The organism is Kosakonia sp. Marseille-Q7440 (assembly GCF_965119485.1).
The window spans coordinates 2,688,804-2,919,489 of record NZ_CBCPLT010000001.1 but is presented as its reverse complement, the minus strand read 5'-3'; the positions used below and the strand labels follow the sequence as shown (position 1 = coordinate 2,919,489).

At 56.1% G+C, this 230,686-nt stretch carries 197 protein-coding genes, 1 tRNA gene, 3 pseudogenes, 1 riboswitch and 1 other annotated feature (2 of these 203 only partly in view); of the genes and pseudogenes, 132 read left to right on the top strand and 69 right to left on the bottom strand.

What is annotated here, in order from left to right:
- A protein-coding gene (gene glpA / locus ACWPW2_RS13640) for an anaerobic glycerol-3-phosphate dehydrogenase subunit A (protein WP_454123509.1) crosses the window boundary here: on the bottom strand, positions 1-872 show its 5' portion. Its footprint begins 751 nt before the window's first position; the window shows 872 of its 1,623 coding nt (coding positions 1-872); it begins with the start codon at positions 870-872; its stop codon lies off the left edge, out of view.
- A gap of 277 nt (positions 873-1,149) precedes the next feature.
- On the opposite strand from glpA, the gene glpT reads away from it, so the two are divergent.
- Entirely contained in the window at positions 1,150-2,502 is a 1,353-nt protein-coding gene (gene glpT / locus ACWPW2_RS13635) for a glycerol-3-phosphate transporter (RefSeq protein WP_187799475.1), read from the top strand.
- Between the two features lie 11 nt (positions 2,503-2,513).
- A complete protein-coding gene (gene glpQ, locus ACWPW2_RS13630; RefSeq protein WP_454123507.1) occupies positions 2,514-3,578 on the top strand; it encodes a glycerophosphodiester phosphodiesterase in 1,065 nt (354 codons plus the stop codon).
- A gap of 175 nt (positions 3,579-3,753) precedes the next feature.
- Here glpQ and yfaE read toward each other — a convergent pair whose 3' ends face one another.
- The 4 genes from yfaE to ubiG form a co-directional block, all read right to left on the bottom strand.
- Positions 3,754-4,008, bottom strand: coding sequence for a class I ribonucleotide reductase maintenance protein YfaE (gene yfaE, locus ACWPW2_RS13625; RefSeq protein WP_023479621.1), 255 nt, complete (start codon positions 4,006-4,008; stop codon positions 3,754-3,756).
- The gene (nrdB, locus tag ACWPW2_RS13620) at positions 4,008-5,138 is read right to left on the bottom strand and encodes a class Ia ribonucleoside-diphosphate reductase subunit beta (RefSeq protein WP_023479667.1); all 1,131 of its coding nucleotides are present in this window, start codon (positions 5,136-5,138) and stop codon (positions 4,008-4,010) included. The genes yfaE and nrdB overlap by 1 nt, the downstream gene beginning before the upstream one ends.
- Positions 5,139-5,189: 51 nt before the next feature.
- Positions 5,190-7,475 (bottom strand): class 1a ribonucleoside-diphosphate reductase subunit alpha, encoded by a 2,286-nt coding sequence (gene nrdA, locus ACWPW2_RS13615; protein WP_312118115.1) that lies wholly within the window; start codon positions 7,473-7,475, stop codon positions 5,190-5,192.
- Between the two features lie 343 nt (positions 7,476-7,818).
- Positions 7,819-8,547: a bifunctional 2-polyprenyl-6-hydroxyphenol methylase/3-demethylubiquinol 3-O-methyltransferase UbiG gene (ubiG, locus tag ACWPW2_RS13610; protein WP_023479904.1), complete on the bottom strand. Its 729-nt coding sequence runs from the start codon at positions 8,545-8,547 to the stop codon at positions 7,819-7,821.
- A gap of 158 nt (positions 8,548-8,705) precedes the next feature.
- On the opposite strand from ubiG, the gene gyrA reads away from it, so the two are divergent.
- The gene (gene gyrA / locus ACWPW2_RS13605) at positions 8,706-11,345 is read left to right on the top strand and encodes a DNA topoisomerase (ATP-hydrolyzing) subunit A (RefSeq protein WP_454123504.1); all 2,640 of its coding nucleotides are present in this window, start codon (positions 8,706-8,708) and stop codon (positions 11,343-11,345) included.
- 114 nt (positions 11,346-11,459) lie between these two features.
- On the top strand, positions 11,460-14,306 hold the full coding sequence (gene rcsC / locus ACWPW2_RS13600; RefSeq protein ID WP_279793001.1) for a two-component system sensor histidine kinase RcsC: 2,847 nt from the start codon (positions 11,460-11,462) through the stop codon (positions 14,304-14,306).
- 43 nt (positions 14,307-14,349) lie between these two features.
- Here the strand turns inward: rcsC and rcsB are convergent, their stop codons facing one another.
- Both rcsB and rcsD read right to left on the bottom strand, forming a co-directional pair.
- Positions 14,350-15,000, bottom strand: coding sequence for a response regulator transcription factor RcsB (gene rcsB / locus ACWPW2_RS13595; protein WP_007371125.1), 651 nt, complete (start codon positions 14,998-15,000; stop codon positions 14,350-14,352).
- 16 nt (positions 15,001-15,016) lie between these two features.
- The gene (gene rcsD, locus ACWPW2_RS13590; RefSeq protein ID WP_454123501.1) at positions 15,017-17,683 is read right to left on the bottom strand and encodes a phosphotransferase RcsD; all 2,667 of its coding nucleotides are present in this window, start codon (positions 17,681-17,683) and stop codon (positions 15,017-15,019) included.
- A gap of 839 nt (positions 17,684-18,522) precedes the next feature.
- Between rcsD and ACWPW2_RS13585 the strand changes: the two genes are divergently transcribed.
- The 6 genes from ACWPW2_RS13585 to mgtE all read left to right on the top strand — a co-directional run bounded on the left by ACWPW2_RS13585 (position 18,523) and on the right by mgtE (position 25,883).
- Positions 18,523-19,659 (top strand): porin OmpC, encoded by a 1,137-nt coding sequence (locus ACWPW2_RS13585; RefSeq protein WP_454123499.1) that lies wholly within the window; start codon positions 18,523-18,525, stop codon positions 19,657-19,659.
- Between the two features lie 107 nt (positions 19,660-19,766).
- Entirely contained in the window at positions 19,767-20,804 is a 1,038-nt protein-coding gene (gene apbE / locus ACWPW2_RS13580; protein ID WP_454123497.1) for an FAD:protein FMN transferase ApbE, read from the top strand.
- Positions 20,805-20,876: 72 nt separating this feature from the next.
- The gene (ada, locus tag ACWPW2_RS13575; protein ID WP_454123495.1) at positions 20,877-21,938 is read left to right on the top strand and encodes a bifunctional DNA-binding transcriptional regulator/O6-methylguanine-DNA methyltransferase Ada; all 1,062 of its coding nucleotides are present in this window, start codon (positions 20,877-20,879) and stop codon (positions 21,936-21,938) included.
- The gene (gene alkB / locus ACWPW2_RS13570) at positions 21,938-22,594 is read left to right on the top strand and encodes a DNA oxidative demethylase AlkB (RefSeq protein WP_200133338.1); all 657 of its coding nucleotides are present in this window, start codon (positions 21,938-21,940) and stop codon (positions 22,592-22,594) included. Before ada ends, alkB begins: the two co-directional genes overlap by 1 nt.
- 67 nt (positions 22,595-22,661) lie before the next feature.
- Positions 22,662-24,305, top strand: coding sequence for a multidrug ABC transporter permease/ATP-binding protein (locus tag ACWPW2_RS13565; RefSeq protein WP_270221719.1), 1,644 nt, complete (start codon positions 22,662-22,664; stop codon positions 24,303-24,305).
- Between the two features lie 141 nt (positions 24,306-24,446).
- On the top strand, positions 24,447-25,883 hold the full coding sequence (gene mgtE / locus ACWPW2_RS13560) for a magnesium transporter (protein ID WP_023479683.1): 1,437 nt from the start codon (positions 24,447-24,449) through the stop codon (positions 25,881-25,883).
- Here the strand turns inward: mgtE and ACWPW2_RS13555 are convergent.
- Complete coding sequence (locus ACWPW2_RS13555) at positions 25,846-27,081, bottom strand: SulP family inorganic anion transporter (protein WP_454123492.1); 1,236 nt, start codon at positions 27,079-27,081, stop codon at positions 25,846-25,848. The two genes, mgtE and ACWPW2_RS13555, sit on opposite strands and share 38 nt — an antisense overlap.
- 276 nt (positions 27,082-27,357) lie before the next feature.
- Here ACWPW2_RS13555 and mqo point away from each other — a divergent pair, with 276 nt between their 5' ends.
- Positions 27,358-29,013, top strand: a complete 1,656-nt coding sequence (mqo, locus tag ACWPW2_RS13550) for a malate dehydrogenase (quinone) (RefSeq protein WP_454123490.1) — start codon at positions 27,358-27,360, stop codon at positions 29,011-29,013.
- Positions 29,014-29,050: 37 nt separating this feature from the next.
- On the opposite strand, the gene ACWPW2_RS13545 is transcribed toward mqo, so the two are convergent.
- The 4 genes from ACWPW2_RS13545 to ACWPW2_RS13530 form a co-directional block, all read right to left on the bottom strand.
- The gene (locus tag ACWPW2_RS13545) at positions 29,051-29,707 is read right to left on the bottom strand and encodes an epoxyqueuosine reductase QueH (RefSeq protein WP_094421191.1); all 657 of its coding nucleotides are present in this window, start codon (positions 29,705-29,707) and stop codon (positions 29,051-29,053) included.
- A gap of 180 nt (positions 29,708-29,887) precedes the next feature.
- A tRNA-Pro gene (locus ACWPW2_RS13540) sits at positions 29,888-29,964 on the bottom strand.
- A gap of 76 nt (positions 29,965-30,040) precedes the next feature.
- A complete protein-coding gene (gene yejM / locus ACWPW2_RS13535) occupies positions 30,041-31,801 on the bottom strand; it encodes an LPS biosynthesis-modulating metalloenzyme YejM (protein ID WP_139569875.1) in 1,761 nt (586 codons plus the stop codon).
- 18 nt (positions 31,802-31,819) lie between these two features.
- Positions 31,820-32,047, bottom strand: a complete 228-nt coding sequence (locus ACWPW2_RS13530; protein ID WP_023479697.1) for a YejL family protein — start codon at positions 32,045-32,047, stop codon at positions 31,820-31,822.
- A 133-nt stretch (positions 32,048-32,180) separates the two neighbouring features.
- Here ACWPW2_RS13530 and yejK point away from each other — a divergent pair, with 133 nt between their 5' ends.
- Entirely contained in the window at positions 32,181-33,188 is a 1,008-nt protein-coding gene (gene yejK / locus ACWPW2_RS13525) for a nucleoid-associated protein YejK (RefSeq protein ID WP_076770174.1), read from the top strand.
- 51 nt (positions 33,189-33,239) lie between these two features.
- Here the strand turns inward: yejK and rplY are convergent, their stop codons facing one another.
- Together rplY and ACWPW2_RS13515 are read right to left on the bottom strand one after the other, a co-directional pair.
- Positions 33,240-33,524: a 50S ribosomal protein L25 gene (gene rplY, locus ACWPW2_RS13520; RefSeq protein ID WP_023479850.1), complete on the bottom strand. Its 285-nt coding sequence runs from the start codon at positions 33,522-33,524 to the stop codon at positions 33,240-33,242.
- Between the two features lie 124 nt (positions 33,525-33,648).
- Entirely contained in the window at positions 33,649-35,409 is a 1,761-nt protein-coding gene (locus ACWPW2_RS13515) for a DEAD/DEAH box helicase (protein ID WP_023479747.1), read from the bottom strand.
- A 147-nt stretch (positions 35,410-35,556) separates the two neighbouring features.
- On the opposite strand from ACWPW2_RS13515, the gene rsuA reads away from it, so the two are divergent.
- The 3 genes from rsuA (at position 35,557) to ACWPW2_RS13500 (ending at position 38,159) form a co-directional block, all read left to right on the top strand.
- Positions 35,557-36,264 (top strand): 16S rRNA pseudouridine(516) synthase RsuA, encoded by a 708-nt coding sequence (gene rsuA, locus ACWPW2_RS13510; protein WP_094421092.1) that lies wholly within the window; start codon positions 35,557-35,559, stop codon positions 36,262-36,264.
- Positions 36,265-36,282: 18 nt separating this feature from the next.
- Positions 36,283-37,476, top strand: coding sequence for a Bcr/CflA family multidrug efflux MFS transporter (locus ACWPW2_RS13505; RefSeq protein ID WP_312118145.1), 1,194 nt, complete (start codon positions 36,283-36,285; stop codon positions 37,474-37,476).
- Positions 37,477-37,814: 338 nt separating this feature from the next.
- Positions 37,815-38,159 (top strand): YejG family protein, encoded by a 345-nt coding sequence (locus ACWPW2_RS13500; RefSeq protein ID WP_023479706.1) that lies wholly within the window; start codon positions 37,815-37,817, stop codon positions 38,157-38,159.
- A 3-nt stretch (positions 38,160-38,162) separates the two neighbouring features.
- Here the strand turns inward: ACWPW2_RS13500 and yejF are convergent, their stop codons facing one another.
- The 9 genes from yejF to ACWPW2_RS13455 all read right to left on the bottom strand — a co-directional run bounded on the left by yejF (position 38,163) and on the right by ACWPW2_RS13455 (position 49,803).
- Positions 38,163-39,752 carry a microcin C ABC transporter ATP-binding protein YejF gene (gene yejF / locus ACWPW2_RS13495; RefSeq protein WP_454123485.1) on the bottom strand — a complete coding sequence of 530 codons (1,590 nt, stop codon included), beginning with the start codon at positions 39,750-39,752 and terminating at the stop codon, positions 38,163-38,165.
- Between the two features lies 1 nt (position 39,753).
- Positions 39,754-40,779: a microcin C ABC transporter permease gene (locus ACWPW2_RS13490; RefSeq protein WP_023479815.1), complete on the bottom strand. Its 1,026-nt coding sequence runs from the start codon at positions 40,777-40,779 to the stop codon at positions 39,754-39,756.
- Complete coding sequence (gene yejB / locus ACWPW2_RS13485) at positions 40,779-41,879, bottom strand: microcin C ABC transporter permease YejB (RefSeq protein ID WP_454123483.1); 1,101 nt, start codon at positions 41,877-41,879, stop codon at positions 40,779-40,781. The genes ACWPW2_RS13490 and yejB overlap by 1 nt, the downstream gene beginning before the upstream one ends.
- A 9-nt stretch (positions 41,880-41,888) precedes the next feature.
- Positions 41,889-43,697: an extracellular solute-binding protein gene (locus tag ACWPW2_RS13480; RefSeq protein WP_454123481.1), complete on the bottom strand. Its 1,809-nt coding sequence runs from the start codon at positions 43,695-43,697 to the stop codon at positions 41,889-41,891.
- 92 nt (positions 43,698-43,789) lie between these two features.
- A complete protein-coding gene (locus ACWPW2_RS13475) occupies positions 43,790-45,346 on the bottom strand; it encodes a cyclic di-GMP phosphodiesterase (RefSeq protein WP_454123479.1) in 1,557 nt (518 codons plus the stop codon).
- Between the two features lie 167 nt (positions 45,347-45,513).
- Positions 45,514-46,077, bottom strand: coding sequence for a bifunctional murein DD-endopeptidase/murein LD-carboxypeptidase (gene mepS / locus ACWPW2_RS13470; protein WP_023479708.1), 564 nt, complete (start codon positions 46,075-46,077; stop codon positions 45,514-45,516).
- 422 nt (positions 46,078-46,499) lie between these two features.
- Complete coding sequence (locus ACWPW2_RS13465) at positions 46,500-47,201, bottom strand: phosphatase PAP2 family protein (RefSeq protein WP_454123477.1); 702 nt, start codon at positions 47,199-47,201, stop codon at positions 46,500-46,502.
- Between the two features lie 43 nt (positions 47,202-47,244).
- On the bottom strand, positions 47,245-48,222 hold the full coding sequence (locus tag ACWPW2_RS13460) for a CobW family GTP-binding protein (protein ID WP_454123475.1): 978 nt from the start codon (positions 48,220-48,222) through the stop codon (positions 47,245-47,247).
- Positions 48,223-48,336: 114 nt separating this feature from the next.
- Entirely contained in the window at positions 48,337-49,803 is a 1,467-nt protein-coding gene (locus ACWPW2_RS13455; RefSeq protein WP_454123473.1) for a mannitol dehydrogenase family protein, read from the bottom strand.
- 205 nt (positions 49,804-50,008) lie between these two features.
- Between ACWPW2_RS13455 and uxuA the strand changes: the two genes are divergently transcribed.
- Entirely contained in the window at positions 50,009-51,199 is a 1,191-nt protein-coding gene (uxuA, locus tag ACWPW2_RS13450; RefSeq protein WP_454123471.1) for a mannonate dehydratase, read from the top strand.
- Positions 51,200-51,268: 69 nt separating this feature from the next.
- Here the strand turns inward: uxuA and yeiP are convergent, their stop codons facing one another.
- Entirely contained in the window at positions 51,269-51,841 is a 573-nt protein-coding gene (gene yeiP / locus ACWPW2_RS13445; RefSeq protein ID WP_023479652.1) for an elongation factor P-like protein YeiP, read from the bottom strand.
- A 167-nt stretch (positions 51,842-52,008) separates the two neighbouring features.
- On the opposite strand from yeiP, the gene ACWPW2_RS13440 reads away from it, so the two are divergent.
- The 4 genes from ACWPW2_RS13440 to fruA all read left to right on the top strand — a co-directional run bounded on the left by ACWPW2_RS13440 (position 52,009) and on the right by fruA (position 56,303).
- Positions 52,009-52,263, top strand: a complete 255-nt coding sequence (locus tag ACWPW2_RS13440) for a YkgJ family cysteine cluster protein (protein WP_454123662.1) — start codon at positions 52,009-52,011, stop codon at positions 52,261-52,263.
- 259 nt (positions 52,264-52,522) lie between these two features.
- Positions 52,523-53,653: a fused PTS fructose transporter subunit IIA/HPr protein gene (gene fruB / locus ACWPW2_RS13435; protein WP_023479687.1), complete on the top strand. Its 1,131-nt coding sequence runs from the start codon at positions 52,523-52,525 to the stop codon at positions 53,651-53,653.
- A complete protein-coding gene (gene fruK, locus ACWPW2_RS13430) occupies positions 53,654-54,592 on the top strand; it encodes a 1-phosphofructokinase (RefSeq protein WP_023479738.1) in 939 nt (312 codons plus the stop codon). It begins immediately after the preceding gene.
- Between the two features lie 16 nt (positions 54,593-54,608).
- The gene (fruA, locus tag ACWPW2_RS13425) at positions 54,609-56,303 is read left to right on the top strand and encodes a PTS fructose transporter subunit IIBC (RefSeq protein WP_279793022.1); all 1,695 of its coding nucleotides are present in this window, start codon (positions 54,609-54,611) and stop codon (positions 56,301-56,303) included.
- A gap of 252 nt (positions 56,304-56,555) precedes the next feature.
- Here fruA and nfo read toward each other — a convergent pair whose 3' ends face one another.
- Together nfo and ACWPW2_RS13415 are read right to left on the bottom strand one after the other, a co-directional pair.
- Positions 56,556-57,416: a deoxyribonuclease IV gene (gene nfo, locus ACWPW2_RS13420; protein WP_454123467.1), complete on the bottom strand. Its 861-nt coding sequence runs from the start codon at positions 57,414-57,416 to the stop codon at positions 56,556-56,558.
- A gap of 72 nt (positions 57,417-57,488) precedes the next feature.
- Positions 57,489-58,538, bottom strand: a complete 1,050-nt coding sequence (locus tag ACWPW2_RS13415; protein WP_454123465.1) for a YeiH family putative sulfate export transporter — start codon at positions 58,536-58,538, stop codon at positions 57,489-57,491.
- A 102-nt stretch (positions 58,539-58,640) separates the two neighbouring features.
- Here ACWPW2_RS13415 and yieE point away from each other — a divergent pair, with 102 nt between their 5' ends.
- From yieE to cirA, 7 genes are all read left to right on the top strand, one after another.
- Positions 58,641-59,507, top strand: coding sequence for a DNA-binding transcriptional regulator YeiE (gene yieE / locus ACWPW2_RS13410; protein WP_042712342.1), 867 nt, complete (start codon positions 58,641-58,643; stop codon positions 59,505-59,507).
- 154 nt (positions 59,508-59,661) lie between these two features.
- On the top strand, positions 59,662-60,447 hold the full coding sequence (locus ACWPW2_RS13405) for a transporter substrate-binding domain-containing protein (RefSeq protein ID WP_454123463.1): 786 nt from the start codon (positions 59,662-59,664) through the stop codon (positions 60,445-60,447).
- Positions 60,448-60,450: 3 nt separating this feature from the next.
- Complete coding sequence (locus tag ACWPW2_RS13400) at positions 60,451-61,116, top strand: amino acid ABC transporter permease (RefSeq protein WP_023479764.1); 666 nt, start codon at positions 60,451-60,453, stop codon at positions 61,114-61,116.
- Positions 61,116-61,772, top strand: a complete 657-nt coding sequence (locus ACWPW2_RS13395; protein WP_023479714.1) for an amino acid ABC transporter permease — start codon at positions 61,116-61,118, stop codon at positions 61,770-61,772. Before ACWPW2_RS13400 ends, ACWPW2_RS13395 begins: the two co-directional genes overlap by 1 nt.
- Positions 61,753-62,490 carry an amino acid ABC transporter ATP-binding protein gene (locus ACWPW2_RS13390; RefSeq protein WP_124967808.1) on the top strand — a complete coding sequence of 246 codons (738 nt, stop codon included), beginning with the start codon at positions 61,753-61,755 and terminating at the stop codon, positions 62,488-62,490. Before ACWPW2_RS13395 ends, ACWPW2_RS13390 begins: the two co-directional genes overlap by 20 nt.
- 156 nt (positions 62,491-62,646) lie before the next feature.
- Complete coding sequence (locus ACWPW2_RS13385) at positions 62,647-64,116, top strand: amino acid permease (protein ID WP_454123460.1); 1,470 nt, start codon at positions 62,647-62,649, stop codon at positions 64,114-64,116.
- Between the two features lie 270 nt (positions 64,117-64,386).
- Positions 64,387-66,369: a catecholate siderophore receptor CirA gene (cirA, locus tag ACWPW2_RS13380; protein ID WP_454123458.1), complete on the top strand. Its 1,983-nt coding sequence runs from the start codon at positions 64,387-64,389 to the stop codon at positions 66,367-66,369.
- 35 nt (positions 66,370-66,404) lie between these two features.
- Here the strand turns inward: cirA and fghA are convergent, their stop codons facing one another.
- Entirely contained in the window at positions 66,405-67,241 is an 837-nt protein-coding gene (gene fghA / locus ACWPW2_RS13375; RefSeq protein WP_023479867.1) for an S-formylglutathione hydrolase, read from the bottom strand.
- Between the two features lie 149 nt (positions 67,242-67,390).
- Between fghA and ACWPW2_RS13370 the strand changes: the two are divergent.
- The 9 genes and pseudogenes from ACWPW2_RS13370 (at position 67,391) to ACWPW2_RS13330 (ending at position 76,608) form a co-directional block, all read left to right on the top strand.
- Positions 67,391-68,540, top strand: a pseudogene (locus ACWPW2_RS13370) (YbfB/YjiJ family MFS transporter).
- 104 nt (positions 68,541-68,644) lie between these two features.
- Positions 68,645-69,310 carry a GTP cyclohydrolase I FolE gene (folE, locus tag ACWPW2_RS13365; protein ID WP_023479844.1) on the top strand — a complete coding sequence of 222 codons (666 nt, stop codon included), beginning with the start codon at positions 68,645-68,647 and terminating at the stop codon, positions 69,308-69,310.
- A gap of 16 nt (positions 69,311-69,326) precedes the next feature.
- Entirely contained in the window at positions 69,327-70,487 is a 1,161-nt protein-coding gene (gene yeiB, locus ACWPW2_RS13360) for a DUF418 domain-containing protein YeiB (RefSeq protein WP_454123455.1), read from the top strand.
- Positions 70,488-70,642: 155 nt separating this feature from the next.
- Positions 70,643-71,668, top strand: coding sequence for an HTH-type transcriptional regulator GalS (gene galS, locus ACWPW2_RS13355; protein WP_279793029.1), 1,026 nt, complete (start codon positions 70,643-70,645; stop codon positions 71,666-71,668).
- 295 nt (positions 71,669-71,963) lie between these two features.
- The gene (mglB, locus tag ACWPW2_RS13350) at positions 71,964-72,962 is read left to right on the top strand and encodes a galactose/glucose ABC transporter substrate-binding protein MglB (RefSeq protein ID WP_023479914.1); all 999 of its coding nucleotides are present in this window, start codon (positions 71,964-71,966) and stop codon (positions 72,960-72,962) included.
- Positions 72,963-73,046: 84 nt separating this feature from the next.
- Positions 73,047-74,567, top strand: a complete 1,521-nt coding sequence (gene mglA / locus ACWPW2_RS13345) for a galactose/methyl galactoside ABC transporter ATP-binding protein MglA (protein ID WP_042715899.1) — start codon at positions 73,047-73,049, stop codon at positions 74,565-74,567.
- Positions 74,568-74,582: 15 nt separating this feature from the next.
- Complete coding sequence (gene mglC, locus ACWPW2_RS13340; protein WP_023479719.1) at positions 74,583-75,593, top strand: galactose/methyl galactoside ABC transporter permease MglC; 1,011 nt, start codon at positions 74,583-74,585, stop codon at positions 75,591-75,593.
- A gap of 140 nt (positions 75,594-75,733) precedes the next feature.
- On the top strand, positions 75,734-75,970 hold the full coding sequence (locus tag ACWPW2_RS13335; protein WP_023479777.1) for a bssS family protein: 237 nt from the start codon (positions 75,734-75,736) through the stop codon (positions 75,968-75,970).
- Between the two features lie 266 nt (positions 75,971-76,236).
- Positions 76,237-76,608, top strand: coding sequence for a hypothetical protein (locus ACWPW2_RS13330; protein ID WP_454123451.1), 372 nt, complete (start codon positions 76,237-76,239; stop codon positions 76,606-76,608).
- Positions 76,609-76,617: 9 nt separating this feature from the next.
- Here the strand turns inward: ACWPW2_RS13330 and sanA are convergent, their stop codons facing one another.
- From sanA to ACWPW2_RS13310, 4 genes are all read right to left on the bottom strand, one after another.
- Complete coding sequence (sanA, locus tag ACWPW2_RS13325) at positions 76,618-77,331, bottom strand: outer membrane permeability protein SanA (protein WP_023479806.1); 714 nt, start codon at positions 77,329-77,331, stop codon at positions 76,618-76,620.
- Positions 77,332-77,454: 123 nt separating this feature from the next.
- Complete coding sequence (cdd, locus tag ACWPW2_RS13320) at positions 77,455-78,336, bottom strand: cytidine deaminase (protein ID WP_454123448.1); 882 nt, start codon at positions 78,334-78,336, stop codon at positions 77,455-77,457.
- A 129-nt stretch (positions 78,337-78,465) separates the two neighbouring features.
- Positions 78,466-79,161 carry a CidB/LrgB family autolysis modulator gene (locus ACWPW2_RS13315; RefSeq protein ID WP_454123446.1) on the bottom strand — a complete coding sequence of 232 codons (696 nt, stop codon included), beginning with the start codon at positions 79,159-79,161 and terminating at the stop codon, positions 78,466-78,468.
- On the bottom strand, positions 79,158-79,556 hold the full coding sequence (locus ACWPW2_RS13310; RefSeq protein WP_023479889.1) for a CidA/LrgA family protein: 399 nt from the start codon (positions 79,554-79,556) through the stop codon (positions 79,158-79,160). The genes ACWPW2_RS13315 and ACWPW2_RS13310 overlap by 4 nt, the downstream gene beginning before the upstream one ends.
- A gap of 231 nt (positions 79,557-79,787) precedes the next feature.
- Between ACWPW2_RS13310 and dusC the strand changes: the two genes are divergently transcribed.
- From dusC to ACWPW2_RS13280, 6 genes are all read left to right on the top strand, one after another.
- Positions 79,788-80,726, top strand: a complete 939-nt coding sequence (dusC, locus tag ACWPW2_RS13305; protein ID WP_454123444.1) for a tRNA dihydrouridine(16) synthase DusC — start codon at positions 79,788-79,790, stop codon at positions 80,724-80,726.
- A gap of 327 nt (positions 80,727-81,053) precedes the next feature.
- Entirely contained in the window at positions 81,054-82,382 is a 1,329-nt protein-coding gene (locus ACWPW2_RS13300; protein WP_023479718.1) for an OprD family outer membrane porin, read from the top strand.
- A gap of 11 nt (positions 82,383-82,393) precedes the next feature.
- Entirely contained in the window at positions 82,394-83,266 is an 873-nt protein-coding gene (gene surE, locus ACWPW2_RS13295) for a 5'/3'-nucleotidase SurE (RefSeq protein WP_454123441.1), read from the top strand.
- Between the two features lie 56 nt (positions 83,267-83,322).
- A complete protein-coding gene (gene bglG / locus ACWPW2_RS13290; protein ID WP_454123659.1) occupies positions 83,323-84,156 on the top strand; it encodes a transcriptional antiterminator BglG in 834 nt (277 codons plus the stop codon).
- 116 nt (positions 84,157-84,272) lie between these two features.
- Complete coding sequence (gene bglF, locus ACWPW2_RS13285) at positions 84,273-86,132, top strand: PTS beta-glucoside transporter subunit IIABC (RefSeq protein ID WP_454123439.1); 1,860 nt, start codon at positions 84,273-84,275, stop codon at positions 86,130-86,132.
- A 15-nt stretch (positions 86,133-86,147) separates the two neighbouring features.
- A complete protein-coding gene (locus tag ACWPW2_RS13280) occupies positions 86,148-87,539 on the top strand; it encodes a glycoside hydrolase family 1 protein (protein WP_454123437.1) in 1,392 nt (463 codons plus the stop codon).
- A gap of 16 nt (positions 87,540-87,555) precedes the next feature.
- Here ACWPW2_RS13280 and ACWPW2_RS13275 read toward each other — a convergent pair whose 3' ends face one another.
- The gene (locus ACWPW2_RS13275) at positions 87,556-88,470 is read right to left on the bottom strand and encodes a LysR family transcriptional regulator (RefSeq protein WP_454123435.1); all 915 of its coding nucleotides are present in this window, start codon (positions 88,468-88,470) and stop codon (positions 87,556-87,558) included.
- Between the two features lie 72 nt (positions 88,471-88,542).
- Between ACWPW2_RS13275 and ACWPW2_RS13270 the strand changes: the two genes are divergently transcribed.
- Positions 88,543-89,499 (top strand): MBL fold metallo-hydrolase, encoded by a 957-nt coding sequence (locus tag ACWPW2_RS13270; RefSeq protein ID WP_454123433.1) that lies wholly within the window; start codon positions 88,543-88,545, stop codon positions 89,497-89,499.
- Positions 89,500-89,806: 307 nt separating this feature from the next.
- Here the strand turns inward: ACWPW2_RS13270 and yohP are convergent, their stop codons facing one another.
- Complete coding sequence (gene yohP / locus ACWPW2_RS13265) at positions 89,807-89,911, bottom strand: small membrane protein YohP (RefSeq protein WP_223284180.1); 105 nt, start codon at positions 89,909-89,911, stop codon at positions 89,807-89,809.
- Positions 89,912-89,999: 88 nt separating this feature from the next.
- Between yohP and ACWPW2_RS13260 the strand changes: the two genes are divergently transcribed.
- The gene (locus ACWPW2_RS13260) at positions 90,000-90,773 is read left to right on the top strand and encodes an SDR family oxidoreductase (RefSeq protein ID WP_454123431.1); all 774 of its coding nucleotides are present in this window, start codon (positions 90,000-90,002) and stop codon (positions 90,771-90,773) included.
- Here the strand turns inward: ACWPW2_RS13260 and ACWPW2_RS13255 are convergent.
- Positions 90,770-91,354, bottom strand: coding sequence for a DedA family protein (locus ACWPW2_RS13255; protein WP_034813043.1), 585 nt, complete (start codon positions 91,352-91,354; stop codon positions 90,770-90,772). The genes ACWPW2_RS13260 and ACWPW2_RS13255 overlap by 4 nt on opposite strands.
- 158 nt (positions 91,355-91,512) lie before the next feature.
- Between ACWPW2_RS13255 and ACWPW2_RS13250 the strand changes: the two genes are divergently transcribed.
- Positions 91,513-92,100, top strand: coding sequence for a Yip1 family protein (locus ACWPW2_RS13250; RefSeq protein ID WP_023479716.1), 588 nt, complete (start codon positions 91,513-91,515; stop codon positions 92,098-92,100).
- A 172-nt stretch (positions 92,101-92,272) separates the two neighbouring features.
- Positions 92,273-93,223, top strand: coding sequence for a D-alanyl-D-alanine endopeptidase (gene pbpG, locus ACWPW2_RS13245; RefSeq protein WP_454123428.1), 951 nt, complete (start codon positions 92,273-92,275; stop codon positions 93,221-93,223).
- Here pbpG and ACWPW2_RS13240 read toward each other — a convergent pair whose 3' ends face one another.
- Together ACWPW2_RS13240 and dld are read right to left on the bottom strand one after the other, a co-directional pair.
- Positions 93,224-93,778 (bottom strand): GNAT family N-acetyltransferase, encoded by a 555-nt coding sequence (locus ACWPW2_RS13240; protein ID WP_023479793.1) that lies wholly within the window; start codon positions 93,776-93,778, stop codon positions 93,224-93,226.
- A gap of 99 nt (positions 93,779-93,877) precedes the next feature.
- Positions 93,878-95,638 (bottom strand): D-lactate dehydrogenase, encoded by a 1,761-nt coding sequence (gene dld, locus ACWPW2_RS13235; protein WP_454123426.1) that lies wholly within the window; start codon positions 95,636-95,638, stop codon positions 93,878-93,880.
- 219 nt (positions 95,639-95,857) lie between these two features.
- Between dld and bglX the strand changes: the two genes are divergently transcribed.
- From bglX to ACWPW2_RS13210, 5 genes are all read left to right on the top strand, one after another.
- Positions 95,858-98,155, top strand: a complete 2,298-nt coding sequence (gene bglX / locus ACWPW2_RS13230; protein ID WP_454123424.1) for a beta-glucosidase BglX — start codon at positions 95,858-95,860, stop codon at positions 98,153-98,155.
- A 140-nt stretch (positions 98,156-98,295) separates the two neighbouring features.
- Entirely contained in the window at positions 98,296-99,213 is a 918-nt protein-coding gene (gene osmF / locus ACWPW2_RS13225) for a glycine betaine ABC transporter substrate-binding protein OsmF (RefSeq protein ID WP_076770154.1), read from the top strand.
- Between the two features lie 6 nt (positions 99,214-99,219).
- Complete coding sequence (locus tag ACWPW2_RS13220) at positions 99,220-100,374, top strand: ABC transporter permease (protein WP_454123421.1); 1,155 nt, start codon at positions 99,220-99,222, stop codon at positions 100,372-100,374.
- On the top strand, positions 100,367-101,314 hold the full coding sequence (locus tag ACWPW2_RS13215; protein WP_454123419.1) for an ABC transporter ATP-binding protein: 948 nt from the start codon (positions 100,367-100,369) through the stop codon (positions 101,312-101,314). Before ACWPW2_RS13220 ends, ACWPW2_RS13215 begins: the two co-directional genes overlap by 8 nt.
- Positions 101,298-102,035 carry an ABC transporter permease gene (locus tag ACWPW2_RS13210; RefSeq protein ID WP_023479832.1) on the top strand — a complete coding sequence of 246 codons (738 nt, stop codon included), beginning with the start codon at positions 101,298-101,300 and terminating at the stop codon, positions 102,033-102,035. The genes ACWPW2_RS13215 and ACWPW2_RS13210 overlap by 17 nt, the downstream gene beginning before the upstream one ends.
- Here ACWPW2_RS13210 and ACWPW2_RS13205 read toward each other — a convergent pair.
- Both ACWPW2_RS13205 and ACWPW2_RS13200 read right to left on the bottom strand, forming a co-directional pair.
- Positions 102,010-102,123, bottom strand: coding sequence for a protein YohO (locus ACWPW2_RS13205; protein ID WP_023479821.1), 114 nt, complete (start codon positions 102,121-102,123; stop codon positions 102,010-102,012). The genes ACWPW2_RS13210 and ACWPW2_RS13205 overlap by 26 nt on opposite strands.
- A 60-nt stretch (positions 102,124-102,183) precedes the next feature.
- Positions 102,184-102,918: a MerR family transcriptional regulator gene (locus ACWPW2_RS13200; RefSeq protein WP_139965279.1), complete on the bottom strand. Its 735-nt coding sequence runs from the start codon at positions 102,916-102,918 to the stop codon at positions 102,184-102,186.
- Between the two features lie 219 nt (positions 102,919-103,137).
- Here ACWPW2_RS13200 and ACWPW2_RS13195 point away from each other — a divergent pair, with 219 nt between their 5' ends.
- From ACWPW2_RS13195 to ACWPW2_RS13185, 3 genes are read left to right on the top strand one after another with little or no spacing between them, the layout of a single operon-like run.
- Positions 103,138-104,826 carry a LytS/YhcK type 5TM receptor domain-containing protein gene (locus ACWPW2_RS13195; RefSeq protein ID WP_454123416.1) on the top strand — a complete coding sequence of 563 codons (1,689 nt, stop codon included), beginning with the start codon at positions 103,138-103,140 and terminating at the stop codon, positions 104,824-104,826.
- Entirely contained in the window at positions 104,820-105,539 is a 720-nt protein-coding gene (gene btsR, locus ACWPW2_RS13190) for a two-component system response regulator BtsR (protein WP_124967830.1), read from the top strand. Before ACWPW2_RS13195 ends, btsR begins: the two co-directional genes overlap by 7 nt.
- 52 nt (positions 105,540-105,591) lie before the next feature.
- The gene (locus ACWPW2_RS13185) at positions 105,592-106,062 is read left to right on the top strand and encodes a YehS family protein (RefSeq protein WP_023479843.1); all 471 of its coding nucleotides are present in this window, start codon (positions 105,592-105,594) and stop codon (positions 106,060-106,062) included.
- Between the two features lie 92 nt (positions 106,063-106,154).
- On the opposite strand, the gene ACWPW2_RS13180 is transcribed toward ACWPW2_RS13185, so the two are convergent.
- On the bottom strand, positions 106,155-106,610 hold the full coding sequence (locus tag ACWPW2_RS13180) for a YehR family lipoprotein (protein ID WP_023479721.1): 456 nt from the start codon (positions 106,608-106,610) through the stop codon (positions 106,155-106,157).
- Between the two features lie 90 nt (positions 106,611-106,700).
- Positions 106,701-108,731 (bottom strand): methionine--tRNA ligase, encoded by a 2,031-nt coding sequence (gene metG, locus ACWPW2_RS13175; protein ID WP_023479910.1) that lies wholly within the window; start codon positions 108,729-108,731, stop codon positions 106,701-106,703.
- A 165-nt stretch (positions 108,732-108,896) separates the two neighbouring features.
- On the opposite strand from metG, the gene apbC reads away from it, so the two are divergent.
- On the top strand, positions 108,897-110,006 hold the full coding sequence (gene apbC, locus ACWPW2_RS13170) for an iron-sulfur cluster carrier protein ApbC (protein WP_023479651.1): 1,110 nt from the start codon (positions 108,897-108,899) through the stop codon (positions 110,004-110,006).
- A gap of 446 nt (positions 110,007-110,452) precedes the next feature.
- Complete coding sequence (locus ACWPW2_RS13165) at positions 110,453-111,601, top strand: integrase core domain-containing protein (protein WP_454121351.1); 1,149 nt, start codon at positions 110,453-110,455, stop codon at positions 111,599-111,601.
- 280 nt (positions 111,602-111,881) lie between these two features.
- Here the strand turns inward: ACWPW2_RS13165 and ACWPW2_RS13160 are convergent, their stop codons facing one another.
- The 4 genes from ACWPW2_RS13160 to ACWPW2_RS13145 form a co-directional block, all read right to left on the bottom strand.
- Complete coding sequence (locus tag ACWPW2_RS13160) at positions 111,882-112,307, bottom strand: GNAT family N-acetyltransferase (protein ID WP_454123412.1); 426 nt, start codon at positions 112,305-112,307, stop codon at positions 111,882-111,884.
- A gap of 12 nt (positions 112,308-112,319) precedes the next feature.
- Positions 112,320-112,655, bottom strand: coding sequence for an RcnB family protein (locus ACWPW2_RS13155; RefSeq protein WP_034812043.1), 336 nt, complete (start codon positions 112,653-112,655; stop codon positions 112,320-112,322).
- Between the two features lie 196 nt (positions 112,656-112,851).
- Positions 112,852-113,865: a zinc-binding alcohol dehydrogenase family protein gene (locus tag ACWPW2_RS13150; protein ID WP_454123410.1), complete on the bottom strand. Its 1,014-nt coding sequence runs from the start codon at positions 113,863-113,865 to the stop codon at positions 112,852-112,854.
- A 149-nt stretch (positions 113,866-114,014) separates the two neighbouring features.
- Positions 114,015-115,127 (bottom strand): ABC transporter ATP-binding protein, encoded by a 1,113-nt coding sequence (locus tag ACWPW2_RS13145; protein WP_094421008.1) that lies wholly within the window; start codon positions 115,125-115,127, stop codon positions 114,015-114,017.
- Positions 115,128-115,469: 342 nt separating this feature from the next.
- Here ACWPW2_RS13145 and ACWPW2_RS13140 point away from each other — a divergent pair, with 342 nt between their 5' ends.
- The 6 genes from ACWPW2_RS13140 (at position 115,470) to ACWPW2_RS13115 (ending at position 122,588) form a co-directional block, all read left to right on the top strand.
- A complete protein-coding gene (locus tag ACWPW2_RS13140) occupies positions 115,470-116,705 on the top strand; it encodes an extracellular solute-binding protein (protein ID WP_454123407.1) in 1,236 nt (411 codons plus the stop codon).
- Positions 116,706-116,762: 57 nt separating this feature from the next.
- Positions 116,763-118,070, top strand: a complete 1,308-nt coding sequence (locus ACWPW2_RS13135; RefSeq protein WP_454123405.1) for a carbohydrate ABC transporter permease — start codon at positions 116,763-116,765, stop codon at positions 118,068-118,070.
- Between the two features lie 9 nt (positions 118,071-118,079).
- Entirely contained in the window at positions 118,080-118,931 is an 852-nt protein-coding gene (locus ACWPW2_RS13130) for a sugar ABC transporter permease (protein ID WP_023478572.1), read from the top strand.
- 4 nt (positions 118,932-118,935) lie between these two features.
- A complete protein-coding gene (locus ACWPW2_RS13125; protein WP_454123403.1) occupies positions 118,936-120,123 on the top strand; it encodes a glycoside hydrolase family 53 protein in 1,188 nt (395 codons plus the stop codon).
- Between the two features lie 30 nt (positions 120,124-120,153).
- The gene (locus tag ACWPW2_RS13120) at positions 120,154-122,211 is read left to right on the top strand and encodes a beta-galactosidase (RefSeq protein ID WP_454123401.1); all 2,058 of its coding nucleotides are present in this window, start codon (positions 120,154-120,156) and stop codon (positions 122,209-122,211) included.
- A 65-nt stretch (positions 122,212-122,276) separates the two neighbouring features.
- Positions 122,277-122,588: a glucose PTS transporter subunit EIIB gene (locus ACWPW2_RS13115; RefSeq protein ID WP_454123399.1), complete on the top strand. Its 312-nt coding sequence runs from the start codon at positions 122,277-122,279 to the stop codon at positions 122,586-122,588.
- Between the two features lie 137 nt (positions 122,589-122,725).
- Here the strand turns inward: ACWPW2_RS13115 and ACWPW2_RS13110 are convergent, their stop codons facing one another.
- The gene (locus ACWPW2_RS13110) at positions 122,726-123,991 is read right to left on the bottom strand and encodes a maltoporin (protein WP_454123397.1); all 1,266 of its coding nucleotides are present in this window, start codon (positions 123,989-123,991) and stop codon (positions 122,726-122,728) included.
- 268 nt (positions 123,992-124,259) lie between these two features.
- Here ACWPW2_RS13110 and ACWPW2_RS13105 point away from each other — a divergent pair, with 268 nt between their 5' ends.
- The 11 genes from ACWPW2_RS13105 (at position 124,260) to ACWPW2_RS13055 (ending at position 136,105) form a co-directional block, all read left to right on the top strand.
- Positions 124,260-125,333, top strand: coding sequence for a LacI family DNA-binding transcriptional regulator (locus tag ACWPW2_RS13105; RefSeq protein WP_023478571.1), 1,074 nt, complete (start codon positions 124,260-124,262; stop codon positions 125,331-125,333).
- Positions 125,334-125,436: 103 nt separating this feature from the next.
- The gene (locus tag ACWPW2_RS13100) at positions 125,437-126,444 is read left to right on the top strand and encodes an Rpn family recombination-promoting nuclease/putative transposase (protein ID WP_454123395.1); all 1,008 of its coding nucleotides are present in this window, start codon (positions 125,437-125,439) and stop codon (positions 126,442-126,444) included.
- Between the two features lie 76 nt (positions 126,445-126,520).
- A riboswitch (TPP riboswitch) is annotated at positions 126,521-126,617 on the top strand.
- Positions 126,618-126,652: 35 nt separating this feature from the next.
- Entirely contained in the window at positions 126,653-127,435 is a 783-nt protein-coding gene (thiM, locus tag ACWPW2_RS13095) for a hydroxyethylthiazole kinase (RefSeq protein WP_454123393.1), read from the top strand.
- The gene (gene thiD, locus ACWPW2_RS13090; RefSeq protein ID WP_454123391.1) at positions 127,435-128,235 is read left to right on the top strand and encodes a bifunctional hydroxymethylpyrimidine kinase/phosphomethylpyrimidine kinase; all 801 of its coding nucleotides are present in this window, start codon (positions 127,435-127,437) and stop codon (positions 128,233-128,235) included. Before thiM ends, thiD begins: the two co-directional genes overlap by 1 nt.
- A 153-nt stretch (positions 128,236-128,388) precedes the next feature.
- Complete coding sequence (fbaB, locus tag ACWPW2_RS13085; protein ID WP_023478565.1) at positions 128,389-129,441, top strand: class I fructose-bisphosphate aldolase; 1,053 nt, start codon at positions 128,389-128,391, stop codon at positions 129,439-129,441.
- 227 nt (positions 129,442-129,668) lie between these two features.
- Positions 129,669-130,823 (top strand): mandelate racemase family protein, encoded by a 1,155-nt coding sequence (locus ACWPW2_RS13080; protein ID WP_289743520.1) that lies wholly within the window; start codon positions 129,669-129,671, stop codon positions 130,821-130,823.
- 98 nt (positions 130,824-130,921) lie between these two features.
- Positions 130,922-132,550 (top strand): ABC transporter substrate-binding protein, encoded by a 1,629-nt coding sequence (locus tag ACWPW2_RS13075; RefSeq protein ID WP_454123388.1) that lies wholly within the window; start codon positions 130,922-130,924, stop codon positions 132,548-132,550.
- Positions 132,547-133,584, top strand: coding sequence for an ABC transporter permease (locus ACWPW2_RS13070; protein ID WP_023478569.1), 1,038 nt, complete (start codon positions 132,547-132,549; stop codon positions 133,582-133,584). Before ACWPW2_RS13075 ends, ACWPW2_RS13070 begins: the two co-directional genes overlap by 4 nt.
- Complete coding sequence (locus ACWPW2_RS13065; RefSeq protein WP_124967850.1) at positions 133,581-134,486, top strand: ABC transporter permease; 906 nt, start codon at positions 133,581-133,583, stop codon at positions 134,484-134,486. The genes ACWPW2_RS13070 and ACWPW2_RS13065 overlap by 4 nt, the downstream gene beginning before the upstream one ends.
- Complete coding sequence (locus ACWPW2_RS13060; RefSeq protein ID WP_454123385.1) at positions 134,458-135,321, top strand: ABC transporter ATP-binding protein; 864 nt, start codon at positions 134,458-134,460, stop codon at positions 135,319-135,321. Before ACWPW2_RS13065 ends, ACWPW2_RS13060 begins: the two co-directional genes overlap by 29 nt.
- 10 nt (positions 135,322-135,331) lie before the next feature.
- Positions 135,332-136,105, top strand: a complete 774-nt coding sequence (locus tag ACWPW2_RS13055; protein WP_054804408.1) for an ABC transporter ATP-binding protein — start codon at positions 135,332-135,334, stop codon at positions 136,103-136,105.
- A 494-nt stretch (positions 136,106-136,599) separates the two neighbouring features.
- On the opposite strand, the gene yegS is transcribed toward ACWPW2_RS13055, so the two are convergent.
- From yegS to yegD, 10 genes are all read right to left on the bottom strand, one after another.
- Positions 136,600-137,502, bottom strand: a complete 903-nt coding sequence (gene yegS / locus ACWPW2_RS13050) for a lipid kinase YegS (protein ID WP_023479161.1) — start codon at positions 137,500-137,502, stop codon at positions 136,600-136,602.
- A 250-nt stretch (positions 137,503-137,752) separates the two neighbouring features.
- Entirely contained in the window at positions 137,753-139,114 is a 1,362-nt protein-coding gene (gene trhP / locus ACWPW2_RS13045) for a prephenate-dependent tRNA uridine(34) hydroxylase TrhP (protein ID WP_454123383.1), read from the bottom strand.
- 117 nt (positions 139,115-139,231) lie between these two features.
- On the bottom strand, positions 139,232-139,963 hold the full coding sequence (locus ACWPW2_RS13040; protein WP_454123381.1) for a tetratricopeptide repeat protein: 732 nt from the start codon (positions 139,961-139,963) through the stop codon (positions 139,232-139,234).
- Between the two features lie 18 nt (positions 139,964-139,981).
- Positions 139,982-140,704: an envelope stress response regulator BaeR gene (gene baeR / locus ACWPW2_RS13035; RefSeq protein ID WP_054804665.1), complete on the bottom strand. Its 723-nt coding sequence runs from the start codon at positions 140,702-140,704 to the stop codon at positions 139,982-139,984.
- Positions 140,701-142,173 (bottom strand): envelope stress sensor histidine kinase BaeS, encoded by a 1,473-nt coding sequence (baeS, locus tag ACWPW2_RS13030; RefSeq protein ID WP_023479228.1) that lies wholly within the window; start codon positions 142,171-142,173, stop codon positions 140,701-140,703. Before baeS ends, baeR begins: the two co-directional genes overlap by 4 nt.
- Positions 142,170-143,585 (bottom strand): MFS transporter, encoded by a 1,416-nt coding sequence (gene mdtD, locus ACWPW2_RS13025; protein ID WP_023479162.1) that lies wholly within the window; start codon positions 143,583-143,585, stop codon positions 142,170-142,172. The genes baeS and mdtD overlap by 4 nt, the downstream gene beginning before the upstream one ends.
- Positions 143,582-146,659, bottom strand: a complete 3,078-nt coding sequence (mdtC, locus tag ACWPW2_RS13020; RefSeq protein WP_454123378.1) for a multidrug efflux RND transporter permease subunit MdtC — start codon at positions 146,657-146,659, stop codon at positions 143,582-143,584. The genes mdtD and mdtC overlap by 4 nt, the downstream gene beginning before the upstream one ends.
- Positions 146,660-149,782: an MdtB/MuxB family multidrug efflux RND transporter permease subunit gene (locus ACWPW2_RS13015; RefSeq protein ID WP_454123376.1), complete on the bottom strand. Its 3,123-nt coding sequence runs from the start codon at positions 149,780-149,782 to the stop codon at positions 146,660-146,662.
- Positions 149,782-151,005 (bottom strand): MdtA/MuxA family multidrug efflux RND transporter periplasmic adaptor subunit, encoded by a 1,224-nt coding sequence (locus ACWPW2_RS13010; RefSeq protein ID WP_454123374.1) that lies wholly within the window; start codon positions 151,003-151,005, stop codon positions 149,782-149,784. Before ACWPW2_RS13010 ends, ACWPW2_RS13015 begins: the two co-directional genes overlap by 1 nt.
- A 175-nt stretch (positions 151,006-151,180) precedes the next feature.
- Positions 151,181-152,533, bottom strand: coding sequence for a molecular chaperone (gene yegD, locus ACWPW2_RS13005; protein WP_454123372.1), 1,353 nt, complete (start codon positions 152,531-152,533; stop codon positions 151,181-151,183).
- Positions 152,534-152,666: 133 nt separating this feature from the next.
- On the opposite strand from yegD, the gene alkA reads away from it, so the two are divergent.
- Positions 152,667-153,512, top strand: a complete 846-nt coding sequence (alkA, locus tag ACWPW2_RS13000) for a DNA-3-methyladenine glycosylase 2 (RefSeq protein ID WP_454123370.1) — start codon at positions 152,667-152,669, stop codon at positions 153,510-153,512.
- Positions 153,513-153,682: 170 nt separating this feature from the next.
- On the opposite strand, the gene ACWPW2_RS12995 is transcribed toward alkA, so the two are convergent.
- Entirely contained in the window at positions 153,683-157,012 is a 3,330-nt protein-coding gene (locus ACWPW2_RS12995; protein WP_454123368.1) for a diguanylate cyclase, read from the bottom strand.
- Positions 157,013-157,365: 353 nt separating this feature from the next.
- Between ACWPW2_RS12995 and udk the strand changes: the two genes are divergently transcribed.
- The 3 genes from udk to asmA all read left to right on the top strand — a co-directional run bounded on the left by udk (position 157,366) and on the right by asmA (position 160,550).
- A complete protein-coding gene (gene udk, locus ACWPW2_RS12990) occupies positions 157,366-158,007 on the top strand; it encodes a uridine kinase (protein ID WP_023479149.1) in 642 nt (213 codons plus the stop codon).
- Between the two features lie 85 nt (positions 158,008-158,092).
- On the top strand, positions 158,093-158,674 hold the full coding sequence (gene dcd, locus ACWPW2_RS12985; protein ID WP_023479188.1) for a dCTP deaminase: 582 nt from the start codon (positions 158,093-158,095) through the stop codon (positions 158,672-158,674).
- 25 nt (positions 158,675-158,699) lie between these two features.
- Positions 158,700-160,550: an outer membrane assembly protein AsmA gene (gene asmA / locus ACWPW2_RS12980; RefSeq protein ID WP_454123365.1), complete on the top strand. Its 1,851-nt coding sequence runs from the start codon at positions 158,700-158,702 to the stop codon at positions 160,548-160,550.
- A 335-nt stretch (positions 160,551-160,885) separates the two neighbouring features.
- Here asmA and ACWPW2_RS12975 read toward each other — a convergent pair whose 3' ends face one another.
- Both ACWPW2_RS12975 and ACWPW2_RS12970 read right to left on the bottom strand, forming a co-directional pair.
- A complete protein-coding gene (locus ACWPW2_RS12975; RefSeq protein WP_454123363.1) occupies positions 160,886-161,470 on the bottom strand; it encodes an NUDIX domain-containing protein in 585 nt (194 codons plus the stop codon).
- Positions 161,471-161,626: 156 nt separating this feature from the next.
- Positions 161,627-163,210: a TerC family protein gene (locus ACWPW2_RS12970; protein WP_454123362.1), complete on the bottom strand. Its 1,584-nt coding sequence runs from the start codon at positions 163,208-163,210 to the stop codon at positions 161,627-161,629.
- A gap of 686 nt (positions 163,211-163,896) precedes the next feature.
- On the opposite strand from ACWPW2_RS12970, the gene ACWPW2_RS12965 reads away from it, so the two are divergent.
- The 37 genes and pseudogenes from ACWPW2_RS12965 (at position 163,897) to wzzB (ending at position 203,066) form a co-directional block, all read left to right on the top strand.
- Complete coding sequence (locus ACWPW2_RS12965; RefSeq protein ID WP_023479113.1) at positions 163,897-165,039, top strand: polysaccharide export protein; 1,143 nt, start codon at positions 163,897-163,899, stop codon at positions 165,037-165,039.
- A gap of 5 nt (positions 165,040-165,044) precedes the next feature.
- Positions 165,045-165,488 carry a low molecular weight protein-tyrosine-phosphatase Wzb gene (gene wzb, locus ACWPW2_RS12960; protein WP_023479231.1) on the top strand — a complete coding sequence of 148 codons (444 nt, stop codon included), beginning with the start codon at positions 165,045-165,047 and terminating at the stop codon, positions 165,486-165,488.
- 2 nt (positions 165,489-165,490) lie between these two features.
- Complete coding sequence (wzc, locus tag ACWPW2_RS12955) at positions 165,491-167,659, top strand: tyrosine-protein kinase Wzc (protein WP_454123359.1); 2,169 nt, start codon at positions 165,491-165,493, stop codon at positions 167,657-167,659.
- Between the two features lie 106 nt (positions 167,660-167,765).
- Entirely contained in the window at positions 167,766-168,611 is an 846-nt protein-coding gene (gene wcaA / locus ACWPW2_RS12950) for a colanic acid biosynthesis glycosyltransferase WcaA (RefSeq protein ID WP_023479129.1), read from the top strand.
- Positions 168,611-169,102: a colanic acid biosynthesis acetyltransferase WcaB gene (gene wcaB, locus ACWPW2_RS12945; RefSeq protein WP_023479173.1), complete on the top strand. Its 492-nt coding sequence runs from the start codon at positions 168,611-168,613 to the stop codon at positions 169,100-169,102. The genes wcaA and wcaB overlap by 1 nt, the downstream gene beginning before the upstream one ends.
- A complete protein-coding gene (gene wcaC / locus ACWPW2_RS12940) occupies positions 169,099-170,316 on the top strand; it encodes a colanic acid biosynthesis glycosyltransferase WcaC (protein WP_279793079.1) in 1,218 nt (405 codons plus the stop codon). The genes wcaB and wcaC overlap by 4 nt, the downstream gene beginning before the upstream one ends.
- Positions 170,291-171,511: a colanic acid polymerase WcaD gene (gene wcaD / locus ACWPW2_RS12935; protein ID WP_076770131.1), complete on the top strand. Its 1,221-nt coding sequence runs from the start codon at positions 170,291-170,293 to the stop codon at positions 171,509-171,511. Before wcaC ends, wcaD begins: the two co-directional genes overlap by 26 nt.
- A 13-nt stretch (positions 171,512-171,524) precedes the next feature.
- Positions 171,525-172,271, top strand: coding sequence for a colanic acid biosynthesis glycosyltransferase WcaE (gene wcaE, locus ACWPW2_RS12930; protein WP_023479138.1), 747 nt, complete (start codon positions 171,525-171,527; stop codon positions 172,269-172,271).
- 22 nt (positions 172,272-172,293) lie between these two features.
- On the top strand, positions 172,294-172,848 hold the full coding sequence (gene wcaF / locus ACWPW2_RS12925) for a colanic acid biosynthesis acetyltransferase WcaF (protein ID WP_023479143.1): 555 nt from the start codon (positions 172,294-172,296) through the stop codon (positions 172,846-172,848).
- Positions 172,849-172,873: 25 nt separating this feature from the next.
- Positions 172,874-173,995 carry a GDP-mannose 4,6-dehydratase gene (gene gmd, locus ACWPW2_RS12920; RefSeq protein WP_023479093.1) on the top strand — a complete coding sequence of 374 codons (1,122 nt, stop codon included), beginning with the start codon at positions 172,874-172,876 and terminating at the stop codon, positions 173,993-173,995.
- 2 nt (positions 173,996-173,997) lie between these two features.
- A complete protein-coding gene (fcl, locus tag ACWPW2_RS12915) occupies positions 173,998-174,963 on the top strand; it encodes a GDP-L-fucose synthase (RefSeq protein ID WP_023479152.1) in 966 nt (321 codons plus the stop codon).
- A gap of 2 nt (positions 174,964-174,965) precedes the next feature.
- Positions 174,966-175,439: a GDP-mannose mannosyl hydrolase gene (locus ACWPW2_RS12910; protein ID WP_023479130.1), complete on the top strand. Its 474-nt coding sequence runs from the start codon at positions 174,966-174,968 to the stop codon at positions 175,437-175,439.
- Positions 175,436-176,743, top strand: coding sequence for a colanic acid biosynthesis fucosyltransferase WcaI (gene wcaI / locus ACWPW2_RS12905; RefSeq protein ID WP_454123354.1), 1,308 nt, complete (start codon positions 175,436-175,438; stop codon positions 176,741-176,743). Before ACWPW2_RS12910 ends, wcaI begins: the two co-directional genes overlap by 4 nt.
- The gene (cpsB, locus tag ACWPW2_RS12900) at positions 176,740-178,176 is read left to right on the top strand and encodes a mannose-1-phosphate guanyltransferase (protein ID WP_023479222.1); all 1,437 of its coding nucleotides are present in this window, start codon (positions 176,740-176,742) and stop codon (positions 178,174-178,176) included. The genes wcaI and cpsB overlap by 4 nt, the downstream gene beginning before the upstream one ends.
- A gap of 107 nt (positions 178,177-178,283) precedes the next feature.
- The gene (cpsG, locus tag ACWPW2_RS12895) at positions 178,284-179,654 is read left to right on the top strand and encodes a colanic acid biosynthesis phosphomannomutase CpsG (RefSeq protein WP_023479224.1); all 1,371 of its coding nucleotides are present in this window, start codon (positions 178,284-178,286) and stop codon (positions 179,652-179,654) included.
- 55 nt (positions 179,655-179,709) lie between these two features.
- Entirely contained in the window at positions 179,710-181,104 is a 1,395-nt protein-coding gene (gene wcaJ / locus ACWPW2_RS12890) for an undecaprenyl-phosphate glucose phosphotransferase (protein ID WP_023479218.1), read from the top strand.
- Between the two features lie 9 nt (positions 181,105-181,113).
- Entirely contained in the window at positions 181,114-182,592 is a 1,479-nt protein-coding gene (gene wzxC, locus ACWPW2_RS12885) for a colanic acid undecaprenyl disphosphate flippase WzxC (RefSeq protein ID WP_124967870.1), read from the top strand.
- A 32-nt stretch (positions 182,593-182,624) separates the two neighbouring features.
- Positions 182,625-183,905 (top strand): colanic acid biosynthesis pyruvyl transferase WcaK, encoded by a 1,281-nt coding sequence (wcaK, locus tag ACWPW2_RS12880; RefSeq protein ID WP_454123352.1) that lies wholly within the window; start codon positions 182,625-182,627, stop codon positions 183,903-183,905.
- Positions 183,902-185,122: a colanic acid biosynthesis glycosyltransferase WcaL gene (wcaL, locus tag ACWPW2_RS12875; RefSeq protein ID WP_454123350.1), complete on the top strand. Its 1,221-nt coding sequence runs from the start codon at positions 183,902-183,904 to the stop codon at positions 185,120-185,122. Before wcaK ends, wcaL begins: the two co-directional genes overlap by 4 nt.
- 11 nt (positions 185,123-185,133) lie before the next feature.
- Positions 185,134-186,549, top strand: a complete 1,416-nt coding sequence (wcaM, locus tag ACWPW2_RS12870; RefSeq protein WP_454123348.1) for a colanic acid biosynthesis protein WcaM — start codon at positions 185,134-185,136, stop codon at positions 186,547-186,549.
- Between the two features lie 177 nt (positions 186,550-186,726).
- Entirely contained in the window at positions 186,727-187,620 is an 894-nt protein-coding gene (gene galF, locus ACWPW2_RS12865; RefSeq protein WP_023479160.1) for a GalU regulator GalF, read from the top strand.
- 399 nt (positions 187,621-188,019) lie between these two features.
- Positions 188,020-189,108 carry a dTDP-glucose 4,6-dehydratase gene (rfbB, locus tag ACWPW2_RS12860; RefSeq protein WP_023479104.1) on the top strand — a complete coding sequence of 363 codons (1,089 nt, stop codon included), beginning with the start codon at positions 188,020-188,022 and terminating at the stop codon, positions 189,106-189,108.
- Positions 189,105-190,007 (top strand): dTDP-4-dehydrorhamnose reductase, encoded by a 903-nt coding sequence (rfbD, locus tag ACWPW2_RS12855; RefSeq protein ID WP_312120089.1) that lies wholly within the window; start codon positions 189,105-189,107, stop codon positions 190,005-190,007. The genes rfbB and rfbD overlap by 4 nt, the downstream gene beginning before the upstream one ends.
- 20 nt (positions 190,008-190,027) lie before the next feature.
- Positions 190,028-190,906: a glucose-1-phosphate thymidylyltransferase RfbA gene (gene rfbA, locus ACWPW2_RS12850; RefSeq protein WP_312120091.1), complete on the top strand. Its 879-nt coding sequence runs from the start codon at positions 190,028-190,030 to the stop codon at positions 190,904-190,906.
- A 14-nt stretch (positions 190,907-190,920) separates the two neighbouring features.
- Positions 190,921-191,331, top strand: a complete 411-nt coding sequence (locus ACWPW2_RS12845) for a sugar 3,4-ketoisomerase (RefSeq protein WP_023479225.1) — start codon at positions 190,921-190,923, stop codon at positions 191,329-191,331.
- Positions 191,312-191,539: pseudogene (locus ACWPW2_RS12840) on the top strand (acyltransferase); the annotation flags it as partial. The gene ACWPW2_RS12845 and the pseudogene ACWPW2_RS12840, both read left to right, overlap by 20 nt.
- Positions 191,513-191,767, top strand: a pseudogene (locus ACWPW2_RS12835) (acyltransferase); the annotation flags it as partial. The pseudogenes ACWPW2_RS12840 and ACWPW2_RS12835, both read left to right, overlap by 27 nt.
- 15 nt (positions 191,768-191,782) lie before the next feature.
- Positions 191,783-192,895 (top strand): DegT/DnrJ/EryC1/StrS family aminotransferase, encoded by a 1,113-nt coding sequence (locus tag ACWPW2_RS12830; RefSeq protein ID WP_023479159.1) that lies wholly within the window; start codon positions 191,783-191,785, stop codon positions 192,893-192,895.
- Positions 192,892-194,160 (top strand): O-antigen translocase, encoded by a 1,269-nt coding sequence (locus tag ACWPW2_RS12825; protein WP_454123344.1) that lies wholly within the window; start codon positions 192,892-192,894, stop codon positions 194,158-194,160. Before ACWPW2_RS12830 ends, ACWPW2_RS12825 begins: the two co-directional genes overlap by 4 nt.
- A gap of 8 nt (positions 194,161-194,168) precedes the next feature.
- Positions 194,169-195,212 (top strand): glycosyltransferase family 4 protein, encoded by a 1,044-nt coding sequence (locus ACWPW2_RS12820; RefSeq protein WP_454123342.1) that lies wholly within the window; start codon positions 194,169-194,171, stop codon positions 195,210-195,212.
- A gap of 19 nt (positions 195,213-195,231) precedes the next feature.
- Positions 195,232-195,789, top strand: a complete 558-nt coding sequence (rfbC, locus tag ACWPW2_RS12815; protein WP_023479106.1) for a dTDP-4-dehydrorhamnose 3,5-epimerase — start codon at positions 195,232-195,234, stop codon at positions 195,787-195,789.
- Between the two features lie 64 nt (positions 195,790-195,853).
- The gene (locus ACWPW2_RS12810; RefSeq protein WP_454123340.1) at positions 195,854-196,819 is read left to right on the top strand and encodes an EpsG family protein; all 966 of its coding nucleotides are present in this window, start codon (positions 195,854-195,856) and stop codon (positions 196,817-196,819) included.
- Positions 196,820-197,713 carry a glycosyltransferase family 2 protein gene (locus ACWPW2_RS12805; protein ID WP_454123338.1) on the top strand — a complete coding sequence of 298 codons (894 nt, stop codon included), beginning with the start codon at positions 196,820-196,822 and terminating at the stop codon, positions 197,711-197,713.
- A 15-nt stretch (positions 197,714-197,728) separates the two neighbouring features.
- The gene (locus ACWPW2_RS12800; RefSeq protein ID WP_454123336.1) at positions 197,729-198,808 is read left to right on the top strand and encodes a DUF1972 domain-containing protein; all 1,080 of its coding nucleotides are present in this window, start codon (positions 197,729-197,731) and stop codon (positions 198,806-198,808) included.
- A 217-nt stretch (positions 198,809-199,025) separates the two neighbouring features.
- Positions 199,026-200,432: an NADP-dependent phosphogluconate dehydrogenase gene (gene gndA / locus ACWPW2_RS12795; RefSeq protein WP_023479125.1), complete on the top strand. Its 1,407-nt coding sequence runs from the start codon at positions 199,026-199,028 to the stop codon at positions 200,430-200,432.
- 267 nt (positions 200,433-200,699) lie between these two features.
- The gene (gene ugd, locus ACWPW2_RS12790) at positions 200,700-201,866 is read left to right on the top strand and encodes a UDP-glucose 6-dehydrogenase (protein WP_454123334.1); all 1,167 of its coding nucleotides are present in this window, start codon (positions 200,700-200,702) and stop codon (positions 201,864-201,866) included.
- A 216-nt stretch (positions 201,867-202,082) separates the two neighbouring features.
- The gene (gene wzzB, locus ACWPW2_RS12785) at positions 202,083-203,066 is read left to right on the top strand and encodes an LPS O-antigen chain length determinant protein WzzB (protein WP_312120106.1); all 984 of its coding nucleotides are present in this window, start codon (positions 202,083-202,085) and stop codon (positions 203,064-203,066) included.
- A 43-nt stretch (positions 203,067-203,109) separates the two neighbouring features.
- On the opposite strand, the gene hisIE is transcribed toward wzzB, so the two are convergent.
- The 9 genes from hisIE to hisL all read right to left on the bottom strand — a co-directional run bounded on the left by hisIE (position 203,110) and on the right by hisL (position 210,361).
- On the bottom strand, positions 203,110-203,721 hold the full coding sequence (gene hisIE / locus ACWPW2_RS12780) for a bifunctional phosphoribosyl-AMP cyclohydrolase/phosphoribosyl-ATP diphosphatase HisIE (RefSeq protein WP_279793101.1): 612 nt from the start codon (positions 203,719-203,721) through the stop codon (positions 203,110-203,112).
- Positions 203,715-204,491, bottom strand: coding sequence for an imidazole glycerol phosphate synthase subunit HisF (gene hisF / locus ACWPW2_RS12775; RefSeq protein WP_279793102.1), 777 nt, complete (start codon positions 204,489-204,491; stop codon positions 203,715-203,717). The genes hisIE and hisF overlap by 7 nt, the downstream gene beginning before the upstream one ends.
- Entirely contained in the window at positions 204,473-205,210 is a 738-nt protein-coding gene (gene hisA / locus ACWPW2_RS12770; protein ID WP_023479177.1) for a 1-(5-phosphoribosyl)-5-[(5-phosphoribosylamino)methylideneamino]imidazole-4-carboxamide isomerase, read from the bottom strand. The genes hisF and hisA overlap by 19 nt, the downstream gene beginning before the upstream one ends.
- Positions 205,210-205,800 carry an imidazole glycerol phosphate synthase subunit HisH gene (hisH, locus tag ACWPW2_RS12765; RefSeq protein ID WP_023479202.1) on the bottom strand — a complete coding sequence of 197 codons (591 nt, stop codon included), beginning with the start codon at positions 205,798-205,800 and terminating at the stop codon, positions 205,210-205,212. The genes hisA and hisH overlap by 1 nt, the downstream gene beginning before the upstream one ends.
- Entirely contained in the window at positions 205,800-206,867 is a 1,068-nt protein-coding gene (gene hisB / locus ACWPW2_RS12760; protein WP_023479121.1) for a bifunctional histidinol-phosphatase/imidazoleglycerol-phosphate dehydratase HisB, read from the bottom strand. Before hisB ends, hisH begins: the two co-directional genes overlap by 1 nt.
- On the bottom strand, positions 206,864-207,925 hold the full coding sequence (gene hisC / locus ACWPW2_RS12755) for a histidinol-phosphate transaminase (protein ID WP_454123330.1): 1,062 nt from the start codon (positions 207,923-207,925) through the stop codon (positions 206,864-206,866). The genes hisB and hisC overlap by 4 nt, the downstream gene beginning before the upstream one ends.
- Entirely contained in the window at positions 207,922-209,226 is a 1,305-nt protein-coding gene (hisD, locus tag ACWPW2_RS12750; RefSeq protein ID WP_454123329.1) for a histidinol dehydrogenase, read from the bottom strand. The genes hisC and hisD overlap by 4 nt, the downstream gene beginning before the upstream one ends.
- 51 nt (positions 209,227-209,277) lie before the next feature.
- Positions 209,278-210,177 (bottom strand): ATP phosphoribosyltransferase, encoded by a 900-nt coding sequence (gene hisG, locus ACWPW2_RS12745; protein WP_023479108.1) that lies wholly within the window; start codon positions 210,175-210,177, stop codon positions 209,278-209,280.
- Between the two features lie 35 nt (positions 210,178-210,212).
- Positions 210,213-210,335 (bottom strand) — a sequence feature (His leader region).
- Complete coding sequence (hisL, locus tag ACWPW2_RS12740) at positions 210,311-210,361, bottom strand: his operon leader peptide (RefSeq protein ID WP_128484015.1); 51 nt, start codon at positions 210,359-210,361, stop codon at positions 210,311-210,313. (Overlaps the previous feature by 25 nt.)
- Positions 210,362-210,537: 176 nt before the next feature.
- On the opposite strand from hisL, the gene ACWPW2_RS12735 reads away from it, so the two are divergent.
- The 8 genes from ACWPW2_RS12735 (at position 210,538) to tsuB (ending at position 218,922) form a co-directional block, all read left to right on the top strand.
- Positions 210,538-211,368: an SDR family oxidoreductase gene (locus tag ACWPW2_RS12735; protein WP_454123326.1), complete on the top strand. Its 831-nt coding sequence runs from the start codon at positions 210,538-210,540 to the stop codon at positions 211,366-211,368.
- Between the two features lie 119 nt (positions 211,369-211,487).
- On the top strand, positions 211,488-212,447 hold the full coding sequence (locus ACWPW2_RS12730; protein WP_023479147.1) for a glycosyltransferase family 2 protein: 960 nt from the start codon (positions 211,488-211,490) through the stop codon (positions 212,445-212,447).
- Positions 212,440-213,096, top strand: a complete 657-nt coding sequence (locus tag ACWPW2_RS12725; RefSeq protein ID WP_454123324.1) for a class I SAM-dependent methyltransferase — start codon at positions 212,440-212,442, stop codon at positions 213,094-213,096. The genes ACWPW2_RS12730 and ACWPW2_RS12725 overlap by 8 nt, the downstream gene beginning before the upstream one ends.
- Positions 213,093-213,944 (top strand): hypothetical protein, encoded by an 852-nt coding sequence (locus ACWPW2_RS12720; protein WP_454123322.1) that lies wholly within the window; start codon positions 213,093-213,095, stop codon positions 213,942-213,944. Before ACWPW2_RS12725 ends, ACWPW2_RS12720 begins: the two co-directional genes overlap by 4 nt.
- On the top strand, positions 213,941-215,713 hold the full coding sequence (locus tag ACWPW2_RS12715) for an ArnT family glycosyltransferase (RefSeq protein ID WP_454123320.1): 1,773 nt from the start codon (positions 213,941-213,943) through the stop codon (positions 215,711-215,713). The genes ACWPW2_RS12720 and ACWPW2_RS12715 overlap by 4 nt, the downstream gene beginning before the upstream one ends.
- Positions 215,714-216,085: 372 nt before the next feature.
- Positions 216,086-217,447 (top strand): APC family permease, encoded by a 1,362-nt coding sequence (locus ACWPW2_RS12710; protein ID WP_124967893.1) that lies wholly within the window; start codon positions 216,086-216,088, stop codon positions 217,445-217,447.
- 175 nt (positions 217,448-217,622) lie between these two features.
- The gene (tsuA, locus tag ACWPW2_RS12705; protein ID WP_023479168.1) at positions 217,623-218,678 is read left to right on the top strand and encodes a thiosulfate utilization transporter TsuA/YeeE; all 1,056 of its coding nucleotides are present in this window, start codon (positions 217,623-217,625) and stop codon (positions 218,676-218,678) included.
- Between the two features lie 16 nt (positions 218,679-218,694).
- On the top strand, positions 218,695-218,922 hold the full coding sequence (tsuB, locus tag ACWPW2_RS12700) for a thiosulfate utilization sulfurtransferase TsuB/YeeD (RefSeq protein WP_023479141.1): 228 nt from the start codon (positions 218,695-218,697) through the stop codon (positions 218,920-218,922).
- A 34-nt stretch (positions 218,923-218,956) separates the two neighbouring features.
- Here tsuB and sbcB read toward each other — a convergent pair whose 3' ends face one another.
- Positions 218,957-220,381, bottom strand: coding sequence for an exodeoxyribonuclease I (sbcB, locus tag ACWPW2_RS12695; protein WP_454123317.1), 1,425 nt, complete (start codon positions 220,379-220,381; stop codon positions 218,957-218,959).
- A 209-nt stretch (positions 220,382-220,590) separates the two neighbouring features.
- Here sbcB and dacD point away from each other — a divergent pair, with 209 nt between their 5' ends.
- The 7 genes from dacD (at position 220,591) to cobT (ending at position 226,569) form a co-directional block, all read left to right on the top strand.
- Positions 220,591-221,751 (top strand): serine-type D-Ala-D-Ala carboxypeptidase DacD, encoded by a 1,161-nt coding sequence (dacD, locus tag ACWPW2_RS12690; RefSeq protein ID WP_454123315.1) that lies wholly within the window; start codon positions 220,591-220,593, stop codon positions 221,749-221,751.
- Between the two features lie 121 nt (positions 221,752-221,872).
- Positions 221,873-222,346: a DNA gyrase inhibitor SbmC gene (sbmC, locus tag ACWPW2_RS12685; protein WP_454123313.1), complete on the top strand. Its 474-nt coding sequence runs from the start codon at positions 221,873-221,875 to the stop codon at positions 222,344-222,346.
- Between the two features lie 125 nt (positions 222,347-222,471).
- Complete coding sequence (locus ACWPW2_RS12680) at positions 222,472-223,530, top strand: FUSC family protein (protein ID WP_023479166.1); 1,059 nt, start codon at positions 222,472-222,474, stop codon at positions 223,528-223,530.
- Between the two features lie 166 nt (positions 223,531-223,696).
- Positions 223,697-224,032 (top strand): DUF496 family protein, encoded by a 336-nt coding sequence (locus ACWPW2_RS12675; protein WP_023479096.1) that lies wholly within the window; start codon positions 223,697-223,699, stop codon positions 224,030-224,032.
- A gap of 179 nt (positions 224,033-224,211) precedes the next feature.
- Positions 224,212-224,757: a bifunctional adenosylcobinamide kinase/adenosylcobinamide-phosphate guanylyltransferase gene (cobU, locus tag ACWPW2_RS12670; RefSeq protein ID WP_454123310.1), complete on the top strand. Its 546-nt coding sequence runs from the start codon at positions 224,212-224,214 to the stop codon at positions 224,755-224,757.
- Complete coding sequence (cobS, locus tag ACWPW2_RS12665; RefSeq protein ID WP_454123308.1) at positions 224,754-225,494, top strand: adenosylcobinamide-GDP ribazoletransferase; 741 nt, start codon at positions 224,754-224,756, stop codon at positions 225,492-225,494. Before cobU ends, cobS begins: the two co-directional genes overlap by 4 nt.
- 19 nt (positions 225,495-225,513) lie before the next feature.
- Positions 225,514-226,569, top strand: a complete 1,056-nt coding sequence (gene cobT / locus ACWPW2_RS12660) for a nicotinate-nucleotide--dimethylbenzimidazole phosphoribosyltransferase (protein WP_454123306.1) — start codon at positions 225,514-225,516, stop codon at positions 226,567-226,569.
- A 152-nt stretch (positions 226,570-226,721) separates the two neighbouring features.
- Here the strand turns inward: cobT and ACWPW2_RS12655 are convergent, their stop codons facing one another.
- Entirely contained in the window at positions 226,722-227,033 is a 312-nt protein-coding gene (locus ACWPW2_RS12655; protein ID WP_023479098.1) for an ArsR/SmtB family transcription factor, read from the bottom strand.
- A 218-nt stretch (positions 227,034-227,251) separates the two neighbouring features.
- Here ACWPW2_RS12655 and fusA point away from each other — a divergent pair, with 218 nt between their 5' ends.
- The 3 genes from fusA to ldtA all read left to right on the top strand — a co-directional run.
- Positions 227,252-229,354, top strand: coding sequence for an elongation factor G (fusA, locus tag ACWPW2_RS12650; protein ID WP_454123304.1), 2,103 nt, complete (start codon positions 227,252-227,254; stop codon positions 229,352-229,354).
- Between the two features lie 282 nt (positions 229,355-229,636).
- Positions 229,637-229,939 carry a helix-turn-helix domain-containing protein gene (locus tag ACWPW2_RS12645; RefSeq protein WP_076770110.1) on the top strand — a complete coding sequence of 101 codons (303 nt, stop codon included), beginning with the start codon at positions 229,637-229,639 and terminating at the stop codon, positions 229,937-229,939.
- Between the two features lie 63 nt (positions 229,940-230,002).
- Positions 230,003-230,686 carry the 5' portion of a L,D-transpeptidase gene (gene ldtA / locus ACWPW2_RS12640; RefSeq protein ID WP_454123656.1) on the top strand. Its footprint extends 273 nt past the window's final position, so the window shows 684 of its 957 coding nt (coding positions 1-684); the start codon lies at positions 230,003-230,005; the stop codon falls past the right edge of the window.

Genomic DNA, 230,686 nt, shown 5'->3' with positions numbered 1-230,686 from the left:
CGCAGCAGAATGTCCACCTCATCTGCCGTGACGCGCACATTATCGATATCCGCATAATCAATCTGCGTTGAAGTGGTACCAATCAGTGAAATGGTGTCGCCGGGCACAAGAATATCGGCGTCGGCAGGCTTGCGGCAGCGGTTGATGACATGCTGGTTAATGCGGTGATCGAGGATCAGCAGCGCGCCTTTTGCCGGGAACATGCGAATGCGCAAATCGGCATACTCCGCGATGCGCTGGCCCCAAATCCCGGCGGCGTTAACCACTACCGGGGCATGCAGATCGCGGATTTCACCGCTGGCGAGATGGCGCAGACGCACGCCATATACCGTGTCGCCCGTGCGCAGCAGGCCGCAAACTTCGTGGCCGGTGAGGATTTTCGCGCCGTGCTCGCGGGCATCAAGCATATTGCTGGCGGTCAGGCGGAAGGGATCGACAGTGCCGTCCGGCACGCGTACCGCGCCGATAAGCTGCGGGTTGACGCTCGGCTCCATGCGCCTCGCTTCCTGTGGGCTAATGGCCTGCGCGGCAATCCCGGCGCGGGTGCAGGCCGCAATGAAGTGTGACTGGTAGCTCAGATCGTCTTCCGGCAGGGTGATAAACAGCCCGTCGGTCGCTTCAATACAGTGGCGGGCAATACGTTTGAGGATCTGGTTTTCGGCGATGCATTCACGCGCTGATTCATTGTCGGTCACCGCATAACGCGCGCCGCTGTGCAGCAAACCGTGGTTGCGGCCGGTGGCTCCGGTGGCAATGTCGTGGCGTTCAAGCAGAACAGCGCGCAGGCCGCGCAGGGCGCAATCACGGGCGATACCGGCACCCGTTGCACCGCCGCCAATAATGATTACATCGTAGTCGTTTGAGTAGGGCACGGTCGTCTCCTGGCTGGTCGACGTTCTTTACCGACCATTTAGCCATACCCTTACTGTGGTTTGTTTGATATCGCGCATATACGAACAAGAAACGAAAGTGAAATGCACTTTTCCGCACGAAGTTAGAGCTTTGTCATATTTCTGTAACATTATATGTGGCATTTCATTCTTTCTCGTCAAAACTTTCTCTACAATCCGCCGCGAACTACTCAAGCAACTTTCGTTTTCACTCATGACGCCTGATGTCATGACTTTTACCGTGCCACGGAGGCAGTTTATGTTGAGCATTTTCAAACCCGCCCCCCACCAGGCGCGTCTGCCCGACGCGCAGGTTGATCCTCTGTACCGCCGCTTACGCTGGCAAATCTTTTTGGGCATCTTCTTTGGTTACGCCGCCTACTACCTGGTGCGTAAGAACTTTGCGCTGGCGATGCCCTATCTGGTAGAGCAGGGCTTCTCGCGCGGGGATCTGGGCTTTGCGCTGTCGGGGATCTCGATTGCCTACGGCTTCTCGAAATTCATCATGGGTTCGGTGTCGGATCGCTCGAATCCGCGCGTTTTCCTGCCCGCTGGTCTGATTCTGGCCGCAGCAGTGATGCTGTTTATGGGCTTTGTGCCGTGGGCCACCTCCAGCATCGCCGTGATGTTTGTGCTGCTGTTTCTCTGCGGCTGGTTCCAGGGGATGGGCTGGCCGCCGTGCGGACGCACGATGGTGCACTGGTGGTCGCAGAAGGAGCGCGGCAGCATTGTGTCGGTGTGGAACTGCGCCCATAACGTCGGCGGCGGTCTGCCTCCGCTGCTCTTCCTGCTGGGGATGGCGTGGTTTAACGACTGGCACGCGGCGCTCTATATGCCAGCCTTTGGTGCCATTCTGGTGGCGATTATCGCTTTCGCACTGATGCGCGATACGCCGCAATCCTGCGGCCTGCCGCCGATTGAAGAGTACAAAAACGACTACCCGGACGATTACAGCGACAAGCATGAAGAGGAGCTGACGGCGAAGCAGATCTTTATGCAGTACGTGCTGCCGAACAAACTGCTGTGGTATATCGCCATCGCTAACGTCTTTGTCTATCTGCTGCGCTACGGCATTCTCGACTGGTCACCGACCTACCTGAAAGAGGTGAAGCACTTCGCGCTGGATAAATCCTCCTGGGCCTACTTCCTCTATGAGTACGCGGGTATTCCCGGCACGCTGATCTGCGGCTGGATGTCGGACAAAGTCTTTAAGGGGAACCGCGGCGCGACCGGTGTCTTCTTTATGACGCTGGTGACCATCGCCACCATCGTTTACTGGCTCAACCCGGCGGGCAACCCGGGCGTCGATATGGCCTGCATGATCGTTATTGGCTTTTTGATTTACGGCCCGGTGATGCTGATTGGTCTGCACGCGCTGGAGCTGGCACCGAAAAAAGCGGCCGGTACTGCGGCGGGCTTTACCGGCCTGTTTGGCTACCTTGGTGGTTCAGTGGCGGCGAGCGCCATTGTTGGCTATACCGTCGATTTCTTCGGCTGGGACGGCGGTTTCATGGTGATGATTGGTGGCAGCGTGTTAGCGGTTCTGCTGCTGATCGTGGTGATGATTGGCGAAAAACGCCATCACGCTGACGTGCTTGCGCGTCGTCAATAACAGGAGATGTTATGAAATTGACCTTTAGCCGCATTACGACAGGCCTGCTGCTGGCGGGCCTGATGGCAGGCCAGGCACTGGCTGCGGAGAAACTGGTGATTGCTCATCGCGGTGCCAGCGGTTATCTGCCGGAGCATACGCTGCCTGCCAAAGCGATGGCCTATGCCCAGGGTGCCGATTATCTGGAGCAGGATCTGGTGATGACCAAAGACGATCGTCTGGTGGTGCTGCATGACCACTATCTCGATCGCGTCACCGATGTTGCCGAGCGCTTTCCCGACCGTGCCCGCAAAGATGGCCGTTATTACGCCATCGATTTCACCCTGGATGAGATCCGCTCGCTGAAATTCAGCGAAGGGTTTGAGTTAAAGAACGGCAAGAAAGAGCAGGTTTTCCCGGGCCGTTTCCCGATGGGCAAGTCCGATTTCCGCATTCATACCTTTGAAGAGGAGATTGAGTTTGTGCAGGGGCTGAACCACTCGACAGGTAAAGATATCGGGATTTACCCTGAGATCAAAGCCCCGTGGTTCCACCATCAGGAAGGGAAGGATATTGCGAAGGCGACCCTCGAGGTGCTGAAGAAGTACGGTTACAGCAGCAAAAAAGATAAGGTCTATCTGCAATGTTTCGACGCCGATGAGCTGAAGCGCATCAAAAATGAGCTTGAGCCTAAGATGGGGATGGATCTCAATCTGGTGCAGCTGATTGCCTATACCAAATGGAATGAGACCCAGCAGAAGCAGCCGGACGGCAAATGGATCAATTACGATTATGACTGGATGCTGAAACCCGGCGCGATGAAGCAGATTGCGCAGTACGCGGATGGTATCGGCCCTGATTACCATATGCTGGTGGCGGACGGCTCGAAGCCGGGTCACGTGCAGTTAACGGCGATGGTGAAAGAGGCGCATGCCAGCCATTTGCAGGTGCACCCGTTTACGGTGCGCGCCGATCAGCTTCCGCCCTATGCCACCGATGTGAATCAGCTTTATGAGGTGTTGTACCACCAGGCCGGGGTCGACGGGTTGTTTACCGATTTCCCCGATAAAGCGGTGCAGTTTTTAAAGCGGAAATAAAAGTGGGGCCTGGTAAGTGAAGTTGCCTGATGGCGCTTCGCTTATCAGGCCTACGGGGGATGAGCGTGCAGTCATGGTGGGCATATTGCCTGATGGCGCTTCGCTTATCAGGCCTACAAAAGATGAGTCTGCAGAAAATGTAGGCCGGGTAAACGCAGTGCCACCCGGCATTTTTTTACATCTCGATCTCAATATCGCCTTTCGCCCGGCAGCAGCAGGGCAAAATTTCCCCTTCGTTGATAAAGGCCAGCGGCTCGCTAATCCAGTCCACCTGGCCTGCTACCAGCCGACAGCGGCAGGAGCCGCAGTAGCCTTCACGGCACTGGTATTCAACTTCCACCTGCTGGGACTCCAGCGCCACCAGCAGGGAAGGGTGCTCTTCCTGGCAATGCACATGCGTGCCGGAAAGGCGGAGCGTAACCCGGCTCATCACAGCTGGAAGTTGCTCAGATCGTCGGTATCGACCTGCGAATCGATCTGCCCGACGAGGTAGGAGCTCACTTCCACTTCCTGCGGCGCCACCTGCACGTTATCGGACACCAGCCAGGTGTTGATCCACGGAATCGGGTTGGAGCGGGTCTGGAATGGCAGGTCAAGGCCCACCGCCTGCATGCGGATGTTGGTGATGTACTCAACATACTGGCAGAGGATATCTTTGTTCAGGCCAATCATTGAGCCGCCGGAGAAGAGGTACTCCGCCCACTCTTTCTCCTGCTGCGCCGCCTGCACAAACAGGTCATAGCACTCTTTTTTGCACTCTTCGGCAATCTCCGCCATCTCCGGATCGTCAACCCCGGAGCGCAGCAGGTTCAGCATATGCTGGGTGCCGGTCAGGTGCAGGGCTTCATCGCGGGCGATCAGGCGAATGATTTTGGCATTGCCTTCCATCAGTTCGCGTTCGGCGAAGGCGAAGGAGCAGGCGAAGCTGACATAGAAGCGGATCGCTTCCAGCGCGTTCACGCTCATCAGGCAGAGATAGAGCTTCTTCTTCAGCTCGCGCAGGCTGATGGTGACGGTTTTGCCGTTCACGCTATGGGTGCCTTCACCCAGCAGATGCCAGTAGTTGGTCATCTCAATCAGTTCGTCATAGAAGGAGGAGATCCCTTCCGCACGCTTGAGGATCTGCTCATTGGTGACGATATCGTCAAACACCACCGCCGGATCGTTAACGATATTGCGGATGATATGGGTGTAGGAGCGCGAGTGAATGGTTTCTGAAAACGCCCAGGTTTCCACCCAGGTTTCCAGCTCCGGAATGGAGATCAGCGGCAGCAGCGCGACGTTCGGGCTACGGCCCTGAATCGAGTCCAGCAGCGTCTGATACTTCAGGTTGCTGATAAAGATATGCTTTTCATGTTCCGGCAGTGCCTGGAAGTCGATGCGATCGCGGGAAACATCAACTTCTTCCGGACGCCAGAAGAAGGAGAGTTGCTTTTCGATCAGCTTTTCGAAGATGTCATATTTTTGCTGGTCGTAGCGCGCCACGTTCACCGGCTGGCCAAAGAACATCGGCTCGAGCAGCTGATCGTTTTTCTTCTGAGAAAAGGTGGTGTATGCCATGAATGTGAGTCCTGTCTTGCGAAAAAAAGGGCGGGTTTCCCCGCCCCTTAGTTAGATCTTACATGCGCCGCTTTCGCAGCCATCGTCCTGGATAGAAGGGACCAGGTCATCCTGCGCATCTTCCGCGCCGTCGCGGGTGTTTTGATAGTAGAGCGTCTTCACACCAAATTTGTAGGCGGTCAGCAGGTCTTTCAGCAGCTGCTGCATCGGCACCTTGCCCGACGGGAAGCGGGTCGGATCGTAGTTGGTGTTCGCTGAAATCGACTGATCGATAAACTTCTGCATAATGCCGACCAGTTGCAGGTAGCCGTCATTGTTCGGCATTTCCCACAGCAGCTCGTAGGCATCTTTCAGCTCTTCATAATCCGGCACCACCTGGCGCAGGATGCCATCTTTCGACGCTTTGATGCTCACGTGGCCGCGCGGCGGCTCAATGCCGTTGGTGGCGTTGGAGATCTGCGACGAGGTTTCAGACGGCATCAGGGCAGAGAGCGTCGAGTTACGCAGGCCGTGCGTGGTGATATCGTCACGCAGCGCTTCCCAGTTGTAGTGCAGCGGCTCGCTGGTAATGCCGTCGAGATCCTTTTTATAGGTATCGATCGGCAGAATACCTTTGGCGTAAGTGGTTTCGTTGAACCACGGGCACGCGCCTTGCTCTTTCGCCAGCTCGTTGGAGGCTTTCAGCAGCCAGTACTGAATTGCTTCGAAAGTCTGGTGCGTCAGGTTGTTGGCGCTGCCGTCGGAGTAGCGCTTGCCGTTTTTCGCCAGCCAGTAGGCGAAGTTGATCACGCCAATACCGAGGGTACGACGACCCATTGCGCCACGTTTTGCGGCCGGGATCGGATAATCCTGGTAATCAAGCAGGGCGTCGAGGGCGCGTACGGCCAGTGTTGCCAGCTCTTCCAGCTCGTCGAGGCTCTTAATCGCACCGAGGTTAAAGGCAGAGAGCGTGCAGAGCGCAATCTCGCCGTTTTCATCGTTAACATCTTCCAGTGGCTTGGTCGGCAGGGCGATCTCAAGGCACAGGTTGGACTGACGCACCGGCGCAACAGCCGGGTCGAACGGGCTGTGGGTGTTGCAGTGGTCGACGTTCTGGATGTAGATACGGCCGGTAGAGGCGCGTTCCTGCATCATCAGTGAGAAGAGATCGACCGCTTTAATACGCTGCTTGCGGATGGAGTCATCTTTTTCGTACTGCGTATACAGACGCTCGAACTCATCCTGATCGGCGAAGAAGGCATCATACAGACCCGGCACGTCGGACGGGCTGAACAGGGTGATATCTTCACCTTTCAGCAGACGGGTATACATCAGTTTGTTGATCTGTACGCCGTAGTCCATATGACGCACGCGGTTGCCTTCGACGCCACGGTTGTTCTTCAGCACCAGCAGGCTTTCCACTTCCAGATGCCACATCGGGTAGAAGAGGGTCGCCGCGCCGCCGCGAACGCCGCCCTGCGAGCAGGATTTCACCGCCGTCTGGAAGTGTTTGTAGAACGGCACACAGCCGGTGTGGAACGCTTCACCGCCGCGGATCGGGCTGCCCAGCGCACGGATGCGACCGGCGTTGATGCCGATACCGGCACGCTGGGAAACGTATTTCACAATCGCGCTGGAGGTGGCGTTGATGGAGTCCAGGCTGTCGCCGCACTCGATCAGTACACAGGAGCTGAACTGACGCGTCGGCGTACGCACGCCGGACATGATCGGCGTCGGCAGCGAAATTTTAAAGGTCGAGACCGCATCGTAGAAACGCTTCACGTAGTCGAGACGGGTTTCGCGCGGGTAGTTGGAGAAGAGGCAGGCAGCAACCAGAATGTAGAGGAACTGCGCGCTCTCGTAGATCGCACCGGTCACGCGGTTCTGCACCAGGTACTTCCCTTCCAGCTGCTTAACGGCCGCGTAGGAGAAGTTCATATCACGCCAGTGATCAATAAAGCCGTCCATCTGCTGGAACTCTTCTTCGCTGTAGTCTTCCAGCAGATGATGATCGTATTTACCCAGCGCAACCATGTTCTTCACGTGGTCGAACAGCGCAGGCGGTTCAAACTGGCCGTAAGCTTTTTTACGCAGGTGGAAAATCGCCAGGCGCGCGGCAAGGTACTGATAGTCCGGCGCATCGCGGGAGATAAGGTCCGCAGCGGCTTTAATAATGGTCTCGTGGATATCGGAGGTTTTGATACCGTCGTAAAACTGAATATGTGAACGCAGCTCCACCTGAGAGATGGAAACGTTGCTCAACCCTTCTGCGGCCCAATCCAGTACTCGATGAATTTTGTCGAGATTGATGCGCTCAGTGCCACCATCACGCTTTGTCACCAGCAGACTCTGATTCATTTGCTTACCTGTCCGTGAAATAAAAGTATCCCCCGTATTATCCACAAATCAGCACTGTGACTAACTCTGTGGATAAATACTATATATAGGGGGTTTGCGATAAGAGAAACGCTATATGGTGAGTATTCTAGTAAGGATTCTTTTGAGTACAAGAGTTGATTTTGACGTTAACTTGAGGTTGCGAAAGCGTAATAAACGCTAAGTCCTCGTCGCATAAGGCTTGCAGAGGTTGTCAATAATCTGAAAAAAAAAATGAAATTTTGATCGAATGCTGATTTCTTCATCGGCGGGGAAGATTGCGCGTTTTGCGGCTGCGCAATCTTCATAACATTACCGCATGACGTTAGCGATTTTTCGCCGTTGTATGCAACATATAGTTAACATCAACACCCGGTCCGAGGGTGAACTTATTCAGCAGCGGGTTAAAGTGTAACCCGGTGATGTGACGCTCCTGTAACACCGTATCGTCGATCCAGGTTAACAGTTCGGCAGGCTTGATAAACTTCTTCGCGTCGTGCGTGCCTTTCGGCACCATGCGCAGCACATACTCCGCGCCAACCACCGCCATCAGCCACGCTTTACCGTTACGGTTGATGGTCGAGAAGAAGACGTGACCGCCGGGTTTCACAAGCTTAGCGCAGGCTCTGACTACCGATTGCGGATCCGGCACGTGCTCCAGCATCTCCATACAGGTGACGACGTCGTAGCTCTGCGCCTGTTTTTCGGCATGCTCTTCGACCGTCTCTTGTACGTAGTCAACCTGCACGCCCGACTCCAGCGCGTGCAGACGCGCAACCTGCAACGGCTCCGCGCCCATATCCAGCCCGGTCACCTGCGCACCCTCTTTGGCCATGCTCTCGGCGAGAATGCCGCCGCCGCAGCCGACATCCAGCACGCGTTTGCCAAACAGGCCGCCGGCGTGTTCGGCGATATAGCCCAGACGCAGCGGGTTAATACGGTGTAAAGGTTTAAATTCGCCTTCTGTGTCCCACCAGCGTGAAGCGACGGCTTCAAACTTGGCGATTTCTGCATGATCAACGTTCTGAGTAACCGACGGTTTTTCGGCATTCATGGGCGCATTTACTCCTCTCTCAATAAGACCTGTGAGTATATCAGGCCAACGGCATGAATAAACCTTTGCCGGGGTGTTATAGGTTTACCTGTATCAAACCGGTTGTGTTATAATTTGCGACCTTTGAATCCGGGATACAGTAGAGGGATAGCGGTTAGATGAGCGACCTTGCGAGAGAAATTACACCGGTTAACATCGAGGAAGAGCTGAAGAGCTCCTATCTGGACTATGCGATGTCGGTCATTGTTGGCCGTGCGCTTCCGGATGTCCGAGATGGCCTGAAACCGGTTCACCGTCGCGTACTTTACGCCATGAACGTATTGGGCAATGACTGGAATAAAGCCTACAAAAAATCTGCCCGTGTCGTTGGTGACGTAATCGGTAAGTACCATCCCCATGGTGATTCCGCGGTGTATGACACCATTGTTCGTATGGCACAGCCGTTTTCGCTGCGTTATATGCTGGTCGACGGCCAGGGGAACTTCGGTTCCATCGATGGCGACTCCGCCGCGGCAATGCGTTATACGGAAATCCGCCTGGCGAAAATCGCCCATGAGCTGATGGCCGATCTGGAAAAAGAGACCGTCGATTACGTTGATAACTACGACGGCACTGAGCGAATCCCAGATGTGATGCCAACCAAGATCCCGAACCTGCTGGTTAACGGCGCTTCCGGGATCGCTGTCGGTATGGCGACCAACATTCCGCCGCACAACCTGACGGAAGTGATCAACGGCTGCCTGGCCTATATCGATAATGAAGAGATCAGCATTGAAGAGCTGATGACCCATATTCCGGGGCCGGACTTCCCGACTGCCGCGATCATCAATGGTCGCCGTGGCATCGAAGAAGCCTACCGCACCGGTCGCGGCAAAATCTATATTCGCGCCCGCGCGGAAGTAGAAACCGACGCTAAAAACGGCCGCGAAACGATCATCGTGCATGAAATTCCCTACCAGGTGAACAAAGCGCGCCTGATCGAGAAGATTGCCGAGCTGGTCAAAGAGAAACGCGTTGAAGGTATCAGCGCGCTGCGCGACGAGTCTGACAAAGACGGTATGCGCATCGTGATTGAAGTGAAGCGCGACGCCGTTGGCGAAGTGGTGCTGAACAACCTCTACTCCCAGACGCAGCTGCAGGTCTCCTTCGGTATCAACATGGTTGCGCTGCACCATGGCCAGCCGAAGATCATGCCGCTGAAAGATATTCTGGCCGCGTTTGTGCGCCACCGCCGTGAAGTGGTGACGCGCCGTACCATTTTCGAACTGCGTAAAGCCCGTGACCGCGCGCACATCCTTGAAGCGCTTGCTGTTGCACTGGCGAATATCGACCCGATCATTGAACTGATCCGTCGTGCGCCGACGCCGGCCGAAGCGAAAGCGGGCCTGATCGCGCAGCCGTGGGATCTGGGCAACGTTTCTGCGATGCTCGAGCGTGCCGGTGATGACGCCGCGCGTCCTGAGTGGCTGGAGCCGGAGTTCGGCATTCGTGACGGTAAATACTACCTGACCGAACAGCAGGCACAGGCGATTCTGGATCTGCGTCTGCAGAAACTGACCGGCCTTGAGCATGAAAAACTGCTCGAAGAGTACAAAGAGCTGCTGGAGCAGATCGCTGAATTACTGCACATCCTCGGCAGCGCTGAGCGCCTGATGGAAGTGATTCGCGAAGAGCTTGAGCTGGTTCGCGAGCAGTTTGGCGACGAGCGCCGCACCGAAATTACCGCTAACACCGCAGATATCAACATTGAAGACCTGATCAACCAGGAAGATGTTGTGGTAACGCTGTCGCATCAGGGCTACGTGAAATATCAGCCGCTGACCGATTACGAAGCGCAGCGTCGCGGCGGGAAAGGGAAATCTGCCGCGCGCATTAAAGAAGAGGACTTCATCGACCGTCTGCTGGTGGCCAACACCCACGACACGATCCTCTGCTTCTCCAGCCGTGGCCGTCTCTACTGGATGAAGGTCTACCAGCTGCCGGAAGCGAGCCGTGGCGCGCGCGGTCGTCCGATCGTCAACCTGCTGCCGCTCGAGCCGAATGAGCGTATTACCGCCATTCTGCCGGTACGTGAATATGAAGAGGGCGTGAACGTCTTTATGGCGACCGCCAGCGGTACCGTGAAGAAAACCGCGCTTACCGAGTTCAGCCGTCCACGCTCTGCGGGGATTATCGCCGTCAACCTGAACGAAGGCGATGAGCTGATTGGCGTGAACCTGACCGACGGCAGCGACGACGTGATGCTCTTCTCCGCCGCCGGGAAAGTGGTGCGCTTTAAAGAGAGCGCCGTGCGTGCGATGGGTCGTACCGCGACCGGCGTGCGCGGTATTCGCCTGGCGGAAAAAGACAGCGTAGTTTCGCTGATCGTGCCGCGCGGTGAAGGCGCAATCCTGACGGTGACGCAGAACGGTTACGGTAAACGTACCGCAGGAGCGGAATACCCGACTAAATCTCGTGGTACGCAGGGCGTTATCTCCATCAAGGTGACCGAGCGTAACGGTTCGGTAGTCGGCGCGGTTCAGGTCGATGATTGCGATCAGATCATGATGATCACCGATGCCGGTACGCTGGTGCGTACGCGCGTGTCGGAGATCAGCGTGGTGGGTCGTAACACCCAGGGCGTGATCCTGATCCGCACCGCGGAAGATGAAAACGTTGTTGGTCTGCAGCGTGTCGCTGAGCCGGTAGATGACGAAGAGCTTGACTCCATCGACGGCAGCGTTGCGGAAGGCGATGAGGACATCGCGCCGGAAGTCGATACTGACGACGACGCGGCGGACGACGAAGACGCCGAGTAACGCGTTACAAAGGGCCGGGTTTCCGGCCCTTTTTCATTGCCTTGCGGCATCTGCGATTTATCGCTACTTTAAGCACACTCTTTTTTAACTTCCTTGTGGCGGAGTTTCCCCAGGTTGAAATACCTCGTCTCTTTTCGCAGTACCCTGAAAGTTTCCCGCTATCTGTTCAGGGCGCTGGCGCTATTACTCTGGCTGTTAATTGCCTTTTTCTCCGTCTTTTACATCGTTAATGCGCTGCATGACAAAGAGTCGGAGATCCGCCAGGAGTTCAACCTCAGTTCCGATCAGGCGCAGCGCTATATTCAGCGCACCTCTGACGTAATGAAGGAGCTGAAGTACATTGCTGAAAATCGCCTGACGGCGGACAACGGCATCCTGACGTCGCGCTCCCGCGGCGATAAAACTGACGTGCCGGCCTTCTTGCCGCTCTTTCCCGATTCCGATTGCTCTGCGATGGGCAGCGCCTGGCGCGGCTCGCTGGAGTCGCTGGCGTGGTTTATGCGTTACTGGCGCGATAATTTCTCCGCCGCGTACGATCTGAACCGCGTCTTTCTGATTGGCAGCGACAACCTCTGTATGGCCGACTTCGGCCTGCGTGATATGCCGGTCGAGCGGGATGACACGCTAAAAAGCCTGCATGAGCGGATCGTCAAATACCGTAACGCGCCGCAGGATGAGCGCAGCAATAACGTCTACTGGATGAGCCAGGGGCCGCGCCCGGGCATCGGCTATTTCTACGCGCTGACGCCGGTCTACCTCGGCAACCGCCTGCAGGCGCTGCTCGGCACCGAACAGTCGATCCGGATGGAGAACTTCTTCACGCCGGGTACGCTGCCGATGGGCGTCACCATCCTTGATGAGAATGGTCATACCTTGCTCTCGCTGACCGGGCAGGAGAATGGCATTACCGCCGATCCGCGCTGGCTGCAGGAGCGCTCCTGGTTTGGTTACACCTCCGGTTTTCGCGAGCTGATCCTCAAGAAGACGCTGCCGCCATCCTCCCTGAGCGTGGTTTACTCTGTGCCGGTGGACGTGGTGCTGGAGCGCATCCGCATGCTGATCCTCAACGCCGTGCTGCTTAATGTGCTGGTCGGCGTGGCGCTCTTTACCCTTGCGCGCCTCTATGAGCGGCGCATCTTTATCCCGGCGGAGAATGATGCGCAGCGGCTCGAAGAGCATGAGCAGTTCAACCGTAAGATTGTTGCCTCCGCGCCGGTGGGGATCTGTATCCTGCGAACCCAGGATGGCACCAACATACTGAGTAACGAGCTGGCGCATAACTACCTCAATATGCTGACCCATGAGGATCGCCAAAGGCTGACGCAAATTATCTGCGGGCAGCAGGTTAACTTTGTTGATGTGTTAACCAGCAACAACACCAACCTGCAAATCAGCTTTGTGCATTCGCGCTATCGCAATGAGAACGTGGCGATCTGCGTGCTGGTGGATGTCTCCGCCCGCGTGAAAATGGAGGAGTCATTACAGGAGATGGCGCAGGCGGCAGAGCAGGCGAGCCAGTCGAAGTCGATGTTCCTTGCGACAGTGAGCCATGAGCTGCGCACGCCGCTGTACGGCATTATCGGTAACCTCGATCTGTTGCAGACCAAAGAGTTGCCGAAAGGTGTCGACCGGTTAGTAACCGCGATGAACAACTCCTCGAGCCTGTTGCTGAAGATCATCAGCGACATTCTCGACTTCTCGAAAATCGAGTCTGAACAGCTGAAAATCGAGCCGCGTGAATTCTCGCCGCGTGAAGTGATGAGCCATATCACCGCCAACTATCTGCCGCTGGTAGTGCGCAAGCAGCTTGGGCTTTACTGCTTTATCGAGCCGGATGTGCCGCTGGCGATTAATGGCGATCCGATGCGCCTGCAACAGGTGATTTCCAACCTGTTAAGTAATGCGATTAAGTTCACCGATATGGGCTGCATCGTGCTGCATGTGCAGTGTGATATGGAGTATCTCAGCATTCGTGTGCGTGACACCGGGGTCGGTATTCCCGGCAAAGAGGTGGTGCGCTTGTTCGATCCCTTCTTCCAGGTCGGTACCGGCGTGCAGCGCAACTTCCAGGGCACCGGTTTGGGTCTGGCGATCTGTGAAAAGCTGGTCAACATGATGGATGGCGATATCGCTGTCGATACCGAACCGGGCATGGGCAGCCAGTTTACCATTCGCATTCCGCTCTACAGCGCGGTGCCAACGGTGCCGGCCGATGTGGATGGACTGGCGGAGACCTGCTGCTGGCTGGCGGTGCGCAATGCCTGGCTCTCTGCGTATCTGCATAACCTGCTGGAGTGGAACGGCATTCAGGTTAAACAGTATGACGGCCATGAGCTGGGCAACCAGGATACGCTGATCACCGATGATGAGCTGCCGCAGCCCTGGACCGGGCGCGCGGCGATCATCTTCTCCCGCCGCCATATTGGTATTCCGCTTGAGCGCGCGCCGGGCGAGTGGCTGCACAGCGTTGCTTCGCCGCACGATCTGCTGGCGCTGCTGGGCCGCATCTATCGCGTGCCGGTGGCCGAGGCGCAGGCAGCAAGCGCCTTAGCAGTTGATTCCGGCGAGATGGAGAATAACGAGGATATGATGATCCTCGTGGTGGACGATCATCCTATCAACCGCCGTCTGCTGGCCGATCAGCTGGGATCGCTTGGCTATCAGTGTAAAACCGCCAATGACGGTGTCGATGCGCTCAATGTGTTGAGTAAGAACCCGATCGATATTGTGCTCAGTGACGTGAACATGCCGAATATGGATGGTTACCGCCTGACGCAGCGCATTCGCCAGCTTGGGCTGACGCTGCCGGTGATCGGCGTGACGGCGAACGCCCTGGCCGAAGAGAAGCAGCGCTGTCTGGAGTCGGGTATGGATAGCTGTCTGTCGAAACCGGTAACGCTGGATGTGCTGAAGCAGACGCTGGCTGCGTACGCCGCACGGGTGAGAAAAAGCAGGAAGTAAAGTGCAGAAAAACGAACCCCGGCGGGTGCCGGGGTTACGGGGATTACTCTTTTTCCGTCTGGGTGAGCGTCACGGAAGAGAGGTAGTTCAGCAGGGCGATATCGTTATCGACACCCAGTTTCATCATTGCTGATTTCTTCTGGCTGCTGATGGTCTTAATGCTGCGGTTCAGCTTCTTGGCAATCTCCGTCACCAGGAAACCTTCTGCGAACAGGCGCAGCACTTCACTCTCTTTCGGTGACAGGCGCTTATCGCCATAACCACCGGCGCTGATTTTCTCCAGCAGACGGGAGACACTCTCCGGGGTGAACTTCTTACCCTTTTGCAGTGCCGCCAGCGCTTTCGGCAGATCGGTCGGCGCGCCCTGTTTCAGTACGATACCTTCGATATCGAGATCCAGAACGGCGCTGAGAATTGCCGGGTTATTATTCATGGTAAGCACGATAATCGACAGCGCCGGGAAGTGGCGCTTGATGTATTTGATCAGCGTAATGCCATCGCCGTATTTGTCGCCCGGCATTGACAGATCGGTGATCAATACATTGGCCTCAAGTTTCGGCAGGTTGTTGATAAGCGCTGTAGAGTCTTCAAATTCACCGACTACATTTACCCATTCGATCTGTTCAAGTGACTTGCGAATACCGAACAGTACAATCGGATGGTCATCGGCAATAATTACGTTCATATTGTTCATGTATTAGGCTACCTTGCTACAGCAAGCTTTTGACGTAAGCGTCAATGTCGCTGATGTAATTTTCTATGCCTGGAGCATCACTCTCGCGAATTAATTGCTCCAGCGTTTCACACAACTGCTTACCAGGTACCAGATTAAGCATGGCAAACACGCCCTTAAGGCGGTGGGCCGTCTGTGCCAGCGCAGCGAAATCGCGCGAAGCCGATTCAGTATACAACCTCTTAACATCATCGGGAACTGTGTCGACAAACAGCGCGTAATAGCCGCTGGCATGGAGTTCAGCATTCTCATCGCCGCCTAAAGGCGACTCCGTGACTTCCTCCTGCGCCAGCTGCTCCTCAATGAGCTGCAATATTGCTCCCTGCATTGCATTACTCATATTAAAATTGACGCGCAACTGGCCTGGACCAATTTTCCGCACGCCGACCTCATCATCGCTTAAAAGCAATCCTGAAGCTGTAAGATTTAACGGATTATCTGTTAAAAAGAGATCGTATTCTTGATTAGATAATCGCTCATCGGGCGAAATGCAGCTCGCCCCCCAATTCTCCAGCTGACGCACCACAATATTACGAATTTCATTCGACGTAATATCAATCATCGCCACCACATCATCGAGCAATTTCTCTTCGCTCTCGCCCTGCTGTGCGCGAACGGCCATTTTCACATGCAGAGAGTAGCGGGTGCCGAGATCTTCACGCGCCTTAATATTGAGATGTCCGCCCAGTTTACGGGCCAACTGATCGCAAAGCCAGAAGGTGAGGGCATTTGCCTTGCCAAACTGATCGCCCTGCGTTTCGTTAAGGAACGGGAAGTGCAGATTATCAATTTCGCTGGCGTTAACGCCGACGCCGGTATCCAGAATGCGGAAGGTCAGCCGGTCGTCTGCGGATTCGTCCATGCTCACTTCGAGGGTGATTTTGCCCATCTGCGTGGTGGTCACCGCATACTGAATCAGCAGCAGCATGATGCGACGCAGCGCATCGCGATCGCCGTGACGCTCCTCATTGGCCGGAAGATGGTTGTTGATCAGCAGTTGCAGCCCTTTACGCTTGATCACCGGCAGCACTTCGGGCACCACTTCATCAATCAGATCCTGAATGGAGAAGAGGGAGGAGGTGCCTTTCCAGGTGTCATTCTCCAGCATATTTGCCAGCTGAAGTTCATCCACCAACTGCACCAGCCGGTCAGCGTGATCGGCAAGGCGATTAGCCTCGTTGCTCTCAATCGCCGCTGCGTCACTGGCCAGCGCTTTCACCGGCTGTTTGAGCGCTTCGGCGAGATTATTCATAAATGCCGCGCGGCCCTGCTGGTTCTTCTCATACAGCCGTTGCGCCTGCTTGAGCTTCTTGTTGACCAGCACTTCGCGATCCTGGTCGCGAATAATAAAGATCTGCGTACGCGACGCCACCTGGCTGCGGAACTGGCGGATCTCATACAGCTCGTTATTGATGGTCGCCTGGATCACGCCCTGGTGCTGATCCGCCATCGCGGTAATGTTCTGCAAATTGAGATGCGGCAGCAGGTGGTCGGCAATTTTATTACTCAGCACCGTGCGGTTGGCTTCCTGATCGTGAACCAGCAGACCCAGCGGCAGCAGGGAGACAATCTCTTCATTAAAGGCGCGCAGCACGCGCAGTTCATTATTCGCGCCCGGCGTCGCGAGCGTATCGCTCTTGCGACCTGGCATCTGGCGAAAGGTGGTGTAACCAAACAGTGCCAGCGCCAGCAGACCAATATTCAGCAGCAGCGGCAGCAGAACGTTTTGCAGGGTATCAAGCAGCAGGGTGCCGAACGGCACTTGCCACACCAGGCGTAAACCGGTGCCGTTCAGCGCAGAGGAGATCTCAATACGCGAACTGTTGAAGTTTACTGAGACGCTATCGGTGGTCTCTTTATCCTGCGCGCGTGCGCTACCCGGCGTGGTATCGGGATCGAGGCGGAAGCTGTCCAGCGTCATGCCGGGCGGAATCAAATCGTTGATCGGCAGATCGAAGGCGACGACGGTCGCCAGATGGCCAGGCTGGTTAAAGGTGGTGCGCAGCGTAAAGTAGTGGCCATTCTGCCAGGCAAGACGGCGCAGCGAGGAGAAGCTTTCGCGCTCATCTAGGGCGTTCGCCTGCTGGAGCATCTCCGCGCGGCGGGTATCGACGATATTGCTGATCATCGAATCTTTAAAGCCGGAGGTGAGATCTTTAAGCGGCAGCGTCGAGACCAGGATCATGCTGTTATCCTGGCCGTTAAGGTAGTACATCGACCACGGCACGGTTTCCGCGCCCCACAGCGTATCAAGATAGGTCGAAATACGCTGGGTCATCTCCAGCGTCGAACTGTCATGGGAGCCGAAAATCAGCGCTTCCGTCTTGCGGCGCGGTTTTTCGAGGTAGTAAACGTCCTGCTTTAAACGCGTCTCCTGCAAGCCTTCGCCGGAGGAGGCGGGGGCAGCAGCGATGTTGTCGTAAATCTGCCAGGTCGCATAGCGCCAGATATCGATGCGCTTATGAATAGCATGGGTGGTATCAACAATTTGATAACTCTTGTCCTTCAGCCACGCGTTGACCGCGCTCTGAATCATCACGCCCATGGTGACCAGCAGGACAATAATCAATAAAAGGAAGTAACGGGTAATGTTGCCCGGTATGAGGGAAAATTTGCCAGGAATCATTGTGTCCGATTGACTCATTCGTGTGTGTAACCCGTTATGACAACACGGCTGATAAATATTCAGCCTGCGCTGAGACAATGTTGCTGCCATGCCGTTAGCGTCGCGTTTGGTGGGCCGCGGGCGTAAAGGTAGTGTGCTGCAGAGTAATGTTCAGCAGGCAGTATATCGGTAAATGGGTGAATTTCCAGACTCTCTTTTCAGGAAATGCCTGGGGGGTGCATGAATATGCATTCTGTACCCATAGTGCAGCAAAGGCGTAAAAAAACGCCGCTCCGTAGTCCTATTTACCGTTTCGCTGGCAAAATATCGCACGAAATAACAAGATATTAACTTTATAAATATGTTTGAGGATCAACTCTGGTACGATTATTGATTAATTAATAGTCATTACAAATGGCGACTATATAAATCTTAAGTATCAACTGATGTAAAGAAAGGTAAAAAAAAACCGAATGCAGAGCATCCGGTTTGAAGAGGGGTAAACAGACATTCAGATTCGAATGACGGTAATAAATAAAGTTAATGATGATAGCGTCGATTATTTTAGACACCAATTCTGCTTTCGGTTTGGCATTCAGTGCTCTCATTTTAAATTTTAGTAAGCTGCTGTTTTTATAAGTAAAGAACTGTATTTCACCCACTGTTTTTCTTATTTATTGGCTTTTAGTGCTTTCAAAAAGTTCCCGCAAAATTACAAATGGAAACATTTAGCTTTAGATATGAAACATCTTCAAAGTTTTCGTATCATATTCCTGTTGGATTATTTTTGATTTTTGCGCACAATGAATCGCCAGCTGATTTGAGGGTTAATCAGCAAGCAGTGGCAATAAAAATGCATATAACAGAGGGTTAATAAAATGAAAGTTAAAGTTCTGTCCCTCCTGGTACCGGCTCTGCTGGTAGCGGGCGCAGCAAATGCGGCTGAAGTTTATAATAAAAACGGCAACAAATTAGATCTCTACGGCAAAGTAGACGGCCTGCACTATTTTTCTGACGACAAGGGTTCTGATGGCGATCAGAGCTACGTGCGTTTTGGCTTTAAGGGCGAAACCCAGGTTAACGATCAGGTAACCGGCTACGGTCAGTGGGAATACAACGTTCAGGCGAACAGCTCAGAAAATGAGAGCGATCAGGCATGGACCCGTCTGGCCTTCGCAGGTATCCGCGTAGCTAACACCGGTTCTTTCGATTACGGTCGTAACTACGGCATCATCTATGACGTGACCTCCTGGACCGACGTTCTGCCGGAGTTCGGCGGCGACACCTATGGTGCGGATAACTTCATGCAGCAGCGCGCTAACGGTGTAGCAACCTACCGCAACACCGACTTCTTCGGTCTGGTTGATGGCCTGAACTTTGCTCTGCAGTACCAGGGTAAAAACGGCAGCGTCAGCGGTGAAAACGACACGGGCCGCAGCACACTGCGCCAAAATGGAGACGGCTACGGCGCGTCTCTGACCTACGATCTGGGCGAAGGCTTTAGCATCGGCGGTGCGCTTTCTTCTTCCAAACGTACTTCCGATCAGAACGCACTCGGCAACCCTGCGCTTTATGGGCAGGGCGACCGCGCTGAAGTTTACAGCGGCGGCCTGAAATACGATGCCAACAATATCTACCTGGCAGCGCAATACTCTCAGTCCTATAACGCAACCCGTTTTGGTAACTCTCAGAGCACCAGCGAAATCTACGGTTTTGCTAACAAAGCGCAGAACTTCGAAGTGGTTGCACAGTACCAGTTCGACTTCGGCCTGCGTCCGTCCATCGCTTACCTGCAGTCCAAAGGTAAGGACATCACCAACAACACCGGTACTGCTAACTTCGGCGACCAGGATCTGGTGAAATATGTTGATGTTGGCGCGACTTACTACTTCAACAAAAACATGTCCACCTATGTTGATTACAAAATCAACCTGCTGGACGACAACACCTTTACCCGCGCGGCCGGTATTGCTACCGACGACATTGTTGGCCTGGGCCTGGTTTACCAGTTCTAAGTTCGCAACAACGCGTATTGAAGGGGGCCGCAAGGCCCCTTTTTTATTGCCTGTTTCGGGCAAATCCCTTTTTCGTGTACGCTTGCGCCAGCAAGGAGATAACAACTATGGCGATCGCTTCTCTTCGTGCCGCGCTGATGGCGGCACTTTTTCTGTTAGCCGGCTGCGACACGGCAAGCCAGGCTACACCGACGGTGCTCGAAGGTAAAACCATGGGCACCTCATGGCGCGTCAGCGTGGTGGATATCACCCCGCAGCAGGCGACAGCGCTGCAAAAGAAAATCCAGGCGCAGCTTGATGGCGACGACTGGCTGATGTCGACCTGGAAAAAAGATTCGGCGCTGATGCGCTTTAACCGCAGCAGCAGCACCGCGCCGTGGCCGGTCAGCGAAGCGATGGCGGATATTGTCACCACCTCGCTGCGCGTGGGTAAAAAAACCGATGGCGTGATGGATATTACCGTTGGGCCGCTGGTGAATTTATGGGGCTTTGGCCCGGATCAGCAGCCGATCAAGACGCCAACGCAGGCGCAGATCGACGCGGCGAAAGCGCGTACCGGGCTGCAACATCTCACGGTGATCAATCGCGCCGGTGAACAGTTCCTGCAAAAAGATCTGCCCGATCTCTATGTCGATCTTTCGACGGTTGGCGAAGGTTACGCCGCCGATCATCTGTCGCATTTAATGGAACGCGAGGGAATTGCCCGCTATCTGGTTTCCGTCGGCGGGGCGCTCGTCAGCCGGGGGATGAATGGTAAAGGGCTGCCGTGGCGTGTAGCGGTGCAGAAGCCAACGGATCGCGAAAATGCCGTCGAGGCGGTGGTCGATATTAATGGCCACGGTATCAGCACCTCCGGCAGCTATCGCAACTACTATGAGCTGGACGGTAAACGCATCTCCCACGTTATCGATCCGCGCAGCGGGCGGCCAATCAATCATAATCTGGTGTCGGTGACGGTGATCTCGCCGACTGCGCTGGAAGCAGATGCCTGGGACACCGGCCTGATGGTGCTCGGCACCGAGCGGGCGAAAGAGGTGGTGACGCGCGAAGGGCTGGCGGTGATGATGATCATGAAAGAGGGCGATGGCTTCACGACCTGGATGTCGCCGCAGTTCTCCGCCTTCCTGGTGAAGGATAAAAATTAAAGCGCAAGATTGCGGGTGTTCGCGCGCGTGCTAACCGCCACAGTAAGGCTAAGATTAGATAAGGAGCCTGCGATGAACAATGCGACATTAACCGATGATCAATGCTGGCAGGCGGTGCTGGCGCGCGACCCGAACGCTGACGGTCAGTTTGTCTTTGCCGTGCTGACCACGGCGATTTTTTGCCGCCCCTCCTGCACAGCGCGGCGCGCCCTGCGCCAGAATGTACGCTTCTATAAAGATGTTGCCAGCGCGCTGGAAGCGGGCTTTCGTCCCTGCAAACGCTGCCAGCCGGATAAAACGCATCCGCAGCAGCAGCGGCTGGAGAAGATAGCTGCCGCGTGCCGTTTGCTGGAGCAGGATCAACCCATCACGCTGGCAGAGCTTGCCGCGGCGGCTGTCATGAGCCCATATCACTTTCACCGGCTGTTCAAAGCGGTGACCGGCGTGACGCCAAAAGCGTTGCAGCAGGCATTTCGTGCCCGGCGCTTACGCGAAACGCTGGCGAAGAGTGAGACCATTACCGATGCGGTGCTGGCCGCCGGCTTCCCGGACAGCAGCAGCTACTATCGAAACGCAGATGCCGCTCTTGGGATGACTGCCCGCGCCTTTCGCCGCGGCGGCTCGTCCTGCCCGGTCTGGTTTACCCTGACAAATTGTACGCTCGGCCGCTGCCTGGTGGCAGAGAGTGAACGCGGGATCTGCGCCGTGTTGCTGGCCGAAAGTGATGAGGCGTTACTGGCGCAGCTCGGTAACCTGTTTCCACATGCCCGCCAGGCAGAAGATGATCCGCAATTTACCGCGCGCGTGCAGCAGGTGATTGCGCATGTAGAGAGACCCGATTCGCCCTTTAACCTGCCGCTCGATTTACGCGGCACCGCGTTTCAGTTGCAGGTGTGGCAGGCACTGCGTCAGATCCCGGCAGGGGAGAGGGTCAGCTACCAGGCACTGGCGCAGAGTATTGGCAAGCCCGGTGCGGTCAGAGCCGTCGCCAGCGCCTGTGGGGCGAATAAGCTGGCGGTTATTGTTCCCTGCCACCGCGTGGTGCGCCAGAGCGGGGCGCTCTCCGGCTACCGCTGGGGTGCCGAGCGCAAAGCGCAGCTGCTGGCGCGCGAAGCTAATCAACAGGAGACCTGATGCTCGATCTGTTTGCCGATGAACAACCGTGGCAGGAGCCGCTGGCACCGGGTGCCGTGGTACTGCGCCGTTTTGCCCTTGCGCACAGCGAGGCGCTGATGCGCGGTATCGCCGATGTGGTCAGCGTTTCGCCGCTGCGCCATATGGTTACCCCCGGCGGTTACACCATGTCCGTTGCGATGACCAACTGTGGGCAGCTTGGCTGGACGACGGACAAGCGCGGCTATCTCTACGATGCCGCCGATCCGCAGACGCAGCGCCCGTGGCCCGCCATGCCGCAGGCCTTTGTGACGCTCTGCAACGCGGCAAGCGCCGCCGCTGGTTACCCCGATTTCCGCCCGGATGCTTGCCTTATCAACCGCTATGCGCCGGGAGCCAAACTCTCGCTGCATCAGGATAAGGACGAACCGGATCTACGTGCGCCGATTGTCTCCGTCTCGCTCGGCCTGCCAGCGGTTTTCCAGTTCGGCGGGTTAAAACGCAGCGATCCGCTACAGCGTCTGCTGCTGGAGCATGGCGATGTGGTGGTATGGGGCGGGGAGTCGCGCCTCTTTTATCACGGCATTGCGCCGCTGAAGCCGGGCTACCATCCGCTGACCGGCGAGTGTCGCTATAACCTCACTTTCCGCCAGGCTGGCAATAGCGAACAAAAATAAGAATTATTCTTGATGAAAACAGGTAGCCGTTTAAACTGCTGGCTGTTTTTATTGACCGGATACGCTTATGGAACTTCTCCTTCTTGTCTGGCGGCAGTATCGCTGGCCGTTTGTGGCGGTACTGGCGCTGTCGCTTGCCAGCGCGGCAATGGGCATCGGGCTGATTGCCTTTATTAACCAGCGCCTGATTGAATCTGTCGATCTCTCTGTTGCCGTGCTGCCGGAGTTCCTCGGCCTGCTGCTGCTGTTAATGGCCGTCACCCTCGGCTCGCAGCTGGCGCTGACGACACTGGGCCACCACTTTGTCTATCGCCTGCGCAGCGAATTTATCAAGCGTCTTCTGGATACGCCGATCGAGCGCATCGAACAGCTGGGCAGCGCCTCGCTGCTGGCCGGGCTGACCAGCGATGTGCGTAATATCACCATCGCCTTTGTGCGCCTGCCGGAGCTGGTGCAGGGGATTATTCTCACCGTTGGCTCCTGCCTCTATCTCGCCATGCTCTCCGGTAAAATGTTGCTGATCACCGTGATCTGGATGGCGCTGACCATCTGGGGCGGGTTTATGCTGGTGTCGCGCGTCTATAAACATATGGCGACCCTGCGCGAGACGGAAGATAAGCTGTATACCGATTTCCAGACGGTGCTTGAGGGGCGCAAAGAGCTTACGCTTAACCGCGAGCGCGCCGAGCATGTGTTTGAAAAGATGTACCTGCCGGATGCGCGCGAATACCGCCACCATATTATCCGCGCCGATACCTTCCACCTGAGCGCGGTGAACTGGTCGAACATTATGATGCTGGGCGCGATTGGCCTGGTGTTCTGGATGGCGAACGGGCTGGGCTGGGCGAATACCAATGTCGCGGCGACCTACTCATTGACGCTGCTCTTTTTGCGCACGCCGCTGCTCTCCGCCGTGGGCGCGCTGCCAACGCTGCTCACCGCCCAGGTGGCGTTTCGCAAACTCAAGCAGTTCGCGCTGGCACCGTACCGCCCGGAGTTCCCGCGCCCACAGGCTTTCCCCGGCTGGCAAACCCTTGAGCTGCGCGACGTCACCTTTAAATATCAGGATAACGACTTTGCCATTGGGCCAATCAATATGACCCTCAAGCGCGGCGAACTGGTGTTTCTGATTGGCGGTAACGGCAGCGGCAAATCGACGCTGGCGATGCTGCTGACCGGCCTCTATCAGCCGCTCTCTGGTGAGATCCTGCTGGATGGCAAACCGATGGCGCAGGATAAACCGGAAGATTACCGCAAACTCTTCTCGGCGGTGTTTACCGATGTCTGGCTGTTTGATGAACTGCTTGGCCCCGAAGGGCAGCAGGCCGATCCGGCGCTGGTGGCGAAGTGGCTGGAGCAGTTAAAGATGTCACACAAGCTGGAACTGGAAAACGGCAAAATCCTCAATCTGAAGCTGTCGAAAGGGCAGAAGAAGCGCGTCGCGCTGCTGCTGGCGCTGGCGGAAGAGCGCGATATTCTGCTGCTGGATGAGTGGGCGGCAGATCAGGATCCGCACTTCAGGCGCGACTTCTACCAGGTACTGTTGCCGCTGATGCAGCAGATGGGCAAAACCATCTTTGCCATCAGCCATGACGATCACTATTTCATACACGCCGATCGCCTGCTGGAGATGCGCAGCGGCCACTTAAGCGAGCTGGAGGGTGAAGAGCGTCAGCTCGCCTCCCGCGACGCCGTTTCCCGCACTGCGTAACAACAACGCTCCCTGCTGAACCGGGGAGCGTTGCCGTTTTTTTATCCAAACAACCGCACCGTTGAGCCTTTTTTTAGCACCTGGCGCTATGCTTAAGGCTATTCCGCCCGGATGAGAGGGCGCTTTCGATTCAGGATTGTCATGCCGGTTATTAAAAAGAACAGTGTCAAACTGCGCGAAGAAGAGCGCGCGCGCCTTATCTGGTTGCTCACCACCCATAAAGCCCTGACCGCCACGCTGTTGGGCGAAATCACGCTGGTGGAGCAGGTAAACAGTGAAGTGCTCGATCAGCACCTGCTTGAAGTTCGCGCCCTCGCTGCCCATCTGCCGCCGCCGGATCTGGCCGATACCCTCGAAGCGCTGCCGGTGGTTGAACGCCATGCGCTGTGGCGGGTGATTGAAGATGACAAGCGCGGCAAAGTGCTGCTCGAAGCCTCGGAAAATGTCTGGGACGATCTGATTGATGAGATGAGCGACCGCGCGCTGCTGGATGCGCTGGAAACCCTCAATATCGATGAGCAGATCTACCTGGTGCAGCATCTGCCGCGCAACCTGACCGGGCGCATGATGGCAACGCTGCCGCCGAAAGAGCGCGCGCGGGTGCGCCAGGTGATGCGCTATGGCAAAAACTGCGTCGGCGCGATCATGGAGTTTGAGGTGATCACCATCCGCGCGGAGGTGACACTGGCCGCCGTTCAGCGCTACTTACGCCGTCTGGGAAAGATGCCGGAGAACACCGACAAGCTGTTTGTGGTCGATCGCGACAACCGGCTGGTTGGCGAGCTGACGCTGCAAACTCTGCTGCTTAATGCCACCAGTCGTGAAGTGGGCGAGGTGATGGAGAGCGATCCCGTCACCTTCCTGCCGGAAGAGGAGGCGGAGCGTGTTGCGCGTACCTTTGAGCGTGACAACCTGCTTAGCGCCGCAGTGGTGGATGAGAACGGCATTCTGATGGGGCGGCTGACCGTCGATGAGATCCTCGACGTGGTCTACGAAGAGACTGATAACGATATGCGTCAGATGGGCGGCCTGAGCACCGAAGAGGATGTGTTTGCCCCCGTTACCAAAGCGGTAAAGTCACGCTGGGCGTGGCTGGCGCTTAACCTCTGTACTGCGTTTATTGCCTCGCGCGTAATTGACGGTTTTGAACACACCATCTCGCAGCTGGTGGCGCTGGCCTCGTTGATGCCGATTGTCGCCGGTATTGGCGGTAACACCGGTAATCAGACCATCACCATGATTGTGCGCGCGCTGGCGCTGCAAAACATTCAGCCGGGCAACTTCTCGTTTCTGATCCTGCGTGAAATGGGCGTGGCGTTAATTAACGGCGTGGTGTGGGGCGGACTGATGGGCTGCATCACCTGGTGGCTGTATGGCGACCCGGCGCTGGGCGGCGTGATGATGCTGGCGATGGTGCTTAATCTGCTGATGGCGGCATTAATGGGCGTACTGATCCCGATGCTGATGATCAGGCTGGGGCGCGACCCGGCGGTCGGCTCCAGCGTGATGATCACCGCTATTACCGACACCGGCGGCTTCTTTATTTTTCTTGGTCTGGCGACGCTGTTCTTGCTGTAAAGAGCGACTTTTCCCGCCACTTCGCCGGCGTTATCGCCAGCGTCACCACCCCGGCAACCACGCCAATCGCCAGGTTGCCGGTGCTGACGGTGGCAATCACCGTTATCACCATCACCACGCTCTCAACGAAAGGCGCCTGCTTCAGGTTGCCTGGCTTGAGGCTTCCCCAGTTAAAGGTCTTGAAGGCGACAATCGCCATAATCCCGGCCAGCACCACCATCGGGATTTTCGCCATCACCTCGCTTAACGCCGTGACCAGCAGCAGCAATACCAGCGCGGCGGCAACGGTTGAGAGACGCGTACGCCCTTTACCCATCTCAACATTGACGATGGTTTGACCAATCATTGCGCAGCCAGCAATACCGCCATAGAAACCGGCAAGGATATTGGCGATGCCAAGCCCGGCACTTTCGCGCCCTTTATTCGACGGCGTATGGGTTAAATCGTCGACCAGTTTCGCGGTCAGCAGCGACTCCATCAGCCCGACAAAAGCGATGCTCAGCGCGCAGGGCCAGATAATGCTCAGCGTATGCAGATTAAACGGCACCAGCCATTCGGTCAGCCCCGGCAGGCCGCCCTGCATTGGGCCTTCATCACCCACGGTGGGTAACACCTGACCACTAAAGATGGTATAGGCGGTGAGCACGACAATGGCGACCAGCGGCGCGGGAACGCTTTTCAGCCAGCGCGGCAGCCACAGCACAATCAGCAGCGTCAGGGCGAAAAGCGCCAGAATAAGCGGGTTTTTGCTCCAGAAGTGCGGCACCTGGGCGAAGAAGATCAGGATGCCGAGGGCGTTAACAAACCCGGTCATCACCGCATGGGGGATAAAGCGCATCAGCCGCGCCATGCCGGTCAGGCCGAAGATAATCTGGATCACGCCTGCCAGTAATACCGCAGGCAAAATGTATTCCACACCGTTCTGGTTGACCATTGGACCGATAACCAGAGCGACTGACCCGGCAGCCGCCGTTACCATCGCCGGACGACCGCCGAGAATGGACATCGCGAAGCAGAGCACCACCGAGGCAATCAGGCTCACTTTCGGGTCAACACCGGCAATCACCGAGAAGGAGATCACTTCCGGGATCAGCGCTAGCGCAGTAATGACGCCAGCCAAAATTTCGCGTGTAAATAGCTTGGGAGAGCGCAGTATGGCGCTTACCTGAGAAGAGGAGGGGGTAGTGTTGTCGGTCATAACATTCCGCAAGTGGAGAGTGCCATAGAATCAAAGGCAAACGGCATCCGTGCGTTTGGCAAAGCGCAGGATAATAGCAGATTCCGACGCTACACGGGCAACAATTAGTGTTAAAACTAATGCATAAAAGCAACTTATTAGTAACATTTATATAATTATTATTTAATGTTTAAACATTATTTAAATCTCGACTTTTAAGTGCTACGTTAGACGAGCTAACGATTTAACCCTCTATAAATGCGAATAAAGCAGCACTAAAAGTAAGGCAATATCATCATGAAAAGAATGACTGCCAGGCTGTTTTCGATGGCTGTCGGGCTTAATGCTGTCTCAAAAGCAGCAGACGCGTCCGCATCGAAAGAGCAGGAAACAGATGTGCTTTTAATCGGTGGTGGGATCATGAGTGCCACGTTGGGAACCTGGCTTTCGGATCTTGAACCGGACTGGTCAATTACGATGGTGGAGCGTCTCGACGCCCTGGCGCAAGAGAGTTCAAACGGCTGGAACAACGCCGGTACCGGGCATGCCGCCCTGATGGAACTCAACTACACCCCCCGCAGCGCGGACGGCTCTGTCAGCATCAAAAAAGCGATTGAGATCAACGAAGCGTTTCGCATCTCTCGCCAGTTCTGGGCGCACCAGGTGAAAAGCGGTGTGCTGCGCGACCCGCGCTCCTTTATCAATACCGTGCCGCATATGAGCCTCGTCTGGGGCGACGACAACGTCAACTTCCTGCGCGCGCGCTATAAAGCCCTACAGCAGTGCTCCCTGTTTCGCGGCATGCGCTACTCCGAAGACCCAGAGCAGATTAAACAGTGGGCACCGCTGGTGATGGAAGGGCGCGATGCCACGCAAAAAATTGCCGCGACCCGCACGGAGATCGGCACCGATGTTAACTTTGGCGAGCTGACGCGCCAGATGATTGGCTCGTTGCAGAAAAAGGCGAACTTCGCCCTGCAACTGGCGACCGAAGTGCGCGGCTTAAAGCGCAACGCCGATCAGAGCTGGAGCGTGACGCTGCATAACCTGAACAGCGGCGCTGAGCAGGTGATCAAAGCGAAATTTATCTTTATCGGTGCCGGCGGTGCCGCGCTGAAGCTGTTACAGCAATCCGGCATTCCGGAAGCGGCCGATTATGCCGGTTTCCCGGTGGGCGGCCAGTTCCTGGTGGCGGAAGATCCGGCGGTGGTGAATCACCATCTGGCGAAAGTCTACGGTCAGGCGACCGTTGGCGCGCCGCCAATGTCGGTGCCGCATATCGATACGCGCATTATTGATGGCAAACGCGTGCTGCTTTTTGGGCCGTTCGCCACCTTCTCCACGCGTTTTTTGAAAAATGGATCGCTGTGGGATCTGCTGCGCTCAACCAACTCGTCCAATATTTTGCCCATGCTGACGGTCGGGATGACCAACTTCAGCCTGGTGAAATACCTGGTAAACCAGGTGCTGCAAAACGAGGATGACCGCTTCGATGCGCTGCGTGAATACTATCCGCTGGCGCAAAAAGAGGACTGGCGCTTGTGGCAGGCAGGGCAGCGGGTGCAGATTATCAAACGCGAAGCCGGGAAAGGCGGCGTGCTGCGTCTGGGCACCGAAGTGGTCAGCGACAAAGAGGGCACCATTGCCGCGCTGCTGGGCGCGTCGCCGGGTGCCTCAACCGCAGCGCCGATCATGCTCGAGCTGATGGAGAAGGTGTTTACCGAGCGTTTTGCTTCAGAAGCCTGGCAAACTAAGCTCCGGGAGATCATTCCCTCGTTCGGTACCGAGCTGAATGGCAATATCGAGGCCGCCGACGCCGAGCTGCGCTACACCAGCGAAATCCTCGGCCTGAAGTGCGATGAATCGATGATGGCGGATATTACCCCGCCGGTGCAGAAGCCGGTGGCGCAACCGCATCACGACGATGAGCAGGTTGCGGATATCGCGCTGTAATGCAAAAAATCCCGGTCAGATGGCCGGGATTTTCGTCTTATTCCTGCTCGTCACCGTAATAGAGCTTGCCGATCTTAATCAGCGGTCGGCCCTGGGATTTACGGTGCAGGTTGCTGTCGCGCAGGGAGTAGACGCAGCCGCAGTACTCTTGCTGATAGAAGCGCTCCCGTTTGCTGATCTCAATCATCCTTGCCGAGCCGCCCTGCTTGCGCCAGTTGTAATCCCAGTAGACCATTTCCGGGTAGTGCCCCGCCGCGCGCTGGCCGCAGTCATTGATTTGCTGCATATTTTTCCAGCGAGAGATGCCCAGCGAACTGCTGATGGCTTTGAAGCCGTGCTCATGGGCATAAAGCGCCGTGCGCTCAAAGCGCATATCAAAACACATTGTGCAGCGCACGCCGCGCTCAGGCTCCCACTCCATCCCTTTCGCCCGTTCGAACCAGTTGTCGGTATCGTAATCTGCATCGACAAAGGGCACGCCGTGCTTCTCAGCAAAGCGGATATTCTCCTCTTTGCGCAGTTCATACTCTTTTTGCGGATGGATGTTCGGGTTATAGAAGAATATGGTGTAGTCGATACCGGAAGCCTGGATCGCTTCCATCACTTCACCCGAGCAGGGCGCGCAGCAGGAGTGGAGCAGCAGTTTATCGGCCCCGTTGGGCAGCTGGAGTTGTGGACGGTTTAAGTCGGACATAGGTTTCACTCATCATAACAGGCATGAATTTGTCTCTATGTTAACATCCTGATTACGATTTGCTTACCCGTTTGCCAGGCTAAAAGGGTTTTTAACGGGCAAAAAAAAACAGCAAGTTAAAGTAACTTGCTGTTTTTCTTCGTCTTGCCGAAAAGAATCAGGCAACACGGCGGGGAATTTTGGTCGGCACGAGAGGATTTGAACCTCCGACCCCTGACACCCCATGACAGTGCGCTACCAGGCTGCGCTACGTGCCGACATGTGGCGCTAATACTACCCGTTTCTTGCCTGATTGCAAGTGCAGGGCAGGCTGAGTGATTCATAAATAATCAATCAGTTAGCGATAAACCGTTTTTCGTCGGTCAGCACCTGCAGCAGTAAACTGAGCTGCGGTTTCTGATCGCGGATCTTCTCGCCCTGCGCATCCCAGGACTTGTAGTTACCGTTCTGATCGAGCACCAGCGTCATCTGCGGCGTGGTAATCGCCAGCGTATTGCTGTTAGCGGCGGTCACCCAGTTGTGGCGGCGCGTGGCGGTAAAGAGATCCTGGCCCTGCGAATACTCATTAGCCGGGGTGCTGACATGCAGCAGACGCTGCATCAGAGTGGTCATCACATCCTGATGATCCGTCAGCCGGGTAATACGCTGCGCGGGCGTGCCCGGCCAGTGCACCACCAGCGGAACATGCAGGCGGCTGCGCGACCAGTCGAAAGTCGTGTCCTGCTGATCGGCCGGGATGCCGCGACCGGCGGTGATCACTACCACCGTGTTGTCCATTTTGCCGGAGGCGCGCAGCGCATCCAGCACGCGGGCAATCTGCGCATCGACATCAGCGGCAGCGCGGGGGTATTTACGGGCAAAGCCCGGCGTATCGGTATCAAGCGCGGCGGTACCGTTTAAGGAAACCCACGAGAACCAGCGCGTATCCTCCTGCGCATCATGGGAGAGCCAGTTGATCCACTGATCGGCCGTCTGCGCATCGCTCTGGCTTTTTGCCGGCGGCAGCGAGAAATCAGACAGCAGCGCCTGGCGATAGAGCGGGCTGCTGAAGCCGTCGGACGAGAAAAGACCCAGCTGGTAGCCCTGCTGATTCAGCGCGGTGATCAGCGCCGCCGGGATACGTGCTGACATCACGCCATCCATATAGCTCGGCGAAATACCGTAGAAGAGGCCGAAATAGCCGTTATCGGCGTTATTCCCGGCGCTCATATGCTGGGTAAAGTTAACGTTCTGCCCGGCAAAACTCGCCAACTGCGGCATCTGTTTTTCGTAACGGGCGTAGTTCAGCCCGTCGACGGTAATCAGCAGCACATTCTGCCCGGAGCCCATATCGAGATAGCGCAGATCGCTTAACGGATACTGCACCGATACCGCTTCCGGATTGCCTTGTTCTACCAGGCGACGCTGGTAATCCTGCGCGTCCAGCAGACCGTGTTTTTCAAGGAAACGGCGCGCGGTCATCGGGTATGAGAGCGGCAGGTTGGCGCGCTGCATAGTGATCGGGCGATAGAAATTGGCGTCTGCCCAGATATACATCACATGGGTGGCAATAAAGGAGACGAAAAAGAGGGCGGCCACCGGCTTAGCGAAGTGGCGGCGGCGCGTGAGGCTGCGCAGCTTCTGCCAGCTCCACGTCGCAAACAGCATCTCAATCAGCAAAATGACCGGCACGCTGATAAACATCAGCTGCCAGTCGCGGGCCATCTCGTTCTGATCGGGGTTAATGACCAGTTCCCAGACCACCGGATTGAGGTGCAGGTGAAAACGGGTAAAGACTTCGCTGTCGATAAGCAGCAGCGTCATGCCTGCGGTGGCGAGGATCGCCGAGAGCACGCGCATCAGCCGCTGCGACATCACAATAAAGGTCAGCGGGAAGAGGATCAGCAGATAGGTGGCGAAGACCACAAAGCTGAAGTGGCCCACCAGGCTCAGCCAGGAGTAAATACGCCCGGAGAGCGTGGTCGGCCAGTCGGCAACAAACAGGTAACGGCTACCGAGCACGATGGACAACAAAATGTTGAACAGCGCGAACCAGTGCCCCCAGCTCACCATCTGGGAGACTTTTTCACGGTAGCGTTGACGATTAGTCACCATAAACTGTTGTGATTTCCCTTAGTGCGCTTTGTCGTCGCCAATGGACGATTGCAGTGCCTTTGCGAAAGATGTCGCGATGGCCTGACGCTGCGCGGGGGCGACGCTGCTGTTAATCAGGTTGGTCACCATATTGCCCAGCACCATCAAAGAGAGGTCGGCCGGTGCTTTGTGTTTTTCCAGTACGTTGGCCAGCTCACTGAGCAGTTGTTCAACGTGTTCATCACTGTAGCGGGAGATTTGTGGCATAAATCGAAATCAGTCTGTTCATGAAAGGGCAACATCTTACCGTAGGAAGAGCTTTTTTTCTGCTTTTTTATCAGCAGTTGCACCGCGGCGTTGGTGGTGGTTGAATACCGCCGGTCAAAAAGGAGAGTTTATCATGAGTCTGGACATCAACCAGATTGCCCTGCACCAGCTTATCAAGCGCGATGAGCAAACCCTTGAACTGGTGCTGCGCGATTCTTTGCTCGAACCCACCCCGCCCGTCGAAGAGATGGTGGCGGAACTGCACCGGGTCTATAGCGCAAAAAATAAAGCCTATGGCCTGTTTAATGAAGAGAGCGAGCTGGCACAGGCGCTGCGTCTGCAACGTCAGGGCGAAGAGGAGTTTCTCGCCTTCAGCCGCGCGGCGACCGGGCGCTTACGTGATGAACTGGCGAAATACCCCTTTGCCGACGGCGGTATTGTGCTGTTTTGCCACTACCGTTATCTGGCGGTGGAGTATCTGTTGGTGGCGGTGCTGAACAACTTAAGCAGCATGCGCGTCAATGAAAACCTCGATATCAGCTCGACCCACTATCTCGATATCAATCACGCCGATATCGTTGCGCGCGTCGACTTAACCGAGTGGGAAACTAACCCGGAGTCAACGCGTTACCTCACCTTCCTGAAAGGGCGGGTAGGGCGCAAGGTCGCGGATTTCTTTATGGATTTCCTCGGCGCCAGCGAAGGGCTGAATGCGAAAGCGCAGAACCGTGGGCTGCTGCAAGCGGTCGATGATTTTACCGCCCAGGCCGAGCTTGATAAATCTGAGCGCCAGACTGTGCGTCAGCAGGTCTACACCTACTGTAACGAGCAGTTGCAGGCGGGCGAGGAGATTGAGTTGGCGTCGCTCTCAAAAGAGCTGGCGGGCGTAAGCGAAGTGAGCTTTGAAGAGTTTACCGCAGGCCAGGGCTACGAGCTGGAAGAGAGCTTCCCGGCGGATCGCAGCACTCTGCGGCAGTTGACCAAATATGCCGGCAGCGGCGGCGGGCTGACCATCAATTTTGATGCGTTGCTGCTTGGCGAGCGTATCTTCTGGGATCCGGCTACCGACACGCTGACCATTAAAGGCACGCCGCCGAATCTGCGCGATCAGCTGCAGCGTCGGCTGAGCGGCGGAAAATAGGCCATAAAAAAACCCCGCCGGAGCGGGGTTTTTTCTTCAACTTGTCAGCGATTACGCGCGAACGAAGTCGATGTGAGTCAGTTTCGGCTTGAACGGGTGACGCTGAACAGCCTGAATCTTAACTTTAACTTCTTTGCCATCGAGAGCCAGGGTCAGAACGTCGCTGTAGAAACCAGGCTTAGTCTGCATGTTCCACACTTTGTCGTGATCCAGTTCGATAGCAACCGGCGCTTCAGTTCCACCGTAGACGATAGCCGGGAACTTGTTCGCGGTGCGCAGGCGGCGGCTCGCACCCTTACCCTGCTCTTTACGTACTTCTGCGTTAATAGTAAACATTTGAATCTCTCTTAAATAAATCCTGTTACAGGCGACCCAGCAACAGGCAGATGATCGGCTTTGCGGATGCAAAAGCGGGCGGTATTCTATCCCCTAATGATTGATACATCAATTAAAAGTGCGCTTAGCCGCGCAATTCATTCGCCCGACGAAAGCGACCTTCGTAATCAAACACTTTTTCCCGCACCTGCCAGTACTGGCCCTTCATACGGGCGACGACAAAATCGGGGTGACGCAGCAGCGCCTGCTGGGCGACGATATCCGCCGCCACAATCCAGCGTAACGGCACGCCGGGCGTGCGCGTATGCGGGCGCATAAAAAGCTGCTCAAAAGCGGTGCGCTGCGCCGGAGTTTGCAGACGAAAGCGCTCGCTGACATCCGCGCCATCTTCATCGTAATAGGTGATTTTCAGCCATTCGCCTTTCTCATCCGCGCCGTGCTGCAATGTCATGCCGCTGCAACGCAGCACCAGCGCATCTTTCAGCTTCAGCGCCGCTTTCAGCATATCGTCCGGGTCGACGAGAATCGCATCGCAGCTGCGGCAGCGGCGAGCGGCAATATCATTCTCTGCGTTGCAGTGCGGGCAGTTTTTAAAGCGGAAACGATAATCGCACTGCTCGCGATGCCCTTCATCATCTTCAAACCAGCCCTGGCAACGGCGGCCAAAGTGCTCAATCAGCGTGCCGTCAGCGGTGGTTTTGCCCCAGAAGGTGTTGGCGAAGCCGCAGCCCGGGCAGAAAACCTGCACCGGCACGTTATCGCTTTTGCCTTTCGGTGCGCCAATCTCCGGGGCGTAGAGATCGTGCGGGTTACCGGCGTAATCGAGGATCAGGCAGTCGGTTTTCCCCGGTGCCAGGCGCAGGCCGCGACCGACGATCTGCTGATAGAGGCTGACGGATTCCGTCGGGCGCAAAATGGCAATCAGATCGACATGCGGCGCATCAAAGCCGGTGGTCAACACCGCGACGTTTACCAGAAAGCGGAACTGCTGCTGTTTGAAAGCCTCAATTAAGGCATCACGCTGCGGGCCGGGCGTTTCGCCGGTGATCAGCGCCGCGTCGTCCGCAGGGAGCAGGCCGGTGATCTCGCGGGCGTGCTCCACCGTAGCGGCAAAAATCATCGCCCCTTTGCGCGTCTGCGCAAACTCAACAATCTGGCTGACAATGTGCGGCGTAATGCGCTTCTGCTTTTTCAGTTCGCGGTTCAGTTCCGCTTCGCTGAACAGGCCGTTGCTCTGCGTCTGTAAGCGGCTGAAGTCGTACTGCACCACCGGCATATCCAGCCGCTCCGGCGGCGTCAGATAACCGTGTTTAATCATATAGCGCAGCGGCAGTTCATAAATACAGTCGCGGAACAGCGCTTTTTCATCCCCGCGCACCATGCCGTGATAGTGAAAGCGGTAAATCCACCCTTTACCAAGACGGAAGGGGGTTGCCGTCAGGCCGAGCAGGCGAATGCGCGGATTCACTTCCTTAAGGTGAGAAAGGATTTGCTGATACTGGCTGTCGTCGTCATCGCTGATGCGGTGGCACTCATCCACCACCAGCAGGGAGAACTCCCCCTGGAACTGATCAAGGTTGCGCGCCACCGACTGCACGCTGCCAAACACCACTTTGCCGTGGCTCTGCTTGCGCTTCAGCCCGGCGGCGAAAATATCTGCTTCCAGCCCAAGGGCGATATATTTGGCGTGGTTCTGCGCAACCAGCTCTTTCACATGGGCCAGCACCAGTACGCGACCACGCGCCAGCCGTGCCAGCTCGGCAATAACCAGGCTTTTTCCGGCGCCGGTCGGCAGCACAATCACTGCGGGTTCAGCGTGTTGGCGAAAATGGGCGAGGGTGGCATCCACCGCTTCGCGTTGATAGGGGCGTAGCGTAAAAGTCATTGTCTCAACGGTGTTACAGATTGACGGCAGACAGTATGCCACGAAACTTTGCTTTAAGCGGTTTATGATGCTCGTTATACTTCAGGCTGTTCATCTCTTTTGTGGGCGCATTGCCCCCATTCAGCACCATACAGGCCAGAAAATTTCATGCGACTTGATAAGTTTATCGCTCAGCAACTTGGCGTAAGCCGCGCCATTTCCGGGCGCGAAATCCGCGGCAGCCGTGTTACGGTCAATGGCGAGATCGTCCGCGATGCCGCCTTTAAACTGCAACCGGAACACGAGGTTGAGTACAACGGCAATACCCTCGTTCAGCAGACCGGCCCGCGCTACTTTATGCTGCATAAACCGGAAGGGTACGTCTGTTCTACCGAAGATCCCGATCACCCGACGGTGCTCTACTTCCTCGACGAGCCGGTTGCGCACAAGCTTCACGCCGCCGGGCGTCTCGATATCGACACCACCGGTCTGGTGCTGATGACCGATGATGGTCAGTGGTCGCACCGCATTACCTCGCCGCGCCATCACTGCGAAAAAACCTACCTGGTGACGCTGGAGTCGCCGGTTGCAGAAGACACCGCCGAGCAGTTCGCCCACGGTGTTCAGCTGCATAATGAAAAAGATCTCACCAAACCCGCCGTGCTGGAGGTGATTACACCGACGCAGGTGCGCCTGACCATTAGCGAAGGTCGCTATCATCAGGTGAAGCGCATGTTTGCCGCCGTGGGCAACCACGTTGTTGGCCTGCATCGCGAACGCATTGGCGGCATCCGTCTGGATGACGACCTGGCGCCGGGGGAGTACCGCGCGCTTACCGAGGATGAAATTGCCAGCGTTGGCATGCTCACCCGCTAACTTCAGGAGATTGCTGCCGTGACCAGCAGGCCACACTCATCATTGAGTATTGTCTTTATCCTTGGCCTGTTGGCCATGCTGATGCCGCTGTCGATTGATATGTATCTGCCCGCCTTGCCGGTGATTGCCGGGCAGTTCGGCGTACCGGCCGGCAGCGCGCAGATGACCCTGAGCAGCTACATCCTCGGCTTTGCCATTGGTCAGCTCTTCTATGGCCCGATGGCAGACAGCATCGGACGCAAGCCGGTGATCCTCGGCGGCACGCTGGTGTTCGCCGTCGCAGCGGTGGCCTGCGCGCTGGCGCAAAGTATCGAGCAGCTTATCTTCATGCGCTTTTTGCACGGCCTCGCCGCCGCGGCAGCCAGCGTGGTGATCAACGCCCTGATGCGCGATATCTACCCGCGCGAAGAGTTCTCGCGCATGATGTCCTTTGTCATGATGGTGACCACCATTGCGCCGCTGCTGGCACCGATGATCGGCGGCGCGGTGCTGGTGTGGTTCAACTGGCACGCCATCTTCTGGATCCTCGCGCTGGCGGCGCTGCTGGCTTCCGGCATGATCGCCTTTTTCATCCGTGAAACTTTACCGGTGGAGAAGCGGCATAAGTTCCACTTCCGCACCACGCTTGGTAACTTTGCTTCGCTGTTTCGCCATAAACGTGTGCTCAGTTATATGCTCGCCAGCGGCTTCAGCTTTGCCGGGATGTTCTCCTTCCTCAGCGCCGGGCCGTTTGTCTATATCGAAATCAACCACGTCTCGCCGCAGGATTTTGGCTACTACTTTGCGCTCAATATCGTCTTCCTGTTCATTCTGACCATTATCAACGGCCGCTTTGTGCGCCGGGTTGGCGCGCTGAATATGTTCCGCAGCGGGCTGTGGATCCAGTTCGTGATGGCGCTATGGATGGTGGTGACCGCGCTGCTGGATGTCGGTTTCTGGACGCTGGTAATCGGCGTGGCGGCGTTTGTTGGTTGCGTAACGCTGGTTGCATCGAACGCGATGGCGGTGATCCTCGACGAATTCCCGCACATGGCCGGCACCGCCTCATCGCTGGCGGGCACCTTCCGTTTCGGTATCGGGGCGATTGTTGGCGCGCTGCTGTCGCTCGCCACCTTCAACACCGCCTGGCCAATGATCTGGTCGATGACCTTCTGCGCCACCTGTTCGGTTCTCTTCTATCTCTATGCCAGCCGGACGAAAAAAGCGGCATAACCTCCCTTCAACAGGGAGCGTAAACCGCTCCCTGCGTTGATGCATATCAAGCAAAAGCCGTTCTCTTTTTGGGCTTTTTGTTTCTTTTATGTAAAATCCTGTCGTGTAAAAAGTCACATCTTTGTAGTGAAAAAGGTTGAGTTAGATCTCATAAACGGGTACATATAGCCGAAAAGTTGGCCTGCCGACGCGTTCATAACATGCTGATAAAAGCGCGGCAAACCCACACACTACGCGGGGTGCAACCTTTTCTCTGCCGCTGGCAGGATGAAATGTGAATAGTGTGTTAATCTAGATGTGAAATATTTGTGAAGCGAAAGTGCTTCTGGGGAAAGAAAGTGAATACATTACAGCTCTCAATCATCCACCGTTTGCCCCAGTGCTATCGCTGGCGTGAGGGTTTTGCAGGTGCCAAAGTTGAACCGATTCCGCAAAATGGACACGCGGCGGACGACGCGCTGGTGGCATTAAAACTGCTCAGTCCGGATGGCGATAACGCCTGGCCGGTAATGCATAAACTTAGCCAGGCGCTCAGCGATATCGAAGTCGACTGCTCGGTAGTCGAGTGCGAAGGCGAGCCGTGCCTCTTCGTCCACAGCCAGGATGAGTTTGCCGCCACCTGCCGCCTGAAAAACTTTGGCGTTGCCATTGCGGAACCTTTCTCCAACTACAATCCGTTCTGAACCTCAGCTCAGCGCCAGCAGCTGGCGTGTATACGCCTGCTGAGGTTCGTCAAATACCCGCCGACACTCGCCCTGTTCCACCACTTCGCCCTGTTTGAGCACAATCACCTGGTGGCAGAGGGTGCGCACCAGATGCAGATCGTGACTGATAAAGATATAGGCCAGCCGGTGCGTCTGCTGAAGCGACTTCAGGAGCGCCAGGATCTGCGCCTGCACGGTGCGGTCCAGCGATGAGGTTGGTTCATCCAGAATAATCAGCTCCGGTTTCATAATCAGCGCCCGGGCAATGGCGATACGCTGGCGCTGGCCGCCGGAAAACTCTGCCGGATAACGCTGGCGCGTCTGCGCATCCAGCCCCACCTCCTGCATCACCTCGATCACCCGCTGCTCGCGGGCTTCGCGCGACAGCTCAGGCTGATGCACGCGTAACCCCTCTTCGATAATCTGCTGCACATTGAGGCGCGGGTTCAGCGCCGAATTAGGGTCCTGAAACACCACCTGAATGCGGTGGCGCACCGGCAGCATCTGCTTGCGGCTCCACAAATGCAGCGGTTTGCCGTCGAACAGAATCGTCCCCTCGGCGTTGACCAGCCGCAGCAGCGCAAGGCCGGTTGTGCTTTTCCCGGAGCCGGATTCGCCCACCAGCCCCAGCGTTTCACCGGCGCGCAGGGTAAAAGAGATCCCTTTGACCACCGCGTTTTGCGCGACCACGCGGCGGAAAATACCTTTACGCACCGGGAAGCTGACGCCGAGTTTCTCCACCTGCAACAGCGGTTGTTCGACGGGTGGGAGCGGCACCGGCTCACCGTGCGGCTCGCTGTTGATCAGTTTTTGCGTATAGGGGTGGTTCGGCGCGCTGAACAGGGCTTGCGCGCGGTTCTGCTCCACGCAGCGGCCGTTTTGCATCACTGCCACGTTATCCGCCAGCTTGCGCACAATATTCAGGTTATGGGTGATAAACAGCAGCCCCATATTCAGCTCGTCGCGCAGCTCCCGCAGCAGGGTGAGGATCTGCGCCTGCACGGAGACATCCAGCGCGGTGGTTGGCTCATCGGCAATCAGCAGTTCAGGGCGCGTTAACAGCGCCATGGCGATCATCACACGCTGGCGCTCGCCGCCGGAAAGCTGATGCGGGAAGTCGCCGAGGCGGCTGCGCGCATTACGGATGCCGACGCGATCGAGGCAGTCGAGCATCTCGGCCCGCGCCGCTTCCCGGCGCATTCCCCGGTGCAGGGAGAGCACTTCATAAAGCTGTTTTTCTAGCGTATGCAGCGGGTTGAGCGAGACCATCGGCTCCTGAAAAATCATGGCGATCTTGTTGCCGCGCACGCCGCGCAGGGTGCGCTCGCTGGCATGCAGCAGCGATTCGCCATGAAACAGAATATCGCCAGAGGGGTAGACCACCGGCGGCGAGGGGAGCAGGCGCAGAATCGACAGCGCACTGATGCTCTTGCCGGAGCCGGACTCGCCCACCAGCGCCAGCGTTTCGCCCGCTTCAATGCGCAGGGAGAGATCCTCCACCACCGTGCGGGTGGTCGCCTGCTGGCGAAAGGCGATGGTTAACGCGTCAATAGTCAGTAAAGGGGAAGCCATCTCACACCGCCTTATTGGGATCAAACGCGTCGCGCACCGCTTCGCCGATAAAGATCAGCACCGACAGCAGCAGCGCCGTTGAGACAAACGCCGCGATGCCGAGCCACGGAGCCTGCAAATTATTTTTGCCCTGCAGCAGCAGTTCGCCGAGAGACGGGGAACCGAGAGGCAGCCCGAAACCGAGAAAATCGAGGGAGGTGAGGGTGCTGACCGAGCCGCTGAGAATAAAGGGGAAGAAGGTTAGCGTCGCCACCATCGCATTGGGCAGCATATGGCGCAGCATAATCGCGCCATCGCTGACGCCCATCGCCTGCGCGGCGCGGATATAGTCAAAATTGCGCGTACGCAGGAACTCGGCGCGCACCACGCTCACCAGCGTCATCCAGCCGAACAGCACGGTAATGCCGAGCAGCCACCAGAAGCCGGGCTGGATCACGCTTGAGAGTAGAATTATCAGGAATAGCGTCGGCAGCCCGGACCACACCTCAATAAAGCGCTGGCCGAAGAGATCGATTTTGCCGCCGTAATAACCTTGTATTGCACCGACCACAATGCCGATGACGCTGGAGCTGAGCGTCAGCAGCAGGCCGAACAGCAGCGAGATGCGCGTACCGTAGAGAATGCGCGCCAGCACATCGCCGCCGTTGGCGTCGGTGCCGAGCCAGTTTTGCGCCGACGGCGGAGAGGGGAAGGGCTGCGTTGTCGCGTAGTTAATGCTGCGCGCACCGAAACGCACCGGTGCCCACAGCGCCCAGCCGTGCTCGTTAAGCTGCTTTTGCAGCCACGGATCCTGGTAATCCGCCGGTGTGGCAAACGGGCCGCCAAAGTCGCTTTCGCTGTAGTTTTTCACCAGCGGCACAAACCACTCGCCCTGATAGCGCACCAGCAGCGGCTTATCATTAGCGATCAGCTCTGAGCAGAGGCTCAGGACAAAAATCACGACAAAGATCCATAACGACCAGTATCCACGGCGGTTATGGCGAAAACGCGCCCAGCGCGCCTGGTTAACATAACTGAGTCTGAACATCAGCGCCCCTCGAAATCGATACGCGGATCGACCAGCGTATAAGTGATATCGCTGACAATATTCAGCAGCAGGCCGATAAGGGAGAAGATATAGAGCGTGCCGAACATCACCGGGTAATCCCGCGAGACGGTCGCTTCATAGCCCAGCAGGCCGAGACCGTTGAGGGAGAAGATCACCTCGATCATCAGCGAACCGGTAAAGAACATGCTGACAAAAGTCGCCGGGAAACCGGCAATCACCAGCAGCATGGCGTTGCGAAAAACATGTTTGCGCATGATATTGCGCTCGCTCACCCCTTTGGCGCGCGCCGTCACCACATACTGCTTGCGGATCTCATCGAGAAAGGAGTTCTTGGTGAGCATCGTCAGCGCGGCAAAACCGCCAATCACCGTCGCCAGCACCGGCAGCGTAATGTGCCAGAGATAGTCGGCGGCCTGCTTATACCAGGGCAGCGTGGCGAAATCCGTCGACACCAGCCCGCGCAATGGGAAGAAGTCATAATAGCTGCCACCGGCGAAGAAGATGATCAGCAAAATGGCGAACAGAAACGGCGGAATCGCGTAGCCGATAATAATCAGCGCGCTGCTCCAGATATCAAACCGGCTGCCGCTGTAGACTGCTTTGCGGATCCCAAGCGGAATCGACACCAGATAGATAATCAGCGTGCCCCACAGGCCAAGAGTGATAGAGACCGGCAGGCTCTCTTTAATCAGTTGCAGCACCGAGGCGCTGCGAAACAGGCTGTCGCCGAAATCGAAGCGCGCATAATCCCACAGCATTTTGAAGTAGCGCTCGGAGAGCGGTTTATCGAAGCCGTAGCGCTTCTTTATCTCTTCAATCACCTGCGGGTCGAGGCCGCGTCCGCCGCGATAGTGGCTATCGTTGGTCAGCACATCGCCGACCCCGGTGCGCGCATGGCCTGCGCCCGTTCCCCCTCCACCAGTGCCGGGCAGCCGCCCCTGATCGCCATACTCAATGGCGGCAATCGCCTGATCGACCGGGCCGCCGGGCGCAATCTGCACAATAAAAAAGTTGATGGTAATAATCGCCCACAGGGTGGGGATCAGCAGCAATAAGCGGCGAATGAGATAGGCACCCATCCCGTCTCCTTAACGTCTGGCGGCGGGCAGTTTCGCCGCCTTGTTTACGTCATACCACCAGGTATCAAACCCAATTGAGTAGACGGGGCGAATGCCGGGCATGGAGAACTTGTCCCAGTACGCAAGGCGATCGGCCGCCATATACCACATCGGCAGCATGTAATAGTTCCACGTCAGCACGCGATCCAGCGCGCGTCCGAGCGGCAACAGCTTCTCTTTGTTCCCCTGCCAGCGGGCAATCTGTGCGAGCAGGGTGTCGATAGCGGGGTTTTTTACCCCCGGCGCATTGTAGGAGGAGTCGATATAGGCGGAACCCCAGGAGATTTGCAGGTCGCCGCTCGGCCACGGCTGCGCGCGCCACAGACGCGGCATCATGTCGTAATCGCGGCTGCGCATGCGGTTGGTCGCCTGCGAGTTATCCACCTGGCGTAACTCCATGGTGATGCCGAGGCGAGCGAGATTGTGCTGGAAGGGCAGCACCCACTGCACATTTCCACCGGAGGGGAGCAGCAGTTCAAAAACAAACGGCTTGCCGGTTTTGGCATTCACCCGCTGCTGATTTTTCAGCACCCAGCCGGCATCGTTCAGCAGCTTATCGGCTTTCAGCAGGTTCTGGCGATCGTAGCCGTCGCCGCTTGAGGTGGGCGGGGAGTAGATCTGCGTAAACACTTCAGGCGGGATCTGATCTTTTAACGGTGCCAGTAGCGTTAGCTCGTCGGCATCCGGGTAGTTACGCGCGGCATATTCGGTGTTGATAAAGTAGCTGTTCGCCCGGCTGTAGGCACCATAAAACAGCGCTTTGTTCATCCACTCGAAGTCAAAGGCCAGTGACACAGCTTCACGAACCCGCCGGTCGGCGAACACCGGGCGCTGGATATTAAACGCCAGCCAGCGCGCATCCTGCGCCGAGTGGTTGGTCTGTTCATCTTTAACGATATAGCCGCGCGCGAAATTGGTGCCGATATAGCGCGTGGCCCAGTTTTTCGGGCTATCTTCGCTGCGCAGATCGTAAGACCCGGCTTTAAACGCCTCAAAAGCGACGTTGTCGTCGAGATAGTAGTCATAGCGAATATTGTTGAAGTTCCAGCGGCCGCGGTTGACCGGCAGATCGGCAGCCCAGTAATCGCGCACGCGGGTATAGGCAATATACTGCCCCATGCGCCAGCTGCTGATGCGGTAAGGCCCGCTGCTCAACGGCGGGCGGGCAAGCGGCTCGCTAAGATTATGATCTTTCCAGAACTTCTCCGGCATCACCGGCAGCGTCAGCAGGCTGAGCATATCCTCTTTGCCCGGCTTCGCCAGCTCAATGCGCACGGTCAACGGCGAAATGGCTTTTACCGTCGTGCCTTTATAGACAATGCGAAACTGCGGCACCCCCTGGGTCATAAACTTCTGGAAGGTGAAGGCGACATCGCTGGCGCGGATCGGCGAGCCATCATGGAAGCGGGCGCGGGGATTGAGTGAGATCTCCATCCACGAGAAGTCATCGGCATAGCGGGTGGTTTCGGCAATCAGCGGATAGTAGCTGCCAGGCTCATCATCGGAGGTGGTGAACAGGGCGTCGTACAGCGCATCGGTGCGCACTGCCGGGTTGCCGCGCAGGGCGAAACGGTTGAAGTTATCAAAGGTGCCGATATTAGCGAGCGTCACGTTACCGCCTTTCGGCGCGGCGGGGTTCACATAATCAAAATGGGAGAAGTTAACGGCGTATTTCGGTTCGCCGATAATCGCAAAGCTGTCACTCTCTTTAATGGTCTGCGCCTGGCAGGCGAGGGCGATAAACGCCAGTAACAGAGCAACAATGCGCGCACACTTCATTTGCTGGATCCCTTTTACCGCAATGCGACGGAGGCGTGAATTTTTCTGCTTGAATAATAGGGGAGGGATCGGCGGTTGTGAACTTTTTCCGCCTACAGCCGGGCAGTAAATGTCGGCGGTCGCCAGTCGATAAACTGCTGTAGCGTCATCGGGCGGCTGAAAAAGTAGCCCTGCAAATAGTGCACGCCGCGATCGCGCAGCCAGCGCACCTGCTCCGGCGTCTCCACCCCTTCCGCCACGGTGAGCATATTGAGACGTTTCGCCAGCGTCAGCACGGCGTCAAGCACCGGTGAGGTGACGGTCTCCGTGCCGATGGCGTTAACAAACCCGCGATCGATCTTCAGGAAGTCGAGGGTGAAACGCTCAAGGTAGATCAGCGCGCTATGACCGGTGCCAAAATCATCAATGGCGATCTCAAACCCTTCATCATGCAGCCACTGGAAGATCTCATTAACCTCGTCATGCTTGAGCATATCGCGCTCGGTGATCTCCAGCACCAGGCTGAAGTGGTGCGGGGGCAGGGCATGGGCAAACTGCTGCATATCCTGTTTAAAGCTCGGTGCATGCAGATGACCGGGCGCAATATTGATGCCCATTTTCGCCCCTTCAGGCAGCAGCGTTTTTAAAACCGGCGCATCGCGCGCGACAAGCTTAAACAGGTGCAGGGTCAGCGGCACAATGAGCTGCTGCGCTTCGGCAAAATGAATAAAGGCATCGGGCGGGATTTCGCCGGCGGTCGGGTGCTTCCAGCGCATTAATACTTCAAAACCGGTCACTTTTAACTCCGCGCCACTGACCACCGGCTGATAGACGACATAAAACTGGTCGCGCTTAATCGCTGTGAGGATCTCCCGGCCGGGGCGCAGATGAATCGCGAGCATTGCCGCGCTCAGCAGACCGGCAAGCATACCGACCGTGGCACCCAGCAGCAGCGCGAACTGGAGATCCTCCATTTGCCATTTATCGGCGTAGAGATAGAGCCTGACCGGCGAACCTTCGACCTGCGCGCTCAGATAGGGCGTCTGATGCAAATGACTCAACAGCAGTGGTCTGCCTGAGAAGGTGGTCAGTGCGCGATCGCCGATGCCGAGCGCAAGGCCGTTAAGATCGGGGATTTGCGCGGTGTAAAGCATATAGGGGGCGAGATTGATATTGAGCGTGGCAAGTACGCCGCGGTTATCCAGTAGCGGGCTGCGAAACCAGAGTGCAATTACCGGCTGCGTCGGCATCATCGGCGTACCGGGCAAAATCACCATATCGGTGGGTTTATTAATATCGATACCCGGAATCAGCCGTTTCATCGGCTCATCCATATCACCAGTGGCGGACGAACAGTAGGCGCGCTGATCTTTTACTAACAGAAAGGCGCGCACATTCTGGCTGAAGGCAGCTTTGGAGGTGAGCTCGCTGGCGGCCTCTTCACAGCTGTCGAGCGTAAGCGGGTGCAGCGTTTCTGCCGCGGCGCGAATAGTGCTGAAGTAACTGGCGTAGGAGGCCTGAATACTGCTCAGCAGCGTATCGTAGCGGGCTTCCCGCTTTTGCTGCTCTAGCCAGAACTGAATACCGCCGACCAGCATGGCAACGAGCACGCCGGTTAGCAGGCTAATAAGCACAACGCGTCGGTTAACGGTAACGTTACGGGTAAGCATGATGCTGAGCCTATGTTAGCGGTTCATCATATTTCGCATATAAAGCGGGATATAAACGAAATAAAACCCGGAAAGCTTCGTATAGCATATTGGAGACATAAAAAAACACTGCCGAAGCAGTGTTTTTTATAACTTTACGCCAGCCAAGGGTAACCGGCATAAAGCGATTAGCTGCGTGTCAGGATGCGTCGCGCTTCGTTATAGCGCTTCTTCCAGTATGGCTCATCAAGGTTAGAAATCATCACACCACTGCTGGTGGAGGCATGAACAAACTGGTTATTACCAATGTAGATGCCGACATGACGTCCGGTAGAGCCTGCACGGAAGAGAACCAGATCGCCGGTGCGCAGACTGGTGCGCGAAATAGACTTACCGGTCTCCTGCTGTTCCCATGTGGAACGCGGCAGCTCTAAACCAAACTGTTCGCGGAAGGTGCGCTGCACAAAGCCAGAACAGTCGATGCCTTTCTTGGTGTCGCCGCCTAGACGGTAGCGAACGCCTTTCCAACTTGCATACTGATCCATAAGCCGGTTTTTAACATCCAGATTACGTACCAGGTTTTCAAATTCATCCTGAGAGGCTTGCAGTGAAGAGCTATCTTCGGGCACAGCATGCGTCTCAGGATGCATATTCTTGGCGGTATTTGTTGAACAAGCTGAAAGCAGAACCGCTACTGCGATCGCGGGTATCGCCCGCACGATATATCTCAAGATCGGCTGAGACTTGACCATGTTGCTTATTTTCCCTTGAAGTCCTTAACGATAATATCGTTATGAAAAATGCCAAACGCAGCGAGATTAATTATCTGAATGTTTCAAGACAAATACTCGAGCCAGAATTTGTGGCGAAACGCACAAATTACCGCGCAGAGAGTAAAAGAGCACTCTTTGCGACAAGACGGACCGAGGTTACCTGAACATCTAATGCAAGGCGAGTGCTTTTCATCACTTTTTTATAAGAAATTGTGATACAGAAAGTGAATTCATGCGTTTGGTCAATAAATGGACAAATAAAGAGAAATAGCGGGCAAAATGCTCTTTTTAAAGGCGATTGAGTTGGCTAAAAAATGACACACTCAGGCAACCGCCGGGAATTTACATTAAGGACGCTAATGATCGCCTCTTCCCGGCGGCGGTAAATGTTATTTAAGTGTTTAAATTTTGTTTTTCCCAGGCAAATAACGATCGAATAACGCCACGATCTTATCGCTCAGCGGCGTCATCAGGCACCAGGGCAGGCCAATCAACACCGCAGAGAGTGAACCGACGGCAATATCCGTAAACCAGTGCGCGCCAATCATTACGCGCGGGAACGCAAATATGGCAAATATAAGAATTCCGATGGCGAAGGCCTTTTTACCGAAATAACGCAGCATTACCGCAGCAAAAATCAGCAGCATCATACCGTGGTCGCCAGGGAAGCTATCTTTCGAGGCATCTTTTGTCGGGAAGTTGAGCAGATCGCTCACCCGATAGGTGTCGGTAAAGGAGAGCGACGGGCTGGCGCGCTTCACCGGCATAATGTGCTGCGCGAGCTGGTTTATCACCAGCGCCAGCAGCAGCATGGTCAGGCCAATCATCACCACGCGCCGACGCCCGGCCGGATCTGCCGGCAGCCAGAAAGAGAGCATCAAACAGCCCATCGCCACCAGCGAGCAGGCATCAAACGCGCGGTTGTTGGTCAGGGCCACAAACCATAAGTAGGCGCGGTTCTCGGCGAGGCCATGGTTAAAGAAGTGGAAGATCGCTGAATCGAGCGGGAACCAGAAACCATGATTCACCGGCAGATACCAGGAGAAAAACAGCGCCAGGCCAGCAGCATTCAGCAGCACGATGAGAGGCAGTCGGGTTTTCATTTTGCAGGCTCTTTTAGGTTTAAGGGACGCCACGGTAGTCCGGCTAACTTAAACGAAGCTTCAACAGCGCCGATTGAAGCGTGTTCCAGTCAGCCTCGCTGTCGGTGATTAACTCTATCCGGCTATCGGGCGGCGCAGCGTTTTGCGTCTCAATATGCAAATCCTGACCCTGGCGGTTTACCCGCAGCAAACCTTCGGGAATACGCATCACCCCTTTTACCCGCGACACCGGCGCAAGCCGCGCCCACTCCAGCAGACCAATGGTATCGAAAACCGTATCGGCATCGAAAATCCAGCCGCAGGCGTGGTGCCCCTGGCCACTATTCAAATTACGACGCCAGCGCTGATGCGCCGGTAAACTCAGTGCCGCCAGCCCCTTTTTCTCACCGTGCGCATGATCGTGCGCGGCGCTCTCTGGCAGGGCGCGCAGATTACGGCGCGGTTGGTCGAGCAGGCTGCCGTCAATCGCTCCCTGCGTGGCGTTCACCCGCAGGCGATCGCCGCCAAACTCAGCCCACCATGCGTCAAATGCCTGCTGGCTCTCGGCGCTGGCACGATCCTCTTTATTAGCAATGATGATATCCGCTGCCGCTAACTGGTCGCGGAAGTTCTCATTGTTCAGCGCTTTCTCATCCAGCAGCTGGCGCGGGTCGAGCAGGCAGAGCGTGGCACGCAGATCGATCCACGGTTCATAGACCGGTGCGGTGAGCATATCGAGGATCTGCTTCGGGTGACCCAGCCCGGTCGGCTCAATCAGCAGGCGATCGGGTTTGCCCTGACGCAGCAGGGTGTTGAGACCGACCTGCATCGGCAGGCCGTTGACGCAGCACATGCAGCCGCCGGGGATCTCTTTAAGCAGGGCGCCGCTGTCGCTGAGCAGGGCGCCATCAATGCCGACTTCGCCAAACTCATTCACCAGCACCGCCCACTTCTCCTGCGGATCTTTATGGGCCAGCAAATGCAGAATGGAGGTGGTTTTGCCGCTTCCGAGAAAGCCGGTAATCAGATTGGTCTTCGTCACAGGAACTCCGCGTCATCAAAAAGCACAAGCGCACAATCCTGGCGAAAAAAAGCGGAAAAGAGAAGAGCGCGGACGGCGCATCGCACTATCCGTCCGCGTTGAGGGCAAAAAATGTTAAGGGTTGACCGCCTGCTGCACCGCGCCATGTGCGCCGAGGGTATCAATAGCGCGCCAGGTCTGGCTGACGGCATCGACAAACACCGGGTTATGCGGCAGATCGTTGCCGAAGATCTCTTTCAGCGTCAGCAGCGCCGTGACGCGCTCGTCGCTGCTGCTGGTCTCAACGATGGCACGGATTTTATCCGCCAGCGGATCGCGAATATCAATGGTCTCGCCTGCATCATCGACGCCGCTGACATAGCGCATCCAGCCCGCGACGCCGAGCGCCAGCAGCGGCCAGTCGCTCTGGCGCTGAAGATGAATACGGATCCCGTCCAGCAGGCGCTGCGGCAGCTTCTGGCTACCATCCATCGCAATCTGCCAGGTGCGGTGTTTCAGCGCCGGGTTAGCGAAGCGCTCAAGCAGGCTGTCGGCGTAGGCGTTAAGATTGACGCCTTTGATGCGCAGCGTCGGTGCTTGCTCATCGAGCATCAGCTGGCGCGCCGCCGCACGGAAAGCCGCGTCCTGCATACACTCATTAATATGGGCAAACCCGGCGAGATAACCTAAATAGGCGAGGAAGGAGTGGCTGCCGTTCAGCATGCGCAGCTTCATCTGCTCCCACGGCTGCACATCTTCCACTAACTGCACGCCCGCCGTTTCCCACGCCGGACGCCCGGCGACAAAGTTATCTTCTATTACCCACTGAATAAACGGCTCGCAGCTGATGGCGCAGGGATCAAACACGCCGAGCACGTCGGCAATCTCCGCCAGCGACTCGTCGGTCGCCGCCGGAACAATGCGATCGACCATGGTGGCCGGGAAGCTGACATGCTCCGCTATCCACTGCGCCAGCTCCGGCGAGCGGGTTTGCGCCATACCGAGCACGGCGTTTTTCACCACGTGGCCGTTGTCAGGAATGTTGTCGCAGGAGAGCACGGTAAAGGGCGGTAGCCCGCGCTCGCGGCGGCGGTGCAGGGCTTCTACCAGAATGCCCGGCGCAGAGTGCGGCTCATGCGGGTATTTCAGATCGTGCTCAATACGCGGCTGGGTGAGATCAAGTTCACCGCTGGCCGGGTCGATGCAGTAACCCTTTTCGGTGATGGTCAGGGAGACAATCGCCACCTGCGGCTCGCAGAACTTCTCAATAATCGCCGCCAGCGTGTCGAGTTTGGCATTCAGGCACTCGTTCACCGCGCCAATAATAATCGGCTGATTTCCGTCGGCGCCTTTCTCCAGCACCGTATAGAGATATTCCTGCTCGCGCAGCTGCGACATTAAAACATCGCCGCTAAACAGGCTGATTTCGCAAATGCCCCAGTCGCCGCCTTGCGCATTCAGCACCCGGTCGGTTAATAACGCCTGATGGGCGCGGTGAAAGGCACCAAAACCGAAGTGGACGATGCGCGAACGAAGCTGGCTGCGATCGTACTGAGGCTGTTGCACCGAAGCGGGCAGCGTGGCGGAGGCAATTGTTTTCATCTCTATACACCTGATTAACCAATAATTAACAATAGCAGTGTAAAGTTATATGACAGCAAAAAGAATTGGTATGCCTTAAATATCCGGGGAATGTGAGCTGGATCAATCATTGCTGTGGCGGGATTTGACCGTTTTCTATAAGCATGTATGGTAGTCGTCATGTTTCACGCTGTATTGGTATAACAACTTTTTTGAGGGGAAGACGATGGAACAAACCTGGCGTTGGTATGGACCGAACGATCCGGTTTCTCTTGATGATGTTCGTCAGGCAGGCGCGACCGGCGTGGTCACCGCTCTGCACCACATTCCGAACGGCCAGGTGTGGCCGGTGGAAGAGATCAAAGCCCGCCAGGCCCTGCTGGCTGAAAAGGGGCTTTACTGGTCCGTTGTCGAAAGTATTCCGGTACATGAAGAGATCAAAACCCACTCCGGCGATTGCGACAAATGGATTGCCAACTATCAGCAGAGCATCCGCAATCTCGCCACCTGCGGGATTGATACCGTCTGCTACAACTTTATGCCGATCCTCGACTGGACGCGCACCGACCTGGAATACCAGTTGCCGGATGGTTCACGCGCGCTGCGCTTCGACCAGATAGCCTTTGCCGCGTTTGAGCTGCATATCCTTAAACGCGAAGGGGCGCAGGCCGATTACAGCGAAGAGGAGCAGCGCCAGGCGCAGGCCTATTTCAATGCGATGAGCGATGCGGAAGTGGAAAAGCTGACGCGCAATATCATTGCCGGTCTGCCGGGGGCGGAAGAGGGCTATACGCTGGATCAGTTCCGCGCGCGTCTGGCGGAGTATGACGGCATCGACAAAGCACAGCTGCGCGAAAATATGGCCTGTTTCCTGCGCGCCATTGTGCCGGTGGCGCAGGAAGTGGGCGTGCGGCTGGCGGTTCACCCGGACGATCCGCCGCGCCCGATCCTCGGCCTGCCGCGCATTGTCTCCACCATTGAAGATATGCAGTGGCTGAAAGAGGCGGTGGACAGCATCAACAACGGCTTTACCATGTGCACCGGCTCCTACGGCGTGCGGGCGGATAACGATCTGGTGCGGATGATCGAGACCTTCGGCGATCGCATTCACTTCACCCATCTGCGCGCAACCTGCCGCGAAGAGAACCCGAAAACCTTCCACGAAGCGGCGCACCTGCAGGGCGATGTGGATATGGTGTCAGTGGTGGCGGCAATCCTTAGCGAAGAGCAGCGTCGTAAGAAAGCAGGCGATCTGCGCCCGATCCCGTTCCGCCCGGATCACGGCCACCAGATGCTTGACGATCTGCACAAGAAAACCAACCCTGGTTACTCGGCGATTGGCCGCCTGAAAGGGATGGCGGAAGTGCGCGGCGTTGAGCTGGCGCTGAAGAAGACGCTGTTCCGCGACCTGCTGTAATAGCCGCCGGTAAACGCTCTGCTCGCTTTCGCGGGCGAAAAAAAAGCCTCCATGCGGAGGCTTTTTTATTTAATCTGCGCGGCCCATGTAGCGGCGCTCTTCAATATGAATGCGGATCTTCTCGCCGGTGGTCAGGTACTCTGGCACCTGTACGACGAGGCCAGTGTTCAGCGTGGCAGGTTTGGTACGGGAGCTGGCAGATGCGCCTTTGATGCCCGGTGCAGTTTCAACGATTTCAAGATCCACAGTCTGCGGCAGTTCGAGCGCCAGCAGCTGGCCGTCCCACAGCAGCACCTGCATATCCGGCATGCCACCTTCCGGAATAAAGAGCAGCTCATCTTCAATCTGATCTTTGGTAAAGGTATAGGGCGTGTAATCTTCTTTATCCATGAAGACATATTCGTTGCCGTCTACATAGGAGAAGTCAACGAAACGGCGGTTCAGGGAGACGGTATCAACAATGTCGTCGCCTTTAAAACGCTCTTCAACTTTCAGGCCGGTGCGGACATCGGCAAAGCGCATTTTATACAGCGTTGCTGCGCCGCGGGCGCTCGGTGACTGAATATCAATATCTTTTACAATCAGCAGCTTGCCGTTGTAGTTCAGCACCATACCTTTTTTGATTTCGTTCGCTCTTGGCATTGCCAGGTTCCTGTAAAAAAGAAATTCACCAAAATATCGCGACAAACTACTCGCGAGGGCCTTTTCAGGCAAGGGGAATTGCTGAGTTTTGCGTTGCATGGGTAAAAGATGATAGCGTGCCCCGCAACGCGCTACTTCAGCGCGTCGACGCCAATAAGAGAGCCGCTATGCACTGCCGCCCGGACTGCGGAGCCTGCTGTACTGCCCCGTCCATTACCAGCCCGATCCCCGGCATGCCCAACGGTAAACCGGCCAACACCCCCTGTGTGCAGCTTGATGGACATCAGCGCTGCAAGCTTTTTGGCTCACCGTTGCGGCCAAAAGTGTGCGCCGGGCTGCAACCGAGCCTGGAGATGTGCGGCTCAACGCGCGAACAGGCGATGACCTACCTCCTCGATCTCGAACAGCAGACCGCGCCGTAATTCCTTTCAAAGCTGAACAGGCTGAAGGCGATAAGCTGACGGCCAATTTCGCGTCAGCAAATTTCCCTTAACGGTCTGTAAAATGTGCAGTGCCTCAAAATTCTTAAATGCCAAATGAGAGATTTCTTGATCGTCGAGCAAAAAAGGTCAAGACTCCTTGAAACGTTTCAGCGTCATCGCATTGTCTCTGAACCACGGCGGTGACGTAATCTTTCTTATGTAAGCTGAAACGATTCAATTTCAGCGGGAGACGAGTCACATGTTCCAGTTATCCGTTCAGGACATCCATCCAGGCCAGCAGGCCGGTAATAAAGAAGAGGCCATCCGCCAGATCGCGGCGGCACTGACCGAAGCCGGCAACGTGGCTGAAGGCTACGTCAATGGCATGCTCGCACGCGAGCAGCAAACCTCCACCTTTCTTGGCAACGGCATCGCCATTCCGCACGGCACCACCGACACGCGCGACCAGGTGCTGAAAACCGGCGTCAAAGTGTTCCAGTTCCCGCAGGGCATTCTGTGGAGCGAAGGGCAGGTGGCTTACGTTGCCATCGGTATCGCCGCCAGTTCCGATGAGCACCTCGGCCTGCTGCGTCAGCTGACGCACGTGCTGAGTGATGACGCCGTCGCCGCGCAGCTGCAATCCGCGACCACCGCTGAAGAGCTGCGTGCATTGCTGATGGGCGAAAAGCAGAGCAGCGCGCTGAAGCTGGATAACGAAACCCTGTCGCTGGACGTCAACGCCAGCTCGCTGATGACGCTGCAGGCGCTGAACGCCGCGCGTCTTAAAGAAGCGGGCGCGGTCGACAGCGTCTACGTCACCCGTGCTATTAACGAACAGCCGCTGAACCTCGGCCAGGGCATCTGGCTGAACGACAGCGCCGAGGGCAACCTGCTGAGTGCTGTTGCCGTCAGCCGTGCCGCCACACCGTTTGAAGTGGAAGGCGAAAACGCCGCCGTGCTGGTGAGCGTCGCCATGGCCGATGAGCAACCCGTTGCTGTGCTGAAGCGCCTGAGCGATCTGCTGCTGGCGAATAAAGCTGACCGTCTGCTGAATGCCGATGCCGCCACGCTGCTGGCGCTGCTGACCAGCGACGACGCGGTCGCGGACGATCTGCTCAGCGAAGAGTTTGTCATTCGTAACGAGCACGGCCTGCATGCCCGTCCGGGCACCATGCTGGTTAACACCATTAAACAGTTCAATAGCGAAATCACTGTCACCAACCTCGATGGGTCAGGCAAACCGGCAAATGGCCGCAGCCTGATGAAAGTGGTTGCGCTGGGCGTGAAGAAAGGACACCGCCTGCGCTTTACCGCACAGGGCGAAGATGCTGAACAGGCGCTGAAAGCGATTGGCGACGCCATCGCAGCTGGCCTGGGAGAGGGAGCGTAAATGAGCAGAAGAGTCGCAACAATTACTTTAAACCCGGCCTACGATCTGGTGGGTTTCACCCCGGAAGTTGAGCGTGGCGAAGTCAACCTGGTGCGCACCACCGGGCTGCACGCCGCCGGTAAAGGGATCAACGTCGCCAAAGTGCTGAAAGATCTGGGCATCGACGTCACCGTGGGCGGTTTCCTCGGTAAAGATAACCAGGACGGTTTTCAGCAGCTGTTCAGCGAGCTGGGCATTGCCAACCGTTTCCAGGTAGTGCAGGGGCGTACGCGCATCAACGTTAAGCTGACCGAGAAAGATGGCGAAGTGACTGACTTTAACTTCTCCGGTTTCGAAGTCACCCCGGCCGACTGGGAGCGTTTCGTCGCCGACTCGCTCACCTGGCTTGGTCAGTTTGATATGGTCTGCGTCAGCGGCAGCCTGCCGTCCGGCGTCAGCCCGGAAGCCTTTACCGACTGGATGACGCGCCTGCGCAGCCAGTGCCCGTGCATCATCTTCGACAGCAGCCGTGACGCGCTGGTTGCCGGGCTGAAAGCCGCACCGTGGTTAGTGAAACCTAACCGTCGCGAGCTGGAGATCTGGGCCGGTCGTAAACTGCCGGAATTGCAGGACGTTATTGAAGCCGCTCACGCGCTTCGCGAGCAGGGGATCGCCCACGTGGTGATTTCGCTGGGCGCAGAAGGGGCGCTGTGGGTCAACGCTTCGGGTGAATGGATCGCCAAACCGCCGTCAATGGAAGTGGTAAGCACCGTTGGCGCAGGGGATTCGATGGTTGGCGGCCTGATTTACGGCCTGCTGATGCGTGAGTCCAGTGAGCACACTTTACGCCTGGCCACCGCTGTCGCTGCACTGGCGGTCAGTCAGAGTAACGTAGGGATTACCGATCGTACCCAGTTAGCCGCGATGATGGCGCGCGTTGACTTAAAACCCTTTAACTAACAGCAGGAGAGGCATAATGAAAACGCTGCTGATCATCGACGCTGAACTCGGACAGGCCCGTGCCTATATGGCAAAGACCCTGCTGGGTGCGGCGGCGCAAAAAGCGAATCTGCAATTTGTTGATAACCCAGGTGACGCGGAACTGGCGATCGTATTGGGTAGCCAGCTGCCGAACGACGCGGCGCTGGGCGGGAAGAAAGTCTGGCTGGGCGATATCAATCGCGCGGTCGCGCACCCGGAGCTGTTCCTGAGCGAAGCGAAGAACCACGCCACGCCTTACAGCGCACCGGCTGCTGCACCTGCGGCGGCAACCCCGGCCGCAGGGCCAAAACGTATTGTTGCTGTGACCGCCTGTCCGACCGGCGTTGCGCACACCTTTATGGCGGCAGAAGCCATTGAAACCGAAGCGAAAAAACGCGGCTGGTGGGTGAAGGTTGAAACGCGCGGTTCCGTGGGTGCAGGCAATGCCATCACCCCGGAAGAGGTGGCGCAGGCGGATTTAGTTATCGTCGCGGCGGATATCGAAGTTGACCTGGCGAAGTTTGCCGGCAAACCGATGTACCGCACCTCGACGGGTCTTGCACTGAAGAAAACGGTGCAGGAACTGGATAAAGCGGTGGCGGAAGCGAAGCCCTATCAGCCATCTGGCAAAGGGCAGTCTGAATCTTCAGAAGGCAAAAAAGAGAGCGCGGGCGCCTATCGTCACCTGCTGACCGGCGTCTCTTATATGCTGCCAATGGTGGTGGCGGGCGGTCTGCTGATTGCACTCTCCTTCGCCTTTGGTATTACCGCGTTTAAAGAAGAGGGGACGCTGGCGGCGGCGCTGATGAAAATTGGCGGCGGTACGGCGTTTGCGTTGATGGTGCCGGTACTGGCGGGCTTTATCGCCTTCTCGATTGCTGACCGTCCGGGTCTGACGCCGGGTCTGATCGGCGGTATGCTGGCGGTAAGCACCGGGTCTGGCTTTATCGGCGGTATCATTGCCGGTTTCCTTGCCGGTTACATTGCGAAAGCGATCAGCAAAGGCTTTAAGCTGCCGCCAAGTATGGAAGCGCTGAAACCGATTCTGATTATTCCGCTCTTCTCCAGCCTGATTGTTGGCCTGGCGATGATCTACCTTATCGGTACGCCGGTAGCGAAAATCCTCGCGGGTCTCACCTCCTGGCTGCAAACCATGGGCACGGCGAACGCCGTTCTGCTGGGCGCGATCCTCGGTGGCATGATGTGTACCGATATGGGTGGTCCGGTGAACAAAGCGGCCTACGCCTTTGGTGTCGGGCTGCTGAGTACGCAAACCTACGCACCGATGGCAGCGATTATGGCGGCCGGTATGGTGCCACCGCTGGCGATGGGTCTGGCGACGCTGGTTGCACGCAACAAGTTCGACAAAGGTCAGCGTGAAGGGGGCAAAGCGGCGCTGGTGCTGGGTCTGTGCTTTATCTCTGAAGGCGCGATTCCGTTCGCAGCACGCGATCCGATGCGTGTTATCCCGTGCTGTATTGCCGGTGGCGCGCTGACCGGTGCCATTTCGATGGCGATTGGCGCTAAACTGATGGCTCCGCACGGTGGCCTGTTCGTACTGCTGATCCCGGGTGCTATCACCCCGGTGCTTGGTTACCTGTTGGCGATCGTTGCCGGTACGCTGCTGTCGGGCCTGCTGTATGCCCTGCTGAAACGTCCGGAAACGGAGATGGCTGCGAAAGTTGCCTGAGCCGTAGAAACAGAAAAAGGCCGCTAAGCGGCCTTTTTTTATGCCCGCAAAAGGGCAGATTTGCTTTTGTAGGCCTGATAAGTAAAGCGCCATCAGGCACTGCGCCATTGCCGAACGGCGGCTGACGCCTTATCCGGCCTACGGCTCGCAGGTGATTTTGCTTTTGTAGGCCTGATAAGCAAAGCGCCATCAGGCATTGCGCCCTTGCCGGATGGCGGCTGACGCCTTATCCGGCCTACGGCTCGCAGGGAATTACCCGGCGGTGGTTTCTGCATACTGCTGCGCTTTAAGCCACGCGATCTCTTCCACCCAGATATCCGGGTTAATGGTCTCGAGGATCAGCGGAATGCCGTCGAAGCGCGTGTCGCGCATGATCCAGCGAAACGCATCGTGGCCAATATTGCCTTCGCCGAGGCTGTGATGGCGGTCAACCCGGCTGGCAAAGCCGCTTTTCGCATCATTCAGGTGCATCCCGCGCAGGTATTTGAAGCCCACCACGCGGTCGAACTCGGCAAAGGTGGCGGCGGTTGCCTCTTCGCTACGCAGATCGTAACCGGCGGCAAACGCGTGACAGGTATCAATGCAGACGCCGACGCGGGATTTATCTTCAACCCCATCGATAATCGCCGCTAAATGCTCAAAGCGAAAGCCGAGGTTGCTGCCCTGACCGGCGGTGTTTTCAATCACCGCGGTGACGCCTTCGGTCCGCGCCAGCGCAATGTTGATAGATTCCGCAATACGCGCCAGGCATTTCTCTTCCGGGATCTGTTGCAGGTGGCTGCCGGGGTGGAAATTGAGCAGCGTCAGCCCCAGTTGCTGACAGCGGGATAGCTCATCAATAAACGCCTCGCGGGATTTCTCCAGCGCCTCATCAACCGGATGACCGAGGTTAATCAGATAGCTGTCGTGGGGCAGGATTTGCGCGGGCGAATAGTTGTGCGCTTCACACGCGGCTTTAAATGCATCAATCGTTTCCGTGGTTAACGGCGCGGCGCGCCATTGACGCTGATTTTTGGTAAACAGCGCGAACGCCGTTGCGTCCAGCTCGGCGGCGCGGATGGCCGCATTTGCGACGCCGCCTGAGGCGCTAACATGCGCACCAATGAATTTCATAAACACTCCTGTAAAGACCCGCCGGGGGAAAACCGACATCATAGCGGGTCTGCAGGGCAGAGATGTAGTGCTTTATGCCATCACCGTGTGAACCAGCAGATTGATTGCGCCGCCGCCGACAATCAGCCAGATAAAGAGCAGCAGCCCCATCACCAGCGGTTTCGCTCCGGCGTTTTTCAGCGCGCTGATATGGGTGGTCACGCCAAGTGCGGCCATCGCCATTGCCAGCAGCAGCGTATCCAGGGTGTTCAGCATGTTCACCGCTGCGGGCGGCAACAGGTGAAAGGAGTTAAATACCGCCACCGCTACAAAGCCGAGGGCAAACCACGGGATCGTCACCTTGCTTTTCTCGTTACCCTCTTGCGGGCTGAGCTGTTTCACCCGCGCAGCCAGCAGCAGTAAAAAGGGAGCCAGCATCATCACGCGCAGCATTTTCGCAATTACTGCCGCATTCTCCGCCTCCGGGCTGACGGCGTGACCGGCGGCGACCACTTGCGCCACTTCATGCACCGTGGAACCAATCCAGATGCCATAGGTTTGCGGGCTGAACCACGGTGCAAGCAGCGGCCACAGCGCCGGGTAGATAAAGATCGCCAGCGTGCCGAAAATCACCACCGTGGCGATGGCGACGGTCACTTTGCTCGCCTCCGCTTTAACGACCGGCTCTGTTGCCAGCACCGCCGCCGCGCCGCAGATGCTGCTGCCTGCGCCAATCAGCCAGCTGGTTTTCTTGTCCAGCCCGAAAACTTTTTGCCCAAGAAAACAGGCCAGCATATAGGTGCTGGAGAGGGTCAGCACATCGATCAGCACGCCGCTGACGCCGACGTCAGCAATCTGGGAAAAGGTCAAACGAAAGCCATACAGGATAATGCCGAGCCGCAGCAGATGCTGTTTGGCAAACAGCACGCCGCTGTCGCAGTGGCGATGCAGCGCCGGGTAGAGCGTATTGCCCAGCACCATACCGAGCAGGATCGCCAGCGTTAACGCGCTCAGGCCGAAGCCAGCAACGGCGGGCAGGGAGCCCAGCCACAGTGCGGCCGCGGTAATCGCGCCGCTCAGCAGCAGGCCGGGCATAATGCGCCAGACGCGGGAGTGATGAGAGTGTAATGTGATGTCGGTCATAGCCTTCTCCTCTTGTTGCTGAAAAGGGTACGGCGCGCTGGCTTAAAGGTAAAATTGATTATATATTTATAATTAATCTTTATAAGTGGTAAGCGACTCCCTATGCACATAACCCTGCGCCAGCTTGAAGTGTTTGCTGAAGTGCTGAAAAGCGGCTCCACCACCCAGGCCTCCCAGCGTCTGGCGCTGTCGCAATCTGCGGTGAGCGCCGCATTGACGGATCTGGAAGGCCAGCTTGGCGTGCAGCTGTTTGATCGCGTCGGCAAACGGCTGGTGGTCAATGAACACGGGCGGCTGCTCTATCCGCGCGCGCTGGCGGCGCTGGAGCAGGCAAGCGAAATCGAACAGCTGTTTCGTGAGGCTAACGGCGCAATCCGCGTCTTCGCCAGTAGCACCATCGGTAACTACATCCTGCCGGAGGTCATCGCCCATTACCGGCGTGATTTTCCCGAGCTGCCGCTTGAGCTGAGCGTCGGCAACAGCCAGGATGTGATAACCGCCGTGGCCGATTTTCGTGTTGATATTGGGCTTATCGAAGGGCCGTGCCATGCAGCGGAGATCATCGCTGAGCCCTGGCTGGAAGATGAACTGGTGGTGTTTGCGCCGCCTTCCTCGCCGCTGTTGCAGCGGGAGGTGACGCTGGAAGCGCTTGCCGCGGCACCGTGGATCCTGCGCGAGCGCGGCTCCGGTACCCGCGAAATCGTCGACTATCTACTGCTCTCACACCTGCCGCAGTTTCAGCTAGGCATGGAGCTTGGCAATTCAGAAGCGATTAAACATGCGGTGCGCCACGGGCTTGGCATCAGCTGCCTGTCGCGCCGGGTGATTGCCGAACAGCTGGAAACCGGCACGCTGGTGGAAGTCCCGCTGCCATTACCCCGCCTGGTGCGCACCTTATGGCGGATTCATCACCGCCAGAAACATCTCTCCAGCGCGTTGACCCGTTTTATCCGCTACTGCGATATCTGATTGCACCATCAGCAGGCACCTGCACCGTTTTAGGGGTGCAGGCCTCCTCACGTTAACCCGCACTCCCGCTGAATCAGGCACTGGCTTCGTTGGCACATTAGTTGCAAAAAGTGATTCAAAGAATCTTTTGTTTCATGGGCGATGAGGTGTTGAGATGAAAAAGTGGATGATGGCGACAGCCAGTGCAGCAGTGATGATGGTCTGTTCCGCCCAGGCGCTGGCGGATCAGTTGCAGGATATTCAACAGCGCGGCGTGCTGCGCGTGGCCGTCCCGCAGGATTTCCCGCCGTTTGGCTCGGTAGGCACCGATTTGCAGCCCCAGGGCTACGATATCGACATGGCCACCTACCTGGCGAAAGGGATGAAGGTGAAGTTGCAACTGGTGCCGGTCACCAGCGCAAACCGCGTACCCTATCTACAAACCAACAAAGTCGATTTGGTGATCTCAAGCCTCGGTAAAAACGCCGAGCGTGAGCGGGTGATCGATTTCAGCCGCGCCTATGCGCCGTTCTTCCTCGGCGTCTTTGGCCCGAAAGACGCAACGCTTAGCGATGCGAAAGCCCTGAGCGGCAAAACCATCGGCGTCACCCGCGGCGCGGTGGAGGATATGGTGCTGAGTGATATCGCGCCAAAAGATGCCCAGGTGAAGCGTTATGAAGATAACAACACCACGCTCTCCGCCTATCTCTCCGGCCAGGTTGCCTTCCTCGCCACAGGCAATGTGGTCGTCGCAGCAATTGCCCGCCAGAACCCGCAAAAGGCGCCGGTGAGCAAATTTATGCTTAAGGACTCTCCCTGCTTTATCGGGCTGATGAAAAACCAGCCGGCGCTGAAGGCGGAGGTCGACAAGCTGGTCGATCAGGCGCAGAAAGAGGGCACGCTCAACAGCTTCTCGCAGAAGTGGATGCAGGCCCCGCTGCCCGCAAACTTTGGCGCATAAGCGATGACGGTGACGCTTGATTTTGCCGCGCTCTGGCCCTTCTGGCCCGAACTGCTGGCCGGATTGTGGACAACCATCACCCTGACGCTGCTGGCGACGGTGGGCGGCGTCGCGCTTGGCATCCTCGGCGCGGCGCTGCGCAGCGGCAAACCGGGTGTGCTGCGCACGCTCTGGGGGATCTATGTCGAGGTGATCCGCAACACGCCGTTTGTTGTGCAACTCTTCTTTATTGTTTTTGGGTTGCCGGGGCTGGGGCTGAAGCTCACCGCCGGGCAGGCGGCGCTGATCGCCATGCTGATTAACCTCGGCGCCTACAGCACGGAGATTATTCGTGCGGGCATTCAGGTGACGCCAAAAGGGCAGTGGGAAGCGGCGCGCGTACTCGGCCTGACAAAAGTCCAGACCTTCCTGCGCGTGGTGCTGCCGCCCGCGCTGGCGCGGATCTACCCGGCGCTGGTCAGCCAGTGCGTGATGGTGATGCTCGGCTCGTCGGTGGTGTCGCAGGTCTCTTATGAGGAGCTGACGTTTATGGCGAACCTCATTCAGTCGCGCACCTTCTTAAGTTTTGAAGTCTATTTCGTCACCACGCTGATTTACCTCGCGCTCTCGCTGCTGATGCGCCAGGCGCTGCTGGCGATTGGGCGCAAATGGTTAGGGAGCAGAGCATGATGAGTACTTTTACCGACTGGGATATTGTGCGCAACCTGCTGCTGGCCGCCCGCTGGACGGTGCTGCTCTCGCTGATTGCCTTTTTCTGCGGCACGCTGGTCACCCTGCCGCTGCTGATGGTGCGCCTTGGCCGCTGGCGCTGGCCGCAGCGTTTTGTCAGCGCCTATGCCGCGCTGTTTCAGGGCACGCCGTTGCTGATGCAGCTGTTCCTCGCCTTTTTTGGCCTCGGGCTGTTCGGTATTGATGTCAGCGCCTGGACCGCCGCCACGCTTGCTTTAACCCTTTTTACCAGCGCCTTTCTGCTCGATATCTGGTACGGGTCGATCCGCGCCCTGCCAAAAGGGCAGTGGGAAGCCAGCCGCTGTCTCGGGCTGAGCTTTGGTCAGACGCTGTTTCGCGTTATCGCCCCGCAGGCGATCCGCATTGCCATTGCGCCGACGGTGGGCTTTTCCGTGCAGGTGGTGAAGGGCACGGCGCTGGCCTCCATCATCGGCTTTGTCGAACTAACCAAGGCGGGCACCATGCTGAACAACGTCACCTTTGCGCCGTTTAAAGTCTTTGGCCTCGTCGCCGCAGGCTACTTCCTGCTGTGTTATCCGCTGTCGCGCTACAGCCGTTATCTGGAGAAAAAGTTCCATGCCGCTCATCACCATTAATGATGTTCAGAAATATTATGGCGACAACCATGTGCTGAAGGGCGTAAGCCTGGATATTGAGATGGGCGAAGTGGTGTCGATTATCGGGCGCAGCGGCTCGGGCAAAAGCACCCTGTTGCGCTGCATGAACGGGCTGGAGGGCTACCAGGATGGCAGCATCAAACTCGGCGGCATGACGGTGACCGACCGTGAATCCCAGGCGCGGGAGATCAGCCGATCCGTCGGGATGGTGTTTCAGAGCTTCAACCTCTTTCCCCACATGACGGCGCTGGAAAATGTGATGCTGGCGCCGCGCCGGGTGCTGAAAATGCCGGCTGAAGCCTGCCGCGAGCTGGCGGTGGAGATGCTGGAGAAAGTCGGGCTTGGCGATCGCATCGATTATGCGCCGTCGAGCCTCTCCGGCGGTCAGCAGCAGCGCGTTGCCATTGCCCGCGCGCTGGCGATGAAGCCGAAAGTTTTACTCTGCGATGAGATCACCTCCGCGCTCGATCCCGAGCTGGTCGGCGAGGTGCTGCGGGTGCTGGAGAAGCTTGCCGCAGAAGGGATGACGCTGATTCTGGTCACCCATGAGATGAATTTCGCCCGTGAAGTGGGCGATCGGGTGGTGTTTATGCATCAGGGCAAAGTATGGGAGCAGGGGGCGAGTAAAACCTTCTTCAGCCAGCCGCGCACACCTGAGTTACAGCAGTTTATCGCCTCGGTGCGCGGTCTCGCCTGACAGCGCGTTTTCGCCTCGCAACATCCTCCATTCACTGCTTTACTTATAATTCGCGGCCAATTATGAAGGTCTCTAATAAGAGACCTTTTCCACCGGAAGGGCCGCGTTTCGTCTGCTACAATCGCGCCTCATTTTTTGGATGGATAGCTTTTTCTTATGGTTTCCGAAACAAAAACCACAGAAGCGACCACGCTTCGTCGTGCACTGAAAGCGCGTCATCTGACGATGATCGCAATTGGCGGCTCCATCGGGACCGGTCTGTTCGTCGCCTCCGGGGCGACCATCTCCTCAGCGGGGCCGGGCGGCGCGCTGCTCTCCTATATGCTGATTGGCCTGATGGTCTATTTCCTGATGACCAGCCTTGGCGAACTTGCCGCCTTTATGCCGGTTTCCGGCTCCTTTTCGACCTACGGGCAGAAATATGTGGAAGAGGGCTTCGGCTTCGCCCTCGGCTGGAACTACTGGTACAACTGGGCGGTGACCATCGCCGTTGACCTTGTCGCTTCCCAACTGGTGATGACCTGGTGGTTCCCGGATACGCCGGGCTGGATCTGGAGCGCGCTCTTCCTGGCGGTGATCTTCCTGCTTAACTACATCTCGGTGAAAGGCTTTGGCGAAGCGGAATACTGGTTTTCGCTGATCAAAGTGACCACTGTGATCATCTTTATCATCGTCGGCGTGATGATGATTGTCGGCATTTTCCAGGGCGAAAAACCGGCGGGCTGGAGCAACTGGAGCATCGGCGACGCGCCGTTTGCCGGCGGTTTCTCGGCGATGATTGGCGTGGCGATGATTGTTGGCTTCTCCTTCCAGGGCACCGAGCTTATCGGTATTGCGGCTGGTGAATCCGAAGATCCGGAGAAGAACATTCCGCGCGCGGTGCGTCAGGTCTTCTGGCGAATCCTGCTTTTTTACGTCTTCGCGATTCTGATTATCAGCCTGATCATTCCCTATACCGATCCAAGCCTGCTGCGTAACGACGTGAAAGATATCAGCGTCAGCCCGTTCACGCTGGTGTTCCAACATGCTGGCCTGCTTTCGGCGGCGGCGGTGATGAATGCGGTGATCCTGACGGCGGTACTTTCGGCGGGTAACTCGGGCATGTATGCGTCGACCCGTATGCTCTACACGCTGGCCTGCGACGGTAAAGCACCGCGCATCTTCTCTAAGCTGTCGAAAGGCGGCGTGCCGCGCAATGCGCTCTATGCCACTACGGTGATTGCCGGTCTCTGCTTCCTGACCTCGATGTTTGGCAACCAGACCGTTTACCTGTGGCTGCTCAACACCTCCGGCATGACGGGCTTTATTGCCTGGCTGGGGATTGCCATCAGCCACTACCGTTTCCGCCGCGGTTATGTTGCGCAGGGCCACTCGCTGGATAACCTGCCGTACCGCTCCGGCTTCTTCCCGATTGGGCCGATCTTCGCCTTTGTGCTCTGCCTGATCATCACGCTTGGGCAGAACTATCAGGCCTTCCTCGAAGACTCTATCGACTGGGGCGCGGTGACGGCGACCTATATCGGCATTCCGCTCTTTTTGGTGATCTGGCTGGGCTACAAGTTCAGCAAAGGAACGCGCTTTGTGCGCTACAGCGAGATGGAATTCCCGGAACGCTTTACCAAATAATTGCCCGCTTGACGCCCTCTGCTCGGAGGGCGTTTTTTTATCCCTCTCTCCCGCTTTTTCCCTTCCACTCTTTACATAACTTTAAGTTCTCGAAATTGATAATCATTCTCGTTTACATTAAGGTAAGCGGCTGAAAATAAAGGGAACCCGGCGGGATTGATGCGCCTGATGTTTCCATAATTTATAACGCCCTCGTCAATGTAACGGGGCGCGGTTTTGCAATACGTGAGCAACTTTTTCAATCTTTTTCAGACCTCATGGAGTTACGGAATGTTTACCTTGAATCCCATTATGCGGGGAGGCCTCTGTGCGTCCGCGTTAACGCTGGCGCTGCCGGTGATGGCCGCCGCAGGGGAGGGTGAAACGCTGGTGGTAACCGCTTCGGCCAGCGAGCAGAACCTGAAAGATGCGCCTGCCAGCATCAGTGTCATCACGCAGCAGGATTTACAGCGCAGGCCGGTGCAAAACCTGAAAGATGTGCTGAAAGAGGTGCCCGGCGTACAGCTCACTAATGAAGGGGATAACCGCAAAGGCGTCAGCCTGCGCGGGCTGGACAGCAGTTACACCCTGATCCTGATTGATGGCAAGCGCGTCAACTCGCGCAATGCCGTCTTCCGCCACAACGATTTTGACCTCAACTGGATCCCGGTAGAAGCGATTGAGCGCATTGAAGTGGTGCGCGGCCCAATGTCGTCGCTGTATGGCTCCGACGCCCTCGGCGGCGTGGTGAATATCATCACCAAAAAAATCGGCCAGCGCTGGAGCGGCTCAATCACAGCGGATACCACCATTCAGGCGCACCGCGATCGCGGCGATACGCAAAATGGCCAGTTCTATACCAGCGGGCCACTGATTGACGGCGTGCTCGGGCTGAAGGCCTTTGGCGGCGTGGCGAAGCGCGAAAAAGATCGGCAGCAGGCCTCGCAAACCGCCGCCAGCGGTGAGTCACCGCGCATCGAGGGCTTTACCAGCCGCGATGGCAATGTTGAACTGGCCTGGACGCCAACAAAAGATCACGACTTTACTGCTGGTTACGGTTATGACCGCCAGGACCGCAACTCTGATTCACTGAATAAAAACCGCCTCGACCGTCAGAATTACTCGCTGGCGCACAACGGGCGCTGGGGCAGCGCTAACAGCGAGCTGCGTTTCTACGGCGAGAAGATTGATAACAAAAACCCCGGCAACGCCAGCGCTATCCGTTCGGAAAGCAACACCGTGGATGGCAAAGTAGTGCTGCCGCTGGGCGAGATTAATCAGTTAGTCACCCTTGGCGGGGAGTGGCGTCATGACAAACTCAGCGATCCCGTTAACCTGACCGGCGGCACCAGCAGCAAAACCTCTGCTAATCAGTACGCGCTGTTTATTGAAGATGAGTGGCGCATTGTCGAGCCGCTGGCGCTGACCACCGGCATTCGCATGGATGACCACGAAACCTATGGCGATCACTGGAGCCCACGCGCCTATCTGGTGTGGAGCGCCACCGATACCATCACGGTGAAAGGGGGCTGGGCAACGGCCTTTAAAGCGCCGTCGCTGTTGCAGCTAAGCCCCGACTGGGCGACCAACTCCTGCCGCGGCAGTTGCCGGATTGTCGGCAGCCCGGAGCTGAAACCGGAAACCAGCGAAAGCTTCGAACTGGGGCTTTACTACAGCGGCGAAGAAGGCTGGCTGGAGGGCGTGCAGGGCAGCGTTACCGCCTTCCAGAACAATATTGAGGATATGATCAATATCAGCCGTACCCCCAGTTTGACCGAGGCACCGGGTTACCCGAACTTTGTCGGCTTTGAACGTAACGCCCGTGGGGCGCGAGTACCGGTGTTCCGCTACTACAACGTTGATAAAGCGCGGATTCAGGGCGTGGAGACGGAGGTGAAAATCCCGTTCGATGAAGCGTGGAAGCTGACCCTGAATTACACCTATAACGACGGGCGCAACCTGAGCGGCGGTGGCAATAAACCGTTGCAGGATCTGCCGTTCCACACCGCTAACGGCACGCTGGACTGGCAGGCTAACGACGCGTGGTCGTTCTACGTTTCGGCGAACTACAGCGGCGAAAAACGCTCGGTGTCACAGGGCGCAACGCCGGGCGGGTATGTTATCTGGAATGCGGGCGGCGCGTGGCAGGCGACGAAAAACGTCAAACTGCGCGCGGGCGTGCTTAACCTCGGCGATAAAGATCTCAGCCGGGATGACTACAGCTTTAACGAAGATGGGCGTCGCTACTTTGCGGCGATTGATTACCGCTTCTGATGAGAGACCCCGGCGCGAAAACGCCGGGGTGACGATTAGCGGAAGAGGTGCTGCGCATGGAAGCGCAGATGATCTTCAATAAACGAGGCGATAAAGAAGTAGCTGTGATCGTACCCCGGCTGAATGCGCAGGGTCAGCGGCCAGCTTTTCTGCCGCGCCACTTCTGCCAGCCGCGCTGGCTGGAGCTGATCGGCGAGGAACTGATCGCTGTCCCCCTGATCGATAAGGGTCGGGATGGCGTCACCTTCGCCGCTTTCCAGCATCAGCGCACAGCTGTCCCATTCGCGCCACTGGCTGGCATCCTCGCCTAAATAGGCAGTAAAGGCTTTCTGCCCCCACGGCACCTGCAACGGGTTCACAATCGGCGCAAAGGCGGAAACGCTGGTGTAACGGCCCGGGTTTTTCAGCGCCATAATCAGCGCGCCGTGCCCGCCCATTGAGTGACCGCTGATCGCCGCCTGGGTGCTGACGTTAAACTCGCTCTGGATAAGAGCCGGGAGTTCGTCGCGCAGATAATCAAACATCCGGTAGTGCGCGGCCCACGGCTGCTGCGTGGCGTTAAGATAGAAGCCTGCCCCTTTACCCAGATCGTAGCTGTCGGCATCAGCCACCTGATCGCCGCGCGGGCTGGTATCCGGCATCACCAGCACAATACCCAGTTCAGAGGCGACGCGCTGCGCACCGGATTTGGTGGTGAAATTCTCATCATTGCAGGTCAGGCCGGAGAGCCAGTAAAGCACCGGCGGGCGCGCATCGCTACGCTGCGGCGGTAAAAAGATGCTGAACGTCATGGCGCAGTTCAGGACGCTGGAGTGGTGACGCCAGCGCTGCTGCCAGCCTTCAAAACAGCGGTGCTCTTCGAGCAATTCCATGCGGGGCTCCTCAGGTTTCACAGAGATAAACAGAGTGATAACCCTGCATAATACAGATAATTCACGCCGCTGTGAGTAACTTTCACTTCCGCACTTGCGCAACATACTGCATCATAAACATAACTTTACATTAACATTTGGGGGCTGAGATGGCGCTACGCGTCGCGCTGTGCGGTTTTATCGTGCTGGTGGTAGTGATGGGGATTGGCCGTTTTGCCTTTACGCCACAGGTGCCGTTGATGATCCGCGACGGCCAGCTCACTCTCACCAGCGCCGGGCTGGTGGCAGCCATTAATTACCTTGGTTATCTGCTCGGTGCCTGGGATGCGATGCGCGCGAAGCGGCATATCGAAGTGCGCCTGTGGCTTGGCATTGGCGGCGCGGTGCTGCTCACTTTCCTCTCTGCGCTGGCGGACAACGCGCTTTTGCACGGCGCGATTCGGCTGATTATCGGCGCGATGAGCGGCTGGGGAATGGTGCTGATTGCCGCCTGGACCAATGAGCGGCTGGCTCATGCCGGGAAACCGGGCCTCAGCGCGGCGGTGTTTGCCGGGCCGGGCGCGGGCATTGCGTTAAGCGGGTTGCTGGCGGTGGCGATTCAGGCCAAAGGCTTAAGCGCCGCATCAGCCTGGCAAGTTTATGGCGTGCTGGCGCTGCTGCTGGTGGCGCTGATTGCCCGCTACTTGCCGAAGCCCGGCGAGTGGCACCGCCCGGAGGTGAAGACGCAGCCTCTGCACCTGACCACCGATCTGAAACGGCTGGTCTGGAGCTACAGCCTGGCCGGGTTTGGCTATATTCTGCCCGCTACCTTTTTGTCGCAGATGGCGGCGCTGCGCTTTCCCGGCAGCCTGTTTGCCCAGTTTGTCTGGCCGGTTTTCGGCCTCTCAGCAGTGATCGGCATTGGTATTAGCATTCTGCTGCGCCACTGCGGGCAGAGCCATCAGCGGCTGGCGATAGTCCTCTGGTTGCAGGGCGCGGGCGTGCTGGCAGCCTGGCTTCTGCCGGGGTTGAGCGGGCTGGTGTGCGGCGCGGTGCTGGTCGGCGGCGGTTTTCTCTGCGCGGTGCAGCTTTCGCTGCTCTATGGCCGCGAACTGGCACCCTATCACGCGCGTTATATGGCGGGGCTGCTCACCACCGGCTATGCGCTCGGGCAGTTAGTCGGCCCGATGACCTCCGCGCTCTCGACCTGGCTTAGCGGACGCCTTGAACCGGCGCTCGGCATTGCGGCGGTTGCGCTGGTGATTGGCGGCGTTCTGGTATGGAAACGACGCGCCTGAAAGGCAGCGGCGATTTCAATAATAATCCCCGGCGGGGGTGGATTATGTGCGCGACCTCACGCACAATGTTGCCTCACTTCGCCGCAACACGCGAAGCACGCCATACCTGCAGGAGAAGAAGAAAATATGTCATCACTCAGTAAAGAAGCGGCGCTGGTGCACGAGGCGCTGGTTGCCCGTGGTCTGGAAACCCCGCTGCGCCCCCCGGTGCAAATGGATAATGAAACCCGTAAACGCCTTATCGCCGGCCATATGACCGAGATTATGCAGCTGCTCAATCTCGATCTGAATGATGACAGCCTGATGGAAACGCCGCATCGCATCGCCAAAATGTATGTCGATGAGATCTTCTCCGGCCTCGATTACGCCAATTTCCCGAAAATCACCGTCATTGAAAATAAGATGAAGGTCGATGAGATGGTAACCGTGCGCGACATAACGCTCACCAGCACCTGCGAACACCACTTTGTCACTATCGACGGCAAAGCGACGGTGGCTTACATCCCGAAAGAGTCGGTGATTGGCCTGTCGAAAATCAACCGCATTGTGCAGTTCTTCGCCCAGCGCCCGCAGGTTCAGGAACGCCTGACCCAGCAGATCCTCACCGCGCTGCAAACCCTGCTTGGCACCAACAATGTCGCGGTATCGATTGATGCGGTCCATTATTGTGTGAAAGCGCGCGGCATTCGTGATGCCACCAGTGCGACCACCACCACCTCGCTCGGTGGCCTGTTTAAGTCGAGCCAGAACACCCGCCAGGAGTTCCTGCGCGCCGTTCGCCACACTAACTGATTGCGGGAGCGCCAACATGGGAAGGAGCGTCACGCTCGATTTTATCCGTGGCCTCGCCATCCTTGGCATTCTGCTGCTCAATATCACCGCCTTTGGTCTGCCGAAGGCGGCCTATCTTAATCCCGCCTGGTATGGCGACATCACCCTGCATGATGCCTGGACCTGGGCGCTGCTCGACCTTTTTGCGCAGGTAAAATTCCTCTCGCTGTTTGCCATTCTCTTTGGTGCCGGGTTGCAGATGCTGCTGCCGCGCGGCAAGCGCTGGATCCAGTCGCGCCTGACGCTGCTGGTGCTGCTCGGTTTCATTCATGCACTCTTCTTCTGGGAAGGCGATATTCTGCTGGCTTATGGCCTGGTGGGGCTTATCGGCTGGCGAATGATTCGCGATGCGCAGAGCGTGAAAGCAATGTTTCATACCGGCGTGGTGCTCTATCTCATCGGCATTGTCGTATTGCTGCTGCTTGGCGCGATCTCCGGTACCACGCCGAATAACTCCTGGCTGCCGGACGCCGCTAACGTGCAGTATGAGGCCTGGTGGCGCACCAGCGGCACGCTGATGGAGGGGCTGAGCAACCGCAGCGATCTCTTCTCAAACGCCTTGCTGGCGCTCGGCGTGCAGTATGGCTGGCAGCTGGCCGGGCTAATGTTGATCGGTGCCGCGCTGATGCGCAGCGGCTGGATGAGAGGGCAGTTCCCGCTGCGCCACTACCGGCGCGTCGGCGCCGTGCTGGTGGTGACGGGAATGGCGGTAAATATTCCGGCCATTGTCGCCCAGTGGCAACTGGGCTGGTCGTACCGCTGGTGCGCCTTCTTTTTGCAGGCCCCGCGCGAGCTGAGCGCACCGGTGCAGGCCATCGGCTATGCGTCACTGGCGTGGGGCTTCTGGCCGCAAATCTGCGCCAGCAAACTGGTGAGCGCAATCGCCTGCGTCGGGCGTATGGCGCTGAGTAACTATCTGTTGCAGACCCTGATCTGCACCACGCTGTTTTACCACTTCAATCTCTTTATGCGCTTTGACCGCCTGCAACTGCTGGCGATCGTCCCCGCCGTCTGGGCGGTTAACATCCTCTTCTCCGAGCTGTGGCTCAGGCGTTTTCGCCAGGGGCCGGTTGAGTGGCTCTGGCGTCAACTCACCGCTCGTGCGGCGGGCAGCGCATTACCTCCTACAAGCAGATAACGATCTGGATCACAATCGTTAACAAATGCGATGTAACCGTTTCCATTGATGTGATGCCTCTCACGTAGCAAAGCCATCGCGACTGCCAGAATAGCCTCCTTACTTTACCCAGGGGGTGCCTGTGACGTGCCGCCATTCAGACAAGGTGGGAAAAAATGATCACCATTCGTGACGTTGCCCGTCATGCGAACGTCTCCGTCGCGACGGTTTCCCGCGTACTCAACAACAGCGCCCTGGTCAGCCAGGAGACGCGCGAAACCGTGATGCAGGCGGTTGCCCAGCTCGGTTATCGCCCGAACGCCAACGCCCAGGCGCTGGCGACGCAGGTGAGCGACACCATCGGCGTGATCGTGATGGATGTCTCCGATGCCTTCTTTGGCGCGCTGGTCAAAGCGGTCGATACCGTCGCGCAGGAACATCAAAAATATGTGCTGATTGGCAACAGTTACCATGAGGCGGAAAAAGAGCGCCACGCCATTGAGGTGCTGATCCGTCAGCGCTGTAACGCCCTGATTGTGCACTCAAAAGCGCTCAGCGATGAAGAGCTGACGGGCTTTATGGAGCAGATCCCCGGCATGGTGCTGATCAACCGCGTGGTGCCCGGTTACGCCCACCGCTGCGTCTGCCTTGATAACGTCAGCGGGGCGGTGATGGCGACGCGTATGTTGCTGAATAACGGCCATCAACGCATCGGCTACCTCGCCTCCAGCCACCAGATTGAAGATAACGATTCGCGCCGCGAGGGCTGGTTCCGTGCGCTGGAAGAGCAGGGCATTGCCGCGCCGGACAGCTGGGTTGGCACCGGTTCGCCGGATATGCAGGGCGGGGAGGCGGCGATGGTAGAACTGCTGGGGCGCAACCTGCAACTCACCGCCGTTTTCGCTTACAACGACAGCATGGCGGCGGGCGCGCTGACGGCGCTGAAAGATAACGGCATTGCGGTGCCGCAGCATCTCTCGCTGATTGGTTTCGATGATATCCCGATTGCCCGTTACACCGATCCGCAATTAACCACCGTGCGCTACCCGGTGGCGTCAATGGCGCGGCTGGCGACGGAGCTGGCGCTACAGGGGGCGGCGGGCAAGCTCGATCCGCAGGCCGCGCACTGCTTTATGCCGACGCTGGTACGCCGTCATTCCGTGGCGTTGCGGCAAAATGTGGCACCGATCACTAACTCGTAATGCGTCGTGATGTAACCGTTTTCAATCTGTGAGTAAATTCACAGTATCTTAACAAGGCGCTGACTATGATGTCAGCGTTTTGGAAGCTGAAACACGATGTAACGGTGAATATTCATTTTTAATGAAACGTTCACGTAAAAGCATCGGATAAAGCGATCTTCTGGAGCGTTACCGAACACGGACGATTGAATTTTTTTAGCGTGGACGTCGGGTGTCAGTAACCTCTTCTTAACATACTGACCCGCCGAGCACTATTCACAAGCACTACCCTGCATATAATAAAACCGGAGATACCATGAATAAGAAGGTGTTGACTCTGTCTGCTGTCATGGCAAGCATGCTGTTTGGCGCAGCCGCACACGCAGCGGATACCCGTATTGGTGTGACCATCTATAAATATGACGACAACTTCATGTCCGTTGTGCGTAAGGCGATTGAGAAAGACGGTAAAGCGGCGCCGGATGTTCAGCTGCTGATGAACGACTCCCAGAACGACCAATCCAAACAGAATGATCAGATCGACGTCCTGCTGGCAAAAGGGGTTAAAGCCCTTGCTATCAACCTGGTTGACCCGGCTGCGGCGGGCACGGTGATCGAGAAAGCGCGCGGGCAGAATGTGCCTATCGTCTTCTTCAACAAAGAGCCTTCCCGCAAAGCGCTGGATAGCTATGACAAAGCTTACTACGTCGGCACTGACTCCAAAGAGTCCGGCGTGATTCAGGGCGACCTGATTGCCAAACACTGGGCGGCTAACCCGGGCTGGGATCTGAACAAAGATGGTCAGATTCAGTTCGTGCTGCTGAAAGGCGAGCCGGGCCACCCGGATGCTGAAGCGCGTACCACCTACGTGATTAAAGAGCTGAACGACAAAGGCATCAAAACCCAGCAGCTGGCATTAGATACTGCAATGTGGGACACCGCCCAGGCGAAAGACAAAATGGACGCGTGGCTCTCTGGCCCGAACGCCAACAAAATCGAAGTGGTGATTGCCAACAACGATGCGATGGCAATGGGTGCGGTTGAAGCGCTGAAAGCACACAACAAATCCGCGATTCCGGTATTTGGCGTCGATGCACTGCCAGAAGCGCTGGCGCTGGTGAAATCGGGCGCGATGGCCGGTACCGTGCTGAACGATGCCAACAACCAGGCGAAAGCGACCTTCGATCTGGCGAAAAACCTTGCGGATGGCAAAGGTGCGGCAGATGGCACCACCTGGAAAATTGAGAACAAGATTGTCCGTATTCCTTACGTCGGTGTTGATAAAGACAACCTGGCGCAAATTACCGGTAAATAAGATTTAGTTCGACCGTTCTCACTGGGCGTATTGTTTAATACGCCCTTTTATAAAAATGATATGCCAGGCCAACAAGGTAGAATTATGGTCAGCAATAATACTCAGTCGTCAGGTGAATTCTTGTTGGAAATGAGCAATATCAACAAGTCCTTTCCCGGCGTAAAGGCGCTCGATAATGTCAATTTAAAAGTCCGTCCTCACTCTATTCATGCATTGATGGGTGAAAACGGTGCGGGTAAATCGACATTATTAAAATGCCTTTTTGGGATCTACCAAAAAGATTCCGGCAGCATTCTATTTCAGGGTAAAGAGATCGATTTCCACTCCGCTAAAGAAGCGCTGGAAAACGGTATTTCGATGGTGCACCAGGAGTTGAACCTGGTATTACAGCGTTCGGTGATGGATAACATGTGGCTCGGGCGTTACCCGACCAAAGGCGTGTTTGTCGATCAGGATAAGATGTACCACGACACGAAAGCCATCTTTGATGAGCTGGATATTGATATCGATCCCCGTGCGCGTGTCGGGACATTATCCGTTTCCCAGATGCAGATGATCGAAATTGCGAAAGCATTCTCCTATGACGCCAAAATCGTCATTATGGATGAGCCGACGTCGTCGCTGACCGAAAAAGAGGTCAACCATCTGTTTAAAATTATCCGCAAGCTGAAAGAGCGTGGCTGCGGTATTGTTTATATCTCGCACAAGATGGAAGAGATATTCCAGCTGTGCGATGAAATTACCGTTCTGCGCGATGGTCAGTGGATCGCTACCCAGCCGCTGGAAGGGCTGGATATGGATAAGATCATCGCCATGATGGTCGGCCGCTCCCTTAATCAGCGCTTCCCGGACAAGCACAACACGCCGGGCGAGACCATTCTGGAGGTGCGTAATCTCACCTCCCTGCGTCAGCCGTCGATTCGTGATGTGAGCTTTGATCTGCGCAAGGGCGAAATTCTCGGGATTGCCGGGCTGGTGGGCGCGAAGCGTACCGATATCGTGGAGACGCTGTTTGGTATCCGTGAAAAATCGGGCGGCACCATTAAGCTGCACGGTAAAGCGATTAATAACCATACTGCCAACGAAGCCATTAATAATGGCTTTGCGCTGGTCACCGAGGAGCGCCGCTCGACCGGTATCTATGCCTATTTAGATATTGGATTTAACTCATTAATCTCCAATATTCAGAACTACCGTAACAAAGTGGGATTGCTGGATAACAGCCGCATGAAGAGCGATACCCAGTGGGTAATTGACTCAATGCGGGTTAAAACCCCTGGCCACCGTACGCAAATTGGTTCGCTCTCCGGCGGTAATCAGCAGAAAGTGATTATTGGACGCTGGTTATTAACCCAGCCGGAAATTTTGATGCTTGATGAACCGACGCGCGGTATTGACGTGGGTGCGAAGTTTGAAATTTATCAGCTGATTGCTGAGCTGGCGAAAAGAGAGAAGGGGATCATTATTATCTCCTCTGAAATGCCTGAGTTGTTAGGCATCACTGACCGTATTCTGGTAATGAGCAATGGCCTCGTCGCTGGAATTGTTGATACTAAAACGACAACGCAAAACGAAATTCTCCGTCTTGCGTCTTTGCACCTTTAAGATCAGGGGCTCCTCATGAGTGCGTTAAATAAAAAGACTTTTCTCACTTATCTGAAAGATGGCGGTATTTACGTCGTTCTTTTAGTGTTGCTGGCCATTATTATTTTCCAGGACCCTACGTTCTTAAGCCTGCTGAACCTAAGTAATATTCTGACCCAGTCTTCAGTGCGTATTATTATCGCGCTCGGCGTCGCGGGCCTGATTGTTACCCAGGGCACCGACCTCTCTGCCGGACGTCAGGTCGGTCTGGCGGCGGTAGTCGCGGCTACGCTGCTGCAATCAATGGAGAACGCCAACAAGGTATTCCCGGAGATGGCAACAATGCCGATTATCGTGGTGGTGCTGATCGTCTGCGTTATCGGCGCGATTATCGGCTTAATCAACGGTATTATCATCGCTTACCTGAATGTAACGCCGTTTATTACCACGCTGGGTACGATGATTATCGTGTACGGTATCAACTCCCTGTACTACGACTTTGTCGGCGCGTCGCCGATCTCGGGCTTCGACAGCGGCTTCTCCACCTTTACCCAGGGCTTTATTGCGCTCGGTAGCTTCCGCCTCTCCTACATCACCTTCTACGCGCTGATTGCAGTGGCGTTTGTCTGGGTGCTGTGGAACAAGACCCGCTTCGGTAAGAACATTTTCGCTATCGGCGGCAACCCGGAAGCGGCAAAAGTGTCTGGTGTGAACGTCGCGCTGAACCTGCTGATGATCTATGCCCTCTCCGGCGTCTTCTACGCCTTCGGCGGGCTGCTGGAAGCGGGTCGTATTGGCTCGGCGACCAACAACCTCGGCTTTATGTATGAGCTCGATGCGATTGCCGCGTGCGTGGTGGGCGGCGTCTCCTTCAGCGGCGGTGTCGGTACCGTGCTGGGCGTGGTGACCGGTGTGATCATCTTCACCGTGATCAACTACGGTCTGACCTATATCGGCATCAACCCTTACTGGCAGTACATCATCAAGGGCGGGATCATCATCTTCGCCGTGGCGCTGGACTCCCTGAAATACGCGCGCAAGAAGTAATCCTTCTGCGCTGCTCTCAAGCCCGCCCTGTGCGGGCTTTTTTATTGTTCTGCTATTAGAAAACTTCATCTATTCGGCATGGAGAAATCCGGCGTCGCTGCTACGCTTTATGTAGTCCCAACGTTTATAAGGAGATTAGGATGAAGAATGAATTCGCTTTTCCGGCATTCCCCGTCACTGGATGGCAAGTGGGCGCGGTAGACAAGCAGCAGAGCATCGTTGTGAAATTTGGTTACAGCACTTCGCCATATGGCCCGGGTGCATCGACTTTTGACTCGCAGTTTTTCAGCTTAACTCCCGATATGGTGCGCAGCCTGATCTACGATCTGCAGCGCAGCCTGACGGAGCATGAAATCGAGCACGAAAAAGTCGCCTGATTTTTCCCCCTTTTGACCTCCGCAAAGGCACGTGTCATGCAGCTTACGCTGCGTTGTCCTGTGCCTTGTTTGTGCCTTGAAACCCCCGTCCTGCGCGCATCTTATTGAAGAACCGATCAAATTTAAGGGGATTCTGAAGGTCTTCATCGCAGCGGCTACATACGCTTAAAGGACAATCTTTGAGAGTTGTGATGGCAGCTCAAGGGGCGCTTATGAATTTTGTTTTTTTTAGAATTGACCACGCACCGCATGAAAAAACCAGTCAGGTGAATTTCGTTTTAAAAAATGTTGAACTGCTTCGTGAGGGCGAAGTGATTGCCAAAGTCGGCGATCTCACCGTCACGTCGTTGCCGTTTTTCTACTTCTGCTCGGTGCAGACCGGGTTTCGCAAGATCGAGTACAGAATGGACAACAACCCGCCGGCACGGATCACCTGCAGCGCAGGCTATCTGAAAACGGGAGACTATCTGGTGAAGACGCCGGAAGGGGAGAAAGTGATGCAGTTTAACGCGCTGAACGGCACATGGACGCTGGAGAGAAACGCCTCCGCTGTTATTGACCACCAGGGCTTTATCGCCCGTGATTTCACGCTTATCCGCCCGGTCAAAAGCAGTGGCCGCACGGTGCCATTCACGTAATCCGCTCTGTTACCTCTTTTTTTGCATATCAATTAACTGCTCGGCCGTGACCGCCGGGTAGCCCTGAGCATCTTCGGGCACTTCATGCATGGCAGGGATCGGCACTAAAGGCCCAAGGAAACGGGGTTCACGTTTAAACAGATAGAGATCTGCAATTGTGCCGAGCCGGGCGCCGAATTCGCGCGCCCGCACGCTCCACATATCTTTTGGTGACGGCACGGCATAACACTGAGCCTGAATGCCTAAGTGGCGGGCGATAAACAGCGCACGTTCACAGTGGAAGCGCTGGGTGATGATAATGAAGTCGTTGGTGTCGAATACTTTGCGGGTGCGGACAATCGAGTCCAGCGTACGGAAACCGGCGTAATCAAGCACGATATCCGCAGGATCAACGCCGCCGGCGATCAGATCTTTGCGCATCGTCACCGGCTCGTTATAGCTCTGCTGGGCATTATCGCCGCTCAACAGCAGGTAGTTCACCTTGCCGCTGTTATAGGCGTTAAGGGCACCCTGAATGCGGTAGCGGTAATATTGGTTGATCACACCGGTGCGGTAATATTTGGCGGTGCCGAGCACCACGCCGACCTGGCGCCAGGGGAGATCCTGCAGGTCGTCGTAGATATAGGGGGCGGTTTTCCAGCTCATCCAGCGATCGAGACCCAGCGCGGTTAACACCAGCAGACCAATGAGGACTATCAGGCTGTAAAAAACACGCTTTAACATGAAGCAGGCTCGGTAAGGGATTGAAATTGCACTCAGGCTACTTTACCCACACCGCAAGCGCAAGAAACGGCAGCTCAATCGCGCTGTTTTTCATCACTGCGGCCTTGACCGCAGTGATGCGCATCATAGCGTTACGCGCTCAACCGCGTCGCAACCTAACGCACGCAGCGTCGCAGCTGTTGCATCCCACTGCGTTAACGGCGCGTCAGCGCGTTCCGCCAGCACGGCGCGCGTAATGTCCGGGTAGTCGAAACCGCTCAGGCTGAGCAGATTAAGCGCACCCTGTAGCGGCGGCAGCGTTGGGTTGAACGCCGCGTTCTCCGCATAACGTCCACTGAAGATCTGCCCGTCGCGGCAGAGCAGGGCAACGCCGGAAGGTGAGTGAGTATAAGGGGAGTGGCTCTGGCTGGCTGCGGCAATCGCGGCCTGGGTCAGCGCATCGCCGCGCGGGGCGAAACCGTGATCCTGGGCGTCCATCAGCAGGGTTTTAATCTCCAGATCTTTCGGCCCAAAGGCATCCGGCAGGTAATCACCGAGCGTATGCGGCGCGCGGCCTGGCAGATTAATGCGCAGCGAAAGCCCGCTGTTGAGCTCATTCATAAACTGTCGGCAGTGGCCGCACGGCGTGTAGTTGACGGTGACCGATTCCAGTGCGGTCTCACCGCGCAGCCAGGCGTGGCTGATGGCGCTCTGCTCGGCGTGCACCGTCTGCTGCATGGTGGCGCCGATAAACTCCATATTGGCGCCGAAATACCAGGTGCCGCTGACGCCGCGGGCAATCGCGCCGACATCGAAATGGGAGAGATCCGTGCGGGCGCAGGCAGCAGCGAGGGGCAGCAGCGCGAAGGCCAGTGCATCGGCATCAAGCTGGGTCGCGCTTTGCAACGTTGCCACCTGCTCCGCGCTCAGCATAGCGGGGAAGTGTTCATCCACCAGCAGAGGCGCCAGCGCGGTCTGAAGTTCACCCGGCAGGCCGGAAAAAGCAGTGTGAAAACGAGAATGCATAGCAGTGCCTCATAGCAGTGTATTGGAGAGACAGTGTACGGGCCTGCTTCGCTTTTATATGTGACGCAAATCACACTGTTTATGCAACAAATGAAACGCATTAAAGAATTGCGCGACACATCGCAAATTTTAACCCCACAGCGCAATCAGCAGCGGAAAGAGGAACGGCGCGACAAGCGAGGTGATAATCCCGCAGATCACCAGCGCCAGCGAGCTGAAAGCGCCCTCCTGGTAATCCAGCTCCGCGCTGCGCGCGGTGCCCAGCGCGTGTGAAGCGGTGCCCATTGCCAGCCCGCGTGCCGATTTGGTCTTGATGCGCATCAGGTTGAGTAAGGTGTGCCCGAAGACCGCGCCAAGCACGCCGACAAAAATCACGCATACCGCGCTAATGGCCGGAATGCCGCCAATACTGCCGCCTACCGCCATCGCAATCGGCGTGGTGACGGACTTCGGTAATATCGAGGCGGCAATCTCGGGCGTCGCTCCCATTAAAAGCGCGATAAGCGTTCCGCTGATCATCGCCACCAGGCTGCCGATAAAGCAGATAGTAATAATCGATTTCCAGCGCGCGCGGATCTGGTGCAGCTGTTCATAAAGAGGAAACGCCAGCGCCACGACCGCGGGTTGCAGCAGATCGTTGAGCACTTTGCTGCCCTGAAAGTAGTGATCGTAGGGCGTGCCGGTCAGCAGCAGCAGCGGGATGATCACCACCATTGCCACCAGCAAAGGGTTAAGCAGCGCCAGCTTAAAGCGCGCGGCCAGTTTGCGGGCGGCAAAAAAGACCGCCAGTGTTAACGGCAGGGACCACCAGATATAGGCCATCACTCTTTTGTTTCCTCACGACCGGCTACTTTACGCTCGCCGTGTACCAGATGGGTACTCCAGCTCACCACCAAAAAGACCACCAGCGTGCTCACCGCGCAGGAGACCACAATCGGGCCGAACTGCGCGCGCAGCACGTCGTAATACTGCATGACGCCGACGCCGATAGGCACAAACAGCAGCGCCATGTAGCGAATAAGCAGAAAACAGCCGGGATTGACCCACTTCGCCGGCAGGATTTGCAGCGCCAGCAGGACAAACATAATCAGCATGCCAATAATGCTGCCCGGAATGGCGATCGGCAGCAGTGAGGCGACAAAAATACCCGCATATAAGCAGGCATAGATGAGTGCGAAGGCTCGCAGGTACTGCCAGATAGTTATCAGTGTCTTATTCATGGTGGAAATCCTTGCTGAAACGCATTCATCATACAATTAAAGCTAAAAACGTGCTACCGATCACATCATGAATTTTGAGCATACCAGACATTCCATTTGGTTAGATTATGGGTTCAAACCGGCCAGGCTGTGAAAAAAAGGGGCGCTAAGCCTTCAGCGCTCAATCATAATGGCACTTTCCTCCCTACCGGAGAGCGGCTACTATGTCGCCTCATTTTTTCGGGGTGATTTATGCGTGTATTACTGGCTCCAATGGAGGGCGTGCTTGATTCTCTGGTGCGCGAACTGCTGACTGACGTCAATGATTATGATCTCTGCATCACCGAGTTCCTGCGCGTGGTCGATCAGCTGCTGCCGGTAAAATCCTTCCATAAAATCTGCCCGGAATTGCAGCGCCAGAGCCGCACCTCCTCCGGCACGTTAGTGCGCATACAGCTGCTGGGTCAATATCCCGAGTGGCTGGCGGAAAATGCCGCCCGCGCGGTTGAGCTTGGTTCGTGGGGCGTCGATCTTAACTGCGGTTGCCCGTCGAAACTGGTCAACGGCAGCGGCGGTGGAGCGACGTTACTCAAAGATCCGGAGCTGATTTATCGCGGTGCGAAAGCGATGCGTGAAGCGGTACCGTCGCATCTGCCGGTCACGGTGAAAATCCGTCTTGGCTGGGAGAACTCCGCCCGCCAGTTTGAAATTGCCGATGCGGTACAGCAGGCGGGTGCCAGCGAACTGACGGTGCATGGCCGCACGAAAGAGGATGGCTATAAAGCCGAGCGCATTAACTGGCAGGCGATCGGTGAGATCCGCCAGCGCCTTTCTATTCCGGTGATTGCCAACGGCGAAATCTGGGACTGGCAGAGCGCGCAGGCCTGCATGGCGGCGACCGGCTGCGATGCGGTGATGATTGGCCGCGGCGCACTCAATGTGCCAAACCTCAGCCGGGTGGTGAAATATAACGAGCCGCGTATGCCCTGGCCTGAAGTGGTTGCGCTGCTGGCGAAATACAGCCAGCTTGAGAAGCAGGGCGATACCGGTTTGTATCACGTCGCCCGCATTAAACAGTGGCTGGGCTACCTGCGCAAAGAGTACGCCGAAGCCAGCGAGCTATTTGCGGAAATTCGCACCTATAAAACTTCTCAGGATATTGCGGCGGCGATTGCGCGCGCTGAAATATAGGAACCTGCAACGCTACGATGTAATTGCCTCAATTCGTAGCGTTATCTGAGTCACACTTTTACGCTCTTAACTAAATTGCTCGTAGATTATTTCCAGGTGAGATGGTATTTATTTACCCACACCATCGCAGGGTTGTTACTGTTAAACAGGCAAAACCTAAACCATCAAATTCACCGCTTGTGAATTTCGGGTTTGGGTTTTTTTGTTTTGATGGTGTGCATAAATAAAAGCTGTAAAGCAAATAACTATAAGGAATTGCCTGAGCCTTACGCGTTAGCACTTTTTTAACGCGGCAGTTGCGGCCAGCAATATAAAAATGGAATAGAAATGGCACATATTAAATTCGCCTTACCTTTGGCGTTCCTGTCAGGTATTAGTGGCACTTGCGCTTTTGCCAATAGTGAACTGCCCAACACTCAGGGTTTTATTGAAAATAGTAAGTTCGATGTCACGTTAAAAAATGTCTGGATGCTTAATACTAATAACCAGCTCTCAGAAGCCGGTATTGGTGACCAGAAAGCGTGGGCGCAGGGCGCGCTGCTTGATTATCAGAGCGGCTGGTACCGGGACGCTATCGGTATCGATGCCTCCTGGTACAGCGTAGTTAAGCTCTACGCGAATAAAGACTTTGCCGGGCGCGACCTGCTGCGCGATAACAACGGTCATGCGGAAGGGTTCAACAAAGTTGGGCAGCTTTACGCCAAGCTCAAATGGGAGGATGAGTACGCCTACGCCAGGCTCTACGCGGGCTGGAAGCAGCTTTATAAGTTCGGCACGCTCAGCGTCACGCGTAGCCGGGCCGCGCCAAGTTCGTGGCAGGGGGTAAGCCTCGAGAGCGGCCTGGGCGATCTTTCTGCCCGCGCCGCCTGGGTCACCCGTTTTTCAGAACGTGATGAACCGGAAAAGCGCCGCTTTTATACCTTAAAAACTAATAAGCCCATCGATCATATTGTTACCGGTGATATAAGCTGGAGTCCTGATAAAAATACACGCGTAAGCTGGCTGGCAGGTGAAAGTGATAATTATCTTTTCCGCCAGGGAATAGAGGCGCAATTTGCATTTCCGCTGGCTGAAAAAGAGTCGCTATTATTACGTAGCGCATGGTATTACAATCGCGGGCTGGCAGAGTGGGAAGGTGCTCGCGGATTTACGCATAGTGCGCAGCATATTTTTGCGCTGGTGGGCTATCAATATTACGCAATGGAGTCAGGTGTCGCCTGGTCAAAAACAAAAGCGCCGTTGGATAATGGCCTGGGGCAATTCTATTGGCACATGGGTAAAAATACCCGTGGCGCATTTAATAGCCCGGCGGATGGCGAAGGTAATGATTACGTCAATGATAATGAGCAGATGATTTATTGGTACGGTAAATATGTTCTCTCGCCGGAATTGACTACAGGTATTTTCGCTAATTATGGTTTTGGGGCGAAATATCAGGGCGTCAAATTAAATCAGTGGGAGTATGGCGGTTTTATTGCGTGGGCGCCGAAAGCGGTCTCTGGCTTATCGCTGTTTGCCGGCTTTGGTCCGAGCTACAGCTGGAAGCTGGTGAAGGGCAAACCCTGGCTGACGGACGATAAGCGCGATTTCCACCGCTCACATGGCCTCGGCGGCGGCATCACTATGGAATACAAATTTGGTCTGCATAATCAATAAGGAGCTTCACCGTGAATAAAACGTTACTGGCACTTTTGCTCACCGCACTCGCCTCCACCGGCGCTCATGCGGCTGAACGCGCAACGCGTATCTTACTGGTCAACGACGACGGCTGCGACTCCATCGGTACCATCTCCTTACAGGAAAAACTGGCCGCCAAAGGCTTTGATGTCTGGATGGTGGCACCCGCCACCAATCAGAGCGGGATTGGCTCGGCGATCACCTTCAAACCCAACAAAATCTTCGATGTGAAAAAGGTAGCGGAAAAACGCTACTGCTTCCCCGGCACGCCTGCGGATGCCATCGATTTCGGCCTGCTTGGTATTCTGAAAGAGAACCCGCCTGACCTGGTCATTTCCGGTGTTAACGATGGCCCGAACACCGGCGTGACACAGCTTAACTCCGGCACCGTGGGCGCAGCGGTGCGCGCCGTGCGCTACGGCTACCCGGCGATTGCCGCCAGCATCGGATACCTGTTTACAGCAGAGGAGCAAAAAGCGGGCTGGCCGAGCACGCACAAATACTGGCCGGACTCGGTCGATTATGTGGTCTCGCTGGTCGATAAGCTTCAGGCAAAACGCCAGCCTGACCAGCCGCTGCTGCCAGCCGGATCCGGCCTGAGCATCAACTATCCCCCGCTGGCGAAAAGCGCGGTGAAGGGGGAGAAATTCATTGGCAACGAGGCCTTCCCCGAAGCTCAGCACCGCTATGTGCTGCTGGAAGATGGCCGTGCGCAGCAGGTTATCAGTGAAAAGATAATGATGCCGAACGAGTCTGACACCGATACCGGCTGGCTCAACAAAGGCTATATCACCCTGACGGTGTTCGATGGCCAGTGGAATGCGCCGCAGTATGAAGCCCAGTATCAGGCTCTGTTCCGCTGATGGTGTCACACATCGGCGAGGCAGGTTTCTCTTCCGGTCTGGTTCCGGCGGGCGGCATGCGTATCGCCAAAATACTCAATAATAACGTCGCAGTGGTACTGGACGATCAGCAGTGTGAGCAGGTGGTGATGGGGCGCGGCATTGCCTTTCAGAAGCGTCCCGGCGATCGGCTCGACGAGGGTGCTATCGAAAAGGTCTTCGCCCTGCAAAGCGACGATCTGGTACGCCGCCTGGGCGAGCTGCTTAATCAGATCCCGCTGGAGGTGATGACCACCTGCGATCGCATCATCGCGCTGGCCAGCGATCGGCTGGGGAAGTTGCAGGAGAGCCTCTATATCACGCTCACCGATCACTGTTACTTCGCCATCGAGCGGCAGAAAAAAGGGCTGCTGATCCGCAACGGTTTATTGTGGGAGATCAAGCGTCTCTACCCGAAGGAGTTTGCCCTTGGGCATGAGGCGCGAGAGATCATCGCCAGGCGACTCGGCGTGGCGTTGCCGGAAGATGAAGCGGGCTTTATTGCGCTGCATCTGGTGACGGCACAGCTAAACAGCGCGATGCCGGAGGTGATGCATATCACCCGTGCGATGCAGGAGATCCTGCATATCGTGCAGTATCAGTTAAAGCTGGAGTATGACGAAGAGGGGCTGAGCTATCAGCGTTTTGTTACCCATCTGAAGTTCTTCTCCCAGCGCATGCTGAACAGCACGGTGGTGGATGATGACGATCTCAGCCTCCATCAGGCGGTAAAAGATAACTACCCGCTGGCATGGAAGTGCGCCGAGAAAGTGGCGCTTCACCTGGCAACGACCTATCAGCGGCGGCTGACCACCGAAGAGACAATGTTTCTCGCGCTCCATATCGAGCGCGTGAGGAAAGAGCAGCGCTAACTGCACCTATGGGTTGTTACTGCATTAACGTGTGCAGGCAAAACCTGAGTCCGTCGCCGCAAGGTGGCGTGGCTCAGGTTTTTTTTTACTCAGACACAAGAGGTAAGGACACAAGCATGGATTATCAAACGCTGGCGAACGTCATTCTCAGCCACGTTGGCGGCAAGGAGAACATCAGCAGCGTGGTGCATTGCGCTACGCGGTTACGTTTTAAACTCAAAGAGATGCAAAAGGCTAATGCCGACGGGCTAAAAAAACAACCTGGCATCATTATGGTGGTGGAGAGCGGTGGACAGTTCCAGGTGGTGATCGGTAACGACGTGCACGACGTCTGGCTGGCGGTATGCAAAATGGCCGGGATAACAGAGGATGCGCCGGTCGCCGCAAGCGATGACAAAAGTTCACTCTTTAGTCGCCTGATCGACATCATTTCCGGCATTTTCACCCCCTTTATTGGCATCCTGGCCGCGTCCGGGATCCTGAAAGGCATTCTGGCGCTGGCGGTGGTCTGCAACTGGCTGACGCCAGAGAGCGGCACCTATAAAATCTGGTTTGCCGCCAGCGACGCGCTCTTCTTTTTCTTCCCGCTGGTGCTGGGTTATACCGCCGGGAAAAAATTTGGCGGCAACCCCTTCATCACTATGGCAATCGGCGGAGCGTTAACCCATCCGCTGATGATCGCCGCCTTTGACGCCGCGCAGATGAGCGAGGCGGCGAGCGAAACCTTCCTCGGCATTCCGGTCACTTTCCTCAACTACAGCGGCTCGGTGATCCCAATTATTCTCGCCTCATGGGTCAGCTGCTGGCTGGAAAAGCAGGGCAACCGCTTTTTGCACTCGGCCGTGAAAAACTTCTTCTCGCCGGTGCTCTGCATTGCCGTCACCGTACCGCTCACTTTTTTGATTATCGGCCCGGTCGCCACCTGGCTAAGCCAGGGTCTGGCAAACGGTTATCAGGCCATCTATACCCTCTCTCCCTGGCTTGCCGGTGGCGCGATGGGCGCACTGTGGCAGGTGTGCGTGATATTTGGTCTGCACTGGGGGTTAGTGCCGCTGATGATCAACAACATGGCCGTCTTTGGCCAGGACTCAATGTTGCCGATCCTGCTGCCTGCGGTGCTTGGACAGGTGGGTGCCACGCTGGGTATTTTTCTGCGCAGCCGCGACAAGCAGCAAAAAACATTGGCAGGTTCCGCCGTGGCGGCGGGTATTTTCGGCATTACGGAACCGGCGGTTTATGGCTTAACTCTGCCGCTGCGCCGACCGTTTATTTTTGGTTGTCTGGGCGGTTCACTTGGCGGAGCGATTGTCGGTTTTAGCGGCACGCACACCTACTCCTTCGGCATGGCGAATGTTTTCTCCTTTGCACAGATGATCCCGCCCGGCGGCATTGATGCCACCTTGTGGGGCGGCATTGTCGGCAGCGCGGCATCCTTTATGCTGGCGTTACTCCTGACCTGCATTGCCGGGCTGCCGAAAGCGCCGGCAGCCGTAGCAGCTCCCGCGCCAAAACCCGCTGCTGATGGGATGACGCTGCTGGCACCGATGAGCGGCAGCGTACTGGCGCTGGATCAGGTGACGGATGCCACCTTCGCCAGCGGTGTGCTGGGGGATGGCGTGGCGATTATTCCAGTGGACTGCCGGGTGGTCGCACCGTTTGCCGGGGAGGTTGCCTCGCTGTTTGAAACCAAACATGCGATTGGGTTACTCAGCGACAGCGGAGTAGAGATGCTGATCCATGTCGGTATCGATACCGTCAAACTGGAGGGTAAACCCTTCACCGCGCATGTCAGCGTTGGCGACAAAGTACAGCCGGGCGATCTGCTGCTCGAATTCGATCGCGCCGCGATCCTCGAAGCCGGCTTCGATCTCGCCACGCCTATCATTATCAGCAACAGCGACAATTTTGCCGGTGTAAATAACGTGGCATCCACTTCTGTTCAGGCCGGGAAACCGCTTCTGGCGGTAGCCATTTAATCAAAGGAGTAGAGAATGAAAACATTTCCAGCGGGATTTTTATGGGGCGGTGCCATTGCCGCCAATCAGGTTGAAGGCGCGTGGCAGGAAGATGGCAAAGGCCCCTCGACATCCGATATGCAGCCGCATGGCGTCTTTGGCGGGCTTGTTGAGCGCAAAGAGGGCGACAGCGCGCTGAAGGATGTGGCGATCGACTTCTACCATCGCTACCCGGAAGATGTTGCCCTGTTTGCCGAAATGGGCTTTAACTGCCTGCGTGTCTCCATCGCCTGGACGCGTATCTTCCCGAACGGGGATGAGAGCACGCCGAATGAAGCAGGGCTGGCCTTTTATGACAATTTGTTTGATGAGCTTCTGGAGCACGGCATCACGCCGCTGGTGACCTTATCCCACTACGAAATGCCGTGGGGACTGGTAAAAGGCTACGGCGGCTGGGGAAGCCGTGAGACGATCCGCTGCTTTGAGCACTATGCCCGCACGGTCTTTACCCGCTATCAGACGAAAGTGAAGCTGTGGCTCACCTTCAATGAGATCAATATGTCGCTCCATGCGCCGATGACCGGCGTCGGGCTGCCAGACAGCAGCAGCAAAGCGGAAGTCTACCAGGCGATTCACCATCAGCTGGTGGCGAGCGCGCTGGTGGTTAAAGCGTGCCATGAAATTATCCCGGATGCCAAAATCGGCAATATGCTGCTTGGCGGGCTGATGTATCCGCTCAGCTGTAAACCGGAAGATGTGTTTGAGACATTGCAGCAGAACCGTAGCTGGGCCTTCTTTGGCGACGTGCAGTGCCGCGGGGCGTATCCCGGCTATATGCTGCGCTACTTCCGCGATAACGGCATTGAGATTGGGATCACCGAGGAGGATCGCGAGGCGTTGCGCACCACGGTCGATTTCATCTCTTTTAGCTACTACATGAGCGGCTGCGTCACCGCCGATGAAGCGCTGAACGAGAAGTTGCGCGGCAATATTCTTAGCATGGTGCCCAACCCGCACCTGCCCAGTTCCGAGTGGGGCTGGCAGATCGATCCGCTTGGCCTGCGCACGTTGCTGAATGTGATGTGGGATCGCTGGCAGAAGCCGCTGTTTATTGTCGAGAATGGACTGGGCGCGAAGGATAAGGTCGAGGCGGACGGCAGCATTCATGATGATTACCGCATCGCCTACATGAACGACCATCTGCTTCAGGTGCGTGAAGCGATTGAAGATGGCGTCGAGATGCTGGGCTACACCAGTTGGGGGCCTATCGATCTGGTGAGCGCCTCGAAAGCGGAAATCTCCAAGCGCTACGGTTTTATCTACGTTGACCGCGAAGATGATGGCAGCGGCACGCTGGCGCGCAGCCGCAAGAAGAGCTTCTTCTGGTATCGCGATGTGATCGCCAGCAACGGCGCGAACCTGGAGTAAACGCTCTGGCAGAGCGTCAGACGATAAGCGCAGCGATAAAGGTTTTGAGCCACATCACCGCCGGATCGCTGCTGTGGCGCTGATGCCAGAGCATGGCGACTTCAATTGGCTCCGCGTCGAGCGGTAACGGGCTGCGCATCAATCCACGGGTGCGCTGCCACTCATCCGCCAGCCCGGCGGGCACTGTTGCCAGCGCGGGCATCGTCTCCAGCAAACCCGGCAGCGCGGCGAAGTGGGGCGTGGTGTAGTGGATCTGCCGCTGATAGCCGCTTTTTGCCAGCAGGGTATCAAAATGGCTGCTGCTCGCTTCGCGGTAGCTGACCATCAGATGTCGCTGCGCGGCAAAGGTCTCAATATCCAGCGGCGCGCTGAGCGTTAACTGCTGCGGATGCCAGAGCGTGGCAAACGGCATGGTGGTTAACACTTCGCGCTCCAGCCAGCGCGGCCCGGCGACGGCGACGCTGACCGCCATATCCATTTCGCCACCCTCAAGCCTGGCGGCATCGCTGAAGGGATCGCTTGCCACCACGTTCAGGCGGATGCCGGGCGCATGCTGCATCAGCGCCGGAATCAGCTTCGGCATCAGCCATATCTCAACCCAGTCCGCCATGCCCAGCGTCAGCGTCGCCTTTGCGGTTTGCGCATCGAACGCCGCCTGTTGAAACAGCGCGCTCTGCAACTGCTCCAGCAGCGGCAGCAGTTCACTGTGCAGCTCGCTGGCGCGGGCGGTCGGCTGCATTTTGTGACCGCTGCGGATAAACAGCGGATCGTCAAACAGCGTACGCAGGCGCGACAGCACGCCGCTCACCGCCGGCTGTCCCAGATGCAGCTTATCCGCCGCCGCAGAGACGCTCTGCTCGCGGTAAAGCACGGCAAAGGCGATCAGCAGGTTCAGATCGATCTTGCGGAAATCATTCTCTTTGATAGTCATTATTGCTCCAATCAATTGGAGTGATAGTAGCGGGCGCAGCATACTGGCGCAATGCAAAAGAGGAGAGAAAAAATGAAATATTATCCGCTACTGCTGGCGCTTACTGCCGCCGGGCTGACTATGCAACACGCCATCGCCACGCCGCTTTCCACTCAGCAGGCACAGGCACCGGGCTACTACCGAATGGCGCTGGGCGACTGGCAACTCACCGCCGTCTCGGATGGCACGGTCAAGGTGCCGCTGGACAAGCTGCTGATCAATATTACGCCGCAACGCTTAGAGACGCAGATGGCGCAGGCCAATATGGCGGTGCAGGCCGAAACCTCCATCAACGCCTTTGTGATTAACACTGGTAAGCAGTTGATTCTGGTCGATACGGGTGCCGGGGCGCTGATGGGCGATGCGGGCGGGCATCTGCCGGAGAATCTGCGCGCTGCGGGGATCGATCCGGCTGCCATTGATCTGGTGCTGCTCACCCATATTCATGGCGACCACTCCGGTGGCGTGCAGCGTGATGGCAAACCGGCGTTCCCGAATGCCACCGTGCGCGTCGACCAGCGCGATGTCGATCTGTGGCTCAATCCGGCGCGGGCGTCGGAGGTGGAGGAGGGGCAGCGCCACACCTTCGCCGAATCGGAACGCTCCCTTCGCCCGGTGATCGAGGCCGGTAAGCTGAGTACGTTCCATGCGCCAACAGCGATCCTCCCCGGCATTGAGGCGATCCCGGCAGCCGGACATACGCCGGGCAGCGTGATTTACCGTGTTACGCACGGCGGTAAAACCGTGATGCTGTGGGGCGACATTATTCACGCTCAGCCGGTGCAGTTGCCCGATCCCAAAGTGGCAATCCATTTTGATGTCGATCGCAAGCAGGCGGTGGCGACGCGCGAGAAGGTGCTGGCGCAGGTGGCACGTGAAGGGGATTGGGTAGCGGCGGCGCATATCGCCTTCCCGGGGATTGGCAAAGTGATAAAAGCCGGGAACGGTTATCGCTGGGTGCCGATCAATTACAGCGCGAAGGGCGAGTAACATTTGCAAAAGGCTCGGTGACGTAAACGCGCACCGGGCCTGGATCTGGTAGGCCGGATAAGGCTTCGCCGCCATCCGGCAATGGCGTAATGCCTGATGGCGCTGCGCTTATCAGGCCTACAACACCCGCAGCATCATGCGTTTTATCCGGCAAAAGGCCCGGTGACGTAAACGCGCACCGGGCCTGGTTTTCGTAGGCCGGATAAGGCTTCGCCGCCATGGCAATGTCGCAATGCCTGATGACGCTACGCTTATCAGGCCTACAACACCTGAGTCATCCCGCTGAAGCCGCCATCCGGCAGGGCTCTTAGAAAATCATCTTAAAGACGCCGGTCACCACCAGCAGGCCAATCAGGAAAATAATCAGGATCGCCCAAAGTAAAAATTTCATCATTTTCGTCTTCCTTCTCATGTGTTAGTTACAGCAAGCCTAGTCAATCTCTCAACATTGCGCCTTTTTTCTATACTTAACTGCTTATTAAATAATCGGAGAGAAGCGCATGTCGGCAAACAAAGTAGCAATCGTCACCGCCGCAGACTCGGGCATCGGCAAGCAGAGCGCGCTGATGCTGGCAGAGCGGGGATTTGATATTGGCATTACCTGGCACTCGGATGAGCGCGGCGCGCAGGAGACGGCGCAAAAAGTGCAGGCTTTTGGCCGTCGGGCTGAGACTATCCAGCTCGATCTCAGCCATCTGCCGGAAGGCGCGCAGGCAATTGAAACCCTGATTACCCGCTTCGGGCGTATCGACGCGCTGGTCAATAACGCCGGTGCGATGAGCAAAGCCCCGTTTCTCGATCTCACCTTTGAGGATTGGCGCAGCATCTTCACCGTTGATGTCGACGGCGCGTTTCTCTGCTCGCAGATCGCCGCGCGGCATATGGTGAAGCAGGGGCAGGGCGGGCGCATCGTCAATATCACTTCCGTTCACGAGCATACGCCGCTGCCGGAAGCGAGCGCCTATACCGCGGCAAAACATGCGCTTGGTGGCCTGACCAAATCAATGGCGCTGGAGCTGGTGCCGCATAATATTCTGGTCAATGCCGTTGCGCCAGGTGCCATCGCCACGCCGATGAACAACATGAGCGATGACGATGCCAAACCTGGCTCGATGCCGAACATCCCGCTGGCGCGCCCGGGCACAACGCGGGAGATCGCCAGCATGGTCGCCTGGCTCTGTGCCGATGATGCCAGCTACACCACCGGCCAGTCGTTTATCATCGATGGCGGCTTTATGCTGGCGAACCCGCAGTTCAAACCGCAAAAAGCTTAGTTATCGCCCGGATTCTCTTCACGCTTTTTCCTGCGGTGGCGAAACCACCACCGCAGGCAGAAGACCAGCGCAATGGCGATAACCACCCAGATCCAGCGCTTCGCATGCTGATCGAAGGACTCCAGCCACGGCGTAATCACTTCCCCGCCAACATAGCCCAGCGTGGTGAAGATCAGCGCCCAGATAAACGCACCTAAGATATTCAGCGGCAGAAAGATTTTCGGTTTTAAATGGCTGGTACCAATTAATATCGGCCCGATAATACGAAAGCCATACATAAAGCGTGTACCAATCACAAACAGATAGGGGTGACGGCGAATAAGCGCCTGCGCCTGATGGATCTTGCCGCGGTAGCGGGTGAAGCGGCGCAAAATTTTAACGCCATAGCGGCGGCCCACAAAGTAGAGCAGCTGATCGCCAATAATGCCGCCCAGGGCGACCGCGAGCACCACCAGCGGAAAGCGCAGCAATCCCTGGTGCACCGCCACACCGCCAAGCAGGGTGATGGTTTCGCCTTCGGCGAGGCTGCCGACCAGCAGCGCGGCGTAGCCATACTGGCTAATAAGCTGATTGATATCCAGTGTCATTACATCCTCCTGTAAAACGTCTTTAAGCATATACCTGCATCCGGCTTTGCGCTGCGTTCAATCATTTCGGCTTTTTTCCGCTGTACAAAAAATAATCACAAAAGTGACGTATACTTACAGCTCGATGTTCGGGCTTTCAGTGAGGGGGCGTTATGAACCATGTCTGGGGACTCCTGTCCCATCCCGATCGTGAAATGCAGGTGATCAAACGCGAAAACGAGACCGTTTCGCACCACTACACCCACCATGTGCTCATCATGGCGGCCATTCCCGTAATCTGTGCATTTATTGGTACCACGCAGTTTGGCTGGAGCTTCGGCGAGAATGTCGTCGTGCCTCTGTCGTTATCTACCGGTTTTTACCTGGCAATTCTCTTCTATGGCCTGATGCTGGCGGGCGTCGCGGTGATGGGGCGCGTTATCTGGTGGATGGCGCGTAACTATCCGCAGCGTCCGTCGCTGGCGCGCTGCATGGTGTTTGCCGGTTATATCGCAACTCCGCTGTTTCTTAGCGGCATTGTTGCGCTCTATCCGCTAGTGTGGCTCTGCGCGCTGGTCGGCACCGTTGCGCTCTTTTATACCGGTTATCTGCTCTATGTTGGCATCCCGACCTTCCTTAACATCAACAAGGAAGAGGGGCTCAACTTCTCCAGTTCAACGCTTGCCATCGGCGTGCTGCTGCTGGAGATCCTGCTGGCGCTGACGGTGATCCTCTGGGGTTACGGCTACCGCCTGTTTTGACTCTCCCGGCGTTGCTGGCACCCGATGCTGGCAACGCAATTTCTCGCAACGATTCTTCTCTGGCGGCAACCCTGCGCGGCGGCTATTATGCCAGAGCCAGCCCTGTTATAACTTTCATGAACAGAAGCGGTGTGCGTTATAGCGCGCGTGAATAATTTTCAGAAGCCTCACCATGCAGAAATTTCGAGTCTCTCTTTTAAGCCTGGCGCTTGCACTGAGTGCGCCTTTCGCGCCGATGGCGCAGGCAAAAACAGCCGTCGCGGTTGCCGCAGCCCAGCCGGAAATCGCCTCCGGCAGCGCGATGATTGTCGATCTGCAAACCAATAAGGTGATCTACTCAAGCCACCCCGATCTGGTGCGCCCGATTGCGTCTATTACCAAGTTGATGACCGCGATGGTGGTGCTGGATGCGCGCCTGCCGCTGGATGAAAAATTAAAAGTCGATATCAGCCAGACGCCAGAGATGAAAGGGATCTATTCCCGCGTGCGGCTGAACAGTGAGATCAGCCGCAAAGATATGCTGCTGCTGGCGCTGATGTCGTCGGAAAACCGCGCGGCCGCAAGCCTCGCGCACCACTATCCCGGCGGCTATAAAGCCTTTATCGCCGCGATGAACGCGAAAGCGCGCGCGCTGGGCATGACCCATACGCGCTACGTCGAGCCGACCGGTTTGTCGATCGAGAACGTCTCCACCGCCCGCGATTTAAGCAAGCTGCTGATCGCCACCAAACAGTACCCGCTGATTGGCCAGCTGAGCACCACGCGCGAAGAGATGGCGACCTTTGCTAATCCGGCCTATACGCTGCCGTTTCGCAACACCAACCATCTGGTCTACCGCGATAACTGGAATATTCAGCTGACAAAAACCGGCTTTACCAACGCTGCGGGCCACTGCCTGGTGATGCGTACGCTGATTGGCAACAAACCGGTGGCGCTGGTGGTGATGGATGCCTTTGGCAAATATACCCACTTTGCCGATGCCAGCCGCTTACGCACCTGGATTGAGACCGGAAAAGCCCAGCCGGTGCCCGCTGCCGCGTTAAGCTACAAGCGCCAGAAAGCGGCGCAGATGGCACAAACGCCGCCAGGCTCGGCGGGCGAACTGACCGCGCAGAACGATTAATTACTCCGGCAGCGTCCAGTCACCGTCGTTGAGTGGACGCTGCATAATCAACGTATCCCGCCAGTCTCCCTGCTTATAGCCGACGCTACGCAGCTGTCCGGCCACTTCAAATCCATGTTTTTTATGCACTCTTAGCGAACCGGCATTGTTATGCCCGTCGCCAATCACCGCGATCAGCTGCCGCCACGGCCCCTCTTCACAGCGGGCGATCAGCGCGCCAAGCAGCGCAGAGCCAATGCCGCGCCCGGTCATGCTGGCATCGACATAAATCGACTCTTCAAGGGTGTAGCGGTAGGCCGGACGCGGGCGATAGAGACCGGCGTAGCAGTAGCCGACAATCACGCCGTGAAAGAGCGCCACCAGCCACGGTAAACCGTCGGCGGCGAGCTTGCTCATCCGGCTGCGCATCTCATCGATAGTGGGAGGCACTTCTTCAAACGAGGCGCGGCCATTGAGCACATGCCAGGCGTAGAGGGAGGCAATAGCGTGAACATCATCGGGGCGGGCGTCGCGCACCTCGACCGCAGGACCAGAGAGAATATCAACAGCTGACATCGGGCGCGCTCCTTTCAACGCAACGCGCCAGAGAGAGGATTCTCTGGCGCTGTCGCTACTCTATTACGAAAGGCGCACGCAGCACAAAACGGCGCGGGGCTACTTTATCGCCGGATCGGCGGGATGCTCTGCCTGAGCGGTCTCCTGCCAGAATTTGCGCTTACTCGTCTTGCCAATACCGGGGTTCATGCTGTTAGTCGGATCATTTTCCCGATAAAAACGTTTCAGCGTCTCCGGAGCCTCATAGAGATGACCGACGTTATGCTCAGCGGGATATTGCGCCCCGCGCTGCGCCAGCAGTGCCAGCATCTGCTCCTTCAGGGCATGCACATCGACGCCTTTTTTAACGATGTAATCCTGGTGGAAAACGTGGCACATAAAGTGGCCGTAATAGAGCTTGTGCACCAGCTGGCTGTCAATCTCTGGCGGCAGGTGCTCAAACCACTCGGTATCGTTGCGGCGCAGGGCAATGTCGAGCGCCAGAATATCCTCCACCTCGTCGGCATGCACCGCCTGATAGCGGATCGCGGCCCCGGCGGCAGCGAAACGGTGCAGAAACGCTTTGCTCCCTTCCTCCGGCGTACAGACAAAGAAGTCACCTTCGGCGTCAGCGAAAAAGGCCTTCAGCCAGTTTTGCGCTTCATCAATACCTCCGCCGGACATCTTCAGCAGCAGATGGTGCTCATACTTATCGCGCCACTCCTTCATGCGCGAGGGGAGGTGCGAGGGGAAGAGACCACTGATTTTTTGCAATGAACGATCGATAAAGTGCGGTTTAAACACCGTCGCTTTATTGAGCAGCGCGTCGGTGCGCCCCTTGATATTGAAAAAGAGCGGCATCTTGTCGGTGCCGAGCTTGTCGATCATCAGGAAGGTGTCTTTGCCGTAGCGCTCGGCGATATCGTAAATATCGCGGTGCATATACTCCCCGGCGACCGGCAGATGGTCGAAATTGGCCAGAATATGGCGGCGGATCTCCGTTAACACCGCAGTCTGGTTGGTGCCGATATAGAACACCTGCTGGCGCGCTTCTGCCGGGAAGGTGTCGAGACGCACGGCAAATACCGCCAGCTTGCCCGCGCAGCCGGAGGATTCGAACAGGCGGTCGGGGTCGGCGTTATAGCGCGCCGGGGTTTCGGCTTCAACGTCGCGCACGCGGTTGATGTAATCATGATCGTGGCCGTGGCGCTGGTCGTGAAGCACATCACCGGGTTGAATACGATCGTCATCCAGCTTGCCGAGGATCTGTTCCGGCGTTTCGCCAAGCTTAATGCCCAGATGATTGACCAGTTGCAGGCGGCCCTGATCGTCGATGCGCGCAAACAGCGACATCTCGGTGTAGGCCGGGCCGCGCTGCACCAGCGATCCGCCGGAGTTATTGCAGATGCCGCCAATCACCGACGCGCCGATGCAGGAGGAGCCAATCACCGAGTGCGGCTCGCGTCCCAGCGGTTTCAGCGCTTTTTCCAGCGAGTAGAGCGTGGTGCCAGGGTAGGCCAGCACCTGCTCGCCGTTATCCAGCAGGTGCAGTTTGTCGAGGCGCAGGGTGCTGATAATGACGATATCGCGGTCGTAATCATTGCCGTTCGGCGTCGAGCCTTCTGTCAGGCCGGTATTTGCCGCCTGCATCAGAATAATTTTGTCGGCAATTACGCAGGCGTTGAGAACGCGCCATAATTCAACCAGCGTGCCGGGAAAGACCACCGCCAGCGCATCGCCCTGACCGGAGCGGAAACCTTTACGGTAGCGGGCGGTTTTGGCCGGATCGGTCAGCAGGTGAGAAGCACCCACTAATCGTTTGAGTTCGTTAATGAAAGTGTTATTTGACTGGGTCACGATCCACTCCTTGTGGCGAAGCATGAATAGAAAGGATGCTCTGCTTCACGCCGGTTGCAGGCTGCGTGAATGATATTGTGAATATTTCGTTACTAATGTTAGCTCCAGAGGATGCCCGAAGGGGAGCGAATTAACATAAAAATCAGAGCCAGGCGCTGCAAGACGTGCCAGGATTATGGCACACTGCGTTTTTCCGCGGCCCGTTACCGCGGTTTTTGCTGAAAATACAAGAGAGTAAACGACATGAAATGGCTATGTTCTGTAGGTGTCGCTGTGAGCCTTGCGCTGCAACCCGCGCTGGCCGAAGAGATGATTGCTAACCATCCTTTGACGCCGCAAGCCAGGGACGCCTTTGTCACTGACCTGCTTAAAAAGATGACCGTGGATGAGAAAATAGGCCAGCTACGCCTGATAAGCGTCGGGCCGGATAACCCGAAAGAGGCGATCCGCGAGATGATTAAAGCCAGCCAGGTCGGGGCTATTTTCAACACTGTCACCCGCCAGGACATTCGTGCCATGCAGGACCAGGCGATGCAGCTTAGCCGCCTGAAAATCCCTCTCTTCTTTGCCTACGATGTGGTGCACGGGCAGCGCACCGTTTTCCCTATCAGCCTTGGCCTCGCCTCCAGCTTTAACCTCGACGCGGTGAAAACCGTCGGGCGCGTCTCCGCTTATGAAGCCGCCGATGATGGCCTGAATATGACCTGGGCACCGATGGTCGACGTCTCGCGCGATCCGCGCTGGGGCCGCGGCTCGGAAGGCTTCGGGGAAGATACCTTTTTAACCTCGGAAATGGGTCGCACCATGGTGGAAGCAATGCAGGGCAAAAGCCCGGCGGATCGCTACTCGGTGATGACCAGCGTCAAACACTTCGCCGCTTATGGCGCGGTCGAGGGCGGTAAAGAGTACAACACCGTCGACATGAGCCCGCAGCGTCTGTTCAACGACTATATGCCGCCCTACAAAGCGGCGCTCGACGCTGGCAGCGGCGGGGTGATGGTCGCGCTTAACTCTTTGAACGGCACACCGGCTTCCTCCGATTCGTGGCTGCTTAAAGATCTGCTGCGCGATGAGTGGGGCTTTAAGGGCATCACCATTTCCGATCACGGCGCGATTAAGGAGCTGATCAAACACGGCACCGCCGCCGATCCGGAAGATGCCGTGCGCGTGGCGCTGAAGTCCGGCATCAACATGAGCATGAGCGACGAGTACTACAGCAAATATCTGCCGGGGCTGATCAAATCCGGCAAGGTGACGATGGCGGAGCTGGATGACGCCACGCGCCATGTGTTGAACGTCAAATATGATATGGGGCTGTTTAACGATCCCTACAGCCACTTAGGGCCGAAAGAGAGCGACCCGCAGGACACCAACGCCGAAAGCCGTCTGCACCGCAAAGAAGCGCGGGAAGTGGCGCGCGAAAGTATGGTGCTGCTGAAAAACCGTCTGGAAACGCTGCCGCTGAAAAAATCGGGCACCGTGGCGGTGATTGGGCCGCTGGCGGACAGCAAGCGCGACTCGATGGGCAGTTGGTCTGCCGCCGGGGTTGCCGATCAATCTGTCACCGTGCTGACCGGCATTCGCGACGCGCTGAAGGATAAAGGCCAGGTGATCTACGCCAAAGGGGCGAATATCACCAACGATAAAGGCATTGTCGATTTCCTTAACCTCTATGAACCGGCGGTGGTGGTTGATCCACGCTCCCCGCAGGCGATGATCGATGAAGCGGTAGCCGCAGCGAAGAAATCTGACGTCGTGGTGGCGGTAGTCGGTGAAGCGCAGGGGATGGCGCATGAAGCCTCCAGCCGCACCGATATCACCATTCCGCAGAGCCAGCGCGATCTGATTACCGCCCTGAAAGCGACCGGCAAACCGCTGGTGCTAGTGCTGATGAACGGGCGTCCGCTGGCGCTGGTGAAAGAGGATCAGCAGGCTGACGCCATCCTCGAGACCTGGTTTGCAGGAACCGAAGGCGGCAACGCCATCGCCGATGTGCTGTTTGGTGATTACAACCCTTCCGGGAAATTGCCAATGTCCTTCCCGCGCTCGGTGGGGCAGATCCCGGTCTACTACAGCCACCTGAATACCGGTCGCCCTTATAACGCCGATAACCCGAACAAATACACCTCCCGCTACTTTGATGAAGCCAACGGCCCGCTCTATCCCTTCGGCTATGGTCTGAGTTACACCACCTTTAAAGTGTCGGATGTGAAGATGTCTGCGCCAACGCTGACCCGCGGTGGCAGCGTGGATGCAAGCGTCGAGGTGACCAACACCGGCAAGCGCGAAGGGGCGACGGTGATCCAGATGTACGTGCAGGATGTTACGGCGTCGATGAGCCGCCCGGTGAAACAGCTGCGCGGCTTTAAGAAGGTCAACCTGAAACCGGGTGAGACGCAGACCGTCAGCTTCCCGATCGATGTCGATGCGCTCAAGTTCTGGAACCAGCGCATGAAGTACGACGCCGAGCCGGGCAAGTTCAACGTCTTTATCGGCGTCGACTCCGCCCGCGTCAACCAGGGCGAATTTGAATTAAAGTAACCACACATCAGGCCGGGCAACCGGCCTTTTTTATTACCCGCTTTACCGTTTCGCACCGCTTCACCTTCGCGTCGCTATTTTTCAGCTACGCTTTTTTCTCAAGCTGCTGATAAAGGCAGTAAAAAAATGAGGGATAAATTATGACACTCAGCCGAAAACTTGCCTGCTCAGTGGCGCTAATGGCCGCCGTAAGCTTACCGTTGCAGGCCGCAGAACCGATCAAAGTGGGATCGAAAATCGATACCGAAGGGGCGCTGCTGGGCAATATCATTTTGCAGGTGCTGGAGAGCCACGGCGTAAAAACCGTCAATAAAGTGCAACTCGGCACTACGCCGGTAGTGCGCGGCGCCATCACTTCTGGCGAGCTGGATATCTACCCGGAGTACACCGGCAACGGTGCGTTCTTCTTTAAAGAGGAGAACGATCCGGCGTGGAAAAACGCGCAGCAGGGCTACGAGAAGGTGAAAAAACTCGATGCCGAGAAGAACAAGCTTATCTGGCTGACGCCTGCACCGGCCAATAACACCTGGACCATCGCCGTGCGTCAGGATCTGGCGCAGAAGAACAAACTCACCTCCCTCGACGATCTCAGCCGTTACCTGAAAAACGGTGGCGAGTTCAAACTGGCCGCCTCGGCGGAGTTTATTGAGCGTGCCGATGCGCTGCCTGCCTTTGAAAAAGCCTACGGCTTCGATCTGAAGCAGGATCAGCTGCTGTCGCTGGCCGGTGGTGATACGGCGGTGACCATTAAAGCGGCGGCGCAGCAAACATCCGGCGTTAACGCTGCGATGGCTTACGGCACCGACGGCCCGGTGGCGGCGCTCGGCTTACAGACGTTGAGCGATCCGAAAGGCGTACAGCCGATCTACGCCCCGACGCCGGTAGTGCGTGAAGCGGTGCTGAAAGCCTACCCGGAGCTGGATAGCTGGCTGAAGCCGGTTTTTGCCAGCCTTGATGAGAAGACCCTGCAAAAGCTGAATGCCAGCATTGCGGTGGAAGGGCTGGATGCGAAAAAAGTCGCGGCAGATTACCTGAAAGAAAAAGGCCTGGTGAAATAAGGCGTGATGGAGGGATCGAGACGCTGCCACAACCGCGTGCTGTTGCTGCTGGTTGTACTGGGAGGGCTGGCGGCGTGGCTGCCGTTTATCAACTATGCGCCCAACCGGCTGGTTTCCGGCGAAGGGCGCGCGCTATGGCAACTCTTTAGCGGCCTGTGGCTGCTTGCGCCCGCGCTTCTGCTGATCCTCTGCTTTGTGCCGGGGCGCAGTGCACAGGCGGCAACACTGGTTCTGGCTGAACTTCTCTTCTGCCTGCTGGTGTGGAGCGCAGGCCGCGCGGCAACGGATCTGGCGCAGAGCGGTAGCGCGCTGGCGCGCACCTCACCCGGCAGCGGCTTATGGTTATGGCTGGCGCTCAGCCTGCTCGCCTGTAGCGATGCCATTCGCCGTCTTGTTGCTCACCCGGTGTGGCGCTGGCTGCTGCATATGCAGATTTGGCTGCTGCCGCTCTGGCTGCTGCTCAGCGGCGAGCTGGATAACCTCTCGCTGCTGCATGAGTACCGCAACCGCCAGGAGGTGTTCAATGATGCGCTGGCGCAGCACTTAACCTTACTCTTCGGCACGCTGCTCCCGGCGCTAGCCATCGGTTTCGCGCTCGGGCTGTGGTGCTATCGCCATCCGGCGCGGCAAGGGCCGGTCTTTACCGCGCTCAACATTATTCAGACTATCCCCTCCGTTGCGCTGTTTGGCCTGCTGATTGCACCGCTGGCCGGGCTGGCGCAGCACTTCCCGTGGCTCGCATCGATAGGCATTGCCGGTACCGGCATCACCCCGGCGCTGATTGCGCTGATTCTCTACGCGCTGCTACCGCTGGTGCGTGGCGTGGTTGCCGGGCTGAACGAGGTCTCTGCCGATGTGCTGGAGAGCGCGCAGGCGATGGGCATGAGCGCTGCGCAGCGCTTCTGGCAAGTGCGTATTCCGCTGGCGCTGCCGCTGTTGCTGCGCAGCCTGCGGGTGGTGGCGGTTCAGACGGTTGGCATGGCGGTGATCGCTGCGTTAATTGGTGCAGGGGGCTTTGGCGCGCTGGTCTTCCAGGGGCTGCTCAGCAGCGCGTTGGATTTGGTGCTGCTCGGGGTGATCCCGGTTATTGGCCTGGCGGTGGTGATTGACGCCCTGTTTGATCTTGCCCTCGCGCTGTTGAAGGTAAAACACCATGATTGAATTTCACAACGTTTCCAAAACCTTTGCCGGGCAGCGGGCGGTTAACCAGCTCAATTTGCAGATGAAAACCGGCGCGTTTTCGGTACTGATTGGCACCTCCGGCTCGGGGAAATCGACCACCCTGAAGATGATTAACCGCCTTGTCGAACACGACGAGGGGACCATCACCTTCGCCGGGGAGGAGATCCGCAGCCTGCCAGTGCTCGAACTGCGCCGCCGCATGGGCTACGCCATTCAGTCGATTGGGCTTTTCCCCCACTGGACGGTGGCACAGAACATCGCCACCGTGCTGCAACTGCAAAAGTGGTCGCGCAGCAAATGCGACGCGCGGGTAGATGAACTGATGGCGCTGCTCGGGCTGGAGCCGGGGCTGCGCGATCGTTTTCCGCACCAGCTTTCCGGCGGGCAGCAGCAGCGTGTTGGCGTTGCCCGCGCGCTGGCCGCCGACCCGGAAGTGCTGTTGATGGATGAACCCTTCGGCGCGCTCGACCCGGTCACCCGCAGCGCTCTACAACAGGAGATGGTGCGCATACACCGCCTGCTCGGGCGCACTATTGTGCTGGTGACCCACGATATTGATGAAGCGCTGCAGTTAGCCGATCACCTGGTTTTGATGGATGGTGGCAATGTGGTGCAGCAGGGGACGCCGCTGGAGATGCTGACCGCGCCGCAGAATAACTTTGTGCGCGAATTTTTTGGCCGCAGCGAGCTGGGCGTGCGCCTGCTCTCTCTGCGCCAGGTAAGCGACTATCTGCGTGACGAACCGGTCAGCCACGGCGAACCATTGCAGGCCCAGATGAGCCTGCGCGAGGCGCTCTCCGCTTTTGTCGCCCAGCGCTGCGAGGTGTTGCCGGTGCAGGATGCCAATGGGCAGACCTGCGGCAGCCTCCATTTTCGCGATCTGTTACGCGGGGAGGCGGGCCGTGAAAATATTGCGTGATCCGCTGCTCTGGCTGCTGGCACTGTTTATCGCGCTGCTGATGTGGTTGCCCCACAGTGCGCCGCTGTTTAGCGCGCTCTTTCCGCAACTGCCGCGCCCGGTCTATCTGCAGGAGAGTTTTATCGCCCTGACTCTTGCACACTTCTCGCTGGTGGCGCTCTCGAGCGTTATTGCGGTGGCGATTGGCATGGGCGTCGGCATTGCCGTGACGCGACCCGGTGGGGGAGAGTTTCGCCCGCTGGCAGAAACTATCGCCGCCGTTGGGCAGACCTTTCCGCCGGTGGCGGTGCTGGCGATTGCGGTGCCGGTGATGGGGTTTGGCAAAGCGCCCGCTATTATTGCGCTGGTGCTCTACGGCGTGCTGCCGATTTTACAGGGGACGCTGGCGGGCATCGCTGCGGTTCCGGCGAGCGTACAGAGCGTGGCGCAGGGTATGGGCATGAGTAACTGGCAGCGGTTGCTTAAAGTGGAGCTGCCGCTGGCCGCACCGTTGATTGTCGCCGGAGTTCGCACATCGGTGATTATCAATATCGGTACGGCAACCATTGCTTCTACGGTCGGGGCAAGCACGCTGGGAACGCCGATCATCATCGGGCTAAGCGGGTTTAATACGGCCTATATTGTGCAGGGGGCAGTGCTGGTGGCGCTGGCGGCAATCATTGTCGATCGGGGCTTTGAACGGCTGGCGCTGCGGCTCAACCGGCACCGCCGCGCACGATAAACGAATAACCAGCCAGCATTACGCCGCCGATCCCGCCGATGGCCATCAGCAGAAAGATCGCGATGACAAGAATTTTACCAGGCTTCATCTCAGGCTCCTTTTAAGTGAGGCCGGCATTATAAAGGCATTGTGAGTTGTTAATGAAACATTAAATGCCGAGAAGCCACACCTGATGCCCCGTCTCCTGCCAGGCCTGCAATTGCTGCTGCTGCGCGGGGGAGGGGGAGTCGCCGCACCACACTAGCAGCATCTTGCCTTTGAACATCTCCGGATGAAACTGGGTGAAGGGATGCGCAAGAATGCCGACCTGCCACTCCTGCTGGCTGGCGATCCAGCCTTCAATCCACAACCGCGTGCTATCCTGTACACCCCAGCCGACCACCAGCGCCGGACGGCCATGTGCCTGCTGCTGCGACGCCGATAAGTTGCCGGCAATCAGGCTAATCAGAATGCCATCCAGCAGGCTAAGCTTTGCCTGGTAAGCGGGGCGCGTGCCCTGCAAGCGTGCGCGTAAGGGGTTAATCAACTGCTGTGTCAGCGTTTTTGCCGGGTGGTCGCGCATCAGTTCGCTCAGCCACTGCTGGAGGGTATGACCATCTCGCTGTTGCAGCAGATGCATCGCCCGCTCCTGATGGCTCTGCCAGACGTGGTGACGCTTGTCGCTGCTGTTCGCCAGCAGAGCCTGAACTTTACTCACCTGCACGCCCGATTCAACCCAGTGCTGGATCTCTCGAATACGATCGATGTCCGCCTCGCTGAAGAGCCGGTGGCCGCCATCCGTGCGTTGCGGGGTTAACAAACCGTAGCGGCGTTGCCACGCACGCAGTGTGACGGGGTTGATATCGCATAACAGAGCGACTTCACCAATAGTGTAAAGCGCCATGATCTCTCCTTTGCTTCCCGAATGCCGGTATAACTGTAGACCTTTCTTAGGGGGGAAGACAACAACAGTAACGTTTTGTTTACTCTTTATTAATAACTGCGCATACCCAGGCACAATATGTGACTCAGAGCACGAATTTCTCTTTTTTTAACGTCTGTCGAAGAAACCGCTGCCGACTCGCTGTATGTTACGCGCTTTATGTGATGCGGTGTGGCGGGTATGTACGAGTTCAATCTGGTGTTGCTGCTGCTTCAGCAGATGTGTGTGTTTCTGGTGATCGCCTGGCTGATGAGCAAAACGCGCCTCTTTATTCCGCTGATCCAGGTCACCGTGCGCCTGCCGCACAAGCTGCTCTGCTATGTCACCTTCTCCATTTTCTGCATTCTCGGCACCTATTTCGGCCTGCATATTGAAGACTCCATCGCCAATACCCGCGCGATTGGCGCAGTGATGGGCGGCCTGCTCGGCGGCCCACTGGTCGGCGGGCTGGTGGGGCTGACCGGCGGGTTGCACCGCTACTCAATGGGCGGCATGACCGCGTTGAGCTGCATGTTCTCGACCTTTATCGAAGGGCTGCTTGGCGGGCTGGTGCACAGTTTTCTTATCAAGCGCGGGCGTACCGACCGCGTGTTTAACCCCTTTACCGCCGGTGCGGTCACCTGCGTGGCGGAGCTGCTACAGATGGTAATTATCCTGCTGATTGCCCGCCCTTTCGAAAGCGCACTGCATTTAGTGCAGAGCATCGCCGCGCCGATGATGGTGACCAATACCGTTGGCGCGGCGCTGTTTATGCGCATCCTGCTCGACAAGCGCGCCATGTTTGAGAAATACACCTCTGCGTTTTCCGCCACGGCGCTGAAAGTGGCGGCCTCCACCGAAGGGATTCTGCGCCAGGGCTTTAATGAAGAGAACAGCATGAAGGTCGCGCAGGTGCTCTATCAGGAGCTGGATATCGGCGCGGTGGCGATCACCGATCGCGAACGGCTATTAGCTTTTACCGGCGCGGGGGACGATCACCATCTGCCGGGGCGGCCTATCTCATCCGTCTGGACGCAGCGGGCGATTGAGACCGGCGAAGTGGTTTACGCCGACGGCAATGAGGTGCCGTATCGCTGTTCGCTGCACCCGCAGTGCAAGCTCGGCTCGACGCTGGTGATCCCGCTGCGCGGTGAAAACCAGCGTGTGGTCGGCACTATCAAGCTTTACGAGGCGAAAAACCGCCTCTTTAGCTCCATCAACCGCACGCTGGGGGAGGGGATTGCGCAGCTACTCTCAGCGCAGATCCTCGCCGGGCAGTATGAGCGGCAAAAAGCGCTGCTGACCCAGTCGGAGATCAAACTCCTGCACGCGCAGGTTAACCCGCACTTCCTGTTTAACGCGCTCAACACCATCAAAGCGGTGATCCGCCGCGACAGCGATGAGGCCGGGCTGCTGGTCCAGTATCTCTCGACCTTTTTTCGTAAGAACTTGAAACGCCCCGCAGAAATCGTCACCCTTGCGGATGAGATTGAGCATGTAAATGCCTATCTGCAGATCGAAAAAGCGCGTTTTCAGGCGCGGTTGCAGGTACGGCTCGAAGTGCCGGAAGCGCTGGCGCACTTACATTTGCCCGCCTTTACGCTGCAACCGATTGTCGAAAACGCGATTAAGCATGGCACGTCTCAGCTGCTGGGCGTGGGCGAGATCACTTTGCGTGCCAGCCAGCAGGCGCAGCACCTGGTGCTGGATATTGAGGATAACGCCGGGCTTTATCAGCCGAAAAAGGATGCCGGTGGCTTAGGGATGAGCCTGGTGGATAAGCGGCTGCGCGCCCGTTTTGGTGACGAGTGCGGTATCAGCATCGCCTGCGAGCCGGATCTTTTTACCCGCATTACCTTACGACTCCCTCTGGAGGAAGAGGCATGTTAAGAGTGCTGATTGTTGATGACGAACCGCTGGCGCGGGAGATGTTACGCAGCCTGTTGCAGGAAGAGCGCGACATCGAAGTGGTGGGCGAGTGCGGTAACGCCATTGAAGGGATTAGCGCGGTGCATAAACTGCGCCCCGACGTGCTGTTTCTTGATATCCAGATGCCGCGCATCAGCGGGCTGGAGATGGTCGGTATGCTCGATCCCGGTAACCGGCCCTACGTCGTGTTTCTCACCGCTTTTGATGAGTATGCGGTGCAGGCCTTTGAGGAGCACGCCTTCGACTACCTGCTCAAGCCGATTGAAACGCAACGGCTGGCGAAGACCCTCAACCGCTTACGTCAGGATCGCGGCGTGCAAGATGTGTCGCTACTGGCAGATAATCAACAGCCGCTGAAGTTTATTCCCTGCACCGGGCATAGCCGCATCTGGTTATTGCAGATGGAAGAGGTGGCGTTTGTCAGCAGCCGGATGAGCGGCGTCTATGTAACCAGCCACGAAGGCAAAGAGGGCTTTACCGAGCTGACGCTGCGCACGCTGGAGAGCCGCACGCCGCTGGTGCGCTGCCATCGGCAATATCTTGTCAATATGGCCTTTCTTAAGGAGATCCGCCTTGAAGATAATGGCCAGGCCGAGCTGCTGCTGCGCGACGGGCTGACGGTGCCGGTGAGTCGACGCTATCTGAAAAATTTAAAAGAGGCGTTGGGGTTGTAAATTCCTGCGCGATGCCTACACTGCGCGCTGGTTCATCATTTCGGAAAGAGACATGCTAAATAACGATATCCTGCGCAGCCTGCGTTACACCCTGCAGGTCGACAACACCGCGCTGGTGCGCATTCTGGCGCTGGCGGACACTGAAGTCACGGCTGAACAGCTGGTTCCGTGGCTGCGTAAAGAGGATGAGGAGGGGTATAAACCCTGCCCGGATATTGTGCTGTCGGCGTTTCTTAATGGGCTGATTTATGAGAAGCGCGGCAAAGACGAGAGCGCGCCGCCGCTCGCCATGGAGCGCAAGCTCAACAACAATATCGTGCTGAAGAAGCTGCGCATCGCCTTCTCGTTAAAGACCGACGATATCCTGGCGATCCTCACCGAGCAGCAGTTCCGCGTCTCAATGCCGGAAATTACCGCGATGATGCGCTCGCCGGAGCATAAGAATTTCCGCGAATGCGGCGACCAGTTTTTGCGCTACTTCCTGCGCGGGCTGGCGGCACGTGGGCAGAAGCCGAAGAGCTGACACGCTTTTTAGCCGATAAAAAAACCGCATACACGCGAGGTGATGCGGTTTAATTAGCCCGGCAGACAAGATGCTACCGGGCAATAAACAACTTATTTTACTTCTTTAAAGCCGCGCGCTTTCAGCAACTCTTCTGACTGCTTCATGCTGATTTTACCGTTAACAGTGCCGGTAAATTCAGAACCCTGCAGGCTGTTCAGCTGAGCGAAGTCCACTTCGTTGTAGTCAACTTCCAGCGTCTCCTGAGCATAGGTCTCTTCATACGCTACGCTCTCTTTCACACCTTTTACGCTCTGATATTTCTTGCTGATCGGATCCAGAACTTTCATCGCTTCTTCTTTGGTTTTCGCACCAATAGAGGAGTATTCGATTTTGTTCTTCGCGGTCTGACGCTCTACTTCGTCACCTTTGTAGTAGTAAGTCAGCGTCACTTCCGTACCGCCCGTCGCCCAGGTAAAAGTCTTGCTCTCTTCTTTATCACCACAGCCGGTCAGGCCAACAACTAAAGCGACAGAAAAGAGTGCTGCAATGATTTTGCTGAATTTCACGATAATCCCCTATTTTCCATGTGAGGTAATGTTTTGTAAGACTGCGTATAACAGTATAGAAAAAGGCGCTGAATTCAGCGCCTTATTTTTTTATTTAACTTGTTGGCCCGCTTTTGCACCGCTATCCGGGCTGAGCAGGAAGATATCGCTGCCGCCAGGACCCGCTGCCATCACCATCCCTTCGGAGATACCAAAGCGCATTTTGCGCGGCGCGAGGTTGGCAACCATCACCGTCAGGCGGCCAATCAGCGCGCTCGGATCCGGGTAGGCAGAACGAATGCCGGAGAAGACGTTGCGCTTCTCACCGTCAAGATCGAGCGTCAGGCGCAGCAGCTTATCTGAGCCTTCGACAAACTCGGCGTTCTCAATCAGCGCCACGCGCATATCGACTTTGGCGAAATCGTCAAAGGTGATGGTCTCCTGAATCGGGTTGTCAGCCAGCTCGCCCGTTACCGGTGCAGCAGCGGCTTTGACTTCCTCTTTCGACGCCTCAACCAGCGCTTCCACCTGTTTCATCTCGATGCGGTTATAGAGCGCTTTAAACGGGTTCACTTTATGGCCGAGCAGCGGTTCGTTAATCGCATCCCACGTCAGGGTGGTGTTGAGGAACGCTTCGGTGCGCGCGGCCAGCGACGGCAGAACCGGCTTCAGCCAGGTCATCAACACGCGGAACAGGTTGATACCCATTGAGCAGATGGCCTGCAAATCGGCGTCACGCCCTTCCTGTTTCGCGACAACCCACGGAGCCTGCTCATCCACATAGCGGTTCGCCACATCGGCCAGCGCCATGATTTCGCGCACCGCTTTACCAAACTCGCGGCTCTCCCACGCGCTGCCAATTGCGGCGGCGGCGTCGGTGAAGGTTTTATACAGCGCCGGATCGGCCAGCTCTGACGCCAGCACACCGTCGAAGCGCTTGGCGATAAAGCCCGCGTTACGCGAGGCCAGGTTCACCACTTTGTTAACGATATCGGCGTTCACGCGCTGGACGAAATCCTCCAGGTTGAGGTCAATATCATCAATGCGCGACGAAAGCTTGGCGGTGTAGTAGTAGCGCAGGCTGTCGGCATCGAAATGGTTCAGCCAGGTGCTGGCTTTAATAAAGGTGCCGCGCGATTTGGACATCTTCGCGCCGTTAACCGTCACATAACCGTGCACAAACAGGTTGGTTGGTTTACGGAAACCGCTGCCTTCCAGCATTGCCGGCCAGAAGAGGCTGTGGAAATAGACGATATCTTTACCGATAAAGTGATAGAGCTCGGCGTCGGAATCCTTCTTCCACCAGTCGTCAAAGTTGAGATCGTCGCGTTTGTCGCACAGGTTTTTGAACGAACCCATGTAGCCAATCGGCGCATCCAGCCAGACGTAGAAATATTTGCCCGGCGCGCCCGGAATTTCAAAGCCGAAGTAGGGCGCATCACGGGAGATATCCCACTGTTGCAGACCGGATTCGAACCACTCCTGCATTTTGTTCGCCACTTGCTCCTGCAACGCGCCGCTGCGGGTCCACGCCTGCAACATTTCGCTAAACGACGGCAGGTCGAAGAAGAAGTGCTCGGAATCACGCATTTCCGGCGTCGCGCCGGAGACCACCGACTTCGGCTCAATCAGCTCGGTCGGGCTGTAGGTCGCGCCGCACACTTCGCAGTTATCGCCATACTGATCCGCCGCTTTACATTTCGGGCAGGTGCCTTTTACAAAGCGGTCCGGCAGGAACATGCCTTTTTCCGGATCGTAGAGCTGGGAGATGGTGCGGTTTTTGATAAACCCGTTCTCTTTCAGACGGGTGTAGATAAGCTCGGCCAACTCGCGGTTCTCATCGCTGTGCGTTGAGTGGTAGTTGTCGTAGCTGATGTCGAAGCCAGCAAAATCGGTCTGATGCTCCTGACTCATTTCGCCAATCATCTGCTCCGGGGTGATCCCCAGTTGCTGTGCTTTCAGCATAATCGGCGTGCCATGGGCATCGTCCGCGCAGATGAAGTTGACCTGGTGGCCGCGCATTCGCTGGTAACGGACCCAGACATCAGCCTGGATGTGCTCCAGCATATGGCCGAGGTGGATGGAGCCGTTGGCGTACGGCAGCGCGCACGTTACCAGAATTTTCTTCGCGACTTGAGTCATAGTTGGCATTACATCTTCTTGAGAAAAAGGGGTTCCGATATTACCAAACCGCATCGATCTGCGCCAAGCGATAAGGGCATTAATCCATAAATGGATAATTATTCCCTTTGGGGTAAACTTGAGCGCTACAAATGTCGTTTTCAGAACAACTACAAAGGAGTCGGGATGAGTTCGCAATCCCAGGCCAAATCCCCGGAAGCCTTACGGGCAATTGTCACCGGGACGCTGGCCGATTTTCAGCACCCCACCCTCAAACATAACCTGACAGCGCTGAAAGCCGTCCACCATGTTGCATGGCTGGATGAGACCCTGCATGTCGAACTGCTGATGCCGTTCGTCTGGGCCAGCGCCTTCGAAGAGCTGAAAGCCCAGTGCAGCGCCGAACTGCTGCGTCTGACCGGCGCGCGCGCCATCGACTGGAAGCTGTCGCACAATATCGCCACCCTGAAGCGGGTGAAAAACCAGCCGGGCGTTAACGGCGTGAAGAATATTATCGCCGTCAGCTCCGGCAAGGGCGGGGTAGGGAAGTCCTCTACTGCCGTTAACCTTGCGCTGGCGCTGGCTGCGGAAGGGGCGAAAGTCGGTATTCTCGATGCCGATATCTACGGCCCGTCGATTCCGATGATGCTGGGTGCGGAAAATGAGCGTCCGACATCACCAGACGGCACGCACATGGCGCCGATCATCGCTCATGGCCTGGCAACCAACTCGATTGGTTACCTGGTGACGGACGATAACGCGATGGTGTGGCGCGGGCCGATGGCCAGCAAAGCGCTGCTGCAGATGTTGCAGGAGTCCATGTGGCCGGATCTCGACTATCTGGTGCTCGATATGCCGCCAGGCACCGGTGATATCCAGCTGACGCTGGCGCAAAACATTCCGGTGACCGGCGCGCTGGTCGTGACCACGCCGCAGGATATCGCGCTGATTGATGCTAAAAAAGGCATTGTCATGTTCGAGAAAGTGGAGGTGCCGGTGCTCGGCATCGTGGAGAACATGAGCATGCATGTTTGCAGCAACTGTGGTCACCATGAGCCGATTTTCGGCACCGGCGGCGCAGAGAAGCTGGCGGAGCAGTATCACACTCAACTGCTGGGCCAGATGCCGCTGCATATCTCGCTGCGTGAAGATCTCGATAAGGGTACGCCGACGGTGATCAGCCGTCCGGACAGCGAGTTCACCGCTATCTACCGCAACCTCGCAGGTCGCGTAGCCGCCCAGCTTTACTGGCAGGGCGAGATCATCCCCGGCGAGATCGCGTTCCGCGCAGTGTGATTGAAGATGCCGGGTGGATGTGTGCCATCCGGCATTCTCACCGCGGCACAATTGCCGGATGGCGGCTACGCCTTATCCGGCCTACAAAAACGCGCTTACAGCGACACCTTCTTTGCTTTTATATGCAATATGAAAGCGAGGGGTTGTCTCCCCGCTGAAATCGGCGAACCGAAGCGTGAATGACAAGGTCTGGACGCCATGGATGGCGGACAGAGGCGAACCGAGACAGGGACTCGTTCCAGCATGGAACGAGTAAGTCGAGTCGAGCCGGCCGCAGTCAGGCACGCGGGAGGCGAGCGCAGTGCGCAGCACCGATTTCCTCGCGGGGCCGCGGGGATTGATAAGGGGAGCGCGGCTGTATGAACCGGGCACATAGGTAACACTTTAAACCGGGCACATGGGTAACAGGTTATAACGGTACGGTAAACAGCTGACGGAGGTTTACCGTGCCCTGGACTGAGACTGTTACCATGCAACGTTTGCAGTTTGTTGCGGCCTGCCTTGAAGGCAACCTCACGGTTGCCGAAGTGTGCCGCCGCTTTAATATCAGCCGTAAGACCGGCTACAAGTGGCTGGCCCGTTTTTCACCCGATGATGCCACCTCCCTCAGTGACCGTTCCCGGGCCCGCCATCACCAGAACGCAACGTCTGAACCCATGGTGAAGCTGCTGCTGGATACGAAGCAACAGCATCCCCTCTGGGGGCCTGAGAAGATAAGGCAGCGCCTTCTTAACCTGAACATCACCGGCGTTCCTGCCGCCAGTACCATTGGTGAGCTGTTCCGCAGTCATGGTCTGGTTAAAAAACGTAAGCCCCTCACCTTTAAGCCCACGAAGCGGCATGAGCTGCACGCTGCCGTGCGGCCAAACGATGTCTGGAGTGCCGATTTCAAGGGGCAGTTCACCCATGCCGGCGGCCGCTGGTGCCATCCCTTCACGCTGACCGATAACTGCAGCAGGATTGTGCTGGCCTGCGATGCCACCTATACGCCTGATGGCCGGTTTGTTATCCCCTGCCTTGAGCGGGTGTTCCGGGAATGCGGGATGCCGCAGGTGCTGCGTACGGACAACGGTCCTCCCTTTGCCGGGGCCGGTCTGTGGGGGCTGAGCCAGATGTCCGTATGGCTGATTAAATGTGGTGTCCTGCCGGAACGTATCCGGCCGGGTAAACCCACCGAAAACGGAAGACATGAGCGGATGCACCGCACCCTGAAGGATGCGCTGAAGCGACATGCGAAGTTCACTTCTCTTGAGGAGCAGCAGATCTGGATGGATGCATGGCGTCATGAATTTAATGAGATACGCCCCCACAGGGCGCTGGGCGGAAAAACACCCCGTTCGGTCTGGTATCCGTCAGAGCGCATCTTTACCGGCCCGCTGAAGGCAATGCCCGTACCGGATGATGCCCGGACACTGCGTGTCTCATTAAAAGGCGATTTATGCTTTAACAGCACACGGATATTTTTATCAGAAGCGCTGAGAGGAGAATGGGTATGGATGAAGCAGGTCGGGGAAGAGCTGGACGAAATAGGTTTTGGTGAACTGATACTGGCCCGGTACGACAGACGGAATCATCGTATAATCCGGGCCGACTGAAGCAAAAAGTGTCACCCATGTGACCGGTCAGATCTGTAACCCATGTGACCGGTTCATACACGGCCGCTCCCCTTATCCCGTTCACCGCATAAGAGATTAATGAAACTCCCCAGCGCCTGGTGAACGGAATCATTCCACCAATGCCACATGAAAATCCTATTGCCGGATAGCGGCTTCATGATCGTAGGCCGGATAAGCGTTTACGCGCCATCCGGCATAATCTCCCGGCACCGATTTCCTGATGGCGGCTTCGCCTTATCAGGCCTACGAAATACAAAACCTACTTCAACACATAGTGCATCAGCACATAATCCCCCTGCGGGGAGACGCCTTTGGCCTCAACGCGCCAGCCGTGGCGCTGGTAAAACTCGAGCGCAGTTTTATTGCGCAGCAAACACTTTAGCGCGCCGGTGCTGGTAAAGGTGCTCTGCACATGCTCAAGCAGTGCGCTGCCGACACCTTTTCCCTGAAACACCGGGTCGATAAACAAGTTATGCAGGAAGTTATCGTTCTCCAGGACCGATGCGAACCCCATCCGATGCCCGTCCTCTTCCGCGACCCAGATCACCTCGCCAAGCGTCGCAGAGTCAAAATCTTCCAGCGACCAGTCGCGGCTATCCAGCCAGGTCCAGGCTTCTTTACGGGCATGCAGATACAGGGTACGCAGAAACGGCCTGTCACTCTCCTCCCATCGGCGGATAATCACAGGCGCTCCCGGTTAACGATGATAGAAAATGTCGCCATTGTAGGCTTTGAGGATTTTGCCGTCGGCATCGGTGATCAACACGTAGTTGCCGCCCATGTAGGTCCAGTGGCTACCGGCATCCGGCGCGGGAAGGTTACGCAACTTCCACTGCTTAATGTTGTAATCGTCGCTGCGGTACATCTCCGGCACCGTGTCGCCAATGGTGAATTTGGTAAAGTCGGCAACAAACTCTTTCACTTCAAACGACTGTGTGCCGCCTGCAGGCGCTGTCGCGGGCGGCGTTTCAGCATAGGTTGCCGAAGCCGTCGCCAGCAGTGCACCCAGAAGCATCATTTTTGTTTTACGCATACTCTCTCCAGGTTGTTCTTATACATTTCACGTAGTTGCATAAATAGCACGACATCATTGCCGTTTACAGACAGCGGAGCAACCAGCAAAAAATAACGCTTTGGTAAAAAGTGTAAGCAAACCCAGGAAAAAGCAGTGCGGGCGGAGAACGAATTTCGCTCTCCGCCCGCTACGTTTGGGAGTAATCCTGGCAGGATCAGCCCGCAAACCCCTCCAGCACGATTTTGCCCACCGCGCGTTGGCTCTCAAGCAGCGCATGCGCTTTACGCAGGTTAGCCGCAGTGATCGCACCGCCATGCTCGCCCAGCGTGGTTTTCAGCACGCCGCTGTCGATCAACTCCGCAACCCGCGTCAGCAAATGATGCTGGGCAATCATATCGTCGGTGGTGAACATTGAGCGGGTAAACATAAACTCCCAGTGCAGCGAAAGGCTCTTCGCTTTCAGCGGCATCGCATCAAGGCTGTCGGGATCGTCAATCAGCGCCAGCTTGCCCTGCGGTTTGAGGGCGTTAATCAGCTGCTGATAGTGATCCTGCGTGTTGGTCAGGCTGGCGACATGCGTCACCTCTTTGATGCCGATCCGCGCCAGCTCTTCGGTCAGCGGCTTGCTATGGTCAATCACATGGTGCGCACCGCGATCTTTCACCCACTGCTGGCTGGCAGGACGCGATGCGGTGCCGATCACCGTCATGCGCGTCAACTGGCGCGCCAGCTGCGTCAGAATCGAACCGACACCGCCCGCAGCGCCGACAATCAGCAGCACATCGCCGTCGTTGCCATTTTCTTTTACGCCGAGGCGGTCAAACAGCAGCTCCCAGGCGGTAATGGCCGTTAAGGGCAGAGCGGCGGCAGAGGCGTTATCAAGGGAAGCGGGTTTACGCGCCACAATACGCTCATCAACCAGCTGATATTCGCTGTTGCTCCCCGGGCGGGTTAATGCCCCGGCGTACCACACTTCATCTCCCGGCTGAAACAGGGTGACCGACTCGCCGACCTCTTTCACCACGCCCACGGCGTCCCAGCCGAGCACGCGCGGCGTATCGGCATTAAAACCGGCGCGCACTTTGGTATCCACCGGGTTAACGGAGATGGCTTTCACTTCCACCAGCAGATCGTGACTGCTGGCTTGCGGTTGGGGCAGGTCGATATCGGTGAGGGCATCGAGGTTGCTGCCGCCAGCGGCGGCGCGGGTAATGGCGATGGCTTTCATAACAGGCTCCGTTTTGTTGGGTTTTCATCACTACCGGTAAGGGTAGACAACGCAGCTTTGATGAAAAACCCGCAAAATGGAGCAGCACTTATCGCTCTCGAGTGAAAATGCAGTGCCGGATGGCGGCTCCGCCTTCTCCGGCCTGCAAGTTACATATCGTGGTTTGGCACCGGGATATCGGCGCTGACGCGCTGATCCTGCTCGTCAAAGATCATGCAGTGGCGGCTGTCGAAGGCGAGGGCGATCTTCTGCCAGGGGCGGAAATGCACATCGCCCGGCAGCAGGATTTTAATATTGTCGTGGCCATAACATTGACCAAACAGATAGGTGTTGTTGCCCAGCCGCTCTACCACTTCGCACTGAAACTCAAGGGGCACGCCGCCCGTCATCTCTGTTGCGAGGTGCTCTGGGCGAATGCCGAGCGTAATGGCCGCGCCTACCTCCAGCGGTGAGGTGGTAATGCCGAGCGTCAACTGATGGCCCTGAGCAAGGGTAATAGTGACTTCACCGGGCTGCCACTGGCTTACCGTGGCGGGGAGGAAGTTCATCTTTGGCGAGCCGATAAAGCCGGCGACAAACTTGTTTTTCGGGTTGTAGTAGAGCGACATCGGCGAGCCCATCTGCTCAACGTTGCCGTAATTCATCACCACGATTTTGTCCGCCAGCGTCATCGCTTCCACCTGGTCATGGGTAACATAGACCATGGTGGTTTTCAGCTCCTGGTGCAGGCGGGCGATATGCAGGCGCATCTCAACGCGCAGCTCCGCATCGAGGTTAGAAAGAGGTTCATCGAACATAAAGACGCGCGGGTTACGCACAATCGCGCGGCCGATGGCGACGCGCTGGCGCTGGCCGCCGGAGAGCTGCTTCGGTTTGCGATCCAGCAGGTGGCTCAGTTGCAGGGTCTTCGCCACCATCTCCACCTGGCGGCGGATCTCCTCCTTCGGCACTTTGTTCACTTTCAGCCCGTAGCCCATGTTCTCCGCCACGGTCATATGGGGGTAGAGCGCATAGGACTGGAACACCATCGAGACACCGCGATGGGCGGGCGCGACATCGTTCATCACTTCATCGCCAATCAGCACTTCGCCTTCGCTCACCTCTTCCAGCCCGGCAATCATGCGCAGCATGGTGGATTTCCCGCAGCCGGAGGGGCCGACAAACACCGCAAACTCGCCGTCATCAATCGACAGATTGACATTGTTCAGCGTCACCGTGTCGCCAAAGCGCTTGGTGACATTTCTCAGTCGTATATTGGACATCAACGTTCCCCGAATGTAATAGCCGTTACTGGCCGTTTGTCAGCTGTTTTGTTTTACGTATAACAATCAGGAGACAGTGCTGCTCAACGGCGAAAAATCATGGCCTGACTATAACTTCCACGGATTTAGCGCCCTATACTCAATTTTCATTTCTGTAACATTGGTCACATAACGCAACGTTTATTCTCGTTTTATCAGCGCTTAAAGCGTAGCGTATAACAAATCCGATAAGGCGAGTGAATACGTCTTAAGCCCTGCAATATCAGGTGGTTTGCCAGAGCAGTGACCTGATGATGCGCCATAAAAACCATGAAATTGTTATACCTTGACATGAGGTTGATAATGAAAAAGAAGACCCTTACCGCACTGATTTTGACAACCCTTGCCGCCGGGCAGCTTGTCGGCATGCAGGCGCACGCCGCCGCACAGCAACTCAATGTCTGGGAGGACATCAAAAAATCGGCGGGCATCCAGGATGCGGTGCGCGATTTTGAGCAGAAATATAACGTCAAAGTTAACGTGCAGGAGATGCCCTACGCCCAGCAACTGGAGAAACTCCGCCTCGATGGCCCGGCGGGCATCGGCCCGGATGTGCTGGTGATCCCCAATGATCAGTTGGGCGGCGCGGTTGTGCAAGGGCTGCTGACCCCCCTGAATCTGGACAAAGAAAAGGTTGACGCCTTTACGCCAGCCTCCATCAACGCCTTCCGCCTCGACAACACCCTGTATGGCGTGCCGAAAGCGGTAGAGACGCTGGTGCTGATCTACAACAAAGATCTTATCGACAAGCCGCTGCAAAGCCTGCCGGAGTGGCTCGACTACTCGAAAAAACAGCGCGCGCAGAACAAATATGGCCTGCTGGCGAAGTTCGATCAGATTTACTACAGCTGGGGCGCGATCGGCCCGATGGGCGGTTATCTGTTCGGTAAAAACGACAAAGGCGGCTATAACCCGCAGGATATCGGCCTCAATAAACCCGGCGCGGTGGAAGCCGTTACCTTCCTGAAAAACTTCTATGCCGAAGGTGTCTTCCCGTCGGGGATCCTCGGCGATAACGGGCTTAACGCCATCGATTCGCTGTTTACCGAGAAAAAAGCGGCGGCGGTGATTAACGGCCCGTGGGCGTTCCAGCCCTATGAAGCTGCCGGCATTAACTACGGCGTCGCGCCGCTGCCAAACCTGCCGGATGGCAAACCGATGAGCTCCTTCCTCGGCGTGAAAGGCTATGTCGTCTCGACCTGGAGCAAAGACAAAGCGCTGGCGCAGCAATTTATCGAATTTATCAACCAGCCGCAGTACGTGAAGACGCGCTATATCGCCACGCGCGAAATCCCGGCGCAGAAAGCGATGATTGACGATCCGGTAATCAAAAACGACGAGAAGGCGAGCGCCGTTGCGGTGCAGGCCGCCCGCGCAACCGCGATGCCGGGCATTCCGGAGATGGGTGAAGTGTGGGGTCCAGCGAACGCCGCGCTGGAGCTGAGCCTGACCGGTAAACAGGCACCGCAGGCGGCGCTGGATGCTGCTGCTAAGCAGATCCAGATGCAGGTCGAAGCGATGCAGGCCAGTAACCAGTAACCGCGTGTTGGTACAGAAACGGGAGGGCGACCTCCCGTTGTCGAAAAGGAGTCGTACGTGATTATCAGTCCCAGCGAACATTTTGCCAAAGCGCCCGGCGCAGGGCGTCACGCGTGGTGCGGGCTGCTGTTGGCCATCGTGCCGGGCTTTGGCCAGTTCTACCATCGCCAGTGGCTGAAAGGCCTTATCTTTCTTGTGCTGCTGGCGAGTTTTACCGGCATCTTCGCTGATTTTTTGCGCGAAGGGCTATGGGGGTTATACACCCTTGGTGAAGAGGTGCCGCGCGATAACTCCATCTTCCTGCTGGCAGAAGGGATCATCAGCGTGCTGATTATCGCCTTTGGCCTGATGGTGTGGGGGCTCTCAATGCGCGATGCGTGGCTGAATGGCAAAAAACGCGACGCCGGTAAGCCGCTTAACAGCGTGCGCAAGCAGTACCAGATGCTGCTCAGCGACGGCTTCCCCTACCTGATGATTACGCCGGGCTTTATCCTGCTGGTGTTCGTGGTGATTTTCCCGATCCTCTTCGGCTTCGCCATCGCCTTTACCAACTACAACCTCTACCACACGCCGCCTGCCAAACTGGTCGACTGGGTTGGGTTAAAGAACTTCATCAATATTTTTACCCTGTCGATCTGGCGCTCAACCTTCTTTGACGTGCTGCAGTGGACGGTGGTGTGGACGCTGCTGGCGACCACCTTGCAGTGCAGCGTCGGCGTGCTGCTGGCGATCCTCGTGAACCAGAAAGATCTGCGCTTTAAGCCGCTGATACGCACCATTTTCATCCTGCCGTGGGCGGTGCCGGGCTTTGTCACTATTCTGGTCTTCGCCGGGATGTTCAACGACTCCTTTGGCGTCATCAACAACGCGATCCTCGCCTTCTTCGGCATCGATCCAAAACCGTGGCTGACGGATCCCTTCTGGACCAAAACCGCGCTGATCATGATGCAGACCTGGCTCGGTTTCCCGTTTGTCTTTGCCATGACCACCGGCGTATTGCAGGCGATTCCCGACGATTTGTATGAAGCGGCGAAGATGGATGGCGCGGGCACCTTTACCCGGCTGCGCACCATTACGCTGCCGCTGGTGCTCTACTCGATTGCGCCGATCATCATCACGCAATACACCTTCAACTTTAACAACTTCAACATCATCTACCTGTTTAACAACGGCGGACCGGCGGTGGCCGGCGCGAACGCGGGCGGTACCGACATTCTGGTGTCGTGGATCTATAAGCTGACGATGTCCTCATCGCAGTACGCCATCGCGGCCACCATCACCATCCTGCTGTCGATTTTTGTCGTCGGCCTGGCGTTGTGGCAGTTCCGCGCCACCAAATCGTTCAAAAACGACGACATGGCATAAGGGAAGAAAATGGCTCAATCACAAAGTATTCGCCGCGAGAAGGTTATTCGCCTGACGCTCTCCTGGCTGGTGATAGCAGCGGTGTCGCTGACGATTATCTACCCGCTGGTGTGGACGATTGGCGCATCGCTGAATGCCGGCAACAGCCTGCTCAGCACCTCGATCATCCCGGAAAATCTCTCGTTCCAGCACTATGCCGATCTCTTTAACGGCCAGGTGAACTACCTGACCTGGTACTGGAACTCGATGAAGATCAGCCTGCTGACGATGATCCTGACCCTAATCAGCGTCAGCTTTACCGCCTACGCCTTTTCGCGCTTTCGCTTTAAAGGCCGCCAGAACGGGCTGATGCTCTTTCTGCTGTTGCAGATGATCCCGCAGTTCTCGGCGCTGATTGCGATTTTCGTTCTCTCGCAGCTACTCGGGCTTATCAACAGCCATATGGCGCTGGTGCTGATCTACGTTGCCGGGATGATCCCGATGAACACCTGGCTGATGAAGGGCTACCTGGATGCCATTCCGCGCGATCTTGATGAGTCCGCGCGCATGGATGGGGCCAGCAACTTCCGCATCTTTATTGAGATCATCCTGCCGCTGTCGAAACCGATTATCGCGGTGGTGGCGCTCTTCTCCTTCACCGGCCCGTTGGGGGATTTCATCCTCTCAAGCACCATTTTGCGCACGCCGGATAAATACACGCTGCCGATTGGGCTCTATAACCTGGTGGCGCAAAAAATGGGTGCCAGCTACACCACTTACGCCGCGGGTGCGGTGCTGATTGCGGTGCCGGTGGCGATCCTCTACCTGGCGTTACAAAAATACTTCGTCTCCGGCCTCACCTCCGGCAGTACAAAAGGATAAGCATATGAAAAGACTGACTCCCGCTCTGCTGGCGGTATGCCTCGCTGCCAGTTTTTCTGCCAGCGCGGTGACCACGCGCCCGTTTACCCAAATGCCCGCCGACTTTATTAAAGGGGCGGATATCTCCACGCTGCTCGATGCGGAAAAGCACGGGGCGAAATTCTATAACGACAAAAACCAGCCGCAGGATGCGCTGGCTATCCTGAAAGCCAACGGCGTCAACTATGTGCGCCTGCGGCTGTGGGTCGACCCGAAAGATGCGCAGGGCAATGCCTACGGCGGCGGCGACAACGATCTTGCCACCACCCTTGCGCTGGCGAAGCGGGCAAAAGCGCAGGGCATGAAGCTGCTGCTCGATCTGCACTACAGCGATTTCTGGACCGATCCGGGCAAGCAGTTCAAACCGAAAGCCTGGGAGAAGCTCGATTATCCGCAGCTAAAAAGCCGGGTGCATGACTACACCCGCGACACGATTGCGCAGTTTAAGCAGGCGGGCGTGTTGCCGGACATGGTGCAGATCGGTAATGAGATCAACGGCGGCATGCTCTGGCCGGAGGGTAAAAGCTGGGGGCAGGGCGGCGGCGAGTTTGACCGGCTGGCCGGGCTGCTTACTGCCGGAATCGATGGGGTCAAAGAGAACCTGAATAACGGCGAACAGGTGAAGATCATGCTGCACCTCGCCGAAGGGACCAAAAATGACACCTTCCGCTGGTGGTTTGATGAGATAACCAAACGCAACGTGCCTTTCGATGTGATTGGCCTGTCGATGTACACCTACTGGAACGGGCCAATCAGCGCCCTGCAGGCCAACATGGATGACATCAGCAAGCGCTACAACAAAGATGTCATCGTCGTCGAGGCGGCCTACGCCTATACGCTGGCGAACTGCGATAACGCCGAGAACAGCTTCCAGGCGAAAGAGGAGAAGGCGGGCGGCTACCCGGCGACTGTGCAGGGGCAATATGACTATGTGCACGATTTAATGCAGTCGGTCATCAATGTGCAGGGCCAGCGCGGCAAGGGCATTTTTTACTGGGAACCGACCTGGATTGCCGTGCCGGGCAACGGCTGGGCCACGCCCGCTGGCATGAAATATATCAATGACCAGTGGAAAGAGGGCAATGCGCGAGAAAACCAGGCGCTGTTTGATTGCCAGGGAAAAGTGCTGCCGTCGGTGAAAGTCTTTAATTAATTATCGTGTTGTAAATTTCAGGAATGAATAATGAATAAATTTGCGCCTTTAAGCCCGAAGGTCGTCTCGCTATTGCATGGCGCGGACTATAACCCGGAGCAGTGGGAAAACTATCCCGGTATTATCGATAGCGATATTGCCATGATGCAGCAGGCAAAATGTAATGTGATGTCGGTCGGGATATTTAGCTGGTCGAAACTCGAGCCGCAGGAGGGGGTATTTAATTTCGCCTGGCTCGATGAGGTGATTGAGAAATTATATGCCGCCGGTATCCATATATTTCTCGCTACGCCGAGCGGTGCGCGTCCGGCGTGGATGTCGCAAAAATACCCGCAAGTGTTGCGCGTCGGGCGCGATCGCGTGCCCGCGCTGCATGGTGGTCGCCACAACCACTGCATGAGCTCGCCGGTCTACCGTGAAAAGACGCTGAAGATCAACACACTGCTGGCGGAGCGTTACGGGCAGCATCCGGCGGTGCTCGGCTGGCACATCTCCAACGAGTATGGCGGCGAGTGCCACTGCGATTTATGTCAGCAGAAGTTCCGCGACTGGCTAAAGGCGCGCTATCAGACGCTGGAGGCGCTGAACCACGCGTGGTGGAGCGACTTCTGGAGCCACACCTACAGCGACTGGTCGCAAATTGAGTCCCCTGCGCCGCAGGGCGAAGTCTCCATTCATGGCCTTAATCTCGACTGGCGACGCTTTAACACCGCCCAGGTAACCGATTTCTGCCGCCATGAAGTCGCCCCGCTGAAGGCCGCCAACGCGGCGCTGCCGGTGACCACCAACTTTATGGAGTACTTCTACGATTACGACTACTGGCAGCTTGCCGAGGCGATCGACTTTATCTCCTGGGACAGCTACCCGATGTGGCACCGCGATAAAGATGAAACCCAGCTCGCCTGCTACACCGCCATGTATCACGACATGATGCGCACGCTGAAAGGCGGCAAGCCCTTCGTGCTGATGGAGTCGACGCCAAGCGTCACCAACTGGCAGCCAACCAGCAAGCTGAAAAAGCCGGGTATGCATATTCTCTCCTCTTTGCAGGCGGTGGCGCACGGCGCCGATTCGGTGCAGTACTTCCAGTGGCGCAAAAGCCGTGGCTCGGTGGAGAAGTTCCACGGTGCGGTGATTGATCACGTCGGCCATCTTGATACCCGCGTTGGCCGTGAAGTCTCCGCCCTCGGCGAGATGCTCAGCAAGCTGACGCCGGTCATGGGCTGTCGCACCGAGGCGCGGGTGGCGATTATCTTCGACCAGCAGAACCGCTGGGCGCTGGATGATGCGCAGGGGCCGCGCAACAAAGGCATGGAGTATGAGAAGACGGTGAACGAACACTACCGACCCTTCTGGGAGAAGGGCGTGGCGGTGGATGTGATTAATGCCGATGCCGATCTCAGCCGCTACCATCTGGTGATCGCCCCGATGCTCTATATGGTGCGCGACGGCTTCGCTGAACGCGCCGAGAGTTTTGTCGCCAGCGGCGGTCATCTGGTCACGTCCTACTGGAGCGGCGTGGTCAATGAGAGCGATCTCTGCCATCTGGGCGGTTTCCCCGGCCCGCTGCGCAACCTGCTTGGCATCTGGGCAGAGGAGATCGACTGCCTCGACGACCATGAACGAAACCTGGTGCAGGGGCTGGCGGGCAACGAGGCGGGCTTACAGGGGCCGTATCAGGTGCGCCATCTCTGCGAGCTGATTCAGCTCGAGGGCGCGCAGCCGCTGGCAACCTACCGGGATGATTTCTATGCCGGTCGTCCGGCGGTCACGGTCAACGCCTTCGGCAAGGGCAAAGCCTGGCATGTCGCCTCGCGTAACGATCTCGCCTTCCAGCGGGACTTCTTCGCTAATCTCATCGACACACTATCGCTGCCGCGTGCGCTTAACGTTGAGCTGCCGCCGGGTGTGGTGGCGACCGCGCGGGAAGATGGTGAACAGGCGTTTGTTTTTATTCAGAACTTTACCGCGCAGCAGCAGAGCATCACGCTGCCGCCGGGTTATCACGACTGCCTGAGCGAGGCCGCCGTCAGCGGTGCGCTGGCGCTCAAACCCTGGAACTGCCGCGTCGTTCGCCGCGACGCCTAAGCCCGCTCTGTACGCCTGCCCATCCGGGCAGGCGTTTTTTTATCTGCTGATTACGGAGACCTGCAATGGTAAGCCTTAAATCCTTCCTGCATTACTTCTCTGAGGCCAAACCGGCCACCCCGCTCAGTGAGGCCGAGGTGTTGAAAATTGAGCGACTGGCCGCGGCGTTTGGCGGTGAGGCAAATATTGAACAGATTGATGCCTGTCTGACACGCCTGCGCGTCACGGTAAAAGAGTTAACCCGGGTCGATTCTCAGGCGCTACAGGATGAGGGGGCGCTGGGCGTGATTATTCTCGGCCAACAGGTACATGCTATTTTTGGCAAGCAGTCTGACGCGCTGCGTAAATTACTCGATGAGCGTTTCTCTTCCCGTTAGTAATAAAAAAGGGATACTCGGAAGAGTATCCCAAATAAACAATAACGAACGCAGTGGCAATATAAGCCTGCAAGTCTCAGAGATAACGAATGAGGTTAATTAGATACGCTTTTTAAAACGGTAAATATAACGGCTATTTACCACCAGGCTTCCACCTGCACACCAAAGTTCCAGGTATTATTTTTGGTGCCATCTTCAAAGGATTTACCATCTTCAGAGTCATTTAAATAAGAGGCGAAGAGGCGCAGCTCCGGACGCGACATAAAATCGGCACCGTCAGCAAGACCCAGCGCGACAGTGTACTTCTCGCCGCTCTGCTTATAGTTGGTGCCGTTTTTGTAGTTATCCTTCTGGTAAAAGCCGCCCACTTCACCAATCAGACGCACATATTCGGTGAACTGATACTGCGCACGACCAACCAGCGACACCAGACGGGATTTGTCGGTAAACGCAGTGGTATCTTCGGCCGCGCCGTAGGTCAACACATGGTTAAAGGAGAAGCGGTCGGTGATCGGGATAAGCCCGGTGTTGATGACGCGATAGCCGGTAGCGTCGTTGACATAGTTCCACATGTCATACCAGCCGCCGCCCTGCGACACCATATTCTGCGCCAGCCCTTTGTTGGCGTACTGCAACACCAGCTTGTTGTAGCCGCCGAGCATATCCTGACTGATTTCACCGGTCAGCATCACGCCATCATCCGCGTCGTACAGCCCGCCGTAAGCCTTCTGCTTTTTGGTTGGATTCGGCATGGCGTAATCAATGCCAAACTCCGTCCACGCGCCCGCCCACGGTTTCCAGCCGGCATAACGCAGGTCGAGATAGTTAATATTGACGTCATTGTCGTTATCAACGCGGTAATCCACGTCATTGGCATCGCCACGGATCCACGCAAAAGAGACGGCGCCCGGCCCGAAGGTGTAATTTTCGATCCCCGCGCCGGAGCCGGAGATATTCCAGTATTTGGTATCGATAATGTGCAGATCGTGGCGCTGATAGTAGCGTTTACCGCCCCAGATCACCGCGTTGGGATCGTTTGGGATCAGCCCTTTGATCTGCAGGTTCAGCTGGCGTAAGCCGAACTGCGCATCGTCGCCGATGGTGGTCTCGTTATCGTTGGAGCCATCGGAGACCATGCTGACCATGCTGTCGAGGTAAAAGCTGACGTCATCTTTTTTGTAGACTTCCGAGCCCAGCTCGAGCTCGCCGTAGGTATCGGATTCATTGCCCAGACGACCAATCTTATTTTTCTGCCACTCCACCTGGCCGCCATCGCCCGACACGCCCACGCCGCCGCGCAGGTAGCCGTGAAAATCGATGGGTACCGAGGTGGCCGCCATCAGCGAGGTTGAGGTCAGCGCAGCGGCTAACGCGAGAGAGAGTGTGCGTAGTGGAGTCTTCATCGTGTTCCTCTTATTGTTTTGTATTACGTTCACATAATCGCAGTCATAAAATGCTTAATTGTAAAAACAGGCAAACTTATGATCTGAAATGTGTGATTAAGTGCAAATAAATTAGCGATTTTTGTTACAGGTGGAGAATTCGTTCACATTTATGCGTATTGTGAGCGTGATACTTATTGGCGGCTAAAGCGGCGAGGAAATGAGCGGTGAGCGTTTTTTTTGATCTGCCCTGTTACAATTGGCGCATAACAACATAAGGAACCGGACCATGAAGTCTAAAAGCGCGACGTTGGAAGACGTTGCCCGCCATGCGGGTGTCTCCTATCAGACCGTGTCCAGGGTACTCAATAAATCTGCCAATGTATCCGAAGCCACGCGTCTCAAGGTTGAGAAAGCGATAGAGTTGCTGCGTTATGTGCCGAACCGGCTGGCGCAACAGCTGGTGGGTAAGCAGAGTCAGACCCTTGGGTTGGTCACCACTTCGCTGGCGCTGCATGCCCCCTCTCAGGTGGCGGCGGCGGTAAAACGCTATGCCAATCTCGACGGCTACCAGGTGCTAATCTCAATGATTGATGAGAACGTCAATCATGATATCCAGTCGGCGATCAACGAACTGAAGTCGCAGCTGGTCGATAAGGTGATCATTAACGTGCCGCTGGAGACCGATGAAGCCCAGCGCATTGCGGCTGACAATGATGATATTGTTTGCCTGTTCCTCGACGTTGACCCTTACAGCTCGGTGTTTAATGTTTCGTTCAACCCGGCGGACGGTACACGTGCGAGCGTCAAACATCTTTATGATTTAGGGCACCGCGATATCGCGCTGTTGGCGGGGCCTGAAAGCTCCGTTTCGGCAAAGCTGCGGCTAAAAAGCTGGGTTGACACCCTTGATAGCTACGGCCTGAAACCAGTGAAAGTATTCCACGGTAACTGGGATGCGCAGAGCGGTTACGCAGGCGCACTGCAGATGCTGCGCGAAACGCCGAATTTTACCGCCGTTCTGGTCGGGAATGACCAGATGGCGCTCGGCGTGCTGAGCGCGTTTCATCAACATCAGATCGCCATCCCCGGCGAGAAATCGGTGATCGGTTACGATGACACCTATGAAAGCTCCTTCTTCCATCCGTCGTTAACCACCGTTTCTCTGGATCTCGATTTGCAGGGCAAAGAGGCGGTGCGTCGTCTGCTCGACAGCGGCCACGGCGATGCCGCCCGTAGTTCATCCGTACTCCCTGCGCGGCTGATTGTGCGTCACTCTACCGGCGCATTGCAGGAGCAGAGCGCGAACCTGCAAGAGATAGCCCAACAGTTGCAGGTTATTGCGCATAAGTTGATGAAATAACAGGGAAAGCTAATTGGTTTTTTCAGAAAAAGCATATCTAGGCGTGGTCAGATTTTAGTGATATTTAGAGGGAAATAACGTAAGCCAGGGAGGCAAACCCTTGATGTCCGATACGACCACGCAACGCAAAAAAAAGATCACCCCCACGCCGCACGATGCGGCATTCAAACAGTTTTTGACCAACCCGACGACGGCCAGGGATTTTATAGAACTGCATCTGCCTGCACATTTACTGGCACTCTGCGATTTACGAACGCTCAGGCTGGAGTCGGGAAGTTTCGTCGAAGAGAACCTGCGGGCTTATTACAGCGACGTGCTCTACAGCCTGAAAACACGCGCGGGGGAGGGGTATATTCATGTGCTGATTGAGCACCAATCCACCCCCGATCGCCATATGGCCTTTAGGTTACTGCGGTACGCGATTGCCGCGATGCAGAGACACCTTGATGCCGGGCATAAATCGCTACCGTTAGTTATCCCCCTGCTTTTTTATACCGGCAAGCGCACCCCTTATCCGTGGTCAACGAACTGGTTAGAGCTGTTTGTCAGCCCGGCAACGGCGCAAGAGCTCTATAGCAGTAGCTTTCCGCTCGTTGATGTCTCGGTGATCCCGGATAACGAAATAATGAATCACCGCAGCATGGCGGCGCTGACGCTGTTACAAAAACATATCCATCAGCGCGACTTAAGCGAAATTCTTGACCGGCTCGCAACGCTGTTGGTGAACGAACACATCACACGACAGCAATTAGCTTCGCTGATAAACTACCTGGTGTACGCTGGCGAGACAGCAGATGCGCACGCCTTTGTACGTGAACTGGCGCTAAAGGCACCACAGCATGAGGACCAATTGATGACAATTGCACAGCAGCTTGAACAAAGAGGTATTGAAAAAGGTCTCGCAAAAGGCATTGAACAAGGAATTGAACAGGGCATTGAGCGAGGAATCGAACAAGGCATTGAACTCGGCGAGCAGCGCGGTATCGAGAAGGGACGCAAAGAAGAGGCGTTCCGCATCGCACGGACGATGCTGCAAAACGGCCTCGATCGCAGCACGGTGATGAGCATGACCGGGCTTACCGAAGCAGAACTGGCGCAGATTCGCCACTGAGTGCACGGGCAAATACGCATTTACACGTGACGCTGCCAGCATTAAGCTACTGAACGGTTTCACCACAATTTATTGATGTTATGACTCGGGGTGCCCTTCTACGTGAAGGCTGAGAAATACCCGTACCACCTGATCTGGATAATGCCAGCGTAGGGAAGTCAGATGCCTGCCCGGCATCCCTTCTTCACGCCGGGCAGGAGCAAAAAAGATGCAACCTGACCTGCTTGATCCTGTGCACTCTGCACACGCGTTACAGCAACTCCGCACACTCTCTCCCCTTGTTCACTGTATGACGAATGACGTCGTACAAACCTTTACCGCTAATGTGCTGCTCTCGCTCGGCGCATCGCCAGCTATGGTCATTGATAGCGAAGAGGCGCAGCAGTTCAGCGCTATCGCCGATGCCTTACTTATCAATGTCGGCACCCTGACGCGCGAACGCGCTGAAGCAATGCACGCCGCAATTGAGAGCGCCAACCGCGCGCAAACCCCCTGGACGCTCGACCCGGTTGCCGTTGGCGCACTCGCCTTTCGCACTGGTTTCTGCCAACAACTCCTCTCTCTTCGACCGGCCGCCATCCGCGGCAACGCTTCTGAAATCCTCGCCCTGGCCGGTATGCCAGGCGGCGGGCGCGGCGTCGACACCACCGATAGCGCACTGGCGGCGCTGCCCGCGGCGCAGCAACTGGCGCAACAGACCGGCGCGGTGGTCGCAGTCACTGGTGAGATTGATTACATCACCGATGGTAGAGAAACCCTCAGCGTCAGCGGCGGCGATCCGCTGATGACGCGCGTGGTCGGCACCGGCTGCGCGCTCTCGGCCGTGGTAGCTGCCTGTTGCGCATTGCCCGGCGAGCGACTGCTCAATGTTGCCTCGGCCTGCCGGATCATGAAGCAGGCGGGCAGCCGCGCGGTGAAGCAGAGCGCGGGTCCTGGCAGTTTTGTGCCTGCCTTTCTTGATGCGCTGGCGACGAAAGGGGAGGAATTGTAATGAAACGGATTAATGCCTTAACCATTGCCGGCACCGACCCGAGCGGCGGGGCGGGGATCCAGGCGGATTTAAAAACGTTCTCGGCGCTGGGGGCTTATGGCTGTTCGGTGATCACCGCGCTGGTGGCGCAAAATACCCGTGGCGTGCAGTCGGTGTACCGCATCGAGCCCGATTTTGTTGCCGCCCAGCTGGGCTCCGTGCTGAGCGATGTGCGCATCGACACCACCAAAATCGGCATGCTGGCGGAAACCGATATTGTCGAAGCGGTGGCAGAGCGTCTGCGCCATTACCAGGTGCGCAATGTGGTGCTGGATACGGTAATGCTGGCGAAAAGCGGCGATCCGCTGTTATCCCCTGCGGCGGTCGCCGCCCTACGCCAGCATTTACTGCCGCAGGTTTCCCTTATCACGCCCAATCTGCCGGAAGCGGCGGCGCTGTTAGATGCGCCTCATGCGCGCAGCGAGCGCGAGATGCATGAGCAGGGCAAAGCTTTGTTAGCGCTCGGTTGTGAAGCAGTGTTGATGAAGGGCGGTCATCTGGAGGACGCCGAAAGCCCCGACTGGCTCTTCACCCGCGATGGCGCGCAGCGCTTCACTACCGCGCGGATTTTGACAAAAAACACCCACGGCACAGGCTGCACGCTCTCGGCGGCGCTGGCGGCGCTACGACCGCGCCATACCGGCTGGGCTGAAACGGTTGCAGAGGCGAAAAAGTGGCTGACCGCTGCGCTGGCACAGGCCGATACGCTTGAAGTGGGCGAGGGGATCGGGCCGGTGCACCACTTCCATCAGTGGTGGTAAATCAGAAACCGAAACGTGCCAGCAGAATAAGCTGAAAAAATGCCGGGTGGTGGACATTCTGACGCCAGAGTACCAGGCTTAGTTTGCCCATCGCCAGGCAAGGTGGGTAAGGACAATCCAATTCGCGAAGCGCAAGCTTACGGGAGCATTGTAATGACTGATATTGTGCAGTTACTTGGCAAAGACGCCGACAGCCTTCTGCAACACCGTTGCATGACCATTCCTGCCGACCAGCTCTATCTGCCCGGACACGACTACGTCGACCGCGTGATGATCGACAACAACCGCCCGCCTGCGGTGTTGCGAAACATGCAGACCCTCTACAACCACGGGCGGCTGGCAGGCACGGGGTACCTCTCTATTTTGCCGGTCGATCAGGGGATTGAGCACTCGGCGGGTGCGTCGTTTGCTGCCAATCCGCTCTACTTTGATCCGAAAAATATCGTCGAGCTGGCAATTGAAGCGGGCTGTAACTGTGTGGCATCCACTTACGGCGTGCTGGCCTCGGTCTCCCGCCGTTATGCCCACCGCATTCCGTTCCTCGTGAAACTCAACCATAACGAAACCCTCAGCTACCCGACCACTTATGATCAGACCTACTACGCCAGCGTCGAGCAGGCATTCAATATGGGTGCGGTAGCGGTCGGCGCGACTATCTACTTTGGTTCGCCGGAATCCCGCCGCCAGATTGAAGAGATCTCCACCGCCTTTGAGCGTGCTCACGAACTGGGCATGGTGACGGTGCTGTGGGCTTATCTGCGCAACTCCGCGTTTAAGAAAGATGGCGTCGATTACCATGTTTCAGCGGATCTCACCGGCCAGGCGAACCACATTGCCGCCACCATTGGCGCGGATATCGTGAAGCAGAAGATGGCGGAGAATAACGGCGGCTATAATGCGGTGAAATTCGGCTATACCGATGAGCGCGTCTACAGCAAGCTCACCAGCGACAACCCGATCGATCTGGTGCGCTACCAGTTAGCCAACTGCTATATGGGTCGTGCCGGGCTTATCAACTCTGGTGGTGCCTCCGGCGGCGAGGCGGATCTCACCGAGGCGGTACGCACGGCGGTGATCAACAAACGTGCCGGTGGCATGGGGCTGATCCTCGGGCGTAAAGCGTTCAAGAAAACGATGGCCGACGGCGTGAAGCTGATTAATGCCGTACAGGATGTCTATCTCGACGAGAAGATCACCATCGCCTGATCTCCGTTGTTGCCCCTTTCCGCCAGGAAGGGGGCTTTCTCTCTCCTTCGCGTCTTTCCCCTACGGACTCCGATCACATTTCCGTAACCTTTTGTGAAAAGTGTCACGCATCCTTGTGCGCATGCCCAAAAAATGGTCGCTGCTTAGCGCTATTTGTCCGAGGATGTGACCAGGTTTTGTGCATATATTTTGTTCTGAAACAGCTTTTCAAAACTCAAGGATACGGAATGAAAATTGAATCTGTAAACGTCACCGTCTTTCAGCACCCCACGCGACGGGTCTCTGACAGCGCCGGGCACTCCCATCCGGGGCCGGAGACGCAGGCGAAGATGGCGATGTTAACCATCACCGCAGACGACGGCACTACCGGTTATTCATTCGCGCCGCCGGAAGTGGTGCGCCCGTTCGTACTCACCGCATTTTTCCGCAAAGTGATGGTCGGTCAGGATCCCTTTAACCGCGAGCGCATCTGGCAGGATCTGGTCCACTGGCAGCGCGGCAGCGCGCATCAGCTGACCGAGCGCGCGCTCTCATTTGTTGAGCAGGCGCTGTGGGATTTGATTGGTCGCAAGCTCAATATGCCGGTCTATAAACTGCTCGGCGGCTACCGCGATAAGGTCCCGGCGTACGGCAGCACCATGTGCGGCGACGATCTCGAGGGCGGTCTCTCCACGCCGGAAGAGTACGCGGCTTTTGCCGAAACGCTGGTGGCGCGCGGCTATAAGGCTATCAAGCTGCACACCTGGATGCCGCCGGTGAAGTTCGCGCCAAACCCGAAAATGGATATCAAAGCCTGCGCTGCGGTGCGTGAAGCGGTCGGGCCGGATATCGATCTGATGATCGATGGCTACCACTGGTACAGCCGCACCGAAGCGCTGTGGATTGGCAAAGAGCTGGAGAAGCTGAACTTCGCCTGGTTTGAAGAGCCGATGGAGGAGGAGAGCATGTCCTCTTACGCCTGGCTGGCGGAGAACTTATCGATTCCGATTATCGGCCCGGAGAGCCTGGGCGGGAAACACCACAGCCGCGCTGACTGGGTAAAAGCGGGGGCCTGCGACATCCTGCGCGCCGGTGCAAACGGCGTGGGCGGCATTTCGCCGACGCTAAAAGTGGCAAACCTCGCCGAATCCTTCGGCATGGATTGCGAAGTGCACGGCAACGGCGCGGCAAGCCTTGCGGTCATCGGTGCGATCCGCAACTGCCGCTGGTATGAGCGCGGCCTGCTGCACCCGTTCCTCGACTACGACCAGCCCGCCGCTTATCTCAACAGCATCGTCGACCCGATGGATGACGAGGGCTTTGTGCATCTGCCGCAGCGTCCGGGACTCGGGGAAGATATCAACTTTGCCTTTATCGAAGCCAACACCGTCAGCCACGACTGAACAATAAAAAATGCCCGGAAGCACGGACTTTCGGGACGCGTGGGCCGGTTTGTGTGCTTGTCACCACCGGCAAAACGTACCCTACAGGCGACAGATAGATGAAAAAAACCTCCCTCGCGGGCGCGTGCGTACTCGCGCTCTCGTTGATGGTGGGCAGCGGCGCGGCAGAGGCAAAAACGCCGCCCGATCAGCTCATCATCGGCATGAACATGAACAACCTGCTGACCCTCGATCCGGCGGCGATGACCGGGAACGAAGTGGTCGGTATTGTCGTCAATCTCTACGACTCGCTGGTGGAACTGGACGCTAACGAGCTGACCAACGTGAAACCGGCGCTGGCGAAAAGCTGGACTATCGATCCGGATGGTAAAAGCCTGACCTTTCATCTGCGCGACGACGTGAAATTTCACTCCGGCAACCCCTTAACCGCAGAGGATGTGGTCTGGTCGATGCGCAGGCTTTTGCACCTTAACCTTGCGCAGGCCTCGGTGTGGAAATCCTATGGTTTCAGCAAAAAGAATATCGACCAGCAGATCAGCGCCCCGGATGCCTACACGGTAAAAATCACCCTGCCAAAAGCCAACGATCCGCAACTGGTGCTCTACTCGCTTGGCGCGCTGGGCAACCTCGGCGTGCTCGACAGCAAAACCGTGCAGGCTCATGTGGTGAATAACGACTGGGGCAACCGCTGGCTGACCACCAATGAAGCCGGCTCCGGGCCGTTTATGCTGGAGATCTGGCAGGCGAAAGATGTGCTGCGCATGAAGCGTAACCCGCACTACTGGCGCGAAGAGCCGAAGTTGAGCCGTGTGGTGCTGCGCCATTTTCAGGAGTCGCAAACCCTGCGTCTGATGCTGGCGAAAGGCGATCTCGATATTGCCAATAACATGGCAGTATCGGATATCAACGCGCTGCGAAAAGACCCGAATGTTACCGTAGAGGCGGTGCAGAAGGGCACGGTCTACTACGTGGCGATGAGCATGAAAGAGCCGCATTTCGCCAATGCAAAAGTGCGCGAAGCGGTGCGCTACCTGATTGATTACCAGGGCATCAATAACGCGCTGATGCCGGGCTACGGCGTGCTGCATCAGCGGCCGATTAAAGCGGGAATGCCGTCGACGCTGCCGGACCCCGGCTACCGGCTCGATATTCCGCGCGCCAAAAAGCTGCTGGCGGAAGCGGGCTACCCGCAGGGCTTTGACACCACGCTGCGTGTGCTGGCGGATCAGCCATTTCTCAACATCGCCATTGCCGTGCAGTCGACGCTGATGCAGGCCGGGATCAACGCCAAAATTATTACCGGCACCGGCAACCAGATCTACGGCGCGATGCGCGAGCGCAAGTTCGACATGCTGGTCGGGCGCGGCGGCAGCGGCGTTGAGCCGCACCCGCACTCCAGCCTGCGCGCGCTGGTTTATAACCCCGATAACAGCGACGAAGCCCGGCTAACTAACTTCCAGGGCTGGCGCACCAGCTTCTACGATAAACAGCTCAATGAGATGATCGACCAGGCGCTGCTGGAGCGCGATCCGAACAAACAGAAGGCGGATTATCAGCAAATTCAGGTGCGTTATGACCAACTGATCCCGGCGCTGATCCCGCTGTCGCAAATGGTCGATTCGGTAGTGGTGCGCAATGAGGTGAAAAACTTCCAGTCGCATCCATCGGCAACCACCTTTCTGCGTGAGGTCTACAAACGCGACGGCGCTGAAGGAGAGAAACCATGAGTATGCTACTGCTTGCCCCCGGCTCGCGGGCCCGGCGGGTGTCGACGCGCCTCACCCAGGTGGCGATCACCCTGTTCGGATTGTTGCTGCTGACTTTCTTTATTGGCCGCGTGATGCCGGTCGATCCGGTGCTGGCGATTGTCGGTCCCGATGCCGATCACAGCACCTATCAGCAGGTTTACCACCAGCTCGGCTTTGATCAGTCTCTGATGACGCAGTTCGGCATCTACCTTAACAACCTGCTGCACGGCAATCTGGGCAATGCGCTGTTGACCGGCAAACCGGTGCTGGACGATATTCTGCGCGTCTTCCCGGCAACGCTGGAGCTGGCGACCTTCGCCATTATTGTCGGTGCTGGCCTGGGCATTCCTCTTGGTGTGCTGGCGGCGGCACGGCGCAACAGCGTGGCCGATTACGTGGTACGCATCATCAGCCTGGCCGGTTACTCAACGCCGATTTTCTGGGTCGGCATGATGGGGCTGCTGCTGTTTTACGCCTGGCTCGGCTGGGTGGGCGGTGCCGGGCGGCTCGATCTGGGGCTTGATGGCCTGGTGCCGCGTCGCACCGGCTTGATTACCGTTGATGCGCTGCTGGCGGGCAATGGCCAGGTGTTCTGGAACGCGCTCAATCACCTGGTGCTGCCCGCCTCGCTGCTCGGCTTTCACTCGCTCGCCTACATCAGCCGCATGACGCGCAGCTTTATGCTGGCGCAGCTTTCGCAGGAGTTCATCATCACTGCGCGGGTGAAAGGGCTGACCGAGCGGCAGGTGATCTGGAATCACGCCTTCCGAAATATTCTTGTTCAGCTGTTAACGGTGGTGGCGCTGGCCTACGGCTCGCTGCTGGAAGGGGCGGTGTTGATTGAAACGGTCTTCTCCTGGCCCGGTTTCGGCTCCTATCTCACCGGCAGCCTGCTGCTCGGCGATATGAATGCGGTGATGGGCTGTGTGCTGCTGGTAGGGGTGATCTTCGTGCTGCTGAACCTGCTCTCCGACATGCTTTATCAACTCTTTGATCCGAGGACGAAATCATGACGGTCTCATTTGATTCGCCTGTGTCAGCCGCCCGCCGCGAGCGCAGCCAGCGCATCAGGCGTGGCTTTGGGCGCACGGCGGGGTTTATTGGCAAAATGGCGCGCAACCCGCTCACCGCTATCGGCGGCAGTATTATCCTGCTGCTGTTGATTGTGGCGATCTTCGCGCCGCTGATTGCCCCTTACCACCCGCTGGTGATGGATCTCAACAATGCCCTGAGCGCGCCGAGTGCCGCCCACTGGTTCGGCACCGATGAGTTCGGGCGCGATATCTTCAGCCGGCTGGTCTATGGCTCGCGCATTACGCTCTATATCGTGCTGCTGGTTTCTGTCACCGTCGGCCCGCTCGGCCTGCTGCTCGGCGTTACCGCTGGTTACTTTGGCGGCAAAGTCGATATGGTGCTGATGCGCGTCACCGATATCTTTATCTCCTTTCCGAGCCTGGTGCTGGCGCTGGCGTTTGTCGCCGCCCTCGGCCCCGGCCTTGAGCATGTGGTGATCGCCATCACGCTCACCGCCTGGCCGCCAATTGCACGGCTGGCGCGGGCGGAAACTCTATCGCTGCGCCAGGCGGATTTTATCTCAGCGGTGCGGTTGCAGGGCGCTTCGCCAGTGCGGGTGCTGTGGCGGCACATTGTGCCGCTCTGCCTGCCGTCGGTGATTATCCGTATCACCATGAATATGGCGGGCATCATTCTGACCGCCGCCGGGCTGGGTTTTCTCGGCCTCGGCGCGCAGCCGCCGGATCCGGAGTGGGGCGCGATGATCTCCAGCGGGCGCACCTACATGATGGAGTGCTGGTGGGTAGTGACCATTCCGGGGCTGGCGATTTTGATCAACAGCCTGGCGTTCAACTTCTTAGGAGACGGCTTACGTGACATCCTCGATCCCCGTAGCGAATAACTCGCCGCTTCTCGATGTGCGCAACCTGCACGTCGATTTCGTCAACGCAGGTGCGGTCACCCACGCGGTACGCGGCGTCTCTTTTACGCTTGGTCAGGAGAAGCTGGCGATTGTTGGCGAATCCGGCTCCGGTAAATCCACCGTCGGGCGCGCGCTGCTGCGCCTGCACCCGGCGAAAGCGCGGATCACCGCCGAGCGTATGCAGTTTGGCGATATCGATCTGCAACAGGTTACCGAGGCGCAGATGCGCCAGGTGCGCGGCAAACGTATCTCGATGATTATGCAGGACCCGAAGTACTCCCTGAACCCGGTGGTGTGCGTCGGCGATCAGATTGCCGAAGCCTGGCTGACTCACCATCCGGGGCAGAAAAAAGCGGCGAAAGCCAAAGTGCTGGAGATGCTCGATGTGGTGCGTATTCGCCAGCCGGAGCGGGTCTATCACCTCTATCCTCACGAGATTTCCGGCGGACAGGGGCAGCGCATTATGATCGCCATGATGCTGATCACCGACCCGGAACTGGTGATTGCCGATGAACCGACCTCCGCGCTCGATGTGTCGGTGCGTTTGCAGGTGCTGGGGCTGCTGGACGATCTGGTTAAATCGCGCGGGCTGGGGCTGATTTTTATCAGCCACGATATCAACCTGGTGCGCAGCTTCTGCGATCGCGTACTGGTGATGTACGCCGGGCGCGTGGTGGAGTCGATTGCCGCCAAAGATCTCGATAACGCGCAGCATCCCTATACGCAGGGGTTAATCCACGCCCTGCCAGAGATCCACAACCGCCGACCGGTGCTGCCTGTGTTGCAGCGCCAGGCCAGCTGGCTGGGCGAGTGAGGAGAGCCATATGATTACTGTAAATCACCTGAACCTGGCATTTGGCGACGGGGAGAAGCGCAACCAGGTGCTGAGCGATGTGACGTTTGCCGTGCAGCCGGGGGAGATTTATGGCCTGGTGGGCGAGTCGGGATCGGGCAAAACCACGGTGCTGAAGTGCCTGGCGGGGCTGTTTACCCACTGGCAGGGCGAGCTGGCGATTAACGACCAGCGGCTGGAGAAGCGCCTCAGCCGGCCGCGCTGTCGGCTGGTGCAGATGGTGTTTCAGGACCCTTATGGTTCGCTGCATCCGCGCCACACCATCGGCGATATTCTCGAAGAGCCGCTGCAAATCCACGGCATTAACGATCGCGATCGGCGCATCAACACACTGCTGGATAAAGTTGGCTTAAGCCGCGCTTTTCGCGAGCGCTATCCGCATCAGCTCTCCGGCGGACAGCGGCAGCGCGTGGCGATTGCCCGGGCGCTGATTCTGGAGCCGCGCGTGCTGCTGCTTGATGAGCCGACCTCGGCGCTGGATGTCTCGGTGCAGGCGGAGATCCTCAACCTGCTGGCGGCGCTGCATCAGGAGTCGCAGTTAACCTATTTGATGGTGACGCACGATTTGGGGGTGATTGCCCATCTCTGCCAGAAGGTGGCGGTGATGCAGCATGGCAAGATCCTTGAAACCTTAACGGTGGATGCGCTGGTTAGCGGCGCGGCGCAAACGGATTATACGCGGATGCTGGTGAATGCCAGCCAGCAATATAGCCGCGAGATGGCACGCGAGGTAGCGGCGTATTGATCACCGGTATATAGCCGCTGGAACAGCGTAGGCCTGATAAGCGTAGCGCCATCAGGCATTGGCGGCGGCATGTTGCCTTGGTGGAAGGGTTCCGTTCACCAGGCGTGCGGCGGAATATTTTTATCACCGGTGCGGTGAACGGGACAAGGGAAGCGGCCGCGCTCCCCTTGTCAATCCCCGCGGCCCCGCGAGGAAATCGGTGCTGCGCACTGCGCTCACCTCCCGCGTGCCTGACTGCGGCCGGCTCGACTCGACATCCTGTCTCGGTTCGCCTCTGTCCGCCATCCATGGCGTCCAGACCTTGTCATTCACGCTTCGGTTCGCCGATTTCAGCGGGGACACAACCCCGTCGCTGTCATATTGCAGATAAAAACAAAGTCGGTGTCGCTGAAAGCGCGTTTTGGTAGGCCGGATAAGGCGAAGCCGCCATCCGGCAATGATGCCGCGGTCATAATGCCGGATGGCGCGTAAACGCTTATCCGGCCTACGAGATGCTATCGCAGTAACGGGCAATCCGGCGGCAGGCGGCACTGCAACGCATTGGGGAGCACTTCCATACGGAAATGCTCACCGCGCAGCGGTTCGCCGTCGAGGTTAAAGGTCATTTCATGGGGAGCGGTGATCTCAAACCACGCCGAGTGACCATCGATAATATGCGGATTATCCTCCTCCTGCTGGGTCAGCGTGGTGAAGAGGGCGGGGATAATCTCTTCGCCGGTAAAAATCCGCAGCTGCAACTGACCATCATTAATCAGCGCCTCCGGGCAGAGCTGCTGGCCGCCGCCAGCCTGGCGACCATTACCAATGCCGATCACCAGCGCATCACCCTCCCAGTGGAAATCCTCGCCGCGAATCACGCAATGGTCAGATTTCAGCATATCCATACGCATCAGGCCGTGGATTAGATAGGAGACACCGCCGAGCGCGGCTTTCAGTTTTTCCGGCGTTTCGCTGGTGATACGCGTACCGAAACCGCCCGTCGCCATATTGATAAAGCAGGTCTCATTATTCACCTTCGCAATATCAATCGGCACCGCTTTACCGACAATCGCCAGTTGCAATGCTTTATCCAGCGCTTCGGGGATGGCAGTACTGGTGGCGAAATCATTGGCGGTACCAAGGGGCAGAATACCCAGCACCGGTTTACTCTCTCCCTGGCAGTTAACCAGCGCGGTCGCCACTTCATTGATGGTGCCATCGCCGCCGCCAGCAATCACCGTAGCGACGCCAAGCTGCTGCGCTTCTGCAACATAGCGTGCGGCATCGCCTTTTTCCCAGGTGACGCGCACCTGAATATCCATACCCTCATCGCGCAGCAAATTTATCGCTTCGCGCAGCGGCTCGTCACCGGCGCTTTTGCCGTTAAGGATCAATAAGCTTGTGGGAAATGTACTCATTCTCTTCGTCCTGACAAAAAATCCATGACGAAAGTGTATCTCAGGAAAAGCGAAGGCGTGGAAAAAGCAGATAAAGGGAGAAAAAATAAGCCTGCGTAAGGGAGATTACGCAGGCTAAGGAGGTGGTTCCTGGTACAGCCAGCATTTATGGGTTATGTTTTTTCAGCGGAGTGCATAATAACCGCATTAAACGTGGCGGTGTGTGATCCGATTCTAAGAATCTTCGCAGCGTAAAAATAACCCCGCTAAATTACTTTCCGTGCGGGTTTCTGGTTGTCTGACCAGTGAAAATACGCATCAACAGCGCGTACTCCAGAGGCATATCCTGGGGAACCGGCAACCATACGGTATAACCATCTCCCGGCGCCACAGACATCGCTTCGCCTTTGCCGCTCGCCATCTGCTCCAGCGTAAAGTTGACGTTGCCCTGCGGCGTCATTAGTTCGAGGCTATCGCCAACGGAGAACTTATTTTTCACCCGCACCGCCGCGAGATCGCCTTTGCGCTCGCCGGTAAACTCGCCAACAAACTGCTGGCGCTCAGAGAGCGAGTAGCCGTAGTCGTAATTCTGGTAATCATCATGGGTATGGCGGCGCAGGAAGCCTTCGGTATAGCCGCGGTGCGCCAGCCCTTCCAACGTCTCCAGCAGTGAGGTGTCGAACGGTTTACCCGCTGCGGCATCGTCAATCGCTTTGCGGTAGACCTGCGCGGTGCGCGCGCAATAGTAGAAGGATTTGGTGCGGCCTTCGATCTTAAGGGAGTGCACGCCCATCTGCGTCAGACGTTCAACGTGGGCAATCGCGCGCAGATCTTTGGAGTTCATGATGTAGGTGCCGTGCTCATCTTCAAAGGCGGTCATGTACTCACCTGGACGCTGCGCCTCCTCAATCATAAATACCTTATCGGTCGGCGCGCCAACGCCGAGGGTCGGCTCAACATTCTGTACCGGGATTGGCTCGTGAACGTGCACGATATTGCCGACCGCGTCCTCTTTCCCTTCCTGGACGTTATACTCCCAGCGGCAGGCGTTGGTGCAGGTGCCCTGGTTCGGATCGCGTTTATTGATATAGCCCGACAGCAGGCAGCGGCCGGAGTAGGCCATGCACAGCGCGCCGTGGACGAAGATCTCCAGCTCCATCTCCGGCACCTGGGCGCGGATTTCGGCAATCTCTTCCAGCGACAGCTCGCGGGAAAGGATTACGCGCGTCAGCCCCATCTGTTGCCAGAACTTCACCGTCGCCCAGTTGACGGCATTCGCCTGCACCGAGAGGTGAATTGGCATCTGCGGGAAGTGTTCACGAACCATCATGATAAGCCCCGGATCGGACATAATCAGCGCATCCGGCCCCATCTCCACCACCGGTTGCAGATCGCGGATAAAGGTTTTCAGCTTGGCGTTATGCGGCGCGATATTCACCACCACGTAGAACTGCTTACCCAGCGCGTGGGCTTCGTTAATGCCGATCTGCAGATTTTCGTGATTGAATTCGTTATTACGCACGCGCAGCGAGTAGCGCGGCTGGCCTGCGTAAACGGCATCCGCGCCGTAAGCGAAAGCGTAACGCATATTTTTCAGCGTTCCCGCCGGGGAGAGAAGTTCCGGTTTAAACATGATGATCTCATTCTGATGACAGGTCAGATCGCCCCATTCTCATGGGGCGGCAGGGGAGTTCCCCTGAATTTAGGGCGGGAATTGTAGCGCTGCGCGCCGGGGGAGTAAACCGGCGTCTCAGTTGACGCGCAGATAGGTACCGTCGGCGCTGACGTTATGACCAAAAGCGCAGTTGTCGATGTTGTCGGTTTTCATAGCGAGACTTTTTCCATCCGGCGAAAGCGCCAGCGAAATCTTACAGGTAGTGCCTAAATCCGAAATGACGATATCGCCTTTACCCTCTTTCAGCGTCACTTTTTCACTGAACTCGCCGATATTCGGCCCGGAGTAGAGCCCCATCAGACCGTAGTAGGCACCTTCCCAGTCAGCTTTATAGGTGTCGTTGCCCTGCGATGTCAGCTTGAGGGTCTGGAAACCACTGCGCCCGGAATATTGCCAGTACTCACCGGCAGGGGAGGTCGGCTTCGGCAGCGCGTCCAGCTTGTCCTGAATGCGCGACAGGTTATATTTCGACTTCTCGTCATCTGGCATGATGGTCAGCCACGCCTGCGCTTTGCGGTATTCACCCTGGCGGATCCAGGTCAGCGCGACGTTATTGTAGGCGGTGGCGATCAGCACATCATTGGGATCATTCTTGCCAAACTCGCACTGCTCAAGCCACGCCGCCTGCTGCTCAAAAGCTTCACGCGCTTTTGGGTAGTTTTTCGCGCTGTAGAAGGTCTCGCCCTGTTTTGCGTAGCTGCTGATTTTGGCGCAGTCAGCCTTCATTTGCGCTTCGGTAATCTCTGCCTGGCACCCGAAGGCCGCGAATATCAGCGCCAGCGCGCCGTAGGTATATTTCCTCACCATCCCATCCTTATAAAAGAGTTACGCCAGTTTGCAGGCGTCCGCCTCCCAGCGATAGCCCACGCCGTAGACCGCGCGAATAAAGGATTGCTCCTCGTCCAGCGCTTCCAGTTTGCGACGCAGGTTTTTGATATGACTATCGATAGTGCGGTCGGTCACCACGCGGTAGTCATCATACAGATGATTGAGTAATTGTTCGCGCGAGAAAACTTTACCCGGTTCGCTGGAGAGGGTTTTCAGCAGGCGGAATTCGGCGGGGGTTAAATCGAGCAGCTTGCTGTGCCAGCTTGCCTGGAAGCGACCTTCATCGACAATCAGCGGGCTTTCGGCATCAAGCTGCTGCAATTCGCGCTGCGGTTTGCAGCGGCGCAGAATGGTCTTCACCCGCGCCACCACTTCACGCGGGCTGTAGGGTTTGCAAATATAATCGTCGGCCCCGATCTCCAGCCCCAGCAGGCGGTCGATCTCTTCGATCTTGGCGGTCACCATTACAATCGGCACATTGGAGAAACGGCGAATTTCGCGACAGAGCGTTAAGCCATCCACGCCCGGCAGCATCAGGTCGAGCAGGATCAGATCCGGCGGCGTCTGGCGCACGTAACTGAGCACCTGATCGCCATGGCTAATCAGCGAAGGCGCATAACTTGCCGCGCGCAGATAGTCGATCAGCAGTTGTCCGAGCTTCGGTTCATCTTCGACGATCAGGATGCGCGGCGTATTTTCATCAATGGGTAACTCGGTCATACATCTCTCGATTTATCGCGTTCAAGCGGAAGTTCAACTGTAATGCTAACCCCGCCAAATGGCGAGTGCGCGGCATGGATAGCGCCACCGTGCGCCTCCACAATATTCAGACAGATAGCCAGCCCCAGCCCGGAGCCACCGCTGGCGCGGTTGCGCGAGCCTTCCGTGCGGTAGAAGCGCTCAAACAGGCGCTGTAACTGCTCGTCGCTCACTCCAGGCCCGCTGTCGGCAAAGCGCAGCAGCAGAGTGTTATCGCGCGGGATAAGCTGGATAAGCGTTCGCCCGCCGCTGTCGGTGTAGCGCAGGCTGTTCTCCAGCAGATTATTAAACAGTTGCATTAAGCGATGGGGATCGCCAAACACCGTCGCGCTCTCCGGCAACTCCAGCGATAGCGTCAAATTGCGGCTGGCGAAGCGTTCACGAAACGCGCCAGCGGCTATCTCCACCAGCGAGACGGCATCCACCGATTTTTTCTGATATGCCAGCGCCCCCTCATCGGACATCGATAGCTGATGCAGATCGTCCACCAGCTTGGTCAGCGTGGCGACCTCAGCCTGCAACGAGGTGACCGACTCAGGCGTGAACTGCCGCACGCCATCCTGAATCGCCTCCAGCTCGCCGCGTAGCACCGCCAGCGGCGTGCGCAGCTCATGGGAGATATCGGCCATAAAGTCGCGGCGCATCTGCTGGTTCTTCTCAAGGGTGCTGGCGAGCTGGTTAAAGTCCTGCGCCAGCCTGCCAATCTCATCCTGGCTGCCAGGTTTCACGCGGGTAGAAAAGTCGCCCGAGGCGAGTTTATGCGTGCCGTCCACCAGCCGTTTAACCGGGGCCAGCAGCCCGCGCGCCAGCGGGAAGGTGGCAATAGCGGCCAGCAGGGTGGCGAGACCGACGATCACCCAACTGGTGCGCCGCTGCTGGCGGTCAAAGTTGATATCGGTATTGCGCGTCAGCTTTTTCACCGGCGAGGCGATCACCCAGCCGACGGTGGCGTTATTCACTTTGATCTCGCGCTGCGTGCCATCCACCGGCACCGGCGAGTGCGGGCCAACCAGCACCCGTTTTTGCTGATCCAGCACCCAGAAGCGGGTGCGCCAGCCGTGGGGCGGCATATCCGGGCGATCCGGCGGGCCTGCGTCCTCTTGCGGACCAGGGCCGCGCCCGCGATCGGGGCCGCCGGGGCCGGGACGCCCGTCATCATGCTCATTCTCCCGGTCAAAGGAGCGCAGGATCTGGAAAATCATCCGGTCGTTGTGGCGCAGAAATTGCCAGTCGCCGTGCTGGGTGTACTGCTCCGCGAGGGTATCCGTCAGCATCTGCAAGCGCAGGTCGTTGCCGCGCTTGATGTAGTTCATAAAGTCATGCTCGAAGCTGATGCGCACCGCCCAGTGGGTAGCGAATAACAGCAAAATGCAGGTGGTGAGAATGGCGAGAAAGAGTTTGGCCGTGATCCCCGGCCGCCAGAACCTCATGATGTTCTCCTGTTGCGACGGGCAATCACCGCATTTTGGCTGGCGTCATCAGGCACGCGGGCAAAAAGGGCCGCCGGCAGTGCAATAATCACCGCCATCGTCAGATAGGTATAAAGAAAGACTTCGTGCGCTACGCCGCTGTCCGCCGAGAGATGCTGCTGACCGAAGAGGCCGAGCAGCAGACCGGCGACGCTGACGCCAATACTCATCGAGAGCTGCATAATCATCGACAGCATGCTGTTACCGCCGCTTGCCAGCTCATCGGGCAGATCCTTCAGCGTCAGGGTGTTCATCGACGAGAAGCGCATTGAGTTGATCATCCCCTGGCAGAAGAGCACCACCGGCAGCAGGTAATACCAGCCAAGCAGCGCCGTCGCCATAAACAGCAGGCTGACCAGCGCGAGGCCAATAGTTGAGGCGACCAGCACGCGGCGATAGCCAAAGCGGTTAACCACCTGCACAACGATACGCTTCATCCCCATGCTGCCCAGCACCATCGGGATCATCATCAGCCCGGCGTGAAACGGCGAAAAGCCGAGGCCAATCTGCAAAAAGACCGGCGTCATAAAGGGCAGCATGCCGCTGCCGATACGCCCGGCGAAGCTCCCCGCCAGCCCCAGCGAGAAGCTGCGGGTGCGGAACAGGCGCAAATTAAACAGCGCCCGGTCATTACCTCTCGCGTGCAGCAGGTAGAAGAGGATCGCCGCCGCACCCACTGCCACCAGACCCCCCAGTTGCCAGAGCGTCAGGCCAAGGCCGCGGCTGCCGTCGAGGGCCAGCGTCAGCGTCGCCATGCCGCCCGCCAGCAGCACAAAACCGGAGAAATCAAAGCGGCGGGTTTGCAGGGTGTAGTTCGGCATCAGGCTCAGGGTGGCAATCGCGCCAATAATGCCGACCGGCAGGTTAATCAGGAAGATCCAGTGCCAGGAGGCGTACTCCACCAGAATGCCGCCGAGCGCCGGGCCGAGCAGCGGGCCGACCTGGCCTGGCAGCGTCACAAAGGTCATCGCCGCCATATAGTGGGTGCGCGGCACGATCTTCATCACCGTTAAGCGCCCGACCGGCACCATCATCGCGCCGCCAAAGCCTTGCAGCACGCGCGCCAGGATCAGCTGATCGAGCGTGGCGGCCAGCGCGCAGAACAGCGATCCGGCGGTAAAGAGCACAATCGCCACGCAGAAGATATTGCGCACGCCAACCCGGTCGGCCAGCCAGCCGCTGGCAGGCAGCATCACCGCAACGGTCAGCACATAGGAGACCACCACCATATGCATATGCAGCGGGCTCTCGCCGAGGCTTGCCGCCATCGAGGGGAGGGCGGTGTTAACAATGGTGGTATCCAGCGACTGCATAAAGAAGCCAAAGGCGACTATCCATAACTGCCAGCGGATCTGTTTCGGTAACTCATTCATTCACTTACGGGCTCTCTCACTTTGCGACTAAACCGCGCGCGCAGACGATCAAAGAAGAGGTAGACCACCGGCGTGGTATAGAGCGTCAGCAGCTGGCTCATCACCAGCCCGCCAACGATGGTAATACCGAGCGGCTGGCGCAACTCTGAGCCATCTCCGCTGGAGATCACCAGCGGCAGGGCACCAAACAGCGCCGCCAGGGTGGTCATCATAATCGGGCGAAAACGCAGCAGGCAGGCCTGGAAAATCGCCTCTTCGGCGCTCAGTTGCCCCTTGCGCTGCGCCTCGAGGGCGAAGTCGACCATCATAATGGCGTTTTTCTTCACAATCCCGATAAGCAGCATAATACCAATCAGCGCAATCAGGCTAAACGGCGCGCCAAACAGCTCCAGCGCCAGCAGTGCGCCAACGCCCGCCGACGGCAGGGTCGAGAGAATGGTCAGCGGGTGGACATAGCTCTCATAGAGAATGCCGAGCACGATATAGACCGTGGCGATGGCGGCGAGGATCAGGATCACCTGCGAGTTCATCGTCTCCTGGAACACCTGCGCGGTACCGGCAAAGCTGCCGCGCACGCTGCTAGGCACGCCAAGCTGCGTCATGGTGCGGTCAATCGCCTCGCTGGCCTGCGAGAGCGAGACGCCCGCTGGCAGGTTAAAGGCAATAGTTGAGGCCGCCGACAACCCCTGATGATTAACCGACAGCGGCGCATTGGCCGGTTGCCAGTGGGCAAAGTAGGAGAGGGGAATCGACGCGCCCGCATCGTTGATGATGTACATCTTATCCAGCGCGCTGACATCCTGGGTGTAGCGCGGGTCGACCTCCATCACCACTTTGTACTGGTTAAGCGGCTGGTAGATGGTGGAGATCTGCCGCTGGCCGAAGGCGTTATTCAGCAGGCTGTTCGCCGCCTGCACGCTGATACCGAGGCGGGTCATGGTTTCCCGGTCATAGACCAGGTTCATCTCCGCGCCATTATCCTGCTGATCCGAGTTGACATCCGCCAGCTCCGGCAGCGCCGCAAACGCTTTGCGGATCTTCGGCTCCCACTCGCGCAGGTCGCTTAAGGAGTCTGAAAGCAGTGCAAACTGGTAGCTGGCATTGGCCTGGCGGCCGCCAACGCGAATATCCTGCACCGCCATCAAAAAGAGGCTCGCACCCGGCTCTTTCGCCAGCTTGCTGCGCAGGCGGTCAATCACCTCCTGCGCCGTGGCGTGGCGCTGGTCACGCGATTTGAGGGTAATAAACATCATCCCGCTGTTCACCCGCGAGCCGCCGGTAAAGCCGGTGACGTTATCCACCGCCGGATCCTCACGGATAATCTGCATAAAGTCCTGCAACTTTCCGCGCATCGCCTGGAAGGAGATGCTTTGATCCGCCTGAATACCGCCCATCAGCACGCCGGTATCCTGCTCCGGGAAGAAGGTTTTCGGAATCGAGATATAGAGCCAGATATTGAGCGCGATGGTGCCGAGCAGCACCACGCCAACCAGCCGGGCGTGGTTAAGCACCCATTTCAGCGAGCGGGCATACTGCTGCTGGATGCGGGTTAGCAGGCGGCCAACGCCTCTCTCCCGCGTGCGGCTACGCGGCTTATGGGCTTTGAGCAACCAGCCGCACATCATTGGCGTTAGCGTGAGTGAAATCAGCAGCGAAATGCCAATCGCCACCGACAGCGTGACGGCAAATTCGCGCAGCAACCGCCCCGGCAGCCCGGCCATCAACAGCAGCGGCAGGAACACCGCCACCAGCGACAGGCTCATCGAGAGCACCGTAAAGCCCACTTCCCGCGTCCCTTGCAGCGCCGCCTGTAACGGCTTCATCCCCGCTTCGAGATGGCGGGAGATATTCTCCAGCACCACAATCGCGTCATCGACCACAAAGCCGGTGGCGATGGTCAGCGCCATTAATGACAGATTGTTAAGGCTAAAGCCGCACAAATACATGGCGGCAAAGGTGCCAACCAGCGACACCGGCACGGCGACCGCCGGAATAAAGGTCGCCCGACCTGAACGCAGGAAGAGGAACACCACCAGGATCACCAGCGCGACGGAGATCACCAGCGTCTGCTCCACCTCCTCCAGCGAGGCGCGAATGGTCGGCGAGCGATCCTGAGCGATTTGCAAATCAATTGCGGCGGGAATGGTCTTTTGCAACTCCGGCAGGCGGGCGCGAATGCTGTCCACCGTCTGGATAATATTGGCTTCCGGCAGTTTACGAACCATCAGCAAAATCGCCGGTTTGGCGTTGGTCATCCCGGCGTTGCGCACATCCTGCACCGAGTCGGTGACCGTGGCGACATCGCTTAAGCGTACTGCGGCACCATTTTTATGGTGAATAATCAGCGGCTGGTACTCCGCCGCAGTTTTTAACTCATCATTGGTCTGCACCTGCCAGCGGTGCGCGCCATCCTCCAGCGCGCCCTGCGGTTTGCGCACGTTGGCATTGCTGATGGCCGTGCGTACCGCATCGAGAGAGACGCCCTGGTTAAATAGCGCCTGTGGGTTGAGATCGACACGCACGGCAGGCAGGGAGCTGCCGCCGACATCGACATCGCCAACGCCGTCGATTTGCGACAGGGTTTGCGCCAGCTGCGTTGAGGCAAAGTCATACAGCTCACCCTGGGAGTAAGTGTCCGAGGTGAGGGTGAGGATCATGATTGGCGCAGCGGAGGGGTTCGCTTTGCGATAGGTCGGGCGGCTCGGCATGCCGCTCGGCAGCAGGCTCTGTGCGGCGTTGATCGCCGCCTGCACATCGCGCGCCGCGCCGTTGATATCGCGGTCGAAATTGAACTCAAGAATAATGCGCGTGCTGCCAAGCGAGCTGGAGGAGGTCATCTCGCTCACTCCGGCAATGCGCCCCAGTGAGCGCTCAAGCGGCGTAGCGACCGACGAGGCCATGGTCTCCGGCGAAGCACCGGGCAGCGAAGCGCTAACCATGATCACCGGAAAATCAACCTGCGGCAGCGGGGCGACCGGCAGCAGCCGGAAGCCGAGAATGCCGCACAGGGTGATGGCGAGCGAAATCAGGATCGTCGCCACCGGGCGGTAAATGAAGAGGGCGAAGAACTTCACTTACGCCTCCTCTTCACGCTGCGGAAAACGCTTTTTCGCCGCCAGCGCCAGGCGGTCGAAGAGCAGATAGATCACCGGCGTGGTAAACAGCGTCAGCACCTGGCTCACCAGCAGGCCGCCGACCATGCCGATCCCCAGCGGGCGACGCAGCTCTGCGCCAACGCCGGTGCTAAGCATCAGCGGCAGCGCGCCGAGCAGCGCCGCCAGCGTGGTCATCAGGATCGGGCGGAAACGCAGCAGACAGGCCTGGAAGATGGCATCGCGCGGCGACATGCCCGCCTCGCGCTCGGCGGCGAGGGCAAAGTCGATCATCATGATGGCGTTCTTCTTCACAATGCCGATCAGCAGGATGATGCCGATAATGGCGATCACATCCAGCTCGCTGCCGGAGATCATCAGCGCCAGCAGCGCGCCGACGCCCGCCGTAGGCAGTGTCGAGAGGATGGTTATCGGGTGGATAAAGCTCTCATACAGCACGCCGAGTACGATATACATCGCCGCAATCGCCGCAACAATCAGCCAGATGGTGCTGCCGAGCGCCGCCTGGAACGCCAGCGTGCTGCCCTGGAATTCGGTGCGGATATCGGTCGGGAAGTGGAGATTTTTTTCGCTCTCCTGCACCGCGTCGACCGCATCGCCCAGCGAGTAACCGTCGGCGACGTTAAAGGAGATGGTGGTCGACGGGAACTGATCGAGATGGTTGATGCTGAGCGGCGCAAAGCGCTGCTCGATTTTGGCAATCGACGACAGCGGCACCACGCCGCCGTCGCTGCTGGTCAGGCGAATATTATCCAGCCCCGCCAGGCCCGGCGTCTGCGTGGTGTCATGCTCCAGCACCACCCGGTACTGGTTCGCCTGAGTGTAGATGGTGGAGATCAGGCGCTGACCAAAGGCGTTGTAGAGCGCGTTATCGACATCCGCCATGCTGATACCGAGGCGGCTGGCGCTGTCGCGATCCACATTGACGTAGGCCACCAGCCCTTTGTCCTGCCAGTCGCTGCTGACATCCGCCAGCTGCGGCATCGCCTGCAGTTTACTCACCAGCTGCGGCACCCAGGTGCTGAGCGCGTCAAGGGAGTTGGCCTGTAGGGTGAACTGGTACTGGGTGCGGCTGACGGTGGTGTCGATAGTCAGATCCTGCGTCGGTTGCAGATAGAGCGACATGCCGGGCACATTGCCCGCCGCCTGCTGCAAACGCTCAATCACTGGCTGGACGCGATCGTCGCGCTCTTCCAGCGGTTTCAGGTTGATCTGCAACCGCGCACTGTTAAGAGAGGGGTTCGTGCCGTCGACGCCGACGAAAGCGGTGAGGCTCTCAACGGCCGGATCGCGCAGAATAATATCCGCCACCTGGCGCTGGCGCTCCGCCATGCTGGCAAAGGAGGCGGACTGCGGTGCCTGCAGCGTGCCCTGAATAATGCCGTTGTCCTGGATCGGGAAGAAGCCTTTTGGAATAAAGATCCACAGCATCACCGACAGCACCAGCGTGCCGAGGGCGACGCCAAGGGTCAGCCACGGGTGATTAAGCACGCGGCTCAGCAGACGGCCGTAACCGGCAATAACCCGCTCAAAAAAGCGCTCCGAGGCGCGGGAGAAGCGGTTCTGCTTGCGCAGGGATTCCGCGCTCAGCATGCGGGCGCACATCATCGGCGTTAAGGTGAGCGACACCACGGCGGAGATCAGAATGGCAATCGCCAGCGTGACGGCAAACTCACGGAACAGCCGCCCAACGATATCGCCCATAAACAGCAGTGGGATCAGCACCGCAATCAGCGAGAAGGTGAGCGAGATGATGGTAAAGCCGATCTCGCCTGCGCCTTTCAGCGCCGCATTCAGCGGTTTTTCCCCCTTTTCGATATAGCGCGAGATGTTTTCGATCACCACAATCGCGTCATCGACGACAAAGCCGGTGGCGATGGTCAGCGCCATCAGCGTCAGGTTATTGATGGAGAAATCGAGAAACACCATTGCCGCAAAGGTGCCAATCAATGACAGCGGCACGGCAACGGCGGGAATAATAGTCGCCGGAATATTGCGCAAAAAGAGGTAGATAATCATCACCACCAGCGCAATCGCCAGCATCAGCTCAGACTGCGTGTCGCTCACCGAGGCGCGAATATTGTTGGTGCGATCCGACAGCACTTTCACGCTGACGGATTTCGGCAGGCTCTCGGTCAGCTGCGGCAGCAGGGCATGGATATTATCAGCGGTATCGATAATGTTAGCGCCCGGCTGGCGCTGCACATTCATCACAATCGCCTGCTGCTTGTTCGCCCATGCGCCGAGCCAGCTGTTCTCTGCACCCTGTTCAACGGTGGCGATGTCGCCTAAGCGGATCGGCGCACCGTTCTGGTAAGCGATAATCAGCTTGCGATACTCCTCGGCGGACTGCATCTGATCATTGGCTGAGAGCGTGACGGCGCGGGTCGGGCCATCGAGACTACCCTTCGCCGAGTTGACGTTAGCGTTGCTGATGGCGGTGCGCACGGTTTCACTGGTTAACCCCAGGCCGGCAATCGCCTGCGCGTTAAGTTTGACGCGCACTGCCGGACGCTGGCCGCCGGAGAGCGTTACCAGCCCGACGCCGGAGACCTGGGAGATCTTCTGCGCCACGCGCGTTTCCACCATATCCTCCACCCGCGTCATCGGCATGGCGGAAGAGGTGACCGCCAGCGTCATAATCGGCGGGTCGGCGGGGTTCACTTTGTTGTAGACCGGTGGGTTCGGCAAGTCCGAAGGCAGCAGGCTGTTGGCGGCGTTCATTGCCGCCTGCACCTCCTGCTCGGCGACATCCAGCGGCAGGCTCAGCTGGAATTGCAGCGTAACCACCGAGGCACCGCCGGAGCTCTGCGAAGACATCTGCTTTAAGCCCGACATCTGGCCAAACTGGCGCTCAAGCGGCGCGGTAATGGCAGAAGTCACCACATCCGGGCTGGCGCCAGGGTAGAGCGTTACCACCTGAATGGTGGGGTAATCCACTTCCGGCAGCGCGGAAACGGGCAGGAAGCGGTAGCCGATGATCCCGGCCAGCAGGATCGCCACCATCAACAACGTGGTGGCGACCGGACGCAAAATAAACAGACGCGAAGGGCCACCCGTCCGGCCCGGCGGTAACAGCTGCATCAGCCTTGTGCTCCTTTCGCCGGACGTTCACGCTTCGCGGGCAGGGTTTCCGCCTTGCTGGCGTCAACCACTTCGACCTGCGCGCCCTCTGTCAGGCGGTCGATACCGTCAGTGACGACGCGATCGCCCGCCGATAACCCGGCACTAATCACCACTTTCTGGCTGTCCTGAATACCCGGCGTCACCGTATGTTTGCTGACCTTGTTCTTATCGTTCAGCACCCAGACGAAGTTGCCTTCATTGCCCATTTGCAGCGCCGCGGCGGGGATCACCACCGCATCCTGCTGGGTGGCGACCAGCATGCGGGCGTTAACAAACTGGTTCGGGAAGAGGGCGTCCTCCTCGTTGTCGAAACGCGCTTTCAGCTTGATGGTGCCGGTGGTGGCGTCAATCTGGTTATCCAGGCTCAACAACGTGCCGCTGCTGAGCTTCTGTTTATTGGTGCGATCCCACGCCTCCACTACCAGTTTCTGCCCATTCTTCTGTGCCTGCACCACGGTGGCGATGTCGCTCTCAGGCAGGGTAAAGATGAGATCGATAGGGTGGGTTTGCGTCAGCACCACAATACCGGTGGTATCGCTGCTGCTAATCTGGTTGCCGACATCGACCTGTTTCAGGCCGACGCGTCCGCTAACCGGCGCGGTGATGCGGCTCCACTCCAGCTGTAGCTGAGCGCTGGCAACGGAGGCTTCATCCGCTTTAACGGTGCCTTCGGATTCACTGACCAGCGCCTGCTGAGCGTCGAGATCCTGGCGCGAGACAAGGCTGGTTTTCGCCAGCTGCTGATAGCGGGCAAGATCGCGGCGGGCGTTGGCAAGGGTGGCTTTATCTTTCGCCAGCTGGCCCTGTGCCTGCGCCAGCGCGACGTTGAACTCGCTGGGATCGATCTCTGCCAGCAGATCGCCAGCATTCACCTGCTGCCCCTCCTGGAAATGGATCGCTTTGAGCTGACCCGAGACGCGGCTGCGCACGGTAACGGTATTCGCCGCGGTGATGGTGCCGAGGCCGGAGAGATAGCGCGGAACGGATTCGCTGGTGGCGGTCGCCGCCTGCACCGGCGGCAGCGCGCCGCGCATGCCGTGACGTCCGCCGCCTGAAGGCGCTTGTTGTCCGCTTGCCGTGGTGGTTGAGGCGCTGTGCGCAAAATAGTACCAGGCCGCACCAGCCAGTGCGATGACCAGTGCCGCGACAACGGTGCGGCGAAAAGTGACTCGTCCTTTCATCGTTATAGGTATCTCTTTAAATCGAATGGCGAAGTAATAGTAGTGTAGTCACCCTGAAGCGCAGAAAAATGGAGGAAAAATGAAACACTGTCTGGAAACGTAGTCACGACAGATAATTTGCGTTAGGGAGATTTTGTAGCAGAAAGCATGCCGGGTGAAGCCACCCGGCAGATAATTAACGGAAGACGACCTGCGCCCAGCGGGCCAGCCCGGCAGTCACCGAGCCGAAGTCATCACCGCCGGCAATGGTGATGCCGGGCAGCGTTTCCGCCAGCGCTTTTTTGATAATCGGCGAACGGGCGCTGCCGCCGGTTAAGTAGATCACATCCGGCGTCTCATTACTGGTTGCCAGTGCCAGCTGCACCTGCTCAATAATGCGCTGCAGCGGCTGGTTAAGGGCATTTTCCAGCCCCTGCTGATCGATAGCGGTGGCGAGGCTGTCGCTGATAAACGGCAGTGAAGCGGTCACCTGCTGCGTGTCGGAGAGGGCGATTTTGCTCTCTTCCGCGCTGCGCACCAGCCGGTAGCCGAGGCGCTGCTTCCACACTTTCACCAGCAGAGCGACCTTATCGGCGTCGCGCGCATCGCGCAGCAGGTCGTTTAACAGACGACCGTTTGCCGTGCTGTAAAACTCCGTCTGGGCAGGAACATCGTTGATCGCCACCGCGTTCCACCACGGCAGGATCGGCAGCGCAATGCCTTTTTCCGTCTGTCCGCCCATGCCGAGCAGCGGCATCAGGTTTTTGAACGCCAGCGCGATGTCGAGATCGTTCCCGCCAACGCGGCAGCCGCTGTGGCCGAGCAGGCTGGCGCTGCGATCCGCTTTCTCGCGCCACTGCGGACCCATCAGGATTAGCGAGCAGTCGGTGGTACCGCCGCCGATGTCGACCACCAGCACGCGTTTCTCTTCATTTAATGTCGCTTCAAAATCGAGCCCGGCAGCGACCGGTTCGAACTGGAACACCACCTCTTCGAAGCCTGCGCGTGTGGCGGCGCGCTCAAGGATGCCCTGCGCCTGGGCGTTAGCCTCATCGCCGCCGAGCCCCTGGAAGTTGATCGGTCGGCCAATCACCGCCTGGCGAATCGTCTCCGGCAACTGGCTTTCTGCCTGCTTGCGGATATGCAGCATCATGGCGCAGACCAGATCCTCAAACAGCGCGATCTGCTGCGGCTTCAGGCCGCTGGCACCGAGAAACGACTTCGGCGATTTAACGAAGTAGACCTCTTCCGGATCGCTCACATACTGGCGCAGCGAGGCGAGGCCGAACTGGACGCTGGCGGCGTTGACTTCAATATCCTCTTCGCGGTTGAAGCTCACCGCCCGGCGCAGCAGCGCCTGGGTTTCACTCCCCGTTGCCGGAACCTGATGGTGGCGATAGAGCCACTCGCTTACCGCTTCGCGCGTCGGCGCACAGAGCATCGACGGCAGTAAGGTACTGTTATTTTCCATGGTCAGCAGCTGTGGCGCGTTATCGCGCATCACCGCTACCGAGCAGTTTGCCGTACCGTAGTCAAAACCAATAAACACCGTGCAATCCCCATGCCTGTGAAGAAGGGGGGCGACTTTAGCCGAATGCGTGCAGGGCGACAACCGGAATATGAAAGCAAGGCGAAAATTCCCTGAGTTGTTATGCTTTTAGCATTATCAGCGGGGAGATGGTATGTACACACTGCACTGGCAACCGCCCTATGACTGGGCGTGGATGTTAAGTTTCTTGGGCGCGCGCGCCGTCGCGGGCGTGGAAGTGGTGAGCGAGACGCGCTATGTGCGCTCGTATGCCTTTGGCGCTCATCGCGGGATTATCACCGCCGAGCCGGATGAGGCGAGCGCGACGCTGAAGGTCACTTTAAGTGAGGGGCTTGAACCGGTTGCTGAACACTGTTTGCAGCGGCTGGAGAGGTTATTTGATCTCTCCTGCGAGCCGGAGCGTATCAATACGCGGCTTGGCGATCTCGCCGCCGCGCGCCCTGGCCTGCGGCTGCCCGGCTCGATCGATCCCTTCGAACAGGCGGTGCGCGCGGTGCTCGGGCAACTGGTGAGCGTGGCGATGGCGGCAAAGCTGACGGCGAAAGTCGCGCATCGTTATGGCGAAGTGATGGAGGAGGCACCGGGGTTTATCACCTTTCCCACCGCACAGCAGATTGCCGCCGCCGATGCACAGGTGCTGAAAAGTCTTGGGATGCCGCTAAAGCGCGCCCAGGCACTGATTACCCTTGCCGAGGCTGCCTGCGACGGCACCTTTCCACTCCAGAGGCCAGATGATGTGGAGCAGGGGGTGAAAGCGCTGATGAACTATCCGGGGATTGGGCGCTGGACGGCGAACTACTTTGCGCTGCGCGGCTGGCAGGCGAAAGATATCTTCTTAGCGGATGATTATGCGATTAAGCAGCGTTTCGCCGGGATGACGCCCGCGCAGACGCGCCGTTATGCCGAGCGCTGGCAGCCGTTTCGCTCTTACGCGCTGTTGCATATCTGGTTTACGCAGGCGTGGTCGCCCGAGCCATAACGCAATGCCCGATGGCGCTTCGCTTATCGGGCCTACGGAAGCATGGTTGCGGTAATGGTAGTCCGGCGCTAATGCCCGATGGCGCTGGGCTTATCGGGCCTACGGGAAGTGTGCATACGGTTGCGGGGCGGGTTTTGTAGGCCGGATAAGGCGTAGCCGCCATCCGGCAGTTAGTTGATGGCGAAATAACTGGTATTGAGCATCAAATCGAGCGGGTGCGCCTGGGAGATGGTATCGCCATAAATCAGATCAATGCCAATCCCGGAGAGGGTATCCATTATCATCGGCTGATGCGTCGGCCCGGCAATGCTCTTCAACCCAAGGCGCTGCGCATGCCCCTGAATAATGGTCACCATCATCTCATCCATCAAATTGCCGTGCACATTAGAGACCAGCTCCGGCTCCAGCAGCAGATAATCAGCCATATGCGGTGTGATGTGCTCGAAAACATCGAGATCGTGCCCGACACGGCTGAGGATAATGCGACACCCCGCATGACGCAGACGTCTGAGGTTTTCAATCCGGGCATGGCCTTCGCGCACCAGCGCATCTGCCGGGATCACCAGATGCAGCAGACGCCCCGGCATCGGGCCGCTCTCAAGCATAGATAACAGCTCATCCACCAGGCTGCTGCTTGCCAGACCGTGCACGGAGAGGGGCAGGGCGACGCCCAACCCTTTGGCGGTGATGGCGGCGGCATGCTTGTTGAAAAACTCATGGAAGACACGCTGGTCGAGGGCGCGAATCAGCTCCGGCTCGTGGAGACCGGCGCGAAACGCATGCTCCTCCATCACTTCCCCTTCGCTGGTCCACAAGCGCAGGGAGAGCAGCCAGAAGTTACACGCTTCCGGCACCCGCGGCGAAGCGACGCCGCGCGCAATCATTAACAGATGGTTCTCTTTAATGATGCGCCACTGCTCCTCCAGCGACATCATTGAGCGCTCATGCTGCATCAGCCCCTGTTTCGGTTCATAAACCGTCACCCGGCCGCGCCCGCTATGCTTTGAGGCGTAACAGGCGATATCGGCCTGCGACATCACTTCGGAAGCCTGATGGTTATACTCATCGATGATGGTGATCCCGGCACTGGCGCCGATACGGTGCTCGCGACCCTCCCAGCTGAAGCGATAATCATTGATCGCTTCAATCATACGTCCGGCGATGTAACGCGCGCTTTCGACATTACACTCCGGCAGCAGCAGGCCAAACTCGTCGCCGCCCAGGCGGGCAAGAATATCCGTTGAGCGCAGCAGGCTGAGCATTAGCGTTGAGATCTCGCGTAGCAGCGTATCGCCGGCGGCATGCCCGGCGCTATCGTTAACCGCTTTAAAGCGGTCGAGATCGATAAACACCAGCGCATGGCGTTGATGGTACTCCTGCACCGTCGACAGCAGGCGTTTCAGGTTCGCCTCGAAGCTGACGCGGTTCGCCAGATGGGTAAGGGCATCGTGTGAGGCGCTGTAGCTCAGCTGGCGCAGCATTTTGCGCGACTCGGTCACATCCTGGATAACCAGTACTGAGCCGATATTCTGCCCGTCGAGAGTGCTGAGTGGGGTAATGGTGTAGTGAATATCGAAGCTGCCGCCCGCGCGGCAGTGCAGCACCACATCCTGTTCGATATCCGTGCGTGACATATCGCCACTGTGAATATTTTCCAGTACCGGACCGCTATCACCAAAGGTGATGTGCAGCACCTTCAGCAGAGGCTGACCCATGGCGCTCTCTTGCGACCAGCCGCTCATCTTCTCGGCGACCGGGTTCATAAAGGTGACTTTCATCTCGACATCGGTACAGAGCACCGCTTCGCCGATGGAGTCGAGTGTAATGTGCAGCCGCTCCTTCTCCTGGTAAAGCGCCTCGTTAAGCTGCTTTACCTCCGTCATATCCATACTGACGCCGAGCAGCCGTTCGACCTCGCCCTGCTTATTGAGCACGCGGTTTGCCAGCGAGCGAATATGGCGGATGCCATCTTTCACGGCAATGCGGAACTCAAGCTTGAAAGCGATGCGCGACGCCAGCGCGTCACGGATCACCCGCTCGGTTTCCGGCCGGTCTTCCGGCACAATACGTTCGTACCACAGCTGCCATGTCGGTTTGAGATGCGCAGGCACTTCATACATCTCGAACATCCGCTTATCCCAGCTGATGATGTCCGGCTCCAGCTCCCACTCCCAGATGCCAATACCGCCCGCTTCGTTAGCGAGGGTAATGCGCTCCATCAGCCGTTTGTTGACCCATTCGGTCTGCTTCAGATCGTTAATATCTTCAACCTGGGCAATAAAGTAGAGCGGAGTGCCGTTGGCGTGACGCACCACCGAGACGGCCAGTAGCCCCCACACCAGATCGCCGTTACGCGTGTAGTAGCGTTTTTCCATCGAATAGCTGGCAATTTCGCCGCGCGTCAGCTGCTGCAACTGCGCCATATCCCGCGCCAGATCTTCCGGCCAGGTGAGCTGCTGGAAGGTCATCAGACGCAGCTCCTCCTGGCTGTAGCCGAGAAACTGGCACAGGGCTTTGTTAGCCTGTAACCACTGGCCGTCGGTACCGACCAGCGCCATACCGATGGCTGAATACTCCATGGCGTTACGAAAACGCGCCTCGCTCTCAATGATGTGCTTGCGCTCGGTGCGAAAGGCGTACATCACCATGGTCATGACATGCACCGGCAGAAGGATCATCAGAAACGGCAGCCACGGCGCGTTTATCATCACGCCGCTTTTCGAGGAGCTCACGACGTTGGGATCGATAGCGATCACCAGCGACGCCACCATCACCGTCGCGAGATAAATTAAGAAGGCCTCCATGCGCGGCAGGCGTACCGCGCTCCACATCAGCAGCACAATCACGGCGGTAAAGGGCCACGGCAGATAGTGCAGCGCCAGCCAGCTCAGCGTCAGCGTCAGGCCCAGAGTCACCAGCGTTTCCAGCAGGAGTTTCGGGTTGCGGTGGCGCAGCAGGTAGTGGGGTTTAAAGAGCAGACCGAGCGGCACTAGCGCCAGCGCACCAATCGCTTCCGACAACATCCAGATAATAAAGGTGCGCAGCAGGTTATCCGTCGGTACCAGCAAACAAATCAGCACCCCGCCAATCAGCGGCGGTATCAGCACGCTGCCAATGACAAGGCGTATCCAGTCGGCAAGATTTTTAAGCGGATTATAAGAAGGCAGCAGTTTGCGCAGCAGGATCGCGCCTGCGACAGCTTCAACGATATTGACCAGCGGGTAGCGAAGATCAACAAAAGAGGGTGAAAAGAGCGTGATGGTGGCGGCGATGTTGCCCACTGCGTAGGCGAGGGCAATACCCGGCCACATCTTGCCAGCATGGCGGTAAAAGGCCACGGTCATGATGGCGGTGGGGAACCAGAGCGGCGCAATAATGGTGCCAAATCGAATCAGCTCAAGGGAGAAGAGCGTGAAGATAAATGAGAGCAGTCCAAGACTTATTAGCCGCAGCACGGGATGTGGTGTGGTAACCAAAACGTGTTGGTATTGTTTTTTCATTACCGCTTTATCCGCAACCCTGTGCCGTCCGACACGGCGGCCGACGAATGAAATGAGAATTTCGGATTATGCTAGTACAAACAATTTACAATTCCTATGGCGCGCGCTCATAAATTGACATCATAGTGTTATTAATTACTTAGTGGATGCATAAAACGCGCCCGGTGCGTCATTTTTACCCACCTTGCTGAGAAAAAAAGCGCGCAGTTTGGCGAAAAATGCCGCCATTTTTGCTTATCGCGTTCCCCCGCGCTTTCGACTGGTATCGCGGCGGTGAAATCCCTATAATTGCCGCGTTTGACGCCAAGGCGTCTTCCTTCCTTTACATCCAGGTTAATCAGGTCCCTAAATTTATGACTGATCAGTCACATCAGTGCGTCATCATCGGCATCGCCGGCGCATCTGCTTCAGGTAAAAGTCTTATTGCCAGTACGCTTTACCGCGAGTTACGCGAGCAGGTGGGTGATGAACACATTGGCGTTATTCCCGAAGACAGCTACTACAAAGATCAAAGCCATCTGTCGATGGAAGAGCGTGTTAAAACCAACTATGACCATCCGAGCGCGATGGATCACAGTCTGTTATTCCAGCATCTTCAGTCGCTTAAGCGCGGCGAATCCATTGAGTTACCGGTCTACAGCTATGTTGAGCATACGCGCACCGCAGAGACCATTCGTATCGAAGCCAAAAAAGTCATCATTCTGGAAGGGATCCTGCTGCTGACCGACTCTCGCCTGCGCGATGAGATGAACTTCTCCATTTTTGTCGATACGCCACTGGATATCTGCCTGATGCGCCGCATCAAACGCGACGTGAATGAACGCGGGCGCTCGATGGATTCGGTCATGGCGCAGTATCAGAAAACCGTGCGTCCGATGTTCCTGCAATTTATCGAACCTTCCAAACAGTATGCCGACATCATCGTGCCGCGCGGCGGCAAGAACCGTATCGCCATCGACATTCTGAAAGCCAAAATCAGCCAATTTTTTGAATAATACATGTTAGGCTGTCAAACTCAGTGTTAACTACCCGTCCCCTGAGGCTTTTTCAGGGGCGTGTCGCACCAAAGGAGAATGTGCCATGCGTCTTTGTGACCGCGATATCGAAGCCTGGATGAATGAGGGCCGACTCGCAATTAACCCGCGTCCGCCGGTAGAACGAATTAATGGTGCGACGGTGGATGTCCGTCTGGGCAACAAATTCCGCACATTCAGTGGTCATACCGCAGCATTTATCGATCTGAGCGGGCCGAAACAGGAAGTGACCGCCGCCCTCGATCGGGTGATGAGCGATGAGATTGTCCTCGCCGATGGCGAAGCCTTTTTCCTCCATCCGGGCGAGCTGGCGCTGGCGGTGACCTATGAGTCCGTTACCCTGCCGGCGGATCTGGTTGGCTGGCTCGATGGCCGCTCGTCGCTGGCGCGATTAGGGCTGATGGTGCACGTCACCGCGCACCGTATCGATCCCGGCTGGTCTGGCTGCATCGTGCTGGAGTTCTATAATTCAGGCAAACTGCCGCTGGCCCTGCGCCCCGGCATGCTGATCGGCGCGCTGAGCTTTGAGCCGCTCTCCGGCCCGGCCGAGCGCCCTTACAACCGCCGCGAAGATGCGAAGTATCGCGATCAGCAGGGCGCGGTTGCCAGCCGTATCGATAAAGACTGAGCAAGTTATCTCTGCAGAGGACGCCATGAGAAGAGTGTTAACCACGCTGATGATTCTGTTGGTCGTGCTGATTGCCGGCCTGTCAGCGTTGGTGTTGCTGGTCAACCCCAACGATTTCCGTGCTTATATGGTGCGTCAGGTTGAAGCGCGTAGCGGCTATCAGTTACAGCTTGATGGCCCCCTGCGCTGGCACGTCTGGCCACAGCTTAGCATTCTCTCAGGGCGCATGACCTTAACCGCGCCGGGCGCGCAGACGCCGGTGGTTAAAGCAGACAATATGCGCCTCGACGTCAATCTCTTACCTCTGCTTTCCCACCAGCTGCATGTTAAGCAGGTGATGTTAAAAGGTGCGGTGATCCAGCTAACGCCTGAAACCCAGGCTGCGGTGGATAAAGACGCGCCTGTCGCACCGCGTGAAAACACGCTGCCGCAGGCGGAAGAGGATCGCGGCTGGTCCTGGGATATCGGCAGTCTGCAGGTAGCGGACAGCGTGCTGGTGTTACAGCATGAGAACGATGAGCAGGTAACGGTGCGCGATATCCGGCTGCAGATGGAGCAGGATGAGCAGCACCAGGCGGCGCTGGAGTTCTCCGGGCGCATCAACCGTAATCAACGTGATTTAACCCTCGCGCTGCGCGCCAAGCTCGACGCGCGCGACTATCCACATAACCTTTCGGCGGTAGTGGATAGCGTCAAGTGGCAGCTGCGCGGTGGTGATGTGCCATCACAAGGTATCGAAGGTGAAGGCGAGCTACAGGCGCAGTGGCAGGGCGAACAGCAACGCCTGGCGCTGAGCGCGCTGAAGCTGCGCGCCAACGATAGCGTTCTGACCGGGCACGGCAGCGTGACCTTTGGCACTTTGCCGGTCTGGGCGCTGGAGTTGCAGTTCGATAATCTCAATCTCGATAACCTGTTGCCGCCGCAAGATAGCGCAACGGATAACAGCGCACCGGATCAGCAGGGCCAGGCGCAAAGCCGCCCGCCGCGTCCGGTGATCGCCAACAGCGCCGATGTACCGCACTTCAATGGTCTGCGTGATTTCGCCGCCCAGGTGGGGATCAGCGCAAAAGCCGTGCGCTGGCGCGGGATGCAGTTTGCCGATGTCAGCGGGCAGTTCAACAACAACGCAGGCCTGCTTGTCATCCCGACCTTGCAGGGCAAAATGGGCACCGGGCAGATCTCTCTTCCGGGGCAGCTGGATGTACGCCGCGATGCCTCGCGGGCGGTGTTCCAGCCGCGCCTCGACAATGTTGAGATTGGCGACATTCTGAAAGCCTTTAATTATCCCATCGCGCTTACCGGTAGCCTCTCAATGGCGGGTGATTTCTCCGGCCCGAGCATTGATGCCGACGATTTCCGCCGTTTGTGGCAGGGCGAAGCGCATGTTGAGCTGAAAAATAGCCGCATGGAAGGGCTCAACTTCCAGCAACTGGTGCAGCAGGCGGTGGCGCGCAGCACCGATGTGCAGACGCAGGAAAAATATGACACGGCGACGCGGCTCGATAGCTTCAGCAGCGATCTGGCGCTGAAAGCGGGGCAGATGACGCTGAGTAATATGCAGGGCAGCTCGCCGCTTATTGCCCTGACCGGTGAAGGCAAAATGGATCTGGTCAAAGAGCAGGCGGATACCCGCTTCAATATTCAGGTGCTGGGCGGCTGGCAAGGGGAGAGCGAGCTTATCGACTTCCTGAAAACGACGCCGATCCCGCTGCGTGTTTATGGGCCGTGGCAGGCGCTCAACTACACCCTGCAGGTAGATCAGCTGTTGCGTAAGCATCTGCAGGATGAGGCGAAACGCCGCCTGAGCGACTGGGCGGATCGCAACAAGGATAAGCAGAGCAGCAAAGATGTGAAGAAGCTGCTCGATAAGATGTAAGTATGCCGCCGTTGGGCGAAATGCCTGATGGCGGCGTTGCCTTATCAGGCCTACGTTTATGGTGCAGGGGGAAATGCCTGATGGCGGCTGCGCCTTATCAGGCCTACGTTTATGGTGCAGGGGGAAATGCCTGATGGCGGCTGCGCCTTATCAGGCCTACGTTTATGGTGCAGGGGGAAATGCCTGATGGCGGCTGCGCCTTATCAGGCCTACGTTTATGGTGCAGGGGGAAATGCCTGATGGCGGCTTCGCCTTATCAGGCCTACGGGGATGGTGCGAGGCAAAATGCCTGATGGCGGCTTCGCCTTATCAGGCCTACGGGCGTTATGAGGGTATTAAAGAACGCCTTCTAAGGCCAGGTGCTGGAGCAGCATAATGGTTTTTCCATCGGCAATCTCTCCGCTGCGGATAGCGGCCAGCGCGTCAGCAAACGTCATTTCCACCACTTCAATATCTTCTCCTTCCTCAACCAGACCACCACCGTTGCCGGTACGGCGGCTCTCGTCATATTCTGCGATAAAAAAGTGCAGCTTCTCACTGACCGAGCCGGGGCTCATCCAGGCTTCGAATACCTTTTCGACCCGCTCAAGACGGTATCCGGTCTCCTCTTCAGCCTCCTGCTTTATGCGCGTCTCTGCGTCCAGCTCATCCAGCAGCCCGGCGGCGGCTTCCAGTAAAAAACCTGCATGATCGTTCACAAACAGCGGTAAGCGAAACTGCCGGGTAAGGATCACGCTGCGTTTACTGCGGTTGTATAACAGGATCGTTGCGCCGTTGCCGCGGTCATACACCTCCCGGCTCTGACGCTGCCACTCCCCGTTGCGGCGGCGAAAATCGAAAGTGTATTTCGTCAGCTTTCCCCAATCCCGCGACAGCGGGATCGCCGTGATAATGCGTGCTTGTGCCTGTTCAGCTTGCATAAATGCTCCTTTGTGCAGTTTCAGGCATCATATCGCGCTAATTCGTGCGTAAACAAGAAATTTCGTGCAGCGCATCGCCAGCGAAGGCCTGGGCGATCCATGTTAAAGCGAGGGAGAAAAGAGGGGAGGAGTGAGCCGGGGCGAACCCCGGCTGCTTTATACTTCGTAGTCGGAAGGAGCGTCGCTTGCGATGGGGATAAGCTGCACTTTCTGCACCCGGTGGCTCTCAACCTCCAGGGTTTTCAGGCGGAACTCGCCAATCGTCACCTCTTCGCCCGGGGCGGGAATACGCTGCAGATGCTCCATTAACAGCCCGGCGATGGTGTGGTAATCGCGTTTATCATCCAGCGGCAGCGGCACATACTGCACCAGATCTTCCAGCGGCATATGGCCGTTAGCTGTCCAGCTGCCATCGCTGTTTTTCTGGATATCATGGCGGGCGTCAATCTCCTCCACCTCGTTGGGCAGGTTGCCGGCGATGGTCTCCATCACATCACTTAATGTCACCACCCCTTCGACCGAGCCGAACTCATCGACCACGAAAGCGAAGTGGGTACGGGCATTGCGGAACTGCTCCAGCGCCTGCAACAGCGGCAGCCCCTCAGGGAAGACCAGCGGCTGGCGCACCAGCACGCGCAGATCCAGCGGTTCGCCATGCAGAGACTGCTGCAACAGATCGAGAATATGCACCACGCCGAGCAGCGACTCCTCCTGCTCGCCGCCGGTAACCACGATGCGCGTATGCTGGTTTTTATCCAGCAGGGCGCGCACCTCCGCTTCCGGCGCGTTGAGATCGATATGTTCGATATCGTGACGCGAGGTCATGATGCTGCTCACCGTGCGCTGATTGAGGTTCAGCACACGCTCAATCATCCGCCGCTCCTGCGGGTTGAAAATCTGCGCATCGTCGCTGTCGCGCAGCATCGAGGCGGTTTGCGCATCCAGCTCGGCATCCTCTTTACGCCCGCTGAGCAGACGCATCACCGCTTCGGTGGTGCGCTGGCGCAGCGTGTGGTTGGCAAACAGGAAACGGCGGCGGTTAAAGATAGCCAGCTGATTGAGGGATTCAATCATCACCGAGAAGCCAATTGCCGCATAGAGATAGCCTTTCGGAATATGGAAGCCAAAGCCTTCCGCCACCAGGCTAAAGCCAATCATCAGCAGGAAGCTGAGACAGAGGATGACAATCGTCGGGTGATTATTAACGAAGCGGGTGAGGGCTTTGCTCGCCAGCAGCATCAGCGAGATAGCGATAATGACCGCGGCCATCATCACCGCGAGATGATCAACCATGCCGACGGCGGTGATCACCGAATCGAGAGAGAAGACCGCGTCAAGCACCACGATTTGCGCGACCACCGCCCAGAATTTTGCCCCACGCCGCTGGCTGGGGTTATCACTATCTTTCCCCTCAAGCCGCTCGTTCAGCTCTACCGTGGCTTTAAACAGCAGGAACAGGCCGCCGAACAGCATAATGAGATCGCGGGCGCTAAAGCTTAAACCGCGCACGGTGAACAGCGGTTGCGTGAGCGTCACCAGCCACGAAATGGAGGCCAGCAGCACCAGGCGCATCAGCATAGCAAGGATTAAACCTGTCACGCGCGCACGGTCGCGCTCTGAGGGGGGTAATTTCTCCGCCAGAATGGCGATAAAAACCAGGTTATCGATACCGAGCACTAACTCAATGACCACCAGCGTGATCAGCCCGGCCCAGATTGATGGATCAGCAATCCACTCCATTGTTAGCGTAAAACCTTATATAAGTTGGGAGTTGTGATGAAGTGATCATGGGTAACTTTCCGCATGAATGCAATGCCGCCTGCGATTAATCTTATTTAATAAGATATTTAAGAGTTATTTAATTACATTCCCGCACGGTGATTATGTTTATTTATACCTGATTAAGGCGCGAATTTAGGAACTATCGCATGGGGTGGGCTGCATACCTAAGTTGTCAATATAAGTTAATTCCTAAAAACCTGAAAACCCGACGTTAATATTATTCTTAAAAAAGCTTCTGTCAGGAGATGCCGCCTTGCCTGCCCTTGGCTTAGCTGCAACAATTCCATCGGCATCTTTCAAATATACCTGCGATGTTAATTTCCGCGTTGTTATTCGATGCGGAAAAGGATACCCGCCGTATTTAGCGCGCGCCGCAGTTGGCGCCCTGACGAGGATGTAAAGGATGACTATCAACGACATATCGATGATCAGTGCATTGGTAACTGGAAGCCAGGGGCGGTAGCATGCCTGTTGGCATGACTGCAGCCAGATTATTCTGTAATGTCATGGGGTTGGATAAATGCTTTTTAGGACTGATGCTAGTTATATTCCTGGTGAATTAACTGCATTCTGATTCTGTGTACTGCTTGAGCGCTTATTTAAATCGCACAGGATAATTACTCTGCCATAGTGATAATTAATCAATGATGAAATCTAAAATGAAATTGATGCCATTATTGGTGTCCATAAGCTTAATGAGTGGCTGCACCGTATTCCCGGGTAGCAATATGTCGACATCGGGAAAGGACGTGATTAAACAGCAGGATGCTGACTTTGATTTAGACAGTATGGTGAACGTTTATCCTTTGACCCCGCGTCTGATTGAGCAGTTACGCCCGCGCGTAAACGTTGCTCAACCGAACATGTCGCTGGATCAAGAGATCTCCTCTTATGAATACCGCGTTGGTCCAGGCGACGTCCTGAGCGTCACTGTGTGGGATCACCCGGAACTAACCACCCCTGCCGGTCAGTATCGCAGCTCCAGCGATACCGGTAACTGGGTGCAGCCGGATGGCACCATGTTCTACCCCTATATCGGCAAAGTCCGCGTGGTGGGTAAAACCCTGGCCGAAATACGTAGTGATATTACCAGCCGCTTAGCGACCTATATTGCCGACCCGCAGGTGGACGTTAATATCGCCGCGTTCCGCTCGCAAAAAGCCTATGTCTCTGGTCAGGTTAATAAATCAGGCCAGCAGGCGATCACCAACGTGCCGCTGACCGTGCTTGACGCCATCAACGCCGCGGGCGGTCTGACCGATCTTGCCGACTGGCGCAACGTCGTGCTGACCCACAAAGGCAAAGAGGAGCGCATCTCTCTGCAGGCGCTGATGCAAAACGGCGACCTCAGCCAGAACCGCCTGCTCTATCCGGGCGACATTCTGTTTGTTCCGCGCAATGACGATCTGAAAGTGTTCGTGATGGGCGAAGTGAAAAAACAGAGCACCCTCAAAATGGACTTCAGCGGCATGACGCTGACCGAAGCGCTCGGCCAGGCAGAAGGTCTCGACCTGACCTCCTCCAACGCCAGCGGTATCTTCGTCATCCGTCCGATCAAGAACGGCGAGGGCGGTCGCGGCAACAAGATTGCCAACATCTACCAGCTTGATATGTCGGATGCCACGTCGCTGGTGATGGCCACCAACTTCCGCCTCCAGCCTTACGACGTTGTTTATGTCACCACCGCACCGGTATCGCGTTGGAATCGTCTTATCAACCAGTTGCTGCCAACCATCAGTGGCGTTCGCTACATGACGGATACGGCCAAAGATATTCATACGTGGTAACAGGCATGTTCAACAAAATTCTGGTGGTTTGTGTGGGGAACATTTGTCGTTCCCCGACAGCGGAACGGCTCCTGAAAAAATACCACCCCGGGCTCACGGTTGAGTCCGCCGGGTTGGGCGCACTGGTCGGGCATAGCGCAGATGCCAACGCCACGGCCGTGGCGGCAGATAATCAACTCTCACTGGATGGGCATGTCGCACGCCAGATCTCAGGAAAATTGTGTCGTGAATTCGATCTGATTCTGGTCATGGAGAAGCGACACATCTCCCGCTTGTGCGAACTTACCCCCGAGATGCGTGGAAAGGTCATGTTGTTTGGCCACTGGGATAACGAACGGGAGATCCCCGATCCGTATCGCAAAAGTCGCGAAGCTTTTGAAGCCGTTTACACCTTACTTGACCAGTCTGCCCGCCTTTGGGCGCAGGCATTGCAAGCTCAGCAGGGATAATAATGACAGAGAAAACACACCATTCGCATTCTGCTACGTCGGCAGTGGGCAATGACGAAATCGATATTGGCCGTCTGCTCGGCACAATCATTGAGGCTCGCTGGTGGGTGCTGGGCATTACCGCGCTATTTGCCCTCGCCGCGCTCGTTTACTGCATGTTCGCCACGCCCATCTACAGCGCAGATGCGCTGGTGCAGATCGAGCAGAACACCGGCAGTTCGCTGGTGCAGGATATTAACAGCGCGCTGAGTAACAAACCGCCAGCGTCAGAAGCGGAAATTCAGCTGATCCAGTCCCGCCTGGTGCTGGGCAAAACCGTTGACGATCTTGACCTTGATATCTCAGTGGTGAAGGACACCTTCCCGCTGTTTGGTGCCGGCTGGGATCGCCTGATGGGGCGGCAGAATGAGACCGTTAAGGTCACCTCGTTCGAACTGCCGAAAGGGTGGGCGGATCAGACCTTCACCCTTAAAGTGCTGAGCCCGAAAACCTATCTGCTGAGCAGCGACGGCGGTTTCGAAGCGCGCGGTGAAGTGGGCAAGCCGTTGAGCAAAGAGGGCGTCACCATGATGGTGAGCGCGATTCAGGCCTCTGACGACAGCGAGTTTACCGTCACCAAGTTCTCGACCCTCGGCATGATCAACAATCTACAAAACAACCTGACGGTTGTGGAGAACGGTAAAGACACCGGCGTGCTGAGCCTCAGCTACACCGGCGAAGATCGCGATCAGATCCGTGCCATTCTCAACAGCATCACCCGCAACTACCTTGAGCAGAATATTGAGCGCAAATCGGAAGAAGCGGCAAAGAGCCTCATCTTCCTGGATAAGCAGCTGCCGGAAGTGCGTCACAACCTCGACGTCGCGGAAGATAAGCTCAACGCCTATCGCCAGACGAAAGACTCCGTCGACCTGCCGCTCGAAGCGAAGTCAGTGCTCGACTCGGTGGTTAACATCGATGCGCAGTTGAACGAACTGACCTTCAAAGAAGCGGAGATCTCCAAGCTCTACACCAAAGCGCACCCGGCGTACCGTACGCTGCTGGAGAAACGCCAGGCGCTGGAAGATGAGAAGGCGAAGCTCAATAAACGCATCACGGCCATGCCGCAGACCCAGCAGGAAATTGTGCGCCTGACCCGCGATGTGGAATCTGGTCAGCAGGTCTATATGCAGCTGCTGAACAAACAGCAGGAGCTGCGTATCACCCAGGCGAGCACCGTGGGCGATGTGCGCATCGTTGACCCGGCAATCACTCAGCCTGGCGTGCTGAAGCCGAAAAAAGCGCTGATTATTCTCGGCAGCATTATTTTCGGTCTGATTATCTCCGTCGTTGGCGTGCTGCTGCGTTCACTCTTCAACCGCGGTATCGAAAGCCCGCAGGTGCTGGAAGAGAATGGCATCAGCGTCTATGCCAGCATCCCGCTCTCCGAGTGGCAGAAGGAGCGTGACAACGCACAAGTCGCCAAAGGCGCACGCCGCTTCAAGCAGAGCCAGCTGCTGGCCGTGGGTAACCCGACCGACCTGGCGATTGAAGCGGTTCGCAGCCTGCGCACCAGCCTCCACTTCGCCATGATGCAGGCCAACAACAATGTGTTGATGATGACCGGGGTCAGCCCCTCCATCGGTAAAACCTTTGTCTGTGCCAACCTTGCGGCGGTTATCAGCCAGACCAACAAGCGCGTGCTGCTGATCGACTGTGATATGCGTAAAGGCTACACCCACGAACTGCTGGGTACCGACAATATCAACGGCCTGTCAGATGTGCTGGCAGGGAAGGGCACCATCGAGAGCTGCGCGAAGCCGACTTCAATCAGCAACTTCGACCTGGTTCCGCGCGGTCAGGTGCCGCCTAACCCCTCTGAACTGCTGATGAGCGAACGTTTTACCCAGCTGGTTGAGTGGGCGAGCAAAAACTACGATCTGGTGCTGATCGATACCCCGCCAATCCTCGCGGTGACCGATGCGGCCGTAGTAGGTCGCCACGCGGGCACCACGCTGATGGTGGCGCGTTACGCGGTCAACACCCTGAAAGAGATCCAGACCAGCCTGAGCCGCTTCGAGCAGAACGGCATCCAGGTAAAAGGCGTCATCCTGAACTCCATCTTCCGCCGCGCAACCGGCTATCAGGATTACGGCTACTACGAGTACGAATACAAGTCCGACTCGAAATAACAAGACTTATACCTCTACCCTCAGCGTGCTTCGCCCTTCCCCTTAACGGGGGGAGGGCGTAAGCGAGGGCAAAAAGCGGCATGTGGAACGCATTAGGGATCGCATCATGAGCACAACAGCAAACCCATTAATTTCAATTTATATGCCTACCTGGAACCGTCAGCAGCTGGCCATCCGCGCCATTAAATCGGTGCTGCGCCAGGATTATCCGCACTGGGAAATGATCATTGTTGATGACTGCTCCGCGTCGTTCGATCAGCTGCAGCAGTTTGTTGACGAGCTGAACGATCCGCGCGTCAGCTATACGCGCAACGACTTCAACTCCGGGGCCTGCGCCGTGCGCAACCAGGCCATTCTGCAGGCGCGCGGACAATACATTACCGGCATCGATGATGACGATGAGTGGACGCCAAATCGCTTATCGGTCTTCCTCGCACACAAACATCTGCTCAATACCCGCGCGTTTCTCTACGCCAATGATTATGTTTGCCAGGGCGAAGTCTACGCGCAGCCGGCGAGCCTTCCGCTGTACCCGAAATCGCCGTTCTCCCGCAAGCTCTTCTACAAACGTAATATCGTCGGTAATCAGGTCTTTACCTGGGCGTGGCGTTTTAAAGAGTCGCTGTTTGATACCCAACTGAAAGCCGCCCAGGATTACGACATCTTCCTGCGCATGGTGACCGAGTATGGCGAGCCGTTCAAAATTGAAGAGGCGACGCAGATCCTGCATATCAACCACGGCGAGATGCAGATCACCTCTTCACCGAAGAAGTTCTCCGGCTACTTCCACTTCTATCGCAAGCACAAAGATAAGTTCGACCGTGCCAGCAAGAAGTATCAACTCTTCACCCTCTACCAGATCCGCAACAAGCGGATGAACTGGCGCACGCTGTTGACGCTCTTCTCCGTGCGCAACGGCAAACGTCTGGCTGATGGGCTGCGGGGTAAATAATGCGACTGGAAGATTTTCGCGCAAACCACTGGAATTTGCGCCCGTGCTGCATGGTTGCCGCCTACCGTATTGCGCACTTCTGTTCGGTATGGCGCAAAAAGCATGTGATTAACAATATCTGGGCCGCGCCGGTCATTCTGCTCTACCGCTTTATCACCGAATGCCTGTTTGGTTATGAGATCCAGGCGGCAGCAACTATTGGTCGGCGTTTCACCATTCACCACGGTTATGCAGTGGTGATTAATAAAAATGTCGTCGCGGGTGATGATTTTACCATTCGCCATGGTGTGACCATCGGCAACCGCGGCGCCGACAGCCTGGCCTGCCCGGTGATTGGCAACGGCGTTGAGCTGGGTGCGAATGTGGTGATGATTGGCGATATCACCATTGGCAACAATGTCACCATCGGCGCAGGCAGCGTGGTGCTCGACAGTGTGCCGGACAACGCGCTGGTGGTGGGTGAAAAAGCGCGCGTGAAGGTGATTAAATGAATATTTTGCAGTTTAACGTACGCCTCGCAGAGGGCGGTGCTGCGGGTGTTGCGCTGGATCTCCACCAGCGCGCATTGCAGCAAGGTTATCAGTCGCGCTTTATTTATGGCTACGGTAAGGGCGGCAAAAAGAGCGTCAGCCATGACAACTATCAGAACGTCTATAAACAGACGCCGCGTCTGACCTCGATTGCCAACCTGGCGCTGTTCCGCCTCTTTAACCGCGATGTTTTTGGCAATCTCAATAATCTTTATCGCAACATTACCCGCAGCGAAGGGCCGCTGGTGCTCCATTTTCATGTGATGCACAGCTACTGGCTCAACCTTGAGGATCTGGTGGCGTTCTGCCAGCGCGTGAAAGCGCACAAACCGGACGTCACCTTCGTCTGGACCCTGCACGACCACTGGAGCGTCACCGGCCGCTGTGCATTCACCGACGGTTGTGAAGGGTGGAAAACCAACTGCCAGAAGTGCCCGACGCTGAGTAACTATCCGCCGGTCAAAATCGATCGCGCGCATCAGTTAGTGGGCCGCAAGCGCCAGCTGTTTAATACCATGCTGTCACTGGGCTGCCAGTTTATCTCTCCAAGCCAGCATGTGGCTGACGCCTTTAACAGTCTGTATGGCGCAGGCCGCTGCCAGATCATTAACAACGGTATTGATGTGGCGACGGAGGAGATCCTCGCCCAACTCGCGCCGGTCAAAGTGACGCAGGGAAAACCGAAGATCGCTATCGTCGCCCACGATTTACGCTACGACGGTAAAACCAACCAAAAGCTGGTGCGCGACATTATGGCGCTTGAAGATCGCGTCGAGCTGCACACCTTCGGTAAATTCTCTCCGTTTGAGGGGCCGCAGGTGGTTAACCACGGTTTTCTCACCGATAAGCGTAAATTGATGAGCGAACTCAATGAGATGGATGCGCTGGTCTTTAGTTCGCGCGTCGATAACTACCCGCTGATCCTCTGCGAAGCGCTCTCCATCGGCGTGCCGGTGATCGCTACCCACAGCGATGCGGCGCGGGAAGTGCTGCAAAAGTCGGGCGGCAAGACCTTCAGTGAAGAGGAGGTGCTGCCGCTGGTGCAGTGCCATAAAGCAGAAATCGCCCAGGCGGTGTTTGGCGAGAGCCTCGACGCGTTTCGCGCGCGCAGCCGCCAGGCCTATAGCGGTCATCAGATGCTGGAGGAGTATGTCTCGTTCTATCAGAGTCTGTAGCTATCTGCTGCTGCCGTTGATCTACCTGCTGGTCAACGTGAAATTATTCCAGCTCGGTGAGAGCTTCCCGATCACGATCGTAACTTTTCTACCGGTGATGCTGCTGCTCTACGTTGAGCGCATCAACCTGAAAAAATTGATGTTAGCGCTGATGCTCGGTGCAGGATTAACGCTCTTCAACTTTATTTTCGGTAAGTCACTGGATGCCAGCAAATATGTCACGTCGACAATGCTGTTTGTTTACATTGTGATCATTATTGGCATGGTATGGAGTATTCGCTTCAAAACGATCTCGCCGCACAACTATCGAAAGATTTTGAGATTTTTCTATATGGTGGTGGCGTTAATTGTCACGCTCGCCGCAATGGAGATGGCTCAGATCATTCTTACTGGCGGCAGTAGTTTGATGGAAATAATTTCGAAATATCTTATTTACAGCAACAGTTACGTGCTGAATTTTATCAAGTTCGGCGGTAAGCGAACCACGGCACTCTATTTCGAACCGGCATTCTTCGCTCTGGCGTTAATCTCAATTTGGCTCAGCATCAAACAGTTTGGTATCAAAACGCCGAAGACCGATGCTATGATTCTGGCAGGGATAGTTCTCTCAGGATCGTTCTCCGGGGTAATGACATTCATCATGTTTTACCTGCTGGAATGGGCGTTCCAGTATCTCAATAAAGAGGCGATTCAAAAGAAATTACCGCTGGCAATTATTTCACTTGCGGTGTTTGTCGTGGGCCTCGTATTTGCTTTTCCTTATATTGCAACGCGTATTGGCGATTTGGGAACGGAAGGCTCTTCCTCTTATTACCGAATTATCGGTCCGCTTGTGATGGTTGGATATTCGCTGACCAATATTGATGGCGTAGTAAGATTCGGCTCACTTTATGAATATGTCGCATCATTCGGAATCTTTAACGGTGCAGACGTCGGGAAAACAATAGACAATGGGTTGTATCTGCTGATCATTTATTTTTCATGGTTAGCGGTAATACTGACCGGATGGTACATGTTTAAAGTCGCTAAAATGACGATGAATGCTTTTGGCAACAATCAGAATTTTCGCGTTCAACTTTTCTTGTTTACCCCGATCTCGTTGTTTTTTACGGGGTCAATTTTTAGTCCGGAATATGCATTCTTAATTGTTTGTCCATTTATTCTTCGTAAAGCGTTGAATATTGTCAGTTCATGAGAAGGTGGGTCACATGCTGCTAAGTGTTATTACTGTCGCGTTTCGCAATTATGAAGGTGTGATGAAGACCTGGCAGTCGCTGGCTCACCTGGCGAAAGCGCAAGATATCGAGTTTGAGTGGATTGTGGTTGACGGCGGTTCTCAGGACGGCACTGAGGATTTTCTGAAAAGCCTCAACGGACAATATAATTTACGTTTTATAAGCGAACGCGATAAAGGTATTTACGATGCCATGAATAAAGGCATCGATATGGCCTCCGGACGTTTTGCGATATTTCTTAATTCTGGCGATATTTTCCATGAAGAGATCGTCGATGTTGTTCGCCAGTTAAGCGAAGCGAAAGAGACCGCGATGTATATCGGCGATGCGCTGCTTGATTTCGGCGACGGAAGCAAGCTGCGCCGCAATGCGAAAAGCGGCTGGTATATTTATCACAGCCTGCCGGCCAGCCATCAGGCCATCTTTTTCCCGGTACACGGGTTAAAAACGTACCCCTACGATCTGCAATTTAAAGTCTCATCCGATTACGCGTTAGCGGCCAGAATGTTTAAAGCGGGCTTTCCGTTTAAGCGTCTGAAAGGGCTGGTATCTGAATTTTCGATGGGCGGTGTATCCACTTCTAATAACCTCGAATTATGTCAAGACGCCCGTAAAGTTCAGCGCATGATATTACACGTTCCCGGCTTCTGGGCAGAATTATCCTATATGTTGCGTTTACGGACGACGGGTAAAGCAAAGGCTTTATATAACAAAGCGTAACGCCCGGACATAAGGAAAGAATATGCAAGATTTAAAAGGATTCTCCGTGCCGAAAGGCTTTCGGGGCGGGAACGCTATTAAGGTTCAACTGTGGTGGGCGGTGCAGGCGACATTATTTGCCTGGTCTCCGCAGGTGCTTTATCGCTGGCGCGCCTTCTTATTACGCCTGTTCGGCGCGAAGGTAGGTAAAGGCGTAGTGATTCGACCTTCGGTCAAAATTACCTACCCATGGAAATTAACCCTGGGTGATTACAGCTGGGTGGGGGATGACGCAGTGTTATATACGCTCGGCGACATCACCATCGGCGCAAATTCTGTGGTGTCACAGAAGTGTTATTTGTGTACCGGCAGTCACGACTATATGAGCGCGCATTTCGATATTAACGCGACGCCCATCGTGATTGGCGAGAAGTGCTGGCTGGCGACGGATGTGTTTGTTGCTCCCGGCGTTTCTATCGGCGACGGCACGGTCGTCGGTGCGCGCAGCAGTGTTTTTAAATCGCTACCGGCAAATGCAATTTGTCGGGGCAATCCCGCAGTGGTAACGCGCGAACGCGTTGAAAAGGTAACTCCCTAACAGGGAACATTGAGGAAAATAAATTATGTCTAAAGTCGCTCTCATCACCGGCGTTACCGGGCAAGATGGCTCTTATCTGGCAGAACTGCTTCTGGAAAAGGGTTACGAAGTTCACGGCATCAAACGCCGTGCTTCCTCTTTCAATACTGAGCGTGTTGATCACATTTATCAGGATCCGCACACAAGCAACCCGAAATTCCACCTGCATTACGGCGATCTGACCGATACGTCCAACCTGACCCGTATCCTGCAGGAAGTGCAGCCGGATGAAGTGTACAACCTGGGTGCGATGAGCCACGTTGCGGTCTCCTTCGAATCCCCGGAATACACCGCTGATGTCGACGCCATGGGTACGCTGCGTCTGCTGGAAGCGATCCGCTTCCTGGGTCTGGAGAAGAAAACCCGTTTCTATCAGGCATCCACCTCTGAGCTGTATGGCCTGGTGCAGGAAACTCCGCAGAAAGAGACCACGCCGTTCTACCCGCGCTCTCCGTATGCCGTTGCCAAACTGTACGCTTACTGGATCACCGTGAACTACCGTGAATCCTACGGCATGTACGCCTGTAACGGCATCCTGTTCAACCACGAATCCCCGCGTCGCGGCGAAACCTTCGTGACCCGTAAAATCACCCGTGCGATCGCCAACATCGCTCAGGGCCTGGAATCCTGCCTCTACCTCGGCAACATGGACTCCCTGCGTGACTGGGGCCATGCCAAAGACTACGTGAAAATGCAGTGGATGATGCTGCAGCAGGAACAGCCGGAAGACTTCGTTATCGCGACCGGCGTGCAGTACTCGGTTCGTCAGTTCGTTGAAATGGCTGCCGCTCAGCTCGGTATCAAACTGCGCTTCGAAGGCACTGGCGTAGAAGAGAAGGGTATCGTTGTTTCCGTGACTGGCCACGATGCGCCGGGCGTGAAACCGGGCGATGTGATTGTTGCCGTTGACCCGCGTTACTTCCGTCCTGCTGAAGTGGAAACCCTGCTGGGCGACCCGACCAAAGCGCACGAAAAACTGGGCTGGAAACCGGAAACTACCCTGCAGGAGATGGTCTCTGAAATGGTGGCAAAAGATCTGGAAGCAGCGAAAAAACACTCACTGCTTAAGGCCCACGGTTACGAGGTTGCCATCGCGCTGGAGTCCTGAGCATGACCAAACAACGTGTTTTTGTGGCTGGCCATCGCGGGATGGTGGGGTCAGCCATCGTACGGCAGCTCGAACAGCGTGCGGATATCGAACTGGTGCTGCGCTCGCGCGAAGAGCTGAACCTGTTAGATGCCGCAGCGGTGGACGCGTTTTTCGCCAGCGAACGTATTGACCAGGTCTACCTGGCGGCAGCGAAAGTGGGCGGTATTGTGGCGAACAATACCTACCCGGCGGACTTCATCTACGAAAATATGATGATTGAGAGCAACATCATTCACTCGGCGCACAAGCACGACGTGAACAAGCTGTTGTTCCTCGGTTCGTCCTGCATCTACCCGAAACTGGCGAAGCAGCCGATTGCTGAAAGCGAGCTGCTGCAAGGGACGCTGGAGCCGACGAACGAGCCGTACGCGATTGCCAAAATCGCCGGGATCAAACTGTGCGAATCGTACAACCGCCAGTATGACCGCGATTACCGCTCGGTGATGCCGACCAACCTGTATGGTCCGCACGACAACTTCCACCCGAGCAACTCGCACGTCATTCCTGCGCTGCTGCGTCGTTTCCACGAAGCGACCCAGGAGAATGCGGCAGACGTGGTGGTGTGGGGCAGCGGCACGCCGATGCGTGAATTCCTCCATGTGGATGATATGGCAGCAGCCAGCATTCATGTGCAGGAGCTGGCACGCGAAGTGTGGCAGGAGAATACCGAGCCGATGCTGTCGCATATCAACGTCGGTACCGGCGTTGACTGCACCATTCGCGAACTGGCACAGACGGTTGCAAGCGTTGTGGGCTATAAAGGCCGCGTGGTGTTTGACGCCACCAAGCCGGACGGCACGCCGCGTAAACTGCTGGATGTGACCCGTCTGCATCAACTGGGCTGGTATCACGAGATCTCACTGGAAGCGGGGCTGGCAAGCACCTACCAGTGGTTCCTTGAAAACCAGCACCGGTTCCGGGGGTAAGCATGTTTTTAAGTCATGAAGATTTTGCCACGGTGGTGCGTTCCACCCCGCTGATCTCCATCGATCTGATCGTGGAGAACTCACGCGGCGAGTTTTTACTCGGCAAACGCACTAACCGTCCGGCCCAGGGATACTGGTTCGTGCCGGGCGGACGCGTGCAAAAGGACGAGCCGCTGGCAGCCGCTTTCGAGCGGCTGACTCAGGCGGAACTGGGACTGCGCCTGCCGATGTCGGCAGGTGAGTTTTACGGCGTCTGGCAGCACTTCTATGACGATAACTTCTCCGGCCCCGATTTTACGACCCACTACATCGTGCTCGGCTTCCGTCTGCGCGTGGACGAGGAGACCCTCGCCCTGCCAACGGAGCAGCACGATGACTATCGCTGGGTTTCGCCGGAGGCGTTGATTGCCGACCCGCTGGTGCATGACAACAGCCGCGCCTATTTCCTCGACGCGCAGGGAGTGCCGGGCTTATGAAAATCCTGGTTTATGGCATCAACTATTCGCCGGAACTGACCGGGATCGGTAAGTACACCGGCGAAATGGTGGAGTGGATGGCCCGTCAGGGCCATGACGTTCGCGTCATCACTGCGCCGCCGTACTACCCGGAGTGGAAAGTCGGGCACCCTTACAGTGCCTGGCGCTGGCGTAAAGAGCAGGGAGCCTCCACGGTGTGGCGCTGCCCGCTCTACGTGCCGAAGCAGCCGTCGACCATCAAGCGTCTGCTGCACTTAGGCAGCTTTGCCGTCAGCAGCTTTTTCCCGCTGATGGCCCAGCGCAGCTGGAAGCCGGATCGCATCATCGGCGTAGTGCCGACACTGTTTTGCACGCCGGGCATGCGCCTGCTGGCAAAACTGAGCGGCGCACGCACGCTGCTGCACATTCAGGATTATGAAGTGGACGCCATGCTCGGGTTAGGTATGGCGGGCAAAGGTAAAGGCGGCCTGGTGGCAAAAATGGCGGCCGCGTTTGAACGCAGCAATCTGCATAACGTTGACAACGTCTCTACCATCTCGCGCTCGATGATGAACAAAGCGCGTGAGAAGGGCGTGTCAGCCGACAAGATTATCTTCTTCCCGAACTGGTCCGAAGTGGCGCGTTTTCGTGATGTCGACGCGGCAAGCGTTGCGCAGTTACGCCGCGACCTCGGTCTGCCGGATGACAAAAAAATCATTCTTTACTCCGGCAACATCGGTGAGAAGCAGGGATTAGAAAATGTGATTGAAGCCGCTGCGCGACTGAAGGGCCATCCGTGGCTGTTCGCCATCGTCGGGCAGGGCGGAGGCAAAGCGCGGCTGGAGAAAATGGTCAGCGAGCGCGGCCTCGACAATGTGAAATTCTTCCCGTTGCAGCCTTATGAAGCGCTGCCGGCGCTGCTCACGCTTGGCGATTGCCACCTGGTTATCCAGAAGCGCGGCGCGGCGGATGCGGTATTGCCCTCCAAGCTGACCAACATTCTGGCGGTGGGTGGCAATGCGGTGATCACCGCCGAAGAGAGTACCGAACTTGGCCAGCTCTGCCTGAATGAGCCTGGCATTGCGGTCTGCGTCGAACCGGAATCGGTCGATGCGCTGACCTCGGGCATTGAACGCGCGTTAGCGCTGCCCACAAACAACACGGTGGCACGTGAATATGCCGAACGCACGCTCGAAAAAGAGAACGTGTTAAGCCAGTTTATTGCAGATATCAGCCCGGAGAAATCCGCGACGCCCGCAGCCGCCCACGATGGCGCGGCGCATGAGGCGCGCCTCAATTTCGACGGCAATGGGGATAAATCATGAGTCAAACGCAACTCTATCCGGTCGTGATGGCCGGGGGCTCCGGCAGCCGTCTGTGGCCACTTTCCCGCGTGCTTTACCCTAAACAGTTTCTCTGCCTGAAGGGCGATCTCACCATGCTGCAGACCACCGTCTGCCGCCTGAACGGCGTCGAGTGCGAAAGCCCGGTGGTGATTTGTAACGAGCAGCACCGTTTTATCGTCGCAGAACAGCTGCGCCAGCTTAATAAGCTGACGGAGAACATCATTCTTGAACCGGCAGGCCGCAACACCGCACCGGCGATTGCGCTGGCAGCGCTGGCGGTTAAACGCCACAACCCGGATAGCGATCCGCTGATGCTGGTGCTGGCAGCGGATCACGTTATTCAGGATGAAGAGGCGTTCCGTACTTCAGTACGTAATGCCATGCCGTATGCCGAAGCGGGCAAACTGGTCACTTTCGGTATCGTGCCGGATATGCCCGAAACCGGTTACGGCTACATCCGCCGCGGCGAAGTCAGCCCAGGCCAGGTCGATGCTGTGGCGTTTGAAGTGGCGCAGTTTGTTGAAAAACCGAACCTGGAAACCGCGCAGGGGTATGTCGCCAGCGGCGAATACTACTGGAACAGCGGCATGTTCCTGTTCAGCGCCGGTCGCTACCTGGAAGAGCTGCAAAAATATCGTCCGGACATTCTCGAAGCCTGTGAAAAGGCGATGGATGCCACCGACCCGGATATGGACTTTATCCGCGTTGATGAAGAGGCGTTCCTCGCCTGTCCGGAAGAGTCTATCGACTACGCGGTGATGGAGCGCACAGCCGATGCGGTGGTGGTTCCGATGGACGCAGGCTGGAGCGATGTGGGCTCCTGGTCCTCCCTGTGGGAGATCAGCCAGCACACGCCGGAAGGCAACGTGCATCACGGCGATGTGATCAGCCACAAAACCGAAAACAGCTACGTCTATGCCGAATCCGGTCTCGTGACCACCGTTGGCGTAAAAGATTTGGTGGTGGTGCAGACCAAAGACGCCGTGCTGATCGCCGACCGTAACGCGGTGCAGGACGTGAAAAAAGTGGTCGAGAAGATCAAAGCCGAAGGGCGTCACGAGCACCATATTCACCGCGAAGTCTACCGTCCGTGGGGCAAATATGACTCCATCGACGCGGGCGATCGCTATCAGGTGAAACGCATCACCGTGAAACCGGGCGAAGGGCTGTCGGTGCAGATGCATCACCATCGCGCCGAACACTGGGTGGTGGTTGCCGGTACGGCGAAAGTCACCATTGATGACGAAGTCAAACTGCTGGGCGAAAACGAATCTATCTACATTCCGCTCGGCGCGCGCCACTGCCTGGAAAACCCGGGCAAGATCCCTCTCGACCTGATTGAGGTACGCTCCGGTTCGTACCTGGAAGAGGATGACATTGTGCGCTTCGCCGATCGTTACGGGCGTATTTAACGCCCATTGCCGGCCCGCCGCGCGCGGGTTCGGCCAGAACAACTATTGATAACATTTATGTGGCCAGTTGCGGTCAAGGCTGACTGTTGCCTGAAGAAGAGGTAATGATGGAAAAATTAACCTGTTTTAAAGCTTACGATATTCGCGGAAAGCTGGGCGAAGAACTGAATGAAGATATAGCCTGGCGTATTGGCCGCGCCTACGGGGAATACCTGAAGCCGCAGACCATTGTGCTCGGCGGCGATGTGCGTCAGACCAGCGAATCGCTGAAGCTGGCGCTTGCCAAAGGCTTGCAGGACGCCGGTGTTGATGTGCTGGATATCGGTTTGTCCGGTACCGAAGAGATCTATTTCGCCACCTTCCATCTCGGCGTTGACGGCGGTATCGAAGTGACCGCCAGCCACAACCCGATGGACTACAACGGCATGAAACTGGTGCGCAAAGGCGCGCGCCCAATCAGCGGCGACACCGGCCTGCGCGACGTGCAGCGTCTGGCAGAAGCCAACGACTTCCCACCGGTGAACCCGGAAAAACGCGGCAGCTACAAGCAGATCTCCCTGCGCGATGACTATATCGACCATCTGCTTGGCTACATCAACACCGCTAACCTTAAGCCGCTGAAACTGGTCATCAACTCCGGTAACGGCGCGGCAGGCCCGGTGATTGACGCCATTGAAGCGCGTTTCAAGGCGCTGAATGTGCCGGTGAGCTTTATTAAAGTGCACAACGAGCCGGACGGTACCTTCCCGCACGGGATTCCTAATCCGCTGCTGCCGGAGTGCCGCGACGACACCCGCAACGCGGTGATTGAGCATCAGGCGGATATGGGCATCGCCTTTGATGGTGACTTCGACCGCTGCTTCCTGTTCGACGACAAGGGCCAGTTTATTGAGGGCTACTACATCGTTGGCCTGCTGGCAGAAGCGTTCCTCGAAAAACACCCGGGCGCGAAAATCATTCACGATCCGCGTCTCTCCTGGAACACCGTTGATGTGGTAGGCCGCGCAGGCGGTACGCCGGTGATGTCGAAAACCGGCCACGCTTTTATTAAAGAGCGTATGCGCGAAGAGGACGCCATTTACGGCGGCGAGATGAGCGCGCACCACTACTTCCGCGATTTCGCCTACTGCGACAGCGGCATGATCCCGTGGCTGCTGGTCACGGAATTGCTGTGCCTGAAAGGTAAAACGCTGGCCGAACTGGTGGGCGATCGCATGGTGGCCTTCCCGGCGAGCGGCGAGATCAACAGCAAGCTAGCCGATCCGGTTAGCGCCATCAAACGCGTTGAAGATCGTTACGCGCCGGACGCGCTGGAGGTGGATTACACCGACGGCATCAGCATCGCCTTTGCCGACTGGCGCTTTAACCTGCGCTCCTCCAACACCGAGCCGGTGGTGCGTCTGAATGTCGAATCCCGACACGACGTAGCGTTGATGGAGGCGCGAACGCAGGAAATTCTGGCGCTGTTGAATCAGTAACTCTTAGTCGTTCTCCTCCCCACGAGGGGAGGAGGGCAAACAGGCAGGTACAACGATGACAAATCTAAAAAAGCGCGACCGGGCCAAAACGAATGCATCGTTAATCTCTATCGTGCAGCGATTCTCAGACATCACCATTATGTTCGCTGGGTTGTGGTTGGTGTGCAAAGTCAATGCGTTGCCATTTTTCTACATGCATCTGCTGATGGCGCTGACCACGCTGGTTGTATTCCAGATGATCGGCGGCATGACCGATTTTTACCGCTCCTGGCGCGGCGTCAGAATGATGACCGAACTGACGCTGCTGTTGCAGAACTGGACGCTAAGTATCATCTTCAGCGCCGGTTTGATGTCGTTCAACACAGACTTTGATAACACCTTCTCGCTCTATTTCACCTGGTATCTGTTAACCAGCCTCGGCCTGATGTTTAGCCGGGCGGTGATCCGCTTCGGTGCCGGCTGGCTGCGTAATCTCGGGTATAACACTCGCCGCGTTGCCGTAGCGGGGGATATGCCGATGGGGCAGGCGCTGCTCGACGGTTTCCGCAACGAGCCGTGGCTCGGCTTCGATGTGGTCGGGGTTTATTACGATCCGAAACCGGGCGGTATTGATACCGGCTGGGCGGGCAACCTTGAGCAACTGGTTGAAGATGCCCGCAGCGGCAAGATCCATAACGTCTATATCGCAATGTCGATGAATGACGCTGTTTGCATCAAAAAACTGGTGCGCGATCTCGCGGATACCACCTGTTCGGTGATCCTGATCCCGGATGTCTTCACCTTTAATATCCTGCATTCGCGCATTGAAGAGGTGAATGGCGTTCCGATTGTGCCGCTGTATGACACGCCGCTCTCAGGTGTGAACCGCATCCTGAAACGCCTGGAAGATATTGTGCTCTCGTCGCTGATTCTGCTGCTGATTTCGCCGGTGCTGCTGGCTATCTCCGTGGCGGTGAAGATGAGTTCGCCAGGGCCAATCATTTTCCGCCAGACGCGCTACGGCATGGATGGTAAGCCGATCAAAGTGTGGAAGTTCCGCTCAATGAAGGTGATGGAGAATGACAAAGTGGTGACCCAGGCGACGCAGAACGATCCGCGCGTCACCAAAGTGGGCAGCTTCCTGCGCCGCACCTCCCTTGATGAGCTGCCGCAGTTTATTAATGTGCTCACCGGCGGGATGTCGATTGTTGGCCCTCGTCCTCACGCCGTGGCGCATAACGAGCAGTATCGTGCGCTGATTGAGGGCTACATGCTGCGTCACAAAGTGAAACCGGGCATTACCGGCTGGGCGCAGATTAACGGCTGGCGCGGCGAGACCGACACGCTGGAAAAAATGGAAAAACGCATTGAGTTCGATCTGGAGTACATCCGCGAATGGAGCCTGTGGTTCGATATCAAGATCGTTTTTCTGACCATCTTTAAAGGCTTTGTCAACAAAGCGGCGTATTAAGGAAAGGTCATGAGCCTGAGAGAAAAAACCATCAGCGGAGCAAAGTGGTCAGCCATGGCCACTCTGACCATTATCGGTCTGGGGCTGGTGCAGATGACGGTGCTGGCGCGCATCATCGATAACCACCAGTTCGGTCTGCTGACCGTCTCGCTGGTGATTATCGCGCTGGCGGATACGCTGTCAGATTTTGGTATCGCTAACTCGATTATTCAGCGCAAAGAGATCAGCCATCTCGAGCTGACCACGCTTTACTGGCTCAACGTCGGGCTGGGGATCGTGGTCTGCATCGCGGTCTTCTCGTTAAGCAACATGATTGCTGACGTGCTGAACAACCCGGATCTGGCACCGCTGATCAAAACCCTGTCGGTGGCGTTTGTGGTGATCCCGCACGGGCAGCAGTTCCGCGCGCTGATGCAAAAAGAGCTGGAGTTCAACAAGATCGGCGCGATTGAAACCCTGTCGGTCATGGCGGGCTTCAGCTTTACGGTGATCAGCGCCTTCTTCTGGCCGCTGGCGATGACCGCGATCCTCGGTTATCTGGTTAACAGCGCCGTGCGTACGCTGCTGTTCGGCTACTTTGGCCGCAAGATCTACCGCCCCGGTCTGCACTTCTCCCTTGCTTCCGTCAGCTCCAACCTGCGTTTTGGCGCATGGCTGACCGCAGACAGCATCATCAACTACGTGAACACCAACCTCTCCACGCTGGTGCTGGCGCGGATCCTCGGTGCGAGCGTCGCCGGGGGCTACAACCTCGCCTATAACGTGGCGGTAGTGCCGCCGATGAAGCTCAACCCGATCATTACCCGCGTGCTCTTCCCGGCATTCGCCAAGATCCAGGATGACACCGAGAAGCTGCGCCTGAACTTCTACAAGCTGCTGTCGGTGGTGGGGATCATCAACTTCCCGATCCTGCTTGGGCTGATGGTGGTGTCGAATAACTTTGTGCCGCTGGTATTTGGCGAGAAGTGGAACAGCATCATTCCGATCCTGCAACTGCTGTGCATCGTTGGCCTGCTGCGCGCGGTCGGTAACCCGATCGGCTCGCTGCTGATGGCGAAAGCACGTGTCGATATCAGCTTTAAATTCAACGTCTTTAAAACGTTTCTCTTTATTCCGGCGATCATTATTGGCGGCCATATGGCCGGTGCGCTCGGCGTTACGCTTGGCTTCCTGCTGGTGCAGATTATCAACACCATTCTGAGCTACTTCGTAATGATTAAACCGGTGCTCGGTTCGAGCTACCGCCAGTACATCCTCAGCCTGTGGCTGCCGTTCTACCTGTCGCTGCCGACGCTGGTGGTCAGTTATGGCCTCGGCCTGGCGCTCAACGGCCATCTGCCGCTTGCCGCCATGCTGGCGATTCAGGTTGCTGCGGGTGCCATCGCCTTCGCCATTATGCTGATTTTGTCGCGTAACGCGCTGGTGGTGGAGATGAAGCGTCAGTTTTGCCGCAACGAGAAATTGAAAACACTGCTTCGCGCAGGATAAGAAACCTTATTGAACCCCTTTATGAGGTCGTTATGAAATTATTGATCCTTGGCAATCACACATGCGGCAACCGTGGTGACAGCGCAATTTTACGTGGATTGTTGGACGCTATTGCCCGCCTGAATCCTGAGGCGGAAGTGGATGTGATGAGCCGCTATCCGGTCAGCTCCTCCTGGTTACTTAATCGCCCGGTGATGGGTGATCCGCTCTACAGCCAGATGAAAGCGCACAACAACGCCGCTGGCCTGATGGGGCGCGTGAAGAAAGTGCTGCGCCGTCGCTACCAGCACCAGGTGCTGCTCTCCCGCGTGACCGATACCGGCAAGTTGCGCAATATCGCCATCGCACAGGGGTTTACCGATTTTGTCCGCCGTCTGGCAGATTATGATGCGATTATCCAGGTCGGCGGCTCCTTCTTTGTCGATCTCTACGGTGTGCCGCAGTTTGAACATGCGCTCTGCACCTTTATGGCGAAAAAACCGCTGTTTATGATTGGTCACAGCGTCGGGCCGTTCCAGAACGAGGACTTTAACAAGCTGGCGAACTACGTCTTCGGCCATTGTGACGCGCTGATCCTGCGCGAGCATGTCAGCCTCAATCTGATGAAGCAGAGCGGCATCACCACGGATAAAGTGGAGCAGGGCGTCGATACCGCCTGGCTGGTGGATCACCATCAGGAGGATTTCACCGCCAGCTACGCCGTTCAGCACTGGCTGGACCTGGCGGCAAAAGAGAAGACCGTGGCCATTACCCTGCGTGAACTGGCACCGTTTGATAAACGTCTTGGCACCACCCAGCAGGCGTATGAAAAGGCCTTTGCGGATGTCGTCAACCGCGTGATTGACGCGGGCTATCAGGTGATTGCGCTCTCTACCTGCACCGGCATCGACAGCTATAACAAAGATGACCGCATGGTGGCGCTCAACCTGCGTCAGCATATTCAGGATCCCTCCCGCTACCACGTGGTGATGGATGAGCTGAACGATCTGGAGATGGGCAAAATTCTCGCCGCGTGCGACTTAACCATCGGTACGCGCCTGCACTCAGCGATCATCTCCATGAACTTCGGCACGCCGGCGATTGCCATTAACTACGAACACAAGTCAGCCGGGATCATGCAGCAGCTCGGCATGCCGGAGATGGCGGTGGATATTCGCCATCTGCTGGACGGTTCGCTGGCGTCAATGGCGGCAGATACGCTGGGCCAGTTACCGGCGATTAACGCACGGCTGGCAACGGCAGTCGCGGCCGAGCGCGAGCAGGGCATCAAGATGGTGCAATCGGTGCTCGAGCGCGTGCAGGGGGTGAAATGAAAGTCGGCTTCTTTTTGCTGAAATTTCCTCTCTCGTCCGAAACGTTTGTCCTCAACCAGATTGTCGCCTTTATCAATATGGGATTTGAGGTTGAGATTGTCGCCCTGCACAAGGGCGATATGAACAATACTCACGCCGCGTACACTGAATATAAGCTGGCGGAGAAGACGCACTGGCTGCTGGCGGAGCCGGAAGGGAAACTGGCGAAGCTGGGCTATCGCGGGCAGGCCATCGCCCGCGGCATGTTTAAGCCGTCGACCTGGAAAGCGCTCAACCTCTCCCGTTACGGTGATGAGGCGCGCAACCTGATCCTGCCAGCGATTTGCGGCCTCGCGCCGCAAACTTTTACCGCCGATGTCTTTATCGCCCACTTTGGCCCGGCGGGCGTGACCGCGGCGAAACTGCGCGAACTTGGCGTACTAAAAGGCAAGATCGCCACCGTTTTCCACGGAATCGATATCTCGCACCGCGATGTGCTTACGCACTACACCCCGGAGTATCAGCAGCTCTTTAAGCGCGGCGATTTGATGCTGCCGATAAGCGATCTGTGGGCCGGGCGGCTGCTCACCATGGGCTGCCCGCAGAATAAGATTGCCGTCTCACGCATGGGCGTCGATATGACGCGCTTCAGCCTGCGCGAAGTGAAATCACCGGGCCGTCCGCTGCAAATCATCTCTGTCGCGCGTTTGACGGAGAAAAAGGGGCTGCACGTCGCCATCGAAGCCTGCCGCTTGTTGAAAGAGCGCGGCGTGGCATTCAAATACCGCATTCTGGGTATCGGCCCATGGGAGCGCCGTTTGCGCACCCTGATCGAGCAGTTCCAGCTTGAAGATGTGATTGAGATGCCCGGTTTTAAGCCGAGCCACGAAGTAAAAGCGCTGCTTGATGAAGCGGATGTCTTTTTACTCCCCTCCATTACCGGCACCGATGGCGACATGGAGGGTATTCCGGTCGCGCTGATGGAGGCGATGGCCGTTGGCATCCCCGTGGTCTCGACCGTTCACAGCGGTATTCCGGAACTGATCGACGCCGGACGATCCGGCTGGCTGGTGCCGGAAAACGACGCCGAAGCGCTGGCTGAGCGTCTGGCCTCCTTTGGTCAGATGGCGAGTGAGGAGCTTACGCCGGTCGTGACCCGCGCCCGGGAGAAAGTAGAGACGGACTTTAATCAAACGATTATCAACCAGCAACTGGCCAGTCTGCTGCAAACGCTTTGATGAGAGGCTTTATGACTGCGAAACGACGCTCAACCGCGCTGACGCGCCGCTCCTTCCTGACCGCCAGCTCCGCGCTGGCGGCGCTTCCCCTGCTGCATATGCCTGCCGCGCGCGCCCTTGGACGCAGCGACACGGTAAAGCTAAGCGATTACAACCACAATGACTGGCCGGCTGCGCTCAATAAGGCCTTTGCCGACGCGCAGACGGTGGAGGTTCCCGCCGGGCTGGTGTGCGAAAACATCAATACCGGCATTTTTATTCCCGCCGGTAAAACGCTGCTGGTGCGCGGGGCGTTAAAAGGCAGCGGACGCGGGCGTCTTGTGCTGCAGGACGGCAGCCGGGTGATTGGCGAGCAAGGGGGCAGCCTCTATAACGTCATGCTGGATGTGCGCGGCTCAGATTGCACCATTAAAGGTGTCAGCATGAGCGGCTATGGCCCGGTAATGCAGATCTACATCGGCGGAAAAGAGAAGCGCGTTATGCGCAATCTGGTGATTGATAACATCAACATCAGCAAAGCTAACTACGGCATTTTACGCCAGGGCTTCCATAACCAGCTCGATGGCGCGCGCATTACCCATAGCCGCTTTAGCGATCTGCAGGGCGATGCCATCGAGTGGAACGTGGCAATCAATGACCGCAATATCCTGATCTCCGATCACGTGATCGACAATATCAACTGCACCAACGGCAAAATTAACTGGGGGATTGGCATCGGGTTAGCGGGCAGCACCTATGACAATAACTACCCGGAAGATCAGTCGGTGAAAAACTTTGTCGTGGCAAATATCACTGGCAGTAATTGTCGCCAGCTGGTGCATGTGGAAAACGGTAAACATTTTGTTATTCGTAATATCAAAGCGAAAAACATTACGCCGGACTTCAGTAAAAAAGCGGGGATCGATAACGCCACGGTGGCTATTTATGGCTGTGATAATTTCGTTATCGATAATGTCACGATGGAAAATAGTGCCGGTATGCTGATTGGCTACGGGGTGATTAAAGGCGATTATTTATCCATTCCGCAGAATTTCAAACTTAATGATATTCAGCAGGATAACAGCAGCAGTAAATATAAGCTGCGCGGTATCCAGGTCTCCTCCGGTAACGCGACCTCGTTTGTCGCCATCACCAACATCAAGATGCAGCAGGCCACGCTTGAGCTGCACAATAAGCCGCAGCACCTCTTCCTGCGCAATATTCATATTACGCAGGATGCGTCGGTAGGCCCGGCGCTGAAGCTCAACTTCGACCTGCGCAAAGATGTGCGCGGCCGTTTTATGGCGAAAAATGAGACGCTGCTGTCGATGGCGAATATTCATGCAGTGAATGAGAACGGTCAAAGCTCCGTTGATATCGATCGCGTCGATCAGCACACCGTAAATGTCGAAAATTTAAACTTCCGCTTACCCGCTAAACGGTCATAAGCCTCTTTTGAGGCTTTTGCGAGGAATCCTGGAGATTAAACCGGGGCGTTAGGATTACATCAGATGTCATGAGGGAGCATCACTCGTCGCCATTTTCATACCTGTTTGCCATGAACGTACTGGCGAAAACAGGTCAAGGGTTTATAATTCATCAATAAATTATAGGTGGAAGAAATAATGGTTAATTTGAAGGCAGTTATTCCGGTAGCCGGACTTGGGATGCATATGCTTCCCGCCACTAAAGCGATTCCAAAAGAGATGCTGCCGATTGTCGACAAGCCGATGATTCAATACATTGTCGACGAGATTGTCGCGGCGGGGATCAAAGAGATTGTTCTGGTTACTCACTCGTCAAAAAACGCGGTAGAAAACCACTTCGACACCTCCTATGAGCTTGAAGCCCTCCTTGAGCAGCGTGTTAAGCGCCAGTTGCTGGCAGAAGTGCAGTCCATCTGCCCGCCGGGCGTAACGATTATGAACGTGCGTCAGGCGCAGCCGCTGGGCCTGGGCCACTCCATTCTCTGCGCGCGCCCGATTGTCGGTGACAATCCGTTTATCGTCGTCCTGCCAGATATCGTGCTGGACACGGCAACTGCCGATCCGCTGCGTTATAACCTCGCCGCGATGGTCGCACGCTTTGGTGAAACCGGCCGCAGCCAGGTGCTGGCAAAACGTATGAAGGGCGATCTCTCTGAGTACTCGGTTATCCAGACCAAAGAGCCGCTGGACAGCGAAGGCAAAGTGAGCCGCATCGTGCAGTTTATCGAGAAGCCGGATCAGCCGCAGACGCTGGACTCCGATCTGATGGCGGTAGGGCGCTATGTCCTTTCTGCGGATATCTGGGCAGAGCTGGAAAACACCGAGCCGGGTGCCTGGGGACGTATTCAGCTGACTGATGCTATTGCGCGTCTGGCGGAAAAACAGTCCGTCGATGCGATGCTGATGACTGGCGACAGCTACGACTGCGGGAAGAAGATGGGCTATATGAAAGCATTCGTAAACTATGGCCTGCGTAACCTGAAAGAAGGTCAGAAATTCCGCGATAGCATTCAGAAGTTGCTGGCACAATAATCAATTAAATTAATCCGGTGCTTTACGCCTGATTGCCAGGGCAGTAAAGGGTAACGTTGAGAGAGTTTACTCTCAGGTTATTCTTACTGCCTTTTTTGTTTTTATCTGAAAATAAACAATTAAAAAAGGTAGTTATGTGGATTTTTTAAGCTTTTAGTCTATAGATTTTCCCTTGTTTCTATGGCTGTTTCAGCGGAGAATAGCCGCTTAGCATTTTGTGCCCAGCGCAGCGGGAATGACGCGTGTGTCGGGCGCTAACACTATTTATGTTGACTGTCTCATACAGCGTTCGGGTAGCTGAAAAGCCTGGGGCGGTAGCGTGTCATTTTTTTGCTCACGCTTCTTCGATTACCCGTCGAGCGCGTTCTAAACATTGCAAAGCAAGTACGGATAATTCTCGTGAAAATACTGGTTACCGGTGGTGCAGGCTTTATTGGCTCTGCAGTTGTGCGTCATATTATTAATAACACTCAGGATCATGTGGTTAATGTCGACAAATTAACCTATGCCGGAAATCTGCAATCATTAGCAGAAGTGGATAAAAGCGCGCGTTATGCATTCGAGCATGCAGATATCTGTGATGGTGCGGCGATGGCGCGTATCTTTGCTGAGCATCAGCCTGATGCAGTGATGCATCTTGCGGCAGAGAGCCATGTTGACCGTTCCATTACCGGCCCGGCAGCCTTTATCGAAACCAATATTATGGGCACTTACGTCCTGCTTGAAGCCGCTCGTCAATATTGGGCGCAACTGGATGAGACGCGCAAAGCCGCTTTTCGCTTCCATCACATCTCTACTGATGAAGTGTATGGCGACCTGCCGCATCCGGATGAAGTCGCCGCTGGCGAAGCGCTGCCGCTTTTCACAGAAACAACCGCCTATGCGCCAAGCAGCCCTTACTCTGCTTCCAAAGCCTCAAGTGACCATCTGGTGCGTGCATGGCGCAGAACCTATGGCTTCCCTACTCTGGTGACGAACTGTTCCAACAACTACGGTCCGTTCCACTTCCCTGAGAAACTGATTCCGCTGGTAATCCTCAACGCGCTTGAGGGTAAACCGCTGCCGATCTATGGCAAAGGCGATCAGATCCGTGACTGGCTCTATGTAGAAGATCACGCCCGTGCGCTCTATACGGTGGTGACCGAGGGCGTTGCAGGTGAAACCTATAACATCGGTGGACATAACGAAAAACAGAACCTCGATGTGGTACACACCATCTGCGATCTGCTTGATGAAATCGTGCCGAAAGCCAGCTCCTATCGCGACCAGATTACCTATGTGACTGACCGTCCGGGCCACGATCGCCGCTACGCGATTGACGCAGACAAAATCAGCCGCGAACTCGGCTGGAAGCCGCAAGAAACCTTTGAAAGCGGCATCCGCAAAACGGTTGAGTGGTATTTAGCCAATACCGCGTGGGTTGAAAACGTCAAGAGCGGCGCTTACCAATCCTGGATCGATCAAAACTACGGGGAACGCAGCCAATGAATATTCTGCTGTTTGGTAAAAACGGACAGGTTGGCTGGGAACTTCAGCGCGCCCTTGCACCGCTTGGCCATGTGACTGCGCTGGATTTTCAGTCAAAAGAGTATTGCGGCGATTTCTCTAATCCAGAAGGTGTTGCTGAAACGGTGCGTCGTATCAAGCCTGATGTGATCGTCAATGCTGCCGCCCACACCGCTGTTGATAAAGCGGAGTCTGAAGTGGAATTTGCTTCTCTGCTCAATGCGAAAAGTGTCGAGGCTATTGCGCGCGAAGCGGCAAAGATCGATGCGTGGGTTGTGCACTACTCCACCGATTACGTTTTTCCCGGCGACGGCAATAAGCCGTGGGTTGAAACAGATAAAACCGCGCCGCTGAACGTCTATGGTCAGACAAAGCTGGATGGTGAAAACGCGCTAAGTGCAAATTGCCCGAAGCATCTGATTTTTCGCACCAGTTGGGTCTATGCCGGTAAAGGCAACAACTTCGCAAAAACCATGCTGAACCTGGCGAAAACCCGCGAGGAACTCTCCATCATCAACGATCAGTTCGGTGCTCCGACGGGCGCAGAACTGCTTGCAGACTGTACCGCTCATGCTATTCGCACTGCGCTGACGAATCCGCAAGTGGCGGGTTTGTACCATCTGGTGGCAGGCGGTGAGACCTGCTGGCACGACTATGCCGCGCTGGTTTTCGCTGAAGCCCGTGAAGCAGGAATCGAGCTTGCCCTCACAAAATTAAATCCTGTAGCGACCGAAAGTTTCCCTACGCCCGCGAAGCGTCCGCATAACTCCCGGTTAAACACAGAGAAGTTTCAGCGCACTTTCGGTCTGGTTCTCCCGCACTGGGAGCAGGGCGTAAAAAGAATGTTGGCAGAGTTGTTTACAGCGACTGCTGCCCGTTAACTGATTACTTGAGACAAAAGATGAAAACACGGAAAGGTATTATTCTGGCGGGTGGTTCGGGAACACGTCTTTACCCGGTTACTATGGTCGTCAGCAAGCAACTCTTGCCAATCTATGACAAGCCAATGATCTACTACCCGCTTACCACACTGATGTTAGCGGGCATTCGTGACATTTTGATTATCAGCACGCCTCAGGATACTCCTCGCTTTCAACAGCTGCTGGGCGACGGTAGCCAGTGGGGCTTAAACCTGCAATATAAAGTGCAGCCGAGTCCGGATGGCCTGGCACAAGCATTTATCATCGGCGAAGAGTTTATCGGCAATGATGATTGTGCGCTGGTTCTGGGCGATAACATTTTCTATGGCCACGATTTGCCGAGGCTGCTTGATGGCGCGGTGGAGCAAGAGAGCGGGGCAACCGTCTTTGCATACCACGTCAACGATCCGGAGCGTTATGGCGTTGTGGAGTTCGATAAGCAAGGTAAAGCGATTAGCCTGGAAGAGAAACCGCTGGAGCCGAAGAGCAACTATGCGGTGACCGGTCTCTATTTCTATGACAACGATGTTATTGAAATGGCCAGAAGCCTGAAACCTTCTGCGCGCGGCGAGCTTGAGATTACCGATATCAACCGACTCTATCTTGAGCAGGGCCGTTTATCTGTTGCCATGATGGGCCGTGGCTACGCATGGCTTGACACCGGTACGCATCAGAGCCTGATTGAGGCAAGTAACTTTATTGCGACCATCGAAGAGCGTCAGGGCCTGAAAGTTGCCTGCCCTGAAGAGATCGCGTTCCGTAAAGGCTTTATTGATGCCGAGCAGGTGAAGAAACTGGCGGCACCCCTTGCCAAAAACGCCTATGGACAATATCTGCTCAAGCTGACGCACGATCACTAAAAGAGGGCATTAATATGGAGATCCGATTAATTCCTTTGCAAAAGCATGGTGATGAACGCGGGCTGTTAGTTGCACTTGAGGAAGACAGAAATATTCCCTTCCCGATTAAACGTATCTATTACATTTTCGATACGCTGAAAGGTGTCCGACGCGGCTTTCATGCGCATAAAGCAACAAATCAGTTGGCTGTCGTTGCGCGCGGCTCATGCAAATTCCATATGAATGATGGAAAAAATACCAAAGAAATAGAATTAAGCGATCCGGCGGTAGGGTTATTAATACCGCCCTATATCTGGCATGAGATGTATGATTTCAGTGACGACTGTATTCTGATGGTCATTGCAGATGATTATTATGACGAGTCAGACTACATCAGAAATTACGATGATTTTTTAAACATAGTACATGACAATGAACATTCATAAGTTGAGTGATGTACAATCGACCTCGATTGGTGAGGGCACGACTGTCTGGCAATTTGTTGTTATCTTGAAAGGTGCTGTTATTGGTAAAAATTGCAATATTTGCGCAAATACGTTAATCGAAAACGATGTGCAAATTGGCGATTCAGTTACCGTTAAAAGCGGCGTCTATATTTGGGATGGGATTACCATCGAAGATAACGTATTTATCGGCCCCTCTGTCGCTTTCACTAATGACAAACATCCGCGCTCAAAACAATACCCGGAAGAGTTCCTGAGAACCTATGTCAGGAAAGGTGCTTCGATTGGTGCCAATGCAACGATATTACCTGGAATTGAAATAGGTGAAAATGCAATGGTAGGGGCGGGGAGCGTGGTAACGAAAAATGTACCAGCCGATACCATCGTCGCGGGAAATCCAGCGCGGATTATTGGAAAGGTGAGTGGGGAATAAATGAAACAAGTTAAATTTCTTGATTTAGGCGGCATAAACGAAAGACAGAGTAAAGAACTGACGGAGGCTTTTACCCGCGTTCTGCATTCTGGCTGGTATATCATGGGCGAAGAGTTAGCACAGTTCGAACGTGAGTTTGCTGAATATTGTGGCGTTGAACACTGCATCGGCGTTGCAAATGGCCTGGATGCACTGGTATTGACGCTGCGCGCCTGGAAAACAATGGGCTTAATGAATGATGGCGATGAAGTTATCGTTCCGTCAAACACCTATATCGCGACCATCCTGGCTATCACTGAAAATAACCTTAAGCCGGTTCTGGTTGAGCCCGATCTCAATACCTATAATCTTGATCCGCAATTAACCGAACGCGCTATTACTGATAAAACAAAAGCGATCCTGCCTGTTCATCTTTATGGCCAACTCTGCGATATGAGTGCGCTGGTGGATATTGCCAAAAAACATAATCTGCTCATTCTTGAAGATTGTGCCCAGGCGCACGGCGCGGTAGCGCACAATAAAAAAGCGGGTGCGTGGGGTGATGCTGCCGGATTTAGTTTCTATCCGGGTAAAAACCTCGGGGCGATTGGCGATGCAGGAGCGATCACAACAAATGACGCGAAGCTCGCGGAAATGCTGAAAGCGCTGCGTAATTACGGCTCCCATAAGAAATATGAAAACCTTTACCAGGGCCAGAACAGTCGCTTAGACGAACTGCAGGCTGCTCTGCTGCGTGCCAAGCTGCCGCTGCTCGACAGCGACACCGCTGAACGTCAGAGAATCGCTAACAGATACATTAGCGAAATCAAAAATGCGCATATTGTTCTTCCTGAGGTGAAAGAGCAGTCTGCTCATGTATGGCATCTTTTCGTTATTCGCTCAGCGAATCGTGCAAACTTCAAAGCGTATCTTGATGCCAATGGTGTGCAAACCCTCATCCATTACCCCATTCCTCCGCATCGCCAACAAGCCTATAGCCATGAATTATCGGCACTGCAGCTCCCCATCTCCGAGCAAATTCATGAGGAAATTCTCTCTCTCCCTATCAGTCCGGTTATGAGTGATGAGGATGTTGATTACGTTATTGACGTAATAAACAAATATAAAGAATGAAAAAAATATTCCAGGTCACCGTGCTGACGGCCTTCTATACATTTTTAAAAATGATAGCAGGATTTATTGTTGGCAAGATTGTGGCTATTTATACCGGTCCTGCCGGTATTGCTATGCTTGGACAGCTGCAAAGCCTGATAACGCTCAGCACGGGTATCACCACTGCGCCGGTAAGTACCGGCTTAGTGCGTTATACCGCCGAATCCTGGAAGGGCGATGCTGCCGTTTGCGCGCCGTGGTGGCGCGCGTGCATCAAAATATCCGGAATGGCTATGTTGTTAGTCATTCCGCTTATTATTGTGTTTTCGCGCCCGTTAGCGATCGAGGTTTTTGAAAACGGGGCATATGCGTGGGTCGTTGTTTTCGCCTCCTGCCTTCTGCCTTTCACAACATTAAATACGCTCATATCCTCGGTGCTAAACGGACAGCAGAAATATAAGCAATTCATTCTGCTGGGGATGTTGTCCGTTGTTATCTCCACCATAGTTATGATCCTGCTGGTTGTCTTCTTTGGTCTGAACGGTGCGCTTATCGCGGCCGCAATGAACAGCGGTATTGCGGGCATCGTTTTGATGATCTCTTGCCTGAAACAACCATGGTTCCGTCTGAAGTATTGGTGGGGTGAAACAGAAAAGCAGCACCTCACTTCCATCGCTAAATATGCGCTAATGGCTCTGGCAACTGCGGCAGCGATGCCGGTAGTGATGATTTTTATTCGTAAGATCCTCATTGCGCATACAGGCTGGGATGGTGCGGGCCACTGGCAGGCGGTGTGGAAGATTTCCGAAGTCTATCTTGGCGTCATTACAATAGCGTTATCGACCTACTTTTTGCCGCGGCTTTCCGTGTTGCAGGATAGCATTCTGATCAAACGCGAAGTGAACTCCGTTATGCCTTACATTGCCATGGTGACGATGGTGCTGGCAGGTGGGATTTATCTTTTTCGCGATTTGAGCATCACGCTGTTATTTACTGAAGAATTCAGAACCGCCAGAGATCTGTTTGCCTGGCAGTTGATCGGTGACGTTATAAAAATCATCGGCTTTATGTATGCCTACCCTTTACAGGCGCAGGGGCACACAAAGGTATTTATTGTTTCTGAATTACTTTTCGCTGCGCTGTTCGTTATCTTGTGTAATTATTTCGTCGCGATTTATGGAGTTCAGGGCGCTAATTTTGCATATGCTATGACTTATAGCGCTTACACTATTTTTGCCTTTGTCTTTACCAATTACATCAATGTGCGTGTACGTGCCAACAGGTGAGGTTGCAGTTGAATATAGTTATTCCGGTATTGGGCTTCGGAAGAGCTGGAGGGGAACGAGTGCTGTCTCAGGTTGCGACACAGCTCGTTGATCATGGAAATGAAGTCACTTTTGTTGTCCCGCAGGGCCAGGCTGAAAAACCTTATTACCCGACCAAAGCGAGTATTGCATTAAGTCAAAAAAGCACTTCTAACAATAAATATGTCAGGCTGGCAATGACTTATTTTTATCTATGGCGCGAATGCAAAAAGCAGAAGCCTGATATTGTGCTCGCCAATTTCCATATGATGGCTTACCTGGTTGCTTTATTGCCAATATCGAATAAAAAGAAATTGTATTACATCCAGGCTTATGAAGTGATGTTCGGCAAAAACAGCCTGAGAAAATTATTTGCCTATCTGACCTATTTATTACCGCTGCGCAAAATCGTTAACCATAAAGATATCTTACCGGCAAAGATAAATAACTATGAAGCGGTCATTCCTGCTGGTCTGGATTTGAATCTATTCAAACCACAGGAGATAAACGATAGTTTCAAAATCCAGACGATTGGATTTATCGGGCGTCAGGAAAAGCATAAAGGTTCTGATGAACTCATCGACGTATTATGCGCTCACCCTTACCGGCACGATATTACACTGAATATTGCCATCTACCTGAGTGATGAGAATAGAGCTAAACTCGAAACAGCTGGAATAAATTACTGTTTCTACGCTATCTCCTCAGATGAAGAGCTGGCTACGTTCTACCGACGAAATCACCTGATGCTGGCTGTCGGATTGATTGAGGATGGTGCTTTCCACTATCCGTGTGCCGAGTCGATGGCTTCAGGGTGTTTGGTCATCTCAAATTACGCGCCGCTGACCGAGACGGAAAGTCATTTTACGCTGACGACATTTGATCCCAACCTGTTAACAGAGAAGATTAAGTCAGCCTTTGAGCTGGATTCAACAAGTTATAATAGTGAAATCCAGCGCAATATTACCGCCGTTGCCAAATATGATTGGAAGACAATCGGGCAACAATTCAATTCACTGATCCAAAAGCATTAATATCTCAATGGTAAATTCTATGAAAATAATTAAAACTGAAATCTCTGATTTATTGATTATCGAACCGGTTGTTCATGGCGATGAGCGCGGTTTTTTCATGGAGAGTTTTAATCGCAATGATTTTCAGCGGAGCACCGGTAGAGATGTTGATTTCGTCCAGGATAACCACTCAAAATCGAGTAAAGGCGTGTTGCGCGGCTTACACTACCAGTTGAATCCATACGCTCAGGGCAAACTGGTGAGATGCGTGGCCGGGGAAGTCTTCGATGTCGCCGTTGACTTGCGTGTCGATTCACCGACCTTTAAAAAATGGGTTGGTGTGACGTTATCGGCTGAAAACAAACGCCAATTTTGGATCCCGGAAGGCTTCGCCCACGGGTTTTTGGTGGTGAGCGATCACGCTGAATTTTTGTATAAGACGACGAGTTATTATGCTCCGGATCATCAGATGGCCATTGCTTACAACGATCCGACGCTCAATATTGAATGGCCGGCGCTTGACGTTGATTACAATCTTTCCAAAAAAGATCTCGAGGCTCTGCATATCGATGCGCTTGATGAAAAAGCATTTTTCTAATGCCTCATGCAGCTGCGGAAATCATCATGTGGAATGGTCGCTATTCTAATTTAAAGCTCATTTTATGAAAACAGATGATGTCTCCAGTCATAACCGCAGTGTTAATACACTGAGTATGACCTTTTTCTTTCTTATAGCGGTATTAATAGTTGGCTTCTTCCTGGGTAATACTCAATTTATAGGTATTAGCCGCGATTATGCAAACTATGTGGCGATCTTCTCCGGACTCGATCAGACTGTTTTTTTGGAATTGCTTTATCGCATCTTGCTGGAAATCACGACTGACTACACGGTCGTGATATTTACAGTCCTGCTGCTCTCTTTGTTGTTGAAATGTATTTTCTACGCAAAATATTCCTCAAATACACAATGCCTGGTCATCTTTCTCCTCTATTATCTACTGGTCTCAACGTGGGTATTAGATTATACGCAGTTTAGAAATGGTCTGTGCATCTCAGTGCTGATATATAGCATGCTTTTTTTATTTGAAAAAAGAGTAAAAGCCTATTATATCACCGTGCTGTTAGCCATAGCGACGCACTGGTCTGCGCTACCTTTTCTTTTCCTGTACCCCTATGTCCATCACGCACGATTCCGCCTGATGGGCAATATTATCGCGGGTGGGTTCCTGTTTATCTATGTTACTGGATTAACGGAACAACTGATTTCTTATATCCGAACCTTTAGCATAGGCCGAAAGATAGGTAATGACGCTGCGGTAAATGTGATCAACTCACTGTCACTATCCTTTACAGCCTGGTATCTGATAGTCAGGCATACAATAAAGGCTCCGGCGAATAAATATTTTAATAACTTTTTCTATTTCGCCATTTTGCAATACATTGTTTTTGCCATGTTCTCGCTTCCGGTGATGGCTTTCAGGATCCTGGAGATGTATTTCTTCCTGATGTTGACCATCGGCGTATTCGTTGAGCAGCGGGCGACAAATATCTACCTGGTTCTTGGGAAAGTGGTCATTCTTCTTTACCTGGCGTTTTATTATCATTATCTGTTTGGGGTTATTGATTAAATGAGTAAAGTAACATGTGCTATCGTTGTAACTTATAATCCAGAGCCTGAAAAAATATCGCAATGTGTAGCATCTTTAACCCGTCAGGTAACCCAGGTTATTGTTGTAGATAATGGGTCAACCAATGTTGACTCGCTTTCAACGCTGGCCGCAGATAATATTGAATTGATCGTTCTTGGCGAAAATAAAGGGATCGCCTATGCGCAGAATTATGGTGTGCAGATAGCTAAAAAACATCACTGCGACTATTTCTTTTTCTCTGACCAGGATACTGTTTTTCCGGACGATACGGTTGAGAAGTTACAGCGTATTTATGAGCAACCTCATGCGGCAGGTCAGAAAGTGGGATGTGTTTCGCCATTTTTTAAAGACCTACGCACTAATTACGTTCATCCGTCAGTTTCGCTTAACACCTTTACCAGTACCAAAATTTATACGCATGAGAGCGGTAAATGCTTGTATCCATCGCATGTAATAGCGTCGGGTATGCTCATCTCTGAAAAGGCGTGGTCAGAAGTCGGTCCCTTCATGGAAGAGCTATTTATCGATTGGGTCGATACAGAGTGGTGCTGGCGTGCGGTAAGTAAGGGATTCATCATTGTTCAGTCGCCTGACGTTATGATTTCCCATGAACTCGGTTACGGTCAGAAGAACTTTGCTGGACGTTCTGTCACGATTCACAACTCCTTCCGGAACTATTATAAAATCAGAAACGCACTCTATTTGATGACGTTTTCTGGTTATTCATTTAAATATCGATATCATCTGGCGTTCCACGCAATTAAAAACATTGTTTTTGAAATTATTTACTCCCAGAACAAAAAGCATTCGTTAAAAGTTGTTATGAAGTCCGTTGCTGATGCATTTCGGAAAAAGATGAGCAAAGGTTTATAATTTTATAGGTGTGAGATGGGTAATTTTTCTCGGAAGAAAGTGGCAGTTGTAGGTACAGTCGGTTTACCAGCATGCTATGGCGGATTTGAATCTCTGGTGCAAAATTTAGTTGATTATCAATCTGATAAAATAAACTATGAAGTTTTCTGCTCATCAGTAAAATATACGCAAAAAGCAAAAAAATATAATAACGCTGAGCTGATCTATTTACCGCTCAACGCCAATGGTGCCTCCAGTATTCTGTACGATATTCTGTGCCTGCTGGTTTGCCTTTTCAAACGACCTGACGTCGTCTTGATTCTGGGTGTATCAGGCTGCATTTTCCTGCCGGTGTACCGTCTGTTATCCAAATCCAGAGTGATCACTAATATCGATGGTCTGGAGTGGCGCAGAAATAAATGGAGCCCGAAAGCAAAATGGTTTTTGAAAAAATCAGAACAAATTGCTGTTAAATATTCTGATGTGGTTATTGCTGATAACCAGGCAATCGCGGAATATGTCGAGCAAGAATATGGACGGAAAAGCGAGGTCATTGCTTATGGTGGTGACCATGCGGTAGCAGCCGGGAAATCTTTATCTTCACCGCTTAATACATCTGCAGATTATTTCTTAGGGCTGTGCAGGATTGAGCCTGAAAATAATGTCGATATGATCCTCGAGTCGTTTGCTGCCAGCGGTTTGAAGCTTAAGTTTATGGGTAACTGGGATTACAGTGAATATGGGGCGAAACTAAAAGAGAAATATAAGAATCTGCCAAATATTGAAATCCTCGATCCCGATTATGAAATCGCAAATTTGTACGGCTTAAGAAAAAACTGTGCGGCCTATATCCACGGTCATTCAGCGGGGGGAACGAACCCGTCCCTGGTTGAAGCGATGCATTTTACGATCCCGATCATTGCCTTTGACTGTACATTCAACCGCTTTACGACTGATGGTTGCGCACTCTATTTTTCGACCAGTGCTGAGCTTCAGCAACTCGCACAAGGATTGCACAATGGGGAAATCGAAGCCAAACGCGATAAATTAAAAGAGATCGCTGAAGAAAAATATTGCTGGAAAAATATTGCGGCTATGTATGAGCAGCTTTTTTGAGCGCAATCATTAGAAGAGTAATACTTCTGCTTTTCTGAATAGCATAAAATATATTCTACGGTTATTAAGGTAATTCTTAATAGGGTTAATATACTAAGCAATATGCCCCATTATTTAATGACACCTTTCGCTATTCCTTTATCCTTGAAGTGAGTTAGTATCTTAACAGTTTATCAAGCCGCGCATATGCGGTGACCACACCTGACAGGAGTATGTAATGTCCAAGCAACAGATCGGCGTTGTTGGTATGGCAGTGATGGGGCGCAATCTGGCGCTGAATATCGAAAGCCGTGGCTATACCGTTTCTATCTTCAACCGCTCGCGCGAAAAAACCGAAGAAGTTGTTGCCGAGAACCCAGGCAAAAAGCTGGTTCCTTACTACACCGTACAAGAATTTGTCGAATCTCTGGAAACTCCCCGCCGCATTCTGCTGATGGTGAAAGCCGGCGCGGGTACCGATGCCGCGATTGACTCCCTGAAGCCGTACCTGGATAAAGGCGACATCATCATTGATGGTGGTAATACGTTCTTCCACGACACCATCCGCCGTAACCGTGAACTCTCTGCGGAAGGCTTCAACTTTATCGGCACCGGCGTTTCCGGCGGTGAAGAGGGCGCGCTGAAAGGGCCTTCTATCATGCCTGGCGGCCAGAAAGAGGCTTACGAGCTGGTTGCGCCGATCCTGACCAAAATTGCTGCGGTAGCTGAAGATGGCGAGCCGTGCGTTACCTATATCGGTCCTGATGGTGCCGGTCACTATGTCAAAATGGTGCACAACGGTATCGAATATGGCGATATGCAGCTTATTGCAGAGGCGTATGCCCTGCTGAAAGGCGGCCTGAACCTCTCCAACGACGAGCTGGCAAAAACTTTCAGCGAGTGGAATGCGGGCGAGCTGAGCAGCTACCTGATCGACATCACCAAAGATATCTTCACTAAGAAAGATGAAGAGGGCACTTACCTGGTTGATGTGATCCTTGATGAAGCGGCTAACAAAGGTACTGGTAAATGGACCAGCCAGAGCTCGCTGGATCTCGGCGAGCCGCTGTCGCTGATCACCGAATCAGTATTCGCTCGTTACATCTCCTCTCTGAAAGAGCAGCGCGTTGCGGCTTCCAAAGTTCTTTCTGGCCCGCAGGCTAAACCGGCCGGTGATAAAGCGGAGTTCATTGAGAAAGTGCGTCGCGCACTCTATCTGGGCAAAATCGTCTCCTACGCGCAGGGCTTCTCTCAGCTGCGTGCCGCCTCTGACGAGCACAACTGGGATCTGAACTACGGCGAAATCGCGAAGATCTTCCGCGCAGGCTGCATCATTCGTGCGCAGTTCCTGCAGAAAATCACCGATGCCTATGCAGAAAACCCGGCTATCGCTAACCTGCTGCTGGCCCCTTACTTCAAGCAGATCGCTGATGATTACCAGCAGGCGCTGCGTGATGTTGTCGCCTATGCGGTTCAGAACGGTATTCCGGTACCGACTTTCTCCGCCGCCGTCGCTTATTACGACAGCTACCGCTCTGCGGTGCTGCCAGCGAACCTGATTCAGGCGCAGCGTGACTACTTCGGCGCGCACACTTACAAGCGCACTGATAAAGACGGCGTATTCCATACGGAATGGCTGGATTAATCTGATAATCATCCATTAGTTGAATACAAGCCCGGTCGTTAAAACCGGGCTTTTTTTTCATCGAAACCGCGATAATTACGGGGATCGGACATTTATTTTTAGGAATAAAGCCAGGCAAACTCAGGCAGGGCGGGCTTTGTAGCCGCTGTTTGTCTTATTGACACTCTCTCAACGGAAGAGGTAAAAACCCCAACAGTTATTGATATAAAGCGGTGGCGATGGGATCGCCACCTCCGGTTTCATACACTGACAAAAGTTGCTTATCGAATGAAAATAACAATCTCCGGAACAGGTTACGTTGGGTTATCAAACGGGATCCTTATCGCGCAGAACCATGAAGTCGTCGCGCTCGATATTGTGCAGTCCAAAGTGGATATGCTTAATGAGAAAATTTCTCCGATCGTGGATAAAGAGATTGAGGAGTATTTGCAGACTAAGCTGCTCAATTTCCGCGCCACAACGGATAAGCATGACGCCTACCGCAACGCTGATTACGTCATTATCGCCACGCCGACGGATTACGATCCCAAAACTAACTACTTTAATACCAGCAGTGTAGAGTCAGTGATCCGCGATGTTCACGCCATCAATCCCCAGGCGGTGATGATTATCAAATCGACCATCCCGGTGGGCTTTACCCAGTCGATTAAAGAGAAGCTGGGCATTGATAATGTCATTTTCTCGCCAGAGTTCCTGCGCGAAGGCCGAGCGCTGTATGACAACCTGCACCCTTCACGTATCGTGATTGGCGAGCGCTCAGAACGCGCCGAGCGCTTTGCGGCGCTGCTGCAGGAAGGCGCTATCAAACAAGATATTCCGGTGCTGTTTACCGACTCTACCGAAGCAGAAGCGATCAAACTGTTTGCCAACACCTACCTGGCAATGCGCGTAGCGTATTTTAACGAGCTGGATAGCTATGCTGAGAGCCTCGGGCTGAATAGTCGTCAGATTATCGAAGGTGTATGCCTCGATCCGCGTATTGGCAATCACTACAACAACCCTTCATTTGGTTACGGCGGCTACTGCCTGCCGAAAGATACCAAGCAGCTGCTGGCGAACTATCAGTCGGTGCCGAATAACATTATTTCGGCCATTGTTGATGCTAACCGCACGCGTAAAGACTTTATTGCTGACTCTATCCTGGCGCGCAAACCGAAAGTTGTCGGTATCTACCGCCTGGTGATGAAGAGCGGTTCAGACAATTTCCGCGCCTCGTCAATTCAGGGCATCATGAAGCGCATTAAAGCGAAAGGCGTGCAGGTCATCGTCTATGAGCCGGTGATGCAGGAAGATGAGTTCTTCCACTCGCGCGTGGTGCGCGATCTTGAGGCGTTTAAACAAGAAGCAGATGTTATCGTCTCCAACCGCATGGCACGTGAACTGGCAGACGTAGAAGATAAAGTCTATACCCGTGACTTATTCAACAACGATTAATCATAAACCGTAAAAACAAACGGCCCTGATGGGCCGTTTTTTGTTCAGTTTGCATTAACGCCTTATTTACGCCAGGAATAATAGTAATAAGTTCGTATGATTGCTTAAAGTGTACTTGCTAACATTTATTTACACGTAATCCTATAGCAAAAAGATAGCGAACCGCTAAACTCGCGTTTTACGACTCTTTTTTCGCTCTTATTATTTAGGGTGGCTATGACTGACGAAAGAAACAAACTGCCTTACCGGCAGAGCAACGAAGCTGAGAGTATTGATTTGATTGATATTTTATTGCAAATCTGGCGCGGCAAAATGGTTGTTGCCCTCTTCGTTGTATTGAGCTTAATTATAGCTGGCATTTATTTGGCTTTTGCAAAAGAGAAATGGACTTCAGTCGCTGTCATTAGTGCGCCAGATGCCGGTCAAATTGTAAACTATACCAGCGCCATGAGCATCGTCAGCAATGACAACCGTTTTGATATCACCGGCATTCAGGAGCGGGTAATTGGACGGTTCAACTCTGCATTTTCCGCTCTTTCTGAAACGCTCAATAATCAGGATATTCCAGAAAAGCTGACCATTGATACCGCCGTACAGGGGCAGTCGCTGCCGCTGAAGGTGACTTATCAGGGTGCATCGGCAAAATACGCGCAGCAGAAACTGGCTGAGTATATTGAGGAGATCGATCAGCTTATCGGCAAAGAGTTGGTGAGCGATTTAGATATCAACATCAAATCGCGCGCCAGCAATTTAATGGAGTCGCTGAGCACGCAGGAGAGGGTGGCGCAGGAGCAAAAAGATTTGCGCATCCGCCAGATTATGCAGGCGCTTGCCGTTGCTAAAGAGTCAAAGGTGAACGCGCCGCAGATCCAGCAGACCGAAAATGTGTCGCAGGATACGATGTTCCTGCTGGGCAGCTCTGCGCTGGAATCGATGATCAAAAACGAATCATCGCGGCCACTGGTTTTCTCTGAGGATTACTACAAAACGCGTAAGAACCTCCTCGATTTGCAGACGATTGAAGTCAAGCCGGACACCATCCACAGCTATCGTTATGTAATGAAACCCTCTTTGCCGATTCATCGTGATAGCCCCCGTAAGGCGCTGACAATGATCCTTGCGCTGATCCTGGGCACACTGGCGGGCTCGGGAGTGGTTCTTTTGAGAAACGCGCTGCGCAACTACCAGCCGAAAGCGTAAAAAAGAAAAACCGGGCAGTGCCCGGTTTTTTTATGCCCGCAATCTACTGGTGCCGCGCGCGCAGGTTCTCAATCACCGTGGTCAAATCGAGATTTTGATCCTGTAGCAGCACCAGCAGGTGATACATCAGATCCGATGCCTCATTAGTCAGCTCTTCGCGGTCGTTCACCGTTGCCGCCAGCGCCGTCTCTACGCCTTCTTCACCAACCTTCTGCGCAATACGCTTCGTGCCGCTGGCATAAAGTTTGGCGGTATAGGAACTTGCCGGATCGGCGCTCTTACGCTCGGCCAGCAGCGTTTCCAGCTGATAGAGGAACAGCCACTGGTGGCTGGTGTCGCCAAAGCAGCTTGAAGTGCCTTTATGGCAGGTGGGGCCAATCGGATTAACCAGCACCAGCAGCGTATCGTTGTCGCAATCAGGTGCAATCTTCACCACATTGAGGAAGTGTCCGGAGGTTTCGCCTTTGGTCCACAGGCGTCCTTTGGTGCGGGAGAAGAAGGTCACTTTGCCGCTCTCCAGCGTTTTCGCCAGTGCCTCTTTGTTCATATAGCCCAGCATCAGCACTTCGCCGGAGACTGCATGTTGCACCACGGCGGGCAGCAGTCCGTCGGTTTTTTCCCAGTCCAGTTGGGAGAGTTGTTGCTCTGTTAACATACCCTGATCTCCACGCCCTGGCCTGCCAGGTACGCTTTTAATTCACCAATATTGATAATCTGTTTGTGGAACACCGAGGCCGCCAGCGCGCCATCGACATCCGCATCGCGGAAGGCTTCAAGGAAGTGTTCCATCGTGCCGGCACCGCCGGATGCGATCAGCGGCACATTGCACACCTCGCGCACTTTTTTCAGTTGCTCCAGGTCATAGCCATTACGCACGCCATCCTGGTTCATCATATTCAGCACAATTTCACCGGCACCGCGCTTCTGCACTTCCTGTACCCAGTCGAGTGTTTCCCACTGCGTCACACGCGTGCGGCTCTCATCGCCGGTATATTGATTCACGTGATACTTGCCGGTTTCGGCATCAAACCAGGTATCAATCCCCACCACAATGCACTGCACGCCAAAGCGATCCGCCAGCCGGGTAATCAGCTCAGGATCCGCCAGCGCCGGTGAGTTAATCGAGATTTTGTCCGCGCCGAAGGAGAGGATCTGCGCCGCGTCCTCAATCGACTTGATGCCGCCCGCCACGCAGAAGGGGATATCAATCACCTCCGCCACGCGCGTAACCCAACTCTTATCCACCACGCGGCCATCGCTGGAGGCGGTGATATCGTAAAACACCAGCTCATCTGCGCCTTCCTCGGCGTAGCGTTTTGCCAGCGGCACAATGTCGCCGATGATTTCGTGGTTGCGAAACTGCACGCCTTTCACCACCTGGCCATCACGCACATCGAGACAAGGAATTATCCGTTTTGCCAGCATTGAATGGCCTCCTTCACCGTAAATTTACCTTCCAGCAGCGCACGGCCGACAATCACGCCGCCTACGCCTGTTCCGCGCAGCGCGGCGATATCATTAATGTCGCCAATGCCGCCAGAGGATTGAAACGCCACCTGCGGCCAGCGGGCGCAGATCTCTTCATACAGCGACACATTCGAGCCTGCCAGCGTGCCGTCGCGGGAGATATCCGTGCACAACACGTGGCGCAGGCCAACGGCGAGATAGGTCTCCACCAGCGCTTCCAGCGTCACGCCGGAGTTCTCCTGCCAGCCGCTGATGGCAACCTGTTTTGTGCCTTGCTCATCAATGCGCACATCCAGCGCCAGCACCAGCTTGTCGGCGCCGAAACGGGTAAACCAGCCTTTGACCGTCTCGGGCGATTTCACCGCCGTCGAGCCAATCACCACCCGCGCCACGCCCGCGTCGAGCAGAGCGGCAACATCCTCCTCGCTGCGCACGCCGCCGCCAACCTGCACCGGCACAGTAACGCCCGCCACCAGCGTTTTCAGTAACGGGATCTGGCGACGCGCCGGATCTTTCGCACCGGTCAAATCGACGAGGTGTAACAGCTGCGCGCCCTGAGCGGCGTACTCCTGCAAGCGCGGCAGCGGATCGCTGCCATAGTCGCGCTGCTGGGCGTAATCGCCCTGATGCAGGCGCACCACGCTGCCATCAATTAAATCTAAAGCGGGAATGATCATCACATCTCCAGGAAGTTTTTCAGCAGCTGCGCACCCGCACGCCCTGAGCGCTCCGGGTGAAACTGCACGCCGTAGAAGTTGTCGCTCTGTACGGCGGCGGTAAACGGCTCGCCATAATCACAACGGGCGATGGTGCTGGCATTCACCGGCATTGCGTAGCTGTGAACAAAGTAGAAGTACGCGCCATCCTCAATGCCCTGGAAGAGGCGATGGCCCGCTTTCGGGTAGACCTGGTTCCAGCCCATATGCGGCAGCGGCAGCCCGACATCATTCATTTTCGGCACCGCTTCATCAATAATGCCCAGCAGGTCGACGCCGCCATTCTCTTCGCTGAAACGCCCGAGCAGCTGCATACCGAGGCAGATGCCCAGCACCGGCTGGGTGCAGGCTTTGACCAGCTCAATCAGCTCGCGCTCGCGCAGCTGATCCATTGCCGCCTGCGCGGTGCCTACGCCCGGCAGAAACAGCTTGTCGGCACGCAGCACCACGTCGGGATCGCGGCTGACCAGCGGCTCATAGCCGTGGCGCATAATGGCGGACTGCACCGAGTGAAGGTTGGCGCAGCCGGTATCGAGGATCACCACATTCATCACAGCACTCCTTTTGAAGAGGGAAGGGTATCGCCCTCAACGCGGATCGCCTGGCGCAGCGTACGGCCAAAGGCTTTAAACAGGCTCTCGACGCGGTGGTGATCGTTTTTGCCTTTGGTCTTCAGGTGCAGGGTCAGCGCCATGGTGTAGGAGAGCGAGCGGAAGAAGTGCTCCACCATTTCAGTGCTCAAATCGCCGACGCGCTGATAGGTAAACTCCGCTTTATATTCCAGATGCGGGCGACCGGAGATATCCATCGCGCAGCGCGCCAGGCACTCATCCATCGGCAGCACAAAGCCGAAACGGTTAATGCCACGCTTATCGCCGAGCGCCAGCTTCAGCGCTTCGCCCAGCGCCAGGCCGGTATCTTCTACGGTGTGGTGATCGTCGATATAGAGATCACCTTTCACCGCAATCTCCATGCGAAAACCACCATGGGTGGCGATCTGATCGAGCATATGGTCAAAGAAGCCGACGCCGGTATTGATCTTGCTGCCGCCTTCGCGGTCGAGCCACACCTTGACCTCGATCTGCGTCTCTTTGGTGTTACGCACAACGTGGGCGTAGCGGTCGCGGCGGGTCAGCTGCTCGCCAATCATTGCCCAGTTCAGGGTTTCACGGTTGTAGCGCAGGCCGCCAATCGCCATGTTGTCCGCCAGCTCAATGTCGGTGGCGCGATCGCCAATCACGTAGCTGTTGGCGCGATCCAGCGCGCCTTCTTCCAGCCAGCGCTCGACCAGTTTCACTTTCGGTTTGCGGCAGTCGCAGTTATCGGCCGGCAGGTGCGGGCAGATCAGCACCTCTTCGAACTCTACGCCCTGGGACTGGAAAATCTGCATCATCAGGTTGTGCGGGCCGTCAAAATCCGCCTGCGGCAAGCTGCTGGTGCCCAGACCATCCTGATTGGTGATCATCACCAGTTTATAGCCCGCTGCCTGCAGCTTGAGCAGCACCGGGATCGCCTGCGGCTCGAAGGCCAGCTTGTCAAATCGGTCCACCTGAAAATCGGTGGGCGGCTCGGAAATCAGTGTTCCGTCACGATCAATAAACAGGTACTTCTGGCTCATACTTGCTCCGCACGTAAAGCGTCAATGACGCGCTGGCTCTCTTCACGGGTACCAATAGTGATACGCAGACAGCCGCTTAAAGAGGGTTGCTTGTTCTGGTCTCTCAGGATAATGCCCTGATCCCACAGCGATTTAAACACCGCGCTCGAGGCGGTCATGCGCACAAGAATATAGTTGGTTTCGGAGTCGAACACCTGCTCAACGCAGGGAATATCACGCAATGCATTCACTAAGAACACCCGCTCGGCGACGATCTGCGCCACGCGCTCACGCATTGCCGCAACGCCCTGCGGGCTGAGCGCCTGCGCAGCAATATCGGCCACCGGCGTGGAGAGCGGGTAAGGAGCAATCACTTTCATCAACAGGGCGATCACCTCTTCATTGGCGAGGGTAAAGCCGCAGCGCAGCCCCGCCAGCGCAAAGGCTTTTGATAAAGTGCGCAGAATAACCAGGTGCGGATATTCACTCAGCCAGCCGGCGAGGGTCGCCTGCGGGCAGAACTCAATATAGGCTTCATCGGCGATGACCAGCGCTTTACCGCGGGTCATCTCCAGCAGGCTGCGCAGATCCTGCGGGTTGATAATCTGCCCGGTCGGGTTGTTGGGGCTGCACACATAGACCAGTTTCACGCCATCCAGTTTATCGGCGATGCCCTGCAAATCCAGCTGCCAGTTTTCACGGGCCAGTACGGTGCGGTACTCGACGCCGAAGGTTTCGGCGCTGACGCTGTACATGCCATAGGTCGGCGGGCAGAAGAGCACCGCATCCTGCCCCGGCTCGCAGAAGGCGCGGATCAGCAACTCAATCCCTTCATCAGCGCCGCGGCTTACCAGCACCTGCTCTGGTTTCACGCCTGCGTACCGGGCGTAGTTATCGATCACCGCTTTCGGCTGGCACTCCGGGTAGCGGTTGAGCGCGTTTTGCGTCAAATCAAACGGGACTGCGGTCGGGAACTCATTGGCGTTCAGCCAGACATCACCTTTGCCGCCAAGGCGGCGCGCCGACTGATACGGCGTCAGTTCGCGGACATTTTTACGCGCCAGCTCTTCAATGCTCATGCTTGCTCCTTAAGCGCCTTGACGCGCAGGGTAACGGCGTTTTTGTGCGCGGTCAGGCGTTCAGCCGCCGCCAGCGTTTCGATGGTGCTGGCAAGCTGCGCAAACCCTTCGCGCGAAAGCTCCTGCACCGTCATGCGTTTCTGGAAATCTGCCAGCCCGAGGCTGGAGCAGGTCGCGGTGTAGCCATAGGTCGGCAGCACGTGGTTAGTGCCGGAGGCGTAATCGCCCGCCGACTCCGGCGACCAGTCACCAAGGAACACCGAACCAGCGCTGGTAATGCTCTCCACCAGCGACCGCGCGTCGCGGGTCTGAATAATCAGGTGCTCCGGGCCGTACTGGTTTGAGATCTGCACACACTGCGCCAGATCGCGCGCCACAATCAGCCGGCTGGCAGCAAGCGCCTGGCGCGCCGTCTCCGCGCGCGGCAGGTCGGCAAGCTGGCGCTCAACGGCCTGCGCCACGCGTGATGCCATTTCGCTATCAGGGGTCAGCAGGATCACCTGTGAATCAGGGCCGTGCTCCGCCTGTGACAGCAGATCGGAGGCGACGAAATCCGGTGTCGCGCCGCTATCGGCAATCACCAGCACTTCGGAGGGACCGGCCGGCATATCAATTGCCGCACCATCGAGGCGCTGGCTCACCTGGCGTTTCGCTTCGGTGACGAAGGCGTTGCCTGGGCCGAAAATCTTATCCACTTTCGGCACTGATTCGGTGCCGAGGGCGAGAGCGGCAATTGCCTGCGCGCCGCCGACCTGATAGACCGCCTGCACGCCACACAGCTGCGCGGCGTAGAGGATTTCATCGGCGATAGGCGGCGGTGAGCAGAGCACCACTTTGCGGCAGCCTGCGATGCGCGCCGGGGTCGCCAGCATTAACACCGTCGAGAAGAGCGGCGCAGAGCCGCCGGGAATATAGAGCCCCACCGAGTCAATCGGGCGGGTTACCTGCTGGCAGCGCACGCCAGGCAGGGTTTCCACATCCACGGTTGGCAGAATTTGCGCGGTGTGGAAGGTGTCGATGTTCTTTACCGCCACCGCCATCGCCTGTTTGATCTCGTCGCCCAGGCGGGCGCTGGCTTCTTCAATCTGTTGCGTGGTCACTTTCAGCGCGTCGACCTGGGTTTTGTCGAACTTCGCGCTGAAGGCGCGCAGGGCGTCGTCGCCGCGCGCGCGAACTTCTTCAATAATCTCTGCGACCGTACGGGTAATGCTTTCGGAGGCGGAGATCGCCGGGCGCAGCAAGAGGGCGCGCTGCTCCTCTTCACTACAGCTGTTCCAGTCGATGATGGTGTTAAAGCTCATACTCTTTTCCTTATCTGGCAAACGGGACCGCAGGCCGCACACAGCGAGGCCTTACTCCATCATCTTCTCAATCGGCAGCACCAGGATGGAGCTGGCGCCCAGCGCTTTCAGCTTCTCCATGGTCTCCCAGAAGAGCGTTTCGCTGCTGACCATGTGCATCGCCACACGCTGCTGATCGCCTGCCAGCGGCAGAATAGTCGGGCGCTCAGCGCCCGGCAGCAGGGCGATAACCTCGTCCAGACGCTCGCTCGGCGCGTGCATCATGATGTATTTCGACTCGCGCGCCTGAATCACGCCCTGAATTCGGGTCAGCAGTTTGTCGATCAGCTGCTGTTTGGCCTCCGGCATTTCGCCATCGCGCTGGATCAGGCAGGCTTTCGAGCGGTAGATCACTTCGACTTCGCGCAGGCCGTTCGCTTCCAGCGTTGCGCCGGTCGAGACGAGATCGCAAATCGCATCCGCCAGACCGGCGCGCGGGGCGACTTCGACCGAGCCATTCAGCAGACAGGATTTAAAGGAGACGCCTTTCTGATCGAGGTAGCGTTTCAGCAGGTGAGGGTAGGAGGTGGCGATGCGCTTGCCGTTGAGCGACAGCGGGCCATCCCAGGCTTCATCTACCGCCGTTGCCAGCGACAGGCGGCAGCCGCCAAAATCGAGGCGGCGCAGGGTGAAGTAGCGCGGATCTTCGCCCTGCGCGCGGCGGGTCAGCAGCTCTTCTTCTAAAACGTTCTCGCCAATAATGCCGAGGTCGACCACGCCATCCATCACCAGGCCCGGAATATCGTCATCGCGTACACGCAGAATATCGATCGGCATATTTTCCGCGAGGGCGATTAAGCGCTGGGTGTGCAGGTTGATCTTGATCCCGCAGCGGGCCAGCAGTTCGCGTGAATCATCACTAAGACGGCCGGATTTCTGAATAGCTATGCGTAAACGCGAGTTATCTAACATTCTGTTGTCCTCTGTGATCCTGCTAAAAATTGTCCAAAAAAAAGCCCCCGGAAGATGATCTTCCGGGGGCTCTCTTTGCGTTCATGCACCACTGGAAGATCTGACTCTCTTCCAGCACACATCGCCTGAAAGACTAGTCAGGGTGATGGTGATGATGGTGGTGTTTAAATGGAACGCGGTTCATAAAATTCTCGATGAATGCTTATTCATATGTTGGCAATTACCGTAAACCAGTTTGGTCGTTGAAGGCAAGGGCTTTTTTTTTATGATTAAATCATTTCATATTCACTCTAGGAATTGTCACTGGGTGAGGGCTGACGTAGCCTAATGGTATTCGCAGGCTGTTCGCAGGGGAGAGGCATGAAAAAAGTCGCAATTGTCGGGTTAGGTTGGTTGGGGATGCCGCTGGCGCTCTCGTTAATGGCGCGAGGCTGGCATGTGACCGGCAGTAAGACCACGGAAGATGGCGTCGAGGCGGCGCGCATGTGCGGTATTGAAAGCTATCTGCTTAAGCTCGAACCGGAACTGGTCTGTGACCCGGAGGATCTCGATGCGTTGATGAATGTCGACGCGCTGGTCATTACGCTACCGGCCCGGCGCAGCGGCCCAGGCGAGGAGTTCTATCTGCAGGCGATGCAGGAGATTGTCGACAGCGCGCTGGCGCACCGCATTCCGCGCATTATCTTCACCAGCTCCACTTCCGTGTATGGCGATTTTTCGGGCGTGGTGAAAGAGACTACCCCCCGGGAGCCCGTCACCGCCAGCGGCCGCGTGTTAAAAGAGCTGGAGGACTGGCTGCACAACTTGCCGGGGACTCAGGTTGACATTTTGCGCCTGGCAGGATTAGTGGGCCCCGCGCGCCATCCGGGACGTTTTCTGGCTGGAAAAACCGCGCCGAATGGTGGACATGTGATCAATCTGGTTCATCTGGAGGACGTTATCTCTGCCATTACGTTATTGCTGCTATCCCCCAAAGGTGGACACATTTATAATCTCTGCTCTCCTGAGCATCCTGTGCGAGAGATCTTTTACCCTGCGATGGCCAAAAAACTGGGGCTGGAGCCGCCAAATTTTGTTAAATCCAGCGAGCCGGGTAGGGGGAAAGAGGTGGATGGTAGCCGCATCTGTAATGAGCTGGGTTTTGAGTATCTCTATCCTGATCCGCTAATGATGCCTTTGGAGAAGTTTTAAAATCATAAAAAATTTTTTGATGTCACCCAGAACGTTAAGAAAAGCTCACACGCTGCATCGTGAGTTAAAAGATTACCGTGACATTTTCTATTTTTACTGGTCGGATTAAGGGCAATTTTGTGAAAGTAATTATTCAGATCCCTTGTTACAACGAAGCCGAAACGTTGGCCATCGCGCTACAAGCACTTCCGAAAGAGATTAACGGCGTTGATACCGTCGAGTGGCTAATCATTGATGACGGAAGTACGGACGACACCGTCAGAGTGGCGCAGGAAAATGGCGTTCACCATATTGTCAGACATACCGGCAATAAAGGTCTGGCGCGCGCATTTACTACCGGTCTTGATGCCTGCCTGGAGCTGGGTGCGGACATTATTGTCAACACCGATGCTGATAACCAATACTGTGCCGATGATATCCCTTTGCTGATTGCGCCAATACTCGAACGTCGTGCTGAAATGGTCATTGGCGCTCGTCCTATCGCGACGATCGATCATTTTTCTCCGATAAAGAAAGCGCTACAAAAAATAGGCAGCTGGGTTGTTCGCATGGCCAGTAAAACCAATATTCCGGATGCGCCCAGCGGCTTCAGGGCGTTATCACGGGAAACAGCGCAAAAAATAATCGTATTTAACGATTACACCTACACCCTGGAAACTATTATTCAGGCAGGTCAGAAAAACATCACTCTCACCTCGGTCGATGTCCGGGTGAATGAGGATTTGCGTCCCTCCAGATTAGTGAAAAATATTTTTTCATATATAAAAAGAAGTATTGTCACCATCATCCGAATATTTGTCATCTATCGTCCATTTCGTTTTTTTGGCAGTTTAGGTGCAATAGTTTTTTCTCTGGGCGTGCTGATCGGTCTAAGATTCCTGTTTAAATTTCTCACGGGTGGAGGCGAAGGGCATATTCAGTCGCTGATCCTCGCCTCTGTTTTGCTGATCGTTGGATTTCAGACAATACTTATCGCCTTCATTGCCGATCTGCTGGCTGCAAATCGAAAGCTGATCGAAGATCTGCGTTTTACAACCAAGCAGATAAACGTCAAATTAAAAGGTAATGAAAATGAGTAATAAGAATTTTAATGTCTCTGGTGGGCAAAAAGAAGACGGGATTGTTTTTGGCAATACATTTGATAAATACGGCTCCAAAAATCCGATAGTCAAGTGGATGATGAACGGCTTCGATCAGGCGCTCTCTTCGTTTGTTGAAAAAGCCAACCCGACTAACATTCATGAAATTGGATGTGGGGAGGGTTTTTGGGTCAATAAATGGAATGCCAGCGGTCTGAATGCGCGCGGATGCGATTTCTCAAATGAAGTCATTAATATTGCTAAAGCAAATGCCAGCGCAAGCAATCTGGCACAGGAGAGTTTCAGCGTTAAAAGCATCTATGATTTGGATAAGGATCGTGACGCCGCGGATTTAATCGTATGTTGCGAAGTTCTTGAACATTTAGAAGATCCGCAACTCGGCATCAGGAAACTGAGTGAAGTGGCAGAGAATTACGTTATTCTCAGCGTGCCGCGTGAACCCATATGGTGTGCGCTTAACATGGCGCGTGGAAAATATCTCTCCAGCTTCGGCAATACACCTGGACATCTTCAGCACTGGTCGAAAAAGAGTTTCCTGAAATTTGTTGGTCAGCATTTTGATATTATCAGCGTGGCTTCACCTTTCCCCTGGACGATGGTGCTGTGCCAGAAAAGGAAAGATCGTTGAAGCTCAGTAAATTCTTAGGGCTTTGCGGGAATGTGTTAGCCATCGCGGGGATTGTTTTTCTTATCCTGCGTTTTCGTACCTATGCCGGGCAGTTGTCAGAAATCGCACTTTCACCCTCGTTATTTGTGCTCTTGGTGATATTGGCCGGAGCTTCAGGGTTATCAGTGATGTTGCTGGTGGTAGCATGGAAAAAAATACTCGGCGTGAACGGGCAGAGCGTCGATGTTAAAACAACCCTGGTAATATACGGATTGTCACAGCTCGCTAAGTACATTCCAGGAAATGTTTTTCAGTTCGCAGGAAGACAGATTGTCGCCATGCGTTATAACCTTCGCGCGCAGGCAGTCGCTAAGTCCATCGTGATGGAGTTACTCCTGTTAGTGTTTTGTGGCTGCGCTTTCACCACGTTAATGCTGCCGCATATTTTCTCTTTTATAACTCCGGCCATGTCATGGTTTTTGTTTGCCTGTATGGTTGCGGTGCTTATATTGACGCTGTTTTATAACGCGACTATTTTCACCAGCCTCATTTTACAGGGCACCTATTTAATCGTTACCGGCATACTTTTTTACAGTGTTTTGTATTATCTCGACCCCGCTTCCGTGAAGGGTTTCCCCATGTTTATTACTATCACTAGCGCATTTATTGTTGCCTGGCTGGTGGGGCTGGTGACGCCCGGCGCCCCGGCAGGTATTGGTGTCAGGGAAGCTGTGCTGGTGATGCTATTGATTCACTTGCCACAGTCTGAGGTGATCATCGCCGCTTTACTGAATCGGATCATTACGCTGGCAGGAGATGTCTTGTTTTATTTTGCTTCCGTTGCTGCAAAAAGAGGTTTGCAATCATGACCATCACAGACAACGACAAGGTTGTTAACAGAGATAATGTCATTTTAATCGCGCTTATTTCTTTATTTCTGGCGATATCTTTTGGCTATTTATTTAGCTACCCGTTCACGGCTTTTCCCGATGCTATCGGGCACATGGGCTATGTCAATGACGTTATTAAAAACGGCTTTCCTGATTATCGTCATGGCCTCTACATCACCGGGGATAAATATAATCATCTGAATCACCCTGCACTCTACTATTTGCTTTCAGGGTACGTTATCCGTCTCTTTGGCCTGCAGCCACATGCGGCCATAGCGGCTCAGATGATTAACATGGTTATCGGCGCGCTAATCCTGGTGATAACCTTCAAAACCTTAAAAAAAGTGGGCTGTTCTTCGTGGGCAATTTTCACGGGTATGACCATGTTTATGCTCTTACCCATGTTTCCGCTGCTCTGCGCCTCGGTGAGTAACGATCCTATAAGCTTCCTGGGCTGCTCCGTTTTTCTTTACGCACTGGTTCGCGTAAAAGAGCCGCAGGCGAGCCGCAGCATCCTTGCTGGTCTGTTTATTGGTGGTGCAATCGCGGCCTTATCCAAGGCCACCGCAGCCCTGGTTGTCATTTGCCTGTTTGCCGTTCATTTCTTGATTTTTCTGCGGGCCTGGAAAGAGCTGCTTATCCGCTCCCGGCGCGGTGATTATCTTATTCCCGCAATAACGCTCATCGTCGTGCTTGGCTACTATTTTGTTATCCACCATCTCTACGGTTCGTTTTTTCCTTCGCCGCAGAAAGGACCGGATGTGATGTTCCAGACGATGAACCCTGATGCGGTACGTCTGGATCTGCTTGATTACCTGCAGCTTTTCCTTGGCGGGAATATTTACACCTTAACCCAGCCTTATGGCCATGGTGGGTTTGAGGATTCGCTGCTGCGTATTGATCTGCTTAAGTGGTTGTTGCTGGTAGTGCTGATTAGTGTCGCCGGATTGACCCTCTTCGCTAAAGCAAAATCAGCTGCGCAGAGGACGTCGCTGACGATGATTATTGCCTTCATCCTCTTTATGATTTTTTATTTCGCGACGTTGCGCAATTTGCATCTGCGCACTGGTTATCAGGGCGCACTGCAGGCCAGATACTTCTTCGGTTTCTTATCTGCCTTCGCGTTGTGTATCGCTGTGGCGTTTGACCTTCTCAAAAGCAAACTCCTTAGCAGCGTAACTCTGGTTGTGATGACCTCAATGGCGCTGGCCAGTCTTTACCCTTCATGGGCGAGGGTATACGCCGACCCTGCCGTGATACACGATCTCTACGTTGCGCAGAACACAGGTCAAATCACCTATGGTGGCTTGATCAAAGGCCGCGTTTTTCAGCAGTCATTTACTGCACGCTCCACGCGTTTGCTCAAAGCCGAGATGGTGATCGGTACATACTCGCGCGTCGCTCATTCCACGCTGACCGTCTCATTACTCACCGCTGACGGCCATCTCTTGTCCCAACAAAACATTGATGCGGCAACCATAGCCGATAACTCTTGGGTGGCGGCGTCCTTCCCGAAGGTTGAGCTAAAACCGGGCGAACGCTATCTGTTGCAGCTCACTTCAGCGGATGCGGATGAAAACAGCGCTGTTACCTGGTGGGCGGCAAAAAGCGACGTCACAGAATTTCCTGCCTACGCGGGCAGCAAATATGGACCCGTGGTCTATGATCTCTATAAAGACGGTGATGCCATCGTGGATGGGCAGCGGCAAAACGAGAGCGATTTCGCTTTCAGACTCTACTTCGGCTAAGGGATGAAGCAGGGGAGAGAACCTGTTTTATGCAGCGGCTTTTGCAAAAAATGCTATTAGAATGATTAATAGTCGTTCGACAGCCCAAAAATCAGTCAGTTAGACACGGTAATCTGGTAGGGCGGCCTGCATTGTATTGTCATTGTGCTTCAACCTGGTGCAGAATATGCCGCTGCAAAAAATGAGAAGATTAACCGACGTTCAACGCGTCGGTTATTTTTTTGCAAGCAAAACGTCATTCAATAAAAGAGGCCGGGCTTCGTACCGGATAGATACACATTTAAAAACCGACAGTCGTTGTCGCTGAGGAAAGAACACAAATGGGGCAATATTTTGCTTTTGCGACGGCCACCGCCGTTATGGGGGTTAGCCATGTCGCATAACGTTACTCCAAAAACCTCTCGCGTGGAATTGCGTAAGACCCTTACGCTGATTCCGGTTGTAATGATGGGCCTTGCCTATATGCAGCCGATGACGCTGTTCGATACGTTTGGTATCGTCTCCGGCCTGACCGATGGTCATGTGGCAACCGCCTACGCGTTTGCCCTGGTCGCGATTCTCTTTACTGCCCTGAGCTACGGTAAACTGGTGCGCCGCTTCCCGTCGGCAGGCTCCGCCTATACCTACGCGCAGAAATCCATCTCCCCGGCCGTAGGCTTTATGGTGGGCTGGTCATCGCTGCTGGACTACCTGTTCATGCCGATGATCAACATTCTGCTGGCGAAAATTTACTTTGAAGCGCTGGTGCCTTCGGTTCCGTCGTGGCTGTTCGTGGTGGCGCTGGTGGCCTTTATGACCATCTCCAACCTGCGCAGCATCAAGACCGTGGCGAACTTCAACACCCTGATCGTGATCCTGCAGATGGGCATCGTTGCCGTCATCGTCGGGCTTATCATTTATGGTGTGTCGCACGGCGAAGGCGCAGGCACGCTGACCAGCACCCGTCCGTTCTGGTCTGAAGGCGCGCATGTGGTGCCGATGATCACCGGTGCGACGATCCTCTGCTTCTCGTTCCTCGGCTTCGACGGCATCTCTTCTCTTTCTGAAGAGACTAAAGACGCCGAGCGCGTAATTCCGCGCGCGATCTTCCTCACCGCACTGCTGGGCGGCGTGGTCTTTATCGTGGCCTCTTACTTCCTGCAGCTCTACTTCCCGGATATCTCGCGCTTTAAAGATCCGGACGCGTCGCAGCCGGAAATCATGCTCTACGTTGCGGGTAAAACCTTCCAGTGGGGCGTGCTGATTTTCTCAAGCGTTACCGTACTGGCATCCGGTATGGCGGCACACGCGGGCGTTTCCCGTCTGATGTACGTAATGGGCCGTGACGGCGTCTTCCCGACACGCTTCTTCGGCTATGTGCATCCGAAATGGCGCACTCCGGCATGGAACGTGCTGCTGGTTGGCGCAATTGCGCTGCTGGCGATTAACTTCGATCTGGTCACCGCCACGGCGCTGATCAACTTCGGTGCGCTGGTGGCCTTCACCTTCGTTAACCTGTCGGTGATCTCCCAGTTTTGGATCCGCGAGAAGCGTAACAAAACGCTGAAAGACCACTTCAACTACCTGGTGCTGCCGGTCTGCGGCGCGCTGACAGTCGGTGCGCTGTGGGTTAACCTCGAAGAGAGCTCGATGGTGCTGGGTCTTATCTGGGGCGCGATTGGTCTGGTTTACCTGGCCTGCGTGACCCGCAGCTTCCGTAACCCGGTGCCGCAGTACGAAGATATCACCCAGTAATATCTGCTCAGACAGATAACAGAACCGGAGGCCACGCCTCCGGTTTTTTTTCGCCTTCGCTCTTCCACCCGCCGCTAATAACAAAACACCCTATGCTAGACCATTTTGTTATTGGTTCCTGCCCGGCTGCTTGTGAATAATTTGCGATCTTGTTTTTCCGGACGCTATTACCGTTATGTTCTCAATGATTGTAAGTGGATTGATCTGCGGCGCGCTGCTCGGCTTTGTGATGCAGCGGGGCCGTTTCTGCCTCACCGGCGGCTTTCGCGACATGTACATCGCGAAAAATAACCGCATGTTTTATGCCCTGCTGATCGCGATTGCGATCCAGAGCGTGGGGGTTTTCGCCCTGATTCAGGCGGGCGTGGTGCAGTATGACGCCGGCGCTTTCCCGTGGCTTGGCACGGTGGTGGGCGGCTATATTTTCGGGCTCGGCATCGTCTACGCAGGAGGTTGTGCGACCGGAACCTGGTATCGCGCCGGGGAGGGGCTGATCGGCAGCTGGATTGCGCTCTTTACCTATATGGTGATGAGCGCTGTGATGCGCTCGCCGAACGCCGCGGGCCTCAACCAGCTGTTGAAAACCTACAGCACCGAACACAACTCAATAGCCGAGACCTTTGGCTTCTCCGTCTGGCCGCTGGTTGTGCTGCTGGTGGCGGTGACCCTGTGGGTGGTAGCTAAAGAGCTGCGCAAACCGAAGCTGAAAGTGGCCTCTTTGCCGCCGCGCAGAACCGGCCTTGCGCACATTCTGTTTGAGAAGCGCTGGCATCCGTTTGTCACCGCCGTACTGATCGGCCTGATTGCGCTGCTGGCGTGGCCGCTGAGCGAAGCTACCGGGCGTATGTTTGGTCTTGGCATCACCTCACCGACCGCCAACATTCTGCAATTTTTGGTGGCAGGCCAGAGCAAAGTGCTGAACTGGGGCGTCTTCCTGGTGCTGGGTATCTTCCTGGGATCGCTGATTGCCGCGAAAGCCAGCCGCGAGTTCCGCGTGCGCGCCGCGGATGCGCAAACCACGCTGCGCAGCGGCTTTGGTGGGCTGTTGATGGGCGTCGGTGCCAGTATGGCAGGCGGGTGCTCTATCGGTAACGGCCTGGTGATGACGGCGATGATGACCTGGCAGGGCTGGATCGGTCTGGTATTTATGATCCTTGGCGTATGGACCGCGTCATGGTTTTTATATGTTCGTCCGCAGCGCAAAGCGAAGCTTGCCGCGGCTGTGGCCTAAATAAACAGGAGCTGTTATGGCAGTTAAAAAACTCGATGTGGTAACGCAGGTATGCCCGTTCCCACTGATTGAAGCAAAAGCGGCGCTGGCAGAGATGCACAGCGGCGATGAACTGGTGATTGAGTTCGACTGCACCCAGGCGACGGAAGCGATTCCTCAGTGGGCGGCAGAAGAGGGGCACACCATTACGGATTACCAGCAGGTGGGTGATGCCGCCTGGAGCATCACCGTCCAGAAGGCGTAAGCCGCAGGCCCTCCCGCGTACGGGAGGGCGACTTTCAGACAATCTCTTCAGCGTACTGCCACAGCGCTTTCAACAGCGCCTGTTTCTCACTGTCCCCATCATACTGCTGGAACAGCGCCTGCAACTCTTCGGCATAGCGTTGCAAAAACTCCGGGGTAAAGATCTCGCGCCGGTGCGCCAGCCAGCGCTGCTGCTCCTCTTCATCGAGCGTGCCGGGGAAGTTGCGCGCCCGGTAGTTAAACAGCAGTTTCTCAATGCGCCCGTCGGCAAACGTGATATCGAGCGCCGGTAAGTTGCGCGGCTCGGTCTCGAGCAGGATTTTCATTGCCGCACGATCGGCATCGCTGAAAAAGCCGTTGTAGATCTGCGCGTCGACATTCTCTGACGGCACAAATGGCTCCGCTTCGGCGAAGATCGCCAGCACTTTCTCGCGAACCTGCGGGTGGTCGCGCAGGATCTGTAAATTATCGAGACAGCGCTGGCGATCGATACCGAGTCGCTCGGCATCTTCTGGTCGCAACGTGTTGGCCTGCGCCAGCACCGGGCACTTGTTGAGATGCACCAGCTTGACCGGCACCGCCGCGTCATCGCCCAGCTCGCTCTTCGGCGTATAGAGGCGCTCACGCAATGCATCGGCGTCCAGCTCCACCAGCGGCGACATATCGCCCGCCAGATCGACCATAATCACCGCGTTGCGGTTTTCCGGATGCCACGCCAGCGGCGCAACCCAGCTGGTGTTGCCGCGCGCCGCGCCAAACATGCCGGAGACATGCACCAGCGGTTTCATCTGCGGCACATCAATCAAGGTCGCCAACTTCTGCTTGCTGCGATGGCTATAGAGATAGGCAAACAGCTTCGGCTGCTTCGCTTTCACCAGCTGTGCCATGGCGATGGTGGCATAGACATCCGCCATCGCGTCGTGGGCGTTGCTGTGCTCAATGCCGTTCGCTTTGGTCAGATGCTCAAGGCGGAAGCTCGGTAGCCCCTCCTCATTTTCCGGCCAGTTGATCCCTTCCGGGCGCAGAGCGTAGCAGGCGCGCATCACATCCAGCAGATCCCAGCGGGAGTTGTGGTTTTGCCAGCTCCAGGCGTAGGGATCGTAGAAGTTGCGGTAAAAAATATTGCGCGTCACTTCATCATCAAAACGGACGTTGTTGTAACCCACCACGCAGGTATTTGGCACGGTGAAGAGGTCATGAATGCGTTTAGCAAACGCCGCTTCGTTGTCACCTTTGGCGCGCGCCACCTGCGGGGTAATGCCGGTGATCAGCACCGCTTCAGGCTGGGGGAGATAGTCATCGGCGGGTTTGCAGTAGAAGACTTCCGGCTCGCCGATGGTCGTGAAATCGGCATCGGTGCGCAGCGCGGCGAATTGCGCCGGGCGATCCAGCGCGGGGCTGGTTCCGAAGGTCTCGTAATCATGAAAAAGAAATGTCGGGGTTGCCGGGGAATCAGACACCAGAAGCTCATCCTGTCAGAAAGTATGCCGACTATGGTAAACCATCGTCGCCCGTGTGCCGAAGAAAAACCGTGCCAGCTTACGGCGCAACTCGCAAAAACAGGGGCTTAAAAATGATTTATGTCACATTTCTTTGCAATTTTGCCAGGTAACGACACACGAAGTTCCGTACAAAGGACGCCCCTTTCCGATGTATTGAGGATATTTCATTGAAACGCCGTTTGTTTGCTGCTTCATTGTTGGCGGTGAGCGTCCATTGCGCTCAGGCCGACGACCTCCCATTTGCCCCTCAGCCCCCGGCGGTGCAGGCCGGATCATGGGTATTGATGGACTATACGACCGGGCAAATCTTAACTGCGGGGCAAGAGCATCAGCAGCGTAATCCGGCGAGTCTCACCAAATTGATGACCGGCTATGTCGTCGATCGCGCCATTGATAGCCATCGCATCAGTGCGGACGACGTGGTTACAGTTGGCAAAGATGCCTGGGCGCAGGGCAACCCGGTGTTTGCCGGCTCGTCACTGATGTTCCTTAAGCCGGGCGATCGCCTGACGGTGCGCGATCTGAGCCGTGGGCTGATTGTCGATTCCGGAAATGACGCCTGCGTGGCGCTGGCGGATCACGTCGCTGGCGGGCAGCCGCAGTTCGTGGCGATGATGAACGACTATGTGCAGAAACTGAATCTGCGTGATACCCACTTCGAAACGGTACACGGCCTGGATGCGCCGGGGCAGCACAGCTCGGCCTACGATCTGGCGGTGTTATCGCGCGCCATTATTCACGGCGAGCCGGACTTCTATCACATGTACAGCGAAAAGAGCCTGACGTGGAACGGCATCACCCAGCAGAACCGCAACGGGCTGCTGTGGGATAAAAGCCTGAATGTCGATGGGTTGAAGACCGGCCACACCTCCGGCGCGGGCTTTAACCTGATTGCCTCAAGCGTTAATGGTCAACGCCGTTTGATCGCGGTGATCATGGGCGCAGATAGCCCGAAAGGGCGCGAAGAGCAGGCGCGCAAGCTGTTGCACTGGGGCCAGCAGAACTTTGATACGGTAGAGATCCTGCGTAACGGCAAAAAAGTGGGCAGCGAACGCGTCTGGTACGGCGATAAAGAGCAGATTGCTGTCGGCACCAATGAGGACCGCTGGCTGGTGCTGCCGAAAGCGGAGCTGCAAAACATCAAAGCCAAATATGTGCTGGACAGTAAAGAGCTGGAAGCGCCGCTTGCCGCCCATCAGCGCGTCGGTGAAATCCAGCTTTATGACCGCGATAAGGTGATTGCCAAAATGCCGCTGGTGGCGCTGGAGAGCGTCGGCAAAGGCGGGCTCTTCTCCCGACTGAGCGACTACCTGCACCATAAAGGGTGACCATCTTGCGGGCAGAGTGGCAGGCTTGCGAGTCTGCTCGCATAATTGACGCGTGCGGCAAGCCTGATGGTCGCCGGGTAGATATACTGTACAGACAAACAGTAACGCGCAAGAGGTCACGATGGGCTACAACGTTAAGCAAGCAGAGCAGCGCCGTATCGCCGGGTTTCATCTGGTGGGGCCGTGGGAAGAGAAGGTGAAGCAGGGCTTCCAGCAGTTATTGCTGTGGGTCGAGCATAACCAGATCCAGCCGCTGGAGTGGGTCAGCGTCTATTACGATAACCCCGATGAAGTGCCACCGGAAAAGCTGCGCTGCGATGTCGCCATCACCGTTGAGCGTGACTTCCAGGTGCCTGTTAACAGCGCGGGCGTGATTACCACTGACATTCCCGGCGGCCATTACGCGGTGATGAGCGCGCGGGTCTACAACGAAGATTTTGAAGGCAGCTGGAACCTCTTTTTCGACGAACTGTTGGGTGACAGCTCGGTGCAGATTGGTGCCGGACCCTGTTTTGAGATCTACCAGAACGACGGTAAGGGCGACGGTTTCTGGGATATCGAAATGTATATCCCCGTCGAGCCGAACGCCCACTAAAGCAGGGCAGGGTAAAAAAAGGCCGTGAGAGTGATGCTTGCGGCCTCTTTTTTTGTCCTGACAGGGCATCGGTGCGAAAAAATACCGCTACAATTGCGCCTCTCTTTTTAACCCGGAGCCTGGCTGTGCGTCGCGACAAATCCCTCAGCCCCTTTGAAATTCGACTCTATCGCCACTACCGCGTGGTGCACGGCGTGCGTATCGCGCTGGCGTTTATCCTCACCTTTTTGCTTATCCGCCTGCTCAATGTGCCGGAGGGTACCTGGCCGTTGATTACGCTGGTGGTGCTGATGGGGCCCATCTCCTTCTGGGGCAACGTGGTACCGCGCGCCTTTGAGCGCATCGGCGGCACCATTTTCGGCGCGGTGCTGGGGCTGGTGGCGTTAAAGCTGGAGCTTTACTCTCTGCCGCTGATGCTGTTGTGGTGCGCCGCCGCCATGTTTCTCTGCGGCTGGCTGGCGCTCGGCAAAAAACCTTACCAGGCGCTGCTGATTGGGATCACCCTTGCGGTCGTCGTGGGTGGGCCTAGCGGCGATATGCATACGGCGCTGTGGCGCGGTGGCGATGTGATTATCGGTTCGCTCCTCGCCATGCTCTTTACCGGCATCTGGCCGCAGCGCGCCTTTTTGCACTGGCGCATTCAAATGGCGAACTACGTTACGGCCTTTAACCGCGTCTATCAGGGCGGTTTCTCGCGCAATCTGGTGGAACGGCCACGGCTGGAAAAACATCTGCAAAAAATCCTCAACGACGTGGTAAAGATGCGCGGGCTGATTACGCCCGCCTGCAAAGAGACCCATATTCAGAAAGCGATCTTCGAGGCTATCCAGACCGTCAGCCGCAATATGGTCTGCATGCTGGAGCTGCAAATCAACGCCCACTGGAGTTCTCGCGCCAGCCACTTTGTGATGATTAACGCCAGCACGCTGCAAGAGACGCAGCAGATGACCCAGCAGACGCTGCTCACAATCGCTCACGCGCTCTATGAGGGCAACCCGCAGCCGATCCTGGCGAACACGGAAAAGCTTAACGATATCGTCGCCGAGCTGCGGCAGTTGATTGGCGAACATCAGGGTGATGCGGTGACGGAAACCTCGATTCACGGCTATGTCTGGCTCAGCATGGAGCTGGCGCGCCAGCTGGAGTTGTTATCGCATTTGATCTGCCGGGCGCTGCGCAAATAAACGGCTAATAACCGCCTCGGGGTGTCAGGTTGTTTCGATTCAGCTATATTTGCGGTTATGATAGCCAGCAGGAAAACTTATTGTCATATGCCACTGCTTTGGGTAGGTTTGCCTCTCAGGTGATGGCCTTAACGAATCCGAATCTCAATTAATCAGGGGTGTCAAAATGGAAACAACCAAGCCTTCATTCCAGGACGTTCTGGAATTTGTGCGTCTGTTCCGTCGCAAAAACAAACTGCAGCGCGAAATTCAGGACGTTGAGAAAAAGATCCGTGATAACCAGAAACGCGTTCTGCTGCTGGACAACCTCAGCGACTACATCAAGCCGGGCATGAGCGTTGAAGCCATTCAGGGGATTATCGCCAGCATGCGTACCGACTACGAAGATCGCGTTGATGACTACATCATCAAAAACGCCGAGCTGTCGAAAGAGCGCCGTGAAATCTCTAAGAAACTGAAAACCATGGGCGAACTGAAGTCGGTCGAACACAAAGCCGAGTAAGCGCCTGCGCGGTGAGAGCATCGCCTCTCACCGTCCTCTTTTTTCTCCACACATTCCACTTTTCTTCCTCCTTTTTTCTTTATCACCCATAAAAACCAGGCCTTTCTCTGTTTGCAGAGTGGTAAAATGCGCCGCGCAGATCGCACATCAGGACATTCAAAATATCATCAGGAGTCCGCATGTTAACGCTTGTCACCGGCGGCGCGCGCAGCGGCAAAAGCCGCCACGCCGAATCGTTAGCCAGCCCCGCGCCGCGGGTGTTGTATATCGCTACCGCGCAAATTTTTGATGAAGAGATGGCCGCGCGCATTGCCCATCATCGCCAGAGCCGCCCGGCACACTGGCGCACGGAGGAGCGCTGGCAGCAGTTAAGCAATATCATCACCGCGCAAAACGATCCGGATGAGGCGATCGTGCTGGAGTGCATCACGACGCTGGTGACTAATCTGCTCTTCGCCTTTGGCGGCAGCGACGATGCCGAAAAATGGGATTACGCCGCGCTGGAGGCGCAGGTGCAGCAGGAGATCGACGCCCTGATAGCTGCCTGCCACGACTGCCCCTCCCCGGTGGTGATAGTAACCAATGAAGTTGGGATGGGGATCGTGCCGGAAAACCGTCTGGCGCGGCACTTTCGTGATATTGCCGGGCGCGTTAATCAGCGGCTGGCGCAGGCCGCCGATGGGGTCTGGCTGGTGGTATCGGGAATTGGAGTGAAAATAAAATGATCAAGTTGTTCTTCGCCACATTGTCGTTTATCAGCCGCATTCCGGTGCCGGGCCGCTGGGTACAGGGGCTGGATGGGGCGGATTATGTGCGTGGGATCACCACTTTTCCGCTGGTCGGCCTGCTGCTCGGCGGCCTGAGCGGGCTACTTTTCATGGTCTTGCACACCTGGTGCGGTGCACCGCTGGCGGCACTGTTGAGCGTGCTGGCGCTGGCGTTGCTGACCGGCGGTTTCCATCTCGATGGTCTGGCAGATACCTGCGATGGCGTTTTCTCGGCCCGCCGACGCGAGCGCATGCTGGAGATTATGCGCGATAGCAGGCTCGGCACCCATGGCGGGCTGGCGCTGGTGTTTGTGCTGGTGGCAAAAATCCTTGTGCTCAGCGAACTGCACCTGCGCGATACGCCGATGATAGCGGCGCTGGCGGCGGCCTGTGCTGCCGGACGCGGCTGCTCGGTGTTACTGATGTTCGGTCACCGCTACGCCCGCGACGAAGGGCTGGGCAATCTGTTTATTGGCAAAGTTTCCGGCAGAGATACCTTTGTCACCTTAATCATCACCACGCTGTTAGCCGCGGCGTTGCTCGGCGCGCAGGGCGTGCTGGCGCTGCTGGTCACCATGGTAGCGATTTACCTGCTCGGCTGGTTGCTCAAGCGCACCCTTGGCGGTCAGACCGGTGACACCCTCGGCGCGGCGATTGAGCTTGGCGAAGTTATCTTCCTGTTGGCGCTACTCTGATCCCTTAACGAGAGACGTAATGCAGACATTAGCGACGATATTAGATCTCATTCCGGCCCCTGACGAGGCGGCGATGGTGCGCGCCCGGCAGCACCTCGATGGCTTACTTAAGCCGGTTGGCAGCCTCGGGCGGCTCGAGTCGCTGGCGGCTCAATTAGCGGGAATGCCCGGCCTTAAGGGCGAGCTGCGGGTCGATGAGAAAGCGCTGATTGTGCTGTGCGCCGATCACGGCGTCTGGCATGAAGGCGTGACGGTCTCGCCGAAGGCCGTGACCGCCATTCAGGCGGCGAACATGGTGCAGGCCAACACTGGCGTGTGCGTGCTGGCGGCGCAGGCCGGGGCGAAGGTGCATGTGCTGGATGTCGGGATTGACGCGGAGCCGATTGCGGGGCTTATCACTATGAAGGTCGCGCGCGGCAGCGGGAATATCGCCAGCGGCCCGGCAATGACCACTGAACAAGCGGAAGCGGTGTTGCTCTCGACAGTGCGTTACACCCGCCAGCTTGCGGTACAGGGGGTGAAACTGTTTGGCGTTGGCGAGCTGGGAATGGCCAACACCACGCCAGCCGCAGCGGTTGTCAGCGTGCTAACCGGGAGTGCGCCGGAGGCAGTGGTCGGTCTCGGTGCCAATCTGCCGGAATCATTATGGGATCATAAAGTGCAGGTGGTGAGCAGGGCGCTTGCCATTAATCAGCCGGATGCGACCGACGGGCTGGATGTGCTGGCAAAAGTGGGTGGCTACGATCTGCTCGGGATGACCGGCGTGATGCTCGGCGCCGCCTCCTGCGGGCTGCCGGTGGTGCTGGATGGTTTTCTCTCTTACGCCTCTGCGCTGGCGGCGTGCCGGGTAGCGCCGCAGGTAAAACCTTATCTGATTCCCTCTCATCTCTCCGCCGAAAAAGGGGCGCGTATTGCTCTTGCAGCGCTCGGTCTTGAGCCCTATATCTCGATGGAGATGCGTTTAGGCGAGGGCAGCGGTGCGGCGCTGGCAATGCCGCTGGTGGACGCCGCTTGTGCGATTTACAACCAGATGGGGACGCTGGCGGGCAGCAATATTGTGTTGCCGGCGCAGTGAAGGTTGCCGGATGGCGCTGCGCTTATCCGGCCTACAAAACAGCATGCATTCGGTTTGCGTAGGCCGGATAAGGCGTTAGCCGCCATCCGGCACCAGTAAAAGTGCAACAGACCGGTCGCTATACCGTTAAGCCGCCATCCGGCAAAACGCCACTACTCGGCCTGCTGCATCACCTGCAACAGCGTATCCAGCAAGCCGGGAAAACAGATATCCAGGTCCTCGCGGCGCAGTGAAATCATATTCTCCCGCCCCTGCGGGCGCTGCCACACCACGCCGCTGTCGCGCAGCACGCGCCAGTGATGGGTCATGGTCGATTTCGCCACCTCCTGCGGACGCAGCGTGTTGCAGCTCATTTCACTGCCGTCGGCCAGGCGCCTGATGATGGCCAGCCGCAGCGGGTTGCCGAGCGCAAAAAGCACATTTTCCAGGCGAAACTGCTCACGTTCAGGGTGGTTAGCGATCATACTTTTCCTGTATTAACGATGGGGCTGCGGCTGACTCAGCGGCGCTACTATACGCAAACTGCTTGTTTAACACCACGACCGCTACCCCGGATACACCAATCAAAAGAATAGTGAAAATAGTTCGAATATACTCGTACAGTTGTACTATGCTAAACGCCGTTAAACCTCTGCGGCTCATTCGGGCCGCCAACTAACAGTCAACAGACTAAGGACGCATCATGCCCCGACCCATTCCTCTCGAACGTTATCGCAACATCGGTATCTCCGCGCATATCGATGCCGGTAAAACCACCACCACCGAGCGCATTCTGTTTTACACCGGGATGAGCCATAAGCTGGGGGAAGTACACGATGGCGCGGCAACCACCGACTGGATGGCGCAGGAGCAGGAGCGCGGCATTACCATCACCTCCGCAGCGGTAAGCTGCTTCTGGCCCGGTATGGATCGCAATTTTGAACCGCACCGCATCAATATTATCGACACCCCCGGCCACGTCGATTTCACCATTGAAGTGGAGCGCTCTATGCGCGTGCTGGACGGCGCGGTGATGGTCTACGACTCGGTGGGCGGCGTACAGCCGCAGTCAGAAACCGTCTGGCGGCAGGCCAATAAATATCACGTTCCGCGCCTCGCCTTCGTGAACAAAATGGACCGCCCCGGCGCAGACTTTTTCCGCGTGGTGCAGATGATGATCGACCGCCTGAAAGCCAACCCGGTGCCGATTGTCATCCCGATTGGTGCCGAAGAGCACTTCACGGGGGTTATCGATCTGATCAAAATGCGCGAAATCATCTGGGATGATGCCACGCAGGGCATGTCCTTTAGCTATGCCCCGGTGCCGGAAACGTTGCTGGCAACCGCGCAAGAGTGGCGCGAAAAAATGGTCTCTGCGGCAGCAGAAGCGAACGAGGCATTGATGGATAAATACCTCGAAACCGGTGAGCTGGACGAAGCTGAAATTATTGCCGGTCTGCGCCAGCGCACCATCGCCGGTGAAATCCAGCCGATGCTCTGCGGTAGCGCATTCAAAAACAAAGGCGTGCAGCGCATGCTCGACGCGGTGGTTGAGCTGATGCCCTCGCCGCTGGATATTCCGGCGATTCAGGGCGTGGATGAAAAAGGCCAGCCGGCGGAACGTCATGCGAATGATGACGAGCCCTTCTCGGCGCTCGCCTTCAAACTGATGACCGACCCCTACGTCGGCCAGCTGACCTTTATCCGCGTCTACTCGGGTGTGCTGAAAAAAGGCGATGCGGTCTATAACCCGGTGAAAGGCAAAAAAGAGCGCATCGGGCGTATTGTGCAGATGCATGCCAACGATCGTCACGAAGTGGATGAGCTGCGCGCGGGGGATATCGCCGCCTGTGTCGGGTTAAAAGATGTCACCACCGGCGACACGCTGAGCGATCCGGACAAGGTGATTACGCTTGAGCGCATGGAGTTCCCGGAGCCGGTGATCTCGCTCGCCATCGAGCCGAAGACCAAAGCGGATCAGGAGAAGATGGGCATCGCGCTGCAGCGGCTGGCGGCGGAAGATCCGTCATTCCGCCTGCATACGGATGAGGAGTCCGGGCAAACCATCATCTCCGGGATGGGGGAGCTGCATCTGGAGATCATTGTTGACCGCATGAAACGCGAATTTGGTGTGGAAGCGAATATCGGTCGCCCGCAGGTTACTTATCGCGAAACGCTGCGCAAAACCGTTAAAGAGATTGAAGGCAAGTTTGTGCGCCAGTCCGGTGGTAAAGGGCAGTATGGCCATGTAGTGCTGACGCTGGAGCCACTGGCGGCGGGAAGCGGCTTTGTATTTGAAGACGCGACCAAAGGCGGCGTGGTGCCGCGCGAGTATATCCCCTCCGTTGAGAAGGGGCTGCGTGAAGCGATGAACAGCGGCGTGCTGGCGGGCTACCCGGTGGTGGATGTGAAAGCGACGCTAACCTTTGGCTCTTATCACGATGTCGACTCTTCGGAGATGGCCTTCCGTATGGCGGCGATCTTTGGCTTTAAAGAGGGCGCACGCAGAGCAGATCCGGCGATCCTTGAACCGGTAATGCATGTCGAAGTAGAGACGCCGGAGGAGTACGCCGGGAATATTATGGGCGATCTCTCTTCGCGTCGCGGCATGGTACAGGGGATGGAAGAGCGCTTCGGTAGCCAGATTATCCGTGCCGACGTACCGCTGGCGGAGATGTTTGGCTATGCCACCACGCTGCGTTCAATGTCGCAGGGGCGTGCAACCTACAGCATGGAGTTCCATCACTACGCGGAAGCGCCGCGCAATGTGGCAGAGGAGATTATCGCCAGCCGCAGTAAAGGATAAGTTTTAACTCGTCACTTCAAACCCCGCTTTGGCGGGGTTTTTTTATGCTCAATTGTTGTGCAGTGCAGTTGTTCTTTGCGCGGCTTCGCAACCTTTTTTTCCCGCTGCTGTTTTTCACCGAAAGTCTGGAAGCGTGCTTCCAGACTGCGTTTTTGGGCAGGCGAAATCAATTTTATCAAGGCAAGATGTCAATATAGTTTTTAGTCTATATAGTAAGCGATCTATATTGCCGGCGTGAGTTTACGCTGCATCTGCAGAAGATCGACAAAAGGAGTAAATGCAATGAGTAAAACACTCGAGCAATTAATTGCCGAACAGACACCTGAGGTTGTCGCGAAGGCGCAAACCCTGGTGCAGGAGATGCTGCTTAATATTCACCTTGCTGAGCTGCGTGAGCGCGTGCAAAAAACGCAGAACGAAATGGCGCAGGAGCTGGGGCTTAAGCAGCCCACTGTGGCCGTGATGGAGAAGCAGGGGAGAGATATTAAGTTATCGACGCTGAAACGCTACGTCGAAGCGACGGGCAGCAAGCTGCGCATCGATATCGAGTTACCCGACGGCTCCCATTATGGTTTCGCGCTCTGACAGCAGATCCCAGGAAGCCGACTATCATTAGCAGACATCCGCTGCGCCTGAGGAAAGGTTATGTTGCGTCCTGTCACACTGCTTTGCGCTTCCCTGCTGTTATTGTCAGCCCAGCCTGCGCTGGCGGTCACTTATCCGTTACCGCCGGAAGGTAGCCGGCTGGTGGGTAGCCCGCAAACCATCACCGTGCCGCAGGGCAACACCTTTCCGCTGGAAGCCTTTGCCGCGAAATATGGCCAGGGGCTGAGCAATATGCTGGAAGCCAACCCCGACGCTGACCCCTATCTGCCAAAAGCCGGTTCACAGCTGGTCATCCCGCAGCAGATCATCCTGCCTGCCACCGTGCGGGAAGGCATTGTCGTTAACGTCGCGGAAATGCGGCTCTATTACTACCCAAAAGAGAGCAATACCGTTGAGATCCTGCCGATTGGTATCGGTCAGGCCGGACGCGAAACGCCGCGTAACTGGGTGACGGCCGTTGAGCGTAAACAGGCGGGTCCTACCTGGACACCGACGGCCAACACCCGCAAAGCGTACGCCGATGAGGGCAAAACCCTGCCGGCCTTTGTGCCTGCCGGGCCGGACAACCCGATGGGGCTGTACGCCATCTATATCGGTAAGCTGTATGCCATTCATGGCACCAATGCGGATTTCGGCATCGGCCTGCGCGTCAGCCAGGGCTGTATCCGCCTGCGCAATCAGGACATTAAACACCTGTTTGATAACGTGCCGGTCGGTACGCGCGTG

Bases quoted from the DNA above. Each gene is read 5' to 3' on its own strand.
- glpT (WP_187799475.1), top strand. From the start codon at position 1,150: ATGTTGAGCATTTTCAAACCCGCCCCCCACCAGGCGCGTCTGCCCGAC.
- glpQ (WP_454123507.1), top strand. From the start codon at position 2,514: ATGAAATTGACCTTTAGCCGCATTACGACAGGCCTGCTGCTGGCGGGC.
- yfaE (WP_023479621.1), bottom strand. From the start codon at position 4,008: ATGAGCCGGGTTACGCTCCGCCTTTCCGGCACGCATGTGCATTGCCAG.
- nrdB (WP_023479667.1), bottom strand. From the start codon at position 5,138: ATGGCATACACCACCTTTTCTCAGAAGAAAAACGATCAGCTGCTCGAG.
- nrdA (WP_312118115.1), bottom strand. From the start codon at position 7,475: ATGAATCAGAGTCTGCTGGTGACAAAGCGTGATGGTGGCACTGAGCGC.
- ubiG (WP_023479904.1), bottom strand. From the start codon at position 8,547: ATGAATGCCGAAAAACCGTCGGTTACTCAGAACGTTGATCATGCAGAA.
- gyrA (WP_454123504.1), top strand. From the start codon at position 8,706: ATGAGCGACCTTGCGAGAGAAATTACACCGGTTAACATCGAGGAAGAG.
- rcsB (WP_007371125.1), bottom strand. From the start codon at position 15,000: ATGAACAATATGAACGTAATTATTGCCGATGACCATCCGATTGTACTG.
- rcsD (WP_454123501.1), bottom strand. From the start codon at position 17,683: ATGAGTCAATCGGACACAATGATTCCTGGCAAATTTTCCCTCATACCG.
- ACWPW2_RS13585 (WP_454123499.1), top strand. From the start codon at position 18,523: ATGAAAGTTAAAGTTCTGTCCCTCCTGGTACCGGCTCTGCTGGTAGCG.
- apbE (WP_454123497.1), top strand. From the start codon at position 19,767: ATGGCGATCGCTTCTCTTCGTGCCGCGCTGATGGCGGCACTTTTTCTG.
- ada (WP_454123495.1), top strand. From the start codon at position 20,877: ATGAACAATGCGACATTAACCGATGATCAATGCTGGCAGGCGGTGCTG.
- alkB (WP_200133338.1), top strand. From the start codon at position 21,938: ATGCTCGATCTGTTTGCCGATGAACAACCGTGGCAGGAGCCGCTGGCA.
- ACWPW2_RS13565 (WP_270221719.1), top strand. From the start codon at position 22,662: ATGGAACTTCTCCTTCTTGTCTGGCGGCAGTATCGCTGGCCGTTTGTG.
- mgtE (WP_023479683.1), top strand. From the start codon at position 24,447: ATGCCGGTTATTAAAAAGAACAGTGTCAAACTGCGCGAAGAAGAGCGC.
- ACWPW2_RS13555 (WP_454123492.1), bottom strand. From the start codon at position 27,081: ATGACCGACAACACTACCCCCTCCTCTTCTCAGGTAAGCGCCATACTG.
- mqo (WP_454123490.1), top strand. From the start codon at position 27,358: ATGAAAAGAATGACTGCCAGGCTGTTTTCGATGGCTGTCGGGCTTAAT.
- ACWPW2_RS13545 (WP_094421191.1), bottom strand. From the start codon at position 29,707: ATGTCCGACTTAAACCGTCCACAACTCCAGCTGCCCAACGGGGCCGAT.
- yejM (WP_139569875.1), bottom strand. From the start codon at position 31,801: ATGGTGACTAATCGTCAACGCTACCGTGAAAAAGTCTCCCAGATGGTG.
- ACWPW2_RS13530 (WP_023479697.1), bottom strand. From the start codon at position 32,047: ATGCCACAAATCTCCCGCTACAGTGATGAACACGTTGAACAACTGCTC.
- yejK (WP_076770174.1), top strand. From the start codon at position 32,181: ATGAGTCTGGACATCAACCAGATTGCCCTGCACCAGCTTATCAAGCGC.
- rplY (WP_023479850.1), bottom strand. From the start codon at position 33,524: ATGTTTACTATTAACGCAGAAGTACGTAAAGAGCAGGGTAAGGGTGCG.
- ACWPW2_RS13515 (WP_023479747.1), bottom strand. From the start codon at position 35,409: ATGACTTTTACGCTACGCCCCTATCAACGCGAAGCGGTGGATGCCACC.
- rsuA (WP_094421092.1), top strand. From the start codon at position 35,557: ATGCGACTTGATAAGTTTATCGCTCAGCAACTTGGCGTAAGCCGCGCC.
- yejF (WP_454123485.1), bottom strand. From the start codon at position 39,752: ATGGCTTCCCCTTTACTGACTATTGACGCGTTAACCATCGCCTTTCGC.
- ACWPW2_RS13490 (WP_023479815.1), bottom strand. From the start codon at position 40,779: ATGTTCAGACTCAGTTATGTTAACCAGGCGCGCTGGGCGCGTTTTCGC.
- yejB (WP_454123483.1), bottom strand. From the start codon at position 41,879: ATGGGTGCCTATCTCATTCGCCGCTTATTGCTGCTGATCCCCACCCTG.
- ACWPW2_RS13480 (WP_454123481.1), bottom strand. From the start codon at position 43,697: ATGAAGTGTGCGCGCATTGTTGCTCTGTTACTGGCGTTTATCGCCCTC.
- ACWPW2_RS13475 (WP_454123479.1), bottom strand. From the start codon at position 45,346: ATGCTTACCCGTAACGTTACCGTTAACCGACGCGTTGTGCTTATTAGC.
- mepS (WP_023479708.1), bottom strand. From the start codon at position 46,077: ATGGTCAAGTCTCAGCCGATCTTGAGATATATCGTGCGGGCGATACCC.
- ACWPW2_RS13465 (WP_454123477.1), bottom strand. From the start codon at position 47,201: ATGAAAACCCGACTGCCTCTCATCGTGCTGCTGAATGCTGCTGGCCTG.
- ACWPW2_RS13455 (WP_454123473.1), bottom strand. From the start codon at position 49,803: ATGAAAACAATTGCCTCCGCCACGCTGCCCGCTTCGGTGCAACAGCCT.
- uxuA (WP_454123471.1), top strand. From the start codon at position 50,009: ATGGAACAAACCTGGCGTTGGTATGGACCGAACGATCCGGTTTCTCTT.
- yeiP (WP_023479652.1), bottom strand. From the start codon at position 51,841: ATGCCAAGAGCGAACGAAATCAAAAAAGGTATGGTGCTGAACTACAAC.
- ACWPW2_RS13440 (WP_454123662.1), top strand. From the start codon at position 52,009: ATGCACTGCCGCCCGGACTGCGGAGCCTGCTGTACTGCCCCGTCCATT.
- fruB (WP_023479687.1), top strand. From the start codon at position 52,523: ATGTTCCAGTTATCCGTTCAGGACATCCATCCAGGCCAGCAGGCCGGT.
- fruK (WP_023479738.1), top strand. From the start codon at position 53,654: ATGAGCAGAAGAGTCGCAACAATTACTTTAAACCCGGCCTACGATCTG.
- fruA (WP_279793022.1), top strand. From the start codon at position 54,609: ATGAAAACGCTGCTGATCATCGACGCTGAACTCGGACAGGCCCGTGCC.
- nfo (WP_454123467.1), bottom strand. From the start codon at position 57,416: ATGAAATTCATTGGTGCGCATGTTAGCGCCTCAGGCGGCGTCGCAAAT.
- ACWPW2_RS13415 (WP_454123465.1), bottom strand. From the start codon at position 58,538: ATGACCGACATCACATTACACTCTCATCACTCCCGCGTCTGGCGCATT.
- yieE (WP_042712342.1), top strand. From the start codon at position 58,641: ATGCACATAACCCTGCGCCAGCTTGAAGTGTTTGCTGAAGTGCTGAAA.
- ACWPW2_RS13405 (WP_454123463.1), top strand. From the start codon at position 59,662: ATGAAAAAGTGGATGATGGCGACAGCCAGTGCAGCAGTGATGATGGTC.
- ACWPW2_RS13400 (WP_023479764.1), top strand. From the start codon at position 60,451: ATGACGGTGACGCTTGATTTTGCCGCGCTCTGGCCCTTCTGGCCCGAA.
- ACWPW2_RS13395 (WP_023479714.1), top strand. From the start codon at position 61,116: ATGAGTACTTTTACCGACTGGGATATTGTGCGCAACCTGCTGCTGGCC.
- ACWPW2_RS13390 (WP_124967808.1), top strand. From the start codon at position 61,753: ATGCCGCTCATCACCATTAATGATGTTCAGAAATATTATGGCGACAAC.
- ACWPW2_RS13385 (WP_454123460.1), top strand. From the start codon at position 62,647: ATGGTTTCCGAAACAAAAACCACAGAAGCGACCACGCTTCGTCGTGCA.
- cirA (WP_454123458.1), top strand. From the start codon at position 64,387: ATGTTTACCTTGAATCCCATTATGCGGGGAGGCCTCTGTGCGTCCGCG.
- fghA (WP_023479867.1), bottom strand. From the start codon at position 67,241: ATGGAATTGCTCGAAGAGCACCGCTGTTTTGAAGGCTGGCAGCAGCGC.
- folE (WP_023479844.1), top strand. From the start codon at position 68,645: ATGTCATCACTCAGTAAAGAAGCGGCGCTGGTGCACGAGGCGCTGGTT.
- yeiB (WP_454123455.1), top strand. From the start codon at position 69,327: ATGGGAAGGAGCGTCACGCTCGATTTTATCCGTGGCCTCGCCATCCTT.
- galS (WP_279793029.1), top strand. From the start codon at position 70,643: ATGATCACCATTCGTGACGTTGCCCGTCATGCGAACGTCTCCGTCGCG.
- mglB (WP_023479914.1), top strand. From the start codon at position 71,964: ATGAATAAGAAGGTGTTGACTCTGTCTGCTGTCATGGCAAGCATGCTG.
- mglA (WP_042715899.1), top strand. From the start codon at position 73,047: ATGGTCAGCAATAATACTCAGTCGTCAGGTGAATTCTTGTTGGAAATG.
- mglC (WP_023479719.1), top strand. From the start codon at position 74,583: ATGAGTGCGTTAAATAAAAAGACTTTTCTCACTTATCTGAAAGATGGC.
- ACWPW2_RS13335 (WP_023479777.1), top strand. From the start codon at position 75,734: ATGAAGAATGAATTCGCTTTTCCGGCATTCCCCGTCACTGGATGGCAA.
- sanA (WP_023479806.1), bottom strand. From the start codon at position 77,331: ATGTTAAAGCGTGTTTTTTACAGCCTGATAGTCCTCATTGGTCTGCTG.
- cdd (WP_454123448.1), bottom strand. From the start codon at position 78,336: ATGCATTCTCGTTTTCACACTGCTTTTTCCGGCCTGCCGGGTGAACTT.
- ACWPW2_RS13310 (WP_023479889.1), bottom strand. From the start codon at position 79,556: ATGAATAAGACACTGATAACTATCTGGCAGTACCTGCGAGCCTTCGCA.
- dusC (WP_454123444.1), top strand. From the start codon at position 79,788: ATGCGTGTATTACTGGCTCCAATGGAGGGCGTGCTTGATTCTCTGGTG.
- ACWPW2_RS13300 (WP_023479718.1), top strand. From the start codon at position 81,054: ATGGCACATATTAAATTCGCCTTACCTTTGGCGTTCCTGTCAGGTATT.
- bglG (WP_454123659.1), top strand. From the start codon at position 83,323: ATGCGTATCGCCAAAATACTCAATAATAACGTCGCAGTGGTACTGGAC.
- bglF (WP_454123439.1), top strand. From the start codon at position 84,273: ATGGATTATCAAACGCTGGCGAACGTCATTCTCAGCCACGTTGGCGGC.
- ACWPW2_RS13280 (WP_454123437.1), top strand. From the start codon at position 86,148: ATGAAAACATTTCCAGCGGGATTTTTATGGGGCGGTGCCATTGCCGCC.
- ACWPW2_RS13275 (WP_454123435.1), bottom strand. From the start codon at position 88,470: ATGACTATCAAAGAGAATGATTTCCGCAAGATCGATCTGAACCTGCTG.
- ACWPW2_RS13270 (WP_454123433.1), top strand. From the start codon at position 88,543: ATGAAATATTATCCGCTACTGCTGGCGCTTACTGCCGCCGGGCTGACT.
- yohP (WP_223284180.1), bottom strand. From the start codon at position 89,911: ATGAGAAGGAAGACGAAAATGATGAAATTTTTACTTTGGGCGATCCTG.
- ACWPW2_RS13260 (WP_454123431.1), top strand. From the start codon at position 90,000: ATGTCGGCAAACAAAGTAGCAATCGTCACCGCCGCAGACTCGGGCATC.
- ACWPW2_RS13250 (WP_023479716.1), top strand. From the start codon at position 91,513: ATGAACCATGTCTGGGGACTCCTGTCCCATCCCGATCGTGAAATGCAG.
- pbpG (WP_454123428.1), top strand. From the start codon at position 92,273: ATGCAGAAATTTCGAGTCTCTCTTTTAAGCCTGGCGCTTGCACTGAGT.
- ACWPW2_RS13240 (WP_023479793.1), bottom strand. From the start codon at position 93,778: ATGTCAGCTGTTGATATTCTCTCTGGTCCTGCGGTCGAGGTGCGCGAC.
- dld (WP_454123426.1), bottom strand. From the start codon at position 95,638: ATGCTTCGCCACAAGGAGTGGATCGTGACCCAGTCAAATAACACTTTC.
- bglX (WP_454123424.1), top strand. From the start codon at position 95,858: ATGAAATGGCTATGTTCTGTAGGTGTCGCTGTGAGCCTTGCGCTGCAA.
- osmF (WP_076770154.1), top strand. From the start codon at position 98,296: ATGACACTCAGCCGAAAACTTGCCTGCTCAGTGGCGCTAATGGCCGCC.
- ACWPW2_RS13220 (WP_454123421.1), top strand. From the start codon at position 99,220: ATGGAGGGATCGAGACGCTGCCACAACCGCGTGCTGTTGCTGCTGGTT.
- ACWPW2_RS13215 (WP_454123419.1), top strand. From the start codon at position 100,367: ATGATTGAATTTCACAACGTTTCCAAAACCTTTGCCGGGCAGCGGGCG.
- ACWPW2_RS13205 (WP_023479821.1), bottom strand. From the start codon at position 102,123: ATGAAGCCTGGTAAAATTCTTGTCATCGCGATCTTTCTGCTGATGGCC.
- ACWPW2_RS13200 (WP_139965279.1), bottom strand. From the start codon at position 102,918: ATGGCGCTTTACACTATTGGTGAAGTCGCTCTGTTATGCGATATCAAC.
- ACWPW2_RS13195 (WP_454123416.1), top strand. From the start codon at position 103,138: ATGTACGAGTTCAATCTGGTGTTGCTGCTGCTTCAGCAGATGTGTGTG.
- btsR (WP_124967830.1), top strand. From the start codon at position 104,820: ATGTTAAGAGTGCTGATTGTTGATGACGAACCGCTGGCGCGGGAGATG.
- ACWPW2_RS13185 (WP_023479843.1), top strand. From the start codon at position 105,592: ATGCTAAATAACGATATCCTGCGCAGCCTGCGTTACACCCTGCAGGTC.
- metG (WP_023479910.1), bottom strand. From the start codon at position 108,731: ATGACTCAAGTCGCGAAGAAAATTCTGGTAACGTGCGCGCTGCCGTAC.
- apbC (WP_023479651.1), top strand. From the start codon at position 108,897: ATGAGTTCGCAATCCCAGGCCAAATCCCCGGAAGCCTTACGGGCAATT.
- ACWPW2_RS13155 (WP_034812043.1), bottom strand. From the start codon at position 112,655: ATGCGTAAAACAAAAATGATGCTTCTGGGTGCACTGCTGGCGACGGCT.
- ACWPW2_RS13150 (WP_454123410.1), bottom strand. From the start codon at position 113,865: ATGAAAGCCATCGCCATTACCCGCGCCGCCGCTGGCGGCAGCAACCTC.
- ACWPW2_RS13145 (WP_094421008.1), bottom strand. From the start codon at position 115,127: ATGTCCAATATACGACTGAGAAATGTCACCAAGCGCTTTGGCGACACG.
- ACWPW2_RS13140 (WP_454123407.1), top strand. From the start codon at position 115,470: ATGAAAAAGAAGACCCTTACCGCACTGATTTTGACAACCCTTGCCGCC.
- ACWPW2_RS13130 (WP_023478572.1), top strand. From the start codon at position 118,080: ATGGCTCAATCACAAAGTATTCGCCGCGAGAAGGTTATTCGCCTGACG.
- ACWPW2_RS13125 (WP_454123403.1), top strand. From the start codon at position 118,936: ATGAAAAGACTGACTCCCGCTCTGCTGGCGGTATGCCTCGCTGCCAGT.
- ACWPW2_RS13120 (WP_454123401.1), top strand. From the start codon at position 120,154: ATGAATAAATTTGCGCCTTTAAGCCCGAAGGTCGTCTCGCTATTGCAT.
- ACWPW2_RS13115 (WP_454123399.1), top strand. From the start codon at position 122,277: ATGGTAAGCCTTAAATCCTTCCTGCATTACTTCTCTGAGGCCAAACCG.
- ACWPW2_RS13110 (WP_454123397.1), bottom strand. From the start codon at position 123,991: ATGAAGACTCCACTACGCACACTCTCTCTCGCGTTAGCCGCTGCGCTG.
- ACWPW2_RS13105 (WP_023478571.1), top strand. From the start codon at position 124,260: ATGAAGTCTAAAAGCGCGACGTTGGAAGACGTTGCCCGCCATGCGGGT.
- ACWPW2_RS13100 (WP_454123395.1), top strand. From the start codon at position 125,437: ATGTCCGATACGACCACGCAACGCAAAAAAAAGATCACCCCCACGCCG.
- thiM (WP_454123393.1), top strand. From the start codon at position 126,653: ATGCAACCTGACCTGCTTGATCCTGTGCACTCTGCACACGCGTTACAG.
- thiD (WP_454123391.1), top strand. From the start codon at position 127,435: ATGAAACGGATTAATGCCTTAACCATTGCCGGCACCGACCCGAGCGGC.
- fbaB (WP_023478565.1), top strand. From the start codon at position 128,389: ATGACTGATATTGTGCAGTTACTTGGCAAAGACGCCGACAGCCTTCTG.
- ACWPW2_RS13080 (WP_289743520.1), top strand. From the start codon at position 129,669: ATGAAAATTGAATCTGTAAACGTCACCGTCTTTCAGCACCCCACGCGA.
- ACWPW2_RS13075 (WP_454123388.1), top strand. From the start codon at position 130,922: ATGAAAAAAACCTCCCTCGCGGGCGCGTGCGTACTCGCGCTCTCGTTG.
- ACWPW2_RS13070 (WP_023478569.1), top strand. From the start codon at position 132,547: ATGAGTATGCTACTGCTTGCCCCCGGCTCGCGGGCCCGGCGGGTGTCG.
- ACWPW2_RS13065 (WP_124967850.1), top strand. From the start codon at position 133,581: ATGACGGTCTCATTTGATTCGCCTGTGTCAGCCGCCCGCCGCGAGCGC.
- ACWPW2_RS13055 (WP_054804408.1), top strand. From the start codon at position 135,332: ATGATTACTGTAAATCACCTGAACCTGGCATTTGGCGACGGGGAGAAG.
- yegS (WP_023479161.1), bottom strand. From the start codon at position 137,502: ATGAGTACATTTCCCACAAGCTTATTGATCCTTAACGGCAAAAGCGCC.
- trhP (WP_454123383.1), bottom strand. From the start codon at position 139,114: ATGTTTAAACCGGAACTTCTCTCCCCGGCGGGAACGCTGAAAAATATG.
- ACWPW2_RS13040 (WP_454123381.1), bottom strand. From the start codon at position 139,963: ATGGTGAGGAAATATACCTACGGCGCGCTGGCGCTGATATTCGCGGCC.
- baeR (WP_054804665.1), bottom strand. From the start codon at position 140,704: ATGACCGAGTTACCCATTGATGAAAATACGCCGCGCATCCTGATCGTC.
- baeS (WP_023479228.1), bottom strand. From the start codon at position 142,173: ATGAGGTTCTGGCGGCCGGGGATCACGGCCAAACTCTTTCTCGCCATT.
- mdtD (WP_023479162.1), bottom strand. From the start codon at position 143,585: ATGAATGAGTTACCGAAACAGATCCGCTGGCAGTTATGGATAGTCGCC.
- ACWPW2_RS13015 (WP_454123376.1), bottom strand. From the start codon at position 149,782: ATGCAGCTGTTACCGCCGGGCCGGACGGGTGGCCCTTCGCGTCTGTTT.
- ACWPW2_RS13010 (WP_454123374.1), bottom strand. From the start codon at position 151,005: ATGAAAGGACGAGTCACTTTTCGCCGCACCGTTGTCGCGGCACTGGTC.
- alkA (WP_454123370.1), top strand. From the start codon at position 152,667: ATGTACACACTGCACTGGCAACCGCCCTATGACTGGGCGTGGATGTTA.
- ACWPW2_RS12995 (WP_454123368.1), bottom strand. From the start codon at position 157,012: ATGAAAAAACAATACCAACACGTTTTGGTTACCACACCACATCCCGTG.
- udk (WP_023479149.1), top strand. From the start codon at position 157,366: ATGACTGATCAGTCACATCAGTGCGTCATCATCGGCATCGCCGGCGCA.
- dcd (WP_023479188.1), top strand. From the start codon at position 158,093: ATGCGTCTTTGTGACCGCGATATCGAAGCCTGGATGAATGAGGGCCGA.
- asmA (WP_454123365.1), top strand. From the start codon at position 158,700: ATGAGAAGAGTGTTAACCACGCTGATGATTCTGTTGGTCGTGCTGATT.
- ACWPW2_RS12975 (WP_454123363.1), bottom strand. From the start codon at position 161,470: ATGCAAGCTGAACAGGCACAAGCACGCATTATCACGGCGATCCCGCTG.
- ACWPW2_RS12970 (WP_454123362.1), bottom strand. From the start codon at position 163,210: ATGGAGTGGATTGCTGATCCATCAATCTGGGCCGGGCTGATCACGCTG.
- ACWPW2_RS12965 (WP_023479113.1), top strand. From the start codon at position 163,897: ATGATGAAATCTAAAATGAAATTGATGCCATTATTGGTGTCCATAAGC.
- wzb (WP_023479231.1), top strand. From the start codon at position 165,045: ATGTTCAACAAAATTCTGGTGGTTTGTGTGGGGAACATTTGTCGTTCC.
- wzc (WP_454123359.1), top strand. From the start codon at position 165,491: ATGACAGAGAAAACACACCATTCGCATTCTGCTACGTCGGCAGTGGGC.
- wcaA (WP_023479129.1), top strand. From the start codon at position 167,766: ATGAGCACAACAGCAAACCCATTAATTTCAATTTATATGCCTACCTGG.
- wcaB (WP_023479173.1), top strand. From the start codon at position 168,611: ATGCGACTGGAAGATTTTCGCGCAAACCACTGGAATTTGCGCCCGTGC.
- wcaC (WP_279793079.1), top strand. From the start codon at position 169,099: ATGAATATTTTGCAGTTTAACGTACGCCTCGCAGAGGGCGGTGCTGCG.
- wcaD (WP_076770131.1), top strand. From the start codon at position 170,291: ATGTCTCGTTCTATCAGAGTCTGTAGCTATCTGCTGCTGCCGTTGATC.
- wcaE (WP_023479138.1), top strand. From the start codon at position 171,525: ATGCTGCTAAGTGTTATTACTGTCGCGTTTCGCAATTATGAAGGTGTG.
- wcaF (WP_023479143.1), top strand. From the start codon at position 172,294: ATGCAAGATTTAAAAGGATTCTCCGTGCCGAAAGGCTTTCGGGGCGGG.
- gmd (WP_023479093.1), top strand. From the start codon at position 172,874: ATGTCTAAAGTCGCTCTCATCACCGGCGTTACCGGGCAAGATGGCTCT.
- fcl (WP_023479152.1), top strand. From the start codon at position 173,998: ATGACCAAACAACGTGTTTTTGTGGCTGGCCATCGCGGGATGGTGGGG.
- ACWPW2_RS12910 (WP_023479130.1), top strand. From the start codon at position 174,966: ATGTTTTTAAGTCATGAAGATTTTGCCACGGTGGTGCGTTCCACCCCG.
- wcaI (WP_454123354.1), top strand. From the start codon at position 175,436: ATGAAAATCCTGGTTTATGGCATCAACTATTCGCCGGAACTGACCGGG.
- cpsB (WP_023479222.1), top strand. From the start codon at position 176,740: ATGAGTCAAACGCAACTCTATCCGGTCGTGATGGCCGGGGGCTCCGGC.
- cpsG (WP_023479224.1), top strand. From the start codon at position 178,284: ATGGAAAAATTAACCTGTTTTAAAGCTTACGATATTCGCGGAAAGCTG.
- wcaJ (WP_023479218.1), top strand. From the start codon at position 179,710: ATGACAAATCTAAAAAAGCGCGACCGGGCCAAAACGAATGCATCGTTA.
- wzxC (WP_124967870.1), top strand. From the start codon at position 181,114: ATGAGCCTGAGAGAAAAAACCATCAGCGGAGCAAAGTGGTCAGCCATG.
- wcaK (WP_454123352.1), top strand. From the start codon at position 182,625: ATGAAATTATTGATCCTTGGCAATCACACATGCGGCAACCGTGGTGAC.
- wcaL (WP_454123350.1), top strand. From the start codon at position 183,902: ATGAAAGTCGGCTTCTTTTTGCTGAAATTTCCTCTCTCGTCCGAAACG.
- wcaM (WP_454123348.1), top strand. From the start codon at position 185,134: ATGACTGCGAAACGACGCTCAACCGCGCTGACGCGCCGCTCCTTCCTG.
- galF (WP_023479160.1), top strand. From the start codon at position 186,727: ATGGTTAATTTGAAGGCAGTTATTCCGGTAGCCGGACTTGGGATGCAT.
- rfbD (WP_312120089.1), top strand. From the start codon at position 189,105: ATGAATATTCTGCTGTTTGGTAAAAACGGACAGGTTGGCTGGGAACTT.
- rfbA (WP_312120091.1), top strand. From the start codon at position 190,028: ATGAAAACACGGAAAGGTATTATTCTGGCGGGTGGTTCGGGAACACGT.
- ACWPW2_RS12845 (WP_023479225.1), top strand. From the start codon at position 190,921: ATGGAGATCCGATTAATTCCTTTGCAAAAGCATGGTGATGAACGCGGG.
- ACWPW2_RS12830 (WP_023479159.1), top strand. From the start codon at position 191,783: ATGAAACAAGTTAAATTTCTTGATTTAGGCGGCATAAACGAAAGACAG.
- ACWPW2_RS12825 (WP_454123344.1), top strand. From the start codon at position 192,892: ATGAAAAAAATATTCCAGGTCACCGTGCTGACGGCCTTCTATACATTT.
- rfbC (WP_023479106.1), top strand. From the start codon at position 195,232: ATGAAAATAATTAAAACTGAAATCTCTGATTTATTGATTATCGAACCG.
- ACWPW2_RS12810 (WP_454123340.1), top strand. From the start codon at position 195,854: ATGAAAACAGATGATGTCTCCAGTCATAACCGCAGTGTTAATACACTG.
- ACWPW2_RS12805 (WP_454123338.1), top strand. From the start codon at position 196,820: ATGAGTAAAGTAACATGTGCTATCGTTGTAACTTATAATCCAGAGCCT.
- ACWPW2_RS12800 (WP_454123336.1), top strand. From the start codon at position 197,729: ATGGGTAATTTTTCTCGGAAGAAAGTGGCAGTTGTAGGTACAGTCGGT.
- gndA (WP_023479125.1), top strand. From the start codon at position 199,026: ATGTCCAAGCAACAGATCGGCGTTGTTGGTATGGCAGTGATGGGGCGC.
- ugd (WP_454123334.1), top strand. From the start codon at position 200,700: ATGAAAATAACAATCTCCGGAACAGGTTACGTTGGGTTATCAAACGGG.
- wzzB (WP_312120106.1), top strand. From the start codon at position 202,083: ATGACTGACGAAAGAAACAAACTGCCTTACCGGCAGAGCAACGAAGCT.
- hisIE (WP_279793101.1), bottom strand. From the start codon at position 203,721: ATGTTAACAGAGCAACAACTCTCCCAACTGGACTGGGAAAAAACCGAC.
- hisF (WP_279793102.1), bottom strand. From the start codon at position 204,491: ATGCTGGCAAAACGGATAATTCCTTGTCTCGATGTGCGTGATGGCCAG.
- hisA (WP_023479177.1), bottom strand. From the start codon at position 205,210: ATGATCATTCCCGCTTTAGATTTAATTGATGGCAGCGTGGTGCGCCTG.
- hisH (WP_023479202.1), bottom strand. From the start codon at position 205,800: ATGAATGTGGTGATCCTCGATACCGGCTGCGCCAACCTTCACTCGGTG.
- hisB (WP_023479121.1), bottom strand. From the start codon at position 206,867: ATGAGCCAGAAGTACCTGTTTATTGATCGTGACGGAACACTGATTTCC.
- hisC (WP_454123330.1), bottom strand. From the start codon at position 207,925: ATGAGCATTGAAGAGCTGGCGCGTAAAAATGTCCGCGAACTGACGCCG.
- hisD (WP_454123329.1), bottom strand. From the start codon at position 209,226: ATGAGCTTTAACACCATCATCGACTGGAACAGCTGTAGTGAAGAGGAG.
- hisG (WP_023479108.1), bottom strand. From the start codon at position 210,177: ATGTTAGATAACTCGCGTTTACGCATAGCTATTCAGAAATCCGGCCGT.
- ACWPW2_RS12735 (WP_454123326.1), top strand. From the start codon at position 210,538: ATGAAAAAAGTCGCAATTGTCGGGTTAGGTTGGTTGGGGATGCCGCTG.
- ACWPW2_RS12725 (WP_454123324.1), top strand. From the start codon at position 212,440: ATGAGTAATAAGAATTTTAATGTCTCTGGTGGGCAAAAAGAAGACGGG.
- ACWPW2_RS12715 (WP_454123320.1), top strand. From the start codon at position 213,941: ATGACCATCACAGACAACGACAAGGTTGTTAACAGAGATAATGTCATT.
- ACWPW2_RS12710 (WP_124967893.1), top strand. From the start codon at position 216,086: ATGTCGCATAACGTTACTCCAAAAACCTCTCGCGTGGAATTGCGTAAG.
- tsuA (WP_023479168.1), top strand. From the start codon at position 217,623: ATGTTCTCAATGATTGTAAGTGGATTGATCTGCGGCGCGCTGCTCGGC.
- tsuB (WP_023479141.1), top strand. From the start codon at position 218,695: ATGGCAGTTAAAAAACTCGATGTGGTAACGCAGGTATGCCCGTTCCCA.
- sbmC (WP_454123313.1), top strand. From the start codon at position 221,873: ATGGGCTACAACGTTAAGCAAGCAGAGCAGCGCCGTATCGCCGGGTTT.
- ACWPW2_RS12675 (WP_023479096.1), top strand. From the start codon at position 223,697: ATGGAAACAACCAAGCCTTCATTCCAGGACGTTCTGGAATTTGTGCGT.
- cobU (WP_454123310.1), top strand. From the start codon at position 224,212: ATGTTAACGCTTGTCACCGGCGGCGCGCGCAGCGGCAAAAGCCGCCAC.
- cobS (WP_454123308.1), top strand. From the start codon at position 224,754: ATGATCAAGTTGTTCTTCGCCACATTGTCGTTTATCAGCCGCATTCCG.
- cobT (WP_454123306.1), top strand. From the start codon at position 225,514: ATGCAGACATTAGCGACGATATTAGATCTCATTCCGGCCCCTGACGAG.
- ACWPW2_RS12655 (WP_023479098.1), bottom strand. From the start codon at position 227,033: ATGATCGCTAACCACCCTGAACGTGAGCAGTTTCGCCTGGAAAATGTG.
- fusA (WP_454123304.1), top strand. From the start codon at position 227,252: ATGCCCCGACCCATTCCTCTCGAACGTTATCGCAACATCGGTATCTCC.
- ACWPW2_RS12645 (WP_076770110.1), top strand. From the start codon at position 229,637: ATGAGTAAAACACTCGAGCAATTAATTGCCGAACAGACACCTGAGGTT.